Below are 227,850 nucleotides of genomic sequence, written 5' to 3'. Positions count from 1 at the left end.
AAAGTACCGTCGCGCGGGAGGAGGTACGCCGAACCGCTGAGCCCGTCCCGCCCGAGGGCTCATCGAGGAAAACCGCCAGGACCGGGCTCTGCAGATGGTGCCCACCTCTGACGATGTCTTCCCGGGCGGCGGCTACCCCGCACGGGCGCCGAGTGCCTCGTGGGTGAGGTGGAGCCCGGCGCGCAGGACTGCGTCGTGGCGGGTGGGGTGAGCGGCCCGGTGCGCCGCGTCCAGGGCGCGGGCCCGGCGCAGCGCGGCGGAACAGTCCGCTCCGCTCAGCGCCTCGTCGAGGGCGCGGGACGTGGCCCGGACGAGGGGGGCCAGATCGCGTACGGCCGCGTCCGGTTCGGCGGCCTCGCGGGCCCGGTCCGCCAGTTCTCCGGTGAAGAACTGGAGGGTGAGCGCGGTGCGACCGGCCAGGTGCAGCCGGGGCCGGAGGCCGGCCAGACGCGCGGCGTCGGTCCGCCTCAGCGGCACGAGCCGCAGGCGCGCGAGGGTCCCGTCGAGTGAGGCGGCCAGCGCGTGCGGGCGCTGCCAGAGCACCGCGGCGCCGGGCTGGGCGGGGGCGGGCTGCCCGGCGGCGGCCCGGGCGGCGATGCCGTCGAGGAGGGCGCACAGGTCGGTCCGGTACGCGTCCAGGCCGGCCCGTGCCGCGCGGTAGGGGTCGGGCGGCCACAGGAGCGGACCGAGGAGGGCCACGACCGCGATACCGATCGCGCTCTCCTCCAGCCTGGCCAACGGGTACCCGGCGACCGGGGTGGTGTAGATCATCAGCGCGGAGATCAGGACCTGCTGGTTGGGAGCGCCAGTGCCGCCCAACAGGTACATGCCCGCGCAGCCGCAGAGCAGCAAGATCAGGAACGAGGCGGAGGAGACGGGCAGCCAGTGCAGGACGGCCACGCCGACGAGCACGCCCGCCACGACTCCCGCCATCCGCTCCAGGGCCAACCGGGGCGCGGCGAAGACGTCCTCGCGCAGGATCAGGACGGCCGGAAGGGCCGCGGGCACCGGGGCGGAGCTGGTGCCGAGCCAGACGCACAAGGCCCATGGAACGGCGGCGCACACGACCAGGCGGGCGGCCGGCCCCAGCCGGGCGGCGAACCCGTGCCCTCCCGCAGAAGCCGATGCCGCAGGCATGCCGAACATCGTAGGGGGACGGCGGCGCGCAGGGCTCCAGCGACAAGGGGTGTCGGCTCCCGAAGATCAACCGGGCCGGGCTCACGGAGTGTCCTACGCGTTCCGGACCACCCCTCACGAGCCCCGGTTTCCGTCGCCGCCGTCGCCCACCGGCCCGGGCCCGGCCGACGAATTCACCTACGCCGTCCTGTGCGGCGGCATCCTTCTCGGAACCGGCCCCGGGGGCCGGGGATGTGGCGGTCGCGGCCCGACCCGGGTCGGCGGACGGACCCGCCGGAGGCCTTCACGTTCACCCCGCTCGGCCGATCGCTTCGCGCATCACCTGACGGGCCGGAATGACCCGCGGCGGTATGCAGCGCCGGTCGGCTGTCAGTCGGCGAGCGCGGCGTTGACGAGCGCCTTGATGTGCGGGAGATCATTGCCGACACCCGTCGGGTTCAGGGAGTACACCACGCGGTGTCGGAGGTCCTGGTGGCGAAGAACCCATTGTCCCAGCCGGGGCGGGAACCGGTCCTGCCCCACGCATACTCCTCGTTCGCGAGCTTGAAGCGCATGAGACCGCCGATGCTGTAGCAGGCCTCCTGGCCGAGGCAGTTCTTATTGTCGGCGGCGCCCTTCACCTTCGGCAGCTCGAACATCAGCTGCTGCTGCGCGGGCGGGAGCAGGCGCCCCCGGAACAGCGCGGTGAAGAAGCGGTCCAGGTCGGCGGCGGTGGAGATCACGCCTCCCTCGGCCCACGGGTACGGGCTCTGCTCGGTCACGAAGGAGTTGAGGCCGTTGTACTGCTGCTCGGAGCCGGGTGCGGGCGGCGCGTCGGCGGCTGCGGCCAACGAGTCGTGCAGGAGGTCTTCGGGCGTCACGGACTAGAGCTGCCAACCGGGTCCGCCGGCCGGGCCGGGGGTCCGGGCGGGCTTGGGCAGGCCGCTCGTGTGGGCGAGGAGCCGGCGCACGGTGACGCGGTCGTATGCCGTGGGCAGCACTTCGGGGACGTACCGCCGCGCAGGTGCATCGAGGTCGATCCGGTGCTCGGCGACGAGTTGGAGCACCACCGTGTTGGTGAACGTCTTGGTGACATGCCGATCCGGATGTACGCATCAGCGGCAACCGGGCCGGCAGCGGCGCCCACGCCGGCCTTGATCACAACCCTGCGCGGCCCCTGACACACGCATCCTGGTGGGGGCGCGAGGGGGTGTCGGAGGGCGGGTGCGGGTCGGGTGCTCTGCCGGTCACAACGCGCGACCACGTGCGCGCCGTTGTGGCGACATGGCCGGCTCCTTAACGTGCTGCTCGATGCAGGTCTGGCGGGGCGGGGGGGAAGCGTCGTGCCGTGGCTGCCGGACCGTCGTACTCACGGGGACCCAGGGGGGCACATGCCGGAACCGGACTCGACTGGGCGTGATACGCCAGAACCACAAGGGTCGCCCACTCGGCCAAGGGGGCGGATCTTCCAGGCCTCGACCATGACGGCCATGCTCGAAGGCGTTTACGAAGGCACGACGACCATCGCCGAGCTCTGCCGCCACGGTGACTTCGGCATCGGAACCTTCGACCGGCTCGACGGCGAGATGGTCGTCCTGGACGGCCGGTGCTATCGATTACGCGCCGACGGGACCGCCGGTGAAGCCGACCCGGCCACGCGAACTCCCCTCGCGGCGGTGACCTACTTCCACGGCGAGTACGACTGGCGGATGACCGACCCGGTCGACGCCACAGAACTGCGCGCGGTGATCGACAACTGGCTGCCGAGCCCCAACATGTTCTACGCAGTCCGCGTCGACGGGCACTTCGACCACGTGGTCACCCGCATGCTCCCCGAGCAGCACCGCCCCTACCCCCGGCTGATCGACGCGGTGGCGGCGCAGATCATCTCCACCCACACCGACCTGCAGGGGACCATCGTCGGTTTCCGCAGCCCCACCCACATGCTCGGGGTGGCCGCCGCCGGATACCACCTGCACTTCCTCTCCGGCTGCCGCACCCGCGGCGGACACGCCTACGACTTCGTACTCCGCTCCGGGCGGGTACGCGTCGACGTGGGCTACGAACTGGTCCTGCGCATGCCGCGCACGCAGGACTTCCACACGGCGCAGCTCGGCCGGGGCGATGTCGCGGGCGAAATCGAGGCGGTGCTCCAGGGCGGCCGGAGGCCGTGAGCGGTGTACGGCCGCCATCAGAGCTCGGAGCTGCCGGTCACGGTCCTCGCTGAGGACAGCCCTGGCGATCCGCCGGTGACGGCGAGGTGTGGCCCGCCTCCCCGATCAGCTCACGCCGTGGCGGCCTCTGCATCGACCTCGGCGAAGAACTCGTCGGCAACGGCGCGGGCACGGTCGAGGTCGGTGAACGGTTCCCCGACGATACGTCCAGCCAGTTCCCTGGCCAGTCCGAGGACATCCTCGCGAAGTTCGGCCTCGGCAAGGACTCGGTCCGCTTCAAGCTGCACCGCGGCTGCGGCGACAAGTTCCTCACGCACCCTGTGCCCCTCCACACGCACTTCAGCGAGGATCGCCGCGCCTTCCTCATGGGCAGCCTGACGGATCTGCGCGGCTTCGTGCCGGGCGGCACTCAATTCAGCCTGGTACTGGGCATGAATGCGCTGCGCCTCGAGTCGGGTTTCCTCAGCGCATTCCAGCGTGCCCTCAGTGACGCTCTCGCGCTCGGCGAGGGTCTTCTCAATTCTGGGAAGCAGGACCTTGGCCATGATGGCGAAGACTGCAGCGAAGCAGATCAGGCCGACTATGAGCTCTATCAGATTCGGTTTCAGGGGTCCCATTGTCTGATCATAACGGCGCGCTCCTGATGTCCGCCTCAAATATCAGCCATCCATGGCCAGAAATAGGCTGTGCAGTAACAGTGTTCCGCTCACCCCACCCGGGCGAGGAAGAGGTCGCTGAAATGCTCCATTTCGATGCCGCCACCGTGGGCCTCCAGGACCTGGGCGGTCTCGGCGAGGACCTGCTCGCGCCGGTCGGGGGGCAGGACGCGATAGCGCGAGAGCGAGGACAGGTATCCGAGGTAGCGTCCGGTGTCGTAGTGCCGGCCCTGCCGGTACCGGACGGCACGCAGGTCGGTGAAGCGCCCGTCGCGTCGGCATTCCTCCTCGGGCCAGCCGGGCAGCCCGGCCCAGTTCCCGGGCACATCGCCGTAGGAGGACGCCAGCTCACCATGCGGCGCATGGTCGATCCCGTGTCGGCCGTCGACCTCGGCCAGGGCGGCGTGCAACCCTGCATCGCGGACCCCCTGCGGGTTCCAGAACAACGCCACGGCCCCGCCCGACGCAAGAGCATCATGGGCCAGATCCCAGCGCCGCTCCGGGGCCACCCAGTGCCAGGACGTGGCAGCAAGGAGCAGCCCGAAGCGGCGGCCACCGGGTTGCCACTCCTCGAAGCCACCGCTGTGAACCCGGACCCCCGGGTAGCACGAGGTGTTGCGGCGCAACACCTCGGCCATGCGCGGATCGGGCTCGATGCACACCAGGGACGTACCTCGCGCCGCGAACGGCACCGTGGCCTTGCCGGTCCCCGCTCCGACCTCCACCGCCTCACGCTCGCCGAGAGCCGCGTACACGAGCACGTCCGCCACCAGAGCGTCCGCGTATCCCGGGCGGGCGGCATCGTAGAGTTCAGCCACCTCCCCGAACACCTGACTGCGCGCCATATCGACCTGCTCAGACGCGGTCATCCGCATCACCCGCCTCCCCGATCGGCAAGCAACCACCCTACCGACGCCGACCGACAACGCCGGGCCTGCCGGCGGCCCTACACCTCGGACCACGAACGTCAGGTCGCGTTCCCCGACCGGCTGGACTGGTACAACTACCACCGACCCCGCGGCCCGGCGTACCGCAGGAGAGAAGGGGCAACGATGGCTGAGAATGTTGTGGAGTCGGATGGCATCACGCTGTGCACCGAGTCCTTCGGCGACCCGTCGGATCCGCCCGTCCTGCTCGTCATGGGCCTCGGGGGCTCGATGCTGTGGTGGGAGGAGGGCTTCTGCCGGATGCTCGCCGAGGGCGGGCGCTTCGTGATCCGTTACGACCACCGCGACACCGGCCGGTCGGTCACCTACGAGCCGGGCCGTCCCGGATACACCGGCGCGGACCTGGTCGGTGACGCCGCCCGCGTGCTCGACGCCTACGGGATCCCTGCCGCGCACGTGGTGGGCGTCTCGGCCGGAGGGGCGCTCGCGCAGCTGCTCGCGCTGCATTACGCCGATCGTGTCCTCTCGCTCGTGCTGATCAGCACGTCCTCCGCCGTGCCCGGCGACGGCGAGCTCCCTCCGCCCACCGAGGAGTTCATGCGATTCGTCTCCGATGCGCACGTCGACGGGTCGGATGGCGACTCGGCGATCGCATACCAGGTTGCCTACGCGCGCGTGCTCGCCGGCGGTCGGCGCCCGTTCGACGAGGCTGCCGCCCGCAGCCTCGTCCGTCGCGACGTCGAGCGCGCGCACGACTTCAGCGCGGCCCGCAACCACGACTCGCTTCCGGACGGCGAGCTCTCACCCGCGCCCCTGTCCTCGATCGCCGTGCCCACGCTGGTGATCCACGGGACCGCCGACCCGATGTTCCCGCTCCGGCACGGTGCGGCACTCGCGGAACAGATTCCCGACGGCAGGCTGTTGGCGCTGGAGGACGCCGGCCACGGGGTCGAGCGGGCCGACTGGCCGACGATCGTCCCCGCGATCCTCGAACACACTGCCGCAGGCAATGCTCGCCAGGTGCGCCCGAGCGAGTCCTGACGGGGCAGTGGTGCGGATCCGCCGGGTGGAGTAGTGGACGTACTCGTGCTCCAGGCGGAAGCCGGCCTGCCAGGCGAGGAGCCGGCTGGAGCGGTTGTCGCGGGCGCAGGACCAGGTCGGGGTCCGGCCGCGTGCCGCGACGTCCCCGCAGAGAGCGGTCACGCAGGCCAGTGCCAGGTGCCGGCGACGGTGGTCGGGGACCGCGAGGACGGCGACGTCCTCGTACCGGCTGCCGACGAAGTACGTGCACGCCACCGCCGGCAGTTCGCGCCGGTGGAAGGCGCCCCAGGCGCCACCGGACCGGGCCAGGTCGCGGGGGCCGCCCCAGGTTCCGTGGATCCACGACGCCCGCGGCCCCAGCGCCGCCAGTGCCTGCGCATCGTCGCTGCGCAGGCGCCGTACGGTCACTCCGCGCGGCGGCCGGGCCGGTACGGCGGGCGCCCGGCGGATGTACATCATCCGCTCCCAGGGGGTGACGCCCTCGAACGCCGCCCGCAGCGAGGGCACGAACCCGGCCGGGGCCTGGACGTAGTGGGCGGCCAGCGGGCCGAGGTCCTCGGCGGAAAGAGCCCGTGGGTCACCGCGCAGCAGCGCGTGGTCGCCGCAAGAGACGGACAGGGCCCGGGGGTTGAGCGGCCGGTCGCACCACCAGCGGCCGTTCCCGGCGGCCCTGAGGCTCTGGGGAGGCCGGGGGCAGCCCGGACGGGGGCCGCCCCCGGCGGCAGAGTCGGCGGCGCGGCGCGCGGACCTCCGCGGCTGACCGCCAGCCAGACGGGACTTTGACGACACGGCCTAGAGCGCCGGGAGTCGGACACCGTGCGCGGACGGCGTCACCGGATGCGGTGGCCGGTCCTCGTGGCGCAGGCCGATGTCCATGGACTCATCCAACCTCCGGCGCGGCGACGCCTCAAGGCCTCTTACGCGTCCCTGATCCGGCATTGACGGAACTCATCCGAGCCCGGGCACGGTGGACACCACGAGGTCGATGAGTTTGATGCCGGCGCGGGGGCGTGTCGTGAGGGTCCGCGCCTGCCGGACCCCGAGCCGGCACCCCGCGAGCTCCTAATGGCCCGGCGTCGGGGAATGGCCCGGGCAGAACTCGGCCTTGAGGACATCGGTGAAGGCACTGATCGGGTAGTTCCAGTCGCCGTTGGAGTTGACCGAGACCATGTGCGTGCCGTTGCGGGTGCCGAAGGTGTAGGTCCAGGAGCCGTTGATGGCTCCTCCCATGCCCCAGACCGTCGCGCCGCACGGCAGTTTCAGCGAGGCGACTCCGAGGCCGTAGGTGGTGTCGGGGATCCACTTCTCGGTGGCAACCATGGTGAACATCTCCTGCTGTTGTGCGGGCGGCAGGAGCCGGCCGCCCAGCAGCGCACCGAAGAACCGGTCGAGGTCGCCGACCGTCGAGATGACGCCGCCGGCCGCCCACCCCCAGGAGGGGTTGAGCTCGGTCACGTCGTAGATGCCGGCGTCGGGCGTGGTCGTCATCAGCGTCGAGTAGTGCCGCCCGTGGGGTCCGCGGATCAGCGGATCGTCGCCGCTCGGCAGGTACGTTCCGGTGAGCCCGAGCGGGCGTGCGATGCGCTGCGCGATCGCGTCGGCCAGCGGTCGGCCGGTCACCCGCTCGATGATCATTCCGGCGAGGAAGTAGGGGGTGTTGGAGTACCCCCAGCCGGTGCCGGGAGCGAAGGTGGGCGGATGGGAGACGCCGATGTGCACGATCTCCTCGGGGCTGTAGCGGTCGAAGCGGTGCTCGAGGAACGGCGTGCCCGCGCCCCGGGCCCTCATGACGTCGTCGTTGACGTAGTCGAAGATCCCGCTGGTGTGGTTGAGCAGTTGCCTGATGGTGATCTTCTCGGGCTCGTACCCCGGTCCGCGCACGGTGCCGGGCAGCCACTTCTCCACCGAGTCGTCGAGACGGAGCCGGCGTTCGGCCGCGAGTTGCAGCATCACGGTGGCCGTGAACGTCTTCGTGGTGCTCCCGATACGGAAGCGGTCCTGGGGCCGGCGCTGCCGACCGGTCGAGGTGTCCGCCACCCCCGCCTCGCCGAACCACGTCTCACGGCCGTCGCGGATCTCGGTCAGGATGCCCGGCACGCCCCCCTCGGCCACGGCACGGTCCAGCACCTGCTGGACCGTTGAATGGTCGGTACGGACCGGCGCGGCGGACGCCGTCGGAGCCGCGATGGCGATCTCGGCCACTGCCGCCGCGGCAATCAGCAGCCGGAGGCCTGCGCGGCCCGGTCGTGTGAGCCGCGGCTTCCCTGCGGAGGCGGCTGCGGGAACCTGTCGTGTGGCTGTCGTCGTGTTCATGATTAGATCGTCCGACCCTGACGCAGGGTCAGGGTCAAGCGGCTTCGTGCGACGATTTCCCGGGGGACCAAGGATGCTGACGATCGGCCAGGTCGCGGCCCATCTCGGTGTGACGGTGCGGGCCGTCCGCCACTACCACCACAGGGGCCTGCTGCCCGAGCCGGAGCGTGATGTCTCGGGGTACCGGCGCTACGGAGCCGATGCGGTCGTCGCCCTGGTGCGGATCAAGACGCTGTCGGACGCCGGCGTCCCACTGGCACGGATCGAGGAGCTGATGGGCGCCTCGCCCGAACAGTTCTCCGCCGCGGTCTCTGCGATCGACGACGATCTGAAGGGCCGGATCAGGGAGCTCAAACGGCGCCGGATCCGCATCGCCGAGCTGTCTGCGGGTGATGCCTTGTTCCTGCCGGAAGAGGTCGTGGTCCTGCTGGCACGACTGCGGGAGATCGGTCTGAGCCCGGAGGCGGTGCGCACCGAGCGCGACACGTGGATCCTGCTGGCGGCGCAGTACCCCGACCAGGTGCCGCAGTGGGCCCGGCAGAAGCAGGTCCTGTTCGAGGATCCCGCTTTCCAGCGCTTGTACCTGACCACCGATCAGGCTGCCGGCTGGGACCGGGACGATCCGCGTCTGGAGGCTCTCGCGGACGAGGTGAACGGCTTCGGCGGGCTCCGGACGCCGGACCCGGACGGCGCCGAGCCGGTCCTGGCGCTCGACGCCCTGGTCGCCGTCACTCTCATGGCGGCCCGGACCGGCAAGCCGGTACCCGCCTGGGAGCGGCTCATCGAACTGTGCCGGATCCGGGCGAACACCGGCTGACCTGCGCCGGCAAGAGCCGAGCCGTGCTCCGGTCAGCAGTGGTCCATGTCGGAGGCCTTGAAGACCGTGCTCGCGGTCTGCCGGTCGATGAGGCGTGAGAGCCGTTTGAGAGGGGCCGACCCTTCACTGATCGTGCCGAGGGACAGGCTCACGTTGATGCCCTTGTCGCCCGGGCGTCTCCCGCCCAGTTGCAGTCCTGCACGGGCTTCGGTCCGGGCACGGGTGTCACCTCGCCAGACCGGCGGTGTCGACGGGCCTGCGCCACGCGATGCGCCGGCGTACGGCGTCCAGGTCGGCCTGGAACGGGCTGGGCGGCACGGCCAGGACCGGGCAGGGGGCGTGCGCCAGGCAGTACCGGGCCACCGAAGGCCGCAGGGCGCGGAGCAGCGGGCCGCGCGAGCCCGTACCGACGACGAGCAGGTCATCGGCGTCCCCCCGGTGCAATGCCGTCAGGCTCCCGGGGGATCCGCACGTACCCGCAACGACTCGTCCTCGCACCGTCCTGCCCTTCTGCTTGATGCCGCGCGTTTCGCGCACTCCATGGAACTGCAGCAGGCAGGCATCGGCCGCCCTTGCTGACGCGCTTCTGACGCCGGAACGGGAAACCCTGACGTGTTTCTGATGCCGCGGTCCGCCAGCGGCGTCTGCGGACTCGGCCGGCTTCACCGACTCCCGAGGCGGCCCGTGGTCCGTTGCCGGGAGAGTGTATGAAACACATCAAAAGGCGGTGATTGCACGATACGCCGACGCGCGGTGCAGGCACTGTGGAGGTGGGCGGAACACCGCCCCTGCCAGGAGAACCGGGAGACATGGTCCATGGACGCTGAGAACGTGGTCGGGCTGATCATCGCCCTCGCTCTGCTCGGCTACCTCATTGCCGCCCTGATCAAGCCCGAGAGGTTCTGACCCCGAGGGACCAGCGTGTCCGGACGGGAGGCTTCACATGTCCGGGTATCGGCTCCACGACCGCATCGCCCTGATCGCGGCCCTCGTGGCCCCCTTCCTGGCGGCACTCGCGCTCGTGCCGTTCCGTACGGATCTTTCGGCGACGAACGCCGCCCTGGTCCTGGTCGTCGCGGTGGTCGCCGTCGCCGCCCTCGGCACCAGGGCGGCCGGCGCCCTCGCCGCGCTGTCGGCCGCCGCCTGGTTCGACTTCTTCCTGACCCGGCCGTACGGGCGCTTCACCATCACCGGCGGTGACGACGTCCAGACGGCCGTCCTCCTGCTGGTCGTCGGCCTCATCGTCTCCCAGCTCGCGGTCCGCGCACGCCGCCTCCAGGGCGCCGTGATCACCGATGCCTCGCACCTGTCCCAGCTGGAGGGCACGGCCCGGCTCGCCGAAGCCGGGGACTCCCCCGAAGCCGTCGTCGAGCACGTGCGCCGCGAGCTCATCGGCTTGCTGAACCTGCGCGGCTGCCGCTTCGAGTACGGGTCGCTCATCGGCCACCTCCCGTGCCTGGAGCACGACGGCAGCCTGTGGCTCGGCCACGGCACCGGGGAGACGGAGGCCATGTACTGGCCCGACGCGTGGCCGGAGGGTGAAACCGAGCTGCGCGCCGTCGGCGGCGGGCACTACTACGGCCGCTTCCTGCTCGACCCGACCCCCGGCCCCCTGCCCTCGGAGCAGGCCCGCCTCGTCGCCGTCGCCCTCGCCGCGCAGGCCGGCGCAGCCCTCGACTCCGCCGGTCTGGCCCACCGCGGCTGAGCCCCCGCCCCGGCGGAGCCACCGCACCGCCGGCCGCCGAGCCGTTTCTGCGTCAGGGCGGCGTCAAGAGTTCCGGCCCTCCCGTATGGAGCCCGTCAAGGGGTCGGCCATCCGGCTCGCCGCAGACCGCAGACCGGACGTCATCCTCCTGGACCTCGGCCTGCCGGACATGGACGGCGTGGAGGTGATCAGGAGCGTACGCGGCTGGAGCCGGGTGCCGATCCTGGTGCTGTCCGCGCGCCACACCTCCGAGGAGAAGATCCGCGCCCTGGACGCCGGCGCCGACGACTACGTGACCAAGCCGTTCAGCATGGACGAGCTGCTGGCCCGCCTGCGAGCCGCCACCCGGCGGCAGGAGGATCCCGCCTCCCCCGCCGGCCCGTCCGGGATCACGACCGACGAGTTCACCGTCGATCTCAGGGCCCGGAAGGTGGTGCGCGGCGAGCGCGCGGTCCGGCTGACCCCGACCGAATGGCATCTGCTGGAGCTGCTGATCGCCCACCCCGGTCATCTCGTCTCCCAGCGCAAGCTGCTGCTGGAGGTGTGGGGGCCGACGTACGCCGAGCACACCAACTACCTTCGCGTGTACATGGCGCAGCTGCGGCGCAAGCTGGAAGCGGACCCCACCCGCCCCCGGTACCTGATCACCGAACCGGGCATGGGCTACCGCTTCGAACCCTGACGGCCAGTCGGACAGACACAGCACATCGACCGCCGGCGCCTGCTCGACGAAGCGGACACCCCGGTGGCCGAGCCGGAGCTGCCGGCGTCGGTGGTCACATGAGGGTGACCGGGAGGCGGTGCACGCCGTAGATGTTCATGCCGGTACGCAGTGGTACGTCCTCGGCGGGGACGGCGAGGCGCAGCTGCGGGAAGCGGTCGAGGAGCGCGGGGAGAGCCACGCGCATCTCGACGCGGGCGAGTTGGGCGCCCAGGCACTGGTGGATGCCGTGCCCGAAGCCGAGCTGACCGGTGGCCTTGCGGCGGATGTCGAGGGTGTCGGGGTCGGCGAAGCGGAGCGGGTCGCGGTTGGCGGCCTCGACCGAGAGGGTGACGCTCTCGCCTGCCTTGATCGTCTGGCCCTCCAGTCCGACGTCCTCCAGGGGCACCCGGACCATGGTGTGGGCGACGCTGAGGTAGCGCATCAGCTCTTCGACGGCGCTGTCGGCGAGGCCGGGATCGGCGCGCAGGGCTGCGAGTTGGTCCGGGTGGCTCAGCAGGGCGAAGGTGCCGTGGGCGAGCATGTTGGCGGTGGTGTCGAGGCCGGCGCCGAGCAGGAAGCCGCCGAGGCCTGCGAGTTCCTCCTCGGTGAGGTCGCTTTCGGTCAGGTCGCTGAGCAGGTCGTCGGTCGGGGCCGCCCGCTTGGCCCGGACGAGCTCGGTCATGTACCCCTGCAGTCCGGCCATGGCGGCGAACCGGTCCTCCATGCTCGCTTCCATGCTCATCAGGGCCACGGTGTAGTCGTGGAACGTCTTGCGGTCCCCGTAGGGCACGCCGAGCAGTTCGCAGATGACCAGGGCGGGGATGGGCTGCGCGAACGCCTGGACCAGGTCGGCTCCGACGCCCTGCTGCTCCATGGCGTCCAGGTGCTCGGCGGTGATCTGCTCGATCCGCTCGGTCAGCAGGCGCATGCGGCGGGCCGTGAACTTGCCGGCGAGCAGCCGCCGGTAGCGGGTGTGGTCCGGGGCGTCCATCCCGGTCATGTCGCCGACGGGGGCGGGGGCAGCGCGCCTTCGGGGCCGCCGGGGAAGGGGAAGTGCATGAGCTCGTAGCGGGAGCTGAAGCGGGAGTCCGCCAGTACGGCGCGTACGGGGGCGTAGCCGGTGACCAGCCAGCCGTGGTGCCCGTCGGGGTAGACCATGCGGCGGACGGGCTGCTGCTCGCGTACCTCGGTCAGTTCCGTGACCAGATCGTCCGGGCCGCGATCGAGCTGCTCGATGCCGAGGGCATCGAGGGCCTGAGCATGCGCAAGCTGGGACAGCGACTGGGCTCGGCTCCCACCGCCATGTACTGGCACGTGGGCAACAAGGAGAACCTCGTCGTCCTCGCGGCCGACCGGGTGTGGGGCGAGATCGAGCCGCTGGACCCCGGCTCGTCCGGCTGGCGCGCCGCGGCGCGGGCCCTGGCGTACGACGCGCACGCGCTGGCCGCGCGGCACCCCTGGCTCATCAACGCCATCAGCACGCACTTCGTGTACGGGGACGGGATGGCCCGGTTCCAGGACCACAGCTACGCGGTGTACGAGGCGGCCGGGTTCACGGGGTGGGACCTCGACTGGGCCGTGAACACCGCCTACACGTTCGTGGCGGGCTCGGCCATCGACGAGGCGATGACTGCGGCTATGGCGAAGGCGCAGATCCGGCCGGGCAGGGGTGCCGAGGGCGACGGTCCGGTGCAGGACGTGGTGACATGGGCGACCGGGATCGCCTCCCGGTACCCCCGGCTGCGCGCCCGCCTGGAGGAACAGGCGGTGGCCGATCCGGCCGAGATGACGCACCAGAAGTTCGAGTTCGGCATCGAGGCCATCCTGGACGGCCTCGAAGCCCGACTGGCACGGCAGTCCACATAGGCCGCCCGGTCGCCCGCGAACCCCTCTCGCGCTGCCGTCGCGAGATCATTCCGCGCCCCCAACCACCCCGCCACCAGCCCGTCTTGGCGCCCCCCCCTCCGCCCAACCCCCCATCCCCGACGCCCTACTGACGACTGGTCGACGCGGGCGGCGGTTGGCTGAGGCCAGTACCACTCCAGCGGAATGCTCCGGGCCTGCGGCCTACGGCCTACGGCGGCGGATGCGGGCCGCGAGTACCGCGACGTCGTCCTCGGCGTGGTGGGCGTCCAGGCCCGCCACCACGGCGTCCACCAGATCCTCCACCGCCGCGCCGACCGGCAGGCGCAGTCCGGCCAGCCGGGCCAGCGAGACGTCGATGTCCTCGCCGCGCCGTTCCACCAGCCCGTCGGTGAACATCAGCAGGGTCTCCTCGGTGGCGATCGCCCGGGTGACGCCCTCGTAGCCGCCGACCCCGGTGCCCAGCGGCGGACCCACCGGGACGTCGACCAGGGTCGCCGAGCTGTCCGCTCCGAAGATCGCGGGCGGCAGGTGGCCGGCGCTGGCGAAGTCCGCGACGCCGCGCGTGGGGTCCATCCGTACCAGCAGGCAGGTGGCCGGCCGGCGGGCGGGATCCTCGGCGACCAGGACGTCCAGCTGGCGCAGCACGCGGTGCGGGGAGAGGTCCGTGGAAGCCACGTCGCGCAGTGTGGAGCGGTACGCGTTCATGTCCACGGCGGCGTCGAGCCCGTGGCCCATCACGTCCCCGACCACCAGCAGCGTGCGGCCGAAGTGGAGCCGGACCGTCTCGAACCAGTCCCCGCCCACCAGGGCCCGGGAGCCCGCCGGCAGATAGCGGCTGGCCATCTCCAGATTCGGGTGCGGCCGGCCCGGCTCCGACACCAGCGCGCGCTGCAGGTTCATCGCGGTGTCCTCGGTGGCGGCCAGCTCCCGGGCATGGCCGAGGTGCACCGCCGCCAAGCGGGCCGTGAAGTGGATCGTCGCCGCCTCATGGTCGCTGAAGCCACCCCGGGCGCGTACGGCGAGCACCGCGCCGTAGACCCGGTCGCGGGCCAGCAGCGGAACCGAGACGAGGTGCGCGGGGGTGCCGCCGGAGAGCACCGCCCACTCGGAGAGTGGGTGTCCGCCGTCCATGGCGCGTACGGAGGGCGACGCGTCGGCCGGGGCCGTCAGCAGTCCGACGGCTCCGGCCGCGGCCACCCGGTTCAGCCCGCCGTCCTCGGCCCGCAGCTCCACCGCGACCGCGTCGCACAGGTTGCGGAACAGGAAGCCGGCCAGTTCCTCGCACGTGGTGGTCTCGTCGAGACGCGTCCCGATCTGCTCGGCCGCGGCTTCCATCGTCCGGAGCCGCGCGCGCAGCGCCTCGTACTCCCCCGGGGGCCCGGCGGACCTCCCGTCATGCTCCGACAAGACACCTCCCCGGCCCGGCAGCCGAAGAAGCCATTCCACCAGCCCGAACCGTCACCCGCACGTGCGCCGCGCGCCTGCCGGGCGCGCGGATCACCGCAGACCGGTCGGTGCCGGCGTCCGTGGTGGCGATACACCGTTCTCGTGAACGGTGTTCACTATGCTGAGCGTCGAGACTGCCCCGTCAACCCCCGTCGCCAAGTAGAGTCAGGCGACTCAATGATCACGGGGGAAGTCATGGCCATACCCATATCCACGATGCGAGGTGCGGCGATCGTCGCCGTGGCCCTGGCGGCGCTCAGCGTCTCCTGCGGGGCGAGCCCGAAGGACAGCGCGTCGCCCGGCGGCTCGTCCGCCCCGAGCAGCGCCCCCGCGGCGACCCCGAGCGCATCGAGCCCCGCGGCGCCCACCGCTTCGGCGCCGGGCTCGTCCTCGGCGTCCCGTACGCCGTCGGCCCAGAGCTCCGAGCCGGTGAGCCTGGTACGGGACGCCTTCGCGGGACTCCAGGCCACCCTGGGGGAATCGTGCACCCCGGGGAATTGCGCCTACTTCCTCGGACGGGTCTACGACGAACTGCACCGCATGGACGCGGCGATGAAGGCCGACCCGAAGGGCCCCGGCCACTTCCCCGAGCCGATCGCCCTGATCAAGAAGCTCGACGCGGAGCTCGCCGGGGACCGCTCCTTCGAGAACCTCAAGAAGCACCAGACCCTGCTGATCGGCACCCGCGACAAGATCAACGTCTGGATGCAGGGCCACCCCGACGACTACCGCTGACGCCTGGTCCTGGGGACGACCGCCCGCACGACCTCGAACCGCTCCGGTGCGGGCGCCGGTGGGGCGTAGCCGGGGCGGCTTCGCCCCACCGGGGAGTCAGGAGGTGGTCAGGAGTGCCTCCAGGGCCAGGGCCGTTGTCGGGTGGTGGGTGGTCAGGGTTGCGCCTGAGGGGGTGGGGGTCGGCGGTGTCCAGGGGGCGTCGCAGCCCAGCAGGGCCGCCAGGGCGTTGCACGGCTCGGGGTGGGTGGTGAGGAGTGCGGCGGACCTCGCGCGGGTCGGCGGCGGGGGTGCCTGCGGGGAGTCCCGCCACGGCGGGACCCAGGTGTCCAGTGCCGCGAGCCGGCCGGGGAAGATCCGGCCGGCCTCGCGGATCAGCAGCGGGGCCAGCTCCGCGCCACCGGAGCGCATGGAGGTGATCAGGGTCGGCAGCCACGGCAGCAGCACCGGATCCGGCAGCCGTGCGAACGCGTTCGACACCGCCTCCACCACGAAGTCGGCCAACTGCGGCACCGGCTCCAGCGCCTGCAGGAATCCGCTCAGGTAGCGCGGATAGGCGGGCACCACCAGGGGGTTGCCCAGCAGACCGTCGCACCGCGCCCGCAGCTCCGTACGGGAGAGCTGCCCGAGGTGCACCTGCGCCGCCCACAGCAGCGCCACCTTCGACGGCTCCTGCGGATGCGACTGCGCGAAGGCCAGCTCCAGCTGGGTCCGGTCGCAGCCCAGCGACAGCGCCAGGCTCTCCATGCTGAACAGGAAGCCCAGCATCGCGGCGACCTGGCGGACCGTCGCGTCCTCGTCGGTGAAAGCCGTCGGCAGCAGGGTGCAGTAGTGCGCGTAGCCGGTCTTGACGAACGACTCGATCCACGCCGGCAGCACCGGTTCGCTGGTCCGGTAGTAGCCCAGCAGCCTCCGCACCCGCCGCAGCACCTCCGGCGCGCCGTCGACGCTGCGCTCGGTCGCCAGGACCTCCAGCGCTCGCGTGCCCAGTTCGTCGGCGAGGCGGCGGCTGCGCAGATACAGCGTCGCGTCCTCGACGGCCTGCAGGACCGTCGCCGTGGTCGCCTGCGGCCCGTACGCGGTGCGCCGGAGGCGCTGCTCCAGGACCTGCTCGATGCTGACGCCCTCGTAGCCGAGCTCGATGAGCGCCCGCTGGTGGGTGCCCAGGGCGAGGTCCCACGACTCCTGGATCGGCCGTTCCCCGAGCCGCCGCTCGCCCATGATCGGCCGTGCCGAGCCCTGCGGCATCAGGTGGCGCAGCATCCACAGGACATCGGAGCACTTCTCCAGCTCGGGACGGGAGGCCATGTCCAGCAAGGCCCGCTGCACACCGCGCTGCTGGAGCGCCAGGCCCAGCGGTGCGAGCCGGTCGTGCACGTCACGCGCGAGCGGCGGCAGCGCCTCGTAGCCGACCTGGCCGATCCGGTCGCCGCCCATCATGATCTCGACGAGGCGGCGTACGTCGCGCCGGCCCGGCACCCTGTCCTTCTCGATGCAGGTGATCGCCGCGTCCTGGAAGTCGTACGGGGTGGGCTTGGCCCGGTCGCGCATCCCGGCCAGCAGGATCGACGTCTCGAACACCGCGATGGCGTCGGCGGTCGAGGCGAGGTAGCCGTTGCGGCGCGCGGCGCGCACGATCTCCACCGACCAGCCGAGCAGTTCGGCCTCGTCCAGCCGGTCGAGTACGGGCGGGCGCTGCAGGAATCCGGAGAGCATGTCGGCGGCCGTGTCGGAAGCCGGATCCTGCGCCACCGGGGCGGGGGCCGTCTTCCGCGGCTTCGCCGCCTTCTTCGCACCCGCCTGCCCCGCGAGCCGGAACGGCTGCAACCGCGTCCGCTTGAGGTTCTTCGCCCACTGGGTCGCGGCGATCGACACGGAGCCGGCGGCGAGGCCGAACTGCGCCTCGATCGCGGCATGGCTGGACGGGATGAGTCCGTACTGCCACGTGCTCGCACTGGGCGGGCTGATCTCGAAGGTGTCCGTGCCTTCGACGCCGAACTCGGCGACACGGCTGGCCGCGTGGAACGCCCCGCAGACGTAGAGGCAGTCCGCGGGATCGGTGCCCGTCGCAGCGAGGTGTGCGCGCATCCTGGTCCACATGTAGCGCTCACGGTCCTCGTCCACGCGGACCCGCCCCGGGTCCCCGGGCGCGAGCCGCCGGAACAGACTGCCGATCAGCAGCATGACCTGCCGGTACGTGTCGTGGTCGCTGTCGCCGAGGGGCAGTTCGACGTACTGGTGCCACCACTCCGACCAGTGCCGCACGCGGCCGTGGTGCAGCAGGTGCTCCTCCAGCTCGGCGAAGCGCGGGCGCAGGTCGCCGATCTCCACGCCGACGGCATCGCCGTGCAGCGCGGCCTCCTCCTCGGCCGGCGGCGCGTCCGGATCGATCGGCTCGGCCGCGGACTGCGCCCCGGCCGCCTGCCACTGGAACACGTGGTCCGAGGAGCGGTCGACGAGGACCAGCTCGACGCCCGGCGTGTCCAGTGCATACGCGATCGCCTGGTACTCGGCCGACGCCTCGGTGATCGGTGCGACGACCGACAGCGGCGCCCATTCGGCGGGGAAGCCGTCGACCTCGCTCGCGAACGCCTGCACCGCCACCGGGAGCCGGCAGTTGCGCAGCTCGGTCAGGAGCGGCGCCATGTCCTCGCACAGCTCCAGGTAGACGACTTTCGGCTGCTTCTCCCGCAGCCGCCGCGCCATCGCGACGGCCGAGGCCGGCGAGTGGTGACAGACGGGGAAGACCTCCAGCGGTTCGCGTACCGCGCGGTCGACGTCGTCGACGATGCCGAGGAGGATGCCCTCCAGCGCGTCGGGGCCGTCGGCGAAGGCCGTGGCGGCCTCCTGCAGCTGGGTGCGCAGCGCGTCGAACGTCGTCCCCTCCTGAACGGGACTCATGACAGGGTGGCGATCGCGTTGCGGCCGCCCTCCAGGAACTCCGGCCAGGAGCCGCCCTCTTCCTTGCTGCGCGGCTCGACGACGCCGTGCAGGTACTTGTTGAGGATGGCCAGGTCCTCCGGCTCGCGCCGCGCCAGCGATCCGACGAGGGAGGAGGCCAGCGTCTGGGCGGTCAGGGTGCGCTCACCGAAGAAGTTGCTGTGCAGGATCGCGTCCTCGAGGACGCCGATCTGCTCGGCGGTCGACAGCGCCGACTCCAGCTTCTCGTCCTCGCTGCCTGCGGCGGCCGCCGAGGCACGCAGATCGGTGAAGCTCTGCAACAGCACGTCGAGCAGGGTCGGGGGCACGTCCAGCTCGATCTGGTGGCGGCGCAGCAGTTCCTCGGTGCGGAAGCGGACGATCTCCTCCTCGCTCTTCTTGTTCGTCACCACGGGGATGCGGACGAAGTTGAAGCGGCGCTTCAGTGCGGAGGACAGGTCGTTGACGCCACGGTCACGGCTGTTGGCCGTGGCGATGACGGAGAAGCCGGGCTTGGCGAAAACGATGTTCTCGCTGTCCAGTTCGGGGACCGAGATGTACTTCTCCGACAGGATCGAGATCAGCGCGTCCTGGACGTCGCTGGTGGAGCGGGTGAGCTCCTCGAAGCGTCCGATCGCGCCGGACTCCATGGCCGTCATGATCGGCGAAGGGATCATCGACTCCCGCGACTGGCCCTTGGCGATCACCATGGACACGTTCCAGGAGTACTTGATGTGGTCCTCGGTGGTGCCGGCCGTACCCTGCACCACCAGCGTGGAGTTGCGGCAGATCGCGGCGGACAGCAGCTCTGCCAGCCAGCTCTTGCCGGTGCCGGGGTCGCCGATCAGCAGCAGGCCGCGGTCGGAGGCCAGGGTGACGATGGAACGCTCGACGAAACTGCGGTCGCCGTACCACTTCTGGGAGATCTCCCGGTCGAGGCCGTCGGAGCGCTCGGATCCCAGGATGAACAGGCGGACCATCTTCGGGGAGAGGCGCCAGGAGAAGGGCTTCGGGCCGTCATCGACGGACTCGAGCCAGGCCAGCTCCTCGGCGTACTTGATCTCGGCAGGGGCACGCAACAGGTCGGACATGTCAGGGCCTTTCTCAGCGCATGAAGGGGGTATTAAGCGAGGAACGTCTTGAGTTCATGGACGAGCTTGCGGATGTGGCCGGAGAGCACCGGCGTGCCGAGGTCCTTGAAGCGCTCCCGGAACCACGGGTTGACGCTGCCGCGGCCGGAGCTGGTCACCGAGCCGACGGGGATGAACTTGGCGCCCGAGCGGTGGATGGCGGCCATGCTCTCGAAGAGCGGCTCGGTCCGCCATTCGTAGAAGTCCGAGATCCACACCACGACGGTGTTGCGGGGCTCGGCGATCTTCGGCTGGGCCAGCGCCATCGCGACGGTGCCGTCGGTGCCGCCGCCGAGGTTGGTCCGCAGCAGGGTCTCGAAGGGGTCGTGCACCCAGGGCGTGAGGTCGAGCGCCTGGGTGTCGTACGCGATCAGGTGGACGTCCACCTTCGGGAGTCCCGCGAAGATCGAGGCCAGGATGGTGCAGTTGACCATCGAGTCCACCATCGAGCCGGACTGGTCGACGACCACGATCAGCCGCTGCGGCGTCGTCTTGCGCGCGGTGTGCCGGTAGTAGAGGCGGTCGACGTACAGCCGCTCCTCCTCCGGGCTCCAGTTGGTGAGGTTCTTCCAGATCGTCCGGTCGAGGTCCAGGTTGCGGAACACCCGCTTGGGCGGCACCGACCGGTCCAGGGCTCCGACGGTGGACTTCTCCACCTGGGTGCGCAGCACCTCGGCCACCTCGTCGACGAAGCGGCGGATCAGGGCCTTGGCGTTGGCCAGGGCCACGCCGGACAGGTTGTTCTTGTCGCGCAGCAGCTGCTCGATCAGGGACATGCTCGGGGTCAGCTGTGCGGCGAGCTGGGGGTCGGCGAGCACTTCGCGCAGGTGCATCCGCTTGACCAGGTCGGCCTCGATGGCACCGAGTTCCGGGCCGATCGCCGGGATCAGCCGGCTGAGGTCGGGGGTCGTACCGCCGCCTCCGGAGCCGGTCGGGCCGGCGCCGGCTCCCCCGGCCCGGCCGCCGCGCAGCTCACCCGGCTTGCAGCCGAAGGAGCGCTCCAGCCATGCCGCGTCGGACTGCCAGCGCGACAGCTGCCCCGCGGTGACCGTGCCGGAGGCGGAGGCGAAGACGTTGAGCAGCACCTTCGACACCAGCGCAGCGCGCCGTACTTCGGCGGCGCGGTCACGTCCGTCGTCACCGGCGCTCTCGGACGCGGCCTCGGTCTCGGTCTCGGTCTCGGCCTCGGCCTCGGTCTCGGGCGGCACCATGAGGCCCTCGAACTCGGCGGCCAGCTCCGGGTGGCGCTGCACGATCGAATCCACGGACACCTGCGGGTCCAGCAGGGAGGCCGGCAGGCCGATGTCCTCGACCACGGCCAGGCTCGCCGACTCCAGCGTCGCCTGCTCCTCCTGGTCGAACAGCCGGGCGAGGAGCCGCCAGTACAGGACCTGCCGGCGGTTGTCTTCGGGGGCGGGGAGCGCCTCGGTTTCCTGTCCGGTCATTTCCGCAGCAGCCTTCCCGCTCGCTCGCGCAGCACCGCCGCGGCGTCGGTGGCGGCCTTCTCGGCCTTCACGCCGGCCTTGTCGGCCGTGCCGTCCGCCCATGCCCCGGCATGCACCGCGACCGCCTTCTTCCGTACGGTGGTTTCGACGGCGAGCGGCTGGACGGTGAACGTCCCGGCGTCCCAGCGGAGCAGGCCGATGCACGCGCCCGACGCCGCAACGGCTTCCGGGGTGAGGGGTCCGGCGGTCGGTATCCGGTCCGTGTCGACGGCAAGGTCGCCGCCGGCGGTGGTCCACGTCAGTGCGCCGTCGTCCTCCTTCCGGGTGGCGTAACCCTCCAGGAAGACGGGTACGGCGATCCGCGCCGGGTGCCGGTCCAGCGGTGCCGTCGCCGCAGCGGCCGCAGCCGGCAGGGCCACGCGGGCGGTGGCGAAGGCGTCGGCGGGCTCGCCCGGGCGCGCGTACGCCTCGCTCCAGATCAGGTCGCCCTCAGCGGTGATCGGCATGTCGGCGAGGTCCATCGAGCGGCCTTCGCCGGCGGCTGCCAGCAGCGACATGTGCGGGCGGAGCAGCTGCCAGAGGCCGGCCTCGACGACCGTGTCGGGCTTCGGCACCGATACGCCGGCCCGCACCAGTCGGGGGACGGAGCCGTCCGCAGGCTCGAACACCGCATGGACCTGGGCCTGTACGGCGGTCGCGTGCTCGTGCAGGTCGATCCCGAGAGGCAGGAGCCGGCCGGTGGCCGTGCCGGTGGCGGGTACGCCGGCCGCGCCGGGCAGCGTCAGCAGCAGGGCGCGCGACCACAGGTCGGCCCAGCGGCGTGCGGGGATGCGGTCCAGGGACACGCCCGGGCAGGAGGCGGCGAGTTCGGCGGCGAACCCGTCGAGGAGCGTCGCCAGGCGGCGCAGCACCGGGTCGGGAAGCATCGCGGAGACTACGGGCGCCGACGCGGAGACCAGGTCGTGGTCGATGCCCTGCCAGCCGGCGCGGGCGAGATCGGAGAGCCAGGAGCGGGCGGCGGCGAGCAGGTTCGGCGCCTGCTGCCCGCCGGACGCCGGGGCGGTCTCCTCGCGGTGCGCCCGGCCGGTCACCTCGTCGACGCGGGTCGTCAGCGCGTCGTGGACGGAGCCGAGCAGCGCGGTGCGGGCGGCGGCCAGGGCTACGAAGTGGTCTTCGCCGGCGGCTCCGGCCGCCGCCTTCTCGGCCGCTTCGGCGACCCTGGCGGCCAGCGGCGTCCCCGCGACGGCCTGGGCGAGCTCGGTCAGCCCGGCGGCCTGGGCGGGACGTGGACGGAGCAGACCGGCGACGAGAGCCCCGTCGAAGGCGTCGACGGCCGCGAGGGCCTCGTCGAGCCCGGCGATGGTTTCGGCGAGCAGGCCGGTACGCTCCCCCGCGCTCGGACCGAGCTCGCGCGGGGGCACCCCCACCGCCACCGCCCTGGTCGGCGGGAACCACTGCATCTCCGGCAACGGTGCGGCGGTCGGGGCGAGTTCCAGGTAGGCCAGGTGGCGCAGGAACCGGCTGAAGACGGGCGCGGCGGCCTGGTTGTCCCCCTGCGGAGGACGGGTGCTGCTCATGTCGGCGGCGATGCCCAGTGCCGTCGGCTCACCGTCCGCGGCCTCGACCCGCAGGTAGCGGGCGACGCGCGGGGCGCCGTACTGGAGCACGGCCTCGGTGATCAGGGCCTTGATGTGGTTGCAGAACGAGCCCCGCGCGCCGCCGCAGGGCCGGTTGTTGTTGGTGCTGCAGGCGAACGCATGGGTACCGGCCGCGACCGACGAGACGTAGACGCGCTCCATGTCCGAACCGCTGGACACCACGCCCTGCAAGCGCCCGTCGGCCAGCTCGACGAACGGGACCTTGGCGAGCTTGCGTGGCCGCGCGGGTGGTACCACCCGGGCCGTGCTCGACCTCTCCCAGTCTGACAACGCACCCATCTCCTATGCAGCAAGGGGAGTTCCGCGCCGATCGGCGGGACACTGCTGAACATAGGCGGGAGCACTGACAATGCCCCGGTCACGGGCTCAGGCGTCTGCGACCTGGGCAACCCAGCCGTACGGGAGTTCCGCGCCGTCGAGCGTCACCGCTTCGACGGTCCGGGTCTCCGGGTCGATGTCGGCCTGTACGCCCTCGCCGGCGTACCGCGGATAGCCGGAGGCGCCGAATTCACCGGTGGCCTCGACCAGGGCGGTACGCAGCACGCCACGGCGCGGGGAGCCCCCAGGCTCGGCGAGCCCCGGGCGCAGGACGACGGTGTACCGGTCGGGGGCGGCGGCGGGGCCGGGCGCGGCGGAGGAGTTCATGCAGCCCAGGCTAGTCACCGACGGGCCGGCCGGCCGGTATCCCGGGGTGCCGGAGTTGCGCGGCCCGGCGGGAGCGCCGAGGGTGATGCCGTGTGGGTGTTACCGATACGGGCCGGCGCCGAACACCGGCCTCCGGGGCAGCACCCCGTCCCAGAGGAGTGAACATGGCTGAACCGGCCGGCGGGCCTTCGTGCGAGTACAAGACCGAGCACTTCAAGGCCACGGAATACCGGACGAGCGACGGCAGACGCACGGTCAGGGTGAAGGGTGTGGCAGCCTGCCCCTCTTCCGGCTTCCGGCTCGCGCTGATGCTCGCCAGCCCGCCGATCGTGGCGACGCCCGAGGTTCTCCACCTCAACCTGGTGGAACAGGACCCCACGGGCACGGTCCTCCCGGTCGTCACCGACACCGAAGTCGCGGGCGAGTTCCCCATCGGGGAGAAGGTCGAGTGGGTGCTGCTCCGGAACCTCGGCATCAACATCCCGGTCACCAGCAGCTAGGTCGTGTCGTCAAAGTCCCTCCCCCAGCTACCGCTGGGAGGTGCCCCCAGGCTGGCGGGGTCTGGCACGCACGCTCGCCGCGTTGTCGTCGGTCAACGACGTCCCCCAGCTACCGCTGGGAGGTGCCCCCACCGCGTCGCTTCCCTCCTCCGCCTTGCGATCGCACGCACCAGACCCCGCCAGCCCCGCCCTTCCGGGCGGCCGACGCCACTTTGACGACACTCCCTAGGGAGAACTCACCCGTTCGGGCCAGCGACTCCCGCCGCCGCACACGCGGACCCGACACGGGTGGCGGTCCGCCGTCAGCGAATCCGCCTGGATGTTCGAGGTTACCGATGCTTGGGTGTCGGCATGGAGATGTTGGTTCTGGGCGGTACTGCATGGGTCGGCCGGGAGCTGTCGCGGCAGGCGATCGGGCGCGGCCATCGCGTGACGTGCCTCGCCCGCGGCGAAAGCGGCGAAGTCGCCGACGGGGCACGGCTGGTGGCCGCCGATCGCCGCGACCCTTCGGCGTACGAGCCCCTGCTCGACCGCGTATGGGACGCGGTCGTCGAGGTGTCGTGGCAGCCGGGCTTCGTCCGTGGGGCGCTCGACGCGCTGGGCGGCCGGGCCCGGCACTGGACCTACGTGTCCTCGGTGAGCGCCTACGCCTCCCACGCCGAGCCGGGGGCGGACGAGTCGGCGCCGCTCCTGCCTCCGACGGACCGGAGCGAGGTCGACCGCGCGCTGTACGGCGAGGCCAAGGCGGCCTGCGAGCAGGCGTCGGTGGCCGCCCTGGGCGAGCGCCTCCTCATCGCACGCGCGGGCCTCATCGGCGGCCCGGGGGATCACAGCGGACGCTCCGGTTATTGGGTGGCCCGCGCCGCGCGCGATCCCCACGGGCCGATGCTGGTTCCCGATGAACCGGCTGCACCGACGCAGGCGGTCGACGTACGGGACCTCGCGGCCTGGCTGCTCGACGCCACGGAGAACGGGAGCACCGGGACGTACAACGCCGTCGGTCCGGTCGTGCCGTTCCGGGAGTGGATCGAGCTGTCCCGTACGACGGGCGGGCACACCGGTCCGGTGGTCACCGCCGACTCGGCGTGGCTGCTGGCCAACGGCGTGGCCGAGTACATGGGGGCCGAGTCGCTGCCGATGTGGCTGGTCGAGGCGGGCTGGGAAGGGTGGTCGGCCCGGGACGGGTCCGCGGCGCGCGCCGCGGGACTGCGGCACCGGCCCCGGGCGGAGCTGCTGGCCGACACGCTTGCCTGGGAACGCGAGCAGGGGCTGCACCGGGAACGGCGCGCCGGCCTCAGCGCCGGGCGCGAGCGCAAACTCCTCGACGCTCTCGGCTGACGGGACCGGTCAGCGGCCGGGAACGGACCCTGCAGGGCCGGTCCGGGGTTCCACTTGCCGCAGTTCGGCAAGGAGTTCGCTCTGGCCGGCCAGGAGTTCGGTGAGGATACGGCGGGCCGCGCGCAGGAGTTCGGCGACGTCACCACCGGCAAGCGCATAGTTGACGGTCGCGCCGTCGCGCGTCGAGATGACGATTCCGGAACGGCGCAGGACCGCGAGTTGCTGGGACAGGTTGGACGGCTCGATGTCGATCTCGGCGAGGAGTTCGCGTACGGGCATCGGACCGCTCTGCAGGAGCTCCAGAACGCGGATCCGGACAGGGTGTCCGAGCATGCGGAAGAACTCGGCTTTCGCCTGGTACAGGGGTACCTGCATGCCCACGAACGCTCCCGTCGTTGCTTGGACCCGTGCCTGCGGCCGCAGGGTCTGTGATCCGACCGGCCGACCGGCCGCCGCACCCATCATTCCGCCCGTTGGGCCCACGCGCGCCCTTGCTTGACCATTTTCGGATGTGCCGGATTGAAGAGTTCTTCAATCCGTGGGCATGCGTGGGCCCGGGAAAGCGGGGGCTACAACTCCAGCTCGGATTCGATGCGCTTGAGCTGGTGCCGGGCCATCGCCAGATTCGAGTTGGACTTGTTCAGCACGACGTAGAGGAACAGTCCGTTGCCGCCCCGGCCCTTGAGCAGCCGGATCAAGTGGTACTGGTTCCCCAGCGTGATCAGCAGGTCCTCGATCTCGTCCTTCAGGCCCAGCATTTCCATGGCGCGGACCTTGGCCCGGATCACGTCGGTGTTGCCTGCGGCAGCGACCGCCAGGTCGAGATCCTTGCCGCCACCGAGCGTTCCCAGTGCCATCCCGCTGGTGTAGTCGACCAGTGCGACCCCCAGGGTGCCCTCGATCGAGGTCATCGTCTCCTTCAGGGAGACTTCCACGTTCGCCATCGGCGCCCGCTCCTTCTTCTCTCCGTCCACGCCCCGCGCCGCTTCCGCTGCACGCGGGACCTGTCTTGTGAGACCGACGCTACTGAGCGTGCGCGGCAGTGTGAGGAGAACGGGGGATTTGACGGAAAACACCTCCTCCCCCGTCTAAGATCCGCACGGCACGCACGGCACGCACGGCACGCACGGCCGTGCAGCCTGTGCTACCGCCGGCGGTCCACCACGGCGAGGAGCTTCCCGCTCGTCGCCGTACGGGACAGGGCCGCGCCGTCCACCACCTCGACCGTGAAGTCGAGCAGCTTCTCCGCCACCGCCGACCCCACCTCGGGGTACCCGGCCAGGAAGGCCTCGCGCGCCCGGTCCGGGTCCGGGGCGTGGGCGCTCTCCATCCGCAGGGTGAGGCCCTCACGGACGGCCCCGGCGGTCAGGACGGCCTGGAGCTCACCGCCGTAGCGCAGCTGCTCCTGCGCGATGGCCAGGAAACGGCGGTAGTTGAGGAAGTACGTCGCCACCCGCATCACCTCGCCCAGCCGGCCCAGCAGTTCGAAGCGCGGGGCGTGGCTTCCGCAGGGGCAGCGGCCGGGCAGGGCGCGCCCGAGGTCGCCGATGACGTACCGGTCGAGGTGCTGGCCCCGGCGGGCACGCGTGGTGAACACGAGCCGGCCGGTCTCCCCCGGCGCCACCGGCCGGTCCTCGTCGACGTCGACGATCTCCAGGGTGTGCAGGTCGGCATGGAGGTGGTGGACACTGCCGCTGCTCTGCGTGCACTGGTAGCCGAGCGGGCCGAGGTCGGTGCTGCCGTAGGTGATGGAGTGGATGACCTCGATGCCGTACGTCTCGCGCAGCGTCCTGCGCTGCTCGTCGGTGAAGTGCTCGCCACCGTAGTAGATCTTGCGCAGGCCTCCGTACGAGCGCAGCAGGTCGGCCTCCTCGTGCAGGAGCTGCCAGAGATACGAGGGCATGCCGAACAGCGTGTCCACCTCGTACGCGGCGATCATCTCCGCGGTGGCCCGGTGGTCGGAGCCCGCGGCCATCGGCATCTGGACGCCGCCCAGGCGCTCGAGGATGGAGAAGAAGCTGATGAACCCGCCGTACATGCCGCCGCAGTAGAAGAGGTTCGCCGTACGGTCGCGGGCCGGGTCGTAGCCGGCGGCGAGCAGGCCGCGGGCGGCGGCGTGCATCTGCGTGTCGTAGTCCTCGTACGTGAACAGCGACAGGGCGGGCGTACCCGTGCTGCCTCCGCTGCGGAAGTACAGCTCGGCGTCGCTCCGGTCGACCCCGCGGTTGAGGTCCTGGACGGCGGCCTTGTCCAGCAGCGGCCCGGTGGCCGGCGGGAAGGCGGCCGGGCGGGCGAGGTCGTCGAGGCAGGCGGTGGCGGCGAAGCGCTCGTCGGCCTGGACGGCGACGCGCCGGCTGTAGCGCTGGAGGGCGTAGACCCCGTCGTGCGGTTCCCCGGCGTAGCCCGCGGTCATGGCGCCGACGGGGGTGACCCGGGTGGCCCCGGCGGCCAGGACCAGGGCCGAGAGCTCGGCGATGTCGGTGCGGCTGCCCGCGATGCCCGCCGTCTGGAGGTAGCGGCGCATGGGACGCAGCGTCGCGATGAGGCTCTTGCGGGGCAGCGGCTTGACCCAGACGCTGCGGTGCAGCGGTGAGGCGGTGAGGGCCGGTCGGCTGTCGGCCATGACACGCCACGTGCCGTCGGGGGCGGCGAGTACGCGGGTGAGGCCCAGGTGCTCCTCGAGGCGGGCGAGGTGCTCGGTGGTGGTCAGCTCCGCGTACTCGGCCGGATCGAGGTCGGCCGCGGCGGGCGCCGGCTGCGCGTCCAGGGCCGCACCGAGGCGCTCGGCGAACGCGTGCAGCGCCTCGGTGTTCCCGGTCTCGGTGTCGAGGTAGACGACCTGGGGGCTGGAGCAGGCCTGCTGCTCGAAGACGCAGATGTCCCGGGCCAGAGCCGTCAGCGTCGCCTCGTCCGCCCATGCGTCCTGCGTGAGGTAGGCGAAGGAGATCTTGTGCCCCCACTCCACCAGACGGCAGCCGGCCGGGACATGGGCGGCGACGCCTTCGACGGCGGACTCGCCGCCCCAGACCGCGACGGCGTCGGCGGGGGCGCACATCAGGCGGAGCCACTCCTGGCGGGAGGAGGGGAAGCGCAGCACGATGATGCGCTCGGCGAGGGCGCCGGTCGGGTCCTGCGCGGCGAGTTCGGCGAGGAGGTGCTGGGCCAGGAAGGTGTCGGAGCTGCTGGTCTTGAGGACGTTGACGTTCCCGGCGAGGAGCCCCTCGATCAGGCTCAGCGGGGCGACGGTGGCGGCGTTGCCGGGGGCTATGTGGGCGACCATGCCGACGGGCGCCCAGGCCTCGTACACCGTCTCCTTGGCGTCGGGGCGGTTCAGCCGCTGCGGGGCGGCGCTGCCCAGCTCGCGCCGGAGCTTGCGGGTGAGCGAACTGCGGCCGAGGAAGTCGGCGAGTTCGGCCAGGAGTTCCTCCCGGTCCGCGTCTTCGCCCTCGGGCAGATGCGGGGCGAGCCGCTCCCGTACGCGGTGGCCGGGGTCACGCAGGGCGCGGGAGAGGGCATCGCAGGCGGCGAGCACGGTCTCGGTGTCCAGCGGTGCGCCGAGTGCGGCCTCGACGGCAGTGGGCAGGGTGGCCAGGCGGCGGGCGGCCTCGTCATCCCCGATGAAGGTGCCCTGCCAGTAGTGGTGGTTGGTGGTGTCGGTCATGACATTCCCTTCATCAGTTCGGCGGCGGCCACGGCACAGCTGCGGTTGCGGCTGACGCCGGCCCGGCCGTGGATCGTGAACCACGGGGTGGTCAGCTCGCAGCCGCACTCCTCCCCCGGGTGGAGCGAGGCGAGGTCGCCCATGACCACGCTCTGTGCCGGTACGGAGGTGATGTACGGGGACACCAGGTGCAGGTAGCCGCGCTCGCCGTACGGGAGGGGTTCGAGGGTGCGGGTGGAGCGGATGAAGACGCGGGACCAGACGGGTGCGTGGAGGTTGTGCTGCGCGCACTCGATGTACGGGATGCAGTGCTCGACCGACCCGAAGGTGTCGCGGATCCTCTCGGAGGGGACGCCCAGCTGCTCGGTGACGCGGGCGTACAGCTCGTGCTTGCCGATCTGCCGGTCGGTGTGGCCCTTCCAGCCTCCGCCGAGGATGATCAGGGACCCTTCCGGGAGCTTCAGCGGCTCCAGGCCCATGGCGCGCATCCGCTCCAGCGTGAACCAGAGGAAGGCGGGGAAGCCGAGGATGCGGACGGGCACGTCGTCCTCGGCGAAGCGGCGCAGCGCGGCGACGCAGCCGAAGGGGTCGAACTCGTGGCCGTTGCCGGTGGCGCGCAGGGCGTACTCGACCTGCCGGGCCGGGGCGAAGTCGCACAGGTAGTTGTCGGTGAACGAGGTGCCCAGGTTGAGGTCGCGGGCGGGCTCGTAGCTGTAGAGCAGGTAGTTGACCGGCTGGTCGGGGGTGATCCAGCCGTTGTGGTCGAAGATGCGGGCGACCATGCGCTGGGCGGACCGGATGGTCCACTCGTCGAAGAACATCTGCGACTTCTGTCCGGTGGTCCCGGAGGAGGTCAGGTGGAGGTGGACCTCGTCCTCGGGTATGGACAGGACCTCGTGGCGCTTGAAGAAGTTCGCGTGCACCAGGGGCGCCTCGTACGGGGTGTCCGGGCGCTCCCCGTCGTACAGGCTGCGGAAGAACGGGGACCGGTCGCGGTGCCAGGTGTTGATCTCCGCCATGGCTGCGGCGAACAGCTCTTCCTCGGCGGGACCGGAGGTGTAGGGCTCGGTCAGGTCGCAGAGCTGCTGGACCCGGCCGAGGGCCGCGGCGTCGGGGACGTCGACGGGGGCGAGATGGGGTTTCGAGGGGGCCGTGGAAGGGGGCGTGGAAGGGGTCATGAAGCAACCTCACGTACGGGCAGATGGGTCGAAGCCCAGGCCGACACATAGGAATCGAGGAAGGGCTGGAGCGGCGGGTCGACGACCACGCCGCGGAAGTCGATGTGCTCGGTGGTCCGGGACATCACGACGTAGTCGTGGAAGCCGTCGCCGTCCCGGCGCATGGCCGGGTACAGCGCCCCGGCGATGAAGCCCTGGGCGGCGAACGCCGAGAGCGCGGCGTGGTGTTCCAGGGGTACGAGCGCCTCCACGTAGCCGGCGCCGGCGCGGGTCAGGGTCCGGGTGACCGGCTCCAGCCAGCCGGCGGCGGCCGCCGGGTCCGGGTGGGCGGTGACCAGGGCGCAGTAGCCGCCGGTGCGGTTGAGGTAGGCGTACACCTCGAATCCGCCGTCGTCGGGGGTGAGGAGGATGTTGGGGGTGTGCAGCGGGTAGAACCAGCGGCCGGTGTCGGGGAAGTGCTCGTGGAAGCGGCGGCGGACGAAGGCCGGCGCCTCGATCATCTCCAGCGGCCGCGCGGCCGGCCCGGCGGGTGCGGGCTGAGGCGGCGTGGGCCGGGCGTCCGCGTAGCTGATGCCGAGGCTCGTCCCGACGGTGCGCAGGAGCGGCGCCAGGGAGGCGGGCACCTCGGCGACGGGCACCCGGCGGTCCAGCACTCCGGGCGAGTGACGCGCGTAGAGTGCGAGGCTCTCGCGGCTGCTGAGTTCCACGGCGTTGGGCAGGATGCCCAGGGGGCGGAAGCCGTTGCGGGCCACGACGCGTTGGGGGCCGGCGCTGACCGTACGGACGGTGGCGTACACCGAGTCCAGCGTCCCGGCATCGAGCGTGCCGGCGCACACGGCCTCGGTCAGCTGCCCGGCGAGCCCGGATCCGCGCTGGTCGGGGTGGACGGCGAGCCCTTCGAGGCGGCCGACGCGGCTGCCGGGTTCGCTGTGGACCGCGGCCGATCCGGCGAGGGCGCCGGTACGGGGGCAGCGGGCGACGAGCCAGAGAGTGTGCGGGTCCCGGATGAGCCGGGACATCTCGGCGGGGTCGGTGCCGAGGGCGGTCGGGTAGTGCGGTCCGTAGACGGCGTAGTAGAGCTGGCGGAGATCGGCTATGTCGGCCGGGGTGGCCTGCTCGATCACGGCGGTCATCGCGCGCCTCCTGCGGGGGTCGGCGCGGGCGCAGGCTCCGGCGCGGCGGGGGCCGTGGCGCCCACGGCGTGCCCGGGCAGCAGTGCCAGGGCCACGGCGGCGGGCACGAGTCCGGCCGCCTGGATCAGGCACAGCGTCTGGGCGGAGAGGTGGTCGCCGAGGACGCCGAACAGCAGCGAGGCGACCGGGAAGGTCGCGCCGAGGACGGCCTGCATGACGGCGAAGAACGCGGGCTTGTCGGCGGCCGGAACCAGCCGCTGGAACAGGGCCACGAAGCGGACCCCGATCACCCCGACGCACCAGCCGGTCACCAGCAGGGCGCCTGCGATGACGGGCCGTGCGGCGATCAGGCCGGGGACGGCGAGGGCGGCGGCCATCGCGGCGAGGCACGCGGTGCCGACCACGGCGGGCCGGCCGGGTACCCGTGCGCCCGTGAAGGAGCCGATGAGCGTGCCCGCGCCGAGCGACGCCTCCAGGAGGGCGACGGTGCCGCCGTCGCCGTGCAGTACGGAGGCGGTGTACAGCGGCATGACGACGAAGACGGCCGTGGTGAAGAGGTTGGCCGCGGTGAAGCAGAGCAGGATGCCGCGCACGTACGGCATGGCGCCGAGGATCTGGCGCAGTGTCCGACGCGGTGGCGCCTCCTCGCCGTCGGCATGCGCAGCGTGCGGCTCGGTACCGGCGTCGGCGGTGCGGAACCGTACGGTCGCGATGAGCAGGGCGGCCGTGGCGTAGGCGGCGGCGCAGCCCACGGCGAGGCCGGCCACCCCGGCCGCGTCCACGACGAGGGCGCCGAGGAGGGCTCCGCCGAGGCTCGCCAGCGACTGGGTGGACAGCTCGAAGCCGGTCGCGGCCTCGATGTCCGCGTCGTCCACGAGCTCGGGCACGGAGGTGGTCAGGCACGGGTCGAAGAAGGCCTGGCAGGTCGCCAGGGCCAGGGCCGCCGCGTAGGCCGCGGGGACCGGCAGGTCGCTCGCGCAGGCCCAGACGGCCAGCGCGGCAGCGGCCGCTCCGGCGCCGCCGGCCGCGGTGCGCAGCAGCGAGCGGTGGGCGAAGCGGGCGATGGCGCGGGCGACGAGCGGGGCGAGGACCACTGCGGGCAGCGTGCTGACGGCCATGAACAGCCCGGCCGCGAACCCGCCGTCACCGGAAGTGGCGTAGCCGATGAGCCACCAGGAGATGCCCACCTGGAACATGCGGACGCCGGCCTGGGTGAGCACCTGGCCCAGCCATACGGTCCCGAAGGCGCGGTTGCGCAGGACGAGGGGGAGCCGCCGTCGGGCGGCCTCGGATGCCGGGGCGGTCATGCGGTCGGCCTCTCGTCGATCACGCGGACGAGCTTGCCGGAGCGGGAGTTGACCACCAGGTCGCGGTGGCGGGCCCACTCGACACGGAGCGGGTGGACGAATCCCGCCGCGACGCTGTCGGGGTAGAGCGGCCGGGCGGTGTTCAGCCCGGTGACGACCTCCTTGGCGAAGACCTCCAGGCCGGCCGGGTCCTGGCCGGGGGCCGTGGCCAGGCGCAGGACGAGGCCGTCGCGGCCCTCCCAGCGGCGGACGACGAGCTGCATGCCCGTGACCCTGCCCTCGGTGTCGGCCTCGGCGACGGCGTTCGTGGCGTCCTGCCAGTACAGCGAGACGGGGCCGACGCGTACGCCTTCCTCGGCTCGGCCGAGGATGCGGAAGGCGCCGCCCTCGGTGTCGATCCACTCCGCGCGGTCGCCGGCGGGGTAGCGGATGACGGGCATGAGGCGGCGGAAGAGCTGTGTGACGACGACCCGGCCGGGCCGGCCCGGCTCGCGGATCGGCTCGCCGGTCGTCTCGTCGAGGATCTCGACGACGGTGTGCGGGGCGAACGGGCGGTGCGTGCGCGGGTCGTCGTCCGTGCCGGGTACCGGGCGGCCGAGAAGGCCGCCGTCGACGCTGGCGTAGCCGAGCGAGCGGGGCGTGGCGTTGGGAAAGGCGGCCGAGAGGAGCCGGCGCTGGTCGGCGAAGAGGGCTTCGCCGCCGAAGAACAAGAGCTCGACGCCGGGCAGTTGGCGGCCGACTGAGGTCAGGTGCTCGGCGAGGCGGCACAGCGTGGTCGGCGTGCCGGCGACGACGTGGGCGGCGAAGTCCTCGAGCGTGGTGACCGTGGATTCGAGCGGGGCGCCGCCGCCTATGGGCAGCCGGACGTTGGCGACGGGGGCGTGCGCGAGCGAGTCCAGGATGAACAGGAAGCTGGCGTAGAGCTCACCGGCGTAGAAGAGGTCGGCGACTCTGTGCCCGGGCCGCAGGCCGGCGTCGACCATCCCGGCGCCGAAGGCGCTGACGAACTCCTGCCATTCCTCGCGGGTGTAGCAGGAGAACCGCGGCGTCCCCGTGGTGCCGCCCGTCTTGAACACGACGGCTTCCCCGAGGGGGGCGGTCAGGACACGGTTCCCGTGCAGGGTGTTGGCGGCCCAGAACCTGTCCTGGTCCACGACGGGAACGTCGGTGATCCGGCTCACGTGCGGCGGCAGGTCCGCGTAGAGGTCTGCGTAGAAAGGAGAACGGTCACGGGCGAAACGCACGAGGTCTGAAAACTGCTGGACGGGCATGCTGCCTTTACCTCGGAAGATGAAAGTTGAAATTGGCGGGAGACGGGCGACGCGTCGGGGCGGCGTGGCGGAACTCACACCACACTCACCCGTTGATCAGTCAACAATGCGTATGTTGCGCAGAGTTGGCGAGCGCAGCCGCAACCTGATGTCTGTTCACATGATGAGACAAGAGGAACGCACCGCCAAATCGATCGAGGGCGGCCTCGGCCAAGAACGGCAGACTTCTGGCCTGCGGGGCCGAAACCGTGCCGGGGCCGGGAAACGGGGAGGCAACTGTGGCATCGCCCACCAGCGCAGACATCTCCCGGGCCCGGCCATCACAATGTCCGGAAATCCAGGGTTCTTTTCGAAGGAAAGCCTCGGCATTGCCGAAGGCACGGTCCGGCCATAATGAACGACAGCCCAATTGCCCCGAACTCCCGTGCACAGCAAGGAAATTGAGACATTCACCGAAGGGGCCCCGGCGTGTCGGCCGGCTGTCCGGAATCGGAGTCGTCAGGCCCGACGTAAAGTCTGACCCCGGCATCCGGCCGTCCGTGTCCCCGCCGCCCAGCGAATCGTTTGCGCAGGCATGACGACGACGCGCTCCACGCTCGCCACCACGGCGCGACACCGGGCGGCTCCGGATGACGGCGGCCGCCCCCTGTACGTCCCCACTCCCCGGCCGCCGGCCCACGCGGCCGCGGCCGCCCCGCTGTTCGAGCAGCTCGCCCGGGAGTGGGCGGCGCGCGGGGCCACCGTGCCGGGGCGCCCGGATCCGGCCTGGCGCCGGCTGGTCTCCTGGGAGCACTTCGAACGCGAGACCGCGGCCACGGTCCGCGACCTTCACCTGCGCGGCCCGGAACCCGTACCGGAGCCCGTCTCCCCCGCGAACCCACCCCGGTGGAGGCGGGCCTGAGGCCAGGCCATGACCGGCAGCCGGGCGGTCACCGTCCGGCGAGGGCCCGGCCCGCAACGAGGCGGATGGCGCTGATCGTCAGATCGGGGTCGTGCACCTGTACGTAGTGGTCGCTTCCGGTGGCCAGGAGGTGCGGGGTCTGGTTCCCCAGCTCCACCAGGGCCTGCTGGACCTCGGGCCAGGCGCGCTCGAGCGGCGCCAGGACGGCCTTCGGGCTCCCAGCGGGGGCCGCGAACGGCTCCGTCTTGCTGAGCACGGCCATCGGGACCCTCGGCAGGGGCTTCGCCGCCTTCACCGCTTCGACCGCGCCGTCGATGTCGACCTTCTCGAACCGCGGATCCGCGTCGAAGGGCGTACCGGGGTTGTTGAGCAGCTTCAGGTACGCGGGCCACTGCGCGGCGAAGAACGGCTGCATGTTCGTGCCGAACGCGTCGACGAAGACGAGGCCGGCGGTCTTCTCCGGATGCTGCTGGGCGTACAGCCGGGTGATCATTGCGCCGAAGGAGTGGCCGACGAGCAGGTAGGGACCCGGCACGTGAGCCGCCGTCAGCACCTTGTCGAGGTCCCCGGCCATGGCGGCGAGGGAGCGGGTCCCGGTCACCGGTGTGCTGCGGGTGGTGAGTGCCGGAGGGTTCGCGTAGCGGATGGTTCCGGGGCGGTCGTACTCACACACCCGGGCGAAGGCGGCGACACCCGGGAACACCGCGGGTGACTTCGGGACGGGCGGCCGGGTCTCGGTGAAGTTCCACGTGTCGGACGCATCGTGCAGCCCGGACTCCAGGACGACCGTGGGGCTGCCGGCCCCCTTGCAGCTCAGATGGAGCGTTCGGCCGCCGCCCACGTCGACCCGGCCGGAGAAGTCCCGAGGGGCCGCGCCCGGCGTCGAAGGGGACGCGGCCGGGGCGCCGCGAAGGGCGGACGGGCTGCCGCAGCCGGGCGCCACGGCCAGTGCCGTGGCGACCAGGGCGGCGGTCAGGAGCGGAATCCGCTGTCGCATCGGTTCTCCCGTTTCCTCGTGTGCGCGCCCGCCCCCGTGTCCGGGCCGGACGTCCGGCCCGATCATCCGGCGCCACCGGCCGGACCGGCGGGATCGCCGCGCACGAGGTCCCCGCCACCGATCACGCCTTCTTCGTACGGCCGCCGCCCAGGCCGAGGCCCACCAGGACCGCCGCCGCGAGCACGATCGCCGCGTCGATCGCCAGGACCGTGCGCACCCCGTCGAAGAGCGAGGCCTGCGTGGTGGCCAGGACACCGAGCAGCGGGATCCCGATGGTGAGGCCGACCTGCTGCGTCGTGGTGACCAGGCCGGTCGCCAGGCCCTGCTCCTCGTCGGGCACGCCGCTCGTCACGGTCAGCCCGTACGAGATGATCGCGCCGAGGTGGAACATGCTGGCCACCGAGACGGCGACGGTCGCCACCAGCGCGCCCGACTCGGCGCCCACGGCGAGCAGGGCCGCGGTCAGGAGCCCCTGGCCGAGCAGCGAGCCGACGAGCGTGCGCCGGGCACCGAAGCGGCCGATGACCTTCGGGGCGTACGAGCCGGCGACGGCCGATGCGACGCCCTGGACGCCGAAGATCAGACCGGTCCGGAACGACGACAGCTCGAGCGTCTCCTGGAAGTACAGGGTCAGCACGAAGATGACCGTCGACATCATCGAGAAGGTCACCAGGCCGCCGGCGTTCCCCCAGGCGATCGTGCGCCGCTTCAGCATCGGCAGCGAGACCAACGGGGCCGGGCTCTTCGACTCCACCACGGCGAAGGCGACGAGCAGGGCCAGGCCGGCGAGCAGCGTGCCCCAGACGTCCGCACCGCCGAAGCCGCGCTGGGCCGCCGTGGACAGGGAGTAGATCAGTGCGAGCAGGCCGCCGGTGACGGTGATGGCGCCCGGTACGTCCAGGCGCGGCCGGTCGGGGGTCCGCGACTCGGGCAGCAGACCGGGGGCGAGGGCGAGCACGATCACCGCGGTGACCGCGAGCAGCGCCATCGTGGAGCGCCAGCCGAGGGTGTCGGTCATGACGCCGCCGAGGACCATGCCGATGGTGAAGCCGAGGGACAGCAGGGTGCCGGAGATGCCGACCGCCTTGTCACGCAGCGGGCCCTCGGGGAACGTGGTGGTCAGCAGGGACATGCCGGTCGGCACGATGACCGCCGCGCCGAGGCCCTGCAGGGCGCGCCCGGCCAGGAACGACGCCGGGTCCCAGGCCAGGGTGGCCAGCAGCGAGGCCGTACCGAAGAGCGTGAGGCCGATCAGGAACAGCTTCTTGCGTCCGTAGAGGTCGGCGATCCGGCCGAAGAGGAGGAGGAAACCGCCGGAGGGCAGCGCGAAGGCGGTGACCGCCCACTGGAGGGCCGACCGGCTCAGGCCCAGGTCCTTGCCGAGGGCGGGCAGGGCCACGTTCAGTACGGAGAAGTCGAGGGCCACCATGAACTGGGCGGCGCAGAGCACGAAGAGGACCAGCTTGGCCCGGCCCGTGAGCCGTTCGTTCCCGGGGGCGGGGGCTGCTGCCCCGGGGCCGGTGGTGGTGGTTGTTGTGGGTGCCGTCGTCGTATGAGTGTCGATCGCCATGGCCACTACCCTCGCGGCCCGGGAATGCCCGTGGAGAGTGGGAACTTATCCTGTTGGTGGCACCACCAGGCAGCTGACAGGGGGAGTTAGTGGCTACACCGATCGACAAGCACCGCCGTTCCGAACTGCGCGAGTTCCTGATGAGCAGACGGGCGCGCATCACCCCCACGCAGGCGGGTCTGCCGGACGGCGGGGCCCGCCGCCGCACCCCGGGCCTGCGCCGGGAGGAGGTCGCCGTGCTCGCCGGGGTCGGGGTGTCCTGGTACCAGTGGTTGGAGCAGGGCCGCGACATCACGGTGTCGCCACAGGTCCTCGACTCGGTCGGCCGGGTCCTCAAGATGACCAGCGCCGAGCGCCGGCACCTGTACGTGCTGGCGGGGCTCAACCCGCCGGCCCTCGAGGTGGCGCCGGCCGACCGGGACATGTGCCAGGGGCTGAAGCGGCTGATCGACGCGTGGATGCCGTTCCCCGCGCACATCATGGACGCGTACTGGAACACGGTGCTCTACAACGACGCGGCGGCGCTGGTGCTCGGCATGCGCCCGGAGATCGTGCAGAACTGTCTGATCGCGTTCTTCACCGACCCCATCTACAGGGCCCGTTCGAGGCACTGGGAGGAGATCGCCTGCAACGTGGTCGCCCAGTACCGGGCGGCGTGCTCGGAGTGGCCGCAGGACGAGGGGTTCCGGGCGGTCGTCGAGGAGGCGCGGGAGGTCAGCCCGGAGTTCTCCGAGCTGTGGGACCAGCGGGACATCCGGCCCGGCGGCCAGATGCAGAAGGAGATCGAGCACCCGGTCGTGGGGACGCTGTTCGTCGAATCGACCCAGCTGCGCGTACCGGCCCGGCCCGACCTGTCGATCGTGCTGCACACCCCGCTGCCGTCCACCGACACGGCGGAGAAGCTGGAGTGGCTGACCTCGGCGGAGGGCCGCCGGGGGTCCATGTACCCGATCGCCGGCTGACCCCACCGAGCCGCCCGGGCGGCGGCTCCGGGCGCGGGCACCCGAACCGGCCACACCCGGTCCGGGTGCCCGCGACGGTCGGCTAACGCCCGTCGGACACCATGCGGGCGATCTCTTCCTCCACCCCGCGGAGTTCTTCCTGCCGGTCCATGAGGATCAGCTGCTCCCGGTAGTGGGTCAGTGCGGTGACGAGGAGATCGGCCCGTCCCGGTTCCATCGCGTACATGCGCCGCGCGGCGGCGACCGACTCGGCGCGCAGGGCCAGCGCGATGTCCGGCCGGTGCGCGAACTCGTAACGGCTGTACTTCCACAGTGCGGCGGACAGCAGGGGCAGATAGGCCAGGGGGCTCACCTGGACCAGGACGCGGTAGGCCGCGACCCGCTCACGGACCGGCGGCTTCGCCGATCCCAGAAGGGCCACCCGGGCTCGGAGGACTGCGTCGTGATTGATGTTCGCCGAGTGATTCATGACGGTGATTCTCAAAGCCGCACAGGTGCCCAAACAAGGGCAATCGACTGTGCCCTTGGTCCTACGAAAACACCCTCTGACCTGTCATGATGGGTACGTCTTCACCCCTGCGCCCCCCGGACCGGCCCGTCGGCCTCCGCGACGGGATGCCGCCCCTCCCCGATACCCCCTCGCTCCTCCCTCTCGCGCATCGCGAGCGCGTGAGCCATTCAGAGGATCATCCGAGGAGTAAATAAGACATACCGCCACATAGCACCCCTCAGGCGGTACCCCTTGAGTGGCCAAAGAGGCGTGGGGTTAGCATGTGAGCGCCGCCTAGCTCGAAAGATAAACCTGTGACTGTCAATGACGACTCGTTCACCAACTGGAAAAACCGCGAGGAGATCGCGGAGTCGATGATCCCGATCATCGGGAAGCTGCACCGGGAACAGGACGTGACGATCCTGCTCCACAGCCGCTCCTTGGTGAACAAGTCGGTGGTCAGCATCCTGAAGACCCACCGATTCGCCCGGCAGATCGACGGTGAGGAGCTCTCGGTCACCGAGACGCTGCCGTTCCTGCAGGCGCTCACCACCCTCGATCTCGGCCCCTCGCAGATCGACATAGGCATGCTCGCCGCGACGTACAAGAGCGACGACCGCGGCCTGTCGGTGGAGCAGTTCACCGCCGAGGCCGTCGCCGGTGCCACCGGTGCGAACAAGATCGAGCGCGGCGACGGCCGCGACGTCGTCCTGTACGGCTTCGGCCGCATCGGCCGCCTCGTCGCCCGCCTGCTCATCGAGAAGGCCGGCTCCGGCAACGGCCTGCGCCTGCGTGCCATCGTCGTCCGCCAGGGCGGCGACCAGGACATCGTCAAGCGCGCCTCGCTGCTGCGCCGCGACTCGATCCACGGCCAGTTCCAGGGCACCATCACCGTGGACGAGGCGACGAGCACGATCATCGCCAACGGCAACGCGATCAAGGTGATCTACGCGAACGACCCGTCCGAGGTCGACTACACCGCGTACGGCATCAAGGACGCCATCCTCATCGACAACACGGGCAAGTGGCGTGACCGTGAGGGTCTGTCCAAGCACCTGCGCCCGGGCATCGACAAGGTCGTCCTGACCGCCCCGGGCAAGGGCGACGTCCCGAACATCGTCCACGGTGTCAACCACGACACGATCAAGCCGGACGAGCAGATCCTGTCCTGCGCCTCCTGCACCACCAACGCGATAGTCCCGCCGCTGAAGGCCATGGACGACGAGTACGGCGTGCTGCGCGGCCACGTGGAGACCGTCCACTCGTTCACGAACGACCAGAACCTGCTGGACAACTACCACAAGGCCGACCGCCGCGGCCGCAGCGCGCCGCTCAACATGGTCATCACCGAGACCGGTGCCGCGTCCGCCGTCGCCAAGGCGCTGCCCGACCTCAAGGCGCCGATCACCGGCAGCTCGATCCGCGTCCCCGTCCCGGACGTCTCGATCGCCATCCTGAGCCTGCGCCTGGGCCGCGAGACCACCCGCGAGGAAGTCCTGGACTACCTCCGCGACGTCTCGCTGCACTCGCCGCTCAAGCGCCAGATCGACTTCACCACCGCCCCCGACGCGGTCTCCATGGACTTCGTCGGCTCGCGCCACGCCTCGATCATCGACGCGGGCGCCACCAAGGTCGACGGCGACAACGCGATCCTCTACCTCTGGTACGACAACGAGTTCGGCTACTCGTGCCAGGTCATCCGCGTCGTCCAGCACGTCTCGGGCGTCGAGTACCCGACGTACCCCGCCCCGGCGGTCTGATCCCGTCGCACGCGAGTCGCGCTCTCCGCGTACTCACGGCCCGTTCCACCGCCCGCCACGGGCGGCGGAACGGGCCGCGCGCGTTTGTGGGGAGGCCCGCGCGAAAACTCGGGTGTGCGGTGGACTGTTGTGCTGTTAGCTTCCTCGTGTGCCGAAGTTGAATCAGATCATCGCAGTGGAGAAGGGCGTCAAGTCCAAGTCTCTCCAGGAACTGACCCAAGCCCATCAGGACGTCCAGAAGCCGGCGTTGCTCGCCGGCATCTCGCGGACGTACCAGCCCAAGGACGAGGAGGGCGAGCAACTGCCGCCCGAGTCCACGCGGGTGCAGGTCAAGGCGGAGGACGTGCTGCGCGCGACGGCGGGAACGCTGACGCGGCTGTTCGACGTGACGGCGACGAAGGACTGGGCGAACCGCTCGGCGGCCGCGGACGTCGTCGTCGACGGAACGGTCCTGCTGCCCCAAGTACCCGTCCCGTACCTGCTGTTCCTCGAGAAGCAGCTCACCGACCTGCACACGTTCGTACGCAAGCTCCCCGTCCTGGACGCCTCGGAGGCGTGGAACCTCGACCCCTCGACGGACGCGTGGAAGACCGACCCGGTCCGCACGATCCGCACCAAGAAGGTGCCGCGCAACCACGTGAAGGCCGAGGCCACGGAGAAGCACCCGGCCCAGGTCGAGGTGTACTACGAGGACGTCCCGGTCGGATACTGGACGACGGTGAAGTTCTCCGGCGCGCTGCCGGCCCGCCGGGTCAACGAGCTCCTCGACCGGGTCGAAAGGCTCCAGCAGGCCGTCAAGTTCGCCCGCGAGGAGGCCAACGGCACCGAGGTCACCGACCAGCGCGTCGGGGATGCAGTGTTCGGCTACCTGTTCCGGTAGCCTCAAGATCGCCCCCTGTGCGAGCGGGGGGGGTGCGCGCAAAGCGCAAAGCTGAAACTGATGTTGAAGCTGACCAAGGGGTGTCAGTTGGGGGTTCGAATCCCTCCCCCGGCACACGTGCCGGGGTGGCCCAAGCCGGTAGAGGCGGCCCCGTGAAACTCAGATTCTCGCTCCAGTCTCAGCATTCGCCGCCGAACGCCGGATCGACCGAGCGCGGACGATCATCGACGGATGGGGGTTCAAGTCCCCTCTGCGCCTCTCTCGTGGCGCGGTAGTTCAAAGGCAGAACACGTCGGTCTCAGAATGATCCGCGGCTCTTAAACGCCGCCGGTGTGCGCAATTGGGTGGCAAGCTGGAGCCCGGGAGCTGGATATGCTCCCGGGCTCCGTCACGTTCCGCGCCCCGCGTTACGTTGTGGCCATGGGCATATACATGGTGAGCGTCACCGCGGAGGACTGGCACGGTGCGGACGAGGGCGGCCGGGCCGAGATCGCGTCCGGGCTGAACCGGGAACTGGGCAGGCGCGGACTGCCGCCGTACGTACCCGGGCCGGGGCCGGCACCCCGCTTCGAGGAGAAGCTGGTCCCCTCGATGGACGGCTTCGTCGAGCTGTGCCGGGAACACGGGGTGGACGACTTGCTCGCCTGGTCCGTGCTGGTTCCGGTCTCCCTCGACTCGGAGATCACGGTCGCGACGCAGGAGGAGCCCGAGGAGCCCGTCGCCATCGCCGGTGCTCCGCAGGTGTTGCTCATGGCGGAACTCCTGGCGGCGTCCGTCCCGCTTCCGCCCGAGGTCCTCGCCCCCTCCGGCCACCTCGCCCTGACCTCGTGGTACCTCGACGCCTCCGCGCGCGAAGTCCCCGGCGCAGACAGGACTTTCCACACCGCCCTCCACCTCCACGCGGCGCGCCACTGCCTGGCCCACGGCTGCCCGGTGGTCTACAACTGAGCCCGCGAGGGCCTCTGGGAGCGCAGGAGGAGGAGGGCGGTGTCGTCGGTGCGCGGGGCGCCGCTCCGGGCGTGCTCGATGAGGTCGTCCGCCAGATCGTCCAGGGGGTGGTCTCCGGGGGTTCCCGTGATGCGCGCGGCGACCGCGTCGATGGCTTCCTCGAGGTCCTCGCCGGGGACCTCGACCAGGCCGTCGGTGTAGAGGGTGAGGAGGGTGGCGGGGGTGAAGGGGATCTCGACGGCCGTGTACGAGGCGTCGGGGTCGATGCCCAGGAGCAGGCCCGGCGGCAGGTGGAGCACCTTCGTCGGGCGGTCGCCGTGGCGCAGCAGGGGTGGCGGGTGGCCGGCGGTGGCCAGCTCGGCGGTCCGGGCCGCCAGGTCGATGTGGGCGTACAGGCAGCTCGTGAACAGCCCCGGTTCGAGGTCGGTCAGCAGCCGGTTGGTGCGGGTGAGGACCTCTTCGGGCGGTGCGCCGGCCGTGGCGTGGACGGCCGCGCGGACCTGGCCCATGAGCGCGGCGGCGTTCACGTTGTGGCCCTGGACGTCTCCGATGGCGGCCGCGACCGTGGTGTCGTCGATGCGGATGAGGTCGTAGAAGTCACCGCCGATGTCGAGGCCGTGCGCCGCGGGCAGATAGCGGGCGGCGACTTCGAGGTGCGGGATACGGGGCAGGGCGTGGGGCAGCAGGCCGGTCTGCAGGCTGTGGGCGAGCTGGTGGGTGGAGTCGTAGATACGGGCGCGGTCCAGGGCCTGGGCGATGAGCCCGGCGATGGAGGTGAGAACGGCCCGTTCGCCGGGGGCGAAGGTGCGGGGGCGGGCGTAGGCGAGGACGAGGGTGCCGATGGGGCGCTTGGACGCGATCAGCGGCAGAAAGGCCCAGGCGGCCATGCCGTCCGCGACCACGATGGCCGGGAAGGCGGCCAGGAGCTCGCTCACGTCGCCGAAGAACAGCGGATTGCCCGTACGCAGGCCGTGGGTGATGGGGGTGTCGAGGCTGAGGGGCATGCCGTCGTAGCGGGCCATGAGCTCGGCCGGGTAACCGCGGTGTCCGACCATGTGCAGGCGCTGCTCCTCCGCCACCAGGAGGGCCATGGCCTGGGCGCCGAGCGCGGGGACGAGCTGGTCGGCGGCCTGGTCGACCACGTCCTGGGCGTGGGCGGCCTCGGTGAGGCTGGCTGCCAGGTGCATGAGCTGGTAGAGGGCGGTGGCCCGGCTGGGTGACGGCTCCGCTGAAGCGGTCGTCGGGGTGGCGGGTGGCGGGGCGGGCTGGTCGGCGACCGGCCTGATGCGGACGCTGATCCCGGTGTCGTCGGGGTAGAGGTCGAACCGCAGGTACCGGCCGATAGGGGGCGCGGCGGTGAAGCTGCGGGGCATCCGGCTGATCACGGTGGCCCGGTAGTGGTCCTCGATGGTGGGGTTGTCCATCCAGGGAAGGGCCTCCCAGGGCAGGGCTCCGCGCAGCTGGGAGACGGGTGCGCCGAGCAGCTCGGCGGCCTCGGGGGTGATGAAGGTGATGGTGCCGTTCAGGTCGAGTGCGCAGTTGCCGCCGGGCAGCCTGCGGACGAAGGCCAGGGCGGCGGCCGCCTCGACCGGCCCGGGTGTGGGAGGCGGGAGCGGTCGCAGTATGACCGGGTGTGCCGGGGGGCGGATCGGGCGGCCGCCGGCGGCGGCCTGTCCCAGGACGTGGGCGAGACGGTGGCAGGACGACTCCACGGACCCGCGTTCCCCGTCGGTCAGGAGGGGCCCGTGGGAGCCGGGCCACAGGAGTACGAGACCGGCCCCCGGGGGCCCCTCCCGGTCGGCGGCCTGGGCAGGGAGCGGGGCGGCGGCGAGGGCGAAGTCGTACGGCAGGACCAGGCCGATGCGCGGGTAGCGGCGGGCCGTCTCCTCCTGGCCGCCGAGCCAGACGAGCCGGCTGTCGCGGACGGCGTCGGCCACGGGGATGGGATCGTCCAGCCCGACGCGGGACCAGGGCAGCGCGAACTCGCGGGACACCCCGGCGGCCATCGCCAGGTGCAGGACGCGCCGGGTGGGGTCGGGCAGGTAGAGCATGCCGATGGACGCCCCCGCGTCGCTGCAGGCATCGAGCAGCGCCTCCCCCAGCAGCCGCTGGTCGGCCCCCTCGGGCCGCGCGGCCCGCTCGGCGCCCGCGCCGGCCCCGCCGCCCTCGCCGCCCTCGGTACCCTGGTCACGCCCTGGAAGGTTTCGCACCCGCCCATGTTCCCTCCCCGCCCTCCCGCACGTCGGCACCCGCCCGCCCCGGGCGAGCCCGCACCCGCGTCCGGCGGTACCGCCGTCAGGGGCGCCGGCACAAGGCGGGGTCGGGGTGGTCGTCGAAGCCGAGCGCACGGTAGAGCGGCTCGCCCTCGGTGGAGGCGTACAGGTCCACGCGGGCGGCCTCGCGTTCCCGGAACCAGTCGAGCAGGGCCCGCATGATCGCCCGGCTGTGGCCGGGCAGGACTTACCGCCCCGACCGGCACCGCGCGCGTTACGCGTAGGGGTCGAACGGGATGGGGGGCTTGGCGGCGTTCAGGGCATCGCCGAAGCGGCCGTCGGAGATCTTGATCGTGGCGGAGCCGAAGTCGGCGGTCATCAGCTTGTCGCGGAACCCGGCCGGGTAGCCGTTCCAGCCGACGAGGCGCGGGTAGAACCAGTTGCCGGTGTGGTTCTCCGCGGGCTCGTCGTTGCCGTTGGCGAGGCGGTAGAAGTGGGTCGAGGCGCCGTCCTTGTGGTAGACGACCTTGGCGTGCGTCCCGTCGAAGCGGACCTGTGAGCGGGGGTACCACTTCCAGCCGCTGTGCTGCGAAGTCGACACGTACTGGACTTCGTTGTCCTTGATCCAGACCACGACGTGCTCGAAGTCGTGGCGGTGCCCGATGGCCGCCGGGCCGAGGGTGGCCTGGTCCTTCTCGAAGTAGCCGGCGTACATGACGGCGCACCAGCCGTTGTTGCACTTCTCGCGGGAGTACGTGTTGGAGTTCTGCAGCTGGGCGTAGTCCCGGCAGTGGCCGTTCACCGCTCCCCCGAGCTTGAGGCCGGGATTGAGGGCGCCGCTGCTGCTGATGGCGGCGGTGGCGTAGCAGCCGTCCCCGTCGTAGTCGAAGGCGGGCGAGAAGGTCTGCTCGAGGCCGTCCGCGTTCTGGGGCAGGGACGGCATCACATCGGCGACGGCGACGGCCGGAAGGGTCATCACGAGGGCCGCGGCACCGAGGCCGACGGTGGCCGCGGCCCGGTGGACTCTGGCCCACCGCTGACGGCGGAAGGTTTCTGCATGCTCGTTCGTCGACGCCGACAGCAAGCTGCGCACATCATCTCCTCGGCCTGTACTGCTGGTTCCGGGTTCCGGGCACCATCGCGTTCCCTGGTCGCACGACCAGTGCCACGCTAGCCGGGCAGGGTTCGGGCCGGGGTCGAGTCGGGCGAATTCCAGATGTACTCCGATGCCGCGTCGAGAAGCCATTCGGCGAGGTAGCCGGCGAACGAGGAGCGCACCAGGACCCGGAATCCGGGCCGGTGTTCGTCGTGCGGGACCAGCACCACCTGAGCCCGGGCCAGCGTGGTCTGGGCGCAGCGGCCGGCGCCGAAGGCGCGGGGGTGCAGGTCGAGGGAGCAGCCGTGCGCGAGGAGTTCGGCGGCCCGGGCCCCGCCGACCTGCAGGGTGGTGCGCTGTGCCGAGACGTCGACGACTGCCGCGTGCCGGTCGCCGACGGCCTCGCTCAGCCGGGCTTCGAGGTGCGTCCGGGTTCCGGCCGGGCCGATGACCAGCCATTCGTCCGGGCCCAGCCACAGCGCCGCGAACTCGCCCCCGCGCGCGACCGTGTTGGGTTCCAGCGGCAGCGGGAAGCCGAGCGCGAGTCCCACGGCGTCCGCAGCCGGGCCCTTGGGGTCGAGCCGTACGTCGACCTGGGCGAGGAAGGGCAGTTCCGCCAGCCGCAGGGCTCCGCCCGAGGCGCGGGTGGCAGCGGCGAAGCGTTCGGCGTACGGCGCCAGCGGGCTCGGCCCGGCACGGCGGGCGTCGGTGTCAGCCATCGCGGCGTGCCCCCTCGGGGTCGTAGAGGACGGGACCGGTGACGGTGACCGGGACCAGGCCGCCGCCCACCGGTGCGTACAGCCGGTCGCCGATGCGCTCCCGGCCGCCCTTGACCAGGGCGAGCGCGAAGGTGCGGCCGAGCGCCGCGCTGCGGTAGCTGGAGGTGACGTGTCCGAGCATCGGCACCGGAGGTTCGGGCAGCGGGGCGGCAGCGACCAGTTGGGTGCCTTCGGGCAGCAGGACGGCGGGGTCGTCAGGCAGCAGTCCGACGAGGTGCTTGCGGTCGGGCCGGGCGGTGTCGGGCCGGGTGTACGAGCGCTTGCCGATGAAGTCGGGCTTCTTGCGGGACACGACCCAGCTCATGCCGAGGTCCTGCGGGGTCACGGTGCCGTCGGTGTCCTGGCCGACGATCGGGTAGCCCTTCTCGGCGCGCAGGACGTGCATCGTCTCGGTGCCGTACGGGGTGATGCCGAGGGGGCGGCCCCCCTCGTACAGCGCCTCCCACAGCTCGGGGGCTTCCCACGGCAGTACGTTGATCTCGTACGCCAGCTCGCCGGAGAAGCTGATCCGGCACACGCGGGCCGGGATCCCGGCGACGGCCGTGTCCCGCCAGGCCATGAACGGGAAGTCGGCCGCGTCCACGGCGAGTCGGGGGGCGAGCCCGCGCAGGACGTCCCGGGAGCGCGGCCCGACGAGGGCCACGGTGGCCCACTGTTCGGTGACCGAGGTGCAGTGCACGCGCAGTTCGGGCCACTCCGTCTGGAGCCACTCCTCCATCCAGTCCAGTACGGCCGCGGCATTGCCGGTCGTGGTGGTCACGAGGTAGCGGTCGCCGGCGAGGCGGATGGCGGTGCCGTCGTCGAAGACCATCCCGTCCGGGCGGCACATGACGCCGTAGCGGATCATGCCGACCTTCAGGGTGCTCATCATGTTGGTGTAGAGCCGGTCCAGGAAGACACCGGCGTCCGGCCCCTGCACGTCGATCTTGCCGAGGGTGGAGGCGTCCATGAGGGCGACGCCCTCGCGGGCGGCGCGGCATTCGCGCAGCACCGCCGCCGCCTTGTCCTCGCCGGCCTGCGGGTAGTACCAGGGCCGTTTCCACTGGCCGACGTTCTCGAACTCGGCGCCGTGCGTGACGTGCGAGTCGTGCAGGGCGCTCACGCGTACGGGGTCGTGCAGCAGGCCTCGGTCGCGGCCGGCGAGCGCGGCGAAGGAGACCGGGGCGTACGGGGCGCGGAAGGTCGTCGTGCCCAGCTCGCCGACGTCGACGCCCAGCAGGTGTGCGACGACTCCGCTCGCGAGGACGCCGGAGGTCTTGCCCTGGTCGTTCGCGGTGCCCGCCGTGGTGTAGCGCTTGAGGTGTTCCGCCGAGCGGAGGCCGGCGCCCGTGGCGCGGGCGAGGTCGTCGACGGTGACATCGCGCTGGAGGTCGACGAAGCTGCGGGCGGTGTCCGCCCCGGGGACCACCCACAGGTGCCGGGCGGGGGTCCGGGGCTGTTCGGCGACGGGCGGGAGCGGGAGCGCGTCGTGGGCGGTGAAGCCCTCGGCCTCGAGGGCTCGGGTTCCCGCGGCCCGGCCCTCGGTCAGGCAGCGGGAGAGGTCGAACGCACCGCGTGCCGCGCCCGCGGCCTCCACGGCTTGGCGGCAGCCGTCGGGGACGAAGGTCCCGAGTACCGAGTCGTACCGCAGGCGCCCGCCGGCCTGGCTGAACAGGTGGACGACCGGGTTCCAGCCGCCGGAGACGAGCAGGAGGTCGGCGGGGATCTCGCGGGCGGCGGAGCCTTCCCCGGAACCGGGCACGGTCTCGGTCACGGTCACCGAGGAGACCCGGGGTGCGCCCGCGGTGCCCGTCACCACGTGCCCGGTGAGCACCTCGATGCCGGCCTCGGCGGCACGGCCCGCCCACTCCCCCGGCCCGGGCCGGGCGTCGACGACCGCGGCGATCGCGACACCCGCCGCGGCCAGGTCGAGTACGGCCGCGTACGCGCTGTCGTTCGTGGTGAACACGACCGCGCGGCGGCCCGGTACGACACCGAACCGGTGCAGGTACGTACGGGCGGCCCCGGCCAGCATCACGCCGGGGCGGTCGTTGTCGGCGAAGGCGAGCGAGCGTTCGTGCGCGCCGGTCGCGAGCACGACCCGGCGCGCCCGGATCCGCCACACCCGCTCGCGGGAGACGTGCGCGTGGGCTTGCGCACCGAGGTGGTGGGTGCGGCGCTCCACGGCGAGCACGTGGTTGTCGTCGTAGTGGCCGAAGACGGTCGTGCGGAGCAGTACGCGGACCTCGGGCGCCGCGTCGAGCTCCGCGCCCGCCGCGGCGGCCCACTCGGGCAGCTCGCCCGTGCCGAGCAGGCTGCCGCCCGGCTCGGGCCGGTCGTCGGCGAGGATCACGCGGGCCCCGCTGCGGGCTGCCGCCGTCGCCGCTGCCAGGCCGGCCGGGCCGGCGCCGACGACGAGCAGGTCGCAGTGGGCGTGGACCGCGTCGTAGCGGGCCGGGTCGGGTGCGGTGGCGAGCCGGCCCTGCCCGGGGAGGCTGCTCGCGACGAGCCCGTCGTACAGCTCGACGGCCGTGGCGGGCAGCATCGGCTCGGGGAAGGGTTCCTCGATCTGTACGACGGCGTTCGGCTCCTCGGCTCCGGCGGTGAAGATCCCGCGCGGACGGCCGAGTCTGATGCTGCTGCCGGCCTGGTGGACGCCGTGGGCGAGCAGCGCCGAGGCGAGGGTGTCGCCCCGGTAGCCCTCGTACGCGACGCCGTCGAAACGGAAGCGGAGCGGCTGGTCCCGCCGGATGCGGCCGCGGTCGGGCAGCCGGAAGGGGTGCACGGTCATGAGCTCACCGGCCTCGGCTCGCCGGTCCGGTAGACGGAGCGGATCTCGTTGGTCGCCGTGTCCCGGACGACGTTGAACCAGCGGCGGCAGCCGTCCGCGTGGCTCCACCGCTCGGCGAAGGGGCCCTTGGGGTTGTCGCGGAAGAAGAGGTAGCGGGCCCACGCCTCGTCGCTCAGGGCCGCCGGGTCCGGGGGGTAGGGCACGTGTGCCTGGCCGCCGTAGTGGAACTCGGCCTCGTCGCGGGGCCCGCACCAGGGACAGGGGATGAGCAGCATCGTCTCGGCTCCTCAGTGGGCCACCGCGGCCGCGCCGTGCTCGTCGACGAGCGCGCCGGTGGTGAAGCGTTCGAGCGTGAAGGGGGCGTTGAGCGGGTGGGGGGCGTCGTGGGCGATGGTGTGCGCGAAGGCCCAGCCGACTCCGGGTGTGGCCTTGAAACCGCCGGTGCCCCAGCCGCAGTTGACGTAGAGGTGCTCCACGGGGGTGAGTCCGGTGATCGGGGACGCGTCGGGGCTGACGTCGACGATGCCGCCCCAGGTGCGCAGGACGTGCGCGCGGGCGAAGACGGGGAAGAGTTCGAGGGCGGCCGCCATCTGGCGTTCGATGATGTGGAACGCACCGCGCTGCGTGTACGCGTTGTACGCGTCGATGCCGGCGCCCATGACCAGCTCGCCCTTGTGGGCCTGGCTGACGTACACGTGCACCGCGTTGGACATCACGACGGTGGGATGTACGGGTTCCAGCAGCTCGGAGACCAGCGCTTGCAGCGGGTGGCTCTGCAGGGGCACCTCGAAGCCGGCCATCGCGGCCAGTACGGAGGAGTGCCCGGCCGCGCAGAGGGCGACCCGGCCGGCAGCGATCGGCCCGAGCGAGGTCTGTACCCCGGTGACCCGGCCGTCCTGCACGTCGATGCCGGTGACCTCGCAGTTCTGGACGAGGTCGATGCCGGCGGCGTCGGCCGCGCGGGCGAGGCCCCAGGCGACGTGGTCGTGCTTGGCGATGCCCGCGCGCGGCTGGTAGGTGGCGCCCATGACCGGATACCGCACGTCCGGGGAGGTGTCGACGATCGGGCAGACCTCCTTGACCTGCGCGGGGTCGAGCCATTCGGCGTCCACCCCGTTCAGCCGGTTGGCCTCGACGCGGCGTACGCCGTCCCGTACGTCCTGGAGGGTGTGGGCCAGGTTCAGCACGCCGCGCTGGGAGAACAGGATCGGGTAGTCGAGGTCCTCCTCGAGCCCTTCCCACAGTTTGAGGGCGTGCTCGTAGATCCCGGCGCTCTCGTCCCAGAGGTAGTTGGAGCGGATGATGGTGGTGTTGCGGGCCATGTTTCCGCCGGCGAGCCAGCCCCGTTCGAGGACGGCGACGTCGGTGATGCCGTGGTTCTTCGCCAGGTAGTGGGCGGTGGCCAGGCCGTGTCCGCCGCCCCCCACGATGACCACGTCGTAGCTGCGCCTGGGCTCGGGTGTGCGCCACAGCCAGGAGGGATGTTCGGGCAGGCCGGCGCCCGGGGCCCGGGGGCTCATCGGGCGTCTCCCGACAGGCCACGCAGGCGTCGCATCCCCGGGTCGAACAGCGGCTCCTCGGCGACGACGGCCGCGATGCGCAGGTCGAAGTAGCCGATGTCCAGGGCGCGGCCCGGCGTGGCGAGCTCCGCGGGCAGCCAGGCGTAGGCGATGCCCTTGCCGATGGTGTGGCCGTACGCGGCGCTGGTGACGTAGCCGACCGGCCGGTCCCCGTCGAACACGGGCTCCTTGCCCATGACGACGGCGCTCGGGTCTTCGACGGTCAGGCAGGTGAGGCGGCGCCGGACGTCGGCGGCGCGCCGTTCCAGTGCGGCCCGGCCGATGAAATCGCCCTTGCCCGTCTTGACGGCGAAGCCGAGGCCGGCCTCGTACGGGTCGTGTTCGTGACCCATGTCGGTGCCGAAGGACCGGTAGCCCTTCTCCAGGCGCAGGCTGTTGAAGGCGCCCCGGCCGGCCGCGATGCCTCCGTACGGCTGCGCGGCCTCCCAGAGCGTGTCCCACAGCTTCAGCCCCATGTCGGCGCTCGTGTACAGCTCCCAGCCGAGCTCGCCGACATAGCTGAGGCGCAGGGCGGTGACGGGTACGGCCCCGATGTGGGCGCTGCGGGCCCGGAAGTACCGCAGGCCCTCGTTGGAGAAGTCGGCGTCGGTGAGCGGCTGGAGCACCTCGCGCGCCTTCGGTCCCCACAGGCCGATGCAGCAGGTGCCCGCGGTGATGTCCCGTACGACGACGGAGTCGTCGCCGGGCAGGTGGCGGGTGATCCAGTCCAGGTCGAGGTTGCCGTTGGCCCCGATCTGGAAGCGGCGGCGGGCGAGGCGGGCCACCGTGATGTCGCTGCGGATGCCGCCGTCCTCGTCGAGCATCAGCGTGTACGTCACCGAGCCGACGGACTTGTCGACGTCGGAGGTGGTCAGGCGCTGGAGAAAGGCTGCGGCTCCGCGACCCGAGACCTCCAGCCGTTTGAGGGCCGACATGTCGTACAGGGCGACGCTCTCCCGGGTGGCCAGGGCCTCTGCGCCGACGATCGGCGACCACATCCGTGCGGCCCAGTCGTTGGGGGCCGGGATGTCCCACCGGTCCAGGAGGGGCTCGTTGGCGGCGTACCACTGGGGCCGTTCCCAGCCGGAGGCCTCCAGGAAGAAGGCACCGAGCTCGCGTTCGCGGACGTGGAACGGGCTGGTGCGCAGCGGACGGGGCGCTCCGGCGGGCTCGAGCGGGTGGAGGATGTCGTAGACCTCGACGAAGTTCTGGCAGCCGCGGGCGAGGACGTACGCGGGGGCGAGCTGGTGCGGCTCGAAGCGGTTGACGTCGCATGCGTGCAGGTCGAAGGAGGAGCAGCGGCCGTCCACGAGCCATTCGGCCATGGCGCGGCCGACGCCTGCGGAGTGGGTGACCCAGACGGCCTCGGCGACCCAGAAGCCCTCGACGTCGGGTGATTGGCCGAGGAGGGGCATTCCGTCGGTGGTGAAGGAGAAGAGTCCGTTGATGCCCTCTTCGACCTTGGCGTCCCGGGTGGCCGGGAGCAGGGACTGGGTCTCGGTCCAGGCGTCGGCGAAGTCGTCGGCCGTGAACCGCAGTACGGAGGGCATCTGTTCGGCAGAGTCCGGTGGGGCGATGTCGTCGGCGGAGACCGGCATCGGGCGGTGTCCGTAGAAGCCGATGCCGAGCCGGTCGTGGCGGTCGCGGTAGTAGAGGTCGGCGTCCTGGTGGCGCAGGATGGGGCGGACCGCCTCCTCGGTCTGTCCGGCGAGTGCGGGGACGGGGCCGGTCCATGCCAGCTGGTGGGCGAGGGGGGTCAGGGGCAGGCTCATCCCCACCATGCGGGCGACCTTGGGGCCCCAGATGCCGGCGCAGCACACGACGATGTCGGCGGGGATCTCGCCGCGGTCCGTGACCACGGCGGTGACGCGGTCGCCGCCGGTGGTGTCGTCGGCTTCGGTCCGGATGTCCAGGACCTCGTGGCGCTCCAGGAGGCGTACGCCCCGGGCGCGGGCGGCCCGGAGCTGCGCCTCCACGGCGAGCACTGCCTTGGCCAGCCCGTCGGTGGGGACCAGCAGTCCGCCGAGCACGCGGTTGCGGTTCACCAGCGGATGCAACGCCACGCAGGCGTCCGGGTCCACGAGCCGGCCTTCGACGCCCCAGGAGGTGAGCCAGCCGTGCCGGCGCCGTAGATCGGTGAGGCGCTCCGGGGTGGTGGCCAGTTCGAGCCCGCCGACCTGGAGGAAGCAGGGCTGCCCGTCGACGTCGAGGGTGCAGAGCTTCTCGACGGTGTAGCGGGCCAGTTCGGTCATGGTCTTGGACGGGTTCGCCTGGAACACGAGGCCGGGGGCGTGGGAAGAGGAGCCGCCGGTGGCGGGGAGGGGACCCTGGTCGACCACGGTGATATCGGTCCAGCCGCGCGAGGACAGTTCGTCCGCAAGCGCTGCACCCACGACACCCGCTCCGATGATGACCACGCGCGGTCCCGCCATCTACGCCCCTCCGATTCGAACGAAATCGAGTTGCTGTCAGCGCAACGTGGTGCAGGTTGCGCAACTCACACTGCCGGTCGTCCCCGGCGGTGTCAAGAGGATCGATTGCGACGCAACTCGCCGGCGCAGAGGGGGGAAACGGCCGTGCCCGGCGGGCTGTCGAAGCAGCCCGCCGGGCACGGTGCGGCACTCGGGAACAGGGGGCCGGATCAGCTCTTCTTCCCGAGCCAGGCGTCGACCTTCGCGCGGTTGGCATCCACCCACTTCTTGGCGGCGTCCTCCGGCGACAGCTTGTCCTGCGCGATGTACTTCGCCACGAGGTTCTGGTCCTCGTTCGACCAGCTGAAGTTCTTCACGAGCTGGTAGGCCGGGCTGCCCGAATCGGCGAACTTCTTGCTGACGATCTTGTCCAGCGCGTAGACGGGGTAGTCGCAGGCCACCTTCTCGGGGTCGTCGTCGCAGCCCGCCTTGTACTCCGGCAGCTCCACCTTGACGAGCTTCAGCTCGGAGAACAGCCACTGCGGCTCGTAGAAGTAGCCGATGACGGGCGTCTTCTTTGCCTCGGCCTGGCGGAACGCCTGGATCAGCGCGGCCTCGCTCCCCGAGTAGACCACCTTGAAATCGAGGTTCAGGTTCTTCACCAGGGCGCCGTCGTTGGTGACGAACGACGGGTCCCCGTCGAGCAGTTGGCCCTTGTCTCCGGACTCCGAGGTCTTGAGCTGGTCCGCGTACTTGTTGAGGTTCTGCCAGTTGGTGATGTCCGGGTACTTCTCCGCCAGCCACGGCGGGACGTACCAGCCGATGACCCCCTTGTTGCCCGTCTCCCCGGCGGCGACGGCCGTCTGCTGCTGCTCGATGTACTTCTTCTTCAGGTCCGGGTGGCCCCAGTTCTCGACGATCGCATCGACCTCGCCGGTGCCGAACCCCTGCCAGGCGACCTCTTCCTTGAGGTCCTTCTTGGTCACCTCGCATCCGAGGTCCTTCTTGGCGACGTACGCGATGACCGCCGCATTGGCCTCGTACCCGACCCACGGGTTGACGGCGAGGTTGAAGGACCCGCACTTCCCTGCGCTGCCGCCGCCGCCCGAGGGCCCCGCGCCCGCCTCGCCGACCTTCGCGCCGCTGCATCCGGCGAGCGCGAGGGCCAGCGCCGACAGACCGGCCAGCGCCGCCCGCTTCCGTGCCGGGCGCCGCTGCGCCGCCGGCCCTGTGTTGAGGTTCCCTGTCATGTGTCCTGCCCCTTCTTCCGCCTCAGCGCCCGCCGGGGGCTGTTGCCGCCCGGTGCGCCGCCGCCTGGGTGATCCGGTCGAACATGACCCCGAGCAGCACGATGGCCAGGCCCGCCGCCAGCCCCTTGCCGTACAACTGGCCCTGCGAGAAGCCCGCCACGACGTCGTAGCCGAGGGCGCCCGCCCCGACCAGCCCGCCGACGACGACCATCGACAGGACGTAGATCAGCCCCTGGTTCGTGGCGAGCGCGAGGGCTCCGCGGGCCATCGGGAGCTGGACCTTCGTAATGATCTGCCAGGTGCTGGAGCCGGCCGACACCGCCGCCTCCACCGTGCTCTGCGGCACGCCTCGCACCCCGTCCGCGATGATCTTCACCGTCACCGGGGCCGCGTAGACGATCGCCGCCACGATCGCCGTGAACCGGCTCGCGCCGAACAGGGCCAGGAACGGCACCAGATAGACGAACGCGGGCATCGTCTGGCCCGCGTCGAGCACGGGCCGGATCAGCCGGTCGGCCAGGGCGCTGCGCCCCATCCACACGCCCACCACGACGCCGAGGGCCAGGACGATGACCGTGGCGGCCACGGTGGAGGCCAGCGTCGTCATACTGTCCCGCCACAGGCCCGTGCCGACGATGAGCGCCACGCACACCGCGGCGGTGGCCGCCGCACGCCGGCCGCCGAACAGCGCGCCGAGGGCCACCACGACCGCGCCGACCAGCCACCACGGGGAGCCGGTCAGCAGCGCCTCGAAGGGGTTGAGCAGCAGGGTGGTGACCACGTCGCGCAGACCGCCCGTCACACCGGAGAAGCTGCCCTGCGCCCAGGCGGTGGCGGAGTCCGCCGTACGGGCGATCGCCCCGCCGACACCGGAGCCGGCCGGGAACTGCGCCGCCCATACGTAGGTGTGGGAGAGCCAGATGCACACGGCGGTGAGCACGCCGCCGGTGAGGACCAGGGGGCGGCGCCACCGCGCCGCGCGCCTGCCGCGGCGCCTGGCGTCCTCCACCCTCCCCCGGCCTTCGGCCGGGGGGACCCCCGTCGCGGTTCGCTCGCTCGCCGCGGTGGTCACGCGGTCGAGCACGATGGCCAGTACGACGATGGCCAGGCCGGCGTTGAACGCCGTGCCCACGTCGAGCGTCTCCAGCGCCTTGACGACGGTCTTGCCCAGCCCGGGCGCGTCGATGAGGGCGGCGATGGTGACCATGGACAGCGCGGCCATGATGGTCTGGTTCACGCCGAGCACGACGGTCCGCTTCGACATCGGCAGCAGCACCGTGGCGAGCGTCTGGCGCCGGGTCGCGCCGAGCGACTCAGCCGCCTCGACCGTGGTGGCGGGGACGGAACGGATCGCGTGGGCGGTGATGCGTACGGCGGGCGGGGTCGCGAAGACCAGCGTGGCGATCGTGGCGGACGCCGGGCCGATGAGGAAGAACAGTGTCAGCGGGGCCAGGTAGACGAAGGTCGGCATCGTCTGCATGAAGTCGAGCACCGGGGTGGCCAGGCGGTGCACCCGGTCCGACAGCCCGGCCCAGACACCGAGCGGAATGCCGATGAGCAGCGAGACGAGGACGGCCGCCACGGTCAGGGCGAGCGTGTCCATGCTCTCGCGCCACAGCCCTTGGAGGCCGAAGAGCACGAATCCGGCGACGGCCAGGGCCGCCACCCGTACGTTCCCGAACACCCAGGAGACGTATCCGACGAGAGCGACGACGCCCAGCCAGCCGACCACCGGGACCGGGCGGCCGTAGGACGGCTGCGCGACGAGCGCCTGGAGGAAGGTGACCAGGTTGTCGATGACCAGCCGGATCTCGTTGAAGACGTAGAGGAAGACCGGGTTGCTGTTGCGGCCGGCCCCCACGGCGTCGTTGATCTCGTTGAACCGCCGGTGGAGCGGCGTCAGTTCGGCGGTGCCGAGGGGAAGGGTGTGGATGCCGCGCAGGGCGAGCCACAGCACGACCCACCCGACGAGAACTGCGGCCGCGACCAGTGCGCGCCCGCCGCGTACGGGCGCGCGCCGCGCGGCCGCCGTTGCCAGGACGGCCATCAGACACCGCCCTCCGGGCCGGCGACGACCGCGAGGATCTCCTCGTCGCCGACGACGCCCAGCAGCCGTCCGTTCTCGACGACCTTCACGGGCCGGTCCGCCGCGAGGACGGCGCGCGTCGCCTCGCGGACGACGGTGTCCGGGCCGAGCTCCGGTCCGTCGAGTGCATCGTCGGGGCGGGCCGGGCGCATGATCCAGCGCAGGGTGAGCACGCGCGAGCGCGGCACGTCCGCCACGAAGTCCCGGACGTAGTCGTCGGCGGGCGCGCCCACCAGCTCGTCGCCCGTACCGCACTGGACCGTACGGCCGTCGCGCATGATGAGGATGCGGTCGCCGAGCTTCAGCGCCTCGGACAGGTCGTGGGTGACGAACACCATCGTCTTGCCGACCTCGCGGTGCAGCCGGACGACCTCGTTCTGCATGTCCCGGCGGATCAGCGGGTCGAGCGCGGAGAACGGCTCGTCGAAGAGGAGCACGTCGGGGTCCCCGGCGAGGGCGCGGGCCAGCCCGACCCGCTGCTGCATGCCGCCGGAGAGCTGGTCGGGGTAGGAGTGCTCGTTCCCGGCGAGGCCGACCAGCTCGACCACCTCCATGGCACGCCGGGTGCGCTCGGCCCGGCCGACGCCGCGGATCTCCAGCCCGTACGCCACGTTGTCCAGGACCCGGCGGTGCGGCAGCAGCCCGAAGTGCTGGAAGACCATGGCGAACTTGCGCCGCCGCAGCTCGCGCAGCCTCTTCTGATCGGCAGCGCGGATGTCCTCGCCCTCGAAGACGAGCTCGCCGGCCGTCGGCTCGATCAGCCGGGTCAGACAGCGCACCAGCGTCGACTTCCCGGAGCCGGACAGGCCCATGACCACGAAGACCTCGCCGGGCGACACGTCGAAGGCCACGTCCCGTACGGCCGCGGTGCAGCCGGTTCGCTCCATGAGCTCGCGGCGCGAGAGGGCGCACAGCTCGGGCGAGTCCGGCACCCGCGCCGCCTTGGGCCCGAAGACCTTCCACAGTCCGCGGACGGAGATCACGGGGGTCCCGTCCCCGGACGCGCCGCGCTGCGACGGCAGTTCTGTCTTCGTTGCGGTCACTGTCGGCCTCTCTTCGGATGGCACCGGTTCAGCCGCGGAACCAGTTCTGTGCCCTGGGCTGGATGTTCTGCCAGATGTGCTTGGGTTCGCGGTACTCGTCCAGGCCGGTCGGGCCCAGCTCGCGGCCGACACCCGAGTGCCCGAAGCCGCCCCATTCGGCCTGAGGTACGTAGGGGTGGTAGTCGTTGATCCAGACCGTGCCGTGCCGCAGCCGCCGGGCGACGCGCTGGGCCTTGCCCGCGTCCTGGGTCCACACCGCCCCGGCGAGCCCGTACTCCGTGTCGTTCGCGATCCGTACGGCCTCGTCCTCGCCCGAGAACCGCTCGACGGTGAGCACCGGGCCGAAGGACTCCTCCCGTACGACACGCATGTCCGGGCGGCACGCGTCGAGCACGGTCGGCGGGTAGTAGAAGCCTCCGGCGAGCGCGGGGTCATCGGGGCGCCGGCCCCCGCAGCGCAGTACGGCACCCTCGGCGAGGCCCGCCGCGACGTACTCCTCGACCTTGGACCGGTGGGCGGCGGAGATCAGCGGCCCGGTCTCGGCGGCGGGGTCGAAGGGGCCGCCCAGCCGGATGGTGCGGGCGCGGCGTACGAGCTCGTCGACGAAGGCGTCGTGCAGCGGGTCCTCGACGATCAGGCGGGCGCCGGCCGAGCAGACCTGCCCGGAGTGCAGGAAGACGGCGGTCAGGGCGAAGTCCACGGCCGCCTCGAAGTCGGCGTCGGCGAAGACCACGTTGGGGTTCTTGCCGCCCAGTTCCAGCGCGACCTTCTTCACGGTCGCCGCGGCGGCCGCCATGACCTGCTTGCCCGTCTCGAGGCCGCCGGTGAAGGAGACCACGTCCACGCCCGGGTGCTCGGCGAGCGGCGCGCCGGCCTCGGCCCCCGCTCCCAGTACGAGGTTGGCCGCGCCGGCGGGCAGTCCGGCGTCCTCCAGCGCGCGCATGAGCAGGATCGAGGTGGACGGGGTGAGCTCGCTGGGCTTGAGGACCAGGGTGTTGCCGGCGACGAGGGCGGGCCCGACCTTCCACGCGGCCTGGAGCAGCGGGTAGTTCCACGGGGTGATCAGCCCGCACACCCCGACCGGCTCGTACACGACCCGGCTGACGGCGTCCTCGCGGCCCGTGTCGACCACCCGGCCCGCGCTGGTGCCCGCGATCCCGCCGAAGTACCGGAAGCAGGCCACGACGTCGGCGATGTCGTACTCGCTCTCCACCAGGCGCTTGCCGGTGTCGAGGGATTCGGCGCGGGCGAACTCCTTCGCCCCCCGCTCCAGCACCTCGGCGGTGCGCAGCAGCAGCGCGCCGCGCTCCCGCTCGGGTGTGCGCGGCCACGGACCCTCGTCGAAGGCGCTGCGCGCTGCGGCGATGGCGGCTTCGGTGTCGGCCCGCGTCGCTTCGGACACGGTCCGTACGAGCGCGCCGTCGGCGGGGCAGTGAATGTCCCGACGGCCGCCCGCCACCGCTTCGCGCCACTTCCCACCGACGTACAGATCTGCCACGCGCGGAGCCTCCATCCGGATAACACCGGTATGCGAGTTGCGTATTGCGCATCGTATTGCTCGGAATGGAACGACACGATCGCCCACGGGGTGCGGTACGTCAAGGGGACGGGTGCCCGGGCACGGCGGTTGTGCGGCGCCCCGCTCAGCCGTTCAGCCGTTCCCGGTCAGCGGGTCAGCGGGTCAGCGGGTCAGCCGCCGATGCGCTCCAGCATCGCGCGGCGCCATCGCTCGGTCTCGGCGATCTGGTTGAACGTGAACAGGTGCAGCCCGGCCACCGCGGCCTCGGGCGCACCCAGCGCGGGGGCGCTGCGGCGCAGCAGCCGCTCCGGGTTGTAGCCGCCGGGCGCCGCGAAGCGCAGGAACCACGAGGGGTGCCGGGTGAGGAACTTGGCCGACTCCCCCACGCCGATCTTCGTGGCCATGGACAGCAGCTTCGCGCGCTCGACGGGCCCTGCGACCCCGACGTGCACGGGCAGCACGATCTGCCGGCGCCGTACCCGCCCGAGCCACTGCCGCAGGGTCGCCGGGTCGAAGCACAGGTTGCTGACGATGTACGTCGCGTGCGGCTGCTTGTCCCACATCGCCTGGACGGTGACGTCGTCGTCGATGAGGGGATGGCTCTCCGGGTAGCCCGTGATGCCCACGTGCGCGAACGGATTGCCCAGCTCGCCGAGCCGGCGCAGGACGGGCAGGGCCGCGTCGTACGCCCCGGCCGGCGGGTCGGCGTCGCCGGCCGGTACGAAGACGTCCTCGATGCCGGCGGCGACGAGCCGGTCCACGATGTCCGCGAGGTGGCCGGCGTCGGCGATCTGCCGGGCCGGGACGTGCGGGACGACCCGGTAGCCGTGCCCGGCCAGGCGGGTGGCGAGGTCCAGCGTCGGGCCGAGGCCCTTGGCCGGGGAGGCGGTGACCGTGACGGGCACGTCCGCCGGAACGTGTGCCAGGACCTTGTCCTCGGTCGCCTTCGCCGGCAGGACCTCGTAGCGGACCCTGCGCAGGAGCTCGGCCAAGCCGCCCCCGGTGACCGGGGCCTGTACGGGGCGTTCGGGATACGGCGTGGGCCGGGCGGACATGCCGCTCCTCCTCAGGTGTGGCCGGGGCACTGCCCCTGCTCTGCCTCACTGCGGAGGCGGTGGTGCCGGTAGAACTCGGCCTTGGACGGCGACAGCGGCTCGTTGCCCAGGATGAGATCGGCGGCCTTCTCGGCCACCATCATGACGGGTGCGTAAATGTTCCCGTTCGTCACGTAGGGCATCACGGAGGCGTCCACGACGCGCAGCCCCTCCAGACCGTGCACGCGCAGGCTCGCCGGATCGGTGACCGCCCCCTCGCCGGTGCCCATCCTGGCGGTGCAGGACGGGTGCAGCGCGGTCTCGCCCTCCCTGGCCACCCAGTCGAGGATCTGCTCGTCGGTCTCGATCTCCGGCCCGGGCGAGATCTCGCCGTCGTTGTACGGGGCCAGTCCCGCCTGGCCGAGGATGGTGCGGGCGGTCCGGACCGCCTCGACCCACTCGCGGCGGTCCTGCTCGGTGGAGAGGTAGTTGAACCGCAGCGCCGGGTGCACCCGGGGGTCCTTGCTCCTGATCTTGACCGAGCCGACGGCGTCGGAGTACATCGGGCCGACGTGCACCTGGTAGCCGTGGCCCCCGACGGGCGCGGAGCCGTCGTAGCGGACCGCGACGGGCAGGAAGTGGAACATCAGGTTGGGGTACGCGACGTCCTCGTTGCTCCGCGCGAAACCGCCGGCCTCGAAGTGGTTGGTCGCGCCGGGGCCCCTGCGGAAGAGCCACTGCAGGCCGATCCAGGGCCGGTGGCGCCACTTCAGGTAGGGCTGCATCGAGACCGGCTGCTTGCAGGCGTACTGGACGTACACCTCCAGGTGGTCCTGGAGGTTCTCCCCCACGCCCGGCAGGTCGTGGACGACATCGATGTCCAGGGCCCGCAGCTCGTCGGCGTTGCCGACCCCGGACAGCTGGAGCAGCTGCGGGGAGTTGATCGCGCCGCCGGACAGGATCACCTCGCCGGCCCGTACCTGCCGGGGCGCCCCGCGGCCGCGGCGGTACTCGACGCCGACGGCGCGCTTGCCCTCGAAGAGGATCCGCGTCACGAAGGCTCTGGTCCGCACGTCGAGGCCCGGCCGCTTCATGGCCGGGTGGAGGTAGGCCCGGGCGGCGGACAGCCGCCGCCCTCGGTGGACGGTGCGGTCGAAGGCCGCGAATCCCTCCTGCCGGTAGCCGTTGACGTCGTCGGTCAGCGGATACCCGGCCTGCCGGACCGCCTCCATGAAGGCCGGGAAAAGGGGACTGGATGCCGGGCCGCGCTCCAGGACGAGGGGTCCCGAGCGGCCGCGGAACTCGTCCTCCGGGTCCGCGGCCAGGCAGTTCTCCATCCGGTTGAAGTACGGCAGGCAGTGCGCGTAGTCCCAGGTCTCCATGCCGGGGTCGGCGGCCCAGCGCTCGTAGTCGAGGGGGTTGCCGCGCTGGAAGATCATGCCGTTGATGCTGCTCGACCCGCCCAGCACCTTGCCGCGGGCGTGGTAGATGCGCCGCCCGTGCATGTGCGGCTCGGGCTCGGACTCGTACTTCCAGTCGTAGAAGCGGCTGCCGATGGGGAAGGTGAGCGCCGCGGGCATGTGGATGAAGACGTCCCACGGGTAGTCGGGGCGGCCGGCTTCGAGGACCAGGACGCGGTTGCCGGGATCCGCGGAGAGCCGGTTCGCGAGGGCGCTGCCGGCCGAGCCGCCGCCGACGATGACGAAGTCGTAATGCTGGGGCACCATCGGAGTCTCGTCCCTCCGTCGTCTCCGGCCGAGGGCTGCCCCCAGCCGTCAAGATGCGGCGCATGCTAGTACGGGTATCGCCAGGCGCACCAGGTTGCGTTCCGCGCAACTTTTCGGCCTCGGCTCGCCCCGGCCTGCTGTTGATGACGGCGCGTATAGTTTCGCCATGAGCAACTACGAGGCAGCCACCGAAACCGCGGGCGCGCCGGCGGGCGGGGTGCAGTCCGTCGACCGCGCCGTCAGCGTGCTGGAGATCCTCGCCCAGCGCGGCGAGGCGGGCGTCAGCGAGGTGGCGGCGGAGATCGACGTCCACAAGTCGACGGCGTTCCGGCTGCTCGGCGCGCTGGAGGCGCGCGGCCTCGTCGAACAGGCCACCGATCGCGGCAAGTACCGGCTCGGCTTCGGCATCGTGCGGCTGGCGGGCGCGGTCACCGGGCGGATCGACATCACCCAGGTGGGCCGCCCGGTGTGCGAGCGGCTGGCCGAGGAGCTCGGCGAGACGGTCAACATCGCGATCCTGGAGGAGCAGTACGCGATCAACCTCTGCCAGGTGCGCGGTCCGGGCGCGGTCACGGCGCACAACTGGGTCGGCCAGCTGACCCCGCTGCACGCCACCTCCAGCGGTAAGGTGCTCCTCGCCCACCTCCCGGCGAAGCAGCGCGTGCAGCTGCTGGCGGAGGCAGGCCTGAAGAAGTACACGCCGAGCACCCTGACGGCCCGGACGAAGCTCGAGAAGAACCTCGTCGCGTCCCTGGACCGCGGGTACGCCATGACGTTCGAGGAGTACGAGATCGGGCTGCACGCCATGGCCGCCCCGATCCGCGACCGGGACGGCATGGTCATCGCGGCGATCAGCGCATCGGGGCCGAGCTACCGCTTCACCGAGGAGCGCATGCACGAGCTGGCGCCGCTGCTGCTGAAGGGCGCGCAGGAGATCAGCCACCGCATGGGCCACCTGGGCTGAGCGTCCGCTTCGACGGCTCTACCGCGGCTGCTCGTGCCCGGTGCCCAGCCGGTCCAGGACCCAGTCGTGGAACGCTCCGATGTGGTGCTCGCTGGGCACCAGCACGCCGCCCTTGGCGTACATACGTGAGCTCATCGCGGGCTGGCAGCGCTCGCAGGCGTCGAAGTCCTGCCGGTTGACCCGGTCGAAGAGCTCGACGGAGCGGCTGACGTCCTTGCCGCTCTCCACCACGTCCTTGAGGTAGAGCCAGTCGCATTCGACGATCGTTCGGTCGGCCGCGACCGGGTACATCCGGTGGAAGATCACGTGGTCCGGCACGAGGTTGATGAAGACCTGCGGCCGCACGGTGATCGCGTAGTACTTGCGGTCCTGGTCCGGCGAGACGGTGGGGATCCGGCCGAGGCCCTCCGAGCCGTCGACCGTGAAGCCCTGGATGCCCTCGCCGAAGGCGGCGCCGTGTCCGACGTAGTACTGCGCCGCATAGCCGCCGGCGAACTCCGGGAGCACCTCGGTGAGTTCGGGGTGGATCGTGGCGCAGTGGTAGCACTCCATGAAGTTCTCGATGATGAGCTTCCAGTTCGCCTTGACGTCGTAGACGATCCGCCGTCCGACCTCCAGGTCCTCGATGCCGTACCGCTCGATGGACTCCGCGTCGCCGAGCCGCTCGACGGCCGCGCCCATGACCTGTTCCTCGAAGGAGGGCGGGCTGTCCGCGAGGCAGACCCAGACGTACCCGAGCCATTCCCGTACGGGCACGGGCGCCAGCCCGAACTCGGTCCGGCCGACGTCGGGCATCTTCGTGAGGTTGGGGGCGGCGATGAGCTTGCCGTCGAGGTCGTACGTCCAGGCGTGGTACGGGCACTGGAACGCCCGCCTGACCTCGCCGGTCTGCTCCGTGCACAGCTTCGCGCCGCGGTGCCGGCACACGTTGAAGTAGGCGCGGATCGCGTGGTCGCGCGCTCGCGTCACCAGGATGCTCTCGCGGCCGACGTCCACCGTCCGGAAGGCGCCCGGCTTGGCCAGCTCGGACGAGCGCCCCACGCAGAACCACATCGTCTCGAAGATGCGCTCCTGCTCCAGCCGGAAGATGTCCGGGGCGGTGTAGTGGTCGCCGGGGAGGGTGGCGATCAGGCTTTCCGGCAGGCCGGTCGTGGTCACGTGCACTCCTCGCGGAACGTCGTGGTTCGGGCGTCGGGGCGTCGGTGGGCAGCGGGGCGGCGCGTAGGGGCGTCGGGTCGGGGCGTCGGGTCGGGGCGTCGGGGCGTCGGATCAGGACCCGCCGTGGGTCAACCGGCCGTCCGGGCCTCGGCGGTGGCCAGCCGGCGCCGCCACCGGGTGAACAGCCGCGTCTGGTTCAGGCCGAGCACCGCGACCGGTCGGCCCGCGCTCCGGTAGACGGCGAGGAAGCTGCGGTCGGCCGCCACGCCCTCCTCGACCGTGACGCTGTCGGCCTCCGCGGCGTACCCGGCGAACTGGATCCGGGTCCCGTACTGGTCGGACCAGAAGTACGGGGGCCGGGGCGCCTCCGGCACGCCCTGCCCTCCGGAGAGCAGGGCGGCGACCGCCGCGGCCGGGCGCTCCCGCGCGCCGGTCCAGTGCTCGACCCGGCGGTGGGCACCGACCGCGGGCTCGTACCAGGCCGCGCAGTCCCCGATGGCGACGATGCCGGGGATGTTCGTACGGCCGGCCGCATCGCACCGTACGCCGTCGTCCAGGTCCAGCCCGGACCCCGCCAGCCAGTCGGTGCACGGGCGGGCGCCCACTCCGACGACCACGGTGTCGGCGTCGAGGCGGCGGCCGTCTTCGAGTACGACGGCCTCGACCCTCCCCGTACCGGCGAGTGCGCGTACGCCCGTTCCGCACAGCAGGCGGACGCCGTGGTCGGCGTGCAGCCGGGAGACGAGGGAGCCCATCTCCGTACCGAGCGGGCCGGCCAGCGGTGTGGGCGCGGCCTCCACGACGGTGACGTCGAGGCCGAGCCGCCGCGCGGTGGACGCGACCTCCGCTCCGATGAATCCGCCGCCGACGACCACCAGCCGGCCGCCGCGGGCCAGATCCGCCCGCAGCGCGCGGGCATCGTCCAGGGTGCGCAGGACGTGCACTCCGTCGAGGCGCTCGCTCCCGGGCAGGGTCCGGGCGGCGGCCCCGGTCGCGATCACGATGCCGTGGGCCCGGACCGACCGGCCGTCGGCGAGCCGTACGTGATGCTCGGCCCACGAGCCGGTGTCGAGCCCGACGGCTCGCACGCCGAGCTCCCACACGGCCGCGAGGTCCTCGCCCTCCGCTTCGAGGGCGAGTGCGTCCTCGTCGATCTCGCCGGCGAGGAACTCCTTCGACAACGGGGGCCTGTCGTAAGGGCGGTGGGGTTCGCCGCCGATGAGGACGAGCCGCCCGTCGTAGCCCTGCTCCCGCAGCGAGCGGGCCGCGGACAGGCCGGCCAGCGAGGCGCCGACGACGGCCACGGTCTTCACGCGCGGCCTTCCGCCCGGTGGACGGCCGCACAGGGCGTCGGGGACGGCAGGACGTACACCATGCCGTCCTCGACGAGGACCTGGTGGGTGCGGACGGGGCGCTTGGCCGGCGGGGAGTCGACGCTGCCGGTGCGCAGGTCGAACTTCGAGGCGTGCAGGGGGCATTCGACCTCGCACCCCTCGAGCCAGCCGTCCGACAGCGAGGCGTCCTGGTGGGTGCAGGTGTCGTCGATGGCGTACACCTCGCCGTCCTCGGTATGGAACACCGCGATCGGAGGATCGGAATCGAGTCTGCAGGCCTCGCCTCGCGGGAGATCGGCGAGTCGGCACACGGGAATCTTCATGACACCTCGGTGCGTATAGCGAAACGGATTGCGGTGAACGCAACGTCAGTGTGAGGGCGCCCCTCTACCCTGTCAAGGAAGGATTCACGACATCGGGAGGGGAGGGGCCGAACGGTCGCCCCGCACCCCGGCTTCCGGGCGGTCCGGCGGCCGTGAGAGGGTCGGCGCCCGGCCTCCGACGGGGTCGCGCGCGAGGAGGGCAGTGTGACCGGCAGCACATCCACCGGACTGGTACTGGTGGCGGACGACGACGCCGCCATCCGCCGCTCGCTGGAGCGCGGGCTGCGGCTGAGCGGCTTCAAAGTGGTCCTCGCCGAGGACGGGCCCGCCGCGCTGGGCCTGCTCACCGGCCAGGCCCCGGACGTCCTCGTACTCGACGTGTCGATGCCCGGTCTGACCGGCACGGAGGTCTGCCGCAGCCTGCGCGCCCGGGGCGACGAGACTCCCGTCCTGATGCTGTCGGCCCTCGACGAGGTCACGGACCGCATCGCAGGGCTGCAGGCCGGGGCCGACGACTACCTGGTCAAACCCTTCGCCCTGGAAGAGCTCGTGCTGCGCCTGCACGCCCTGCTGCGGCGCCGGCCGGCGCAGGCCCCTGCCTCGGACGTACTGCGCGCCGGCCCGCTGGTGATCGACGGGGCCAGCCGGCAGGTACGCCACGAGGGCGCCGAACTCCACCTCACCCGGCGCGAGTTCGAGCTCCTGGTCCAGCTGGTGCGCAACGCGGGGATCGTCCTCACGAGGGACCAGCTGCTGGACCGGGTGTGGGGCTACGACTTCGAGGTGCGCAGCGACGCCGTCGACACCTTCGTCAGCTATCTGCGCCGCAAGCTGGAGGAGGGCGGGCGCCCGCGCCTGATCCACACCGTGCGCGGGGTCGGTTTCGTCCTGCGCGTCCCCGAGGCCCGGAGCGGCTCGTGAAGCTCGCCACCCGTATCGCGCTCTCGGTGACCGTGGTGGTGCCCCTGCTGGTGCTCGCCGCGGGCCTGCTGGTGCTCGGACTGGTCAGCCGCGATCTGCACCAGCAGCAGGACACCCGGCTGCAGGACCGGGCCTCGGCCGTCCTCCCGGACGTCAAGGCGATGCTCACGGCCGACCTGAACGGGCGGCCGAAGGCCGAGCAGAACCAGCATCGCAAGGTCCTCGGCGATGTCCTCGACGCCGGGATCCGGGTACGGACCACGGACGGAACGGTCGTCCTGGAGGGCGGACCGCAGCCCGCCGACCCGGTACAGCTGCCCGAGCGGACCCCGGCCGGCCCCGTCACCGTCCGGGCCAAGGGACACGCCTGGCGGGTGCTGACCGTCCCGGTGGCCGGGCCGGCGCCGGGCACGTTCTGGCTGTTCACCCCGGCCTCGGCCGCTGACCCGCAGGTCGTCGCCGTGCGCCGCCGGGTCCTGCTGGTCGCCCTGCTGGCGGCGCCGGTCTCCGGGCTGCTCGCGTACGGGCTGGCCGGACGCGCCACCGCCTCCGTACGGAGGCTGAGCCGCCGAGCCGCCGAACTCGACCCGGGGGCGGGCGCGGCCGCCTTCGCCACCGCGCCGGTGAACATCGCCGAGGTGGACGAACTGTCCACCGCCATCGGCCAGTTGCTGGCCCGGTACGAGGAGCAGGCCGCCCGGACGGCGCAGGCGCTCGACACCGCCCGCTCCTTCTCCTCCGCCGCCTCGCACGAGCTGCGCACACCGCTGATGAGCATGCGGACGGACCTGGACGTCCTCGCCGCCCATCCCGACCTCTCCCCCGCCGAACGGGCCGAGATCGTACGGGACTTGCAGAGCGACCACGCCCGGCTGCTGGACCTGCTCACGGCCCTGCGGATGCTCGCCCGGGGCGATCTGGTGGAGGTGTCCGCCTTCGCCCCGATCGACCTCTCCGAGCTGGTGGACACGGTCGTCGGCGAGACCGCCCGCCGCCATCCCGCGGCCCGGCTCGAAGTCGAACTCCCGCCGGAGCTGCGGGTGTTCGGATGGGATACCGGGCTGGCCATCCTGCTCGCCAACCTGCTGGGCAATGCGGTGGTGCACGGACACCTGCCGGACGAGCCGTCCAGGATCGCGGTACGGCTGCGCGCGGAGGGCGAGTTCGCCGTGCTCACCGTGGACGACGCGGGGCCCGGCATCCCGCCCGGCGAGCGGGAAGCCGTCTTCCGGCGGTTCCACCACCGCCCGGGCAGCCCCGGCTCCGGGCTCGGGCTGACGCTCGTCGCCCAGCAGGTCGCGCTGCACCAGGGCACGGTCACCATCGGGACGCCGCCCGGCGGCACGGGCACCCGCCTCGAGGTGCACCTGCCGCTGTCGGCCGCGGACGCCCCGACCCTGCGACTGCCGAGGCGCCGCGACTGGATCTCCCGGGGGGACTGAGCGGAGGCGAACCGGCCGGGCCGGGGCCTCACGGGGGGCGCTCCTGTGGACTCACAAGGATTCCACAAAGACACCTCCTACCGTCCTGACCGGTCGGCCGCCTGTGAGCCGGCCCGTTCGCACCGAAGGGGATTCAGCCATGCTCCCGAACCGTAGGACCGCCGCTGCCGCGATCGGCGCCATGGCGCTGGCCGGCGCACTGCTCTCCGCCGCCCCCGCCCAGGCCGATGGCGGCAGCCCCGCCCCCGCCGCCCCGAAGTCGGCCAAGTCCGCGCCGGAGGGCGACGGCGCCAAGGCGATCTGCAAGCGCCTGCCGAAGACGGAGACCCGCGTCAGCGCGGCGATCAACCGCCTCAACGGCGACGTCACCGTCCTCGGCTCCGTCGCGCGGCTCGAGCAGCGCGTCACCAACGCCCAGACCGCCGGCCACACCGAGGTCCACACCTACCTCAACGACCGTCTGACCTTCCGCAAGAGCCTGTTGCCCACCCTTCAGAAGCGGCAGGACGACCTGAAGGCCGTCAGCACCTGGTGCTCCGCCCAGGGGTCCAAGTGACCGTGCCCCGCCGCGCCGCCGCGGGTCTCGCCACTCTGATCACGGCGGCCGCACTGCTGCTCACCGGCTGCATGCCCGGCGCGAAGGCCCAGCCCCAGGACACGCAGTCCGTGAGCTCCGACGACGCCCGGGCCAAGGAGATGCAGCAGAAGCTGGACGATGCCGAGAGCGCGGCGGCCCAGGCGGATTCGGACGCCGCCCAGAACAACTGACCCACCCCACACGCACGTCTCGGCCTGCCCCCGGTCCTCGGGGGCAGGCCGGATCCGTTTACGCAGCGGGCCCGGGCCGGTGCAGTGCGCGCAGGCCTTGGAGCAGCAGGCCCAGACCGAACTCGAAGTGGGCCGTGAAGTCGGTGCTGGTGAGCACGGGCAGGGCCGCGCTGAGGTGCGGGAACCGGGCTGCCGTCACCGCCTCCCGCAGCTGCTCGGGGTCCGCGGGCCCCTGGTCTCCGGGCTGCAGGGCGGCCTGCTCCTCGAGGGTGTGGCCGACCGTGAAGTGGACGACGGTCAGCGCGGTGCGCGCCGCGTCCTCGTGGCCGAAGCCCGCCTCGCGCAGGACCCCGATGAGGGTCTCGGCGAAGCCGAGGGTGTTCGGTCCGGTCGAGTGGGTTCCCGCGTAGACCCGTGCGCCGTCGCGGTGGGCGAGCAGTGCCGTACGCATACCGCGGGCCAGGGCGGTCAGCCGTCCGCTCCAGTCGGCGTCCGGCGGCGGGGTCGCGCAGCCCGCCAGGATCCGTTCGGCCATGGCGGTCAGCAGGTCCTGCTTGGTGGCGAAGTGGCGGTAGAGCGCCCCGGCCTGGACGCCCACCGCGTCGGCCAGCCGCCGCATGGTGAGCGCGTCCAGGCCGGATTCGTCCAGCAGCACCAGGGCGGCCTCGACGGTGCGGGCCTGGTCCAGCCGCGGGGGCCGGCCCCGGCTCGGGCGGGCGGCGCCGGCGGGCGGCGGGGTTGACGGTGAGCTCATGGACCCCACTATAGTGAACATCGTTCACGTGAACACTGTTCACTAATTAGGGGAGAGGTTGCCGATGGACACCGATGTGATCGTCGTGGGCGCGGGCCCGACCGGGCTGATGCTCGCCTGCGAGCTCGCGCTGGCCGGCGTACGGACCCGAGTCGTGGAGCGGCGGGACGCCCCGCAGCAGGATTCGCGGGCGCTGACCCTGCATCCGCGCAGCATCGAGCTGATGGACCAGCGGGGGCTGGCAGGCCGGTTCCTCACACTCGGCCGGACCGTGCCCGGCTGGCATTTCGCCGGCCTGGACACCCAGCTGGACTTCGGCGCCCTCGACTCGCGCCACGCGTACACCCTGTTCCTGGCCCAGGCGCGTACCGAGGCCCTGCTGGAGGAGCGGGCGCGCGAGCTCGGCGTGGAGATCCGCCGCGGGTACGAAACCACCGGGCTGCGCCAGGACCGGGACGGCGTGGAGGCCGACGTACGCGGTCCCGCCGGGCTGGAGACCGTACGCGCCCGCTACGTGGCCGGCTGCGACGGCGGGCGGAGCATCGTGCGGCAGGAGGCCGGCATCGACTTCCCGGGAACCGCGGAAACGCTGACCGGGATCCTCGGCGACTTCACGGTGGCCGACCCGGACAGCCTCGGGCGGGCGCGGGCCAAGGGCGTGCTGGCCGTCCCGCTGGAGGGTGGCCTGACCCGGTTCGTCCTCATCGATCCGGAGCGGATGCGGACGCCGGCCGGCGAGCCGGTCACCCTCGAGGAGTTCCGCGACTCGCTGATACGAATCTGCGGGAGCGACTGCGGGATCGACCGGCCCCGCTGGCTGTCCCGCTTCGGGAACGCCACCCGGCTCGCCGAGCGCTACCGGTCCGACCGCGTCCTGCTGGCGGGGGACGCCGCGCACATCCACTTCCCCGCGGCCGGCCAAGGGCTCAACACCGGGCTCCAGGACGCCATGAACCTCGGTTGGAAGCTGGCCGCCGAGATCCACGGGTGGGCGCCGCCGGGGCTCCTCGACACCTACCACGACGAGCGGCATCCGGTGGGCCTGGCGGTCACCGAGAACACCGAGGTCCAGACCCTGCTGGCAGAGCTGACGCTGGTCCCCTCGTACCAGCGGCCCGCCGCGGCCCTGCGGAAGCTGCTCGAGGACCTGCTCGGCATCAAGGAGGTCAACCGCCGGCTCGCCGGGCTGGTCTCCGCACTCGGCGTCGGCTACCCGGCCGCCGACCCCGGCGCCGATCCGCTGGTGGGCGCCCGGATGCCCGACATCGCGCTGAGCATCGCCGGTTCCACGGCGTCCCGGGCGTACGAGCTGCTCCACGCGGGCCGCTTCGTCCTGCTGAACCTGGCCGAGGAGCAGGACTTCGACGTCGATGGCGACGCGGGCGGCGACGGCGGATGGGCCGACCGGATCACCGCCGTCACCACCACTGGCCACCGCGGCCACCCCGGCCTCGACGGGGTGGCCGAAGTCCTGGTACGCCCCGACGGCCACATCGCCTGGGCCACCCGGACCACCGACGCCGCGGTCCGCCGTACCGAGCGGTACCACGCACTGGCCGCCTGGGCCGGGAAGCCGTGAGCAACCGAGCGGGGGTGTCAGGCCCGCTTCCCTTGCAGGAACCGGCGCAAGCGGGCCCAGGGCCAGGTGTTGATGACATCGTCCTTCGCCAGCCAGCCGCGCTGCGCCGTGCCCACCCCGTACCGCAGGTACGGCAGGTGCGTGGTCGCGTGCGCATCCGAGTTCACCGCGAACTTCACCCCGTGGCTCTTCGCGCGCAGGATGTCCTCGTCGCGCAGGTCGAGCCGCTCCGGATGCGCGTTGATCTCCAGGGCCGTTCCCGTCCGCGCGCAGGCCTCGAAGACCGCGTCGAAGTCGGCGTCCACACCGGGGCGCCGGCCGATCCGCCGGGTGGTGGGGTGGCCGATGACGGCGACGTTCGGGTTTTCGCAGGCCCGGATGAAGCGCCGGGTCATGGCAGCCCGGCTCTGACCGAAGTGGGAGTGTACGGAGGCCACGCACAGGTCGAAGTCCGCGAGGAACCCGTCGGGCCAGTCCAGGCCGCCGTCCGGGCCGATGTTGAGTTCCGTGCCGTGCAGCAGCCGCATCCCGTGCACCGTGCGGTCCAGTGCCCGTACCTGCTCGCGCTGCGCCAGGATCTTCTCCTGCGTCATGCGCTGCATGGCGAGGTCCGGCGCGTGGTCGGTGACCGCGTAGTACGCGTAGCCGCGGGCGGCAGCGGCGGCCACCATGTCCTCCAGGGAGGCGAGGCCGTCGGTGAGGTCCGTGTGGGTGTGCAGGTCCCCCCGGATGTCGCCCTCGGCCACGAGGTCGGGGAGTTCGCCCCGCAGCGCGGCCGCGATCTCCCCGCGGTCCTCCCGCAGCGGCGGCGCGATCCAGGGCAGGCCGAGCCGGGCGTAGATCTCCTCCTCCGTCTCCGAGGCGAGGTTCTTGCCGCTCTCGGCGTCGAAGAGCCCGTACTCGGAGAGCTTGAGACCCTGGCGCACCGCCAGCGCGCGGGTGCGGATGTTGTGCGCCTTCGAGCCGGTGAAGTACTGCAGCCCTGCTCCCCAGGACGCCGGCGGCAGGACGCGCAGATCGACCTGGAGGCCGGCGCCGGTCCGGATGGAGGTCTTTTTCGCCCCGTGCGCGATGACCTCGGCCGCAGACGGGAGCTCGGCAAGGGCCGTCATGAACGGTGCGGACCGGTCGGCCGCCACCAGGATGTCGATGTCGCCGATCGTCTCGCGCATCCGGCGCAGCGAGCCCGCGTACGTGCACCGCACGCACCCCGGGATGCGGGCCATCTCGGCGACGATCTGCTCGGCGATGTCCATCGCGGCGCCGAGCAGGATGCGGCCGTCGGCGTTCCGGAGTACGGAAATGCCGTGCAGGATGTTCTGCTCGGTCTGCTCGCCGAACCCCTTCAGGTCGCGCAGCCGCTCCTCGCGGATGGCGTCCTCCAGCTGCTCGACGGACGAGATGCCCAGCTCCTCGTACAGGACGAGGGCCTTGCGGGGCCCGAGCCCGGGGATGGCGGTCAGTGTCCGCACCCCGGCCGGGACGGCGGCCCGGCTCGCCTCGATGTCCGGGACGTGCCCGGTGCTCAGGTACTCCACGATCTTGTCCGCGATGGACCTGCCCACGTGCGGGATCTCCCGCAGGCCCTTGGCGTCGAGCTGCGCGACATCGGCCGGGTGGCCGCCGATGGCGCGGGCGGCCTTCTCGTACGCGCGCGCCTTGAAGGCGTCGCCGCCGCTGATCGCGATCAGGTCGGCGTACTCCTGGAGCAGTGCCTCGACCTGCTCGTTGGCCCTGGGCATACCTCCAGGGTGCCCCCTGCACCCGGGCCCGGCGCGTTCCGTCCCACGGCTGCCACCACCCCGCGATAGAAGTTGAGGATTGTTCACTTTCCATTGACAGGGCGGGCTCCGGGGCCCAAAAGTGTGCCGTCAGCGATGCACCTGCGACCGAAGCGAGCCCGCATGACAGCGCCCGTACCCGCGTTCCCCGCCGATTTCCTCTGGGGCGTCTCCGCCTCGGCCTTCCAGATCGAAGGCTCCCCCACCGCCGACGGCCGGGGCCCCTCCTCCTGGGACGCCTTCACCAAGGAGCCGGGGCGCATCCGAGACGGCTCGCACGCGGACGTGGCCACCGACCACTACCGCCGCTACCGCGAGGACGTGGCCCTGATGGCCGAACTCGGCGTCGGCGCCTACCGGTTCTCGGTGTCCTGGTCGCGGGTCCTGCCGGACGGCCACGGGCAGGTCAACCGCAAGGGGCTGGACTTCTACGACCGGCTGGTCGACGAGCTCTGCGCCGCCGGCATCGCCCCGGTGCCCACCCTCTTCCACTGGGACACCCCGCTGGCCCTCGAGGAGAAGAGCGGCTGGCTCAGCCGCGACACCGCCGAACGGTTCGCGGCGTACGCCTCGGTCGTCGCGCAGCGGCTCGCCGACCGTGTCCCGATGTGGATCACCATCAACGAGCCCGCCGAGGTCACCCTCCTCGGATACGGCCTCGGCGAGCACGCGCCCGGCAAGCGTCTCGTCTTCGACGCCCTGCCCGCGGCGCACCACCAGCTCCTGGCCCACGGGCTGGGCGTACAGGCCCTGCGTGCGGCGGGCGCCCGCGAGATCGGCATCGCCGCCTCGCACAGCCCCGTGTGGGCCGCGAGCGACGGGGAGGCCGACCGCGCCGCCGCCGAGCTGTACGACACGCTCACGAACCGCCTCTTCGCCGACCCCGTCCTGACCGGCGCGTATCCGGACGAGGGCCTGGCCGCACTGCTGCCCGGCCCGGTGGCGGAGGACCTGAAGACCATCTCGGCCCCGCTGGACTGGTACGGGATCAACTACTACAACCCGATGCGCGTAGGGGCCCCGCAACCGGCCGCCCCGGCAGGCGAGTTCGGCGGCATCGCGATACCCGCGGACCTCCCCTTCGGCATCCGGCCGATCGAGGGGTACGAGCACACCGACTTCGGCTGGCCGGTGGTCCCTGACGGGCTGCGCGAACTGCTCGTCTCCCTGCGCGAGCGCTACGGCGACCGGCTGCCGCCGGTGTACATCACCGAGAACGGCTGCTCGTACGGGGACGGGCCGGATCCCACGACGGGACGGGTCGCCGATGCGCGCCGGATCGCGTACCACGAGGGCCATGCGGCCGCCCTGCACCGGGCGATGACGGAAGGCGTCGACGTCCGCGGTTACTTCATCTGGTCGATCCTCGACAACTTCGAATGGTCGGAGGGGTACCGGCAGCGGTTCGGGCTGGTCCACGTCGACTACGAGACGCTGGAGCGGACCCCGAAGGAGTCGTACGCCTGGTACCGCGACCTGATCAAGGGCGGCAGATGACCGTCGGACGGACGGCCGAGGAGACCGGAAGCCCCGTCGGCGGGCGCTGGGTCGGTGCGCTGTCCCTCGCGAATCTCGGTGTCTGGGTCGGCTGGTTCGGCCCGCTCCAACTGCTCCTGGCCCGCCAGGCGCAGCAGCTCACCCCGGACCACAAGGCGTCCACCCTCGCCCTCGTGACGGGTGTGGGAGCGGCGGTCTCGATGGTCGCCAACCCGGTCTTCGGGGCCCTGTCGGACCGTACGACGTCGCCGGCGGGCCGGCGGATCCCCTGGGTGGTGGCGGGAGTTGCGGGCGGGGCCGCCGGGTTGCTCGTCCTCGCCCGGGCTTCGAGCGTCGCCGGGGTGATCGCGGGCTGGTGCCTGGTCCAGCTCGCGCTCAACGCGGCGTTCGCCGCCCTCACCGCCGCCGTGCCCGACCAGGTCCCGCCCCGCCGGCGCGGCCTGGTCGGCGGCTGGCTCGGCGTCTCCCAGGTCGGCGGGATCCTGGTCGGCACGGCCCTGGCCACGGTCGCGGGCGGCATCACCGCCGGGTACCTCGCGTGCGCGGCCTTCTCGGTGCTCGCGGCCGTCCCGTACGTGGTGATGCGGCGCGACACGCGCCTGTGGCCCGATGCCCGGCCCGCCTTCCGGTGCCGGACCTTCCTCGCCGGCTTCTGGATCGATCCGCGGCGCCATCCCGACTTCGGCTGGGCCTGGTTGACGCGCTTCCTGATGAACCTGTCGTACTCCGTCAGCACGATGTACCTGCTGTACTACCTGACCGATGCCGTGCACTACGAGGACGACGCGGACACGGGGGTGCTGATCCTGACGGCGCTCAACGCGCTCACCCTCCTGGCCACGGTGGTGATCAGCGGCGTCCGGTCGGACCGTACGGGCCGCAGGAAGGTCTACGTCATCGGGTCGGGGCTGGTCATCTCGGCGGCAACGCTGCTGCTCGCGTTCTGGCAGACCTGGACGGGGGCGATCGTCGCCTCGCTCGTCCTCGGGGTCGGGTTCGGCGTCTACACGTCGGTGGACTTCGCCCTGCTGACGGATGTGCTGCCGACGGCGGAGGACCGGGGCCGGGACCTCGGCGTCATCAACATCGCCAATGCGCTGCCCCAGGTGCTGGCTCCGGTGATCGCCGCGCCCGTGGTCACCCACTTCGGCGGCTACACCGCGCTGTACGCGCTCGCGGGGGTTCTGGCGCTGGCGGGGTCGGTGCTGGTCCGCCGCATCCGCGGGGTCCCGTGACGCCACGCGGCAGTCCCGTCACACACGCGGTGCCACCGGACGGATCCGGTGACACCGCGTGCGGGGTGTGTCAGTTGTTGACGCAGACGTTGCCGGCGGTCGGGTTCAGCAGCCCGATGATGTTGACGCTGTTGCCGCAGATGTTGATCGGGATGTGGATCGGCACCTGGACCACGTTGCCGGAAAGGAAGCCCGGGGAGCCGATGGCATAGCCTTCGGCCTTGGCGTCGGCGGAGGCGCTGCCGATCCCGCCCAGCGTCGCACCGACGACCAGGCAGGCCGCAACGGCCAGGGTACGGATCTTCATGTGGATCTCCCATCGAATGAGGGTGTGCCGGGCCATCCCATACCAGCCCGACCCGAACCAGGCCGATTCACCCACCCGTGGGCCCTGTCCGCGGCGAGATGCCACGGGGTGCCATGCGATGCCACGAGATGCAGATCAGGAGTTTTTCCGGAAAACGCAATCTCCCGGCCGTTCTGGACCGTATGCCCTGTAGAAGCCTCTCCAGGAGGAAAGCTCATGGCGATCTTCACTCATCTCATCCCAGCAAACCGCCGTCACGGAAAGAGGGACATGACCTCGGGGCGCGACGACAACACCGGCAGGCGCCGTCACCGTCGTCACCGGAACACCGGCAACGGCCACCGCGGGAACAACGGCCACCACGGTCACGGCTGCTGACCGCCGAGAACGGCTGGGCGGACCCCATTCCTTGACCCGCCCAGCCGGCAATCCTTGAGGAATGCCTCCATGGGGCGTGTCGCGTGGCATGCGCTGCACCGGCTGCTGTCGGTCGCCGATGATCCCGATGCGGTCGTCGCCGCCGCGCCGCCGGTCGCCCCGCGCGAGGCGTTCCGGCGATTCTGGCCCTACACCCGAGGCGGTCGGCGCTGGCTGGTCCCGATCCTCCTCTTCAGCATGATCGGCCCCCTCATCGACGCGGCCGAGATCTGGCTCTTCAAGATCGTGGTGGACGAGGTCCTCGTTCCGCGCGATCTGCGCCCCTTCCTCTGGATCGCGCTCGCCTACCTGGGGCTCGTCATCTTCTCCGGCGTTCTGGAGTTCGCCGACGACGTGATGTCCACCTGGGTCGGCGAGCGTTTCCTGCTGGCCCTGCGCTCGGACGTCTACCGGCACGTCCAGGGGCTCTCACTCGGATTCTTCGAACGGCGGCGGCTGGGAGACGTACTGTCGCGCATCACCGGCGACGTCGACGCGATCGAGACGTTCCTCCTCTCCGGAGTGGCCAACGCCCTCTACTACGTCATCCAGTTGGGCGTCTTCCTCGGCCTGCTCTTCTACCTGAGCTGGGACCTGACCCTCCTCGCGCTGATCATCGTGCCGCTCTTCTGGGCCTCGGCCCGGCGCTTCTCGCGGCTGGTCAAGGCCGCGTCACGGGAGCGGCGCCGGCGCAGCGGCTCGATCAGCGCGATAGCCGAGGAGTCGCTCGGCAACATCGCGCTGGTGCAGGCGTACAACCGGCAGGCGACGGAGGAAGGCCGGTTCGCCCGCGAGAGCATGGGCCGCTTCCGCGCGGAAATGGTCTCGGCCCGGATCCGTTCCGTCTACGGACCGATCGTCGAGATGATCGAACTGACCGGCGCGCTGGCCGTGATGGGCCTCGGTACGTGGAAGCTCGCGCAGGGGCAGCTCACGCTGGGCGGACTGCTGGTCTTCATCGCCCTGTTGAGCAAGCTCTACAGCCCGATCCGCGACCTGTCCCAGCTCACGACCACGTTCTACGCGGCGTCCGCGTCGGCCGAGCGGATCATCGAACTGCTCGACCAGCGCCCCCAGGTCGTCGAGGTGGAAGCCGCCCGTGCCCGGAGGATCGGGCGCGCCCGGGGCGATGTCGAGTTCCGCGGCGTCTCGTTCCGCTATCCGGGCACGTCGCGGTGGGCGCTGCGCGACGTGTCGCTGCATGTGGAGCCCGGTACGACGCTGGCGCTGGTCGGTTCGAGCGGCGCGGGCAAGTCCACGGTCGGGAAGCTGCAACTGCGCTTCTACGACCCGGACCAGGGGGCGGTCCTCCTCGACGGCACCGATCTGCGGGAGCTGCAGCTGTCCGAGCTGCGCGAGAACGTCGCGGTCGTGCTGCAGGAGACGCTCGTCTTCCACGGCACCGTACGGGAGAACATCGCCTACGGCCGGCCCGGCGCGACGGAGGCGGACATCGTCGCGGCGGCCCGCGCGGCCGACGCCGACGGGTTCATCCGGCTGCTCCCCGAGGGCTACGACACCGTGGTCGGCCAGCGGGGCCGGACGCTGTCCGGCGGCCAGGCCCAGCGCCTGGCGATCGCCCGCGCGATGGTCAGGGACGCACCCGTACTGCTGCTGGACGAGCCGACCACCGGCCTGGACGCCGAGTCGGGCCGCCGGATCATGGAACCGCTGCGCCGGCTGATGGCCGGGCGGACCACCGTCGTGATCTCGCACAACCTGCTCACCGTGCGCGACGCGACGTGCACGGTGGTACTGGACCGCGGCCGGGTCGTCGAATGCGGCACGCACGAGGAGCTCCTCGTACGGGGCGGCGCCTACGCCCGCCTGCACCGCGCGAACGGCGGAGCGCCCGGCGCCGTCACGGCCGTTGGTCCCCTGAAGGTCATGTCGTGAGCCCGAAGGTCCGTGTCGTGAGCCCGAAGGTCCTGTCATGAGCCCTGCCAACGCCATCACCGGGCCTGCGGCCCCGCCCCTCGCGCCCGGCACGGCCCCCGCGCCGGGGTACGAGGTCCTGGCGCACCTGGCCCGGACCGGCTGGCTCGACCTCTACGACGCCTGGAGCGAGCAGCGGGACTGCCGGTGCGTGGTGAAGGTCCTGCGCCCCGACTGCCGCGACGAGCCCCGGCTGGACGACCGGCTGGTCCGCGAGGGCCGCTGGCTCCAGCGCTTCACGCATCCGCACCTGGTCCGCGCGTACGAGACCTTCGAGTCCCCCGAGCCGCTCGTCGTCCTCGAGACGCTGACGGGCGAGACGCTGTCCCACCTCATCGGCCGTCTGCCCCGGCGGGCGGCCGCCGAGGACGTGGCCGTCCTGGGCGTGCAGCTGTGCTCCGCGATGCACTACCTGCACGGGCAGGGCCTGCTGCACCTGGACCTGAAGCCGTCCAATGTCGTGGTGGAATGCGGCCACGCGAAGGTGCTCGACCTCAGCGTCGCCCGCGCGCCCGGCATCGCCCCGCCGGGCGTGGGCACGTTCGGCTACCTGGCCCCCGAACAGGCGCGCGGGGGAACGCTGTCGGCAGCGGCCGACGTTTGGGGCATCGGCATCACGCTGTACGAACTCGCCACCGGAGACGTCCCGTTCGACATCGGCGATACGGTCGACGGCACCACGGACAGCGGGAGCGCGGACAGCGGTATCCCGGACTGGTATCCGCAGCTCGAAGAGGCAGCCCCACCGGTGACCGCCCGCCGACGTCTCCCGCACGCCCTGGCTGCGGCCATCGACGGCTGCCTCCGGCCCGATCCTGCGGCAAGGCCTTCGATCCCCGAACTGTCCGCCGCCCTCGACGCGACGCTGCACCGGCGGCGGCGCGACACGCCTGTGCGCGACACGCCTGTGCCGGAGTGACCGGAAACGCGTCTGGTGGGGGCTGACTGCATCTATGTAATGTCACATTGCATGATGCTCTTACGGCGTGCCGCGTCTTTCGCGGTCCTTCTTGCCACCGCCCTCCCCCTGGCCGTCACCGCACCCGCGCACGCGGAGGACACCTCCTCGTGCCGCACCGCTCCCTCGGCACCCCTCGACGCCGAGCAGGCGCGGCTCACGGATGCGCGGACCACGGCGCTCGTCGAGCGCGCCGGGTTCGGGGACTTCGTACGGCGCTTTCCCGCCGCGCTGTGCGGAGTCCGGAGCCCCGCCGAAGCGGGGCGGCTGCTCGACAGCTGGGGCGAGGCCCTCTGGCAGGCCGCCGTACGCCGCGCCCAGGGGCAGCGGCCCGGCGGCGACCTCCCGGCCGGGGACGACCGGCCGCTGTACTGGACCCGGCTGGCCATGACCACCGCGCTCGCCCGCTGGGAGCCGGGATTCGCCGTCGACCGCGCCGCGCTGCGCGCCCGCTTCGCGGACGCCTCCCGCGGCCTCACCGACAACGCCTTCCACACGCCCGCGGGCATACGGCGCGTCTTCATCAGCGGCTTCGACCCCTTCGGCCTGGACGCCGAGCTCCGCCGCGCCAACCCCTCCGGCTCCGCCGCCCTCCGGCTCAACGGCCGCCGCATCACGCTCGCCGACGGCAGCCGCGCCGAGATCCGGGCCGTCGTCCTGCCCGTGCGGTACGCCGACTTCGACGCCGGGATCGTGGAGCGGGCCTTCGCGCCGCGCCTGGCCGGCGGTCCCGGCGCGGCGGACGTCATCACCACCATCAGTCAGGGTTACCCCGGCATCTTCACCCTGGAGGCCTGGGCGGGCCGGTCCCGGTCGGCGGATCCGTACCCCGACAACACCCGTTCCCTCTCCGGCGGCACCCGCGAGCACCCCGTGACCGCTCCCGGCCTCGCCCCGGGCGCGGAGTTCATCCGGACCACGCTCCCCACCGACGCGGCGACCGGCGCCGTCCAGAGCCCGTACCCGGTGCTCCTGAACACCACCGTCACCGAGATCCCGGCGGGCGCCGCCGAGCCGGTGGACCGCGAGGACGGCCCGACGCCGGGTTCGCGGGCGGTGGAGGGCGGCGGAGGCGGCTACCTGTCGAACGAGGTGGCCTACCGCTCCAACCGCCTCCGCGGCGACCTCGCCCCACAGCTGCCCGGCGGCCACCTGCACACCCCGGTCCTCACCGGCCTCCCGGCGGACCCGGACCTGCTGACCGGCCCCGAGTTCGAACAGAACGAGACCGCGATCACCGCGGAGGTCCGCACCATCCTCGAACACACCGCCGCGCGCCCTTAGGTCGTGTCGTCAAAGTCGCTCCCCCAGCTACCGCTGGGAGGTGCCCCCACCGCGTCGATTCCCTCCTCCGCCTTGCGATCGCACGCACCAGACCCCGCCAGCCCCGCCCTCCGGGCGGCCGACGCCACTTTGACGACACTCCCTAGGCCTTCTCCCTTACAACGTGCCTGACAACGTGCCTACAGGGATCCGAGTTCGTCGCTCAGATCCCCGAGACCGAGTGAGCCGAGCGAGAGCGCGGCCATGTGCCAGCGTTTGAGGTCGAAGTCCGGGCCCTGCTTGGCCCGGGCCCGCTCCCGGCCCTCCAGCCAGGCCCGTTCACCGAGTTTGTACGAGATGGCCTGGCCGGGCCGGCCCAGGTAGCGGACGACCTCGCTGTCCAGGTAGGCGACGGGCCGGCCCGAGTAGCGGCCGAGGAACTCCCGCGCCAGCGCGGGAGTCCACCGCTCCCCGGGCCGGAACGGCGAGTGCGCGGGGATGCGCAGCCGCAGGTGCATGCCGATGTCGATCACGACGCGGACGGCCCTCATCATCTGGGCGTCGAGATGGCCCAGCCGGTGGGCCGGGTCCGTGAGGAACCCCAGCTCGTCCATGAGGCGTTCGGCGTACAGGGCCCAGCCCTCGGTGGTGGCGCTCACCTTGCCGACCTTCGTCTGGTAGCGGGACAGCTCGGCCGCGACGAACGTCCAGTGCGCCAGCTGGAGATGGTGGCCGGGCAGTCCCTCGTGGTACCAGGTGGACACGAGGTTGTGGGTGGGGAAGCGCGTCCTGCCGAGCGCGGGCAGCCAGGTCCGGCCCGGGCGGGCGAAGTCGAGGGAGGGCTGCGAGTAGTACGGGGCCGCGGCGCCACCGGGCTGCGCGATGCACGACTCGACGCGCCGGACCGGCTCGGCGATGTCGAAGTGCCGCCCGTCCAGGGCCTCCACGGCCTCGTCCATCAGGGACTGGAGCCAGAGCCTCGTCTCCTCCACGCCGTGGACGCTCTTCCCGTGCTCTCCCAGCCAGGCCAGCACCACCCACGGATCCTGCCCGCCGGGCAGGATGCGCTCCGCCTCGGCGCGCATCTCGGGCAGCAGCCGGTGGAACTCCTCCCAGCCGTAGGCGTACGCCTCGTCCAGGTCCAGGTCCGCGCCGGTGTAGTAGCGGGCGAAGCGGCCGTAGCGCTCGCGCCCGACGGCGTCCTCGGCGCCGGCACCGGTGGCCTGCGCACCGTACTCGCGCCGGAACCACTCCCCCAGCTCCGCGAAGGCCAGCGTCGCCGCCCGCGCCGCGGCCCCGGCCTCGGCGCCCATGCGCGGCGGCGCACCCGAAGCCAGACGGCCGAATCCGCCGCCCTCGGCGCCCAGCCACTCCTCCAGCTGTGCCACGTTGGCCCGTACCTGGCGGGGCGCCGCCGTCGTTCCGCGGCGCGCGCCCTCGGCGAGGGAGGCACGGTAGCCGCTCAGGCACCCGGGCACGGCCCGCAGCCTTTCCACGATCGCCGCCCAGTCCTCGGGCGTACGGGCCGGCATCACCGCGAAGACCTTGCGCACCCGGTGCAGGGGCGAGGAGATGTTGTTCACGGCGCGCAGGTGCTCGCCGGCTTCGTACTGGGCGAGTTCCGCGTCGAGCCGCTCCCGCAGCAGCCGCGCGCACCGCCGCTCGACGTCGGCGCCACCGTCCGTGTGGGCGGCGAGCCGTGAGAGGGTCTCGCGCGCGAGCTCGGCCTCGGCCAGGGCCCCGTCGGGCGAGTAGTCGGGCAGTCTCCCGGCGCCGACGGACGTCCCGAGGTACGTCCCGGTGATCGGGTCGAGCGCGGCCAGGGCGTCGACATGGGCGTCGGAGATCTGACGGGGCAGCTCACGCTGATGCCTCAACATGCCCCGACTCCTGCCCGCCCCTCCCCCCGACAAGCCCCCGGCACAACCCTTTGGCCGATATCCGGTGGCGGGCCCCCGCGTGTCCTGCTTGCCCGGCCGGCCCCTTCGCCACGCGGGTCGGCGCGCAACCTGCCCGCCTTTCAGTAGAACCCGGGCGTGGGACGAGGCCTCGCGCCTCGCGCGCCGGCGCGCCGGCGGTATCAGTCCCGGTCCTGGCCGAGGCGGTCGACGAGGCCGTGGGCCTGCACGGCGCAGCCGCCGGTGAGCACAAGCGGGTAGGGGTGCCGATGGCGATCACGTCGGCCAGGAGCCGCGGCGGTGGAGTGCGCCGAGGTTCACGCGGCGGACGTCGTCCGTGTCCGGGCGGTCAGCTGGGGGAAGCGCTCGCGACACCCGTCCCATCCTTGGCCTCCGCGCTCCACTCGCGCCATAAATCGAACACATGCTTGAATTGACGGATGCAGTGCACCTCCTTCCCCGACGACCTGGTCGCCCTCCAGGCCGAGTGGCTCCGTACCTACCGGGAACTGGCCCGGCGGCCCGCAGCAGCCAGTACGACCACGCTCCGCCGCCGGCTGATCACCCTCTCGTGCGCGATCTCCGCTCATCCGTACTGGTCGTGCCCGGTCCGCACGGCGGGCGGCCCGGTCGAGCTCCGCCGCGCGGCGAGGGCCAGAGGCTGGGTGAGGGCGGCATGACGAGCGCCTGCCCCGGGAACGACCCGGGACCCGACGCGCCGGCGCCTGCTCCCCGCGTGGTCGTCCATCCCCCGGACCACCGCGGGTGGCGCCGGGTGCGGTGCGACGGCCAGAGCCTGGGCACGGCGTACCGGATCAGCGACATCGCCGTCTTCCTCGCCGCGACGGGCATGGAGAACGCCGAGGACTTCGACGTCACGGACCCCGCCTTGGTCGACTGGCGCGGCGGCGGCCCCGACTGCTGGGCACCACCGCCGGTGTAGCGAGCGCCCTCCGGTGGCTGTGTCGCGGGCCCAGCGGCGCAGCTGCCGCCGAGGGCCGGCACGCTGGCCGGCCCACGTACGGCCGCCAGCGTCCCGAGTCGGAAGTTCCCTGGGAGACCGGTGCCCTTCCGTCGGGGCACTCCCTCGGCCGAGGACCGGTCCAGCAGGCCAAGTTCGCCGGCGCGACAGCTGCCCCATCACCAAACACCACCAAGAGGACAAGACACTCCTCAAGGGCCGTCCCGTCATCCCCGGTCGACCGCCCGTCGGGCGGGCGGCGGGAACGAAGGTGGCACTGAGGGCGGATCTACTTGAGTACGACTCCCTTCCCCGGCCACTTCGCCACCAAGACCCGCGACTACTCCACCACCCTCGGCGCACTCCGCGAGGCCCGCGCCGCCTGGCACCGCCGCCACACCCCCACGCCCCGGGCGACCACTCTCGTACGCGCCCACTGAGCCTTCGACGGCACCGGTCTCACACCCGACCTCGAACGACTCGCCCGCCTCGTCGGCGGCACCCGCTCCCAGGCGGTGACGGCCCGTGCGTGACGACGAACTCCTCACCGTGCCCGAGGTGATGGCCCGGCTCAAGATCGGACGCTCCACGCTCTACGAAGCCTGCTACACCGCCGCCTTCGCCGGCGACGACACCCACGGCCCGTCCACCGCCACCGTCTGCACGAAGAACCACCACGGCAAACCCCACCCCGAGGGGGGCCAGCGGCCTCCGTTCTTATCGCACCGCGCCTCGCCCGGCCGTGACGAGCCGGTGCCGGGTGAGCGGGACTGCGGTGTGCCCCGTTGCGGCCCACGTGTGCCGAGGGAGGGTGGGCCGCAACGTGCGGCGAGTCATCGGGGGCCGGCGATCCATCGTTGGACGGCCGCGTTGGTGGTGGCGTCGAGTGCGGAGACGGCTTCGATGGCGTGAAGGTCTCCTGCGAGCGGCGGGATGCCGGCGGCGGTGAGCGCGGCGTGCAGGTCGAGGCGCCGGTGGTGTGCTGCGCTGATCCGGCTGAGAGGCCGTTCCGCCGGGTCCGCGGTCGGTACGGAGCTTTGGAGGCGAGTGTCCTCCTCGTCCTCGAATCCCCGGACGCCGGGGAAGCGGTAGGGGTCGAGCGCCTCCTGCGGTTTCGGCGCGTGCGAGGAAGCTCGCCACGTTTTCATGCAAGGACCTCCTGGAGTCTGCCTGTCGGCGGGGAAGTTGCGGTGGGGCCGTACGGGAGCGACGCGGGTGGGTGGCCAACCGGGTGCCTGCGGGCGCGGTGGGGGCGGGTGCTCACGTCCGCTGCTGTTGCAGGGCCATGGCACCCGCGGTGACCACCTCGGCGAGTTGGTTGGCGACCGTGACGCTGCATCCGCCGAGCCGGACGAACCCGCGGCAGCCCAGGGGTCCGTCGTTGGTCAGGGAGGGGAGGGCAAGCCCTGCGAGCGCGAGGGCCGCCTCGAGATGGGCGACGGCGTCCTGGCCTGCCTGGTAGGCGGCATCCTGTAGCCGTTTGTACTGGATTCGCTCAGCGTAGGAGGGCTCGTACGCCATTGTTGCTGTCCTCTCTCAGTAGGCCGGGGGGAGGTGTGGTGCGGGGGGCGTGGTGCTTCAGTGCCTCACGAGTCCGGTCGCGCCGGGTTGGCGGGGCGGGCCGTCGTACAGATGGCAGCGGAGTCCGGGCAACAGGGATGGGCTCCGAGCTGCGGTAAGTGAGGTGCCCGGGCCGGCTTCGCGTGCACGAGGCGGTCGTCGAAGCCGTCGTGCCGAGATTGCGGACCGCCCGTGACTTATCGGATTCGATTGTCGTTCCTCAGGTGTAAACGATCACTCGATGACTCCGTCGGACTCTGGGAAGGACCACGTGCTCCATGCGGTCAGCGGCTGTCACGCCTTCGTCTCCGGCGCCGTATGCGGCGGCGCCGGCCCTGCCTTTGGCGGCGCGGCCACGACTGACACGGCAGACTCCGACCCTGCCCGTCTCAGCGGTCGCCCCCTCCGCCAGGGCGTCGTGGCGGCCCTCACCGTCCTCGACCGCACCGGCGACCGTCCGCCGGGCACCGAACCACTTGGCACGGGCGGCGAACCGATCCTGGCCAGGGACTTCCCGGACGTGACCGTCATGCCCCGTAGTGGAATTTGGGGGCAGCAGAAGGCCTGGAGTTGCGGTGCCGTGGTGTCGGCTGACGGGGCGGTCGGGTGAGAGTGATCTGGCGGACGAGCTGTTGGAAGCAGGCGAGAGCGGCGACAGCGGGAAGGGTCGCCGCGGCCTCGGCGGCGAACGTTCTCGGCGCCTGGGCCACGCACAGAAGCGTGGCCAGGGTGGAGAACAACAGGACGATGGACCAGGAGTGGATGGCCCGGCGCTGGTGCAGGGCCGCCCTGAGGATGGACAGGGAGGCGACCATCCAGGGTCCGTAGATGAGCAGCGGCCACCAGCTGACCACGTCGTGGGCGGCGCGGGGCGCGGCACTGTGCTGAAGGGCGTCGCAGATGGCAAGGCCGCTCAGGACGCTCACGACGGCGGCGATGAGTGCGACCAACAGAGCTGTGCACAGGCTGCCCGTTCGCATCAGGGCCGCTGCCGGCGCCTTCGCCGTGACGGTCCGGCGGTGCCCGACGGGCGCTGCTGCCTCCGGCAGCCTGGTGACGCCCACCGGTCCGGCTGCCAGCCCGGCAGTGCTCATCGTGTCGTTTGCTTCGTCGAAGATGCCCCGGTCGAAGGGCTCCGCCTGGCCGCCGGCCATGCTCCCCTGGAGGAGACAGGCGAGCTCCTCCGCCGGATCCCATGTGCTGTTCCCGTGGTCCGGTCCGAACGGCGGGTGCCCCGTGGCGATGTGCTGTTCGACATCCGGTACCGGCCGAAAGATGTGGGCATCCGGCTGGGTGGGGAAGCCGTTCCAGTCGTGATGACCGTACGGTTCATACACGGGGGTCCTGCCTCACTCGGCCGTCGGTGCACATTCCGGATGTCCCGGTTGCAGCCACGTCTTGCGACCGTCGGTTGAACTCGCGATGGATCGTGCTGATCACCTTCAGGAAATCCTCAAAGATTGAGGACGAGTAATTCAGCTCGATTTTCCGACCTTCATCATGCAGAGTCGCATTCTCGCCGTGGGTGCGGTCCGATGAAGCCGGTGTGAATGTCCACTTACCCATCCGGGCGGCCCCTGCGTGGACTGGGAGACCTTCCTCCTCGGTATGCCGACGGAAGGTTGCGTCGATGTTTGCTGTTGTCATAGTCCAACCAACGCTTCCGGCCCCGGGCGGGGTATGAGCCATGCGGGTGATGCTGGTGGAGCGAACGAGTGGTGGCTGTTTCCGTTCATCATTTCTGCACTCGTGACGAACCTGTCAGGACCGCTTCGCGTGTCTCGCCTGCGGTGCATCGCCGCAGCTCAGGTGAGTGACGGTGCGGTGGCGGGTCGGGCGTCGCGGGGGCGTGCGGGGGCGGCGTCCACGCCGGCGGGCTTCCCGCTCGAGCAGGTTCCGGCACGCCCCCGCGCGGGTCGGCGATCCTCCGTGCCGTCGGGCCGTCACGCTTCCGTCCGGCCTGCCGGGGCGCCTGGCTACCGGATGATAATCGGAACTTACTGCAACCGGACAGGGTGCTGCACATGGCTGCAATGAGGTGACGGGCCATAACTCTGCATATGCCGCGGCGTTATGTCGAGATGTTGCTGAGGGCTCGACCACGGGCCCCGCTTTGCGAATCCGTCACCCTAAAGGACCCGCTGTGGCAGACGTGTTGATGAGGCTTGTGCTGATCTGTGCAGTACTAGGTGCATTCTGGAGTGCATTGGCATCGTCAGGAGTGGGCCGAATGCGGCAAAAGGATGTCCTCGAACTGAGGCGCCAGCAACATTTCAGGTACGTCCTGGCCCGGAATGCGAATGCGCCCTGGCTCTCCCACCAGGAAGTCCCGGCAGCTGCCGCGCCGGTGCGAGAACCCGCCGCCAGTGCGGCGTGTGCTGCCTGCGGAGCCCTGTCGCGTTGGGAAGGCAGTGTTCCTGGCCGAGTGCCGTCGCTGCCCACCCCTTACGTGGATCGGGTGTAGAGCCGGGTGGTGTCGCGGATGAACCGGCGGCTCTGTTCGAGGCTGAGTGCTTGTGCTTGGAGATGGTCGTACATGAGGTGGTAGGGCCGGCGGTCCGCGGGCTTCTCCAGGTAGAGGTCGCTGGTGAAGCGCTCCAAATACACGACTCCCGCGTCGCTGTCGCGGAAGGTGAGGATGCAGAACTGCCCCGAGGCACCGGGGTGGGCTCCTGCGGCGTGCGGGAGGACCTGCACGGTGATGTGCGGCTGCGCGCCGAGGCGGTTGAGATGTTCGAGCTGTTCGCGCATGACGTCGGCGGTGCCGACGGCGCGATGTAATGCCGATTCATCCAGAACGACCCATAAACGGAAGGGACGGGCGGGGTGGTGGGCGCGATGCTGGCGCCGCAGCCGCACCTCCAGACGGGTGGCGGCCTGCTCGGCTGTGATGTGAGGGTTCGTTTCCTCGATCACCGCGGCGGCGTATGCAGGGGTCTGCAGCAGACCCGGGATCACCAGCGGGTCGTACGAGTGGATGGAGGCGGCCTCCGTCTCCATCCCGATGAACACGCTGTAGGGGACGTCGCCGTAGGCGACCCACCAGCCCTGCCGACCGGACTCCTTCGCCATCCGCATCAGCGAGGTGACGAGCGACTGGTCGGTGACCTCGTAGACCTCACACAGATCACGCACGTCACGGGGGTTGATGGCGCGACGGCCCGTCTCCAAAAGGCTGATCTTGGACTGGGACACCAGGAGCCGCCCCGCAACCTGCTGGGACGTCATGCCCGCGGCACGGCGCATCCGGCGAAGTTCCGCGCCCAGGCGGCGCCTTCTGACGGTGGGGCTTCCGTTCGCCGCCATGGCGGTGCTACCTCCAACTACAGGACCTCACCCGGAAATACACAACGCCGGGCAAGTGACAAAAGCATTCTCCATACCCGAAGCGACGAGGAGCGCATGCCGATGACGAAGATCACCTGTCCGGCCCAAGGGGCACAGCCGGAGTAATGCCCCCGAGGTCAGGCAGCCCGACGAGCCCGCGCCAAGCGGCGCCGTATGCCCGGGGACCGTCCCACCCGCAGCCTCTGCAAGGCCGGCTGCGGGCGCGCTGATGCCGCGACCCCCCAAGCCTGAGGCACGTCGCTGTTCCGTCTCGGGCAAAAGGCCCACGTTGGCCGTAGGGGGTATCCACTCATCCGTACAACCCGCCTTCATGGGTGTTGAGCAGGCACGGGCAGGTGACGGCGTTAGCGTCGGCTGCGGCGATCGTCAGCGCCGCGGCGAACCCGGGCATGCCTGACAGGGCATCGCTCGTGGCCCATGGAAACGCCACTTCGGTGTCGTGCATTGCAGGAGGTTGTGATGTCGGGTAGCGCAGTATCGGCGGCGTCGGAACTGGGGAACACGGTGCGAAGTCGAGGGGCCGGGGGCTCATGGTGGACGCTGCTCCGCTCCTGGGTGACGGGGCTGGCGGTACTGGCCGGGATGGTCGTCCCCCTCGCCGCAGCAACACCCGCCACCGCGCAATCCAGAACCCTCGCCTACGTCACCAACAACGCCGCGGGCACCGTGTCGGTGATCGACATCACCACCAACACCGTCACCGCCACCATCGACGTCGGCAGCGGCCCCGAGGGTGTGGCGGTCGCCCCGGACGGAACCCGCGCCTACGTCACCAACTCCAATGGCGCCACCGTGTCGGTGATCGCCACCGCGACCAACACCGTCACCGCCACCATCGACGTCGGCAGGGGCCCCCGGGGGGTGGCGTTCACCCCCGACGGAACCCGCGCCTACGTCACCAACTCCATCGGCGGCACTGTGTCGGTGATCGACACCGCCACCAACACGGTCACCGCCACCATCGACGTCGGCACCTTCCCCCAAGGTGTGGCGGTCAATCCGGACTCCGCCTACGTCACCAACACCAATGACGCCACCGTGTCGGTGATCGACACCACCAGCAACACCATCGACGCCACCATCGACGTCGGCGACTCCCCCCTGGGGGTGGCGGCCGCCCTGGTCGGTGGCGCCAACGTCTACGTCACCAACGCCACCTCACCGGGCACCGTGTCGGTAATCAACTCCGCCACCAATACCGTCACCGCCACCATCCCCGTCGGCTCCCTCCCCCAAGGTGTGGCGGTCACCCCGGACACCTCCCACGTCTACGTCACCAACGTCGGCTCGGACACTGTGTCGGTGATCGACTCCGCCACCAATGCCGTCAGCGCCACCATCGGTGTCGGCGGCAGCCCCGTTGCCGTGGCGATCGGGACCATCCCCGACCTGGAGCAGCCGCGGATTGCGACCACGCTGACGCTGAAGGCGGAGAGGAGGGAGGGGAAGAGCAAGGACACGCCGGGTGTTCTGGGCCGCGGCGACCTCACCCTGAAGGCCGGGTTGACCGCCGGAGGCACGCCCGTGGAGGGCAAGCGGATCGAGTTCACCACCGACTCCACCTCGCTGTGCACCGACACGACCGACAGCAGGGGCCATGCCATCTGCAAGGTCCCGCGCAGGCATGACAGCGAGGCCTGCTACACCGCCACCTTCGCCGGCGACGACACCCACGGCCCGTCCACCGCCACCGTCTGCACGAGGAACCACCACGGCAACCCCCACCCCGAGGGGGACCAGCCCGACCACGGCAGCATCCGTGATCTGACACAGGCCCCCATGGCCTCAACAGGCCTTCCCGCCTTCCGGCACAGCAACTGACGTTCTTTCAGCGTGGCCACGGTGGCCGTGGTGGCCGCCTGAAAGCCCTTCGGGGCGACGAACCGGGCCCGGAACCAGCCGGCTCCGCTCTGCGCGACGTCCAACGAGAGGCCGCGCTACCGGTCGGCCTCCGCCGCCCTCACGTCGGACCGGTGCCGGCCGCGGTCGTGGTGAACTCCCCGAGCCAGTCGTCCGTATGCCCGCTCCGTGCGTGAACAGCGTCGCGCCGGGCGATGGCGGTCGGCCGTCGGCCGTCGGCCGTCGGCAACAGGCGTTCGCGCATCCGGGACACCGCCGGCTCGTTCACAGGACTGAGAACGGACAACAGCCGGACGAAGGGGAACCACCGTGGAGAAGAAGGCCTGGGACATCACCGGGGAGCTTGCCGTCTTCCTCGACGAGGCCGCCGCCCATGTCCCCGCCGAGCAGCGCCGGGTATTGCAGGTACTCAAGATCGGAGAGGAGTTCGGCGAAGCCGCCCAGGCCGTCATCGGTGCCACCGGCACCAACCCCCGCAAGGGCCGGTCCCACTCGTGGCGGGACGTGGAGTCGGAAGTGTGCGACGTACTGGTGACAGCGATGGTCGCGCTTCACCGACTCGGCGTAGCGGACCCGGCCGCGATGTTCACCGCGCACCTGGAGAAGACCGCCGCCCGCACCCTGGCTGCCCGGGAGGCATGAGCATGTGGATTCCCCGAGAGGAATGGATCAAGACGCTGCCGCGGACGATCGTGGCCTCCTGCATCATGATGCTGGACCCCGACGGCCGTGTCCTCCTCCTCCGATACGGCCCCGGCCAGCCTGCCGCGGGGCAATGGTGGATTCCGGGCGGGATGCTCGACCACGGCGAGGACCCGTGGACGGCAGCCCGGCGGGAGATGAACGAGGAAACCGGCGCCGACCTGGACGCCGTACCTCGGCTGATCGGCACGGACCACCGCGCCGATGTCGAGAACACCGGTCCCGTGATCGACTACTTCTTCCACGGCGGCGTCCACACCGGCGCCCGGCCCATCCGCCTGAGCCACGAGCACGACCTCCACGCCTTCAAGCACCTGGACGAGCTGCAGGACACCCCTCTCGCTGCTCGCCTCCAGACGCTGACCGCACTCCACGCCGCCGCCCGGTCCGGCACTGCGGTCTACCTCCGTGAGGGGAGCCCGTTATGACCGTACGCGGTCGGGCCCTCCTGACCACTGCGGGTCGCGTCCGCCCAGGTCTACCGGTACCTGGCCACGGCCATCGCCCTCGGTGGACTCGTCTTCACCCTTGGCGGCCTCCTCGAACTCGCCTGACGACCAGTCGGCGCTGCAACGCCTCGAGCGGCAACCGGCCTGCTCGGCCATATCGGCTGGTCGGGGTCGTCCCCGATGGGTGCGGTCCCGGCAACGGCGACGTACTCACCCATCCGAACCGCTCGGGAGAAGCCGATCTGCGGTTCGAGAGGGGACCCGGAGCCGACCATCTGCCGATCACGTGTCACGGCGTCATCCTCTCGGAGTGACCAGCGGGCCCCGACGACGGAATGCGTCCCGAAGTGCGCCCCGCGCGATGGGTGCGCACGATGGGTTACGGGACCGGTACGTCATGGAGACCTGGGGTCCCACACTCGAGAGAGAGGCGGCGCAATGAGCAGCACGCCGAGTACTACGCCGAGCGCTACCAGCAGAGCCTGGGCATCAGGTGGTACGACGTTCGCGGGCGTCGTGATGATCGTCACCGGTATCTTCGGCATCATCGAAGGCATCGTCGCCATCGCCAACGACGAGGTGTACCAGCGCGTCGGGAACTACACCTTCAAGTTCGACCTGACGGCCTGGGGCTGGATCCATCTCATCGTCGGCATCCTCGTGGTCTGCGCCGGCGCGGCGATCCTCAAGGGCTGGGAGGCCGGCCGGTACGCCGGTATCGCCCTGACCAGCCTGTACGTGATCCTGCACTTCATGTGGCTGCCGTATCAGCCACTCTGGTCGATCATCGCCATCGCCATCGGCGTGTTCGTCATCTGGGCCCTGTGCACCGACGTCCCGCGGACGGCGAAGCCCTGACGGTGTGACGGCGTCGGCCGAACTCGGGTGCCCCGACGCCGCGCTGACTGCCGCTACGATCCTGCCCGTACGCGTGTGTCACCGGCAAGGGGAGCAGAGACAGCATGACGATTCACCGGCCGGGCCGGCCCGGAGACCTGCCCGCGGCGGAACTGCTCTGGGCGCGGTGGGCGTTCGTCGCCGTACTCGAGGCGACCACCGAGGCGGAGGGCCGCGGAATCCACCGCACCGGCCACTGGATCGACGGCGGCGGGCTCCATCTCGACGACGCCGGCTGCACGTGGTGGACCCTGGCCCGGATGGGCCAGGGTCGTTTCGTGCTCTACGGCGAGGACGAGTCGAGCGACGTCAAGTGGCACGAGCCCGCCGTCGACATGCTGGCGCAGGCCCCGGACTGGCTCCCGTACGAGACCCTGCGCGACCTGCTCGAGGGCTGGATGCTGGGCTGCGTCTACTGGTACGAGAACGGCGCCTGGGCCCGCACTCCGTACCCCGAGAGCCTCGAGGACGACGGCCTGGACTGCGGAATGAGCCGTTTCGTGGATCGCGAGAAGGTCCTCGGGCTGCTGGCCGGCCACGGGCCGGCCGCGAAGGGGCTGCTGGAGGCCGCGGAGAACTACCGGCTGACGCCCGAGGCACTGGATCTGCTGGTCGCCGAGAGCGGGAACGGCAACCGGGACGAGGACTGGGACCTGCCCGCCGTGCACCGCGCACTGCACCTCGCCGGCCTCACGGCCGACGCCGTCCCGGCCTCGTAGAACCGGCCTCGCCCGCACCCGAACGGCCCAGTCCGTACGGCGTGCAGGACGTCCTGCGATCCCGCACCCTTGACGGGAGAGGTGAGAACAGTGACCAGTCCGACTCCGGCCCAGTTCCGGGCCGTCCACGGAGACATGGGGCGGTGGCAGGCCGTCGACTTCGAGATCTACGAGCACCTCGTCGAGAACCAGTTCGCCGTCGGCCCGAAGACCCCGCCGGAACCCTCCGACCGGGCTGCGGGCCGCCAGGACCCCCACCCGCCGACCGGGTTCAGGCCGGCGCGCTAGCCGGGCCGGTGCGTCCTCAGCGCGCGGGGTTCACGGGCAGGCGCGGGGCGGCGAGCCGCCTGACACCGCGGACCAGCCCGTACGTCCCGAGCGCCGCCCCCGGGACGGCCGTGACGGCGACCAGGGCCCACTCCTGTGCGTAGTGCACGGCCTGCGTGGGCGTCCGGTCGAAGGTGATCATCGGACCCCAGGTGTAGTAGCCCCAGATCATCAGCAACTGGGAGAACACGGCACGGAGCACGGCGTGCACCGCCGTGGGGGCGGTGGCCGCCACGGCGACCACGATGAGTGCGTACGGCACGTAACCGGACGCGAAGCGGCTCGCCGCGCTCACGTTCAGCCCGTCGCCGTCACCCGCGACGGCGATCCACGCGGACAGGGCTCCGGCGGCCAGGGCCACGGCCACCGTGACGGCCGTCCGCTGCACGCCCCTCTTCATCCGGTTCTCCTCAACTGCTGCCCGCGTTCCCGTTCGCCTCCACCCTCCGTTCCGCGTATGCGCGCAGAATGACCGGACTATGACCGTTTCGTCACGACGGGACGGGACGGGACGGACGGGACCGCTCAGGCCGCCAGCCGGTCCGCGCGCTTCGCCTCGCGGCGCCGCAGCGCGTCCTCGTCCGTGTCCGCGTCGTACGTCACCAGCTTCGGCAGCAGCACGGACAGGGCCGCCACCGCCGCCACGCACATCAGGCCGCCGCTCCAGAACGCCGGCCGGGTACCCGTCCAGCCCGCCACGCCGCCCGCGCGGACCTGGCCCAGCTGCGGGCCCACGCTGTACGAGAGCACCTCGATGCCGGCCAGCCGCCCGCGCAGCTCCTCGGGGATGGTCTGGTTCCAGATCGTCGCCCGGCCCAGGCCGCTCAGCATGTCGCCGGCCCCGGCCACCGCAAGGCACGCCAGTACCACCCAGATGTCGGTGAACCAGCCGGCTCCCGCGATCGCCGCACCCCAGACCACGGCTCCGAACACCACGAAGAGGCCGTGCCGCCGCACCCGCGAGGTCCAGCCGCTGGTCATCCCGAGCACCAGGGAGCCCACGGCGCCCGCGGAGTACATCAGACCCAGCGCCCACACCGCGTCGAGCTCGTCCGCGAGGAAGGGGAAGATCGTGTTCGGGAAGGCGAAGAACATCGCCGCGAGGTCCACCGCGTACGTGCCCAGCAGCACCGGCCGGCTCCACGCGTAGCGCGCCCCCTCGGCGATCCCGCGCAGCGAGGGCCGTTCCGCGTCGGGCGACGGCGGCGCCGGGGTCAGCCTGGTGCACAGCACGACGGACAGCGCGAAGCCGCAGACGGTGACGGCGTAGGCCGCCGGGTAGCCGGCGTAGGCGACGACCAGTCCGGCGAGCGCCGGTCCGGCGATCGCGCCGATCTGGTAGCGCAGCGCGTTGAGCGCGGCGGCCGCGGTCTGCTGCTCGTGCGGCACGATCCGCGCCATCATCGAGTCCAGGGCCGGGCGCTGCAGCCCGGCCAGGGCCGAGACGCCGGCCGCGACCACGTACAGGGGCCACAGCAGCGGGTTCGGCAGCAGGGCGTTCACGAGCAGGAAGAGGGCCAGCACCCCGAGCCCGGCCTCGCTCAGCAGGATCATCCGCCGCCGGTCGATCGCGTCGGCGAGGGCCCCGCCGTACAGGCCGAAGACCACCAGCGGGACGAGTTCCACCGCGCCCATCGCGCCGACCGCGAGCGGCGAGTCCGTCAGGTGCTTGATCTGGAGGGGGAGGGCGATCATCGCCATGAAGGACGTGAAGAACGTGACGGCGCCCTGGAAGAAGAGCAGACGGAAATCGCGGCTGGAACGCCACGGGGCGAGGTCGGGAAGCAAGCCGGACAAACGGGTGGTACTCACAGCGGATCATCGTGCGTGACGGGCCCGCGCCCGGGCAACGGATTTTCCCGTGCCCGGGCACGGGCACGGGCCGCGTCACATCACGTCACATCACGTCGTTCCCGCTCCCAGGTGCCGCCACAGGAAGGTGTACGCGAGCGCGTGGTTGGCGGCGGCCTGTTCGTTGTCGCTGGCTCCGCCGTGACCGCCGCCGGTGTTCTCGTGGAACAGCACCCGGTGGCCCAGTTCCCGCAGCCGGGCGGCCGTCTTGCGGGCGTGGCCGGGGTGGACGCGGTCGTCGCGGGTCGAGGTCATCAGGAGCAGGGGCGGGTACGGCCGGTCCGCGGACAGGTTGTGGTACGGGGAGAGGGCTTCGAGGTGGGGCCGGTCGGCCTCGCTGTCGGGGTCCCCGTACTCGGCGACCCAGGACGCCCCGGCGAGCAGCCGGTGGTAGCGGAGCATGTCCAGCAGGGGCACCTTGGCGACGACCGCGCCGAACAGCTCCGGGTGGCCGACGAGCATGGCGCCCATGAGCAGGCCGCCGTTGCTGGCACCGGTGATGCCGAGCTGCTCCGGGGTGGTGATGCCCCGGGCGGTGAGGTCGGCGGCGACGGCCGCGAAGTCCTCGAAGGCCCGCACCCGGTTCGCGCCGAGGGCGGCCCGGTGCCACGCGGGGCCGTATTCGGAGCCGCCGCGGATGTTGGCGACCGCGTACGTACCGCCGCGGGCGAGCCAGGCGCGGCCGGTGAGCGGGCTGTAGTACGGGGTCTGCTGGTCCCGGAAGCCGCCGTACCCGTAGAGCAGCGCGGGCCCCGGCCGGTCCTGGCCGGCCGGGCCGACGACGAAGTACGGGACCTGCGTGCCGTCGGCGGAGGTCGCGAAGAACTGCCGGACCGACAGGCCGCGGGCGTCGAAGCGGGCGGGGGCCTGCTTGAGCGGCTCGGTGTCGGCGCCGATGTGCCCGTACGTGAGGGTGGAGGGCTGCAGGAAGCCGTCGACGTTGAGGAAGTACTCGTCGCTGACGTCCGGGTCGGTGTCGGTGACGGTCGCCGAGGACAGCGCCGGCACGTCGGCCAGCGGCCGGCGGCTCCAGCCGTCCGGGCCGGGGGTGAGGACCTCGATGCGGGTCGCGACGTCGGCCAGCGTCTCCAGGATCAGGTGGTGGCGGGTCCAGCTGTGCCCGGCCAGCGCGGTGCGCTCGTCCGGCGCGAACAGCACGTGCGCGGTGCGGTCCCCGGCGAGGAACGCCTCGAAGTCGAAGGCGAGGAGCGAGCCGGCCGGGTGCTCCAGCCACGGGGTCTTCGGGGTGACGATCAGCCACTGCCGGTACGCGTACTTCCCGGCGTCGTCCGGCACGTCGATCCTGACGAGCCGGTCGCCGTCGGCGAGGAGGTGGAGCTCGTCGTGGAAGAAGTCGGTGGAGCGGGAGACGAAGTCGCGCTCGTAGCCGGGGGTCGCGTCGTGCCAGCCGGAGGCGGACACGTCCCCCGCCTCGGCCTCGAAGACGAGCTCGGCGTCCGCCGGGGCGGTGCCCCTGCGCCAGCGCCGGACCGTACGGGGATAGCCGGAGGCGGTCAGCGAGCCCGGTCCGAAGTCGGTGCCGAGGAAGACGGTGTCCTCGTCGATCCAACCGATCCGGGTCTTCGCCTCCGCGACCTCGAAGCCGCCGTCGACGAAGGCGCGGTCCTCGAGGTCGAACTCGCGGACCACGACGGCGTCGGAGCCGTCCCGGGACAGCTGGACCAGCGCCCGCCGGTAGTCGGGGTAGCGCACCCGGGCGCCGGCCCACACCCACTCCTCGCCCTCCTGCGCGGCGAGGGCGTCGATGTCGAGGAGCACCTCCCAGGCAGGGTCGTCCTTGCGGTACTGCTCCAGCGTCGTACGCCGCCACACGCCCTTCGGGCGGTCCGCGTCCCGCCAGAAGTTGTAGAGGTGCGCCGCGCGGCGGACGGTGTACGGGATGCGGTCGGCGTCGTCGAGGGCCTCGCGCAGCTCGGCGCGCAGCGCCTCGAAGCGCGGGTCGCCGGTGAGCGCGGCGGCGGTCTCCGCGTTCCGCTCCCCCACCCAGGCCAGCGCGGCCTCGCCCTCGACGTCTTCCAGCCACAGGAAACGATCTTCAACAGTCACCCCATGATTGTGCAGCCCCGCGGGGCCGGCCGGAGCCGCGTCGGGCCGGCGGGGCCGCGGCGGGGCCGGTCATCCCGAAAGCGGCCGGTCGTGGGCGCCGACGGGGGCGGGCAGGGCCGTCGAGCCGGTGAGGTAGCGGTCCACGGCGGCGGCTGCCGCCCGGCCCTCCGCGATGGCCCACACCACCAGGGACTGGCCGCGCCCGGCGTCGCCCGCCACGAAGACCCCGTCGGGCCGGCGGCGGGAGGGCCGCTCCGGGGGCTTGCCCCACGCCGGCGGCACGCCGGGGGCCGGCGCCTGGGCCCAGGGCGGCGTCCTGACGTGCGGGGCTGCCCCGGCCGACGCGGATCCGTCCGAGGCCGACGGCGACGGCTCGCCGAGGGCCGCGAAATCCGCGTCCCGCGCGAAGTTGCCCCGGCCGTCCCGCGTGAGCCCGAGCTGCTCGGCGAGCCCGCAGGCCCGCTCGGGACCCGAGAAACCCAGCGCCAGCAGGACCAGCCCGGCCTCCAGCACCCGCTCGGTGCCCGGCATCGGCCGCCTCGCCGTGGGCTCGACGGCGGTCAGGTGCAGGGCCCGTACCCGGCCCTCCGCATCGCCCTCGAAGTGCATGGTCGCGCTGGAGAAGACCCGGGGATCCGTGCCGTGACGTCCGCGCGCCTCCTCGTGGGCGTGGGAGATCCGGTACACCTGCGGGTGCACCAGCGGCCAGGGCTCGGCGTCGGGCCGCTCCGGGCCGGGCTCGGGGCGGATGTCGAGCTGGACCACCGACAGCGCTCCCTGCCGCAGGGCGGTGCCCAGGCAGTCCGAGCCGGTGTCTCCGCCGCCGACGATCACCACGTGCCGGCCCTCGGCCGTGATCCCGGGCGCTGCCAGGTCGCCCTCGCCGACCCGGTTGGCGCAGGTCAGGTAGTCCATGGCCTGGTGGATGCCGTGCAGCTCGCGGCCCGGCGCGGCCAGCTCCCGGCGCTCCGCGGCCCCGACGGCGACGACGACCGCGTCATGGCGCCGTCGTATCTCGGCCGCCGATGTCCGGCCGCCGATGTCCGCGTCCGTACGGAAGACCGTGCCTTCGGCCTGCATCTGGGCGATCCGCCGGTCCAGGTGCGTCTTCTCCATCTTGAACGCGGGGATGCCGTAGCGGAGCAGACCGCCGAGGCGGTCGTCCCGCTCGTAGACGACGACGGTGTGCCCGGCCCGGGTCAGCTGCTGGGCCGTGGCGAGCCCGGCCGGGCCGGAGCCGATGACGGCGACGGTCTGCCCGCTGAGCCGGCCGGGCGGCGCCGGCGGGGTGTACCCGAGCGCCCAGGCCTGGTCGGCGATCGTCTGCTCGACGTTCTTGATGGTCACCGGGTCGGCGTTGATCGCCAGTACACAGGCGTCCTCGCAGGGGGCCGGGCAGAGCCGGCCGGTGAACTCGGGGAAGTTGTTGGTGGCGTGCAGCCGCTCGGCCGCGGCCCGCCAGTCGCCGTGCGCGGCGTACGCGTTCCACTCGGGGATGAGGTTGCCGAGCGGGCAGCCGCCGTGGCAGAAGGGGACGCCGCAGTCCATGCAGCGGTTCGCCTGCGCGGACACCACGGGCAGCAGCATCTGCCCGGCGTGCACCTCGCGCCAGTCGCCGAGCCGCTGGTCCGCGGGGCGCGACGGGACGGGGTTCCGGGGGGTCCGGAGAAAGCCGTACGGGTCGGTCATACGCCGCCTCCCTGGTCACAGGCGGATATGGCGGTCAGACCAGGCTACGCCGGGTTCCGGACTGCTGTGGTGGCCAGGAATGCCGTGGTGACCGCCGGGAACCGCCCGGGGTCGTCGAGCCACGGAGCGTGGCCGGCTCCGGGCCGGACGACGAGCCGGGTGTGCGGGAACAGCCCGCGGTAGGACGCGGTGTCGTCCCGGACCTTGTCAGCGCCCACGGCACCCGGAAACCGGGTTGTGCCTGCACCGGGCCGTCTTCATCCGAGGGCGGGGCCCTGTTCCGCGTCGGCGGGCGCCGCAGCACGCAGGGCCGCGGTCAGGTAGCGCTGCACGGCGTCCAGTTCGGCGGGCGTGAAGTCCTCGGCCGCATCGACCAGGCCTCCGATGAGTGGGCCGAAGAAGGACCAGCCGAGCTCTACCGCCTTCGGCTCCACCACCAACAGCACCCGGCGCCGGTCGCGTTCGTCGCGACTGCGGCGGACCAGGCCCAGCCGTTCGAGCCGGTCGAGCAGGGCCGTGGTGCCCGCCGAGTTGAGCTTCAGGGCCTCGCCGAGCCGCCCCGGGGTGACGGTCTCACCCGCCCGGTCGGCGTCGAGCAACCGGATCAGGGCCCGCAGGTCGGTCGGGTGCAGGCCGTTGCGCCCGGCGAACTCGCCGCCGCGCAGGTGGAGTTCCACCGTGACCGCACGCAGGAGGTGGACCAGCCGCATGGCAGGGGTTTCGTCATCGCTCACTCGGCTAGTATCTCGCCGAGCGAGATAATTGGTCAACGAGACGATGCCCAGGGGGCCACCTTGTCCGCATCCCGTCAATTCTTCGCCGCTTACGAGGCGCTGCTCGCCCGCTGGCCGGCCGGCACCGCCGAGATCGACGTTGCGACCCCGTACGGCACGACCCGCGTCCACGCGTACGGGCCCGCCGAGGCCGCTCCGCTTCTGCTCCTGCACGGCGGCGGCTCCACCGGCGCCGTGTGGTTCGCCAACGCCGCAGCGCTCGGCGCGCACCACCGGGTGCTCGCCGTCGACATCCTCGGCGACGCAGGCCGCAGCGTGCGCGCGGGCCGCCCGCTGCGCACCACCGCCGACCTGATGGCCTGGCTGGACGCGCTTCTCGACGGCCTCGGCATCCGGCGCGTCAGCCTGCTGGGCCATTCGTACGGTGCCTGGATCGCCCTGACGTACGCCCTGCACGCGGCGCAGCGGGTCGACCGGCTGGTGCTCCTCGACCCGACCCGGTGCTTCGCCGGCTACCGGCCCGGTTTCCTGCTGCGCTCACTGCCCGTGCTGGTACGCCCGACGGCGGCGCGGGTGCTCGCGTATCTCGACCGCGAGACGGCAGGCACGGACACCGACCCGGACTGGCAGCGGCTCTTCGCCCTGGCGGCCTCGGGTTTCGCGGACCGCAAGCTGATCGTCGGCCGCCGCCCTGACCCCGGGGCGCTCGCCGCCCCGCTGCTGGTCCTGCTCGCGGGCCGCAGCGGCGCCCACGATCCGGCGAGGGTCGCGGCCCGCGCCCGCAAGGCCCTACCGCACGCCCGGATCGAGACGCTCCCGCGCCTCAGCCACTACGCACTGCCCACGGCAGCGCCGGCGCAGACGAACCGCCTGATCTCCGAGTTCCTCACGGCCGCCGACCGGCCTCGGACCGGCCCGGGGGTCAGTCCAGGTCGAGGTGGTAGGCCCCGGCCGCGGCGTCGGCGAACAGGGTGAACTGGACCCGGGGGCCCTGCTCGCCGCCGTGGCCGGCCTCGCCCTCGACCTCGCCGTCGAGGTCCACCTCCACCGGCTCGGCGTCCACGAGGACGTACTCCCCGTAGCCCTCGAAGTCCCCGGGGCCGTCCGCGACACCGATGTGGATCGGCGTCTCGTCGGGCAGCGCTGCCAGCACCTCGCGGAGCCGGCCAGCGGTCCACACCTGCGGATTGTGATCGAACATGTCAGCCATGCCGCGACATTAGAGGGCGAAAGGTGCACCACGGGCACGGCGCGCCGGAGGGTTTCCCGCATCCGCGACGACCGTCACCCGGAGTGCGTCCAGAGGCTGCCCAGGTGCGCGTGGAGGACGTCCCGGGCCTCGTCCGGGGTGAGGTGGCCGATGAGGACGTGCGCGGTGAGGCCGTCCGCGAGAGCGAGGAGGGTGCGGGCCTCGCGCTGCGGATCGAGGGGCACGGCGCGGCCGGCATCTGCTGCCGCTTCCGTGATGAGTTGCGTGAACGACTCCTGGAGAGCCGCGTAGTTCGCCTTCAGCGTCCCGGCGAGCGGCTTGCTGACCGCCGCCTGCGCCACGAAGGCCAGCCAGACCCTGGCTTCGGCCCGGTGCTCCTCCCGCAGCAGCGAGATCTCGGTGGCCGCATGGCCCAGGGCGGTGCCGGCCGACTGGGCCGGGCTCCTGACGAGCCGGGCCCGTACGCGCTCGCCGATGCGCTCGCCGACGTACCCGAGGGCGAAGACGAGCATCTCGTCCTTGGTGCGGAAGCACCGCTGCACGGCGCCCATCGACACCTGCGCCCGCGCGGCGACATCGCGCAGGGTCACGCCTTCGAGCCCGCTCTCGTCGGCGAGGCTGCAGACGGCCTCGGCGATGAGGCGGCGTCGGCCGTCGTGGTCCACCTGCCTGGGCATGCCCGGTCTCCTCCCACCCGCTTCTCTCTCGTACGGGCGACTTTATTCGATGCGGTCGCATCGGTTCGCGGGTTATTGTTCCGATGCAACTGCATCGGAACGTGGAGGGGAGAGGATTCGCACCATGCTGGATCTCTTGTGGCAGATGTCGGCCGCCGCGCAGGCGGAGGCGGTGCGCCGCGCGGACGTGTCGGCCGTGGAGCTGGTCGACAGCCACCTGGCGCGCATCGCGGAGGTCAACCCGCAGGTGAACGCGGTCACTCAGCTCTTGGCGGAGCGCGCACGCGCGGCTGCGGCGCACACCGACCGGCTGCGGGCCGCAGGTGCGGTGCTGGGGCCGCTCGCGGGTGTGCCGTTCACGGTGAAGGAGACCACCGCCGTCGAAGGCGTGCCGACCACCTTCGGTGTGGAGCGCTTCCGCGATCTGGTGGCCCCGGCCGACGCTCCCCCGGTGGCACGGCTGCGCGCGGCGGGAGCCATCCCCATCGGGCACAGCAACGTACCGACCCTGATCCTGGCCGGGATGCACACCCGCAGCGAGCTGTTCGGCGACACGGTCAACCCGTGGGACCGCAGCCGGACCCCGGGCGGCAGCAGCGGGGGCGATGCGGTGGCCGTCGCCACGGGCATGGCGGCGCTCGGACTGGGCAACGACTCGGGCGGATCGGTGCGCATCCCGGCCCAGTTCTGCGGTGTGGCGGGGCTGAAGCCGTCCACTGGCCGGTTCCCGGCGGACCACCGCGTACTCGGCCCGGACGACCCCGGCCCGGCGTCCCAGATGCTCGTCACCGACGGACCGCTGGCGCGGTCGGTGGGCGACCTGCGGCTGGCGTACGAGGTACTGGCCGGGACCGATCCGCGCGATCCGCGGGCCGTACCGGTGCCGCTCTACGGGGAACCGCTGCCCGGGCCGGTGAAGGTCGCCGTGGTGGCGGACCCCGGCGGGCAGGGCGTCGACCCGGCGGTGCGCGGGGCCGTGGAGGCCGCTGCCGGCGCGCTGCGGGACGCCGGGTACGACGTGCGCGAGGTGGCGGACGTACCGCGCATGGCCGAGGCGCTCGAGGCCTACGGCCGGATCACCGTGACCGAGTTCGCCCCGAGCTGGCCGGTGGTGCGCACGCTGCTCGGGCCGGGCGGGGACCGGTACATCGCGATGGCGATGGAGCGGACCCCGCCCGCGAGCGCGGACGAGCTGGTGAAGCTGATGGGAAGCTGGCTGAACATCCGCCGATCATGGGCCGAATTCCTGGACGAGTACCCGCTGTTGCTCGGGCCCGTGTTCACCGAGCCGCCGGTCGAGCCGGGGCTGGAATCGCGCGACAGGGCGGGCCGCGACCGGGTGGCGGCGGGCATGCGCCTGTGCAGTGTGACCAGCTTCGTGGGCGTGCCGGCGGTGGCCGTACCCACGGGGGTGGCCGACGGGCTGCCGTGCGGGGTCCAGATCGTCGGGCGCGCGTTCCGGGAGGACCTGTGCCTGGACGCCGCGCAGGCGGTCGAGGACCGGCTCGGGGTCCTCACACCCGTGGACCCGCGCGGGTGATGCCGGTCCCGGCCCGGGGCGTCAGAGGCCTCCGGTGTGGAGCAGCCGGTTCGGGGTCCCGGCCGGGACACCGGTCAGGACGTCGCGCACGGCCTGCTCGGTGAGCCAGGTGCGGACCTGGGCGGGCGTCGCGGTGGGGTGTGCGCAGAGGTAGAGGGCGGCGACGCCGGTGACGTGCGGGGCGGCCCACGAGGTGGCGGCGTCGTCGCTGGTGGCGGTGGAGCCGCCCGCGAGCGCGGAGGTGATCTTCTCGGCGGGGGCGTAGAGGTCCACGCAGCGGCCGTACCCGGAGCCGAATCCGTCCCCGTCGGTCCAGTGCCGGTCGTCGGCGGTGGCGGCGGCCACGACGATCGCGCCGTGGGCGCCGGCCGGGGAGTGGCCGCAGGCGTCGTCGTTGAAGTTGCCGGCGGCGACGACCGTGGTGATCCCCGCTTCGACCATGTGCTGAACGGCGGTGTCGACGGCCGTGGAACGGTTCTTGAGGTTGAGGGACATGTTCACCACGGCCGGTCGCTGGGCGTGGGCGGTCACCCATTCCACGGCCTTGACGACGGAGTCCTCCGGCGCGGTGCCCGTGCTCGGGGATACGTCCTTGGTGTGCGGGCCGCTGCCTTCCTCGCAGGCGATGCCCTGGACGCGCACGATGCCCGCCTTCGGGGCGACGCCGTACGTGGCGGCGCCGATGATGCCCGCGACGAACGTGCCGTGGCCCAGTCCGCCGCCGTCGAAGCAGTCACCGGCGTCCGGATCCCCGACGAAGTCGGCGCCGAGGGCCGCGCGGCCGCCGAACTCCGCGTGCTTGACCTCGAGTCCGGTGTCGATCACGTAGACGTGCACGCCGCTGCCGTCGGCGCGCGAGGTGAACTTCCCGTCGAGCGGACGGGTGCGCTGGTCGAGGCGGTCGAGGTTCCACGGAACTCCGGTGCGGACGACGGGCTTCGCCGCTGCCGATCCGGACGGCGCACCCGACGGCGCACCGGACGGCCGGGGGCTGCCCGTCGGAACGCCGGTGGGCAGCGGCGCACCGGACGCCGCGACGGACGGCGATGCGCCGCCGGCTCCCGCACCGCCACCGGGCCCGGGCACCTCCTCCGGGGAACACGCCGAAACCCCCAGCGCCGCCAGTGCCACGACTGCTCCGAGCATCGCCCTGCTGCTGCGCCCGCGTCCCATGACCCACCCCTGTCCCCGCGCGGCACCACGCCGCCAAGGACGGAGACGCCGGCCCCACCCCCACCGGTTTCCACCCGGCGCGATTCCGTTTCAGCAGTCCCGGGCCGCCCCGGGGGCCCGCAGCGGCAGCAGCCCGGGGCTCCGGCCCCGCACGTTCACCCGTTCAGGGTCTTCATCAGCTCCGGGGCGTAGCGGTCGCCCGAGACGACCCCGTGCGGGGCAACCGCGTCGATGGCTGCCAGGTCTGCGTCGGTGATCGTCACCGCGGTGGCGGCGATGTTCTCCTCCAGGTAGCGGCGGCGCTTCGTGCCCGGGATCGGCACCGCGCCCTGGCGCAGGGTCCAGGCCAGGGCCAGCTGCGAGGGGGTGACTCCCTTTTCCGCGGCGAGCCGGCGGACCTGGTCGACGACGGCCAGGTTGCGGTCGAAGTTCTCGCCCAGGAAGCGGGGGTCCGTACGGCGGAAGTCGTCCGCCGCGAAATCGTCCGGGGTGGTGATCGCGCCCGACAGGAAGCCCCGGCCGAGCGGCGAGTACGCGACGAGCCCGATGCCGAGATCGCGCAGGGTGTCGAGGACGCCGTCATGTTCGATGCCGCGCTCGAAGAGGCTGTACTCGGTCTGTACGGCGGCCAGCGGGTGCACGGCGTGGGCGCGGGCGATGGTGGCGGGCGCGGCCTCGCACAGGCCGATGTGGCGGACCTTGCCGGCGGTGACCAGCTCGGCCATGGCCCCGACGCTCTCCTCGATCGGGACGTTCGGGTCGACGCGGTGCAGGTAGTACAGGTCGATGTGGTCCGTACCGAGGTGGCGCAGAGAGCGGTCGGCCGAGCGGCGGATGTACTCGGGGGTCCCGTTGTGGCCGCGCAGCGCACCCTCGTCGGTGAACTCGACTCCCGTCTTCGTGGCGATCACGGCGGCGTCGCGGCGGCCGGCGAGCGCCTTGCCGAGGAGCTGTTCGTTCAGGAAGGGTCCGTAGCCCTCGGCGGTGTCGAGCAGGGTGACGCCCAGCTCCAGCGCGCGGTCGATGGTGGCCAGGGACTCGGTCTCGTCGGTGGCTCCGTAGTGGGCGCTCATGCCCATCAGGCCGAGGCCTTCGGCGCCGACCTCGAGTCCCTGACCGCCCAGTGCGCGAATTTCCATGGTGCTTCCTCCGTAAGTAACTAACTGGATAGATTGACTATGTACCCGGCTCGCGCCGCATGTCAATAACCAGATAGTTACTTGCTAGGCTTCGCCCCATGGCACGGGATTCCAGCGCGACCAAGGCACGCCTGCTCGACGCGGCCTTCTCCGAATTCGCCGCGTACGGCATCGCCGGCGCGCGGGTCGACCGCATCGCCGAAGCCGCGCAGGCGAACAAGCGGCTCATCTACGTCTACTACGGGAACAAGGAGCAGCTCTTCGACGCCGTGCTGCGACGCGCGCTGGAGACGGGTTCGGAGTCCGTCCCGTTCAGCGCCGACGACCTGCCGGGGTACGCGGGCGCCGTCTTCGACCACCTCGTGGCGCAGCCGTCCCTGATGCGGCTCGTGGTGTGGAAGCAGCTGGAGCGGCCCGGCGTCACGGACACGGAGGCGGAGTCCTACCGCGGCAAGATCGCGGTGGTGGAGGAGGCGCAGCAGGCGGGGCGCGTCGACGCCGCGCTGGACCCCGCCGACGTCCTCACGCTCGTGATGGGCCTGTCTCAGGCCTGGTTCGGCGCGGTGGGCGGGCCGGCTGCGGGCGGCTCGGGCACCGGCTGGGCGCCGGAACGGCTGGCCCGGCACCGCGCGGCGGTGGTCGAGGCCGTACGCCGCCTCACGGCGCCGCCGCGGGACCCGGCCTAAGGGCCGTCCCGTAATCCCTGGTGGATCAGCGCGCGGCGTCGGATGCGGTGCATCGCAAGGCGGAGGAGCGTCCTCATACTGGGCGTATGCGGGCGCTGCGACAACGCGGCGAGGCGCCGTAGCCGACGTCGCGCGCCCGCCAGGGATTACGGGACAGCCCTTAGCGGGTACGGGAACGCCGCGCACACCCGGCGGCGCCGGCGGCGGGAAGCTGTCGGGCGCCTACGAGGTCGGCACCTGCGGCGGCGTCAGGATCATGCCGATCAGGTGGTCCAGGGCCGCCTCCGCGCCCGGGGCTTCCGGCAGCGCCTCGGGGGCCGTGTCGGGGGCGGTCCGGCGTAGTTCCAGCCAGCCCAGGTAGGCGGCGTACCCGGCGAGGGCGCGATGGCGGGACTCCTGCGCTCCGAAGCCCAGTCCCCCGAAGACCTCGGCCAGGAAGTCGAGCCGGGTCCGGGTGACCCTGGCGACGACTTCGGCGACCGCCGGGTGGGCGGTGTGCGCGACGAGGGCCGGTTCCAGCCCGGCGATCTCCTCGGTGCCCAGCGCGACCGCGAACAGCGCCCGCGCCCGCACCCACGGATCCTCCTCCTGCCGGACAGTGGTGATGACCTCCGCGGTGGCGTGCCGCTCCCACGCCTCCAGGGCCGCCACGAGCAGAGCCTCCCGGTTCTCGAAGTGCCAGTAGAAACTGCCGCGCGAGACCGCGAGTTCGCGGGCCAGTACGTCCACCGCCACCGCAGACAGCCCGCCCCGGGCCAGCGCGCGCAGCGCCGCCATCGTCCAGTCGTCCTTGGTGACTCTCCCCTTGGCCATGTTCCGTACAGTACTGTACGGAACATCCATACAGAGGTGTACGGAACTGGGGAGAGGGGTAGCGGGATGAGCGCCATGAGCAGGGGTGCCGGTGCAGCGGAAAACGGGGCCGCCGAGGTCCGTACGGAGCGGCCGGGCGCCGCGGTGCGCGCTGCGGCGGCGGCCGCGGCCGGGGGGCTGCTCGCGGCGGGGGCCCTGCACGCGGTGTGGGTGTTCTCCCCGTGGCCGCTGGACTCCCGGGCCGAATTCGCGGCCGTGGTGGTCGGCGTGGAGGAGGCGCAGCTGCCGTCCGGGCCGCTGACGTTCGCCGTGGCGGGCCTGCTGGGCGCCGCCGCCGGGCTGGTGGTGACCGGCGCCCGGCCGGCGAGCCGGTTCGGCCGGTCCCGGCCGGTACGGGCCGGGCTGTGGGCGGTGTCCGGAGTACTGGCGGCACGCGGGCTCGGCGGTCTGGCGGCTTCGGGGCTCGGCCTGGGATCCGCGCCGCCCGAGTTCCGCCACTGGGACCTGCTGCTGTACTCCCCGCTGTGCGTGGCACTGGGCGGGCTCACGGGGTACGTGGCCCTGCACACCCGGCGCCACCGCACCTGACGGGAGGCAGGCCCCGCCGCGAACGGGCTGCGGACCGGGCCGCGAACCGGCTGCGGCGGGGCCTGCCTCGTGCGGCAGGGACCGGCCGCAGCCCATGCGGCAGCGCCGGTCAGCGCACCTGGATCAGGCGGCCGTTGCGGCCGCGGTCCGGACCCGGGCCAGGATGGCCTCCGTGTCCACGCCCGTCGGCAGGGTGCCGTACGCGCCGCCGTGCTCGCCGCCCAGGCGGGAGGCGCAGAAGGCCTCGGCGACCGCGCCCGGGGCGTGGCGCAGCAGCAGCGAGGCCTGGAAGGCCAGGGCCATCGTCTCCGTGACCTGCCGGGCCCGGTACTCGGCTTCGGCGGGGTCGGCCAGCTGCTTCTGGAGGCCGGCCACCGCCGCATCCAGATGCCGGTCGGCGCCCGCCGCCCGGCCGACCTCCTCGAAGAAGGCCTCGACGGTCTCGGGCTGCCGGGCCATGGCCCGCAGCGAGTCCAGGGCGGCGACGTTCCCGGAGCCCTCCCAGATCGACGACAGCGGGGCCTCCCGGTAGAGCCGCGGCATGCCGGATTCCTCGATGTAGCCGTTGCCGCCGAGGCATTCGAGGGCTTCGGCGGCATGCCCGGGGGCGCGCTTGCAGACCCAGTACTTGGTGACGGCCAGCCCCAGCCGGCGCAGCAGCGCCTCGTCCTGGTTGCCCTGGGCGACCCGGTCCGTGGCGCCCGCGAGGCGCAGGGCGACGGCGGTCGCCGCCTCGGATTCGAGGGCGAGGTCCGCGAGGACGTTGCGCATCAGGGGCTGGTCGATCAGCGCCTTGCCGAACGCCCGCCGGTGGGTGGCGTGGTGGACGGCGCGGATGACTCCGAGCCGCATGCCGGACGCCCCGCCGAGCACGCAGTCGAGGCGGGTCATGTTGACCATCTCGATGATGGTCGCGACGCCGCGCCCCTCCTCCCCCACCAGCCAGCCGAAGGCCTCGTCGTACTCGATCTCGGCGGAGGCGTTGGACCGGTTGCCGAGCTTGTCCTTGAGGCGCTGGAGCAGCAGACGGTTGCGCGTGCCGTCCGGCAGTACGCGCGGCAGCAGGAAGCAGGAGAGCCCGCCCGGGGCCTGAGCCAGCGTCAGGAAGACGTCCGACATGGGCGCGGAGGTGAACCACTTGTGCCCGGTCAGCCGGTAGGTGCCGTCCGGGGCCGGGACCGCCGTCGTGGTGTTGGCGCGTACGTCGGAGCCGCCCTGCTTCTCGGTCATCGACATGCCCGCGATCAGGCCCTGCTTGGTGTCCGGCCGGCGGAGTCCGAAATCGTACGTGCGGGAGGCGAGCAGCGGCTCCAGCCACCCGGCGAGGTCCGGGGTGGCGCGCAGCGCGGGCACCGCGGCGTACGTCATGGACACCGGGCAGGAGTGGCCCGCCTCGACCTGGCCCCAGACGAGGAACTTCGCGGCCCGCGCGACATGCGCTCCGGCCCGGTCGTCCGTCCAGGGCGCGGCGTGCAGCCCGTGGGAGACGGCGGTGCGCATCAGCTCGTGCCAGTACGGGTGGAACTCCACCTCGTCGATGCGGTGGCCGTAGCGGTCGTGGGTGCGCAGCACCGGCGGGTTCTCGTTGACCACGCGGCCCCATTCCGCGGCCTGTTCGGAACCGGCGAGGGCGCCGAGGCGGTGGATCTCGGGTATCGCCCATGCGGCGCCCTCGCGGGCGACCGCCTCCAGCAGGGCGGGGTCGGCGGCCGCATCGTAACCGTGGTGCGGGGGCACCTGGTTGGTGACCTCATGCGTCTGCGGCATCGTGTCCTCCAAGGGCACGCAGGGTGAAGGTGATCAGGCCGGGGATGACGTCCCCCGGGGCCGCGTCCCCGTCGGCCAGCGGGCCGACGAGTGCTTCGGCGATCGCGCCGACGAGCGCGGCAGCCGTCAACTCGGGTGATTGCGGCGGTAGTTCTCCGGAACTCACTCCCGCGGCGATCTGTTCCGCATACACGTCGCGGAACGCCCGGCGGAAGACGAGGCGTTCGGTGTCCACGGCGGGGTCGGCGGGCTCCGCGAGCAGGGCGAAGGCCCGGCGCGGCGCCTGCAGTGCGCGGTACGCGAACGTCTCGACGGCGGCGGCCACCCGCTGCGCCGCGCCGCCCGGGCGGTCCGTCGCGGCGGCGACCGCTTCCAGCTCACGCGCCACCAGGGTCCGGAAGAGGGCGGCGGCCAGCTCCGACTTGCCGGAGAACGACTGGTACACGCTGCCGGTGGAGATTCCGGCTTCGGCCGCGATCGCGGCGACCGAGCAGCCGCTGTAGCCCTCACGGGAGAGGAGGAGAACGGCGGCCTCCAGCACCCGGTCGCGCCGGGCGTCGAGGCGGGCCTGTACGGCTGGGGGGCGACGGTAGGGCATGGAAGGATTGAAGCACCGATTCATTGCTTCACGCCAGACCTGGACGGGGGCGGAAACGGGCTCCTGCCCCCCCCTACCGGGAGGTGAGGGTCGCCGGGGTGGGCCCGTCCGGGCGGACGGTGATGCTGTACGCGGCCTTGGTGGGGACGGAGTGGAAGGTCGGGGTGTGGGCGGGCAGCAGGTGCTCGAGGAGGACCGTCGACTCGCGGAGGGCGAACTGCAGGCCGAGGCAGGCGCGGGGGCCGATGCCGAAGGGGAGGTACGAGCCCGGGTGGGTGGGCCGGCCGTCGGGAGCGGTGAAGCGCCGGGGGTCGAAGTCCTCGGGGTCCGGCCACAGTTCGGGGTCGCGGTGCGTGAGGTACGGGCAGACCACCACGTCGGAGCCCGCTTCGACGGCGTAGCCGGCCAAGCTGTCGGCCTCGGTGGCGTACCGGGGCAGGATCCAGGCGGACGGGTACAGCCGGAGCGTCTCGTGCACCAGGGCCTGGACGGCGCGGCGGCGTTCCACCGAACCCGGGGCGCCTGCGGCGAGGGCCTGTTCGCGAGCCGCGGGGTGGCGGTCGAGAAGCAGGTAGAGCCAGGTCAGGGTGGTGGCGGTGGTCTCGTGGCCGGCGACGAGCAGCGTGATCAGCTCGTCGCGGATCAGGCGGTCGGTGTACTCGGGGCGCTCGGCCGCCGCACCGAGCAGGATGTGCAGGAGGCCCGGGCCGTCGGGCCCGGCTTCGCCGCCGCGGGCGGCCTCGATGGCGTGGTGCGCGACGGCGTCGATCCTGGCGAGGTCGGCGGCGACGGCGTCCCGGGCGTCGCCGGTGTCGGCCGGCAGTGTCGGCAGGGCGGCCACCACGGTGGCCACGGAGTTCAGTTCATGCTCGGTGGCGGCGTCGAGGGGGTGTCCGGTGAGGGAGCGCCAGATGGTGTCCAGGGCGAAGCTGCGCATCTCCCGGCCGACGTCGAGCGGCTGCCCGGTCCGGGCGTACCCGGCCCAGCGCTCGGCGGTGACCCGGGCGGCATCCGTGATGCGCTGCTCGTAGCGGCGCATGCCGGTGCCAGTGAACTGGGATTGCAGCAGCCGCCGTTGGCTCTTCCAGGCTTCGCCGGTGGCGGCGAGTACGCCGTCGCCGATCAGCAGGCGGGCACGGTGGGAGCGCTTGACGTACCGGTCCGGGTGCAGGGCCAGCACGTGCTGGACTGCTCGGGGATCGGTGACCAGGACGGTGGGGTTCGGCCCGAGGCGGAACGCGGCGACGCCGCCGAGCCGTTCGCGCACCACGGTCAGCAGATCGACCAGTTCGGCCCGGTCGGAGCGCCACCGCTCCACGAGGCCGGAATCGAGCTCGGGGACCGGTCGACCCGTTCGGGAGGCGTGCGGGCGGGGGTCGAAGCCGGCTTCGGTGGCCACGGGTCTTCTCCTGTTCGACCGCTGGTCCTGCGTCCCTGACGAGCTTGGGCATCACGGACTGTACGGGAGCTGACGCGTCCCGTGACAGCCCGCCTCGGCGTGGGGCTCGACGCCGGGCGACGGCCGGTAAGATCACCTGCCCATGAACACCGGTGGTGCAGGACACGAGTTGACGGCCATTGCGCCCGGGCAGGTGACGCTGTCGGACCGGCGGACCCGGCGCAGCTGGTCCGTCGAGCTCGCGGCCTACGAGCTGGCGGCCGTCCCGGTCACGCAGGCGCTGTACGCCGAGGTCACCGGCCTGCGGCCGGGCAGCGCCCAGGGGGACCGGCTGCCCGTCGAGGGCGTGTCCTGGTGGGACGCGGTGCGGTTCTGCAACGCCCTGTCCGAGCGCGACGGACTGGCCCCGGCGTACCGCCTCGACGCCGAAATCGACGGCGACGGCGACGGCGACGGCATCGACTGGGACACCTCCGCCGACGGGTACCGGCTGCCGACCGAGGCCGAGTGGGAGCACGCCTGCCGGGCCGGTACGAGCGGGCCCCGGTACGGAGCACTCGACGACATCGCCTGGTACCGCGGCAACTCGGACGAGCGCATCCACGCCGTGGGCGGCAAACAGCCCAACCCGTGGGGCCTGTACGACATGCTCGGCAACGTCTGGGACTGGTGCTGGGACGTCTACGACGCCGAGGTCTACGGCAGTTACCGGGTGCTGCGCGGCGGCGGCTGGTTCGACGAGCACTGGAGCTGCCGGGCCTCCGCCCGCCGGCGCAGCCATCCGACGTTCCGGGTGGACGACGTGGGCTTCCGCCTCGCCCGCTCCGTCACCGGCTGATCCGCCCCTGTCGGCCGGGCCGCGGCCCGCGGGTCACCGCACGACCCGCGGCAGGCGCAGGCTCAGCAGCACCGTCAGGGCGATCATGCCGAGCTGCACCAGCAGTGTGACGGCGAGTGCGTCCCGCATGCCCATCGTCGGGGCGAGTGCCAGGAAGAGGCTGCCCAGGGTCGCGACGCCGAGGGCGAGCGCGGACTGCTGGGTGGTGATCATGACCCCGCCGCCCACGCCGGCCCGGTCGGCCGGTACGTCCGAGAGCATCAGACGCATCAGCACGGGCAGTTGGAGCCCCTGGCCGAGGCCGGCGACGGCCACGCCCGGGGCGAGCGAGGCCGGCCCGAGGTCCGGCCAGCCGCGCAGGAACGCGAGGAGGATCAGGACGACGCCGACGGCCTGGAGGACGCCGCCCGCGGTCACGACCCGGCTGCCGAACCGGCCGACCAGCCGCGGCCCGGCGAGGGAGGCCGCGAAGAAGGCCACCGCCATCGGGACGAGCGCGAGCCCCGCCGCCACCGGCCCCATGCGCAGGCCCTGTTGCAGCACCACCGCGATGACGAACATGAATCCGCTGAAGCCGATCGAGAACGGCACGACCAGGACCAGCCCCCGCCGCAGCGACTGCAGGCGCAGCAGGCTCGGGGGCACGAGCGGGGTGCGTCCGAGCCGGTCGGCGCGGCGCTCGGTCAGGTAGAAGGCCGTGGCGGCGAACGGGAAGACCGCGAGCGACACCCACGTCCACAGCGGCCAGCCGGCGGCCCGGCCCTCGGTCAGCGGCAGCAGCAGGGACACCAGGGACAGGGCGAGCAGCAGCGTCCCCGGGACATCGACCGAGGCCGGGCGGTCCGAGCGGGTCTCCGGAACGGCCCGGACGGCGAGCACCAGCCCGAGGATCACCACCGGCACGTTGACCAGGAACACCGAGCGCCAGCCGGAGCCTGCGACGTCGGCGGCGACCAGGACGCCGCCCAGGATCTGCCCCGCGACCATGGACAGCCCGGCGGTGGCCCCGTACAGGCTCATCGCCCGCGCCCGGCGGGGGCCCTGCGTGGTGGCCTGGATGGTGGCCAGCACCTGCGGCAGCATCAGCGCGGCCGCGGCGCCCTGTGCCACGCGCGCAGCCACCAGGGTCCAGGCCGTGGGTGCGATGCCGCAGGCGAGCGAGGTGACGCCGAAGGAGGCCATACCGATCAGGAAGAGCCGGCGCCGCCCGGCCATGTCGCCGAGGCGGCCACCCAGGACGAGGAGGACGGCGTACGCGACGCCGTAGCCGCCGACGATCAGTTCCAGCGTGGCGGGGCCGGCCGCGAGGTCGCTGTCGATGGCGGGGAGCGCCACGTTGACGATGAAGAAGTCGATCAGGGGCAGGGCTGCGCCCAGCAGCACGGTGAACAGCCCGAGCGGGCCGATCGCCGCGGGGGCGGGCCCAGGGGCCGGACCGGAGGCCGGGCGGCCCGTCGGGGCGGACGGGGAGGGGCGGGTGGTGCGTACGGTTGCTTCGCTCACACCGGAAATGATCGTCTTGCGCTCAGCCTGGTACCAGAGTCTCCTTATCCTGGTACCAGGACTACCTGGCAACGGGATGAGCAGTGCGGCATCCTGGTTCCATGACCACTGTGGCCCCGGAGAGCGACGTACGCCGGCACGAGCTGGCCGAATTCCTGCGCAGCCGCCGGGAGCGGATCACCCCCGAGCAGGTGGGGCTGCCGCGCGGCCGCCGCCGGCGCACCCCGGGGCTGCGCCGCGAGGAGGTCGCCCAGCTCTCCGCCGTCGGTGTCACCTGGTACACCTGGCTGGAGCAGGCCCGCGAGATCCAGGTCTCCCCGCAGGTCCTGGACGCGCTGGCGCGCGCCCTTCTGCTGGACTCCAGTGAGCGTACGCATCTGTTCGCGCTGGCCGGCAGCCTTGATCCGGCCCCGCACGCGCCGTGCCCGAGCGTGACCCCGGCGCTGCGGGCGATGCTCGACCGGCTCGGGCCGATCCCGGCCTGCATCCAGAACAGCCGGTACGACATCCTCGCGTACAACGCCACGTACGGACGGCTGCTGTGCGACCTGGACGCGCTGCCGCCCGAGGACCGCAACTGCCTCTGGCTCACGTTCACCAACGCGGACTGGCGGGCGTCCCTCGTCGACGTCGGCGAGGTGAACCGCATCATCGCCGCCAAGTTCCGGGCGGCCATGGCGGAGCACCTCGCCGAGCCGGCCTGGAAGGCCCTGCTGGCGCGGCTGGAGGCGGAGTCGGCGGAGTTCCGGGAGGTGTGGGCCCGGCACGAGGTGGTGAGCCAGGGCGGCAGGACGAAGTACATCCGCAATGCGCACGTCGGTCTGCTGCACCTGGAGCACACCAATCTGTGGCTCGGGCCGGCGGCGGGCCCGCGGCTGGTGACGATGGTGCCGGTCGACGAGGAGAGCCGCGCCCGCCTGGAGCGCCTGGAGCGGCGGGAGCGGCTGGAACACCTCGAGCCCGCCACGGTCTGAGGCACCCCGCCCGCGCCCGCAGCTACGGCTGCTCGGCCAGCCCCTCCGGCAGCCGGCCCGTGTGGACCACGCCGAGGGTCTGGGTGGCCCGGGTCAGGGCGACGTAGAGGTCGCTCGGCTCGTGGTCCGCGGGCTCCACGACGATCACCGAGTCGAACTCCAGTCCCTTGGCCTGGCGCGGGTCCAGCAGGACGACCGTACGGGTGAGATCCGGCTCATCCCCCGCCCGTACGCCGGGCAGCTCGGCGGCGAGGGCCTCGTGCAGCGGGCGCGGCGCGATCACCGCCAGCCGGCCGCCCCGGCCCTCGGCCGGGGCGCCGGCGCGCACCGCTTCGGCGACCGTGCGGGCGAGGTCGTCCGTCGCCCGCACCCAGGGCCGCTGCCCCGTGGAGCGCACCGAGCTCGGCGGCTCGAACCCGGGGTGGCGGGCCCGGAGCACGGCGGCCGCGAGGTCCATGATCTCGGCGGGCGTACGGTAGTTGACGCCGAGGCGCACCAGCTCGAAGCGGTCCCCGACGTACGGGTCCAGGATCCGCTTCCACGATCCGCAGCCGGCCTCGTCACCGGTCTGCGCCGGGTCGCCCACCAGCGTCATGGAGCGGGTGGGGCAGCGCCGCATCAGCAACCGCCAGGCCATCTCCGACAGTTCCTGCGCCTCGTCCACGATGACGTGCCCGAAGGCCCAGGTACGGTCGGCGGCGGCCCGCTCGGCCGCGCTGCGGTGGTCGGCCTCCTCGTGCCGCTCCGCCATCCGCTCGGCGTCGATGATGTCGTGCGCGGCGAGGAACTCGTTCTCCATGTCCTCGAATTCGTACGACTCGGAGCCCTGCGACAGGTCCAGGACGCCCTGCGCGTACGCGATGCGCTCCAGCCGCTCCCGCTCCTCGGCGGCGCGCTGCGCGCTGTCGTCGATGCCGAGCAGCTCGGCGGCCTCGTCGAGCAGCGGGATGTCGGCGGGTGTCCAGTCGCCCGTCGTGCGCCGGATCAACTCGGCTTCGTGGGCGGGGAGATGGGTGGGATCGGCGAGGAAGTCGGCGATCAGCTGCCGGGGCGTGAGGGGCGGCCAGAGGCTGTCGATCGCGGAGTGCACCTCGGCGCTGGTGGCGATCTCCTTGCCGAGCTGTGCGATGTCGTCGGGTCCCAGCAGGTTGGGGCCGCCGTACGGATCCGCGCCGAGCCGGTCGGCGAGCTGCTCCGTGAGGGCGTCGATGACACGGAACGCGAAGTACGGGCGGGCCAGGTTGTGGGGCAGCCCGGTGGCGCGCGCCCGGTCCCGGGCCTCGTGCGCCATGGTCCGGTCCAGCAGCAGGGTGCCGTAGTCGTCGTGGTCGATCTCCACGGCCGGTTCCGGGAGCACCGCGCTGTCCTCGCCGCTGCCCGCGGGTACGGTCTCCGGCAGCGCCTGCCGGTCGCGTACGACGCGCGCGAGGACCTCGGCCATCTGCGCGCGGCCCTTCACGGCGGCGGCGCCGGGCCGGTCGGTTCCGGCCGCCCGGACGCCGGGGAACAGCTCGCCGAGGGTGGAGAGCAGGACGCCGGTCTCGCCGAGGGCGGGGAGCACCTCGCCGATGTAGCCGAGGAACGCCGGGTTGGGGCCGACGATGAGCACGCCGCGCTTGGCGAGCAGCTCCCGGTGCTCGTAGAGGAGGTAGGCGGCCCGGTGCAGGGCGACGGCCGTCTTACCGGTTCCCGGGCCGCCCTCCACCACGAGTACCCCGCGGTGGGGCGAGCGGATGATGTGGTCCTGCTCGGCCTGGATGGTCTGCACGATGTCGTGCATGCGCCCCGTGCGGGCGGCGTCGAGCGCGGCGAGCAGGACGGCGTCCGCGTCGGCCCCCTCGTGGCCCGTGCGCTCGGTGTCGGCGAGGTCGAGGATCTCGTCGTGGAGGGCCGTGACCTCCCGTCCGCCGGTGGTGATGTGGCGGCGCCGGCGCAGGCCCATGGGGAAGTGCCCGGTGGCGAGGTAGAACGGGCGCGCGACCTCGGCCCGCCAGTCGAGGACGAGGGGCGTGCGGTCCGCGTCGTCCTGCCTGATTCCGATACGGCCGATGTGGTGGTCCTCTCCGTCGGAGAACTCGAGCCGGCCGAAACACAGGCCATTCTCGCCCGCGTTCAGCGCGGAAAGCAGACCGGACTGCTCGGCGACGAGAACATCCCGCTCCAGGCGCGCCTGAAGCCCGTTCCCCGTCGCGGCCAGTGCCCGCTGGACGGCATGTTCGGCCTGGTCACGCAGGTCGTCGAGGCGCGCATAGAGCTCGTCGATGAATTGCTGCTCATTACGGAATTCCACGGTTGACAATTCCACTCCCGACCCGATACGATGTCCTCGTAAAGCTTCTTCACGCGCTGCCGTCATCAGGGCGTGAAACATCAAATATACGCAGACGAATACCCCGACCGTCAATTGGTCCCGGGGTATTTTTCGTTTTGCGGGACGCTGCCGGTGCCGGGTGGGGGCGCGGCGGGCGGCCACATGTTCGACGGGCGGCCGCATGTCACCCGGACGGCTCACCCGTCAGGCTTCCGGCGCCGTGCACTGCTTTGGTGGACACAAGAGCTGTCCACCACATGGAGCACTCTCATGTATGAAATGCAGGTCGGTGAGGCGGCCACAGGGCCTGGCCTCGTATGGCACGTCGTCGCCCGTGACCGCCGGGCCACCCTGTGCGGCCGCCCCCTCCAGCCGGGCGGCAACGCCGAAACGGACCACCACTGCGGTCCGTGCATGACGGCCTTCCAAAACGTCATGCGGGAAGGCTCCGCCGAGTCCTGACAGTGGGGGTGATCACCGCCGAACACCACGCTTCCGCCGCCGGAGCCGGGCCGATGGGAGGTCCACGCGCCGACGGCGGAGGCATCCGACGCGCCGGGGCGCGAACCGCCCCGGTGCGCGTCCATCCGGAGACCGGTGCGCCGTCCGTGGTGGCGCCGCTTCGTCACGATTCCCACGCCCCGATGCCGACACCCCGCCACCACCCCCGCAGCACGGCGCCGGGCTCGAACCCTCCCCACACAGCAACCCAAAGTGATCCTTATGGGTGAACAGGGCTGCTACGGTGTCCACTTATGGATAGGGCGGCGCCGCAGCCTGAGCGGGCCGCCCGAGCTGCTCAGGGGTGCCGCCATGAAGACGATCGGACTGCTCGGAGGAATGAGCTGGGAATCGACGGCCGAGTACTACCGGCTGTTGAACGAGCTCACCCGTGACCGGCTCGGGGGGCTGCATTCGGCCCGCTGCGTGCTGTACTCGGTGGACTTCGCGGAGATCGAGCAGCTGCAGGCCGAGGGGCGGTGGGCGGAGGCCGGCGAGGTGCTGGCGGAAGCGGCCCGGCGGCTGGAAGCCGCCGGTGCGGACCTCGTGCTCATCTGCACGAACACCATGCACAAGGTCGCCGACCGCGTCCAGGCCGGCATCTCGGTGCCCCTGCTGCACCTCGCCGATGCCACCGCCGACGCCGTGAAGGCGGCGGGCCTGACCCGGGTCGGCCTGCTGGGGACCGCCTTCACGATGGAGCAGGACTTCTACCGTGGCCGACTCGCCGCGGGCGGGCTCGAGGTGTGCGTCCCGGATGCCGACGGGCGTGCGCTCGTGCACCGGGTGATCTACGAGGAACTGTGCCTGGGCCTCGTCCACGAGGAGTCGCGGGCCGCCTACCAGCAGGTCATCAAGGACCTCGTGGCCGACGGCGCCCAGGGGATCGTCCTGGGCTGCACCGAGATCGAGCTGCTCATCGGCGCCGAGGACAGCCCCGTACCGGTCTTCCCCACCGCGCGGATCCACGCCGAAGCCGCGGTCGAGGCGGCGCTGTCGAACGCCAGGCTCCCGCCCCCGTCTTGACCACGGCACGCGCCCTCGACCGGTCATGCCGTGATCTCATACGAGGACGCAGGCCGCGAGGGCGGCGGCACGGACCCGGGCGGACCCATGGGCACACCTCAGACGGGCGCGAACGCGGAACCGGACGGCCACGCGACCGAAGGCCGACACGCCGACTGGCTGGAACTCTTCTTCGACCTCGTCTTCGTCGCGCTCGCCGCCCAGCTCTCGCACCAGTTGCACGGCGATCCGGGCCTGCGCGACTTCGCCGTGTTCCTGGCGCTCTACTTCCCGCCCTGGTGGCTGTGGATCAACCTCACGGTCTCGGCGAACATCTTCGTGGACAACAGCCCCCGCCGCCGGCTGCTCATGCTGTCCGCCATGCTCTGCATCGCCGTCATGGCCGCCTCCGTGCCCGAGGCCGACACGGACCGCGGGTCCGTCTACGCGCTCGGGTACGCCGGCACCCGGCTGGTGCTGCTCGGGCTGTGGTGGCCGGCCACCAAGTACCCCGAGCCCCTGCGCGTCCCGCGCTGGCGCCCCCTCAGCTACTGCCTGGCGTCGGGCCTGCTGTGGGCCGCCTCCGCCGCGGTACCCACACCCTGGCAGTACGTGGTCTGGGCGGTGCTCATCGCCGCCGAGATGGCGCTGCTCCTGACCGCGCGGGGCGGCCGGATGCCCGCCCGCCTGGACACCGGGCACATCGTCGAGCGGGTCGGACTGTTCGTCATCATCGTGCTCGGCGAATCCGTGATCGCGCTGGTGACCTCCGCCGACCACACCTGGACCCTGCAGGCCGGAGTCGTAGGCGTCCTCGGTTTCGTGCTGCTCGCCGCGCTCTGGTGGTCGTACTTCGACTTCGGCTCGACCTCGGCCGAGCTGATGCTCGCCAAGGCCGACGACCACCAGGCCTACCTCCTCGCCCGGGACATCGGCGGCTTCCTGCACTTCTTCGTGACCGCGGGCGTGCTGTGCATGGCCGCGGGCCTGGCCACCGCCGTCGAGGAAGCCGACCACGCCCATCTGCCGACCGGCGCGGTGTGGGCCCTGGCCGGCGGCCTGGCCCTCTACCACGCGGCCCACGCCTGCATCGCGCTGCGCTACGGCCGCCCGCCGGCCTCCGTCGCCGTCTGGGCCGTTCCGGGCATCTGCATCCCGCTGCTCGTCGTCTGGGGAGCCGGTCACCTCGCGCCGTGGCTGGTCGTCCTGCTGCTGGCCGCCGAGGCGATCGTGCACCTGCTGTACGCGCGCAAGGTGCTGCGCCACCGCCTCGCGGCGGCAGCCGCCCCAACGCCGTAACCCCCTATGCCGGACCGGTCGCCGGCTCCACCGGGAGGAGGTCCGGGCGCTTGGCCGTACGGGCGTCCCCGGAGGAGCGGCCGCGCAGGCGTCGGCCCAGCCAGGGCCCCAGGAACGCGGCGGCCCAGCGCAGTTCGGCGAGGACCGTGGGCGAGGCCGCCCGGGCCGGGGGCAGCGGGTGCGTCCAGGAGTCGTCGCTGCCCGGCAGGCCGAGGGCGTGGGCGAGCGAGGCGGCGATCCGCTGGTGCCCGAGCGGGCTGGCGTGCAGCCGGTCGGCGCTCCACAGGCGGGGGTCGGTGACCACGGGATGGTGTCCCGTCTCGACGACGACCACACCGTGGCGGCCGGCCGCCCCGCGGATCCGGTCGTTGAGGGCGCTGACCCGCGGGGAGAGCGGGCGAGCGAGCGGGGTGATCCGTGCGAGGTCCGGGAAGGTCAGCGTGGCGACGCGGGCGCCCTGGGCGGTGAGCGCGCCGAACATCGCCTCGAGGTGGCCGGCGACCTCGTCGGCGTCGAACCGCGGCCGCAGTATGTCGTTGACCCCGGCGACCACGGTGGCCAGGTCCGGGCGCAGGGCGAGGGCCGGTGCGAGCTGTTCGGCGCGGACCTGCCCGGCGAGGCGGCCGCGGACGGCGAGGTTGGCGTACCGCAGGCCGGGACCGTGGAGCGCGAGGTGCTCCGCGAGGCGGTCGGCCAGCCCGCGCAGGCCGGTCGTGTCGTCGCCGTCGCCGAGGCCCTCGGTCTGGCTGTCGCCCAGGGCGACGTAGCGCAGGTACTGCTGCTCAGCGCCCGGCACGTGCCGCCTCCCGCTCCCGCAGGACCGCGATCGTACGCGCGCACCAGTCGCGGTTGCCCCGCTCGAAGGCAAGGCCGCGCAGGCAGGTCAGATAGGGGCCGACGCGGTCGCCGTACCGCAGGAAGTCCTCCTCGGTGCGGTCGCCGCGCATCGTGCGCAGCAGACCCGTGAACAGGTCGACCTTGGCCTGGGCGAAGGCGGCACGCTCGGTGAGCTGCGCGATGAGCGTCGCGGTGTCGACGTGGTCGGCGGCCTGGACCTTGACGACCAGGTCGTCGCGGATGGAGGAGGGCTTGGCGGCGCAGGCGGTGAACTGCTCCAGCTCGGCGAGGCCGGCGCCGGTGACGGTGAACAGGCGCTTGTTGGGCCGGGTGTCCTGGACCACTTCCCGGCCCGTGATCAGCCCGTCCTTCTCCAGCCGGGTCAGCTCGGCGTAGAGCTGCTGCGGGAGCGCGTGCCAGAAGTTGGCCACACCGAGGTCGAATGCCTTGGCCAGTTGGTACCCGCTCAGCTCCTCGTCCAGCAGCGCCGCCAGTACGGCGTGGCGCAAAGCCATCGGATCGCCTCCTTCTCGCCCCTGTTTCCGCAGTGGCCCCTGTCCATGGACACCCTCCGCATGATACTCAAGAAACTGACTAATCACATTGATGAGTAGATGTAGCCGAGCATGCCGAGCATCAGGGAGAAGCCGTGACCGCAGCAGACCGCTTCCGCGCCGCCGTCGAGAGCAGTGACACCGGCGCCCTGGAGGCCCTGTTCACCGAGGACGTCCGCCTCTACAGCCCCGTGAAGTTCACGCCGTTCGAGGGCCGGCCGATGGTGCTGGGGCTCTTCGGGGTGCTGCTGCGCACCTTCGAGGACTTCCGCTACGTCGGGCAGTACACCGGCGCCGCCGAGACGAGCGTGGACGGCACGGTGTCCCCGTCGGAGGTCCTGCTCTTCCGCGCGACGGTGAACGGCAAGGCGATCCACGGCATCGACCTGCTGCACTACGCCGACGACGGCCGGATCAAGGAGTTCACCGTGATGGTGAGGCCCCAGTCCGCGGTGCACGCCCTGGGCGAGGCGGTACTGGCCGGGCTGGTCGCCGACGGCCTGGCCCCGGCCCCGGCCCCGGCCGAGGGGACGCCCACTCGCTAGGGGGTGTCTTGTCGGTCACGCCGCGAGCCCGGCCTGATCGGCAGGACAGCCCCTAAGGGCTGTCCCGTAATCCCTGGCGGGCGCGCGACGTCGGCTACGGCGCCTCGCCGCGTTGTCGCAGCGCCCACATACGCCCAGTATGAGGACGCTCCTCCGCCTTGCGATGCACCGCATCCGACGCCGCGCGCTGATCCACCAGGGATTACGGGACAGCCCTTAGGCTCGCCGGGCAGCCAACTCCCGTACGCACGCCCGGAGGAACCGGTGGACATCCGCTCGGCCCAGCAGCTCGCCTGGGACAACAAGCTCGCGAAGGGCTTCAACACCACTGATGTGGCATTGGAGTTCGGGCTGCTGACGGCCGAGGTCGGGGAGGCGTTCACCGCCTGGCGCAAGAAACTGCCCGACTTCGGGGAAGAGCTCGCGGACGTGATCCTGTACGTCGCGGCGCTCGCCGAGATGAACGGCATCGACCTGGAGTCCGAGGTGGAGCGGAAGCTGGCCAAGAACCGCGACCGGGTCTATGTCCGGGACGAGCGGGGCGTCCTGCACCGCGTCGAAACCCCGGGCGGAGCGGCCGACGGGACGAGGAGTCTGCGATGACCGCCACCACGCGAGTGGCGCTGGCCACCTCGGCCACGGGTCTGGCCTTCGACGCCGACCTGCCGCTGATGCTCGACGCGCTGCGCGCCCGCGGGGTCGACGCCGTGGCGGCGCCCTGGGACGCCGAGGGCTTCGACTGGTCGCAGTGCGCCGCCGTGGTCATCAGGTCCACGTGGGACTACGCCGAGCGGTGGCCGGAGTACCTGGCCTGGGCGGACGCGGTGCAGGGTGCGACGCGGCTCGACAATCCGGCCGGGCTCGTGCGCTGGAACACCGACAAGCGGTACCTCGGGGAGCTCGCCGGCCACGGCGTGCCCGTGGTGCCGACCCGGTTCATCGCACCCGGCGAGGCCCTCACGCTGCCCGAGCACGGCCAGTTCGTCGTCAAGCCGTCCGTCTCGGCCGGCTCGCGCGACACCGCGCGGTACGCGGAGCACCATCACGATCTGGCGGCCGGGCACGTCGCGGCGCTGCACGCCGCCGGATCCACCGCGATGGTGCAGCCGTACCTGTCCCGGATCGACGAGGGGGAACGGGCACTCGTCTTCCTCGGCGGCGTCTTCAGCCACGCGATGCGCAAGGGCCCGGTGCTGACCGATGTCGGGGTCGTCGACAACGAACGCGTGCCGCATCCGAATCTGGTGCCGCACCGGCCGTCCGCGGCCGAACTGGCCCTGGCCGGGGCGGCGCTGGCGGCCGTTCCCGGTACGGAGGCCCTGCTGTTCGCGCGGGTCGACATGGCGACGGCGGACGACGGTACGCCGGTCCTGATGGAGCTGGAGCTCGTGGAACCCAACCTCTTCATGGCCCACAGCGAGCACGGGCTACGGCGCTTCGCGGACCTCGTCCACGAGCGCGCCGCAGCTGATCACTGACGCGGGTCGGAGCCGGGCCCGGAGCCGTGCCACCTGATGTGCGCCGCGACGGGCAGATGGTCGCTTCCCGTCGCGGGCAGCGCCCGGATCCGGGTGACGGTCGCCGCGCGGGTCATGACCTGGTCGATCCGGGCCAACGGCAGCGCCGCGGGCCAGCTGAACGCGAAGTCCCGGCCGGGCGGGTCCAGCTGTGCGGCGACCGGATCCAGCCCGCGGTCGTCCACCGTGCTGTTGAGGTCCCCGAGCAGGATCAGCGGGTCCGTCCGCTCCGCGGCGATCGCGGCGCCGAGCAGTGCGGCGCTCTCGTCCCGTCGTACGGAGCCGAACCCGTGCGTCGGGCCGAGGCGCACCGAGGGCAGGTGCGCCACGTACACGGCGACTTCGCCGTCCGGCGTACGGGCGGTGGCCCGCAGTCCGCGGTTCCAGCCCTCCCCCACGCCCGTCGGGCGGATGTCCACCGGCCGCACCTGCGCCAGCGGGTGCTTCGACCAGAGTCCGACCGTGCCCTCCACCGCGTGGTACGGATACTCCGGCGCGAGCACCGCCTCGAACGCCGGCGCGGCGGCGGGCGTCAGCTCCTCCAGGGCGATGAGATCGGCCCGGGTCCCCGCCAGGGCGCGCGCGGTGCCCGCCGGATCGGGGTTCTCGTCGCTGACGTTGTGCTGGACCGCGAGGAGGTCGGGGGCCCGGTCGTCGCCGGGGAGCAGGAAGGCGCCGAAGAGGCCGAGCCAGGCGGCTGTGGGCAGCAGCGCCGCGCAGGCGGCCACGGCCGAGCGGCGCAGCAGCGCCAGGGCCAGCAGGACCGGGACGGCCAGGCCGAGCCAGGGGAGGAACGTCTCCAGCAGGCTGCCGGGACGGCCCGCCGTATCGGGCACAGCGCCGTGGAAGACCAGCAGGCAGGCGACGAGAACGGCGAGCCCGGCGAGCACTCGCCCCCGCCCGCGCCACGACCCCTGCCAACGCCACGGCCACCGCCATGACCACTGCTTCCCCACGCGCCCTGCTCCCGATCGGCTCGGCATCCCCCGCATCGTGGCCACTCGCACGACGTCGCACGGTACGACGACGCCGCGCGCGGTGATCCGGTTCCCGCGGCCCGCCCCGGCCCGGCGCGCCCGACACCCCCGGGCCTGCGCGGAGCGGGCCGTCACCCCGCCGGCGGGCGGCCGGGAGCCGCGCTGACCCGGGCCAGGACGAGGACCGTGTCGTCGGTCGCCGTGTCGGGCAGCAGGTTCGCGAGGATGCGGTCGGCCGCCTCCTCCAGCGAGCCCAGGGGCGCACGCAGCTGCTCGCGCAGCGCGTCCATGCCGGTGTCGATGTCCTGGCCGCGGGCCTCGACGAGCCCGTCGGTGTACAGGACCACGGTGGCGCCCTCGGGGAGCTCGATCTCGACCGCCCGGTACGGTACACCACCCACCCCGAGCGGCACCCCGAGCACCTCGCCGATGGTGTGCACCGTCCCGTCCCGGTGGCGTACCAGGGGTGGCAGGTGGCCGGCGTTGGCGATGCGGGCGCGCCCGGTGTGCGGGTCGTACAGCAGGTACAGGCAGGTCGCCCACTCGATGCCGGCCTCCTGGGCGCAGACGTCGAGTTCTTCGAGCAGGGCCGCGGGCTCCGCGGTGTGCCGGGCGAGCGTCTTCGCGGTGATCCGCAGCCGGCCCATGGCCGCGGCGGCGGGCACGCCGTGTCCCATCACGTCGCCGACGACGAGGGCGACCCGGTCGCCGGACAGTTCGATCGCGTCGTACCAGTCGCCGCCGACCTCGGTGACCTTGCTGCCGGGCAGGTAGCGGTGGCTGATGTCCACGTACGGGCCGCCGGCGGGGGCGCTGGGCAGCAGGGCCCGCTGGAGGGTGAGGGCGATGTCCTGGACCCTGCTGTACAGCCGGGCGTTGTCCAGGCACAGCGCGGCCCGGGAGGCCAGTTCGCCTGCGAGGCCGAGGTCCTCCTCGGCGAAGGCCGGGCGGGCGGCGGAGCGGCCGAACATGGCGATGCCCTGCACCGTGCCGCGGGCGATGAGCGGTGCCATGAGGATGCAGGTCAGCCCGCTGTCCAGCAGCAGCTGCGCGCGCTGCTGGTGGACGACGGTCCGGGTGGCGAACTCCTCGTCGACCGTGAAGCAGAGCGGGCGGCCCGTGCTCAGCATCTGGTGGGTGTTGGAGCCCGGCGGATAGGTGACCTCCTCCAGGCCGCTCACGAGTTCGACGGCGGGCTCGGGGAGGGTGGTGCCGGAGGCGATCCGGCGGGTGGCCACCGGCAGCGCCGGGTCGAACGCCTCGTTCTCGTCCATCCACTCCACGAGTTCGACGACGGAGGCGTCGCAGAAGTCCGGGACCACCGCGTCGACCAGCTCCTGCGCGGTGACGTGCAGGTCCAGGGTGGTGCCGATGCGTGCCGAGGCCCGGTCGAGCAGGGCGAGGCGCTGCCGGGCGGCCGTCGCCTCCAGGATGGCCTGCTCGCGGTCGGTCACGTCCAGCAGCAGTCCGCCCGCGCCGCGCCGGGAGTCCCCCGCACCGCTGAGCGGGAAGAAGCTGACCGAGCGCACCTGGTCGCGGTCGGGGTGGCCCGGTGTGCGCAGCCCGACGAGGGTACCGATCACGGTCCGGCCCTCCTGGGCCACGGACCGCAGCATGCGCTGGTACTCCCCGCCGTCCGAGGTGATCATGATGTCCGCCATCCGCCGGCCCAGGTGCTCCTCGAGCGGGACCCCGTCCATGTCGGCGAGTGCCTGGTTGAGGTGGACGTAGCGCAGCTCCTCGTCCAGCATGACCAGGCCGATCGGGCAAGTCTCGAAGAGGGAGTCGAGGAAGGACAGGTTGGTCTTCACACGGTCCAGCTCGTCGCCCCGGCTCGCCAGGCCCATGACCACGGAGCCGCCCGTGGAGCCGGTCATCGGGAAGACCCGGAAGCCGCAGTTGAACACGGAGCCGTCCCGGTGCAGGGCCGGCATCCGTACCCGCCAGTAGCCCAGGGCCCGGGCGCGCTCCACGAGCTGCGCGGCCCCACCGGGACCGTCGTCGGGGGCCGGCTCGGGGAAGAGGACCGCCGCGGGCCGCGACAGCACCGCAGGGGCCTCGTGGCCGAAGAGGTTCTGGGCGCCGGGGCCCCAGTAGCAGACCCGGTCCTCGTCGTCGATACCGAAGACGGCCACCACCACTTGTTCCAGCAGGGACCCCGGTTCGGACCGAATCGGGCCGGGACCGTCCGCGCCCCCCAGCCGGTCCGATGGCATCGGCAGGCCCCCTTCTGCGCACGGCTCGCGCGCGTGGCTGACCGGAGCCCGCGTGGCGGACACGGGCTGCCCCTCAATTCTGCCCGCCATCGGGAAGGAGGACATCACGGCGCCGCACGGGAGCGGGCCGGTGACCCCCGGTGACACCAGCCGCAGGCGTACGCGGGTGCGGGTGCCGCGCGGGTGCGGGTGGGCCGGGCCCCGGGCAGCATCGTGTCCAGGAGGAGACGCCCATGACGCAGACCGAACCCCGTGCCGAGCTGGACGAGCGCTACAGCGACCCGAAGGCCGAGCCCGTCGCCTGGCGGCAGGCCGTGGCCCGGCTCGCGGAGGCCGAGGTGTACTGGCTGACCACCGTACGGCCCGACGCGCGCCCCCACGTGACGCCGCTGATCGGGGTGTGGGCGGACGGCGCACTGCATTTCTGCACCGGCGGACAGGAGCGCAAGGCGAGGAACCTGTCCGAGAACCCGGCGGTCGTCCTCACCACCGGCTGCAACACGCTCGACTCCGGCTACGACCTGGTCGTCGAGGGCGATGCCGTCCGCGTCGAGGACGAGGCGAGGCTGCGGACGCTGGCCGCCGCGTGGGAGGCGAAGTACGGGGCCACATGGCATTTCGACGTCCGGGACGGGGCGTTCGTCAACCCGGAGGCGGGGCGGGCCCTGGTCTTCGCCGTCGCGCCCCGGACGGCCTTCGGCTTCGGCAAGGGCGATCCGTACAGCCAGACCCGCTGGCGCTTCTCGCCGCCTCTCCCGAGTTGACCACCGCCTCGCAACCGGGCAGGTCACGGGCGGTTTCCCGGCCGCGCCGCCGATGGGCAACAGGCAACCCGTCGACCCCCGCGGGCAGCCGGGCAAGGCTGAAGGTGTCAGCACGTCAGCACCGAGGCAACCCAACAGGGGGACAAGATGCGCAAGATGATCCGCGGCGCCGCCGCGCTCGCCACCGCCGCCGCGGCCGTCGTGGCACTGGGCGGCGCGGCCGACGCCAAGCCCGCCGACGACTGGGCCGGTTGTCCGTACGGGGCGGTCTGCATCTACCCGCAGAACCAGAACCCGGCCGTCAAGCCGAGCCAGATCTTCTACAGCTACGGAGCCCACAACCTGAGCAACCAGTTCGGCAACCACTGGGTCCTCAACAACCAGTACGGCGGAGCCACCACCAGCCTGTGCACCGGCTACAACGGCGCCGGCTGCGGGTCCCGCATCGCCGAGGGGACGGGCGTCTACGCCGACCTCGGGCCGATCAACTCCATCACCCTCAACCGGCCGTAACCGAGCACCTGTTCACACGGCCTTCCGGATCCGCCGGCCGCGGCGGCCCCGGAAGGCCGCTGTGCTGCGCGTTTTTGCGCCACGCCGGGCAGAACGCGTGCTCCGCCGTCCGACCCCCGCGGTAGCCTGGGACCTTCCATCTCACAACCTGGGCGCGCTCTGCCATGGGGGATGCCGTGGGGGACCCGGACCGCGGACGGAACACCGATCACCAGCACGATCCACCTGAAGCCGACGAGGCCGCCCCGGCCACCGACGGCTCCGGCGCGTCCTTTCCCGCCCGCTTGAGGCAGCTGCGGGTACAGCGCGGTCTGTCGCTGGCCGACCTGGCCCGCAGGACGCACTACAGCAAGGGCTACCTGAGCAAGATCGAGACCGGCGCCAAGCGGGTCACCCGCGACGTCGCGCTGCGCTGCGACCAGGTACTGGAGGCCGGGGGCGCCCTGTTACGGCTGGTCCCGGAGGCGGAAGTACCCAGGGCCCGGGCGGGATCGGGCACGGCCGGGGACGCCGGCGCCGATGGCGCGGCCGGCCCGCAGTCGGCGGGCGAGTGCCCCTACCGCGGCCTCGCCGCCTTCACCTCGCGGGACGCGGGCTGGTTCTTCGGCCGCGACCGGGTGACCGCCGCCCTGGTCGAGCGGGTCTTCGAACGGATCGGCAGCGGCCCGCTGATGCTCGTGGGCCGGTCGGGCGCCGGCAAGTCGTCCCTGCTCAGCGCGGGTCTCGTAGCGGCCCTGCGGCGCACCGGCGGCTTCCCGATGGCGGGCGCCGACGGCTGGCCGGTCGTACGGTTCACACCGACCGCGCATCCGCTCCAGGAGCTGCTGGACTGCACCGCGAAGGTGCTCGGCGGCGATCTCGGCCTCACCGTACGGGAGCTGCGGGACCGGCCGCAGCGACTGCTCGAGGCCGTCAACGACTTGGCGGGCGACACCCCGGCGCGATCCCGGGAGCACCGGCTGCCCACCGTCCGGCCGGTATTGCTCGTCGACCAGTTCGAGGAACTTTTCACCCTCTGCTCCGACGAGGAGGAGCGGCGCGGCTTCGTCCGCGTCCTGTGCGCCCTGGCCGCATCGGATCCGGGGCCGGCGGCGCACGACCCGGCCGTCGTGGTGCTCGGCGTCCGGGCCGACTTCTCCGCCGGCTGCCTGGACGTTCCCGAACTGGCCTCGGTCTTCACCGACGGGCTGTTCGTCCTGCCCCCGATGTCCGTGGCGGAGCTGCGCGAGTCGATCACCCGCCCCGCGCAACTCGCCGGGCTCACGCTCGAGGCGGGTCTGGTCCCCCTGCTGTTGCGGGACGCGGGCCTGCGCGAGGAATCCGGGGCGCCGGCCCCGGCGGGCGGGCCGGGGGACACGCCGTCCGGTGCGCTGCCGCTGGTGTCCCACGCGCTGATGGCCACCTGGCAGCGGCGCGAGGGGACCACCCTGACCGTCGCGGGCTACGAGGACACGGGCGGCATCCAGGGCGCGGTCGCGCACACGGCCGAGAGTGCGTTCGCCCGCCTGTACCCGGCCGAGCAGCGGACGATCCGCCGCATCCTGGTGGCGCTGGTCCATGTCGCCGACGGCGCGGGGGCGACGCGGCGGCGGACGGACCGGACCGCGCTGATGGAGCAGCTGGCCGATGCGGACCGGGCCGCGGCGGCCCTGGACGCGTTCGTCCGGGCCCGGCTGATCACGATGGACAGCGACACCGTGGAGATCACCCACGAGGCCCTGCTGCACGCCTGGCCGCGGCTGCGCGGCTGGATCCACGCCGACCGCGACGGGCTGCTGGTCCACCGGCAACTGGCCCAGGCCGCCGAGGAGTGGGAGCGCGAGGGCCGCGATCCGTCCGTCCTGTACCGCGGCACCCGGCTGGAGAGCGCCCGTGCCTGGGCCGACGAACTCGACGGCAGGAGCCGCCTCAGCCCCCGGGAGGCGGCCTTCCTCCGCACGAGCCAGGCCGCGGAGGACGCCCGGCGGACGCAGGCCAGGCGTCAGGTCCGGCTCCAGCAGCGGATGCTGGCCATGCTCGTCGGCCTGCTGGCCCTGGCCCTGACCGCCGGGGCGCTGGCGTACCAGCAGCGGGCCGGCGCGCTCGGCCAGGAGCGCATCGCCCGTTCGCAGGCCCTCGCCGTGAAGTCCACCTCCCTCGCCGCCGGTCAGCCCGAGGCCTCGATGCGGCTCGCCGAGGAGGCGTACCGCACCAAGGCGACGCCCCAGGCGCGGGGCGCGCTGCTGAGCACGCAGGCCCAGCCGTTCCTCGCCCGCCTCGGCGGGCACAGCGGCCCGGTCAACGCGGTGGCCTTCGCCCCGGGGAACCGGCTGCTGGCGACCGGCGGCTCCGACGGGAAGGTGCTGCTGCGGCGGGTCGCGGACCGGCGGACGACGGTGACGCTGACCGTGCCGGGCCGGGTGCGCGCGATCGCCTTCAGCCCCGACGGCCGCACCCTCGCGGCGACGTCCACGGACGGTCCGGTACGGCTGTGGGACACGGAGGGACACGGGCTCGCGGTGCTCCCCGCGCAGTCGGCGGACGCCCGCGCCGTGGCCTTCGCGCCCGACGGGCACACGCTCGCCGTGGCGGGCGCCGACGGGACGGTCCGCCTGTGGGATCCCGCGGGCGGCGGCTCGGCGGCGGCGGTGCTGACCGGCCACACCGGGAGGGTCAACGCCCTGGCGTACGCGCCGGACGGCAGAACGCTGGTGTCGGCGGGCGCCGACCAGACCGTACGGCTGTGGGACCCGGTGGCGGCCCGTCAGATTGCCGTCCTCGAGGGGCACACCGGCGAGGTGCTGGGCGTGGCGTTCGCGCCCGACGGACGGACGGTGGCCTCCGGGGGCGTCGACCGGACCGTGCGGCTGTGGGACGTGGCCGAAGGCCGTACGACGGCGACGCTGACGGGCCACAACGACGACATCAATGCGGTCGCCTACACCCCGGACGGCGCCACGGTCGTCAGCGCGAGCGGCGACGGCACCACCCGGCTGTGGGACGTGCGCAGCGGCCGGCTGACCTCGACGCTGGCCGGGCACACCGACTATGTGCTGGCAGTCGCCGTGGACTCGGGCGGCACGATGCTGGCCACCGCTGCCTTCGACCAGTCGGTGGTGCTCTGGGACCTGCGCGGTCCGGTCCTGACCTCGCGCCCGTTCACGGAGATCTGGCACGCCGCGTACAGCCCGGACGGGAAGCTGCTGGCCACCGCCGACGCCGATCACACCGTGCTGTTGTGGGACGTTGCCGGGCGGCGGGTGGTCGCGACGTTCGCGGGCCACACCGAGACGGTGTTCTCGGTGGCCTTCTCCCCCGACGGGAAGCTGCTGGCCTCGGCGGGCTCCGACGGGACGGTCCGGCTGTGGGACGTGGGCTCGCGTACGGCCCTGGGCACGCTGGCCGGTCACAGCGGGACGGTGTTCGCGGTGGCCTTCTCCCCCGACGGGAAGCTGCTGGCCTCGGCCGGTTCCGACCGTACGGTGCGGCTGTGGGACGTGGCCTCCCGTACGGCCCTGGGCACGCTCACGGGCCACACCGACTTCGCGAACGACGTGGTGTTCAGCCCGGACGGCCACACCCTGGCGAGCGCCGGCGACGATCTGACGGTACGTCTGTGGGACGTGCCCGGGCGGCGGCCGCTGGCCACGCTCACCGGTCACGCGGGCGCGGTACGGGCCGTCGCGTTCAGCCCGGACGGGCGGACGCTGGCGAGCAGCGGCAACGACGGCGCCGTACGGCTGTGGGACGCCCGGCGGTTCGAGGCCGGGGCCGTGCTGGCGGGCCACACCGGCTCCGCCCGCGCCGTCGCGTTCTCCCCCGACGGCAGGACGCTGGCCAGCAGCGGCAACGACCGTACCGTGCGGCTCTGGGACGTGGCCGGGCGGCGGCTGTGGGCCGCCCTGACGGGCCACACCAGCGCGGTGTGGGGCGTGGTCTTCTCCCCTGACGGACGGACGGTGGCCAGCAGCAGCAACGACGGCACGGTGCAGCTGTGGAACCCGGACCTCCGGGCCCGGCTGGCGGAGATCTGCCGGCTGCACGCAGGCGACGGCGCCGCGCGGTGCTCCGAAGAGCCCTGACCGGCGGGGGTTTCCCAGGGGGTTTCCCGTTGCCCGTCCGGGTGGGGTGCCGCCGGGACCTCGACGCGGGGAGGCCACGGCCCGCAGGCTCGTTCCGTCTGCGGCGCACGCCAACGGCCGCCCCCACCACGACGCTTCTCCACGGCTTCCCCACGGCCCCTCCCTACGGCCCCTCCCCACGGCAACGAGAATCGAGGATCCCGCATGCTTCGCCGGTCCGGTCTCATCGGCACACTCATCGCACTCCTGGTCTGCCTCCTGTGGCCCCCCGTGTCGGCCGCGGCCGCCGACAGTTCGTGCCGGGTCCTGGCCCCGGGGGCGTCCGCCGCAGCCGAGCGGGCCGTCGGCGCCGCCTGCGCACAGGTCGCCGCCGACGTCTGGTACACGTGGGGCGGCGGCCACGGTCCGCAGCCCGGGGCCACGTACGGGCAGGTGGACCCTACAGATCCGGCCAGCGAACACGATCCCGAGCGGCTCGGCTTCGACTGCTCGGGACTGGTCCGCCACGCCTACGCCGAGGCCACCGGGTCGGACATCCTGAACGGGGTCGCCGGCGCCCAGTACTACACGCACCACGCGGCCGGCCGCTTCACCGCGGCCGACGGCCTGACCCCGTTGCTCCCCGGCGATCTGCTGGTGTGGGGCACCTCCCAGGACCTGCACCACATCGCGATCTACCTGGGCGCCGGCAAGATGGCGGAGGCCCGGCAGTCCGGTACGAAACTGATGGTCAGCGACGTCCGGCTGAACAGCGGTTACTACGGGGCGGTGCGGATCGACCCCGGTCCGGTGACCGGGCACGTGTTCCGGACCTGGGGCACCGGTGTCTGGACCAAGGCCCAGCCGTCCACCGCGGCCGCGCGCGTCTACGCCTTCCCGGGGCCGACGACGATCCGCGTCGAGTGCCAGAAGCACGCGGAGAAGGTCACCTCCGACGGCTACACCAACGACGCCTGGTCCTATCTGCCCGACTACAAGGCATGGGTCACCAACATCTACATCCAGGGCGCTGCGTGGCTGGAAAACGTCCCCACCTGCACGTTCTGAGGCGGCACGCACTCGGTCCACACCCGTCCGGCACGTACGATCGCAGGCCGCGGCCTTGATCACCGCCCCGCGGCGGCGAGTCCACGAACGCGAAACCCTTCCCGTCACTCTGCAGTTGAGGAACAACGTGCGCCTGCCTCTCGACCGACGCCTGACCATCAGTGCCGCCCTGCTCGCCGTGCTCGCCGGTGCGGTGCCCGCGACCGCCGCCGAGGCAGCGGCGGCCCCGTTCTCCGCCCAGGCGGCGCAGACCGCCGCGCCCGCACCGAAGCCCGATCTCGAGGCCGTGACGCAGGCGTTGAAGAACACCACTGCGGTCGGTGCGCCCGGCGCCATGGTCCGCATCACCGGTTCCGGTGCGCCGCTGACCAGTGCGGTGGGCGTGCAGGACCGGACCACGGGCGCGGCCATGGACATCAACGGCCGCTTCCGGATCGGCAGCGTCACCAAGTCGTTCTCCAGCGTCGTACTGCTCCAGCTGGTGGACGAGGGCAAGATCAACCTGGACGCCCCGGTCAACCAGTACCTGCCCGGCCTGCTGCCCGACGACCGCATCACGGTCCGGCATCTGCTCACCCACCGCAGCGGGTTGGCGGACTACACGAACGCGATGTTCGACAAGACCGTGCCCGGCTTCGAGGCCGTCCGGAACAAGGTCTTCACGTACCAGGAGCTGGTCGCCCTCTCGCTGCGCGAGCCGCGCACGACCGAGCCGGGCGTCTCGTACAAGTACTCCAACACCAACTTCGTGGTCGTCGGCATGCTCATCGAGAAGGCCACCGGGCACGGCGTGGCCAAGGAGTACGAGCGCCGCATCATCAAGCCGCTGAAGCTGAAGAACACCTCGTACGTGCACCCCTCGACCGCGATCAAGGGTGCGCACCTGCACGGCTACCTCCACCCGGACGAGGCCGGAGCGCCGCTGGTCGACTCGACCGAGCAGACGGTGTCCTGGGCGCAGTCCGCCGGTGCGATGATCTCGAACACGGCCGATCTGAACACCTTCATGTCCGCGCTGCTCGGCGGCAAGCTGCTGGCACCGCGCACGCTCGACGCCATGCTCACCATGACCCCGACGGACACCACGAACACCCGGTTCTACGGACTGGGCCTGCGTCGCTACGACCTGTCGTGCGGCACTTCGGTGTACGGGCACACGGGCACGGTCCAGGGCTTCTACACGTACGCCTTCGCCACCCGCGACGGCAAGCGCAGCCTCGCCGCGGTGGCGAACACCTCGAACAAGGGTGAGGCGAACACGGCCCTGGGCGGCACACTCGAGGGCGCCTTCTGCGGGAAGAAGGCGCCTGCGGCCCCCGCCGCCCAGCGCAGCTTCGCGCTGATCCCGGACCTGACCGCGGCCCCGGCCGAGCAGGACCTCCCGGAGCACGGCTCGCGCTGACCCCGGCAGCCGGTGCCGCTCGGCGGTCCCCTGCCGAGCGGCACCTCTGTTCCGGGCGGTGCGATCAGGTGGCCCGGAGCCTGGGCGGGAGCCGGGGCGGGGTGCGGCGGCCGGGCCGGGCCGGGCGGGCGGCCGCCGTCAGGGCGCGGATCCGGTCGGTGAAGTCCGGGTCGGGCAGCGGCAGTTCGAGGTCGTCGTCGACGTAGCTGACGGCGGCCGAGACGTACTCCATGACGGCCTTGACGGTGCTCGAGCCGCGCTTCGACCCGCCTCCGCTGGGCCGTAGCGCCCGCAGGACGCGCAGGGTGGTGGGCAGGCTCGCATCGGCCGCGAGGTTCCGCTCCGCACCGTCGAAGACCACGGTGGCCGCGTCCGGTGCGTCCGGCGCGTCCGCCACGCCCGGCGCATCGGCCGCATTCGGTGAATCCGCCGCGTTCCGGGCGGCGGACGGGGCCGTCTGGCGCCGCCACCACACGGCTTCGTGGTTCTCGCCGAGCGCGAGGTGGTGGAGGTACAGGCAGTACGAGGCGATCGAGTCTCCGGCGCCGGCTGCGTACTGCCACCAGAAGCGGGCGGAGTCCTCGGCGTCGGTGAGCAGCAGGATGCAGCCCAGGACGCGCGCACCGGAGGGCTGGGGCAGCTTGTTCGTGAGGAAGTCGCCCAGCGCGGCGACGGCGGCTCCGGTGACGGCCGTTTCGCACAGCGCCTGGAGGTCGCGCGCGGCTCCCCGCATGTCCTTGTGCGGTTCGGCCGCCGTCGCGCCGGGCGCCCGTGCGCCCGGCTCGTGATGCGGTGCGCCGCGGCTGTCGGCGATGTCGGCGGGCGCGTGCGAGGTGTCGTGGAGGCGGGCTCGGGCCAGCAGTTGGTCAATGGTCGAGGTCACCGGAGACCTCCTCCTCGGTGGTGGTGTCCGGGTACAGGGCGGCGTGCAGGTTGCGCTTGGCGTGCCGAGCGGTGGACCGCACGGCGGCGAGGGAGACGCCCAGTTCGTCTGCCGCCCGGGCGTCCTCCAGCCCGCACAGGTACAGCAGGACGATGACGTCCCGCTGGAGCGGCGCCAGGTCCGCGACGGCCCGGAACAGGGCCATGGACTCCTCGACCTGGCCGATCGGGTCCGGGGCGAGGTCCAGGGCCACCGTGTCGAAGGCGGCTTCGAGGAGCGAGGGGCGGCCGTTGTCCTTCGGCGCGCGTTCGAGCACGGTCTGGCGCAGGATCGGCCACGCGAACCGCTCGGGGTTCTCGCTGGCGAGTGCGTCGTGCCACAGCATCAGCAGGAGGGTGAAGACGTCGTCGACGGCCTTCCGGACGAGGCCGGGGCGGCGCAGGTAGGCAGAGGCATAGCAGGTGTAGTGCGGGTGGTGCATCTGCCGGAAGGCCAGGAAGTCCAGGGGGACCGAGGTGGCCCGGGTGCGGTGGCGGGCGCCGCCCTCGTGGAGGCAGTCCTTGATCCACGAGGTGCGCTTGCCGAGGTCCCGCGCTGCCAGCACCCAGCGCAGCCGCATCGTGTCGTACGGCACGCCGGGCCGGTCCAGCGCGAGGAGCACCGTACGGACGAAGACCCAGCGGGGATAGCGGCCGACGGCCCGCAGCAGTTCGGAAATGTGCCCCTTGGGCCGGCCGGTGCGCGCCTGGAGCTCGTCCAGGGTCACTCCCCTGCCATGGATGGCGTCGCGCAGCGGCTCGAGCCAGGCGCGGTGCGCCGCTCCGGTGCCGTCGGCGATGGGCCCCAGCCGGCGGCCCGGTTTGCCGCGCGGGCCCTGGGGGACGTCCTGGGGTGCCGAGTGGAGGTTCATCCGCGCGGCTCCTCGTCCCGGTCGGGCACCTGTACGGAGGGCCGCTCGCGGCGGCTCTCCGCAAGTCCCGTGCCCGCCTGCACGATCTGCTGCACGCCCAGCGCGACCGACGGGATGAGTGCGGTGACGGCTGCGACGGGCTGTCCCGCCACCACCATCACCACACTGAATGCGAAGATCGCTAAGAGCGCCACCACGGTGACGATCATCCGGTTGTTCTTCATCGCGCCGTCCTCTGGCTGTGTGCGCCATGGTTGATGTCTGTTCGGGATGCGGCTCTGGCGTTGCTGACGCCCCCCTTCGAGAGCCGAGGCAAGCATGGAGTGAACAGAGTTGGACAGGTGCGAAAAAAGCAGAACGGGGAACAATCAGAACCGGATATCCGCCCGCTTCAGGCGGAGTCCAGCGGAAGGCGGGCCACCAGACGTGCGCCGGCCGGGGCGTCCTCGACCGTGAGGGAACCGCCCAGCCGGGTGGCGATGTCGCGGGCTATGGCCAGGCCCAGGCCGGTACCTCCCTCGTCGCGGCTGCGGGCGTCGTCGAGGCGGGTGAACCGCTCGAAGACCCGCTCCCGGTCGGCGGCCGGGATGCCCGGCCCGTCGTCGCGTACCTCCAGCACGGCGGTACGCCGGGCCGCGTCGACCCGCAGCAGGAGCCGGACCCGCCGGTCGGCGTGGCGCTGGGCGTTGTCCAGCAGGTTGGTGACGAGCCGGGAGAGCCACAGCGTGCTGCCGCGCACGGTGGCCTCGGGAGCGATCTCCATGTCGACGGGGATCCGGTCCCGCCTGCGCGAGCGGGCCGCCTCGCGGGCGACGTCCGCGAGGTCGACGGCTGCTGCCGGGGGCGGTTCGCCGGTGTCCAGGCGGGCCAGCAGGAGCAGGTCGGCGGCGAGGTCCTGCAGTCGTACGGTGTCCTCCAGGGCCCCGCTGACCAGTTCGCCCCACAGCGCCGGATCGGGGTGGGCCTGGGCGACCTCCAGCTGGGTGCGGAGCACCGTGATCGGGCTGCGCAGCTCGTGCGAGGCGTCGGCGATGAACCGGCGCTGGCGGATCCCGGCGGCTTCCAGCCGGTCCAGGGTGGTGTTCATGGTGACGGCGAGCCGGGCGATCTCGTCCTGGCTGCGCGGTACCGGCACCCGGCGGTGCAGGTCGCGGTCGCTGATCTCGGCGACCTCGGCGCGGATCGCCTCGACGGGGCGCAGCGCCCAGCCGGTCACCCGCCAGGTGACCAGGGCGACGGTGAGCACGAGCAGCGGTACTCCGACGGCCAGCGCGCCGGTGATGACGTCGTCGGCGGCGTCGGCCTGCCGCAGCGAGGTCCCCGCGTAGACGGTGACCAGTCCCTCCCCCGTGACCGTGGTGACCTGGACGACGCGATGGCGGCGGTCGCCGCGGGCCGGGCCCTCCTTCCACGTGCGGCGGACCGTGCCGGGTTTGCCCGGGCGGGCCGGGGAGAGGGCGGGGCGGCCGGCGAGGTTGGGGCTCGCCGCCAGGACGCGGCCGTCGGCATCGACGACCTGCAGGAAGTCGGTGTCGCGCCCGGGGGCCAGTACGGTGTCGAGCCGGCCCGCGGCCGCGAGCCCGGCCGTGGAGAGGGCCTGCCGTTCGGCATCGGCCTGGGCGTTCCGCATCAGGTTGCCGTCCAGCATCCCGAGCAGGGCGAAGGAGGCCGCGCCGAGGGCGAGGGCCACCACGGTGGAGGCGCCGAGCGTGGCCCGCGCGCGGACGGACCGGGGGCGCAGGCGCCGCGCGGTGCAGCGGATCCGGCGGAGGGCGCGCAGGCGGACACCGCCGAGGGACCGGGCGGCGCCGGTCTTCGGTTCAGCCACCGTCGGCCGCCAGCCGGTAGCCCGCGCCGCGGACGGTCTCCACGGCGGCCCGGCCGAAGGGTGCGTCGATCTTCCGGCGCAGGGCGCTGACGTGGACCTCGACGACGTTCAGGTCACCCTCGTAGGCGGCGTCCCAGACATGCTCCAGTATCTCCCGCTTGGGTACGACCTCCCCGGCCCGCCGGGCCAGGTACACGAGGACCGCGAACTCGCGCGAGGTCAGCCGGGCTTCGGTACCGGCGCGCGTGCACCGCTGCCCGGCGGGGTCGATCACCAGGTCGCCGAACTCCATGACCTGCGGGCTGCGGCGGCCGGTGCGCCGGATGAGGGCGCGCAGCCGGGCGACCAGGACCACGTAGGAGAAGGGCTTGGAGAGGAAGTCGTCCGCGCCGGTGTCGAGGGCCTCCGCCTCGTCGTACTCGCCGTCCTTGGCGGTGAGCATCAGGATCCCCGACTCGCAGCCGCTCGCGCGCAGCCGGGCGCAGACCCGGTAGCCGTTGAGCCCGGGCAGCATGATGTCGAGCACGATGGCGTCGTAGTCGTGCTCGCCGGCCAGCCACAGGCCCTGCGGGCCGTCGTGGGCGACGTCCACGGAGAAGCCCTCGGCCTGCAGACCCCGCTGCAGGGCCGCGGCGAGCCGCCGTTCGTCCTCGACCACCAGTACGCGCATGGGGACAAGGTTCTCAGGTCGCGCCGACGGCTTGCTGAAGAGGTCTTCAGGTGGCTTCAGCGAGGCTTCAGCATCGGGCGCGCAGGATCTGCCGAGCCGGGCAGGGTGCTCGGAGAACGCGAGGAGCATGCCGATGACTCAGTCCAGTCCCCAGCCCCCCGAGCCGCCCGCGGGCCCGGGCGAGGCCAAGGCCGACGCGACCGGGAACACGACCGGTGCGGTGGCGGGCCGCCGCGGCCGGCTGGTCCGGCTGGCCCGTGAGGGGCGTACGCGATGGGTCGCCCTCGGGCTGGTCGTCCTGATCGGCGGCGGGGCGGCAGCGGTGGCCGCGGCCGAGCACGGCCACCGGGAGCACATGCGGGACGGCTTCGCCGTCAAGGTCCGCGAGCACGGCCGTGCGGGGAAGCCGGCGCAGGGCCCGATGGGCCCGAAGCTGCGCAAGGGCGCCGAGCCCGAGGTCGTCGACGGCGACCGCGGCCTCCCGGGCCGGGGACCGGACGGCCGCGGTCCCGGAGGACGGGCGGACGGATCCGCCAAGGGCGCCCCGGTACCGCTGCCCGCGCTGCCGGCGGCCCAGGCCGTCGAGAAGGCGACGGCCGCCGTGGAGGGCGGCAAGCTCGAATCGCTGCGCGCCGTCGCGCAGCAGGGCGGCGGCAGCGCCTGGCTGGCCGTGGTCCTCGGTCCCGACGGGGTCCGGCACGCCGTGACCCTGGCCGGCGCCGACGGCACGGTCACCGGCAACACCGTTGCCGGGAAGGGACCGCTCGGTCCCCGCTGACCGGGCACCCGGCCGTCCGTTCCGCCACGGCGGGGCGGACGGCGAGCCGGCGGGCCGGCGGGCGGGCAGCCGGTCCGCCCTCGGTGGGCTGTCTGCCGTCACGCTCCCTCGGAGTGCAGCGAGTCCAGCACGGCGAGGTCCTCGGCGGAGAGGCGCAGGGCGCCGGCGGCCACGTTGGCGGTGAGGTGGTCCGGGTTGCCGGTTCCGGGGATGGCCAGGACGTGCGGTCCGCGGTGCAGGGTCCAGGCCAGCCGGATCTCGGCGGGGCCCACCCCGTGGGCGCGGGCCACGGAGAGCACCTCCGGGTGCTCGGCGCCGCTCGCGCCCGCTTCGCGTCCCGTCCCGGCGATCGAGTAGAACGGCACGAACGCCACGCCCTGCTCGCCGCAGGTGCGCAGGAACGCCTCCTGCTCGGGCCGGGCGCCGAGCCCGTACAGGTTCTGTACGCAGACCACCGGCGCGATGGCCCGGGCCTCGGCGAGGTGTTCGGGCTGTACGTTGGAGAGGCCGAGGTGGCGGATGAGTCCCGCCTCGCGCAGGTCGGCCAGGGCGCCGAAGCGCTCGGCGATCGAATCGGTCCCGACGATGCGCAGGTTGACCACGTCGAGGTGGTCTCGGCCGAGCTGGCGCAGGTTCTCCTCGACCTGGCCGCGCAGCTGCTCCGGGGTGGCGTGCGGCAGCCACTGTCCCGACGGGCCCCGGCCGGGGCCGACCTTGGTGGTGATGACGAGGTCGTCCGGGTACGGTGCCAGGGCCTGGTTGATCAGCTCGTTGGCGGAGCGCAGCGGGGAGAAGTAGAAGGCGGCGGTGTCGATGTGGTTGACGCCGAGCTCGACGGCGCGGCGCAGTACGCCGATCGCCCTGCCGCGGTCGCTGGGGGCGGCGCCGGGGGCGAACGCCGGGCCGTTCTGGGTCAGTCGCATCGCGCCGAAGCCGATGCGGTTCACTTCGAGGTCGCCGAGTTTCCAGGTGCCCGAGGCGGCCGCGGTGATGGTCTGAGAGGTCATGCCGGAATGATCTCCGCGCAGTAGGCTCGAGGCCATTGATTCAGGCATGGGTGAATCCAAGGGGTGGTCCTCCTGGCGGAGTTGGCGTTCTCGGCGGGCGATCTGGCGCAGATGCGGTTCGCCGTCTCGCCGTTGTGGGAGGTGGTGACCAGCTTCCGGCGGCTGCTGAACGACGGCGCCGTCTCGCCCGTGTACCGGCCGTGGGCGGAGCAGGTAAGGCCCCGGCTGGCGGCGGCCGGGCTGGACCGGGGCTGGCTCGCCGAGCTGATCCCGCCCAAGGGGTACGTGCCCCACTTCCTCAACCCTGCGCCCGCCGGACCGGCCCCCGTCCTGGCGGCGGAACTGGCCGGGGTCCTCGCCGCTCCGGCCGACCCGGTCCGCCGCAACCTCGACCACCTGCGCTACCACCAGGGCTCGCTCGGCCCCCGGGCACGGGCCCTGCACGCGGACCCGCAGGCCCGGCTGCCCCGGCTGGCGGAGGAGATCGAGGCGTACTGGAAGCTCGCGCTCGCCCCGTACTGGGCCCGGATCCGCTCGGTGCTGGAGGCCGATGTCTTCCACCGGGCCCGGCAGGCGGCCGAGCGGGGCGCCGGCCACGTCATCAACGAGCTGCACAGCGCGGTGCAGTGGGACGACAACGCCCTGCGGCTGGTTCGCCGGACCCGGCCCCTGTCCCGGGAGACGGCGGGCAGAGGGCTGCTGCTGGTGCCCTCGGCCTTCCTCGGGCCGGGCCTGCTGACCCGGATGACGCCGCCGGATCCGCCGCAGCTCGCCTATCCGGCGCGCGGGGTGGGCGCGCTGTGGGCGTCGCGGCCGCCGGCCGGGAAGGCCGAGGCCCTCGCCGTCGTGCTCGGCCGTTCGCGGACCCTGTTGCTGACGGAGCTCGAGGCGCCCGCCTCCACCACCGAGCTGGCCCGCCGTACGGGGCTCTCGGCGGCCGGGGTGTCGCAGAACCTGACCGCGCTGCGCGACGCGGGCCTGGTCAGCGCGCACCGGGCGGGCCGCTCGGTGCTGTACGCCCGCACCGCGGTGGCCGAGACCCTGCTCGACGCCTCCGCCTAGAAGGGGCTAGGACGGCTAGAACGGCTTGGTGGGGAGGTACTTGCCGTCGAGGGTGATGACGGCGCGCTCGCCGCCTTCGGGATCCGCGACCTTCCTGACGTCCAGCTTGAAGTTGATCGCGCTGATGATGCCGTCGCCGAACTGCTCGTGGACCAGGGCCTTGAGGGTGGTGCCGTAGACCTGGAGCATCTCGTGGAAGCGGTAGATGGTCGGGTCGGTCGGGATGCCGCCGGGGATCGAGCCCCGGGTCGGGATCGTCTGCAGGAGCAGCGCGGCCTCGGCATCGAGGCCCAGCAGCTCGGCGACGGCTTCCGCGGAGGCGGCCGGCAGGGGGTGCTGGCCCAGCACCGCGGCGGTGACGAAGGCGACCGACAGGCCGGCCGCGTCGGCGATCTGCTGCCAGCTGAGGTTCTTGCGGATCTTCGCGTCGACGGCGGCGTCGGCCAGGGCCTGGCGGGCGGAGGGGGCGAACTGGGCGTGGATCATGGGAGGTTCCCTTTCAGGGATGGAGTGGCGGGAGGGGCGGATCAGGCCGCGAGGGCGGCGGACCGGCCGGTGGCGGGGTCGATCCGCTCGACCGTGCCGGAGGGGATGTCGTAGACCCAGCCGTGCAGGGTGACGGCGTCCGCGGCCAGGGCGCGGGCGACCGCGGGGTGCGTGGCGAGGTTCGCGAGCTGCGCGGCGACGTTGTTGCGGATCAGGACCTCGACCTCGCCGTGCGGCGTCCCGGTGGGCGCCGCGTGGCGCAGCCAGCCGGCGACGGCGGGCAGCTCCGCGAGGTCCTGGCCGGCGGCGAGTGCGGTCATGGCGCCGCAGGCGGAGTGTCCGCAGACCACGATGGAGCGGACGCCCAGGACGGCGAGCGCGTACTCGATGCCGGCCGCGACCCCGTCGGTGCCGGTGGCGCCGTCGCCGGCGGCCGCATGGGCCGGTACGAGGTTGCCGGCGGTCCGGATGACGAACAGCTCGCCCGGCTCCTGCTGGGTGATCAGCTCCGGGACGACGCGGGCGTCGGAGCAGCTGATGAAGAGGGAGTGCGGCCGGTGGGTGGTCGCCAGGCGGGCGAAGAGCTCCGCCTTGGCGGGGAAGACGTCCTGCTGAAAGTGCGCGACGCCCTCGGCGAGATCTTGCACGGTCACTCCCTTCGGTGGTGCCCGCCCTGGTCGGGCTGACGAGTTCCACCCTGCATGACCTGCACCTATAGTGTCCAAGACGCAGTAGTCATGATCGTTATTGCTGACATCTATAGTGGTGCTCATGCCTCTGGAACTGCGCCATCTCCGCTATCTGCTGGCCGTGGCCGAACACGGCAGCTTCACCCGCGCCGCCGAGGAGCTGCACCTCTCGCAGCCCACGCTGTCGCAGCAGATCAAGCAGCTGGAGCGGACCGTGGGGGTCCAGCTACTGGACCGTACGGGGCGCGCCGTACGCCTGACCGACGCGGGCGCGACCTTCGTCCCGTACGCGCGCCGCGCGCTCCAGGACCTGGCCGCCGCGGAGCGGGCCGTCCTGGACGTGGCGGACCTCTCCCGCGGCAGCCTGCGCCTCGCCATGACGCCGACGTTCACCGCATACCTGCTGGGCCCGCTGGCCGCGGAACTGCATGCCCTGCACCCCGGAATCACCCTGAACGTCAAGGAGATGACGCAGGGCCGGCTGGAGTCGGCGCTGCTGGCCGATGCCGTCGACCTGGGGATCGCCTTCCAGGGCGCGCACCTGCCCGGTGTCGGCGCCACCGACCTGTTCACCGAGTCCCTCGGCCTGGTGGTCGGCCCCGCCCACCCGCACGCCGGCCGTACCGAACCCCTGCCGGTGTCCGAACTCGCCGCGTGCCCCCTCGCGCTGCTCAGCGGCGACTTCGCGACCCGGGCCCACATCGACGCGTACTTCCACCGGCACCGGGTCGAACCGCCGATCGCGGTGGAGGCCAACTCCATCAGCGCCCTCACCGAGATCGTCCGGCGCACCGGGCTCGCCACAGTGCTCCCCGACGCCCTCACCCGCGACCACACCCCGCTGCACCCCGTCCCCCTCGCCCCCGCCCTCCCGGCGCGGACCGTGGTCCTCCTGCGCCGGGAGAGCGCGTACGAGAGCGCCGCCTCCCGCGCCTTCGCCTCGCTGGCCCGGCAGTGGGCCGACGGCTGAAACCGCGGTCAGGCCGCGAACACCAGCGCCACTTCGGCGGCATACGCCCGTAGCAGGGGTTCCAGGGCGGCCGGGTCCGCGGCGGGGCCGGGCAGCAGGCGGCGGGCCTCGTCCTCGGTGGCATGGCTCAGCAGCCACGCGCGGGCCCAGGCCGGGTCGGCGGACCGGTCGGCGCTGCGGATGCGCGCCTCCGCGGCCGCGTAGGCGGCGCCGGGCACCCGGGCGGCGATGACCGGGAACACGTGCTGCTCCTCGGCTTCGATGTGCTCGGCCAGCAGATCCCGCTGGTCGGCGAGGAGCCCGGCCAACCGCCGGGCGTGGCGGCCGGGTTCGGCGGCGAAACGGTCCGCGGCCGCGTCGCAGGCGGCCTGGAGCGCGTCGAGCGCCTCGTGGTCGTGGAGGAAGCGCACGATGCCGGCCACCGCATCGGCCGCGTCGGGTACGGCGTCCAGGACCACCGGCCACAGGATCTCGTCCTCGCCGCGGTGGTGGCCACGCACGACGGCGTGGTAGCGGTGCACGTACCGGGCGACGGCCTCCGCCCGCGCGGGCCCGGCCGGTTCCGCGGCCGCGGCGAGAGCGGCGAGCAGCCGGGCGAGGCGCTCGATGTCGGCCAGGATCGCGCGGTGGGCGAGCCGGATGCCGCTGAGGTCCGCAACCGCCGCAGGGTCATGCCGCCTCGCGGGGGTGCCGTGTTCGCTGTCCATACGCACGACTGTGCGCGCTGCCCCTCTGCGTCCGGTCAACGTTCGATGAACGCCGCCCGTCCGCTGCGTCATAGGCTCGGGGGATCCGTGCCGTCACCACCTCGGGAGAACCCACCATGCCGTCCACCGGTCCGCAGTCCGTCGACCGCGCGCTGGCGATCCTCGATGCCGTCGCCGACGCGGCCGGGCCGGTCAGCGCCAAGGCGCTGGCACGCCGGACGGAGTGCTCCCTGTCCACCGCCTACCACCTGCTGGCCCCGCTGACCGCGCGCGGATACCTCGTCCGCACCGGGCAGGGGTACGTGCTGGGGCCGCGCGTCCCCGGGCTGCACCGGAGCCTGCTCCGGCAGCTGGAGCCGGCGCCGCGCATGGCCGATCTGCTCACCCGGCTGCGCCGCGCCACCGGAGCCGAGGCTTACCACACCGCCTACCGGGGCGGCCTGATCACCGTCGTCGACACCACCGCCCCGGTCACGGACGCGGCGAACCCGTTCACCCCCGGGCGGGAGACCCGGGCACACGCCACCGCGCACGGCAAGGCGCTGCTCGCCGAGCTGCCCCGGCCGCTGCGGCGGCGGTACCTGGCCGAGCACGGAATGGCCCGCCTGACCGGGGCCACCATCACCAGCGCCGAACTGCTGGAGGCGGAGCTGTCCCGGGTCCGGGGGCAGGGCTACGCCCTCTCCGTCGGGGAGGCCGATCCCTCGTACACCTGCCTGGCCGTCGCCCTGCCGCGCGGGCGCGGCGACGACGGCGGCGCGGTGCATGCCCTGTCGGTGTCGCTGCCGACCGGGGAGTTCCGGCGGCGCCCGGAGGAGATCCGCACCGCGCTCGCGCAGGCCGCGGCGGACTGCGTCTGACGGACGGCCCCGCGGGCGCCCCGGAGGGCGCCGGGATTCCGACCCTGCCGGAAATACGGCGCGATGGGGATGCGCGGCCCGCGGCGGCCTGCCAGGCTGGTCGGCATGATCTTCATCGCCGTCAGGTTCGACGTCCGTCCGGAGCACAGCGACAACTGGCTCACCCTCGTCGACGAGTTCACCCGGGCCACCCGCAACGAGCCGGGCAACCTGTTCTACGACTGGTCGCGCAGCGTCGACGACCCCAACAAGTACACGCTCCTGGAAGCCTTCACCGACGCAGAGGCGGGCGCCACGCACGTCGCGTCCGACCACTTCAAGGCCGGTATGGAGACCCTCGCGGGCGCCATCGCCGACACGCCGGAGATCATCCACGTCGAGGTGCCCGGCCAGGGCTGGAGCGCCATGGCCGAGCTGTCTCCCCGTAACAACTGAACCACGCCGTTCGGCCCGGCCGCTAGGACGAGAGCTCCAGCAGCCGGGCCGCCGCGTCGCGCATCTCGACCTTGCGGATCTTCCCGGTCACCGTCATCGGGAACTCGTCCACGACGTGCACGTACCGCGGGATCTTGAAATGGGCCAGCCGCCCGTCACAGAAGGCGCGGACGGCGGCCGCGGTCAGCGGATCAGCTCCCTCGCGCATCCGCACCCACGCCATCAGCTCCTCCCCGTACTTGGGGTCCGGGACGCCGATGACCTGGACGTCCAGGACGTCCGGATGGGCGTGGAGGAACTCCTCGATCTCCCGCGGGTACACGTTCTCCCCGCCGCGGATCACCATGTCCTTGATGCGGCCGGTGATGCTCAGATAGCCGTCCTCGTCCATCACCGCCAGGTCGCCGGTGTGCATCCAGCGCGCCGCGTCGACGGCCTCGGCGGTGCGCTCCGGCTCGCCCCAGTAGCCGAGCATCACCGAGTAGCCGCGGGTGCACAGCTCCCCCGGCTCGCCACGGGGCACGGTCCGCCCGGACTGCGGATCGACCACCTTGACCTCCAGGTGCGGTCCGACGCGGCCCACGGTGGACACCCGGCGCTCGACCGAGTCGTCGGCGCGGGTCTGCGTCGACACCGGCGAGGTCTCCGTCATCCCGTAGCAGATGGACACCTCGCGCATGCCCATCCGGTCGATGACCTCCTTCATCACCTCGACCGGGCAGGGCGAGCCCGCCATGATCCCCGTACGCAGACTGGACAGGTCGTACGCGTCGAAGCCGGGTGCGGCCAGCTCGGCGATGAACATGGTGGGGACCCCGTACAGGGAGGTGCAGGACTCCGCCTCGACCGCCGCGAGGGTGGCTTCCGGCTCGAACGACGGCGCCGGGATGACCATCGCCGCGCCGTGGCTGGTGCAGGCGAGGTTGCCCATGACCATGCCGAAGCAGTGGTAGAACGGCACCGGGATGCAGACCCGGTCCTGCTCGGTGTAGTGGCACAACTCGCCGACGAAGAAGCCGTTGTTGAGGATGTTGTGGTGCGACAGGGTCGCACCCTTGGGGAAGCCGGTGGTCCCCGAGGTGTACTGGATGTTGATCGGGTCGTCCGGGCTCAGCCCGGCCCCCGCGTGGACGAGGTTGGCCGGGTCGCCCCGGCGGCCCTGCTCGAGCAGGGCCGTCCACCGCGGCCCGTCCAGCAGGACCGTGAACTCCAGCTCCGGGCAGTGCGGCCCCACCTCCTCGATCATCCCGGCGTAGTCGGAGGTCTTGAAGCGCTCCGCCGCGACGAGCAGCCGGATCCCGGACTGCCGCAGGACGTACTCCAACTCGTGTGAGCGGTAGGCCGGGTTGACGGTGACGAGGATCGCCCCGATCTTCGCGGTGGCGTACTGCACCAGTGTCCACTCGGCGCGGTTGGGCGCCCAGATGCCGACCCGGTCCCCCTTGACGATGCCCAGGTCCAGCAGGCCCAGCGCGAGGGCGTCGACGTCGGCGGCGAGCTCCTCGTACGTCCACCTGCGCCCGGCGGCGAGGTCGACGAGGGCGTCGCGGCCGGGGAACCGGCGGACGGTCCGGTCCAGGTTCTCGCCGATCGTGTCGCCCAGCAGAGGCACTTCGAAGACCCCGGATGCATAACTCGACGACGCGGTGCTCGACGCGGCAGACACACGTACCTCCTGGACTCGGTGGCGGGGCGGGGCCCGACGGGCCGGCGCCCTCCTCATGATCCTCTCCGTCCGGAACCCCGGCCACCCTCGTGGCGCCTTTCCCCCGAAGGGTGTTCCCCGTTCAGTCTTCTGTGTTCAGCGCAGGCAGCCGACGATCCTGACGGAGATCTCCGCGCTGCCGGTGAGTCCGGCCGCCGGATCGGTGGCGCTGAACACCAGCTTGTACGTTCCGTCGGGCAGCAGCGGGACGAGGAAGCGGCCCGACGCTCCCGCGCCCAGGGTCACGGGCCCGTTCGGCCCGTTGATCCGCCAGCTCGTGTACTGCGGGTCGGTGACGGGCTGGTCGCCCGGGCGGGTCCGGGCCGTCCCGGCGAACGACTCCTCGCAGCCGCGCCGCAGTTGTCCGCCGGCGCCGGGCTGCTGGATGCCCACCGCCGGGGCCTGCGGCTGCTGGCGGGTCGGCGAACTGCTCTGCGACGGGGTGGCCGGCCGGCTCGGGCCGCCCGTGGTCGGGGTCCCCGGGCTGTTGGGGCTGCCGGGCGTGGGAGACGTACCGGGCGAGGCGGTGGGGCTCGTCGTGGGCGAGGCGCCGGGGGTCGGGGCGGAGGCCGAGGGCGACGCGGAGCCCGTGCCGCCCGTCGCACCCGGCAGCGGGTCGAGTGCGGGCGGCAGTTCCGGCCTGGTGACGGCGGGCGGCGAGGGGGCCTTGGCGGGCTCGGTGGGCTTGGCGTCGACCGTGGCGCAGACCGCGCCGGCGACCAGCTCCTGACTGTCCGGCACCGGCGACACGCGCAGTGCCTGGTCGTCCGGGCCCCGGCCGTGCGTGTCGAAGTAGCCGTTGCCGGTGAGCGTCTCGCGGTCGCTGTGCTCGATCCAGACCGAGTTGTAGTAGTCGAGACCGGCCTTCTGCTGGTTCCTGCCGGTGACGTGCCATGCCTTCACCTTGTGGCCCGAGGGCTCACCGGCCGCCGGCGCGTCGGTCGGCGCGTACAGCCAGCCGTCGCCGAAGAAGCGTGTCGGAGCCTCCGCAGCGCCCTTCTCGTTGTCGGCAGGGAACTGGAAGCCGCCGCCGACCACCAGCTTCCCCTTCGGACAGGACACGGCCGTGTCCGCGCTGCCGCCGGCGGCCACCGCCACCTTCACGGTGGCCACGGACACGCTCTTCAGCCGGACACAGATCGGACGGACGGCGACTGCGTAGTTCGACTCCGGTGGCTGCGGGTCCTCGATCCGGGTCTGGCGCACGATGTTCTCGGACGAACGGAGCGGGAACACGCCGGTGCTCAGCCGGGTGCCCGGGTTGAGCGCGACCCGGGGCACGGGCTTGGTGACGCCGGCCCCCGACGACTTCGTGGTCAGGCTGTCGAGCGGGACCGGCGCGACGGCGCGGCCCGACACGGTGCGGCCCGCCCGGAACTCGATGCCCACCGGGGTGAAGTCGCCGGAACACGAGGGCCAGGCGGTGGCCTGCTCGGCCGCGTCCGCGAACGGCCCGTCGGTCGTGAGGTCGTGGATGATCGCACCGCCGGTGGCGGTCACCTTGTTGCCCCGGTCGTGGAACGCGTGCGCCTGCTCGGTCCAGTCGACGCCGCCCAGGAAATCCGGTTTCGCGTTGATGCACAGGGCGTACGAGGTGAGCGTGGCGGGCGTGTCGTCCGGGTTGTACGCGGCCGCCAGCCACGCGTCGCCCACGAAGAGACTGCTCGTGGCGAAGCCGGTGCCGGTGATCGCGTACCCGCCGCCGAGCGCCTTCTCGTGCGCCTGGCACGGGGCGACCGCGGCCTGCTCGCCGCGCGCCGCGACCGACACCGAGACACTGCGCTGAACGACCGCCAGCTGCGGGCCACCGCTGACCGCCCATACGCCGACTCCGACGGCACCGGACACCACCAGGGCGCCGGCGGCCGCCACCGCGGCCGTCTTGGCGGTGATCGCACTGCCCAGCTTCGCGAGAACTCCAGAGCCCATCGTCGATGCCCCTCCCCCGCCGTACGGCCCGAACCGCCCCGCAGCTGCGGGGCCTGGGCAATGTAGCGCTGCGTGCGACACACGTCACAGGGGCGTGAAGTATCGGTTCTGCTACGGACTCCCCGCGCGGTGGCGGCGAACCCACCCCCAGCCCGGGAGGGGGTGGCACCACTGCCACCCCCGATGCGGATGGCAGTGGTATCGAGAGGCGGGGGGCCGGCGCGGGACGATCAAGGGGACCTGACGGACCCCAGGGGGAGTTCAGACATGCACGTGTTCAAGAAGCCTGCCCGATGGCTCGCGGCCGCCGCCTGCGGGATGCTCGCCGCAGCCGTCCTGCCCGTCGGCCACGCGAGCGCCGCGCCCACCGGCGCGGGCGGCGGGAGCCCGCGGACACCCGACCGGTATCTGCACCAGCAGCTCAACTGGCAGCCCTGTCCCGGCGGATCACTGGAGTGTGCCTCGATGTCCGTGCCGAGGGACTGGTACCACCCGGACTCCGGGCCGAGCCTGACGATCGCGGTCTCCCGGCACCGGGCAGCCGATCCGGCGAAGCGCCGGGGCGTGCTCATGATGGCGGCCGGCGGCCCCGGGGCCTCGGGGCTCCCCCGGCCGGCCCGGCTCGCCTCGTACAGCCCGAAGCTGGCGGAAGCGTACGACATCGTCAGCTTCGACCAGCGCGGTGTGGGCGCGAGTACGAAGGTGGTCTGCGCGGACCAGGACAAGGTCGACGCCATGTTCGGCAGCGGCGATCTGCGCGACCGGTCGGCGGCCGCCGTCCGGCAGACCCTCGACCGCGCCCGGGACTTCGTGCAGGACTGCAAGCGCAACTCGGGCGGGCTGCTGCCGTACATCACCACCGATCAGGCCGTGCACGACATGGACCTGTACCGGGAGCTGCTCGGGGCGCAGAAGATCTCGTACTACGGGCCCTCGTACGCCAGCTTCCTCGGGGCGTACTACGCGACCGAGTTCCCCCGCCGCGTGGAACGGGTCGTCCTCGACAGCAACATCGACTTCACCGGGGACTGGCAGTCCTTCCTGACGGGGCAGCCGATGAGTTTCCAGCGCCGGTTCGAGCAGGACTTCCTGCCGTGGCTCGCGAAGAACGACGCCACGTACGACCAGGGGCGCACCCCCGAGGAGGCGCAGGCCTCGTACGAGCGGCTGCGGGCCGCGCTGCACGACCGGCCGCCGGCCGTCGAGGGGACCGTCATCACGCCCAACCACCTGGACGCGGCGACCACGAGCGCCCTGTACAACACCGACCAGTTCGCGGACCTCGCCTCGCTCCTCGGCTTCCTGGAACATCCGGAGCAGGCACCGGCGGAGACGAGGAAGGCCGTCGCCGGGCGGCTGAAGCACCTCATGAGCGCCGACTTCGTCGCCGACTACTTCGCGGTCACCTGCGGCGACACCCCGTGGAACCGCGACAGCCGGTACTGGGTGAAGGAGAGTGCCGAAGCCACGCGAACCCATCCCCTGGCCGGGGCACGGGAGTTGACGTTCGCGGGCGTCTGCGCGAACTGGCCGCGTTCCAAGGCGCCGCGCATCAAGGTCACCGGCGAGGGGCTGCCGCCGGTGCTGATGCTCAACTCGAAGAACGACCCGGCGACCTACTACGAGGCCGCCGTACGCGCCCACCGGGGGCTGGCGGGATCGCGCCTGGTCACCGTCGAGGGCGGCGACCACGGGCAGTTCCAGAACCGCAACGCGTGCGTCGACGCCCACGTCGAGGGCTATCTGCTGGACGGCACCCTGCCGGCCGGCGACACCACGTGCCCGGCGGCTCGCGGGTGATCCGCGCAGCCGGGGTACGGCGGCGCCGTCACTCCTCGATGGCGCCACCGGTCCGGCGCAGGTGCCGGCGGAAGGTGTACGAGGGGTCCGCCTCGCGCAGGACCAGGTAATCGGCGAACGCCGTCTGGCTGCGCAGGGTGTCGCCCGAGCGGATCCGGCGGGCCTGTTCGCGCTCGGTCTCCCGGATCCGGAGCGCGGTGTCCAGCACCTCCTCCACCCGGTCGGCGGCGACGAACAGCACACCGTCGGCGTCGCCGAAGACGAAGTCCCAGCCGCCCACCAGATTCGGCCCGAACCGGGCGGTGACCAGCGCCTCGGGCTCGCGTTCGTCCAGCCGTACCGGCCCGGGCGGGTGGCTTCCGTAGCTGAACACGGGCAGGCCGATCTCGGCCAGCTCGGGCGTGTCGCGGTGCAGCCCCCACACCACGAGGCCCGCCACGCCCGCGGTCTCGGCCTCGAGTACGGCGAGGTCGCCCACGCAGGCCTCGTCCGACCGGCCGCCGTTGTCGATGACCAGGACGTCGCCCGGCTCGGCGGATCCGTACGCCTCCAGGAACACGTCGACGCTGCCGTAGTGGCGGGCCGGGAGCGCGCGCCCCGCGAGCCGGTGCTCCGGCAGCACGGCGCGGATGCCGGGCGGTGCGACGCGCAGCGGCACGCCGATGCGGACGCAGGCATCGGCCACGAGCGGCGTGGACAGGTCGGTGAAGGCCTTCAGCATGCCGTCTCCCCTTCTCTCCCGGATCTGCCGGACGGGCGGCCCGGGTCGGCCGCCACCCCCCATGGTGCCTTCCCGGCCGCCCGGGGCGCGGTGTTCGGGGTGCGGCGTCGCGGGATGTCGGTGTCACGGGATGTCGGTGTCACGGGATGTCGGTGTCCGAGGGCTCCGCCTCGTAGGTGCGCGGCTCGTCGCCCTGCCATTCCACGAGCGCCGAGCCGCCGAGGACCGCCTCGTCGGGATCGGGTACGCCGGCCCGGCGCAGGAACTCGATCACGTCGGCGTCGTCGTAGGCCGTGCCGAGGACCGTGTCCTGCCCTTCGGCGCGCAGGGAGACCCGGCGGCCGCCGGCCGGGGCGATCGGGTGGACGAGGATCGGCGCATGGTGCATGGGCCCAGCCTCCGCCGGGACGGGCGGGGCCGCATCCGGGCGACGCGGTCCCGTCCGCCGTCCAGCCCTTAGAGATCCGCGGTGATGGGGAAGGCGCGCAGGGCGTGGAAGCGGAACGTGCTCGCCCAGGGGAGCTCCTCCACGGGGCGGGCCGGGCGGAGCCCGGGCAGCCGGTCGAGGAGCGCGCCCAGCGCGAGCGTGATCTGCAGGCGGGCCAGCGGCGCGCCGAGGCAGTAGTGCAGCCCGTGGCCGAGTGCGAGGTGGGCCTTGTCCTCCCGGTCGATGTCGAAGCGGTCGGGATCCGGGTAGCGGGCCGGGTCACGGTGCGCCGAGGCCAGGCAGAACAGGACCGTGTCGCCGGCCGGGATGCGGACGCCGCCGATCTCCACCGGCTCGGTCGGGAAGCGGCGGATCGCCGTCTGGTTGGGGCCTGCGTACCGCAGCAGCTCCTCGACGGCTTCGGGGAGCCGGGCCGGGTCGGCGCGCAGGGCGGCGAGCTGGTCCGGGTGGGTGAGCAGGGTGAGGACCCCGCCGGAGACGACGTGCTGGACGGTCTCGCTGCCGGCCATCAGGATCAGGAAGGCGAGCGAGACCAGCTCGTCCTCGGTGAGCCGGTCCTCCTCGTCGCGCGCCGCGATCAGGCTCGACAGCATGTCGTCGCCGGGGCGGGCGCGCCGCTGCGCCACCAGGTCGACGAGGAACCGGTGGACGTGGCCGATGGCCGCCACGAGCTCCTCCTTCGAGCGCGGGGCGAGCATGGTGGCGACCCAGCCGGAGAACCGGTCCTGGTCGGGGGCGGGGACGTGCAGCAGTTCGCCGATGGTCCGCAGCGGCAGCGGTCTGGCGAACTCGGCGACCAGGTCCGCCTCGCCGGAGCAGGTGATCCGGTCGGCGAGCCGGGCGGTCAGCTCGTCGACGGAGTCCTGGATGCCGGCGCGCAGCAGCTCGACGTGCCGGGCGGTGAAACCCTTCGACACGAGGCGGCGCAGCCGCAGGTGGTCCTCCGGGTCGATGTTGAGGAGGTTGCCGTCGAGGGCCGGCGGGAGGCAGAAGCCGCTGAACCCGGTCGTCGAATGGCGCTTGTTGACGGAGAGGCGGGGGTCGGCGAGCCCGGCCCGTACGTCCGACGCGTGGGTGACCAGCCAGACCGGGGAGCCGTCGGGCAGCGCGACGCGGTGCACCGGACCGGTGGCGCGCAGGCGCGCGTAGACGGCGTGGGGGTCGCGTGCGAACGACTCGTCGAACGGGCACGGGAGGGGTGGCGTGGTGGTGGTTGCTGCGTTCTGGGTCATGCCTCGTCTTGTTTCCTCGTCCGATCAGGATGGCCGGTACGCGCCGGAGGTCACTCGGCGCCGATGCGGCCGCCGAGCCACTCCATCGCGGGCGGGATCTCCCGCCTCCACGTGTTGAAGCCGTGCCCGCCGTGGTCGAGGGTGATCGACGAAACGCGTGCCGGCTCCTTCACCTTCTCTATGAACTTCTGCGTCGGCTTGTAGTTCCCCTCGCCCTGCTGAGAGGTCGACACCAGGAAGGAGGACTTGCCCTGCGGCAGGTTGTCCAGGCTCCACAGCAGGTCGGATCGTTTCTCCTCGGCGGTGTTCCCGTGGAACAGATCGCCGGAGTCCTCGTCGATCTCCGGCTTGTAGTCCGCCGAGAGCCCCACCCCGGCCGCATAGGTCTCCGGGTGCTCCAACGCGAGCTTCAGCGCGCAGTAACCCCCCGTGGAATCCCCCATGACGGCCCAGTTCGAGGGCGAGGTGCCGACGCGGTAGGCGCCGGATATCGCCTTGGGCAGGTCCGTACCGAAGAAGGTCTCGCTGAGCGGGCCGCCCGGCACGTCGATGCACTGCGTGTTGCGGGTCGGCACCACCGAGGGCTGCATCATGACCATGATCATCGGCGGCATCTTCTTCTGCTTGGCGAGCTTCCACGCCGTCTTCGGGTAATCCAGCCCCTTGAGCAGGTTCTGCGCCATCCCCGGGAATCCGGTGAGCACGACCGTGGCCGGGAACTTCCTGTGCTCGTTCCCCTTCTGGAAGTACTCCGGCGGCAGGTACACGTAGGCCTGGACGGCGGCCTTGGACCGCTCGCCCTGCACCGTGACCTTCTCGATCCCGCCGCCCACGTGCGGTGTGCCGCCGCCGGGCACGTCCGTCGGCTGCCGGCCGAGGAGCCGCACCCCAGAGCCGGCCGGCGCGCCCTCGCCCATGGTGGGCATCGGCCGTTCCACACCGGCCAGGTCCGCCCAGGAACCGTAGAGCAGGAAGGTCCGGTTGGCCGTGAGGCCGATCGAGGCGAGCAGCAGCACCTGCAGCGTCAGCACCACACCGACCCGGCCGAACACCGGCCGCCGGCCCCGGCTGCCGAGGCGTGGCCACAGCCACACGGCGGACGCGAAGGCCAGCACCGTGGCGAGTACGACGACGATCAGGAGCGTGCTGCTTGTCAGACTCACGAATCAGGGGAACTCTCTGCGTGGTGTCGGCACGGACCGGCTGGTCCGGCGGCGCCGCCGGTGCGTGCGCACAGGGCTAGAGAGCAACGGGAGCCGATCCGTTCCACACCGTTTTCGGGACCGGAGCCATCCAGCCAATCTGTTGACATGGGCCTGACATTTCAAGGTCCCTGTGGGACCTTCCCCGGCGTGTCTCGAAAGCTCTCTCCCCCGGCCATGACGGAAACCGCCCCCGACGGCCGGGTGCACGCCGGCGAGGCCCCCCAAGGCCCCGCTTCACACCCCACGAGGACGTGGCGAAGAGGAGCGACAGGATGAAGATCTCGACCTGGCCGGGCGTGACCGCCCTGGCAGCAGCAGTGATCGTCGGCGGAGCGACGTCGGCGACGGCCCTCGGCCCCACGGCCGACCAGCGGGTCGACGGCGTCATCGTCGTCGCCGGCAACACCTGTACGTGGACCAACGCGCACACCAGCGCCAACCCCCCGAGCGCACTGAGCGTCGACCGCACCACCATCAACACACCGGGCGGCAACCTCGGCTGCAGCGGGAGCATCACGGCCGGCCTCAACAACAACCCGGCGTTCACCTTCGACGACGCCGCCGGCGTCGCCAAGGCCGACGCCATCGACATCACGGGCAAGCAGAGCTTCATATCCTGCCGTTACAAGGCCACGAACATCACGTGGAACCGCGACGGAGTCACCCGCAAGTACGTCAACCAGGCCTTCACCGCGACCAAGACCTCGGGCAGCTTCCTCTGCCCCGGCTCGGTCACGACGGCGGCCGGGGACGCCTCGATGCTCTTCCACTGATCCCGCACCCGCCGCAGCTGTGCCGCAGCCCCGCCGGGGCTGCGGCACACCGGTTTCGGCGCGGGTCAGGGCCGGATCTCGAGGGTGCAGCACTTGACGCTGCCGCCGCCCTTGAGGAGTTCGGACAGGTCCATGCCGATGGGGCGGAAGCCGCGCTCGCGCAGCCGGCCGGCCAGCCCCTCGGCCGCCTCGGGGAGCACCACGTTCAGGCCGTCGCTGACGGCGTTCAGCCCGAATACCGCGGCATCCTCGGCGGATACGAGCAGCGCGTCGGGGAAGAGCGTCTCCAGGAGGGCGCGGCTACCGGGGGCGAAGGCCTCCGGGTGGTACATGATCTCGTCACCGTCGAGTACGGCGAGCGCCGTGTCGAGGTGGTAGTAGCGCGGGTCGACCAGCTCCAGGCTGATGACGGGCCGGCCGAAGAAGGCCTCCGCCTCCTGGTGGCTGCGCTCGTCGCTGCGGAAGCCGTAGCCGGCCAGGACGAAGCCGGCGGTGACCAGGAAGTCGCCCTCGCCCTCGTTGACGTACTCCGGGTCGTGCAGCTCGGTGAAGCCGTTCTCGCGGAACCAGTCCAGGTACGCCGGCCCCTCGGGAATGCGCTCGGCGTTGCGGAAGCGGGCGCCGAGGACGCGGCCGTCGACGACGGTGGCCCCGTTGGCGGCGTACACCATGTCGGGCAGGCCCGGCACCGGGTCGATCAGCTCGACGGTGTGCCCGAGCTCGCGGTACAGCTCGCGCAGCCGCTCCCACTGGAGGACGGCGAGTTCGGTGTCGACCGGCTTCTCCGGGTCCATCCAGGGGTTGATCGCGTAGACCACCTCGAAGTGGGAGGGGCGGCACATCAGGTACCGGCGCGGGCGCTGCTCGCGCGGCCGGGCGGAGGGCATCGGGGCAGAGTTCATGGTCGCTCCCGGGCGGGGGCCACGGTGGTGGCCGATATGAGGGGGTCTTCCAGGCCGAGCGTGCGCGCCCCGGACGAACGGCGGGTGAAGCCGGCACGGCCGGCGGGCGCGCAGTGAGCGAGCTCCACCCGCCGGCGCCGTGCAACCGCCCCGGCCGCCCCCGGCAGCCGCTGCCGGGGGCAACGGGTCATGTCAGGTGGGTCAGGCCGGGCAGATGCCGCGCTCGTGGTCGACCGTGGCGGTCGCGCTGGAGTACTGCCACTGCGGGGTCAGGAGCTGGGCGTCGAGCTGCCCGGCCGCCGCCGGGCTCTCCACCACGTAGCCGAAGTCCTGGAGCCACGACGGGTAGAGGTTCTTGGAGCCGATGTAGAAGGCCGAGTCGTCCACGGAGACCACCTTGTGGTGCTGCGCGTACGGGTGGCCGTCCGCCCACGTCGGGCTCTGCGCACTGCGGAACGTGGCCAGCTGGAGGTTCGAGCACATCGCGGCCTTGGCCGTGCGCTGGTCGCCGGTCAGCAGGGCGAGGCGGCCCTGGAGGGTGTCGCTGACCTCCGAGAGCGACTTGATCTGCGAGTAGCCTCCGCTGCCCACGGCTCCGCGGTTGGCGGGGTCACTGACGACGATGCGGACCTTCACACCGGCGGCCATCCGTGCGGCGAGGGCGTCGTAGACGCGGATGTCGAAGCGGGGCAGCGGCGGGCAGGTCGCGTTGACGTCCTGCTGGGAGATCTCGATGTGCCGGTTCGCGCTGGAGATCAGCGTCCGCAGGGCGCTCTCCTCCGGGTTGACCGTGTCGTAGTCGCGGTCGGCGTTGGTGTTGTCGTGCAGGCCGACGGTGCACCTGGTGTCGGGGGCGCTCGGCAGGGTGGGCCGGAAGGCCGAGGACGGGTCGTTGCGCTGGATTCCGACGCCGAGTCCGCCGACGGCGATGGCCGGTACGTTGCCCGGGCTCGCCGGGGGCGTGGCCGGAGGAGCATCCTCGGCCAGCGTGGGCATGCACCCGGCCCCGTTGGACGAGGCGAACCAGACACTGGCGATGTTGCCCTTGTTCCGGCAGGTCCAGGACCACAGCGCGTCGAGGTAGCGGCCGGCGGACGCGGCGGCCGGCCCGCGCAGGGCGAGGTCGACGTCGGCGACCGGATGGGCGGTCTCCAGGTAGTCGCCCTTCCAGCTGTTGATGCCGCCGGTGATCACTGACCGGCCGTCGACCACGAGGAGCTTGGAGTGGTTCCACGAGAACGCCGTCTTCGAGGTGGTCATCGAGGCGACGTTCAGGTCGATGTCGCGGGCGTCCGCGCCGAGCCTGGCGACGAGCTCGTCACGGTACTTCGAGGGCACCACGTTCAGGTGGTAGAGCGGCGCGGCACCGACCAGGACGCGCACCTTGAGCTTGTTCCCGCGCGCGGCCGAGGACTTGAGGCCCGCGACGATCGCGTCCTGGAACGCGCCGTCGGGTAACGGTGCGAGAGTCGATATGTCGATGGTCTGCGTCGCCTGGGAGATGTTCTCCGTCATCTTCGAGAGGAGCCGCTCGGTTCCCGGCCGTGCGGTGCAGGTGTCGTCGCCCCAGCAGCCCGGGGTCTGCAGCAGCCAGTCGGCGCCGCCGGGAGTCGAGGCGTCGAGGATGTTGCCGCCGGTGCGTTCCCACACCTGGCCTTCGAGGCCGGGGGAAACCTGGCGGAGCGTCTGCTCCACCGCATCGAGGTGGGGCGCCGGGGTGGCGGCGGGTCCGGAGCCGGCCGCCGCGGCGGTCGAGGCCGGAACGGCGGTGAACAGGGCCAGCAGGACCGCCGACACCGCCCCGCGCGTGGCGGGAGCGGACGGGCGGGGAAGGGAATGGCGGTGCAATGTGACTTCCTTGCAGGAGGGATCACCGTCGCCGCGTGGGGGCGACCGGCCAGATCAACTCGCGGAAGTTACCACCGGGTCGGAAGCGCCCGGAATTCCCGCTCATCGGATTCGGCCACGTCGGCGCGGCGGGCGCTGCAGGGCGCACAGCCGGGCCGAACTGGCCGGATTGGACAAGTGGTCGATGGAACGACCACGATGATGCGCGCTAGATCGCGGCCGCTCAGGGGGGCAGAACCGCCCATATGGTGATGTTCCTCCGATCGTTGCGCTACGTCCCCGTTTCCGACACCGGAGAGTTTCAGCCATGAGCTTCGGCGACCCGAACAACCCGTACGGCCAGCAGCCCCCGCAGGGTCAGCCCGGTTACCCGCAGCAGGCCCCCCAGGGCGTGCCGCCGCAGTACGGATACCCGCAGCAGCCTCCGCAGGGCGTCCCCCCGCAGCAGGGCGTCCCCCCGCAGCAGTACGGCTACCCGCAGCAGGCCCCGCCGCCGTACGGCGCGTACCCGCCGCCCGGGATGCCCGGCATGCCCGGCTCCGGTATGCCGCCGCTCGCCCACTGGGGCCAGCGCTTCGGCGCGTACCTGCTCGACCTGCTGATCATCGCGGGTCCGATGTACGCGCTGGGGTTCATCGACCTCGCCACCGCGGACAACCCGGCCACGGCCGAGCCCGGCATCTTCTTCACGATCGGCGTGCTGTACGCGATCGGCATGGCCATCTTCCAGCTGTACAAGGAGGGCACCACCGGTCAGACGATCGGCAAGAAGGTCCTCGGCATCAGCGTGCGCCGCGAGGCCGACGGCAACACCCTCGGCTTCGGCATGGCGTTCGTCCGCAAGCTGGCCCACGCCCTCGACAGCCTCGCCTGCTACGTGGGCTGGCTGTGGCCGCTGTGGGACGAGAAGAAGCAGACCTTCGCCGACAAGGTGTGCAGCACCGTCGTGATCACGGTCCCCAAGGGCTGAGGCCACCCCTCTCCCTTTCTCCCACCCGGCAGCGGAGTTCGTCCGCTGCCGGGTGGGCGCGTTTGGACGTCGGCGCAGCCCTCGGCGGCTGCGGCGGTGCGGCCCGGCCCGGTATCGGCTTGGCGAACACACTTCCGCCAGAAGGCTGGTTGGATAGCGACGCTGTCCAAGAACGGGATCGCGGCACTCGCCAAGGAGGGCAACAAGAGATGAGGCTGGCAGAGCTGAGCGAGCGGAGCGGCGTCTCCACCTCGACCGTCAAGTACTACCTGCGGGAAGGCCTGTTGCCGCCCGGACGGAGGGTCAGCGCAACGACCGCCGAGTACGACGAGGGCCACCTGCGCCGGCTGCGGCTGATCCGCGCGCTGCTCCAGGTCGGCAGGATCCCGGTGGCGACGGCCCGGGAGGTGCTCCGCCACATCGACGACGACTCCCTGGGCCGGACGATCCGCCTCGGCGCCGCCCTGTGGGCGCTGCCGCACGGGCCCGAACCGGACGAGGGGGACGAGGCCGTGGCGGCTGCGCACCGGGAGGTGGACCGGCTGCTCGGCATACTCGGCTGGACGACCGCCCGGGAGCTCGGCTCCCTCTCCCCCGTCCACCGGTCGCTGGTGGTGGCGGTGGCCTCGCTCATCCGGCTCGGCTATCCCTGGCATGCCGAACTGATGGCTCCGTACGCCGAGTTGATGCACCAGGCGGCGATCCGCGACCTGGACTTCGTGGAGACCCATCCCTCCGAGGCCGAGAAGGTCGAGACCGCCGTGGCGGCGACCGTGCTGTTCCAGCCGGTGATGAAGGCACTGCACCGGCTGGCCCAGGAGGAGGAGTCGTTCCGGCGGTACGGCCTGTGAGCCGGGGGCGGGCTCACGGCTCACAGACCCCGAGCCCGTCCCGCCCGACCGACCGACCGCTACGAAGCCGCCGCCAGGGCCGTCCTCAACCGCCGCGCCTGCGTGACGAGTTGTGAGGAACCGCTCCGCGCAGCGGCCTCGGCCAGCCCCGCCGGGGCGGGACCGCGCGCACCGCAGCGCTCCACACAGTCCGCGGCCACCGCCAGCAGCTCGCCCGTGCCCCGCGCGGCGGCGCCCCCCGCCAGCAGCGGCGGCAGCGCCTCCGCGAGCACCGCCCAGGTCGTGGCGTACGCGCCGGTGGCGGCGGCCGCGCGCGCCGCCTCGGCCAGCCGGCTGGGCTTCACCGTGCCCAGACCGAGCAGTTCGGCCAGATCCCGCCCGACCCTCGGGGCGTCCAGCTCGCCGCGGGCCGCGAGGAGCAGCAGCGCATCGACGGCCGCGCGGCGGTCCTCGGCATGGCCCGCGCCGAGACCGGTCGCCACCGCCAGGTGCAGGGCGGGGCCCGCCGGTCCGCCCAGCTCCGCCAGCCGCGGCAGCGGTGCCCCCGCGCCGCGCTCCCGGGCCGTGGCGCCCGCGGTCACCTCGGGCAGCAGCCAGGCCGCCTGCGTCTCGCGGTCCTCGGGCAGGACGGCCTGCTGGACGAGGCCGCCCTCGCACGCGCGGCAGCAGCTGCGGGCCGGCTCGGCCAGCGCCAGGTCCAGCCTGCGGAACACCGCCGGGAACTCCTGCCGGACGACGCACCGTTCCCGGGGCTCGAGCACGATCTGCCGGGCCGCCGCCGGGGGCCGGTCCCACCAGAGGCGGCCGGCCTGCGGGTCCGGCACCGCCGCCGGGACCGTCACGCGGCGCAGCACCGCGGGCGGTTCACCCGCACCCGTGAGCCAGGCCGCCAGCCGCTCGCCCTCGGGGGTGCCGAGCGCGGCTGCCGCGGGCGCGGCCCCGGGGTCGCGCCGTACGCGCAGCAGCGCCTGGGCGAAGTCGGCCGGGGCGGGCTCCGCGCCGAGCCTCCGGTACGCGGCGAGCCGTCCGACGAGCTCCTCGGGCTCCAGCGAGCCGGTCTCCCAGGTGGGGGTGGCGAGCAGGAACGGCAGCGGGTCGGTGAGGACGCGGTACGCAGCCTCACCGACCCGGGAGACCGTCACGGCGCTCAGCGCGGCGTGGACGCAGTCCGGCCGGCAGCCGTCGCCGCGCGGGCCCCGCTCCGGTCGCAGGTCGTACGCGCGGACCCGGCCGAGCACCGCGGCCGCCATCGGCTCCAGCCCGGACAGACGTTCCGGATCCACCGGCCGGCCGCCCCCGGGATGCCACCAGCGGCCGCCGAGGACCGGGCGCAGGGCTTCGGCCAGAGCGGCACGGTCGTGGTGGGCGTGCCGGACGAGGCCGTCGAGGGCGGACTCGAACGCGGCGGCGGTCTGCTCCCCGCACGTGACGGAGGCCGCCACCAGGTCGGCGGTCCCGGCGAGCGTCGGGGGTTCGGCGGCGAGGCGGCGGCGTACCGGCGCCGGGGGCAGGACCTCCACGTACGCCGGCTCCGCGCAGCTGCCGCCCGCGGACCCGAGCAGCTCGGCGGCGGCACGCCGGTGGACGGGGCTCAACGCATCGGCGTGGAGGGCGAGTTCCCGGCGCAGCTCCCGGTCGCCGGGCCGCAGGTGCCGGACGAGCAGTCCGAGGGCGCGCTCCTGCAGGGCGGTGTCCTCGTGCCCGAAGGCGCCGGCGACGGTGGGCAGCACTGCGTGCCGGGCGGCCGGGTCGCGTCGTAAAGCCTGGCCCAGGAGCACCAGTTGGGCGCGTACGAGCTTCTTCTCCGGTCGGCGGAGCACGGCACACGACATCTGCACGAGCTGCTGCGCCGGCAGCTCGCCCGCCTCGGACAGCCGGGCGAGCACCTGCTGGGCGTGTCCGGCGAGCGGCGACGGCCCGTCGGCGGCCATCGCGATCCAGTCGGCCGTGCGCTCCCGCTCCTCGGCCGGGGTGAGTTCGAGGCGTTCCAGCATGGCGAGGAAGAACTTCAGCTGGTTCTGCCGGCCGCCGCGCAGCAGGCGGGCGACGCAGCCGTCGACCAGGACGCGGCGTTCGACGATCCCCTCCTGCGCGAGCGCGGCAAGCTCGGACGGCCAGTGGTTCGGGGCCGTCGGGTCGCTGCACCAGTGGAGCGCCTCGGGGGATTCGGCCGTCACGAAGAGCTGGGGCACCAGCTCGCGTGCGTACGGATCCTGGCGCAGGACGATCGACAGCGGGCTGTGCGTGGAACGGGCACGGTCCATCGTGAAGATGGACCGGACCCAGCCGTGCACGAACGCGTCGGTGGTGGGGACGGGGCAGTCGGCGAGCCGGACCAGCTCCCTGATCAGCGGATAGTCCGCCTCGGCGGTCGCGGGGCGGTCGGCGAGGCGGTGGGCGAGGTCGCCGAGCCAGCCGGGGTCGCGGTCGGCGAGCAGGTCGAGCAGCAGCCCGGTCGGTAACTGCTGCCCGTCGCGCAGATCGGGCGCGCCGATCCAGGAGGCCGCGGCGGCCGCGCCGGTGTGGCAGCCGGCGCCTGCGACGAGCAGGCCGGAGCGGATGCGGTCACGCTCCTGCCAGTGGTTCCAGTCCCAGCCGCGTATCTCGCGGCGCAGATCGGCGAGTCGGGCGAGCAGCTCCCGGCGCTCGGGCGGCGTGAGCGGCTTGAGCAGGCGGGGGATCAGGTCGGTGCGGCCTTCGCGGACCGCCTCGAGTATCGGGCTCATCGGGTTCATCGGGCTCATCGGCTCCTCCGGTGACAGGTCCTGGGGTGGTGACGGCCTCACGCTGCACCGTGCGCTGGGCTGCACCGTGCGGACGGCGGTGCATGCGGACGGCGGTGCGTGGGGGCGTGCGTGCACGGGACTCGGCGGCCACGGTAATCCGGCCCGCCCGCGGCAGGTGCCGGCTCAGGCCCCCGGCTGGCCGATTCCCGGTCCTGGCGGCGGTGTCCGCCCGGGGGGCGACGGACCGTCACCTCATGGCCCCCGGTGGCGTTATGGGGCTGCCGCCCTGCGGGGCCACCGACCCGGGAGGACATCCGATGCCACGATGCGACCGGCCCCGGCCGTCCCGCAGCCCCGGGCTCCCGGCCCTCCTCGTGCTGCTGGTCCTCGCGGCCGCGCCGGGCGGGGCCGCCGCGCTGCCCGTCACCCCGTCGGCGGAACCCGCCCCGCCCGCCGCATCCGCCCCGGCCTCCGGTCCGGTACGCACCGGCGTCCCCGCCGCCCGGGCCGCGCTGCGGCGGCTGCTGCCCCGGCACGCCGGCCAGTTCACCCTGCTGCCCGGTCCCCGCAGCGCCGACGGCCAGGACAGCTTCACGGTGTCCGGCCGGGCCGGGGCCGTCGTCGTCCGGGGCAGTACGCCGGCGACCGTGCTGACCGGGGTCGGCTGGTACCTGCGGCACGTCGCCCACGTGGACATCGGCTGGCCGGGCGACAGCCTGGGCGCCCTGCCGGACGTCCTGCCCGGCCCCCCCGCAGCCGGTCACCCGCAGCGCCCTGGTGCGCCACCGGTACGCCCTCAACGACACCGACGACGGATACGCGGGCGCGTACCGCACGTGGGAGGAGCGCCGGCGGCAGATCGACCTGCTCGCCCTTCACGGCATCAACGAGGTGCTGGTCCAGGTCGGCGCGGAGTACCCGTACTACGCGGCCCTCCAGCGGTACGGATACACGGCGGCGGAACTGCGCGCATGGATCCCGGGCCCCGCGCACCAGAGCTGGTGGCTGCTGCAGAACCTGAGCGGGTTCGGGGGTCCGGTCGGCGAGCAGCTGATCGAGGAGCGGGCGGCGCTCGGCGGGCGGGTCGCCGACGAACTGCGCGCCCTCGGCATGACCCCGGTCCTGCCCGGCTTCTTCGGCACGGTCCCGCCGGGCTTCGCCGACCGCAACCCCGGCGCCCGGGTACGGCCCCAGGGCACCTGGGACGGGTTCACCCGGCCCGACTGGCTGGATCCCGCCGGGCCCGTGTTCGCCGCGCTCGCGGCCGACTACTACGCGGCGCAGCGCGCCCGGTTCGGCGACAGCGCGATGTACCGCATGAGCCCGCTGCACGAGGGCGGGACGGCGGCGTCGGTCGATGTGAAGGCGGCCGCGGGCGCCGTGCAGAAGGCCCTCGGCACGGCCCGTCCGGGGGCGGTCTGGGCCGTGCTGGGCTGGCAGGACGATCCGACGAGGGAGCTCCTCTCCGGGGTGGACACCTCCCGGATGCTGATCGTGGACGGCATGTCCGAGCGCTACGAGAAGCCGGACCGCGAGACCTCCTGGGTGCACACCCCGTACGCGCTGGGCACGATCCACAACTTCGGCGGGCACACGACGGTCGGCGCCAACACCTCCGTCTGGATCCGGCGGTTCGACGCGTGGCGGGCCAGGCCGGACAGCGCGCTGACCGGCATCGCGTACATGCCGGAGGCGGCCGGGACCGATCCGGCGGCGTTCGAGCTGTTCACCGATCTTGCCTGGGAGCCCGGGCCGATCGACCAGCAGGCGTGGTTCGCCGCGTACGCGCGCAGCCGTTACGGCGGAGCGGACGCGTACGCGGAGGCCGCCTGGGAGGCGCTGCGGAGCGGCCCCTACAGCACCGGTACGGACACCGCGCAGCCCCAGGACGGCCTGTTCACCGCCCGCCCGAGCCTGACGGCGAACAAGGCGAGCACCTGGGCGCCCGGGGGAATGCGCTACCCGGCGGCGTCGGTGCGCAGCGCGCTGGACGCGCTGCTCGAGGTCGCGCCCGGGCTGCGCCGTTCGAGCGCCTACCGGGCGCTGCTCGAGGTCGCGCCCGGGCTGCGCCGTTCGAGCGCCTACCGCTACGACCTGGTGGACACCTCGCGCCAGGCCCTCGCCAACCATGCGCGGGTGCTGCTGCCGCAGATCAGGGCCGCGTACCAGGGCGGGGAGCTGGGCCGGTTCCGTTTGCTGGTGGCGGAGTGACAGCGCGACGAGCGGCTGCTGGCGGCCGTCACCGGATCCGACCGGAACTTCCTGTTCGGCAGGTGGACGGCCGACGCCCGTTCCTGGGGTGTGAACGACGCGGAGCGCGACCGCTACGAGTACGACGTCCGCTCCCTGCTGACCACATGGGGCACCCGCACCGCCAGCGAGCCGCCGTCCGCGCTGCACGACTACGCGAACCGCGAATGGGCGGGGCTGCTGGAGGAGTTCTACGCGCCGCGCTGGGCCCGGTACTTCGCCTCGCTGGACCGGGCTCTGGTCTCGGGCGAGGCGCCGGAGGCGATCGACTGGTACGCCGTCGAGGAGGCCTGGGCGCGCCGTACGAGCTCGCATCCGACGGAGCCGAGCGGGGATCCGTACGCACTCGCGCGCGCCGTCGCGGACGCGCTGCCGCCCGCGGACGCACGGACCTGAGGCTTCCGGTCCGCCGGACTCCCCTGGGCCCGCGCCGCACCTCGACCAGTCCTAGTCCCCCGGCCCGCGGGGGGCGAGCCGGTCGACGACCTCGGCCAGGTCCTCGCACACCTGCTCGATCTTCAGGCGGATGTTGTTCTGTTCGGTGACCATCGCGGACAGCAGGAGCGCGGTCAGGGCCGCCGAGCCGTTGAGCGCCTGGAGGTTGACCATGATCTCGAAGAGGGTGTGGCCGGCGAACGGTCCGGCTTGATCGGTCGCCGCCGAGATCACCACGACGGACATGATCAGGACGCAAGGTGCGCTGCCGGCCAGCTGGAAGCGCACCGCCGCCCAGATCAGCAGCGGGAAGACGAGGAAGAGCAGCGACAGGGAGCTGCGGGAGGCCATGTAGGCGCCGAGACCGGTGGCGACGCCCAGCGCCACCGCCTCGGCGACGCGGTACGCGTCCTGCGGCATCCGGACCGTGGGCAGGACGAGCAGCACCGGGGTCGCCACGAGAACCCCCATCGCATCGCCGGCCCACCACGCCGACCACACCGGCCAGAACCCGCTCGGCGCCAGGTCGCCGGTGGCCACCAGCACCCCGGTGCCGATGGACGCGCTGATCAGCATCGGCACGAGCCCGCCCAGGAAGACCAGGGCCAGGCCGTCCCGCAGCCGGTCGATCTCGGTGTGGAAGCCCACACGGCGCAGCAGCAGGTACGCGCACAACGGCGCGAGGGTGTTGCCCAGGACGATCCCCAGGTCCTCGATCCGGAAGCTGCTGAGGTGTTCGATGGCGAGATACGTGCCGAGGGCGATCCCCGGCCAGATGCGCGGTCCGAACCACAGCAGGGCGGCGACCGCGATGCCCGTGGGCAGCCACAGGGGCGTGACCTCGGCGCCCTCGACGACCACGCGCAGCAGGAGGCCGATCCGTCCTGTGGCGTAGTAGGCGGCGGCCACGCCGAGGATCCCGAGAAGGGTTCCTGCGGGACGTCGCCATTCCTCGGTGCGCACCACAGCATCAGACAACAACCGCCGCCTCCGGACGGAGCGTGACACGCACTACCAGTGCCGGGGGCCTGCCGCGTCATGGCTGAGGACCAGCACGGCCGCGTCGTCGGCGTGGCCGGTGGAGTCGGCCACCTTCATGATCTCGGCGGCGATCTCGTCGGGATCGGCGCCCGCCGCCTCCCGGACCACCCGGGCCACGCGGGCCAGTCCGACGTCGATCGGGAACGACGGCCCTTCGACGACGCCGTCGGTGAGCAGCACGATGGAGCCCGCCTGGTCCAGCCGGCGCCGGGTCACCGCGTACCCCGCCCCGGGCTCCACCCCCAGCGGCAGGCCGCCCTCGTCGTCGGTGATGCCGTACCGGCCGTCGACCGTGGCCCAGACGGAGGGCACGTGGCCGGCCCGGGCGCTCTCGAGCTCCCAGGTTTCGGGGTCGAAGCGGAGCAGGGTGCAGGTCGCGAAGAGTTCGCAGTCCAGCGACAGCAGTACGTCGTTGGCCCGGCTCAGCACCTCCCCCGGGTCCTCGACGACGGCCGACACCGCGCGCAGGCCGACGCGGACCTGCCCCATGAAGGCGGCGGCCTCGACGTCGTGGCCCTGTACGTCGCCGATGGAGAAGGCGAGGGCGCCTTCGGGCAGCGGGAAGCCGTCGTACCAGTCGCCGCCGATGTCCAGGCCGTGGCGGGCGGGTACGTAGCGGGCCGCGCTGCGCAGCCCGGGCAGGGCGGGCAGCGCGGCCGGCAGCATCTCCCGCTGCAGCGCCTCGGCGAGCTCCACCCGGGCCTGCTGCATCTCCGCCCCGGCGCGGACCCTGGCGGTGAGCCGGCCCAGCGTGGTCAGCAGGTCGTCGGCGCTCACCGATTTCGGGGGACGGCGCGGGGTCATGGACCGCTCCCGGGTGCATCCATACGTCCCGTCCCTGCTCTCGGCTCTCGGTTCCCGCCGCGCGCGGTGTGCACGCTGCGCCGAAAACCCGAGCACATCATATTTCCGGCCTCCGGGGGTCGCGAGAGATGCGGGCCGCTCGACCCGGGCGGGGCCCGGCCGCTGCAGGTCGGCCGACCACAGGGCGTGAGCTATGTTTGAAGACGAGTGACATGAGAGGGAGGCCCATCGGTGTCATCGGGGCAGCAGGCACGCGCACAGGCGGCTGCGATCACGCCGAGTGGGCAGGCGCCGCCGGTCCATGAGCGCGCCCCCGGCGACCGGGTACGGGCCCTGTTCGACGGCCATCGGCTGTCCCCCGGGCAGCGGCGGATCGCCCAGTACCTGATCGACCACCTCACCGAGGCCGCGTTCCTGTCGATCACCGAGCTCGCGGAGCGGGTGGGCGTCAGCCAGCCGTCGGTGACACGTTTCGCCACCTCCCTCGGGTTCAGCGGCTACCCGGCCCTGCGCGACGCCCTGCAGCCGATGGCGCTGAGCGCGGTCGCGGGCTCTCCGGAGACCCGCGAGCAGTTCCGCCGCAACGAGCTGCAGGCGGCCGTGGACGCCGAGATCCTGAACCTGGAGAACGTACGGCGGCTGCTCGCCGACACCGACCAGGTGCTCGACATCGGCCGCGAGCTGGCCCGCTCGGTGCCGCTGACGGTCCTGGGCCTGCGGATCTCGGTCTCGCTCGCGGAGTACTTCGCCTACGCGGCACGGCGCATCCACCCCGATGTCCGGCTGGTGACACGTGGAGGCAGCGTCGCCTACGACGCCCTGCTCCAGTCCCGCGAGGCCGGCGGGACCTGGGCGCTGGCCTTCGCCATGCCCCGGCACGCCAAGGAGACCCTGGCGGCGCTCCGGGCCGCCCGCAGCACCGGGCTGAAGATCGCGCTGATCACCGACACCACGCTGGGTCCGCTGGTGGACGAGGCGGACGTGGCGCTGACCGCCGGGACCGGTGCGCGGCTGGTGTTCGACTCGTACGCGGCGCCGGGGATGCTGTCCGCGGCCCTGCTACAGGCGATGGCGGACGCGGATCCCGAGCGGACGCAGGCGCGCCTCGAAGGGTACGAGCAGGTCGCCGACCAGCACGGATTCTTCCTTTAAGGCCGATTTTCAACCGGTACGAGGCAGTCCACTTTCATGCCGTCTCCGCGTATGTAATTTTTCATTCTCTTGTTTACTCGACGGTATATATGTTTACTAAGCAGCGCGCCGGATCCACCAGACGCCAAGGAGAGCGACCCCACGCCCTCCCAGAACGGGCACCCGCGCGGGACGCTCCTCCTCACGTTCCGCCTCGGTGCCGGTTCCCGGCACTGGGATCCACCAGAGCGCTTGTGGCGGCCTCGGTCAACCCCTGGGCCGAGGCCGCCCACCAACCTCTCGATCAGTGTTCGACACCATTCGGAAGCGACGAGAATGCGCCAGACGGCCTCCACCACGCTCAGCCCGGACTGGCCTTGCCAGGTCAAGACCCCCGGTACCCACGACTGGGAACGCACGGCCATGCGCTGGCTGCGGGACCTGCTCCCGGCCCGCTACGGCAGCTACTCGACGCTGACCCGGAGCCCCGTCCTCCTCACCCGGCACGCCCAGCTCCAGCTCCAGCACGAGATGCGCGCGGTCCGGGTCGCCCTGGAGACCAGCCGCGCCGAACTGCCCTCGATGGGCGTGGCCGAGTCCGTCATCGAGAACTCGATCCGGATGTACGCCGTCGAGCTCCAGCAGCTGGGCCGGCTCTCCCGCGCGGTGCGCCTCGTCGGCGACGCGCTGCGCGTCACATCCAGCTGACGCGCCGGTTCCCGCGTCACACCCAGTTGACCTGCGCCCGGCTGAGCAGGGGGTCGTCCACCAGCTCCCACAGCGGGACCGCGTAGTTCCCGAAGCCGTAGCGGCCGCCGTAGTGCAGGCCGAGGACGCGGTGGTCCACCAGGTCGAAGACCGGCGAGCCGCTGTTGCCGCCCAGCGTGGAGCAGTCGTGCTTCACCGTGAGCTCGCCGGGAACCAGCCCCGTCGTCGTACCGGGCTGGAGGCGCTTCACGTTGTAGACGTCCATGAAGATGCGGCGCATGGCCTCCGGTTCGTTGCGGCGGCCGTCCTCCGCCGGGTAGCCGACCACGTACACCGGCCGGCCTGGCACGTCGGCGGGCGGATCGGCCGCCACCGCCACCGGGGTCGCCGGAGTCCCGCCGCCCCGGGCGGTGTCGATGCGCAGCAGGGCCATGTCGACGTCGGGGTGGATGCCCACCACTTCGGTGACCGCGAACTCCAGCGAGCCGTCGCCGGGAACGGCGGCCAGTTCCTCCGCCAGGTCCAGCCGCGCGCTCATGCCCGGCCGGAACGTCCAGCCGGCTCCGTCGCCGGTGGCGAACTCGACGGCCACATGACGGTTCGTCATCACGACGTCGGGGCCGACGAGGAACGCGGTGCCCAGCCAGTCCAGACTGGCGTGTCCCGTGACCTCCACCCGGCCCACCCGGGCGATGGACTCCCGGATGGCGGCGCGCTGGCCCTCGAGCACCACCCAGTCGCCCTGCTGGGTGGGAAAGTCCTGGCCCTGGATCAGCAGGGCGGGCCGGCCTTCGAGGAGGACGATCGCCTCGACGCCGAAGTACTCGTCTTCGTCGACCTCGTCGGCCCGCCCGGCGGCGAGCTTCTCCAGCCCGCTGACGCCCGCGTTCAGCACCCTCGCCCGCTCGCGGCGGGCGAACTCGCCGATCTGCCCGGCCGGGGCCCGGTCCGCCGGGAGGCTCTCCGAGGACTCGGGGATCTCCGCGTCCGCGTCCGCCTTCAGGCCCTGGCGTACCCGTTCGGCGACCGCGCCCAGGTCCCGGAAGATCTGCGCGGGACCGGTCGCCACCGGTGACCTGCCGCTGCCGCCCATCTCATGCCTCCTCAGGCCGGGCCCTGCTGCGCCGGCGCCGACTGCGCCGCCGTGATCTCGGCGTGGACCTCGGGGCTGTGCTCCCGCAGGTGCCGCATGACGCTGCTCATCTGGGTGCCGACGTTGACGAACGCAGTGGTCTTGCCCTGGAAGTTGACGTCCTCGACGCGCCGCGTCCCGCGGTGGAGTGCGACCACCTGCCAGTCGTCGGTGAAGACGGGCGATCCGGAGGACCCGCCCCGGGTGTCGGTGAAGTAGCGCACGTCGTTCTCGTTCGCCTCGTAGACGAGGTTGTTGCGCAGGGCGACGCGCTTCGGCTGGCCGCCCGGGTGCTGGATGATGTTGACCGCCACCGGCTCCCCGGCGACCGTCAACGGCTCCGTGGCCACCCGAAGGGCGGCTCGCGGCGGCTGGCCGGTGAGCCGCAGGACCGCGTAGTCGAGGGCCTCGTCCCAGGCGACCAGGCCGCTGGCGGCCACCTCCTCGGTCTCCGTGTCGTCCGCGCCGTAGTCGAAGCGCGAGCGGGAGTTCTGCGCCTGCAGCTGGAGGTCCGCGGGCTCCACGATGCCGCGGTCCGTCGCACTGCGGGTCCGGGCGTTCACCACGTGGTGGTTGGTGACGAGCAGGTCCGGGGCGATGAGCCAGCCCGTCCCCGAGTGCGGGAAGCCGTTCGGCTGGAGCGGGGCGCCGGCCTGGTACGGCAGGACCTTGATCCGGGCGACCGCCCTGCCCGCCTCCTCGCCGCCGCGCAGGAACTCGAAGGGCACCGTGTCGTCCCGGTGGATGATCTCTTCCTTGGTCTCCCCGGCGGGCAGCCCGGCCGGCACGTCGGGCTCGCCGGCGGCGTCGCGCGCCACCTCGTCCAGGGCCTTCTGGAAGACGGCGAGCGGTCCGGCCTCCACGGTCTGGGCGACGGCGTTGCGCAGCCAGGTCTCCAGCGGTACCGAGCCGTCGACCAGCCGCTCCACGCGGTTCATCTCGTTCAGGTCCGAGTGCACCTGCATGCCGGGGGCGGCCATCAGCGGCAGCGTGCCCCGGTACTTGGGCATGATGCCGTCGAGGAGCAGCCGCCGTACCGACGGATCGGCGAGCCCGGCCTCCAGCGAGGCGTCGACCAGCCGGACGATTTCCTCGGAGGGGAGATACGCGTCGCTCATAGGGTTCAGGCCGCTCGCGGGCCGTTCCTTTCGGCTGTTTCGGCTGTACGGGCCGGTGCCGACGGCGCAGGGCCGGGGGTACCCGCGCCCATCGCGGCCGCCACGCCGGAGACGAGTGCGCCGCTGTCGTCGTGCAGTACGAGGAGCCGCTGGGCGAGCGCGTCGAGGGTGCCGCGGTCGCGGGCCCCGCGGAGCATGTCGGCCATGGAGGGCGACGGCGGGGGCGGGGGCAGCTGCTGTTGCACGGGCCGGGCCGGGACGGGGCCGACGGCGTTCTGGAGGATCTTCGCGAGGGCGAACCGGAGCTCGGGCTGCTCCGCCAGCACCCGGACGATCGTGTCCGCGAGGGCGTCCAGGGCCCCGTCGTCGGTGTCCGGCAGTCCCACGACGTCCAGGGTGTGGCCGAGCGCGGCCGGATCGTGCCGGGACACCTCGGCCGCGACGGCCCGGACCAGGACCGGCTGCTCTGCCAGTGCCTCGTCGGGCAGCTGCCGCAACTGCCGGGCGAGGCTACGGTCGATGTCGGCGTCGCCTTCGCGCGAGGCGGCCAGCCGGGCCCGCGCCAGCGTGGCTGCCAGGGCGTCGAAGTCCCGGCCGAGGCCGGTCGCGATGTCCTCCGCCTCGACAAGGTCGCGTTCGGCCTCCTGCCCGTCACCGTCCTCCTCCGCGAGGCGCGCGGAGAGCAGCAGCAGATCCAGCTGCGCATCGACGTCGCCCGCCTCTTCCGCGCGGTCGACGGCCTCCTGCGCCGTGCTCCTGGCCTCCGTACGCCGTCCGCTGCGGGCCAGGGTCTCGACGAGCAGCGGGTCGAGGGGGCTGCCCGGTGTCCAGGGGCGGCGTTCGGCGAGCCGGGCCGCGGCCTCGCTGGTGAAGCCCTGCGCCAGCAGGTCCTCGATCTCCCGTGCAGCGTTCCGCTCCCAGTCCTCTTGGTCGGCCTCGTGCAGTGCCTCGTCGGGGATGTGCCCGCCGAGGCGGCCGGTCAGGAAGGCGGCCGACCGGGACGCCATGTCCTGGTCCGCGCGGTCGAGGCAGCGCTCGACGCCGGGCTCCCAGCGCTGCTCCACGGAGCGGGGGTTCTCGTTCAGGCGCAGCCGGTGGTAGATCTCCTCGGCGCGTGCCTCGAGCCCCTCGCGGGCCGCGTAGTACTCCACCGCGCGCTGCCCGACCGTACGCATCAGGTCGGTGCGCGCGGAGTCCGACAGGCGCAGCATGATGGCCCGCAGGTCGGAGCGGTGGCGCAGCGCGCCCGGGCCGGCCGGTTCCATCAGGTCGAGCCGGGCCAGCCGGCCGAAGAGGCGGCGCGCCTGTTCCGGGGAGTCCACGTCCAGTCCGCACGCCGGGGCGAGGACGTCCCTGATGAGCTCGGGGGTGATGGTGCGCAGCGCCAGACCCGCCTGCGCGAGGGCGCGTGCCTGCGCATCGGCGATGTGCTTGAGGATGCGGTCGTACAGGATCCCCTGGACGAGCATCTGGTCGACCTTGCGGTAGAAGTACCGGCGCCGGGCGGGCAGGCTCTCGACCAGCTCGCCGAGCGAACCGGCCTCCTGGCCGGCGAGCACGGCCGCCTGCGCGGCGAGCTTCAGGCTGAGCGGGTGGCCGCCCACCCGCTCGGCCAGGGCCCGGGCCACGCCCTCGTCCTCGATCCCGCTGGACATGAGGAGGTCCACGGCGGCTTCCGGTTCGAGGTCGCCGAGCGCGATCGTCTTCGGTTCCGCGGCCTGCGCCGGGTGGTGGACGCCGGCCCGCCCGGCGACGATGAACCGCAGCCGCGGATACCCCTCGTGGAGGACCGACCAGATGGCCCACATACGGCCGAGTACGGGGTTCGCGCGGTACTGGGCCTCCTCGAACGAGTCGATCACGATCACCAGCGGCGGGCCGCCCTCGGCGCCGCCACCCGCGCCCGCCACCGCCTGGACGAGGCATGCGCCGACCCGGCGGACCAGGTCCGTCTCACGGGCGCGCGCCCGGCTGTGGAACTGTTCGGCGGCTCCGCGCCCGGCTCCGGAGCGGGTGGTGGAGAGCTGGTACAGCTCGTCGACGGTGTTCTGCTCCTCCCGCTGGGTGCGGGCGGTCTCCTCGCACTCTGCGGCCAGTGCGTCGAACGCGGTGCGGTGCTCGGGGTACTGGATGCCGAGCTGCCGGGCGATGTCGGCGACCAGGGTGACCGGCTCGTGGACCGAGAGCGTGGGCCGCTCGAAGTCGACATAGGCGAAGGGGAAGTCCGCGGGGAGGTCGACCAGGAACCTGGCGAGCAGGGTGCTCTTCCCCATGCCGCCCAGCCCGTTGATGAGCAAGGGAGGATCCTTGACGAGTTCCCTGACGGGTTCGTGGACGGAACCGGCGCCGTCGAGGGGCGGGGCAGCTCCCGGCGCGGAGGCCGGGGGCAGCCCGACGTACGCCCGCAGCTCGCCGAGCTCGGCGGCGCGCCCACAGAATCTGCCCCTGACCAGGCGTTCGAGCGGCTGGCGCAGTCTGGCGCGCTCCAGCAGCTGCTGGACGTGCTCGGGGTCCGGCATCCCGCTCGTGTGCGGGATCTGCACGAGCCACAGCACCGCCTGGAGGATGTCGGCGAGCCCCTCGACATCCTGCTCCCCCAGGGCCGGCGGAGCACCGGAGAGGTAGGCGAGCGCGAACCGCTCCGGTCCGGGGCCCTCGGGGACCTGGCCGAGGTTGGCCTCCAGGCCGATGCGCGCGGCTTCCTGGCCGGCCAGGCCGCGCAGTGCCGTCTCGCGGACCTCCTGCTTGAGGACCCAGCCGGCCCGGGGCTGCATGCCGAGGGTCGTGCAGTCGTGGACGAGTTCCAGCGCCGCCCGGCCGCTGCTCTCCTCCTCGCCCGGCAGCCGCAGCTGCGTGGGATCGAACTCGGTGAGGAGGCTGGCGGTCTCCCGGTACGCCTTGCGGAGGTCCGGGACGGCGGGCTCGGGCTCGCCCTCCGCGGCGAGCAGTTCCCCGTGCAGCCGGGCGGCGAAGTCCTCGCCGGGCCGGAGCGAGAGGTAGAGGCGTACGGTCCGTTCGGCCGCCGTGCAGATCTTCCGCATGTAGCTGTCGTCCCCCGGTCGCTGCGCCGCGTCGAGGATGGTCGCGACGGCCGCGTCGGCCAGCGCCTCGACCCCGGCCGTGCCCCGCGGCTCGGGCGTCTGCGTGAAGAACGTCAGGAAGAAGCTGCGCAGATCGTCGGGACCGGCGATCCGCGCCGTGTCCCGGCACTCGTTCTTGCGGACGTCGTACGGCAGCTGGCGCATCGCCGACCCGTAGCCCAGCAGCACGAGCCGGGGCACGGTCTCCTCCTGCACCGGGGTGTACTCGTAGACGGCCAGGGCCAGCCGGCCGATGCAGTCCCAGACGTCGGAGTTGGCGTCGAGCTTGTCGCACTCGTCGAGGACGAGCCAGAACCGCTCCTCCGCGGCCGTGGCGCGGCCGACGATCCGGTGGACGGCGTCGTCGACCGACGGCAGTGGATCGTTCAACTGTGTCGTGTTCAACGGTGAGATGCCGGGGTCCCGGTCCCCGACGAACTCGGCCAGCCGCCGGATCACCTGGGCGGCGGTCGAGGTGCGCGACAGCGTCACCCGCACCGGGCGGAATCCGCAGTGCTGGCCGAGGTACCGGATCAGGTTGTACGTGTAAGAGCGCCCGCTGTCGGCCTCGCCGTCGACCACCAGCACGGTCTTCTCGGGGTCGGCGAGGAATTCCTTCAGGTGCGCCCGCAGGTCGGCGCGGTCGATGAACACCTCGGTGCCGTTCTTGAGCACGCCGGCGAGGAAGTGGTCCGGGGCGGAGGTGTGCACGTTCGCGTCTTCGAGCAGCCTGGCCTGGAACCTCTTGGCCTCGTTGCCGTCCGGCAAGGAGGCCAGCCGGTCGAGGCTGACCAGGACCTCGAGCAGGCGGAGCTGTGCCTCGATGCCCTTCCGCGAGGCGCGCACCAGCGTGACGGCGTTCTCCCCGCTCTTGTTGGTCAGCGCGAGGCTGCCGATGAATTCCGGGGGAAAGCCGTGCTGGTCGAGCCTGTCATGCGGGTCCGGGGTGTCGAGGAGATATTCCGCCACCCATTGGGTGACGAGGCCCCATTCCGTTTCGGTGAGCGGCATACCGCACCTACCCGGCCGCCCTTGACGGGCAGCAGACGGATTGATTGCTATCTGTCATGGTTTCACCCGGTCTGTTCGGTGGCAAGGCGGCGGCCGGTCGCGGAGTGACCGCCGGTCGACCGCGGCCGACCGGCGAGGTCGTGGACATCGCGGGCGTCGTTGCTCCGGCCGCCGCGCCCGATCGGGCGTCGCTGCGCGCCGCGCGGTTCGGCGGGCCTTCTGCCGCGGAACCCATGCCCGAGGTGTCACCCCATCCGGTGCCACCGTGCTCACCCCATCCGAGGAGGACCTCATGCCCGCAGGCGTGTCCATCCACGTAGGACTGAACAACGTCGACCCCCGCAAGTACGGCGGCTGGGACGGACAGCTCATGGCGTGCGAGAACGACGCCCGCGACATGGCCGAACTGGCCCGCGGCGCCGGGTTCGACGACACCGTGATCCTGACGAGAGAAGCCACCGTCGACACCGTCACCGCTGCACTGCGCAAGGCGGCCGGGAAGCTCGGGGGCGGGGACATCCTGCTCCTCACCTACTCGGGCCACGGCGGCCAGATGCCCGACAGCGACGGTGACGAGCCGGACGAGCTCGACGAGACCCTCGTGTTCTTCGACCGCCAGTTCCTCGACGACGAGCTGCACCGGGAGTTCCAGCGGTTCCACAAGGACGTCCGGATCGTCACGTTCCTCGACTGCTGCCACAGCGGCACCGCCACCGAACTGATCGACACCCCTGCCCAGGGGGATGCGGTCCGCCTCATGCCGGTGCTGAAGCAGCAGCAGATCTTCGAGCGGGACAAGGCGTTCTTCCAGGACCTCCAGCGCGAGCTGAGGAGTACGAACGGCGACGGCGGGGAACCCGGCGTCGTACTCATCTCCGCCTGCCAGGACGACCAGGTCGCCCTGGACGGCCGCGTCAACGGCAAGTTCACCGAGACTCTGCTCCGGGTCTGGAACGGCGGGGAGTTCAGCGGCGACTACGAGGCCTTCCACCGCGACATCAAGAAGCGCATGCCCGCCACCCAGATGCCGAACTTCTTCACGACGGGCAGCCCCGACACCCGGTTCCTCGGTCAGAAGCCCTTCACGATCTGAGAATCAGTTCGGTCACCGAACTGATTTGCTACGGTGGGCTCATGGCGCTCCCTCGCGACTACCCCGGCCAGTCCTGCTCGCTCTCCCGCGCCATGGAGGTCATCGGCGAGCGCTGGACCCTGCTGATCGTGCGGGACGCCTTCCTCGGAGTCCGGCGGTTCGGGGATTTCGCCGCCCACCTCGGCATCCCGCGCGCGGTCCTCAGCGACCGGCTCGCCGGTCTCACCGGGGCCGGGGTGCTGGCCCGCGTGCCCGGGGACGGCCGGCGCGAGGTGTACGTCCTCACGGACAAGGGGGTCCGCCTCTGGCCGGCCGTCCGCGCGCTGTCCCTCTGGGGCGAGGAGCACCGGCCCGCACCCGGCGGGCCGCGCCGGGTCTTCCTGCACGCCGACGACGACGCCCCGGTCGCCGTCGACGGGCGCTGCACGGGCTGCCACGCAGCCGTCGAGGTCGCCGACCTCCTCGTCGCGCCCGGGCCCGGACTGCCGCCACCGTCCGCCGATGACGATCCCGTCACCGCGGCCCTGCACCGGCCTCGCCGGCTCCTGCAGCCGCTGCCCCTCACGAAAGGCTCTCCCGTATGAGAATCCTGACAGTCGGCGCCGGCGCCGCAGGCGGCTGGTTCGGCGCCCGTCTCGCCCATGCCGGGCAGGACGTCACCTTCCTGGTCCGCCCGGAGCGGGCCGCCGCCCTGCGCGAGCGCGGGCTCCGGGTGACGGGCCTCGGCGCAGACCTCACCCTCACCCCGCAGTTGGTGACCGCCGACGCGCTGTCGCACCCGTACGACCTCGTCCTGCTCTCGGTGAAGTCCACGGCGCTCGACCGCGCGGCGAAGGACCTGGCCCCGGCGGTCGGACCGCGGACCGCGATCGTGCCGCTGCTCAACGGCATGGCCCACCTCGACCACCTCATAGGCCACTTCGGCGGCGCGCCGGTCCTCGGTGGCGTGGCCAAGGTGGTCACGACCCTGAACGAACACGGCGACATCGTGCGCATGGCCCCGCCGTCCACCCTGCTCACCGGTGAACTCGACGGCCGGGCCTCCGCCCGCGTGGACGCCGTTCGCGCCCTGCTGACCGGGGCGGGCATCGACAGCCCGGAGACGCCGGACGTCGTCGCCGCGATGTGGCACAAGTGGGTCTTCATCACCACCCTGGCGGCCGTCACCTGCCTGGCACGCGGCTCCGTCGGCGAGGTCGGCGCCGTTCCCGGCGGCTCCGGTCTCGGGCCGGCCGTACTCGCGGAGGCGGCGGCCGTCTCGGCCGCCGCGGGCCATCCCGTACCGGAGGCCGAACTCGCCTTCACCACCCGGACGGTGACCACGCCCGGCTCCCCGCTCACCCCGTCGATGTACCGGGACCTGATCGCCGGTCGTCCCACGGAGGTCGAGCACGTCTTCGGCGACTTGGTCGCCCGGGCCCGCGCGCTCGCCGTTCCCACCCCGCTGCTGGACCTCGCCACCCTGCAACTGCGGGTGCACCAGCGGCGCGCGGTGCAGACACAGGACGGTGCGTGACCTCCGGCGCGGTCCGTCGTTGAACACGGCGGTCAAGCGAAGTGCACCAGCGAAGTCCCGGGTCTCCCCGCGAGGCCCGGGACTTCGTGTGTCTCCCCTCTGCCGCTCCGGCTCAGATGAGGCCGCTGTCCCTGGCACAGAGGGCGGCCTGGGCGCGGTCGCGCAGGCCCAGCCGGCTCAGGACGCGGGAGATGTGGTTCCTGACGGTGCCCTCGCTGAGATGGAGGCGGGAGGCGATCTCCGTGTTCGTGGCCCCGGCCGAGATGAGGCGGAGCACTTCCGTCTCCCGCGGCGTGAGCAGCTCGGGGGCCGGGAGCCCGGCCGCCAGGTTGGCGATGACCGTCTGGTCGACAGGGCGGCACCCCGTTCTGCCCGGCGGGAACCGGTCCCGGCTGCGACACGGACTACGCCTCGCGCCCGGAGCCGGTGCACCGGGCGGTCGAGCGGATCTCGCTGACCGGGAAGATCCGGCGCCCGCTGATCAGCATCCAGGGCACGCTCGACGCGCTGACGCCGCCGGCCACGTTCGGTGACGTGTACGACCGGATGGTCACCGACGCCGGACGCGCGCCGCTGCACCGTTACGTCCACGTCGACGGCGGCGCGCACACCGACGGGCCGGTCGTGCTCGACAGGAATCGGCTGAAGCCGGATGCTGCCGTCCTTCGTCGCAGCGTTCGGCGAGCTGGAGGCCTGGGCCCGCCCGGCCGCCCGTTCGTGACCCGCACCGGCGGCACGACTCGGCCCTGGGAACCGAACCCGCTGGTCAGGGGGGACGGAGGGTGACAGACTGAAACGGCTTCAGGTCAACCCAGGAGGACAACATGACAGAAGAGTCGGACACCCCGCAGGGCGAATCGGCGGCCGAAGAGGCCAAGCGCAAGTTCCGGGAGGCCCTTGACCGCAACGCCCGCAGTACTCATGCACAGCAGGCTCACCAGAGCCGGGCGAAGATCCAGGGCGCCAGCGGTGGCGCCGGCGGCAAGAACAAGAAGACCCGCCGCAAGACGGGCTGACCGGCCGCGGTCTCCACGGCGATGCCCTGAAGATGTCGGACGAGGGGGCCGCCTCCAGCTCACAGAGCCGGAGGCGGCCCTCTTCGTGCACTGGGCCACTCGGGTGACGCACGATTACCAAGAGCGCCTGTGGCAGTTGATCAGCCTGTCCCGCCGGGGACAGCCATTCCATGCAACAGTGCGACAGAAGGATCCTCTCGTGCCCAAGAAGCTCATGGCCACCACTGTAGTCACCGCCTCCATGCTGGGCCTCGGTGCCGCATGGGCCGCCCCGGCGATGGCGATCGGCAACGACGGCGGCGTCACCACGGTCAACGGAAACGGCTCCGCGCAGATCTACGGCAACCAGCAGACCAAGGGTGCGATGAGCCCGCAGCTCAGCCTGGTCCAGGGCTCTCTCAACAAGCTGTGCGTCGGGCTGCCGGCGAAGGCCAACGTCCAGGGCCTGGCCGGCCTGGTCCCGATCAACGTCCAGGACATCAACGTCCTGTCCAACCCGCAGAACCAGCAGTGCACCGAGAACTCCACCCAGGCCAAGGGCGACGAGCCGCTCTCGCACATCCTGGACAACATCCCGGTCCTGTCGGGCAACGGCTCCGCCTTCAGCTAACCGCCCCTCGACGGCCGGCAGGGCCCGTACACGCCATGGCGTGTACGGGCCCTGCCCGTTTCCCCGAACACGATAAAAGATGGTCTAGACCTTGACAGGTCCAGACCAGTTTCGCTTCAGTGGCGGTACGTGCCCCCCACGGCAACTCCCCCCACTGAAGGAGCAGTTACGTGATACGTGCGCTTCGCCGCCGCGCCCTCGCCCTGGCCGCCGCCGCGGCCGCCACCTTCGGCCTCGCGGTCGCCCTCCCCTCCTCCTCCGCGTCCGCGGCCGCGGCCTGCGTCACCCCGTGGGCCTCGTCCGCCGTCTACACCAACGGCATGAGCGCCTCCTACAGCGGGCACAACTGGCAGGCCAAGTGGTGGACCCAGGGCGAGACGCCCGGCACCACCGGGCAGTGGGGCGTCTGGTCCGACCTCGGCGCCTGCGGCGGTGGCGGCGGCCAGGACCCGAACCCCGGCAACCCGTCCGGATTCGTCGTCTCCGAGGCCCAGTTCAATCAGATGTTCCCGAACCGGAATTCCTTCTACACGTACAACGGTCTGGTCTCGGCCCTGTCGGCGTACCCCGCCTTCGCCAACACCGGCGATGACACCGTCAAGCGGCGCGAGGCTGCCGCGTTCCTGGCGAACGTCTCGCACGAGACGGGCGGGCTCGTGTACATCGTCGAGCAGAACACCGCCAACTACCCCCACTACTGCGACGCGAGTCAGCCCTACGGCTGTCCCGCCGGGCAGGCCGCCTACTACGGCCGAGGCCCGATCCAGCTCAGCTGGAACTTCAACTACAAGGCGGCCGGCGATGCGCTCGGCATCAACCTGCTCGCCAACCCGTACCTCGTGGAGCAGGATCCGGCCATCGCCATGAAGACGGCCCTGTGGTACTGGAACACCCAGAACGGCCCGGGCACGATGACCGCCCACGCCGCGATGGTCAACGGAGCCGGCTTCGGCGAGACGATCCGCTCCATCAACGGCTCCCTGGAGTGCAACGGCGGCAACCCCGCCCAGGTCCAGAGCCGGATCAACGCGTACCAGAGCTTCACGCAGATCCTGGGCGTGACACCGGGCAACAACCTCGGCTGCTGACCGGTCCGGCCACCGCTCTGCGCCCCCTCAGCGGGTGCGCAGGGTGGTGGCCAGCTGCGCTCGGGAGCGTACGTCGAGCTTCTGGTAGATCCGGGTCAGCCGGGCCTCGACCGTCTTGACGCTGACGAAGAGCTTCGCGGCCGCCTCCTGGTTGCTGGCGCCCTCGGCGACGAGCAGGGCGAGCCGGGTCTCCGCCTCCGTCAGGGCGGCCAGGGCCAAGGCCGTGCCGCCCTCGGAGGGTGCCGGTTCCCGTTGCTCGGAGGCGAGTTCCGCCCAGGGTTTCGCGCCGGCCGCGGTGAACACCTCGGCCGCCGCCGACAGCGCGGCGCGGGCCGGTGCACGCCGGCGGCGCCGCCGTTCCACCCGGGCCAGGGCGAGCAGCGTACGGCCACGCTCGACCGGGAGCTGGAGCGCGCCGAACCGGTCCGCCGTGGCCTGCAGCAGGTGCACGGCGCCCTCGGCGTCGCCGTGCGCGGACAGGCACAGCCCGCGGGCCCGGTCGAGTGCGGCCACCACCGCGGTGCGCCCCAGGCCGAGGGCGACCGTACGGACGGCGCCGAGCAGTTCTGCTGCCTCGTCGGGCGCGTCCGCGGCCACCAGGGCCTCGGCCAGCTCTCCGTGCCAGCGCAGGATCGAGGGGTCGACGACCTGCTGGGCCGCCTCCAGTTCGGCCACCCGGCGCAGGGTGGCCACGGCCTTCGCGGCCTCCCCCGTCGCCAGCTCGGTCAGGCCGAGTGCGTACAGGCTGCGCGAGAGGAACACCTGGTCGTGCTCCTCCTCGGAGGCCTGGATGCCGCGCCGGGCGTATCCGGCGGCGCGCGCGAAGCTGCCGCCCATGGCCTCGGCCATCGCGGCGGCGTACCAGGCGGGGCCGGGCGAGAGGCCCGCCTCGATGGTCAGTTCCAGGGCTCGGCGGGCGTGCGCGGACGCGACCGCGCACCGGCCGCGCCGCAGTTCGACCTCGGTGAGGCTGCGCAGCACCTCGAAGACGTCCTCCGCGGATCCGGTGCGCCGGACGGCGGGCAGCAGGACGAGCAGCTGGCGCCGGGCGTCGGCGAGCCGGTCGTCGAAGAGGGCGTGCCGGACGGCGAGGTACTGCGGCGCGTTGCGCATGCCGAGCGGCACCTCGGGGGCGGGCAGGGCCAGGGCCTCGGCCAGGATGTCCTCGGCGTCCGGGTCCCCGAGGATGCGGCCCATCCGGGCCCGTACGGTCAGTGCCATGGCCTCGGCGACCTGGTCGCCGCCGCGGGCGGCGAGCCGGCCGGCCTCGGCCGCGGCGTCGCGGGAGCGGACGGGGTCGCCGTCGCTGAGGTTGTACTTCGTGGCGATCCGCAGTTGTACGGCCGCTTGGAGGGCGGGGTCTGCGGCGGCGTCGTCCATGGCGTACGCGAAGGTCTCGTCGAGGGCGGCGAGGGCCTGTCCCGCGGCGTCGATCACGGCGAGCCGGGCCCGTACCCGGTCGGCGGGTGAGGCGTCGCGGGCCAGTACGGCGCGGGTGGCGCGGCGTGCGAGATCGGCGCGGCCGGCCCAGCCGGCGTCTTCGGCGGCGGCGACGAGGCGGGCCAGTTCGTCCCCGGGCCGGTTGCTCGGCGTACGTTCGGCCGCGAGCAGGCCGAGTTCGGCGGCCAGGGCGCGCTTGCCTCGCCTTCGGCAGGCCGCGGCGGCTTCGGTGATCTCGGCGGCGAGCCATTCGTCGGGGGTGTCCACGGCCAGTGCGCGGTGGCGTACGGCCTGGACGGGGTCGTCGACGGCGGCGGCGAGCGCGGCGTGTCCGGCGGCGCGTTCGGGCCAGCCGGCGTCGGCGGCCAGGGCCATGGGCAGGGCGCCGGCGGTGAACGCGACGGCGCCGTCCTCCCCGACGGTGACCAGCGCGGCCCGTTCCGCCTCGGCGAGTTCGGCCTCGGCGTCGGGCCGGCCGGCCCGGCGCAGCAGGGCGGTCGTCGGGCGGGCCGCGAGGGCGGCGAGCAGCAGGGTGCGGCGGGCCCGGGCAGGGGCTTCGGCGAGGAGGCGGCGGGCGACCTCGCGGGCCTGGCCGGACAGGGGCAGGGGGTCGGCATGGTGGGCGCTGGCGTCGCGGGCCTCGGCGGCTTCGGCGAGGGAGTGGCCGAGGGCGAGGGCGAGGCGGGGGTTTCCGCCGCTGGCCTGGTGGATGCGGCCGGCGAGGCGGGCGGGGAGGCCGTGGCGGGCGAGGAGTTCGGCCACCTCGTCGGCGCCGAGCGGGGGGACCCGGATCTCGGGGGTGCCGGGGCCGCACAGGGGGCCGCCGACGGGGGCGCCGCCCTGGACGCACTCGGCGACGAGGACCCGTACGCGAGGCGGGGTCAGGCGCAGGGCGAAACGGAGCAGATCGGTGCTTTCCGCGTCCAGCCACTGGGCGTTGTCGAGGACGAGCAGGACGGGGGTACGGGCGGCGAGGGTACGGAGCACCTCGACGACGGCGAGGCGCAGCGCGACGTGGTCGCGGCCGGCCCGGGGTGCGTCGGCCTCGCGTCGCAGGAGGGCGATGGCGGTGCGCTGGGGTCCGGAGAGCCGTTCCAGTGCTGCGCAGGGCACGGAGGCGAGGAGCGCGGCGGCGGAGGCCTCCGGTATCCACTGGTCGGCGGCCTCGGGGGCGAGGCGGAGCACGGTCTCGTGGCGGGTCGAGGCCGCGGCCGCGAGCGCGCCGACCGCCTCCGTCTTGCCCGCGCCGGCGGGTCCGGTGAGGAGCGCCCGCCCGTGCGTGGTCAGCGCGCGTTCGACCGCCTTGATCAGTTCACCGTGTCCGACGGTCGTGTCAGCGTTCCCCGTCGCCGCCACCACGCACAGCCACCAGCCTCTCGGTCCCCACTCTGTGCCTTTCCTGTGAGAGGCGACAATACGAGGTCGGATGCCGGGTGGACACGGATTGTGACGCAGAATTCAGTCAGCTGTCAGGAAACGGCTGCGGACCTGCCGATACGAGGTGTATCAGCAGGTCCGCGGGCTCAATGGTCCGTACTATCGGGCCTTCAGAAGCCGAGGCTCCAGGTGTCGATGAAGCCGGTGTCGCCGCCGGCGTTGTCGTTGACGCGGAGCTTCCAGGTGCCGTTGGCGACCTCCGAGGAGGCGTTCACGGTGTACTGCTGGTTGATGTTGTCGGTGCCGGCGCCGGACCGGTTGTGCAGCGTGTAGACGCTGCCGTCCGGGGCGACCAGGTCGACCTTCAGGTCACCGATGTAGGTGTGCACGATGTTCACGTTGACCTTGAGGGCGGCCGGGGCATTGCCCGCGACACCGCTGACGGTGATCGGGCTCTCCACGGTCACGTTGTCAAGGATGTTCACGTTCGTGCCGTTTTCGAAGGCCGGGGTGGTCGGCGAGGTCACGGCGTTGACGGTGGCGGCAGCGTCGGCGAGACCGGCGCCGCAGCCGCCGGTGCAGGTGCCGGCGAGCGGGCGGGCGTTGGCCTTGATGGCCGACTCGACCTGCGCCGGGGTCAGCGAGGGCTTGGCGGCGACGACGAGCGCGGCGAGGCCCGCGATGTGCGGGGCGGCCATGCTGGTGCCCTGGTAGGGCTTGTAGATCTCCGAGCCCGGGGTGGTGGCGCCGTTGTTCAGGGTGGAGAGGATGCCGTTCTCGGGGGTGGTGACGGTGCCGGGCGTGTCGGTGGCGCGGCGGGTCTCACCGCCCGGCGCGGAGACGTCGACCTTGCTGCCGTAGTTCGAGTAGAACGAGCGGTCGCCGGTGCGGTTGGTGGCGGCCACGGAGACCACGTTGTTGCAGCTGGCGGGCGAGAAGCCGGACACGTCCGCGTTGCTGTTGCCGGCGGCGACCACGACGGTGGTGCCGCGGGCGACGGCCGCGTTGATCGCGTTCTGGTAGGTGGCGGTGCAGGCGCCGGAGCCGCCGAGGCTCATGTTGATGACCTTGGCGGGGGTGGCGTTCGCCGGGATGCCCGCGACGGAGCCGCCGGAGGCCCAGGTGATGGCGTCGACGATGTCGGAGGTGGTGCCGCCGCACTTGCCGAGCACGCGGACGGGCTGGATCTTCGCGTTGTACGCGATGCCCGCGACGCCCTTGGCGTTGTTGGTGGCGGCGGCGATGGTGCCCGCGACGTGGGTGCCGTGCCAGGAGGAGCCGCTGGCCGGGGAGCCGGTGCCGCACTCGTTCGCCGCGCTCCAGTCGCCCTGGTCGGCCGGGTTGTTGTCGCGGCCGTTGCCGTCGCGGGCGCCGGTGGAGTCGCTGATGAAGTCGTAGCCGGCGACGATGTTCGGAGCCACGTCGGAGTGGGCCACGTAGCCGGTGTCGATCACGGCGACGGTGACGCCGGAGCCGGTGGTCTTGTCCCAGGCCGCCGGAACGTTCATGCCGGCGGTGGGCTCGAAGAGGTCCCACTGCTTGGCGTACTCGGTGTCGTTCGGGGTGGCCATCGCGTAGGCGCGGGCGTCCGTCTCCACGTACGCGACGTCCGGGTCGGCACGGAACTGGGCCATCACGTCGGCCGCCGCGGCGGGGGCGACGGAGCCGCCGAGGTTGACGAGGGCGGCACCGGTGCCGAGGCGGCGGTCGAACTTCGCCTTCTTGTTGCCGGCCTTCTTGCCCTTGGCGGTGGCGTCGTCGGCCGCAGCCTTGTTGGAACTGGCCTCGGTGGCCGAGGACTTGTAGCCGACGATCAGGTTCTGCACGGGCGCGGCGGCGGGGGAGGCGGGCGCGCCCGCGGCCGGGAGGGTGGAGGCGGCGGCCGGGGCCGGCGCGGGCTCCGCACCGGTCAGGGCCACGGCAGCCGTGGCGGAGCCGGCGAGCAGGGTGACGGACATCGCCACCACGGATATGAGCCTGCGTCTCGTTGCGTGCACGGTGTTCCCTTTCGCGGGCCGTTTCCGGGCAAGCCGGAGCCGGCGGTTGGAGCTGTGTGGGAGGTGAACCGGCGGCTACGGGGCCGGGGACGGGTTGGTCACGCCCGTCCCGGCCACCGCTGCTCGCCGCGTCGCCCCGGCCGCTTCGGCGGGGCAGGGGCAACGGCGGTGCAGGCGATCCTCCCGGCCGTACGGCTTCACACCATGTGGGGTTGGTGTGGGGTCCGTTCGGGGTGGGAAAGATCGCCGGTGGGCAGACAGTAGGCAACGCGAGGGTGAACCCGATACCGGGAAAACCCTTGTCCACCCCCCTGACGCCCCCTAACACCTCCCGGGGACCCTATCTCCCGCCCCTCCGGGCCCTCCCGCGGGGGTGCCCCGTACGGCGCGGCCGGGGCACACGTCGAGGCACTCTCGAGCACCGCCGCCCGGGCAGCTCCCGCACGTACCGTCGACCGATCCGGCCGGATCGGCACATACCACCACAGCCCTGCACGGCCGGTCCCGGGCTATGGGTCAGGCCGTGCAGGGCTGCTCTGGCTCAGGATCCTGTGCGTCGAACCATCAGCGGAGCGGCCGGCACACGCGGCCGGCCGACGCGCCCGGCAGGTACTCCTCCCGTTCCTCTTCGGTGAGGTCCCGGTTGACGGACCGGCAGATCTCCTTGATCGATGTATCAGGATCGCGGACGACCCACAGCCGGACCGTTCTGTCCTCACTTCCGCTGGCGAGCGTGCGCCCGTCGGAGCTGAACACCACCGAGCCCACCACGTCGGCGTGGCCGGACAGCGTGCCGCGGACCTTGCGGGCGGCCACGTGCCACAACCACACGGACGAGGGTTCGCCGCCGGTCGCGAGTGTTTGTCCGTCCCGGCTGAACGCCACCGCATGCACCGGGTACGTGGCGCCTCGCAGCGTACTGCGATGCCTGCCGGAGTCCACGTCCCACAACTTCACGGTGCCGTCGAGGCTGCCCGTGGCCAGGGTGCGCCCATCGGGGCTGAACGCTACCGAGCCCACTTCCTTGGTGTGGCCGCCGGGCAGCGTTTTGCGGAGCCTGCCGGTCGGCACGTCCCACAACCGCACCGAGCCGTCGGCGCTGCCGGTGGCCAGGACGTGCCCGTCGTTGCGGAACGCCACCGAGCTCACCGGCTCTCGGTGGGAGCCGGGCAGCGTTCTGCGGAGCTTGCCGGTCTCCGCATCCCACAACCGCACCGCCTTGTCGTCACTTCCGCTGGCGAGTGTGCCGTCCCGAGCGAACGCCACCGAGCGCACGGCGCCGGTATGGCCGGACAGCGCGCGGGCCGTTCCGGTGTCCACGTCCCACAACCGCACCTTCTTGTCGTCACCGCCACTCGCGAGCGTGTGCCCGTCCAGGCTGAACGCCACCGCCCGCACTCTGTCGCCGAGGCGGGGCAGCGCTCTGCGGAGCAGGCCGGTCTTCGTATCCCACAACCGCACCGTCCTGTCGTCACCGCCGGTGGCGAGCGTGTGCCCGTCCCGGCTGAACGCCACGGACGACACGCCGCCGGTGTGGGTCAGCGGGGGGCGGCTCATGTCGGTGTCCGCATGCCACAACCGCACCGTCCTGTCGTCACCGGCGCTGGCGAGCGTGTGCCCGTCCGGGCTGAACGCCACCGTCCACACCCCGTCGCCGTGGCCGAGCAGCGTACTGATGACTTTGCGGCCGTCCACGTCCCACAACCGCACCGTGCGGTCGGAGTTGCCCGTAGCGAGCGTGCGGCCGTCCGGGCTGAACGCCACCGACCACACCACGTCGGTGAGCCCGGTCAGCGGGGGGAGGCTCGTGCCTGTGGCCACATCCCACAACCGCACCGTGCCGCCCAGGCTGCCCGCGGCAAGAGTGCGCCCGTCCCGGCTGAACGCCACCGAGTTCACCGCCCCGGTCTGGCCGGACAGCGTGCGGGCCGTGCCCGCGCCCACGTCCCACAACCGCACCGTCTTGTCGTCACTGCCGCTGGCGAGCGTGCCGTCCCGGCCGAAGGCCACCGAACCCACCGGACGGGTGTGGCCGGACAGCGTGCGGGCCGTGCCCGCGTCCACGTCCCACAACCGCACCGTCTTGTCGTCACTGCCGCTGGCGAGCGTGCCGTCCCGGCCGAAGGCCACCGACCGCACCGCGCCGGTATGGCCGGACAAGGCTTTGCGGAACTCGCCGGTCTTCGCATCCCACAACCGCACGGTCCTGTCGCCACTGCCAGTGGCCAGGGTGCGCCCGTCCGCGCTGAATGCCACCGACCGGACCACACCGCTGTGACCGGACAGCGGGGGGAGGCTTGTGCCTGCGTTCACATCCCACAGCCGCACCGTCTTGTCGCTACTGCCCGTGGCGACCGTCCGCCCGTCGGGGCTGAACGCCACCGCCCACACCGACCCCGCGTGGTCGGACAGGCGCCGCCGCAGCGGGAGGGCGGCGGCAACGTCCAGACTCTTGATGGATTCGAGCGTGTGGCTCGTACGGTACGCCTGGACGGCCAGCAGTGCGGCGAGGTCGGGGTCTGCGCTGATGAGCGTTTGGGATTGGGCGGCAAGCTCCCGGGACTCGGCCGTTCGGCTTTGGCTCTCGGCTGTCTGCTTCTGCACCCATCCGTATCCCCCGGCGGCGAGCGTTCCGACGAGCAGGACGGCAAGGATCGCGATGGTGATATTGCGATGCCGGATGACGGCCAGCTGGCGCTGCTGGCTCGCCGTGAGGAAGTTCCAGATGTCGCGCGGCAGGCGGCGTTGCTGCTGCCATTCGAGGCCTTCGGCGAGGGCCGTTCCCCCGAGGAGGTCCCCCGGATCGCTCCTCTTCTTCCAGCGTTCCTGCCGCTCGCGGGTGCCCTCGAGCCAGTCCTGGAAGCGGTGGTCCTGGCCGACCCAGTCGCGCAGCGTGCCCCAGTCCTGGATGAGTGCGTCGTGGATCAGTTCGGCGACCGGCGGGCCGGCAGGTGTGTCGGCGCCGCCGGGGGTGCGGGGCGTGTGCCTGGTGATGATGCGGTAGCCGGTGAGGGCCTCCAGTACCTCGTCGAAGGCCTCGCCGGCGTCGGGGCCGGCGTGGGGGTCGGCCGCCAGGTCGCGCAGGTCGTGCACGGGGACCTGCGCGCGGATGGCGGGAATGTGGTGGGCGGGGTCGGCCGGCCGCACCAGAGAGGTCAGGATCCGCTGCGCGATGAGCCGGTGATCGGGGGGCAACTGGTTGAGGGCCGTCTCGCACCACGTGGTGATGCTGCCCCTGACTCCGCCGATGCGCCGGTACGCCTCGTGCGTGAGGTATCCGTCCTGGCGCCTCTGCCACAGCTGACTGAGCGCCAGCTCCAGCAGGGGGAGCGCGGTGACGGGCGCCTCGCCGGTCGCAGCGCCCTCGGGCGCGATGTCCAGGACGTCGCTGATGATCTGCTCGGGCAGCCCGTGCTGGAAATGGGCTCCCAGGTCCTCGGCGGGCTTGGTGATGATGTCGTGCAGGTCTTCCTGGCTCAGCGCACCCGGTACGTTGAGGAGCCCCGGCATCGCCGCCTCCACGATCCGGGCCAGGGCCGCCAGCTGGGGGTAGAAGTCGTCACGCATGACCAGGATCACGCTGAGCTCGGCGTGCGACTTCACCGCTTCGGCGATCTGGTCCGTCGCGGCCTGGCGGTGTGCGTGCTGCCGCCCGTTGCCGGACGGAGCGAGCAGCTCTTCGAACTGGTCGATGACCAGGACGACGCGCTCGTGCACCGGTTCGGCCTCGAGTCTGCGGGTGACGGCTGCGGCAATCCCGTCGGTGGCGGCCCCCGGAAGCCCGGCGCGCTCGATTTCGAGCAGCAGGTTCTGCCGCGGCCGGGCGATGACTTGCAGCCAACGGTCGCTGCCGGGCAGTCCACCCTGCGCCAGCGCGGGCAGGACGCCGGCTTCGACCAAGGAGGACTTGCCCGAACCGGAGGGGCCGAGCAGGAGGGTCACCCGCCGCTGCCGGGCGAGGCTCGCGATGACCTGCCGTACGGCGTCCTTGCGGCCCTCGAACCAGTGGGCCTGCTCTGCGGTGAACGGCTCCAGCCCCTGGTAGGGGCACACGTCCTGCTCCACCAGATCGGGCCAGACCTCGCGCAGGACCCGGACGGGGGTGACGTAGGCGATGCCCAGCCCCCGCTCGTGCTCGTCCGGGGCGGTGATCTCGGTGAGCATGCCGATGACCAGGCCGGTCTTGGTGTCGAGGATCGGCCCGCCGCTGAACCCGGTGGTCAGGTCGTTGGCGCCGGTCAGCTGGAGGCGCTCGCTCCTGCCCTCGATGGCCGGCAGCCAGTTGCCGGCCCGGCCGTAGCCCCAGTGTCCGCCCGGCGGGGCCTGGGCGGGGAACCCGAACGAGAGCACCCTGTGGCCCTCGCTGCCTGCGGCCGAGCCCAGCGCAAGCGGCTCCACGTCCGGCAGGGCGCCGCTCAGGCGGACGACGGCCACGTCCTCGTCCTCCGGGGCCCGCCACGGGTCCTCGAGGACCTGTCCCTCGACCCGAGGCGCGCCGGGCGCGCGGGGGAAGACCAGCTGTACGCTCCCGCCGGGCCCGGATCCGGCCCCGGTGACGACATGCGCGCACGTGACCAGGATGTCCTCGGCCACCAGGAAGCCCGCCCCGGCCACCGCCCCGTCGGTGCCGATGATCTGGGCGACGGCGGGCGAGAGTCCCGCTCCCGGCGTGTGGTCGCCCTCCGGCCCCCCGGTGGCATCCGGCCCCTCGGCAGCGCTGTCCACCGGGTCAGCCCGCGCTGCCGTCCGGGCCCGGGCGGGCGGCGCCGGACGCCTTCCATGCCACGGTCACGTTCAAGTGGCAGCCAGCGCCGGTCTTCGCGATCACGGCCCCGGCCTCGAACGCGAGGTCGACACCGAACGCGACGACGATCTCGTCGGGGCGCGCCTTGCGCAGTTGCTCGAGCGTGGCGCGGACCGCCTCCGTGATCGGAACCAGAGCCTCTTGCAGCGTCTCCGGCAGGTCGTGGATGGCGTCGCTGAGGCGACCGGCCTTCACCGGCCCCTCCAACGCCTCCGATCCGGCCGGGGCCTCGATCAGAAGACTGCCCCCGCCGTCCAAGGGAATCCGGGCCAGAGGTGCCACGATTCCTCCTCCACCCGCACGTGTAGGGCTGAGGCCGCCCATGGCCGCAAACGGGACGGCGATGGCGTCGGGCGTCGGCGGCACGTGCGATCGACCGATCGACGCGTGCCTGCGGGCCCGCTGCCGGGTCCTGACCATCATCGTCAGAACCGGGCACGTGCCGCATCCCGGGCTGCGCCGTACGGGGCCGAAGGCCGGTCAGGGCTGGGGCTGCGGTTCGTGGTGCCTGCGGAAGTAGGTCCAGCTGGTCTCGTTGGGTTCGGTCCACTTCTCCGGGGCGTGGGCGTACTCGGGGTGCTGGGCGGCGATGTAGGCACGGGTGCGCTCCGGCACCTCTGCGTACGAGGCGAGCTTGCGGCCCCGGCAGTGGAAGGTGAGTCCGCCCGGGCTCTGGCCCTGTTCCATCCACGGGAGCCACGGGGACATCCGCATCCAGGACATGGTGCACGGGACGCCGGGCTCGTCGGTGGTCAGCGCCGAGCGCGGCGCGAAGAACTGGAAGAGCTCCAGGGCCCTGTACGTGTCGTCGGCGGAGTTCAGCGGGTACTCGGCGACCGGCAGCGGCGAGGGGTAGGCGAGCGGGATCTCCAGGCTGAAGCAGATCTGGTCCCCGAGCTCGGTCAGGGGGACCGGGAACGGCCGCAGCCGCAGGTTGGCCGGATCGTTCCAGATGTGGGTCACCGGCTTGCCCTCCCAGGTGTCCAGGATCTCCCGGGTCTGCGGATCCAGGTAGAACGCGGCCTCCCTGGTGAGCAGTTGGAAGCCGCCGGTCTCCGGTTCCTCGACGAGGCGGGCGACGTTGACGCCTTCGAAGCCGAAGAGGCGCCGGTACGGCTGGTCCGGGGCCCAGGAGTGGACGTCCCCGGACCACCAGAAGGTCACCTCGGCGCCGTCGAGCGAGGCGCGGGTGCGGGCGAACGCGTGCAGGAGCTCGGCGGGTGTCATGCCGGGTACTGTGCGCGGTCGCCCGCCGGCTCGGCAAGCTCCCAGGCGGCGGCCTGGCCGACATGTGGATGCCAGGTTGACGCTGCGGCGCGCAGCGGCAACCGTGACCCGCATGCGGAACGAACGCCGACTCCTCACACTGCTCGTCTGCCTGGTGCTCGGCATCGGGCTGACCGCCGCCGTGTTGGGCGCTGCCCGGGTGGCGAGCCCCGACGGGACGCCGCATTCCGGGATGAACTCCCGTGACTACGTGGACATACAGGACGTACCACCCGGTCCCCGCGAGCCGTCGGCCGGGCCCGACGCCTCGACGGGCACCGTGACGGTGGACTGCGGACGCAACGAGGAGCGCCACTACAACGAGGACAACCTCGTGGTGTCGCCGGGACTGCGCTCGGGCGCCCACCACACCCACGCGTACGTGGGGAACCTGTCCACGGACGCGATGTCGACCGATGCCTCCCTGGCCGCCGCCGCGACCAGCTGCCGCGGCGGCGACCGGTCCACGTACTACTGGCCCGTCCTGCGCCGGCTGGACCGGGCGGGCAGCCACCCGCACGAGGGCTCCGCCGGTCACGGCAACTCGGGCGAGATCCTGCCCGAGGCGGCGGTCTCCGTGGAGTTCCGCGGCAGCCCGGTGGGCAAGGTCGTTCCGATGCCGCGCTTCCTGCGCGCGATGACCGGCGACGCGGTGGCGTACACCGCCGCGGGCAACGCCGACGTCCGCGCCCGCTGGGGCTGTTCCGGCTTCCCCGACCGGTTCACCACCCGCTACCCGCGCTGCCCCGCCGGCGAACGCCTCACCCGTACGCTCGTCTTCCCCAGCTGCTGGAACGGACTGGACACCGAGAGCCCGGGCCACCGCTCGCACGTGGTCTTCCCCGCGGCCAACGGCGTCTGTCCGCAGGGCACCTTCGCCGTGCCGCAGCTGCGCATCTCCCTCGCGTACGAGGTGGCGCCGGGCGTGCCGGTCGCCGTCGACTCCTTCCCCGAGCAGCGGCACAGCCCGAAGACGGACCACGCGATGTTCGTGGACGCCATGACGGACGGGCAGATGGCCGCGATCGTCGGCTGCCTCAACGAGGGGCTCGGCTGCCGCACCTGAGGGCCGCCCCGTCGAAGTACTGTCATATGCGAGTGATGCGGGTCACATGAACCAGGCTCCTTCGGGAGGCGTGTTCTGTCCGCACCAGATGGGCGAGGAAGACGGAGAGGGTGAGATGGCCGGACCACTGTGGCCCCGCACGCGGCGGGGCTCGACCGACGAGGCATTGATCAGGTCGGTCTACGAGGAGCACGGCCACGCCCTGCTCGCGTACGCCACCCGGCTGACCGGGGACCGGGCCACGGCCGAGGACGTCGTCCAGGAGACCCTCATCCGGGCCTGGCGGCATTCCGAGGTCCTGGTCAACGGGAAGGGTTCGGTGCGCGGCTGGCTGCTGACGGTGGCCCGCAACATCATCACCGACCGCTACCGGGCCAAGGCCGCCCGCCCCGCGGAGGTTTCCGGAGCCGCGGCCGCTCCGCCGGTCGAGCTGGACCACGCCGATTCCGTGGTCGACACGATGACCGTGCTGGGTGCGCTCGACCAGCTGTCCCCGGAGCACCGGGACGTGCTGAAGGAGTTGTACTACCGCCAGCTCAGCGTGGCCGAGGCTGCCGACAGCCTCGGCATCCCGGCGGGCACGGTCAAATCACGCGCGCACTACGCCCTCAAGGCGCTGCGCGAGGTGTTCCGACAAGGCAGTACCAGGGAGGGCAATCGAATGGGCAGGCCGCCCCAGCAGCCCGCCGGACTGCGTGAGGTGGTGGCATGAACCGGCAGCGGCACGAGGAGGAACTGCTCGGCCCGTACGTTCTCGGCGTCCTGGAGGCGGAGGACGTCCGCCGGGTCGAAGAGCACATGAGCGGCTGCGTGCAATGCCGTGAGGAGGTGGCCGCGTTGCGCCAGATGGAAGCGGCATTGGGCGAGGTGCCTGCAGAGGCCTTCCTCGACGGACCGCCGCAGGGCGGTGATCTGCTGCTCCAGCGCACCCTGCGGCAGATGCGCAACGAGGCGGCGGGCGAGCGGCGCCGACGATGGAGCGTCGCGGGACTGGCCGCGGCGGCCTCGCTGGCCGCCGTGTTCTGGGCCGGGGCGCAGCTGGGATCCGCGGACGGCGGGCCGGTGGCCCAGCCGCTGCCGCCCCCACCGACGGCCACGGCGCAGCCGTCACCCCCGGTGGCGGGCACGAAGGTGGCCTCGGCGACCGACGCGGGCACCAACGCGCGGATGACCGTACAGGTCACGCCCGCCGCCAAGTGGGTACGGGTGCACGCGGCCGTGGCGGGGATTCCGCCGGGCGAGCGCTGCGTACTGATCGTCGTCGGGAAGGACGGCAAGCGCACCTCCGCCGGCAGTTGGGTCGTCGGCAGCCAGATGGGCGAGGGCAAGGGCGCCTCGCTGGACGGCTCGGCGGCGGTGGACCCGGCCAACGTCAAGGAGGTCGTGGTCGAGAACGAATCGGGCAAGCGGTTCGTGTCCGTGCCCATGCCGGTGTAAACCGGCGGGACCTTGTCGGGGAGCCCGGGCGGCCGCCAGCGGCCGTCCGGGCTCTTCGCCGTACGCGGCCGCCGGGGAAACCATTTCTCCCCGTCAGCCCCGGTGGGCACACTGAACCCCATGCCACGCTCCGTCGAACACCTGCTCGCCGAACTCGATCCGCTGCCGTACGCCGACCGGCTGCGGCTGGTCGCCACCACCGCCCGCGACCTCGCCCCCAGTGGCGAACTACCCGGCGTACTGGCCGACCTGGCCGGCCGGGGCCGCTACGAGCGGCGGCTGGCCGCGCTGGCGGCCCTCGCCGGGAGGCAGACGGAGTACCTGGCGCAGCAGCTGGCCGACCCGGACCCGGTGATCCGTTCCTTCGCCGTGCGGGCCGTCCGCATGCTGCCCGTGCCGGACGAGGCGATCGAGGCGGCGTACGACGACGCCTCCGCCGAGATCCGCCGGGACCTGGCGCGCGCCGTGTTGTGGGGCTCGCGCCGGGCTCTCGCGGAACGGCTGGTCCCCGTCCTGCGGGCCGAGTGGGGCGACGGCGAGGCCGCCGTCCTGCTCCCGGCCTGCGGGCCGGAGTTCGTCTCCCGGCTGCTGCCGCAGCTGACACGCGCCGTCACCCAGTGGACCCGGCTGGGCCGCAGCCATCCCGGCGCGGTGCTGGACCAGGCGGCGAACGAACTGGCGGAACTGCCGGAACTCCTGCGCGCGATGTGGTGGCACCGCCAGGCGCCGGGCGTGGCCGCGGCCCTGCCCGCCGCCCCGGAGCGGGTGCTCGCCCTGCTGGAGCAGTACGGTCCGGACCGGCTGCCCCGGCCCCTGGAGGACCGGATCGGCGACCTGATCGCGGTGGACGCCGAGCGGTTCGTGCGCTGGCTGACCGCGCCCGAACGGACGGCCGGCCACAGCGAGCACCTCCTTCCGCAGTCCGTGCTGCGCCGGCTCGTCCGGGCCGATCCGCCGTCCCTGCTCGCCCTCGGCCGGCGCTGGGCGGGACGACCCGCGTACTTGGCCGCGCTGGTGAAGGCGCTGCCTCCGGGCCGGCGCGAGGCGTTCCACGACGCGGCCACCGCGCACACGCCCGCGCCCGACGGTCTGGTCCCCGACCCCGTCCTGGCCGTGCTCCCCCGCGGGCGTCGCCAGGCCGAGGCGCGGCGCCGTGCGGAGCGTGCCCGCCGTGACGGGTGGGCCATCGACCGGCTCCTCGAAGCGGTCGCGCACCTTCCGGTCGACGAGGCCCGGCCGGAACTCCTGGCCGCGATACAGCGGTCCGACGCCGACATCCGCCGGGTGGCCTGGGCCCGGCTCGTCGAGAACGCGGTCCGCGCGCGCGACGCCGAGGCGCTGGGCGGGGTGCTCGAACTGATGACACGGCGGCTGCGCAACGACCGCGACCCCGTGCGCGCCACCGCGCTGTCGGCGCTGGCCGGGGTGCCGGTGCCGCTGCTGGCCGGCGAGGCATCGGCCGCCTGCCTGGACCGGATCGCCATGGACGCCGTGGAGGCCCGCGACTGCTCCGCCGACACGCGCTGGGCGCTGGAGCGCCTGGTGTTCAAGGTGCTGGAGAGCCGGGCTGCCTGCTCCGTGCTGCTCGACTGGGCGCTGCGCACCCTCAACGAGCTCACCGTCCGCACGGGACACCTCGCGTTCGGCGCGCACGGGGGCGTGCTGCCGCGCGGCCGGGAGCAGCGGATCTTCGACGTCCTGCGCCCCTGGCTCGACGTCCGCGCGGCCAAGGGCGACCACCGGCCGCTGCTCACGCTCACGACCTACCTCGGGGACCGCTGCCATGGCATGCCGGAGCTCCAGCGGATGCTCGACGAGGCCCGGGAACGGTGCACCGACGGGGTGTTCCCGCAGCTCGTCCGGGTCTGGCTCGCGGACCCGGCCACGCGCGGCGAGCGGGTGGCCGCGCTGCTGGAGCAGGAGCCGTCGGCGGTCGCGCTGGCGCCCGTACTGGACGTGCTGTCGGCGCACCGCACCGATCTGCTGGACTCCGTACTCGCCGCGCGCCCGCCGTACGGCCGGTTCCTGCGCGAGGGCTCCGCGCGGCCACTCCCCCGCTTCGACCTGGCCGACCGGTGGATGCCGCGCCAGCAGGAGGAGGCGGCCTGGCTGGCCGAGGTCGCCGTCGGCGACGATTCCAGGGCGGTGTACGAACGGGCCGCCGTCCTGCGGGGCGCGGCCCGGATCCCCGGCCACGGGCTGGAGCTCGTACGACGGCACGCGCGCTCGGCGGACACGCTGCTCGCGGAGACCGCGCTCGCCGCCTCGGCGCGGACGGTGGAGCCGGCGGCCATGCTGCCCGAACTGCTCGCGCACGCGGGCGACGACCACGCCCGCGTCGCGGTGTACGCCGCCGGGCGGGCAGCGGCGGGTACTTCGCCGACCCGGCTCGCGGAGCTGCTGGACGGGCTGTTGGGCGCTTCCTCGGGCGTCAAGGTGACCAGCCGCAAGGAGGCGGCCCGGCTGACCGTCCGGTTCCTGCCGGCCCGCCGGGCCGCGGCGCTGCTGGCGCGCATCGCCGGCGACGAGGACGGCCACCCCGATGTGGTGACCGCCGCCGTGGGCCTCGCCATCGGGCTCCTGGAGACCGGGGAGGTCTGGAACCTGCTCGAGACGGCCGCGGCGAGCGGTACCCGGGAGGCCGGGGCGGCCATCGCCCACACCTCGCCGCTCTGGGTGGCGCGGCCGCACCGGCCGCGCTACGCCAGGCTGGTGGCGCTCGTCGCCGCCTCTCCCCACCGGTCCGTGGCCGGTCAAGCGGTCGCGGCCCTGCCGGACTGGGTCGCCTTCGCGCCCGAGGCAGCGGACCCCGTGCGGCTGGCGGTCTGCGGCTTGTCGCCGGACCCGGGCTGGAAGGCCGCGGCGGCGGCGCTGGGGAAGATCGCCGGTTCGGGGCTGCCGCACCCGGTCGGCGGCGGCGAGCCCGGGAGCCAGTTCCACCGTGCCGTGGCCGAGCTGTTGGCCGTCGTACGGTCCGGGGACGACCCGGAGGCCGAGGCCGAACGGGATCTGCCGGCCCTGCAGCGGGTGCGGTTCCTGAGCCAGGGCATCGACGGGGAACACCACGAACTGCGTGCGGCCCTGGTCCGCCAGCTCGCCGGCGAACCCGCCCTGGCCACGACCCGCGTGGCGCTGCTGCGGCGTTCGGTCGACCTGTGCGCGGACCTGCCGGAGCTGCGGGCGGCCCTGGACACCCTCGTGGCGGCCCATGAGGGCCGGCCGGGGCTGGCCGCGTCGACGGCGAGTGCGCTGCGCGACGGGGGCCGGCACGGCGGCCGGGTTCCGGACCCGGCCGTGGTGCTGGAGGCCGCACGCGGTCTCGCGGGGAACGGGGCCCGGGTACCTGGGATGTTCGCCGTCGCCCTCACCACGGCCATGGGCCGGCGCTTCGGCTGGCCGCCCCAGTGGCGCGCGCTGCTCCGGGAGCTGAGGCGGCACGCGGAGCCGGAGGTACGGGACGCGGCACTGGGGGCGGTCACGCACGACGAGTGACCGGTGGTTGGCGGCTCGGCGGCCCGCATCCCCATCCGGACCGATCATCACATTGCGGTCCATGACATCCTGTGGCGTCACAACTCGCCGGACGGGATCGGCGGACGTCCGGGGAATATGGGGAAGGTCGATGAGGCTCTGCTTCCTGGTGGAGGAGCACTACCGCCACGACGGCATGCCGAACGAGGTGATCCGGCAACTCACCGCATGGGGTCACCAGGTGGACGTGGTGCGGCCGGGCGGCTCACTGCTGCGCATGGACGAGGTCATGGGCTCGGGCACGCACGACGCCTGGGTGCTCAAGACCGTGTCGGGCGGGCCCGGGCTCACCCTGCTCGAGGCCGCGGCCGCGGCCGGGATGACCACGGTCAACGACGCCCGCTCGATCCGGGGCGTAAGGGACAAGGCCCTGGCCGCCGCCATCGGCCGGACCCGGGGGCTTCCGATGCCCCCGACGTACGCCGTGGCGCTGCCGGAACTGCTGCGGGAGATACCGGCGGCGCAGTACCCGCTCGTCGTCAAGCCCGCGGACGGCAGTTCCGGTCGGGCCGTGCACCTGGTGTCCTCGCCCGGGGAGCTCGAAACGCTGCTCCCGGAGCTGGCGGGCGAGCACATGCTCATCGCCCAGCCGTACGTGCCCAACTCGGGCACCGACATCAAGGTGTACGCGGTCGGCGGGGAGCTGTTCGCCACCGAGCGCTGCTCGCCCCTGCACCCGGATCCGGCGGTGCGGGAGCGGCGCGTGCCGCTGTCCGCCGAGGTCGCGGCGATCGCCGCGCAGGTGGGGACGGTCTACGGGCTCGACCTGTACGGGGTCGACGTGCTGCTCGGGCCGGACGGGCCCGTGGTCGTGGACGTGAACGACTTCCCGAGCTTCCGTCAGGTCCCGGACGCGGCGGCCCGGGTGGCCCGGGCCGTGCTGGGGCTGGCGCGGACGGGCAGCCCGGCGGCCGCGGCGGCAGCCGCCGTGTGCCGTCCGCGGGCGCCGCACGGACTGCCCGTCTCGATCCCGGTGCAGGCATCGCCCGTACAGGCGTCCGCGGTGCCGGGGTCGCCGGTACAGACGGCTCCGGTGCAGGCGTCCGCGCGGGCCGGCGAGGCCGCCCTGTGAGGGTCTGCCTGGTCACGCCGGAGCCCGGCCATCCGCTGCTGGCCGCCGCGACGGCGCTGCTCGAGGCCGCCGGGCACCGGGTGGAGTCGCTCGATCCGGATACGGTGGCGCAAGCCCCTGCCGACCTGGCCGACGTCTACCTGCTGAAGTCGCGCACGCCGCAGGCGCTGGACCTCGCGCGGGAGCTGGAGCGGCGCGGGGCCCCGGTGCTGAACTCGGCGGCGGCGACCACGCTCTGCCAGGACCGCACGGAAATGGCGGAGCTGGCCCTGCGGGGCGGTCTGCCGTTCGCGGGCACCCGTACGTACGGCTCCCTCGCGGTGTGGGCGGCGGGTGAGCCGCTCGGCGCCTCGCCCCTGGTCGTCAAGAGCCGGCACAGCCGCAGGCACGACCTGGTCGCCCGGGTCGACGACCGGGCCCGGCTGGGTGAGCTGGCGGCCGCCTGGCCGCAGGAGCCGGTCGTGGTCCAGGAGTTCGCGCCCAACAGCGGCTGGGACCACAAGCTGTGGGCGATCGGGGACCGGGTCTTCGCCGCCCTTCGCCGCTCCGAGCTCGCACCGGAGGGCCGGGGTCCGACCCGGCCGCTGGCCCTGGCCGAACTCCCGCCCGGCTGGGCGGACCTGGTCCGCCGGACCGGCGAGGTGTTCGCGCTCGACGTCTACGGGGTCGACCTCATCGACACCGGCGACGGCACCCCGCTGATCGTGGACGTCAACGCCTTCCCCGGCATCCGGGGCCAGGCCGGCGCGCCGGAGGCCCTGGCAGCGCTCGCCCTGGACCGGGCCGCCCGCCGCTGATCCCGTCAGCTGAGGACCGGACAGGGGGAATCGGCCCCGTCGGGGCGTGTCGGCGGGCCGGGGGTGCGGCGGGCGCCGTAAGGATCGGCGGATGGGCGTCGTGCTGCCGGTCTTCTTCGCGCTGTTCGCCGCGCTCAGCAATGCGCTGGCCACCGTGCTGCAGCGGCGGGCCGCGCTGACCGTGCCGCAGAGCAAGGGCTTCCGGTTCGGCCTGGTCCTCGATCTGCTGAAGCGGCCCGTGTGGATCGCCGGGATCCTGGCCGTGATCGCGGCCGGGGTGGGGCAGGCCGCGGCGCTGGCCACCGGCGCGCTGGTCCTCGTAACGCCGCTGTTCGTACTGGAGCTGCCGCTCGCGCTGCTCATCGCCTCGCTGGTGGCCCGGCGGCGGCTGCCGGGGGCCCTGTGGCTGGCCGTGGCGGGGGTGGTGGCCGGGCTGGGGGTGGCGCTGGCCGCGGCCTCCCCCGCCGGGAACCGGACGCACGTGCCGATCGACCGGTGGATCCCGGCCCTCGCCGTGTGCGCGGCCGTCGTCGCGGCCCTGGCGGCGGCCGGGCTGCGCAGGCCGCCGGGGCGCGCGCGGGCCGGCTGCCTCGGCGCGGCCACCGCCGTCTGCTACGCACTGACGGCCGCCCTGATGAAGCACTCCGTGTACGTCCTGACCGAGGGCGGCATCGGGGCGTTTCTGACCACGTGGCAGACGTACGCCTTCGGCGCGACCGGCATCTGCGCCCTGCTGCTGCTCGAACACGCCATGCAGGGCGGGCCGCTGGTGGCCTCGCAGCCGGCGCTGACTCTGGGCGATGCGGGCATCAGCGTCGCGCTGGGCGTGGTCCTGTACGAGGAGCACCTGCGGGCGGGGTGGTGGGTCCTCCCCCAAGTGCTGGGCGTGGCACTGGTCTGTGCGGGCGTCGTCGCCCTCGCGCGGGCCGGTACGGGTGCTCCCTGACGGCGGGTGCGGGGTGGCGTGCGGGGCAGCCGAGCGGAGGGCGGTTCCCCTGCGCGCGGTGGTGTTCCAGCAGTACGGGCAGCCGGCCGAGGTCCGCGAGGTGCCCGATCCGAGTCCCTCCCCGGGCGGGGTCGTGGTGCGCGTCGGGGCGACGGGGCTGTGCCGCAGCGACTGGCACGGGTGGATGGGGCACGGTCCGGACATCGCGCTGCCGCACGTGCCCGGGCACGAACTCGCCGGCGTGGTGGAGGCGGTGGGCTCCGGGGTCGTGGGCCGGCGGCCCGGCGGCCCCGGCCGCTCTCGCGGCGATGGGCACGGCGCCCGGGCGCGCGGTGACCGTCATCCTGCCGGGAGCATCTGCGCAGGTCTGAGCTACGATCACCGCGCACTGACCAGATCGTGTTCCAGGAGGTGGCCGGTGGGCGTCAGCCCTCACGGCAGAGTGCCGATATCCGTGACCGCGCTGCTGGCGGGCGGCCTGCTGCTCGGCGGTTGTTCCGACGGCGCGTCCCCGGCGCCGGAGAAGTCCGGTTCGCCGACGCCGGGCACGAGTGCAAGCCCGTCGGCGACGGCCTCGCCCTCGTCCTCGCCGACCGCTGCTGCGCCGCCGCCCACGCCCGCCGCCGCCTCCGCGGAGCCGGACGAGACGCCGGACCCGACGGCCACCCCCGGCGCCCGGCCGAAGGCCTCGACCCCGCCGCGCACCTCGTCGATCCCGCAGAACCCTTACCGCGGTCCCCATCCGCCGCCTGCGCCGCCCCGGCCCGAGCTGACGCCCGACTGGACGCCGTGGAAGCCCGACCCGGACGACCCGTCGATCCCGACGTACACCGTTCCGCCGCTGCCTTAGAGGGTGTCCTCCTCCAGGCCCGTGACCTCCCGGACGTGGCGCAGGCTCGGCTCCAGCAGGACCGCGTGGAGCTGCTGGAAGACCTGGCGGGCGGCCACCGCGTTCCAGTCGGCCGGCAGGAGTTCGGTCGGCAGGCCCGGGTCGAGGTACGGCAGGCGGCGCCACTGCGTGAGCAGCGGCACGTAGTGGCGGAACGCCTCGGCCGGGCCGGGCTCCCCCTCCGCCGCGAGGCGCTTGGCGACGGGGGCGTAGGTGTCGGTGAAGGCCGCGTACTGCGTCTGGATCGCCGGGAAGTCCCACCACTCGCTCACCGTCTGCGCCAGGTCGCTGAAGGCGGCGTAGTCGGCGGCGAACAGGTGCACGTACTCGCTGAGGCCGAGCCGTACGAGCATGCCGCGGGCGTCCTCGAGCAGCCGGCCCGGGGCCAGCCACACGCCCGGGGCGATGTTGCCGAAGCCGAGCCAGGTCAGCCGGGTGCGCAGCTGGTAGCGGTGGGAGCGCTCGGACTCCGGTACGGAGAACACCGCCATGGCCCAGCCGTCGGCCAGGTCGGCGGGTTCGAGGCTGGCGAAGATGCGGCGGTCGCCCTCGTCGAAGACGGGGTGCACTGCCGGGCTGAGCCGGTAGCCGGTGGCACCCCGGCGCTCCGGTTCGAGGACGCCGCGCTTCTTGAGCCGTGAGATCGCCGACCGCACCGCCGGGCCGTCGACGTCCAGCTCGCCCATCAGCGTGATCAGGTCCGCGATGGAGATCCAGCCGCCGAGGCGGCGCAGGAACGCTCCGTAGACCGTATTGATCAACGAGCTGGGCCTGAGGGGGCTGTCCGACATGATCGCCTTCCGTTGTACGCGGTCGCGATCATATCGAGCCCGCCCGGAGCCCGGCCCCCTACTGCGGCAGCGGGGCCTCCGCATAAGCGCCGGAGAGCAGGTGTCCCGCCCCCGGGGCCACCGCCGGCAGGTCGAGTGCGCGCAGCATCTGGTGGGCGGTGCAGACCGCCGCCGACACCACCGGCTTGCCCAGGAGCTGTTCGGCCTCCTCGATGGCGCCCAGGGAGGGCATCTGCACGCAGGCGGAGAGCACGACCGCGTCGGCGTCCGCGTACTCCAGCGCGCGGGCGAGGCCGGGCAGCTTGGCCGGGTCGTGGGCGGCCACGTCGAGGTTGTCCGGGATTTCGAGGGCCTCGTAGTCGAGGACCTCGATGCCCTCGTGGGTGAGGTAGTCCACGACGGTCCGCGTGAGCGGGCGCATGTACGGGGCGAGCAGGGCGATCTTGCGGGCGCCGATGGTGTGCAGTCCGTGGACGAGGGCGCCCGCGCTGGTGACGACGGGTGCGGGGGCGCCGTTCTCGACCGTACGGGTGTGCAGCCGCTGCTCCGAGGTGCGGTGGTAGCCGAGGCCCATGCTCATGATCGCCACCAGGCAGGCGTAGCCGAGCACGTCCACGCGGGCGTCGGACAGTTCCACGGCGCAGCGGTCGGAGTCGGCGTCCATGGCCTTGAGCTGTTCCGGCGTCACATGGGTCATGCGCATCCGGCTGGAGTGGAAGGTGAACCTCTCGTCGGGCACGACCGCCTGGCGGGCGCGCAGGATGGCGGGGACCTCGGTCTCCATGGTCACGTTCGAGCTCGGCACGATCTGGCCGATGCGGTAGGTGCGGGGCGGCACGGGTACTCCTCGGGGCTTGCTGGGCGTAGGGGGATCAGCGGGCGTCGACGACGGGGTTGGCCAGGGTCCCGATGCGCTCGACGGTCGCCTCGACCGTGTCACCCGGGACGAGGAATTCCGGCGGCACCATGCCGGCGCCGACGCCGGAGGGCGATCCCGTGGCGATGACGTCGCCGGGCTCCAGGGTCACGCCGGAGCTGATGTCGGCGATGAGGCGGGCGATCGGGAACAGCATGTGCCGCGTGTTCGACTTCTGCTTGGTGACGCCGTTGACGCGCAGCGAGAGGTCCAGTGCCATCGGGTCGCCGATCTCGTCCGCCGTGACCACCACCGGGCCGAAGGGCGCGTACGAGTCCTGCCCCTTGGAGAAGAACCACTGGCCGGAGCGGCGCTGGTCGCGGGCGCTGATGTCGTTGACGATGCTGTAGCCGAAGATGTGGTCGTACGCCTCCTCCTCGCTCACCCGGAACGCGGTGCGGCCGATGACGACGGCCAGCTCGCACTCCCAGTCGAGCTGCTGGGTGAGGTCGCCGTTGTGCAGGATCGGCGCGCCGGGGCCGGTGACGGCGGTGGCGGGCTTGCTGAACAGCACGGGACGCGGCGGGAGTTCCTTGTCGGTGTCCAGGCTGCGGCTGGACTCCTCGACGTGCTCGACGTAGTTGAGGCCGACCCCGATGATCTTGCCGGGCCGCAGCGGGGCGGCCGGGGTGACGTCTTCGAGCCGGTGCACGGCCCCGGCCGGGCGGGCGGCGGGATCGGCGTAGACGAGGCGCTGGGCGGCCTCCTGGGCGGCGGGGCCCGCCTGGACGAACGCGAGCAGATCGCGCGGGAGGTCCACGCCGGCGTGGTCGGCCAGGACCCCGAGGTCGAGGACGAGGCCGTCGACGTCGACGCCGAGGCGGGGCGCGCAGTCGCCGGTGGCGGCGGTGGTGAAGGTCAGCAGGCGCATGGTGGGGTTCCTCGGGGTCAGGCGGTGGCGGTCGGGGCGGCGGCAGCGTTCGGCGCGGCAGCGGGCATCGGCTGGTGGCCGTCGTTGTCCGGGTACGCCTCTTCGCGGTGGAAGCCGAGCGAGCGCATGACCGGGAAGTCGTTGAAGGAGAACAGGCAGGCGTCCTCGGAGGGGTCCAGGTTGTGGTGCTCGTGCCAGGCCCAGGAGGGGACGCAGAAGATGTCGCCCTGGCGCCATTCGAAGCGCTGCCCGGCGATGACCGAGACCCCGTGCCCCTTGGCGGCCGTGTAGATCACCGAGCCGGTGTGCCGGTGGGCGCGGGTGGCCTGCCCGGGGCGCAGCAGCTGCATGTGTGCGCCCATGGTGGGCATCACCGGGCCGCCGGTGACGGGGTTGGTGTACTCGGCGATGATCCCGTCGTACGGGGAGCCCTTGCTCGCCTTCGCCAGGCCCAGCAGGGCCTCGTACGTCGGCTCCCACGGGTAGGCGAGCAGAGGCGAGTAGGGCCGGCTCCAGCGCTCCGAGCCGTACGGGAGCAGGTTCGCGCTGTACTGGAGCACGGAGGAGTTGACCACCTTCCCGGGCGTCTGGTGGAGCTCGGGGTGGACCTCGTAGAACCCGGCGTCGAGGGCGTTGACGAGCGGGATGTCGAGGCCGTCCTGCCAGATGACGGGGGCGTCGTCGGCGTCGTTGCCGTGCTCGTGCCAGGTGCCGTTGGGGGTGATCGCGAAATCGCGCGGGCCGACCTTCAGCTTCTGGCCGTCGACGATGGTCCAGGCGCCGGTGCCCTCGTGGACGAAGCGCAGGGCGGCGGCCTGGTGGCGGTGGGCGGTCATGGCCTCGCCGGGGCCCATGATCTGGAGCCCGGTGTAGAGGAGGCCGGCGGCGGCGCTGACGTCCTTGCGGCCGGGGTTGACGAGCATCACGACGCGGCGGCCGGCGTCGTCGGCCTTGACCAGGCCGAGCGCCTTGTGGACGAGGGGCCGCAGCTCCTCGTAGCGCCACAGCACGGGAACGGACTTGGGCTGCGGGTACCAGGGCTCGATGTCGTTGGCGACGGTCCACAGCGCGCCGGCGTCCAGGGCCTCGAGCTCGCCGTAGTAGCGCTCGAGTTCGGGGGTGTCGGCGACCCGGGCGCGGCCGAGCATGGTGTCGTCCTGCTCGATGGTCATACGTCCTCCTCAGCGGTGGTGGTCAGGGGACCCGCGGGCGGCGCGGTGAAGGTCACCGGCAGGCGGGGGCGGTTGTCGACTTCGAGGCGGAAGATGTCGAAGCGGTTGTAGTGGCCGGTGATGTCGTGCATCTGCTTGGGCTGGATGCAGCGGCCGAGATCGATCTCGCCGTAGACGATGCCCTCGTCGTCGACGAGCGGTTCGGTGACCGGCCGGCCGTCGGGGCCGAAGATCCCGGACAGTGCGCTGCGGGGCCGCTGGAACAGGGCGCGCAGCTCCTCGTCGTCCCCGGCGAGCAGGTCGACGATCTCCGGGGAGACGGTGGAGCAGGCGACGACGGAGAAGACCTTGCCCTCGAAGCTGTGGGCGGCGGTGCGGACGGCGATGGCGTCGGCCATGTCGTAGTCGGCCGGGGCCACGGGCAGGGCGATGTAGCAGGAGGCGTGGACCAGTTCACCCTGGGCGAGAAGGGCGAAGCGGGCCAGCGTGTTGGTGTTCTCGCCGCAGGCGAGGGCGCCGAGCGGGCCGACGGGGGTGGGGTGGACGCGCAGGGAGCTGCCGTCGCCGCCGGTCCAGGTGAGCTTCTCGGCCCAGGTGGGCACCAGCTTGCGGTGGATGCCGAGGATTTCGCCGTCGGGTCCGATGGTGAGCAGGGTGTTGTAGAGGACGCCGAGGCTGTGCGCGGCGCGCTCGTTGACGCCGATGACGAGGACGACCCCGTACTGGCGGGCCGCCGCGCGCAGGGTGTCGACGTACGGGCCGGGGATGTCGACCGAGGCGCGCTGGAGTCGCTCGAACCAGGGCGAGCCCTGGACGGGGTTCATCGTCCAGTTCCAGTACGGGTAGCCGGGGACGAACACCTCGGGGAAGACGACGAGTTCGGCCCCGTTCGCGGCCGCCTCCGCGATCAGCGCGACGGCCTTGTCGACGGTGGCGGCGGGGTTCAGGTAGACGGGCGAGGCCTGGACGGCCGCCGCCGTGAAGCGGGGCAGGTGGTGCACGGGCGGGCGGTTCGGGGGCAGGGTCTCCATCAGGGGTCTCCTCAGTTGGCCGGCGCGGCGGCGGCGAGACGCGGCAGCCAGCGCTGGTGCACCGGCGCGGCGGGCTGCCGCAGCAGCTCCAGGCGCGGCGGGACCCGGTCGGTACGGGCGGCGGGCGGTCTGCCGCTGCCCGCCTTCCAGGAGGGCGTCCAGGGCGCGGCGGGCCCGTGGTAGCCCTGGGCGGCCGCGGCGTGCAGGGTCCAGAGCGGGTCGTGCAGCTGGGCGCGGCCCACCCCGCACAGGTCGGCCCGGCCGGCCAGGATGATCGAGTTCACGTCGTCGTACGTGGAGATCGCGCCGACGGCGATGGTGGGGACCCCGGTGGCGTTGCGGATCAGGTCGGCGTACGGGGTCTGGTAGCTGCGGCCGTAGCGGGGCCGCTCGTGGGCGACGACCTCACCGGTGGACACGTCGATCCCGTCGGCGCCGGCATCGGCGAGGGCGCGGGCGATGGCCACGACGTCGGCCTCGGTCAGTCCGCCCTCGGCCCAGTCGGCCGCGGAGATCCGGACGAGCAGGGCCTTGCCGGCGGGCCACACCGCCCGTACGGCGTCCAGCACTTCCAGCGGGAAGCGCAGCCGCCCGGCGAGGTCGCCTCCGTACGCATCGGTGCGCAGGTTGGTCAGGGGCGAGAGGAAGCCGGACAGCAACTGGCCGTGCCCGTACTGGAGTTCCAGCACATCGAAGCCCGCCCGGTCGGCGCGCCGGGCCGCGCGGACGAAGTCCCGTACGAGGACGTCCATATCGGCCCGGGCGGCCTCCCGCGGGACCGGGCTGCGCTCGTCCCAGGCCAGGGCGGACGCGGCGATCGGCGGGCCGTCGCCGGTGCCGGCGCGGCGGCCGGCGTGGGTGAGCTGGATGCCGAGGCAGGTGTCGGACTGGCCGTGGACGAAGTCGGTGATCCGCCGCCAGGCGGCTTCCTGTTCGTCGGTGTAGAGGCCGGGGCAGCCGGGGGCGTCCCGGCCTTGGGCGCTGACGGCGGTCATCCCGGCGAGCACCAGGCCGGAGCCGCCGAGCGCCTGGGTGCTCAGGTGGACGAGGTCGAAGTCCCCCGGGATGCCGTCGCGCGCCGTGCCGAGCGCGGTGGGCGCCGCCACGACCCGGTTGCGCAGGAGCAGGCCGCCGAGCGGGAAGGGGCGGAACATCGGGGGCACCGGAGCGGAGGAGTTGACGGCGGTGGTGAACTCCTCGTCGCGCACGCGCAGGTTGTCGTAGGTGACGCGGCGGCTGCGGGTCAGCAGGTTGAACGCGAACTGGGGCGGTTCCTGACTCGTGTAGCGGCCGATGTTCTCGAACCACTCGAGGCTGGCCTGGGCGGCGCGCTGGGTCGATTCCACGACCGGGCGGCGCTCGTCCTCGTACGCGGCGAGTGCGCCGGGGACGTCCGGGTGCTCGTGCAGGCAGGCCGCCAGGGCGAGGGCGTCCTCCATGGCCAGCTTGGTGCCGGAGCCGATGGAGAAGTGGGCGGTGTGGGCGGCGTCCCCGAGGAGGACGACGTTCTCGTGCCGCCAGGTGCGGTTGCGCACCGTGGTGAAGCGCAGCCACTTGGAGTTGTTGGGCAGGAGCCGGTGCCCGTCCAGATGGCCGGCGAGTATCTCCTCGCAGCGGCGGATGCTGTCCGTGTCGCTGGCGCCGGGCGGGTGGTCGCGGTCCGCGAACTCCGAGAAGCCCGCGCGCCGCCAGGCGGCCTCGTCCATCTCCACGATGAACGTGGAGCGGGTGGAGTCGTAGGGGTAGGCGTGCACCTGGAGGGTGCCGAAGTCCCGCTCCTCGACGAGGAAGGTGAAGGCCTCGAAGACCTTGTCCGTGCCGAGCCACATGTAGCGGCCGGAGCGTTCGTCCAGGTCGGGCCCGAAGGTGTCGGCGTAGGCGGCGCGGGTGGCCGACCGTACGCCGTCGCAGGCGACGACGAGGTCGTACGTGGCCGCCAGCTCGGCGGCGGGCGGGGCCTGTGTGCGGTAGCGGACGTCCACCGCGAGGGCGGCGCAGCGCTCCTGGAGGATCCGCAGCAGCTGCCGGCGCCCGAGGGCGGCGAAGCCGTGGCCGCCGGAGGTCAGGGTCCGGCGTCGGTAGGTGACGTCGATGTCGCTCCAGCGGGCGAACTCGGCCGACATGGCCGCATAGATCTCGGGGTCGGCCTGCGCGATGCCGTCGAGGGTCTCGTCGGAGAAGACGACCCCGAAGCCGAACGTGTCGTCGGGGGCGTTGCGCTCCCAGACGGTGACGTCCCAGTGGGGGGAGAGCTGCTTGGCCAGGGCTGCGAAGTACAGCCCGCCGGGCCCTCCTCCGATGACTGCTACGCGCACGGCGTACCTCCTCGTGGTTCCGGAACAACATATGGTGCAGATTTAGCGACCGTCAACAATGCTCGATATCTCTCGTGAGGAGTTCCGGTGCCTGCGGGCCCGACTTCGTCAGCACCTCGCGCACGTCGGCGGGCCAGGGCGTGGTCCCGGTCGCGCGGGAGGCGGAGTGGGCGATGACCATCCGCCCGGCGGCGGCCTCCACGTCCCCCTCGCCGTGGACCGTGAACACGTAGTGCAGGGAGCTGGCGCCGACCTTGGCGACGCTCAGCTCGATGCGCACGGCCTCGCCGAACCACAGCCGGGCCCGGTAGTCGGCCTCGAAGTGGACGCGCGGGGTGCTGCCGAAGAGGTGCGCCAGGCCCAGGCGGCGCAGCAGCACGGCCTCGGCCGCCTCGACCCAGCGCACGACGGTGGAGTGGTGGTAGTGCCCGGCGGCATCGGTGTCGGGCCACTCGACGCGGCGCTCGATGACCACGCCGGGCAGGTGCGGAACGAGGGCCTCGGGGCAGCCGGCGGCGCAGCCGCCGTCGGCTCCGACCGGGGCCGGAGTGGGATCCGGGGCCGGGGCCCCGGCTGCGGAGCGGGCCCATTCGCGCAGTTCGCCGCGCTGGAGCTTTCCGTTGCCGGTGCGCGGGAGCCGTGCGACGAACTCGACGGCACGCGGGTACTTGTACGGGGCGATGGCCCCCTTGACGTGGGCCTGCAGCTCACGGGCCGTCGCCTCGTCCGCCGGGACACCGGCACCGAGCACGACGTACGCCTTGACCAGCATGCCCCGCCGGTCGTCGGGGGCGCCGACGACCCCGCACTCCTCGACGTACGGATGAGCGGCGAGGGCCTTCTCGACCTCCGGGCCCGCGATGTTGTAGCCGGAGGAGACGATCATGTCGTCGCTGCGTGCCACGTACCAGAAATAGCCGTCGGCATCGCGGATGTAGGTGTCGCCTGTGATGTTCCAGCCGTTCCTGACGTACGCCGTCTGGCGCGGATCGGCGAGGTAGCGGCAGCCGGTGGGTCCGGTGACCGCCAGCAGCCCCGGCTGCCCGTCGGGGACGGGGGCGCCGTACCGGTCCACCACGGCGGCGCGGTAGCCGGGCACGGGCCGGCCCGTGGCACCGGGCCGGATGTCACCGTCGGCCGCGGAGATGAAGACGTGCAGCATCTCGGTGGCGCCGATGCCGTCGATGATGCGCAGTCCGGTGGCGGCGTGGAACTCCTCCCACACGGCGGCGGGCAGCGCCTCTCCGGCGGACACGCAGCGGCGCAGTCCGGCCAGTCGGCCCACTGCGCCGGCGGCCATGATCGCGCGATAGGCGGTGGGCGCGGTGAACAGGACGGTCACGCCGTGCTCGGCGACGAGGTCGGCCAGCTGCTCCGGCCCTGCCTGCTCGATCAGCAGGGTCGCGGCCCCGACGTGCAGCGGGAAGACCACGAGCCCGCCGAGGCCGAAGGTGAAGGCGAGCGGCGGCGTACCCGTGAAGACGTCGTCGGGGCGGGGTTTCAGCACGTGCCGGGAGAAGGTGTCGGCATTGGCGAGCACGTCGCGGTGGAAGTGCAGGGTCGCCTTGGGGCGCCCGGTCGTACCGGAGGTGAAGGCGATCAGCGCCACATCGTCCGCGGCGGTGGGGACGGTGGCGAACACGCCGCTCTTGGCCGCGCAACGCGCGGTCAGGTCCATGACCCCGGGGCCGCCGTACGCGAGAACCGGCAGGTCGGCGGGGCCTTCGCCGGCAGCCGCGGCGAGCTCGTCGACATAGCGGTGGTCGCACACGGCGACGGTGGGGCGGCTGATCTCGCAGAGCTCGGCGAGTTCGGAGGCGCGCAGCAGCGGCATCGTCGTGACGGCGACGCCGCCGGCCTTGAGGACGCCGAACCAGGCGGCCACGAGCCAGGGGTTGTTGGGGGCGCGCAGCAGGACGCGGTTGCCGGGGACGAGGCCGAAGTCCTCGGTGAGGACCTGGGCGACCTGGTTGGCGCGCTGCTGGAGCTCGCCGTAGGTCCAGCGCTCGGTCGGGGTCAGCAGACAGGTGCGGTCGGGGCCCCAGCGCTCGACGGCTTCGTCGAGCAGGCGTCCGGCGCAGTTGAGGCGGTCGGGGTAGGCCAACTCCGGGAGATCGAAGTGGAGTTCGGGCCAGAGGGGGAAGGCCGGCAGCCGGTCCCTGCAGAAGGGGTCGGCGTGGGCGGAAGGGGAGAGCTCCATGGGGCGGCACCTCAATCAGGGAGCAGCGGGGGAGATGCGGAGCAAGTTATCTCGATAATTTTGCGTCCGTCAACATTGCTCGATATTTCGATGAACGCCGAGCGGCCTCCGGACCGCCCGCGAACCGGTTCAGGCGGTCGGCGCGACCGGCAGGCACACCCGCACGGACGTCCCGAACTCATCTGCGACGACCGAGAGTTGGCCACCCGCCTCGGTCGCGAGCAGCTGGACGATCAGCAGCCCGCGACCACTTTCGGCATCCGGGGCGATCTCGGCGGCGGGATGGGGCAGCCGGGGCAGCCGGACCCCCTGGTCGGCGACCTCCAGCCGCAGCCATCCCCCGCCGAAGGCCACTGCGACCCGCATCCGCCCGGTGGCAGCGGCCGCGTGCCGGACGACGTTCGCGGCGAGTTCGCTGACGGCCAGCAGCAGGACGTCCACCGCCTCGGCGGCGATGCACCAGCCCTCCAGCACGGCCCGGACGCGGGCCCGCACCAGCGGGACGGCGACCGCGGTGGGCTCGACCGCCCAGTGGGCGAAGCTGCGGACCCGGGCACGAGCCGGGGCCGGGACAGGGGCAGGGGCAGGGGCGGAGGTAGAGGCAGGGGCGCCGGCGGGCTGCGCAGGGACGGCGGCGACCGAGGCGGCCTCGACTGGGAGGGTGGCGGCGGTGAACATGACGTACTCCCGGCGGGGGAATGCGACGCCGTCCGCGAGTGACTCGTGTAACTACCCAGGAACTCGGGTACCCGATGGGCTTGTGGTCAGCGGAAACGCGTCGCTAGAGTCGTGATTACACGTGTAACACGCTATGTCTCCCCGGTGCCCCGCGCAAGCATTTCGGACAAACGTTACGAAGTCTGGGCCGCCCGCACCGGGACCCGCCGGCCTCCGAGGCCGCACACCGAATGGGATGAGCCGTAAATGACGCAGTCTCCCCCGGCCGAGTTCGCCATCGCCGACATGGCCTGGCCGCCCCCGTCGTTCCAGCCGCCCGTACCGCCCGTGACCGGCGCGGACGGCATACGCCGCTTCGACGGGATCACGTACGCCACCACCCCCGGCTACCGCCCCCGCCTCCTCGACGTACAGCTCCCCGCGGGCGAAGGCCCGTTCCCGGCGGTCGTCTGGATCCACGGCGGCGGCTGGCTGGACGGCGACCGCCGCTACCCGCCGCCGACCGTGCCCGCCGCCCTGCTGCACGGTGCGGTCCTCGGCGCCGGGCTCGCGCTCGTCTCCGTCGACTACCGGCACAGCCTCGAGGCCCCCTTCCCCGCGCAGCTGCACGACGTCAAGGCCGCGATCCGCTACGTCCGGCACTTCGCCGCCCCCCTCGGCATCGACGCGGACCGGATCGGCGTCTGGGGCGAGTCGGCGGGCGGCCACCTGGCCGCCCTCGCCGGCCTCGTCCGCCCCGGCAGCACGGACGCCGGGACGCTGGAGGCGCTGGAGGGGACCCACGGCGTCGGCTCCGGCGACACCGGTGTCCTTGCCGTCGTCGACTGGTACGGGGTCCATGACCTCCCCGCCCTGGCCGCGCACCCGCTGCCGATGCCGACCGGCGCCGACTTCCCCAACCCGTACGACGCCCTACTGGGTGTTCCCGCAGCCGAGCAGGCGGAGCCGGCCCGGGTCGCGAGCCCGGTCACGTACGCCGTCCCCGGCTCGAACCCGCCACCGTTCCTGCTGGTGCACGGGACCGCGGACGGCCTCGTCCCGTACAGCCAGAGCGAGGCCCTCGCCGAGGCGCTGACGGGCGCGGGAGGCGAGGTGGCGCTGCAGCCCGTGGAGGGCGCCGACCACATCTTCCTCGGCTCCCCCGACATCCCCGCGATCGTCGCGGACAGCGTCGCGTTCCTGGCCAGGCACCTGGGCGCGGGGGCCTGAACCCCGTCCCGTCCCGGACACACCGCTTCACAGACCGGTCCCACCGTGGGGGCGCGGCCCGGCCGCGCCCCCACGCGTACGTCGAAAGGCAGCCATGTCCCGGCACACCATCACTTCGGCCCGCCCCACCGCGGCCCCGCCGGAGGCGGCGGACCTGCGCCGCCGCCCCGGCACCCTGCTCCTGGCCGTGCTGCTGCTCGGACTGACCGCAGCGCTGACCCTCACCGTCCGTACGGACGTCGCGAACCCCCCGTTCCAGGGTGCGGACGACCGGTGGCTGAGCTGGATGGGCGGCCCGCACGACGGGCTCCCTGCGGCCCCCGCGGCCGTCCTCGACTGGTTCGGCGGCCCGCTGGGCGTCGTCGTGCCGCTCGGGATGCTGGTCTTCCTGCTCGTCCGCAGGCGCTGGACTTCGGTGGGCTTCCTGCTCGGGGTCCACCTCGTGGGCGGCATGCTGGTGGTGCAGGCGCTCAAGCACCTGGTGGACCGCCCGCGCCCGGCGCACCCGCTGGTCCGCGTCGACCACGGCTCCTTCCCGTCGGGCCATGCGGCGGGGGCGGCGCTGCTCGTCGTCCTGGTCGGTGTCCTGCTGGTCCCGGCGGCCCGGCGCCGGGCGTGGTGGGCCGGTGGCGTGGTGTTCACGCTGGCCATGATGTGGAGCCGCACCTGGCTCCACGCCCACTGGCTCACCGACACGGTGGCCGGTGCAGCGGCCGGCGCGGGGGCCGCACTGCTGGCGTGGTGGGCCTTCACCCCCGCCCTCGCCCGGGAACACGCCCGACGGCAGCGATCGGCCCCCGCGCGATCGGCCTAGTCCGAGGCGCGGCCTTCTCCCGCCATGAACCGCCAGACCAGGGCGTGGCCCAGGACGATCAGTCCGATCAGCATCAGGGCTTCGGCCTGGATGGGGCGCAGGCCGATGTGGCGGGCGAGTTCGGGGAAGGCGCCGACGACTGCGATCAGGACGTAGAGCAGTGCGGCGCCGGCCTGCTGCCAGGCGACGAAGTGGTCGCCGCGGGAGCGGGCCAGCAGCCGCAGGGTGCACACGCAGCCGACCACGTCGAGGGCGATGAAGGCCACCCGCCAGATCTGTGGTTGCTCGGCGCCGCCGACCTGCGCGAAGAGGCCCATCAGGGCGGGCAGCAGGAAGGACAGGTAGATCCCGCCGACGACGCGCCGCAGGGCAAGGTCGCGCATCCAGTCCGAGTGGCTCTGGACGACGTTCCACCACAGGCCGACCAGGGTGAAGCAGGTGGCGGAGAAGAGAGCGTAGAACGTGCTCACATCCACGGACGACGAGGATGGCAGCCGGCCCGGGCGCGGCGGGCGCCACACGCCCTGCGGCCTCGCCGCCCCTGCCGGGACGGCCCAAGCGGGCTCGGGGAAGTGAGGCACGCCCCCACGCCGGCCGCCACGCACTCTCGCCACACCGGCCGAAGACCCAAGTACGTCCAGTACGAGGGTCTTCAGCCGCCACGCCGAGAGCACGCACCGAACGACGCGGAAACGCACCCCACTTCCCCAAGACCGCTGGGCCGGGTTCACGACACGTTGCGCGAGCGGGTCCGGGAGGCGGGCGGCCGGGATCCGCAGCCTTCGGCGGCGGTGCCGGACTCGCAGTCGGCCCGCAGTCACCAGGGCGGCCAGGCGACCGGATACGACGCGGGCAAGCAAGTACGGGGCCGAAAGCGGCACCTGCTGGTGGACACCTGCGGGCTCGCGCCGCGGGCGGTCGTGCACTCGGCCTCGGTGCAGGATCAGGCGGGCGCGAAGTTGGTCCTCACCGGCATCCAGGACCTGTTTCCGCAGGTCGGACTGGTCTGGGCCGCCCGCCTCGCCGGCGAGGAGATCGAACCGCGCGGCCCCATCGAGACCGAAGCAGCCCGCCGCCTCACCGACGAGACCAAGAACGAGTGATCACCCGATTACCCAACACCTGCTCACGCGCGTGTTCGGCCCATCACGGGGTCAGCCTCGCAGTTCCCCGAGCCCCTGATGGTGAGACCGTGTAGACCTTCCCGTAGGCCCGGAGGGTTTCGGCCGGGTCGCCGGGGCGGCCTCGCAGGACGGCGTCCAGGAAGGCGAGGGCAGCTCCGGCGACGACGCGCGGGCTCTCGGTGCGGCCCAGGGTGCCGACGATCGAGGGCACCGGCGGCAGGTAGAGCGGGCCGTCCATGAAGGTGAGGTGCCCGGCGCCGGGGACGGCAAGCCGGTAGCTCGTCGCGGTGCTGTGCTCGAGGGCGTCGGTGAGGCGGGGCAGGTAGCGCGGGTCGGTGCCGGCGGTGATCTCCTGGGTGAGCGCGAGCGCCGGCTGCTCGAGGGCGGGCGCGGTGGGGCCGTGGGGGTAGCCGTCCAGGTCGACGACGGCGCCGAACCGGCGGTCCTGCCGGGCCGCCTGCAGGGCGGCGGCACCGCCCAGGGAGTGGCCGGCCACCGCGGCGCGGCCGGTGTCCAGGCGTCCGGTCAGCGGGTCGGCGGTCTCGCCCCGGTCCAGCCGTTCCAGCTGGGTGAGGACGAAGCCGAGGTCGGCGGCCCGGACGGCGGTCCAGCCCGCCGCCAGCTCCTCGTCCCGGTCCCGGTCCCCGCTGGAGGCGGTCGTGGCGCGGATCGTGCGGCCGTCTGCGAGGACGACGACGGCGGAGTCGTACGGGTGGTCGAGGGCGGCGACCAGGTAGCCGTGGCTGGCCAGCTCCTCCGCCCAGGCGGTGTTCTGGGTCCGCACCCCGCCCGACCCCGGGGAGAACAGGACGACCGGGAACCGTTCTCCCCCACCGGCCACCGGGGCGTCGACGACCGCACGGCTGCGAGCCCGCGGGACGCCGTCGACCAGGAAGCCGGGCAGGCCGACCCCGCCGGCGAGGGCCTCGGCGACGGTGCGCGCCTCCTGCTCCGTGCGTCCCAGGTACTGGGCGCGCTGGGTGCCGGCGGGGCTCTTCTGCGCGGGGTACCAGAGCTGGGCCACGACCGTGCGCCGGTCGTCCGGATCGGCGGTGAAGCTCTCGGGGCGGAGCGGGTCGGTCCACTGCACCACCCGGGTGCCGACCGCGAAGCCGCCCGACGGCTCGGGGAACTCGGGCACGGGGAAGGCCCAGGCCGCCACCGGGCCAATGGCGATCAGGCCGGCGCAGGCCAGCGATCCCGGCAGGGCCAGCCACCAGCGGGCCCGCCACGCCGGTCGGCCGGTACGGCGTCGCAGCAGGGGCGGGAGGGCGAACGCCGACGCCAGGGCGGCGCCGGCCAGGACCGGCAGCAGCTGCCAGCGGATCCCCACCACGCCCAGCACGGTCGCGGACGCCACGAGCACCGCCCCCGCCCCGATCGTGACGGGCCGGCGGGCGGCCGGGGGGAGCCAGCGCGCCGCCACCAGCGCGAGGGCACCCAGCAGGACGAGGACTTCCGGAAGGGACATCGACAGCCCCGTGATGGTTTCGGTCACCCGGCCATGCTCGACGCCGGGTCCGCGCCGCCGCATCGGTCCCGGGTCGCCGCCGGTTGCCACTCCGGTCGCAACCCGGGCGGGCCGCGGTGCGACCGGAGTGGCAACCGGTCACGCCCGTCCGGCGGCCGCTCTGCGACCGCGGGAGGTGGTGGGCCTCCTCCTGCGGTCGTACCCCGGCAGGGTGCGGTCCGACGGTGGGCTCATGCGCGCCGCCGCCCCCGCGGCCTAGGCTCCGGCTGTACGCGCTGACGGTCCCGGTCGGGCCGCCACGACGACCGATCGAGGGGAAGTGACGGTGCGCCACCGGGACCGGGTACCGCCCCTGGTGTGGGACGCGGCGCTGCCGATCCTTCTCCTCCTCAACGTCGTGACCACCTACCCGGCGCGGGAGCTGCCGGTGGCCGCGGCGCTCACCGCCGCCCTGGCGCTCCCCCTGCTGTGGCGGCGCCGGGCCCCGCTCGCGGTGTTCGGCGCCGTGGCGGCCGCGGCCTTCGTCCAGTGGCTGATGGACGTCCAACTGCCCGCGGACATCGCCCTGCTGGTGGCCCTCTACACGGCGGCCGCGCACACGGGCCGGCGCGGCACGCTCCTCGCCGGTGCCGTCGTGGAGGGCGGAGCCGTGCTGGCCTGCCTGCGCTGGGCACAGGACGGCGCGTTCCTGACCCCGTTCGTCGCGCTCTCCGCGACGGTCGTCGCCGCCGCCGTCCTCGGGGTGAACGTGCGGACCGGCCGGGCCTACCTCGCCGCCGTGCAGGAACGGGCCGAACGGCTGGCGCTGCACCAGGAGCAGCAGGCACGGCTGGCCGTCGCCGAGGAGCGGGCCCGGATCACCCGCGAGATGCACGACATCGTCACCCACAACCTGTCCGTCATGGTCGCGCTCACCGACGCCGCCGTCTACGCCCAGCACAGGTCCCCGGACCGGGCCACCGCCGCGATGCTGCAGATCTCCGAGACGGGCCGGCAGGCGCTGACCGACATGCGGCGCTCGCTGGGCGTCCTGCGGACCGGCGAGCGGGACGCGGAGCGCCACCCGCCGCCCGGCATCGCCCAGCTGGAGGCCCTCGCCGACCAGATGGGCGCCGCCGGGCTACCGACCCGCCTGGAGGTCCGCGGCGGCCACACCCACGTCCCCGCCACCGCACAACTCACCGTCTACCGCCTGGTGCAGGAAGCCCTGACCAACACCCTCAAGCACACACCCGCCGGCACCCGCGCGACGGTCCTGGTCGAGTGCTCGGCCCAGGCCGTCGGCGTGGACGTCACCGACAGCGGCCCCCGCCCGGCGCGGCCCGCCGCCGCACCGCCCGGCCACGGCATCCCCGGCATGCGCGAGCGCGCAGCCGCCTACGGGGGGACGCTGCAGGCCGGACCGCTTCCGGGCGGCGGCTGGGGCGTCCGTACCCGACTCCTCCTCAACGGCGGCGGGGCGGCCTCCGCATGACGATCCGCATCCTGATCGCCGACGACGAGGCGCTGCTCCGGATGGCCTTCGGCACGGTCCTGGAGGCCCAGCCCGACATGACACCGGTCGGCGAGGCCGCGGACGGCGCCCAGGCCGTCCGCCTCGCCCGGGAGCTGCGGCCCGATGTCGTCCTCATGGACGTCCGGATGCCCGGGACGGACGGGATCGAGGCGACCCGACAGGTCGTCGAGGTCTCCCCGCAGAGCAGAGTGCTGATCCTGACCACCTTCGACCTGGACGCGTACGCCTTCGCCGGTCTCGCCGCCGGAGCCTCGGGCTTCCTGCTGAAGAACACCAGGCCGGAGGAGCTGCTCACCGCGATCCGCAACGTCGCGGCGGGCGACGCGGTGCTCTCCCCGCGGATCACCCGGCGCCTGCTGGAGGACTTCCGTCTGCACCTGCCCGACGGCGGCGCCGCCGTCCGCGACGAGCGGCTGGACCGGCTGAGCGCCCGTGAGCGCGAGGTGCTCGTCGAGGTCGGCCGCGGCCTGTCCAACGCCGAGATCGCGGCCGCGCTGTACCTCGCGGAGGCGACCGTGAAGTCCCATCTGGGGCGGATCCTGCACAAGCTCGAACTCCGCGACCGGATCCAGGCCGTGGTCTTCGCCCACGACAACCGCCTGGTCCGCCCGGCCTGAGAAAGTGCTGGGCAATCGGGTGATCACTCGTTCTTGGTCTCGTCGGCGAGGCGGCGGGCTGCTTCGGTCTCGAGCAGGTGCCGCTTTCGGCCCCGTACCCGCTTGACCGCGTCGTATCCGGTCGCCTGGCCGCCCTGGTGACTGCGGGCCGACTGCGAGTCCGGCACCGCCGCCGAAGGCTGCGGATCCCGGCCGCCCGCCTCCCGGACCCGCTCGCGCAACGTGTCGTGAACCCGGCCCCAGGTACCGTCGGCCGCCGATGCGCGGAACCACCGGTAGGCCACGTCCCACGGAGCAAGGTCGTGCGGTACCAGCCGCCACGCGCAGCCGCCGACCAGCACGTACAACACGGTGTCCACAACCGGCCGGCGCGGGAACTTCAGCGGACGACCAGCGCGGCGCGGATCCCGCACCGGGAGAAGGGGCTCGATCACCGCCCACTGAGCATCCGTCAACGACGAGTCGTAGGACGGCTTGCACGCACAGACACACATGATGGTGGTCTTCATGGACGGCTGGACCACGGAGATCACCACCGACGCATCACGGCATGCAGTTGATCAATCACCCAACACTTTCTTGGGCCGCTCCGCGCATGTCCGCCGGGGTGGTGGCCGGACCGTCCGGTACATCGCCGCCACCGGTCGAGCGGTTCCTCAGGAGGTCTCGCGGTGGATGAGGAGGGCCTCTATCGCGGGGACCGGGGGCGTCTTCCCCGTCTCGATCAGCTCGTGGAGGGCGTCGGCGACGCCGGCTGCCGACGGCAGGTCCAGGCGGACCGTCGTGAGGGGCGGTTGCTGGAGGGAGGCGAGGACCAGGTCGTCGGAGCCGACGATCGCGACCTCGTCCGGTACGGCGATGCCCTCGGCCTGGAGGGCGTGCAGGAGCAGCGCCGCGTACTCGTCGTTGTACGCGAAGACGGCGTCCAGGCCCAGGCTCGGCCAGCGCCGGGCCAGGGCGGTCGCGGATTCCCTGGTGTACGCGAGCTCCACGGGGGTCACCGTCGCCATGTGCCGGGCCGCGACCGACGCGGCCCCGGCGAGGCGCGGGCCGGCGAGGGTGGCGAGGCCGCGTTCCTGGGGCATGACCACGCCGATCCTGCTCCGGCCCCGGGCGATGAGGTGCTCGGCCGCGGCCGCGCCGATGTCCGCGTGGTCGAAGCCGATGGTGTGGACGCCCTCGACCGGGCGGGCGGCGAAGGCCAGCAGGGCGCGTACGCCGGCGCGGCTCAGCAGCTCGGCGGCCTGGGCGGTGAAGCGGTCGCCGTCGAGGGCGATGACGGCCGCCGGGCGCAGTTCGGCCCAGGCCCGGGCGGCGTCGAGGGGGTCGGCGAAGCGGCCCGCGTGCAGGACGGCCGTGTAGCCGTGGCGGTCGAGCTCGCTGTGCAGGTCGTCGACCCAGTCGCTGACGAGCCGGCCGATCGCGGAGATCGAGGCGGGCATCAGGACGAGGTTGCTGCGGCCGGCCCGCAGGGACCGGGCAGCGGCGTGCGGTACGTAACCGAGCTGCCGGGCGGCGTCGAGCACCCGCGTACGGGTGCCCTCGCTGACGCGGTGGCCGGGGGTGTCGTTCAGGACGAACGACACGGTGGCGCGTGACACCCCGGCCAGCCGGGCCACGTCGGCGCTGGTGATCGACACGGGCGACGCGGGGGTGCTCGTCTCCCTGGGCTCCCTGGGCATGGTCCTCGGTGCTCCCTTGGGTCGACCGACACCTCTCCTCCCAGGTTACACGAGTTAGATCATTGGCCCCTGCGGGCTTCATGGAGGCGGCGCGAGGGCCCTGCGAGGTCGTCGAGGGCGGTGACGACCGAGTCGAAGCGCATCGTGGTCCGCGTCTGCGCGCCGTACGGCTGCCACTGCGGCATGCCGGGGTGGTTCGGGTCGCCGGTGCGGACGAACGCGATCCAGGCCCGGTGCATGGTCCGCGCGAGCCCGTCGCGGACGGCGGGGGCGAGCCCGGCGAGGAAGGGCGCGTGCGACCACTGCTCGAAGTTGTCGAAGACGAAGGGGAGTTCGAGGCAGTGTGCGGCGCCGAGCCGGCCCTCGTACGCGGGCGCGGGGAGGTCGAACTGGTAGGCCCAGACGGGGTGCCGCGAACCGGCCCTGGCCTCCGCCAGCCCGACGGAGGGGACCCGGAAGAGCTCGTCCGTGATCAGGTCCATGAGGACACCGGCCGGACCGGCGCCGGGGCGGGCCGTCTCGTACGCGGCGTAGACCTCGGGGGCGGCCTCGGCCCCGAAGGTCTCCGCGATCCGGTCGGTCACCTGCTCCCGGGTGGCGGCGGCGTACCCCTCGTCGAGGCCGAAGCCGAAGTTGGCCTCCTCGCGGGTCCACCCGATCATGACGTCGATGCCGGCTGCGGCCCCGTGCAGCAGGGCCTGTGCCGGATGGCGCTCGAGCGTTTCCCCGTCGACGACGGGCAGGAACGGGGTCGGCCAGTAGCCCCACCGCATCGTGCGGGCGAACAGGCCGCCGGCCGCGCCGATCAGGGCCGGCCAGGGCAGTGCGCGCAGTTCCTGCGCGGTCTTGGCGCCGGCCAGCTCCCGATAGGCCTCGGTGCGCTCCCGGTACGCGTCGGGACCGGGGAGGTCGAGCCCGAACGGCGGGCTCTGCAGGATCACCCGGCGGATCAGGCCGGCGGCCTGTGGGTGCCCCGCGAGGGCCGCGGTGGAGACGGCGCCGCCGGACTGGCCGGCGACGGTGATGTGGTCCGGGTCGCCGCCGAAGGAGGCGATGTTCTCCTTCACCCAGTGCAGGGCGGCGAGCTGGTCGGAGAGCCAGGGGTTGGCCACCTCGTCGCTCTCGTCGCCGTCGCCGCCCTCCGGGGGGAGGTAACCGAGCGGCCCGATGCGGTAGTTGATGCCGACGAACACCAGGTCGCCGTCCCGCGCGAAGGTCTCGCCGCCGTAGCCGGGCAGCGAGCCCGATCCGGAGACGAAGCCGCCGCCGTGGATCCACACCAGTACCGGACGGCGGGCGCCGTCCGCCGCGGGCGTCCAGACGTTGAGGGTGAGGCAGTCCTCGTCGAAGGGGGGTGACCCGTGGCCGCCGAGGACCGGGTCGCCGCCTTCCACGTACATCTGCGGGGCGCTGGGGCCGTCGGCGCTCGCGTCGCGCGTGCCGCTCCAGCCGGAATGCGGCCGGGCGGGCCGCCAGCGCAGGTCGCCGACGGGGGGTGCGGCGTACGGGACCGCCCGGAAGACGGAGAGCCCGTCTTCGATCGCGCCGCGAAGCCGGCCTGCGGGGAGGTCGACCACGGGGGGCGGGGTGCGGTTCTCGGTGTGTGCCATGGAGCCCTTCCTTCGTCGCTCCGGGGGCCGGCGGTGCGGTGGACGCACGCCGGCCCCGAACACGCAGAATATGGCGATTCTTCGACGACCGTCAATGATTCTCGATATGTTGCTGGCCTGCGACTCTCACAGCCACAGGCTGTCGGCCGCGACCCGCTCGGCCTCGATCCGCAGCAGCGGCGCGAACGCCCTCCACAGCAGCATGCAGCTGCCGGCGCCGGCCAGCGCCCCGGCGACGGTGTCGCTGAGCCACTGCGCGTGCAGCCAGGTCCGGCTGCCCATCATGGCGACGACGTACAGCGCCGCGAAGAGCCACCACCAGCGGCGCGCCCGCGGGGGGAACACCAGGACGGCGGCCACGAACATCAGCGTCACGGCACTGAACACCTGACCCGACGGGAACGAGCCGTCGTTGACCAGGACCCACGGATGCGGCGGGCGGGGACGATCGACGAGCTGCTTGAGCGGGAGCACCAGGAGGACGTTCGCCATGACGCCGGCGGTGAGGGCGAACAGCCCGGACCGCCAGCGCCCGTAGACGCAGAGGCAGCCGATCAGACCGAGCGGCAGGACCATGCCGAGCGGGCCGCCGAGCCGGTCGAAGACGGTGGCGAGGCCGGTGAGGGCGTCCGCGCGCGAGCCGTTCATGGATGCGGCCCAGCCGTCGTCGAGCCCCTGGAAGACGGGGCGTTCGCCGACCGAGACCAGGAGGCCGATCAGCAGCGACCCGAGCAGGAGGCCGGCGCCGACGGCGACCGCATGGCGGGGCGGGGCCGCCGGGAGGTGGTGGCGGGGAGCGGGGATCAGGGGCGGGGATGCGCGGTGCCCGGACCGGGGCACGGCGGACGAACGTGGCATGGCAGGCCTTTCACGGTGGTCTCCCCAGGCGGTGGGGGCACGCGGAGAGCAGGCACAGGCGGAGGAGGACTTCGCAGGGGGTGGAAAGCCGGGGGCCGGGGGGCCGGTGGGCTCGAGCCCGGGCCCGGGATCCGGGGGCCCCGGAACGGAGGCCCAGGAACGGGAGCCCAGGAACGGAGGCCCGGGAACAGGGACGCCGGCCTCAGGCTCGTGCGGTGAGCGGCGACGGGAGTTGTCGCGATGCGGCACGGAGTATTGCGAATGCGTGACCGCCGCCACAAGCGCAAGAGGGATTCCGGACACAACAGCCCTGCTCAGTGGCCTTGAGATGATGGTTACACGTCCTCGCAGAGTTACCCGTCGGTCGGTCACGATCCGCACATCGCCACGCCGCAACCTCTAGCGACGCCCCGAAATGGGTGCTACACAGTGTCCAAGCGCCGAAGGTGACACGTGTAACAACATCACGTGAACCACAGCCGCCCGCCGAGCCTTCCCCAGGCGGCAGCACCTCGCCGCAGCCCCACGCACGGCGCATCCCTCTCCGCCACGGGCCCCCCGCGCCGAGCCTCTGCACCCCCTTCTCGCCCCGTCCCCCGAGGAGTCGTCATGGCCCAGAACGAACTGATCGATTCGCCCGCCCCGGCGGATCCCGAACCTCCCCGCCAGCGCGCGCTCCTGCCCCTGCTGCTGGTCGCGAACTCCGCCTTGCTGGCCGTCTACATGGGCGTCGGATCGATCCTGCTGCCCACTCAGGTCGCGGAGATCGACCCCGCCAACAAGGTCGCCGTACTCGGTGTGATCGGCGGGATCAGCGCGGTCTTCGCGACCGCCTTCAACCCGATCGCCGGCGCCCTCTCCGACCGCAGCGGCCGCCGCAACCCGTGGATCCTCGGCGGCGCCTTCGCCTCGCTCGCCGCCCTCGCCTTCGTCGGATACGCGACCACCGCGCTCCTCGTCGGCATCGGCTGGTGCCTCGTACAGGCGACCATGAACGTCTACCAGGCCGCGGTCACCGCGATCGTCCCCGACCGGGTGCCCGTCGCCCGGCGCGGCACCGCGTCCGCGCTGGTCGGACTGGGCCTGCCGATCGGCGGCACGGTCGGGGTGCTGATCGCCTCCAAGACCGCGGACCACCTGCAGACCGGGTACCTGGTCTTCGGCGCGATCGTCGCCGCTTCCGCACTGCTGCTCACCCTCCTGTGCCGGGACGTCCCGCGTACCGGTCCCGCCCCGGCCGCCGCCCCGAAGCGGGCCCAACTCGCCGCGTTCCTCTCGGCGTTGGCGAACCACGACTTCCGGTGGGCGTTCATCGGCCGGGCCCTGATGGTCCTCGGCTACTTCTCCGTCGTCGGCTACCAGCTGTACATCCTGGACGACCACATCAGCCTGCCCTCCGGGCTGACCCCGCCCGCCGCGATGGCAGTACTCACCCCCGTGTCGATGGTCGCGATGGCCGTCTCGACCGTGGTGGGCGGGATGCTGTCCGACCGGTGGGACCGCCGCAAGGTGTTCGTCGGCGTCTCGGCCGCCCTCGCCGGGCTCGTCATGGTGGTCCCCGTCATCAGCCCCACCTGGACCGGCATGCTCGTCTTCAGCGCGCTCAACGGGCTCGCGTTCGGCTGCTTCATGGCCGTCGACACCGCACTGGTCACCCTGGTCCTGCCCCGGGCCGAGGACGCCGCCCGTGACATGGGCGTCCTCAACATCGCGAACGCCGGGCCGCAGATCATCGCCCCCTTCGTCGCCTCGGCCGTGGTGACCGTCCTCGGCGGATACACCCCGCTCTTCCTCGTCGGCGGGGCCCTCTCGCTGATCGGCGCACTCGCCATCCTCCCGATCCGCAGCGTGCGCTGATCCCCGGGCCGCCGCTGCCGCATCGCGGCGGCCCGGCTCGAACTCCGGCGGGCGCATGCCGAGGGTCGTGCGCCCGCCGGTCCTGCACCACACCCTCCTCGCACCACCCGTACCGCACCCTCGCCTCCCTCCCCTCCCCTTCCAAGGAGTTCTCTGTGAGACGCAAGCGAGTTCTGCCGCCGGCCGTGTTCCTCGTGTGCACCACAGCCCTCGCGGGTACGGCGCCCGCGGCCGCCTCGCCGCAGACCGCGCCCGCAGCAAGTACGGCGGCGCCCGCGGCCCCGCTGCGGATCCTGCTCACGAACGACGACGGCTACAACGCGCCCGGCATCCGCAAGGCGTTCGAGCGGCTGACCGCCGCCGGGCACGACGTCACCATCGTCGCCCCGCTCACCAACCAGAGCGGCACCGGCACGAAGATGATGAGCGCCCCCACCATCGCGGTGAAACACCCCGAGCCGAAGGTGTGGGCCGTGGACGGCACGCCCGGCGACTCCGTCGCCTTCGGACTCTCCGAGGTCTTCGAGGGACACGCCCCCGACCTGGTGGTCTCCGGCACCAACTTCGGCCCGAACGTGGCCGGTCTCGCCACCCACTCCGGTACGGTCGGCGGCGCCGTCGCCGCCCTCGAGAGCGGCGTCCCGGCGATCGCGCTGAGCACCGGCGGCCTGGCCGTTCCCGATCCGACCGCCACCGTCAATGCGATGGGCCCCACCGTCGACTTCGCCGTGAAGCTGATCGACCGGCTGCGCAGCCGGGCGAGGTCGGGCCCGCTGCTGCCGAAGGGCGTCGGCCTGAACATCAACCACCCGATCGTCGGAGCGGACGGCAAGGGCACCGCCGCCGGTGTGGTCGCGACCTTCCAGGACCCGCAGGCCCCGCTCCAGCCGGACTTCACCGACTCCGGGGACGGCACCTGGAAGGTGAACGTGCAGTTCCGCCCGCAGCCGGCCGCCAAGGGCGGTGACGTGGAGGCGGTGAGTGCCGACAAGATCGCCATCAGCCCGATGAACGCCGACTGGAACACCGGGCCGGCCGACTTCGCGGTCACCTCGGCCCTCATCGCCGGGCTCCGCCCATGAGGCGGCCGGGTACGGGACGGCCGCTGCTCGCCGCCGCCTGTGCGCTGGCTGCCCTGCTCACCCCGGCGCTTCCCGCAGCGGCGGCCACGACGGCTTCGTCCGGCGGGTCTGCGCGCCCGCAGGCCACTGTCGCGCAGGGCGTGCTGCGCGGTCGGCACGACGACGGCTCCGGCGCCCAGGAGTTCCTCGGCGTCCCCTACGCCGCTCCCCCGGTCGGGGACGCGCGGCTGCGCGCGCCGCAGCAGCCGCGCCGCTGGACCGGGGTCCGGGAAGCGGTCCAACAGGCCCCGGCGTGCCTGCAGTTCTCGCCGTTCGGGCTGCGTGATCCGCAGGCCGTCAGCGAGGACTGCCTGTACCTCGACGTGTACCGGCCCCGCACGGCCCACGCCGGAGCCCGGCTGCCGGTGATCGTGTGGATGCACGGGGGTGCGTACAGCCAGGGCACCGGCACGCAGTTCGGCGGCCGCACCATGGCCGATCTGACCGGCAGTGTCGTGGTCAGCATCAACTACCGGCTGGGGCAGCTCGGTTATCTCGGACTGCCCGAGCTCGCCGGGGAGAATGCGCAGCGCTCCGGCTCCTTCGGGCTGATGGACCAGATGGCGGCGCTGCGCTGGACCCGGGAGAACATCGCCGCGTTCGGCGGCAACCCCGGGAACGTCACGGTCTCCGGGCAGTCGGCGGGCAGCGGTTCCGTCTGCTCCCTGCTGGCCGCGCCGTCGGCGGCCGGGCTGTTCCACCGGGCGGTGCTGCAGAGCGGGCCGTGCACGCTGTTGCGTCCGCCGGACGGCGCGCGGGCCGAGTCGCAGGCGCGGGCTTTCGCCGCGGCCGCGGGCTGTACGGATCCGGCCGCGCTGGCCGGGTGCCTGCGGGCCGCTTCCGGGGCCGCGCTGGTCGAGGCGGCCCGTACGGTGCCCACCTCGGGTCCGGCGTCCGGTGACGGGCTGCTGCCGGTCGATCCGGCGACGGCCATCGGGAGCGGGCACTGGAACAAGGTGCCGGTGCTGATCGGGAGCACCCGCTCCGAGGCGCGCCTGTTCGTCGCGCTGACCCAGCCGTACCTGACGCAGGAGCAGTACACCGCGCAGATCCTGGCCGGGTACGGGGCGGCCGGCCCGGAGGTGCTCGCCCGGTATCCGGTGTCGGCGTACGGGTCCCCGTACCTGGCGCTGTCGGCGGTCACGACGGACTCGGCGTTCGCCTGCCAGACGGCATGGACGGCGCAGCTGTTCGCCTCCCAAGTGCCCACGTATTTCTATGAGTTCGACGACCCGAACTCGCCGACGCTGGCAGGGGCGCAGGTACCCGGTCTCGACGAGTCGAATGCGCACAGTGCGGAGCTGGCCTATCTGCACGACTTCACCATGGGCGACCGTCCGCTGACCGCGGAGCAGGTCGCGCTCGCGACACGGATGAAGCGCTACTGGGGTGCGTTCGCGCGCCACGGCGTCCCGGCGGTGCCGGGGCAGACGGCGTGGCCGGCGACGGGGGCCGGGGCCGCCGCCACGGTGCTCACGCTCAACCCCGCGGCGACGCGGACCGGTACCTCGTTCGGGTCGGACCACCAGTGCGCGTTCTGGCGGACGCAGCCGCCCCGGCCGGTGTAGATCCGGCCCAGGCCGTGCGCAGTGGTCGCAGTGGTACGGGGGGCGGCCGCGGCCCGGGATCTCGAGGATCCCGGGCCGCGGCCGTGCTGTGCGCCGGGCCGGTCAGGCGCTCGTGCTGCGGGACCTGCGGCGGCGCAGGGTGAAGGTGCCCGCCGCGAGGGCGACGAGGGCGACGAGGACGGCCCCGACGGTCAGCAGCCAGGCCGGGATCCCGCCGACGGTGAGCAGTTCGCCGGTGTAGATCACCTTGTGGTACGGGGTGTCGGCGGCGGTGGCGCGCAGTTCGTGGTCGCCGTCGATGCGGCCCGGCTCCGGGAACTCCTGGTCGATCGCCGTCAGGAAGGCCGGCTTGCCGCCGGTGAGCGTGGCGAGGCCGCCCTCCGGGGTGACCGTGCCGGCGAAGGTGACCTTCGGCTTGGCGCCGCCGATCGGGGAGGCGGGCTCCATGCGGTGGTCGGCCAGGATGTACAGCCCGAGGGACTGCGGGGTCTTGGCCAGCCGGGACAGCCGCATCGGATAGATCAGCCGGTCGCTGTCGAAGCGGATCTTCAGCGGGTCGAGGGTGCCCGTCAGGGTCTTGCCCTGCTGCCGGGGGGCGAGGCGTACGGCGACGTACTCCCACTTCTGGTCGACGTAGGGCTTCAGCTCGGCGGCGAGGCCCTCGGGCAGCTTGAAGCCGTTGGCTTCCAGCCAGTTGCGCAGTGCGTCGGGGTCGGTCGCGGTGAGGCGTGCGACGTCGAAGTCGCCGAGCTGTTCACGGCCGACGACGCCGACCGAGGGGGCGCCCGCGCCGGGCATCGGGGCTCCCACGGAGTCGCCCGTACCGGAGGAGAACGGCCAGTCCCGGTCGCGCGGCCAGAAGTAGCTGCGGGTCTTGAACTCGGGCCGGGTCAGCCAGGTCAGCTGCCGGAACATCTCCCCGTCGCCCAGCTCCACCGTGGCACGCCCGGGTACCGGCATGATCCAGGCCGCTCGCGGGGCGTCCCCGCGGACGACGAACCGCATCACGATCTGTTCCGTACGGCCGTCGAAGCGCACGACGGAGGTCTCCCGTTCGACGCCGATGCGGGCGTAGCCCTCGGGGATCATCGCGCCGCAGCCGCAGGCGTAGGCCGGGCTGATCAGGGATCCCAGCTGTGTCGCGAGCAGGGCCAGCAGCAGGGCGGCAATTCTTCGTTTCATCCACACGGGGTCTCAGACGTGGGCCCCCGTGATCCGGTTCCGGCCATGATCCGGAACTCTGTCCGGGCCCCGCTGCCGCCCCTGGTCACGAGGCCGTTCCGACTGGCGGAACCCCCTGGTCAGGCCGGTCCCCGATCCCCATACTGCTCGCATGAGAGGGACGGACAAGCCGCGCAGCAGCCCCTTGGTGCCCGACGCGGTGGGGGCGGAGATCGCCCGGCACGACTGGGAGAGCGTCACGTGCGGCTGCGGCCGCAGCGCGGGGCATCTCGTGGACACCTTGTGGGCGGTGGCCGAGGGACACCCGGCCGCCTTCCGCGCGTTGGAGGGCCACGCCTTCCTGTCCGGGCATCTGCACCCGCCCGCTCCGGCGGTGTGCGGGGTGCTGATGGCCGTCTGGTCGGCGGGC

Annotated in this window: 196 protein-coding genes and 10 pseudogenes (1 of these 206 running past the window's edge); 89 read left to right on the top strand and 117 right to left on the bottom strand. The window is 72.6% G+C overall.

Annotated elements, in window-relative coordinates; genetic code table 11:
• Positions 1-132: 132 nt before the first annotated feature.
• The 3 genes from OHT74_RS35400 to OHT74_RS35390 all read right to left on the bottom strand — a co-directional run bounded on the left by OHT74_RS35400 (position 133) and on the right by OHT74_RS35390 (position 2,183).
• Positions 133-1,137 (bottom strand): FUSC family protein, encoded by a 1,005-nt coding sequence (locus tag OHT74_RS35400; protein WP_328622478.1) that lies wholly within the window; start codon positions 1,135-1,137, stop codon positions 133-135.
• A 437-nt stretch (positions 1,138-1,574) separates the two neighbouring features.
• Positions 1,575-1,997 (bottom strand): hypothetical protein, encoded by a 423-nt coding sequence (locus OHT74_RS35395; protein WP_328622477.1) that lies wholly within the window; start codon positions 1,995-1,997, stop codon positions 1,575-1,577.
• A gap of 3 nt (positions 1,998-2,000) precedes the next feature.
• The gene (locus OHT74_RS35390; protein ID WP_328622476.1) at positions 2,001-2,183 is read right to left on the bottom strand and encodes a serine hydrolase domain-containing protein; all 183 of its coding nucleotides are present in this window, start codon (positions 2,181-2,183) and stop codon (positions 2,001-2,003) included.
• 324 nt (positions 2,184-2,507) lie between these two features.
• On the opposite strand from OHT74_RS35390, the gene budA reads away from it, so the two are divergent.
• Positions 2,508-3,290: an acetolactate decarboxylase gene (gene budA, locus OHT74_RS35385; protein ID WP_443047626.1), complete on the top strand. Its 783-nt coding sequence runs from the start codon at positions 2,508-2,510 to the stop codon at positions 3,288-3,290.
• Between the two features lie 110 nt (positions 3,291-3,400).
• Here budA and OHT74_RS35380 read toward each other — a convergent pair whose 3' ends face one another.
• Entirely contained in the window at positions 3,401-3,907 is a 507-nt protein-coding gene (locus OHT74_RS35380) for a F0F1 ATP synthase subunit B family protein (RefSeq protein ID WP_328622474.1), read from the bottom strand.
• 89 nt (positions 3,908-3,996) lie between these two features.
• A complete protein-coding gene (locus OHT74_RS35375) occupies positions 3,997-4,764 on the bottom strand; it encodes a class I SAM-dependent methyltransferase (RefSeq protein ID WP_328622473.1) in 768 nt (255 codons plus the stop codon).
• 234 nt (positions 4,765-4,998) lie between these two features.
• Between OHT74_RS35375 and OHT74_RS35370 the strand changes: the two genes are divergently transcribed.
• Positions 4,999-5,874 carry an alpha/beta fold hydrolase gene (locus OHT74_RS35370; protein WP_328622472.1) on the top strand — a complete coding sequence of 292 codons (876 nt, stop codon included), beginning with the start codon at positions 4,999-5,001 and terminating at the stop codon, positions 5,872-5,874.
• Between the two features lie 90 nt (positions 5,875-5,964).
• Here OHT74_RS35370 and OHT74_RS35365 read toward each other — a convergent pair.
• Positions 5,965-6,663, bottom strand: a pseudogene (locus OHT74_RS35365) (GNAT family N-acetyltransferase); the annotation flags it as partial.
• Positions 6,664-6,936: 273 nt separating this feature from the next.
• Complete coding sequence (locus tag OHT74_RS35360) at positions 6,937-8,187, bottom strand: serine hydrolase domain-containing protein (protein WP_328622471.1); 1,251 nt, start codon at positions 8,185-8,187, stop codon at positions 6,937-6,939.
• A 73-nt stretch (positions 8,188-8,260) separates the two neighbouring features.
• Here OHT74_RS35360 and OHT74_RS35355 point away from each other — a divergent pair, with 73 nt between their 5' ends.
• Positions 8,261-9,004 (top strand): MerR family transcriptional regulator, encoded by a 744-nt coding sequence (locus OHT74_RS35355; RefSeq protein ID WP_266670400.1) that lies wholly within the window; start codon positions 8,261-8,263, stop codon positions 9,002-9,004.
• 225 nt (positions 9,005-9,229) lie between these two features.
• Here the strand turns inward: OHT74_RS35355 and OHT74_RS35350 are convergent, their stop codons facing one another.
• Positions 9,230-9,502, bottom strand: coding sequence for a universal stress protein (locus tag OHT74_RS35350; RefSeq protein ID WP_328623459.1), 273 nt, complete (start codon positions 9,500-9,502; stop codon positions 9,230-9,232).
• Positions 9,503-9,820: 318 nt separating this feature from the next.
• Here OHT74_RS35350 and kdpF point away from each other — a divergent pair, with 318 nt between their 5' ends.
• From kdpF to OHT74_RS35335, 3 genes are all read left to right on the top strand, one after another.
• A complete protein-coding gene (kdpF, locus tag OHT74_RS35345; protein ID WP_037836698.1) occupies positions 9,821-9,910 on the top strand; it encodes a K(+)-transporting ATPase subunit F in 90 nt (29 codons plus the stop codon).
• Positions 9,911-9,947: 37 nt separating this feature from the next.
• Positions 9,948-10,709 carry a DUF4118 domain-containing protein gene (locus OHT74_RS35340; RefSeq protein ID WP_328622470.1) on the top strand — a complete coding sequence of 254 codons (762 nt, stop codon included), beginning with the start codon at positions 9,948-9,950 and terminating at the stop codon, positions 10,707-10,709.
• 85 nt (positions 10,710-10,794) lie between these two features.
• Positions 10,795-11,391: a winged helix-turn-helix domain-containing protein gene (locus tag OHT74_RS35335; RefSeq protein ID WP_328622469.1), complete on the top strand. Its 597-nt coding sequence runs from the start codon at positions 10,795-10,797 to the stop codon at positions 11,389-11,391.
• 94 nt (positions 11,392-11,485) lie between these two features.
• Here OHT74_RS35335 and OHT74_RS35330 read toward each other — a convergent pair.
• Positions 11,486-12,648: pseudogene (locus tag OHT74_RS35330) on the bottom strand (cytochrome P450).
• Between OHT74_RS35330 and OHT74_RS35325 the strand changes: the two are divergent.
• Positions 12,550-13,278 (top strand): TetR/AcrR family transcriptional regulator C-terminal domain-containing protein, encoded by a 729-nt coding sequence (locus tag OHT74_RS35325; protein ID WP_328622468.1) that lies wholly within the window; start codon positions 12,550-12,552, stop codon positions 13,276-13,278. The pseudogene OHT74_RS35330 and the gene OHT74_RS35325 overlap by 99 nt on opposite strands.
• Positions 13,279-13,479: 201 nt before the next feature.
• Here the strand turns inward: OHT74_RS35325 and OHT74_RS35320 are convergent, their stop codons facing one another.
• Positions 13,480-14,685 carry a PP2C family protein-serine/threonine phosphatase gene (locus OHT74_RS35320; RefSeq protein WP_328622467.1) on the bottom strand — a complete coding sequence of 402 codons (1,206 nt, stop codon included), beginning with the start codon at positions 14,683-14,685 and terminating at the stop codon, positions 13,480-13,482.
• A 234-nt stretch (positions 14,686-14,919) separates the two neighbouring features.
• Here OHT74_RS35320 and OHT74_RS35315 point away from each other — a divergent pair, with 234 nt between their 5' ends.
• On the top strand, positions 14,920-15,459 hold the full coding sequence (locus OHT74_RS35315; RefSeq protein WP_323139619.1) for a hypothetical protein: 540 nt from the start codon (positions 14,920-14,922) through the stop codon (positions 15,457-15,459).
• A gap of 96 nt (positions 15,460-15,555) precedes the next feature.
• Here the strand turns inward: OHT74_RS35315 and OHT74_RS35310 are convergent, their stop codons facing one another.
• From OHT74_RS35310 to OHT74_RS35285, 6 genes and pseudogenes are all read right to left on the bottom strand, one after another.
• Complete coding sequence (locus tag OHT74_RS35310) at positions 15,556-18,357, bottom strand: hypothetical protein (RefSeq protein WP_328622466.1); 2,802 nt, start codon at positions 18,355-18,357, stop codon at positions 15,556-15,558.
• Positions 18,354-19,466, bottom strand: a complete 1,113-nt coding sequence (locus OHT74_RS35305) for an ATP-binding protein (protein WP_328622465.1) — start codon at positions 19,464-19,466, stop codon at positions 18,354-18,356. Before OHT74_RS35305 ends, OHT74_RS35310 begins: the two co-directional genes overlap by 4 nt.
• Positions 19,467-19,498: 32 nt before the next feature.
• The gene (locus OHT74_RS35300) at positions 19,499-20,950 is read right to left on the bottom strand and encodes a vWA domain-containing protein (protein ID WP_328622464.1); all 1,452 of its coding nucleotides are present in this window, start codon (positions 20,948-20,950) and stop codon (positions 19,499-19,501) included.
• Positions 20,947-22,326 (bottom strand): hypothetical protein, encoded by a 1,380-nt coding sequence (locus OHT74_RS35295; RefSeq protein WP_328623458.1) that lies wholly within the window; start codon positions 22,324-22,326, stop codon positions 20,947-20,949. The genes OHT74_RS35300 and OHT74_RS35295 overlap by 4 nt, the downstream gene beginning before the upstream one ends.
• A 51-nt stretch (positions 22,327-22,377) precedes the next feature.
• Positions 22,378-22,887: pseudogene (locus OHT74_RS35290) on the bottom strand (hypothetical protein); the annotation flags it as partial.
• Between the two features lie 87 nt (positions 22,888-22,974).
• Entirely contained in the window at positions 22,975-23,253 is a 279-nt protein-coding gene (locus OHT74_RS35285; protein WP_328622463.1) for a hypothetical protein, read from the bottom strand.
• A gap of 164 nt (positions 23,254-23,417) precedes the next feature.
• Here OHT74_RS35285 and OHT74_RS35280 point away from each other — a divergent pair, with 164 nt between their 5' ends.
• Complete coding sequence (locus OHT74_RS35280) at positions 23,418-23,753, top strand: hypothetical protein (protein ID WP_328622462.1); 336 nt, start codon at positions 23,418-23,420, stop codon at positions 23,751-23,753.
• A gap of 351 nt (positions 23,754-24,104) precedes the next feature.
• A complete protein-coding gene (locus OHT74_RS35275) occupies positions 24,105-25,091 on the top strand; it encodes an NAD-dependent epimerase/dehydratase family protein (protein ID WP_328622461.1) in 987 nt (328 codons plus the stop codon).
• A gap of 9 nt (positions 25,092-25,100) precedes the next feature.
• On the opposite strand, the gene OHT74_RS35270 is transcribed toward OHT74_RS35275, so the two are convergent.
• The 7 genes from OHT74_RS35270 to OHT74_RS35240 all read right to left on the bottom strand — a co-directional run bounded on the left by OHT74_RS35270 (position 25,101) and on the right by OHT74_RS35240 (position 33,641).
• The gene (locus OHT74_RS35270) at positions 25,101-25,466 is read right to left on the bottom strand and encodes an ArsR/SmtB family transcription factor (RefSeq protein WP_266670380.1); all 366 of its coding nucleotides are present in this window, start codon (positions 25,464-25,466) and stop codon (positions 25,101-25,103) included.
• Positions 25,467-25,660: 194 nt separating this feature from the next.
• Positions 25,661-26,035 (bottom strand): hypothetical protein, encoded by a 375-nt coding sequence (locus tag OHT74_RS35265; RefSeq protein ID WP_266670378.1) that lies wholly within the window; start codon positions 26,033-26,035, stop codon positions 25,661-25,663.
• A gap of 200 nt (positions 26,036-26,235) precedes the next feature.
• Positions 26,236-28,752 carry an aldehyde dehydrogenase family protein gene (locus tag OHT74_RS35260; protein WP_328622460.1) on the bottom strand — a complete coding sequence of 839 codons (2,517 nt, stop codon included), beginning with the start codon at positions 28,750-28,752 and terminating at the stop codon, positions 26,236-26,238.
• The gene (locus OHT74_RS35255) at positions 28,749-29,930 is read right to left on the bottom strand and encodes a LuxE/PaaK family acyltransferase (protein ID WP_266670374.1); all 1,182 of its coding nucleotides are present in this window, start codon (positions 29,928-29,930) and stop codon (positions 28,749-28,751) included. Before OHT74_RS35255 ends, OHT74_RS35260 begins: the two co-directional genes overlap by 4 nt.
• Positions 29,927-31,063, bottom strand: coding sequence for a GNAT family N-acetyltransferase (locus OHT74_RS35250; RefSeq protein ID WP_328622459.1), 1,137 nt, complete (start codon positions 31,061-31,063; stop codon positions 29,927-29,929). The genes OHT74_RS35255 and OHT74_RS35250 overlap by 4 nt, the downstream gene beginning before the upstream one ends.
• Positions 31,060-32,370: an MFS transporter gene (locus OHT74_RS35245; RefSeq protein ID WP_266670366.1), complete on the bottom strand. Its 1,311-nt coding sequence runs from the start codon at positions 32,368-32,370 to the stop codon at positions 31,060-31,062. The genes OHT74_RS35250 and OHT74_RS35245 overlap by 4 nt, the downstream gene beginning before the upstream one ends.
• Positions 32,367-33,641, bottom strand: a complete 1,275-nt coding sequence (locus tag OHT74_RS35240; protein WP_328622458.1) for a phenylacetate--CoA ligase family protein — start codon at positions 33,639-33,641, stop codon at positions 32,367-32,369. Before OHT74_RS35240 ends, OHT74_RS35245 begins: the two co-directional genes overlap by 4 nt.
• 574 nt (positions 33,642-34,215) lie before the next feature.
• On the opposite strand from OHT74_RS35240, the gene OHT74_RS35235 reads away from it, so the two are divergent.
• Complete coding sequence (locus OHT74_RS35235; RefSeq protein ID WP_328622457.1) at positions 34,216-34,542, top strand: hypothetical protein; 327 nt, start codon at positions 34,216-34,218, stop codon at positions 34,540-34,542.
• A gap of 28 nt (positions 34,543-34,570) precedes the next feature.
• Here OHT74_RS35235 and OHT74_RS35230 read toward each other — a convergent pair whose 3' ends face one another.
• Both OHT74_RS35230 and OHT74_RS35225 read right to left on the bottom strand, forming a co-directional pair.
• Positions 34,571-35,539, bottom strand: a complete 969-nt coding sequence (locus tag OHT74_RS35230) for an alpha/beta fold hydrolase (RefSeq protein ID WP_266670362.1) — start codon at positions 35,537-35,539, stop codon at positions 34,571-34,573.
• Between the two features lie 121 nt (positions 35,540-35,660).
• Positions 35,661-37,109 (bottom strand): MFS transporter, encoded by a 1,449-nt coding sequence (locus OHT74_RS35225; protein WP_328622456.1) that lies wholly within the window; start codon positions 37,107-37,109, stop codon positions 35,661-35,663.
• A 140-nt stretch (positions 37,110-37,249) separates the two neighbouring features.
• Between OHT74_RS35225 and OHT74_RS35220 the strand changes: the two genes are divergently transcribed.
• Positions 37,250-38,071, top strand: coding sequence for a helix-turn-helix transcriptional regulator (locus OHT74_RS35220; RefSeq protein ID WP_266673313.1), 822 nt, complete (start codon positions 37,250-37,252; stop codon positions 38,069-38,071).
• Positions 38,072-38,153: 82 nt separating this feature from the next.
• Here the strand turns inward: OHT74_RS35220 and OHT74_RS35215 are convergent, their stop codons facing one another.
• Positions 38,154-38,540 (bottom strand): hypothetical protein, encoded by a 387-nt coding sequence (locus OHT74_RS35215; protein ID WP_328622455.1) that lies wholly within the window; start codon positions 38,538-38,540, stop codon positions 38,154-38,156.
• Between the two features lie 335 nt (positions 38,541-38,875).
• Here OHT74_RS35215 and OHT74_RS35210 point away from each other — a divergent pair, with 335 nt between their 5' ends.
• From OHT74_RS35210 to OHT74_RS35200, 3 genes are all read left to right on the top strand, one after another.
• Entirely contained in the window at positions 38,876-40,321 is a 1,446-nt protein-coding gene (locus OHT74_RS35210; RefSeq protein ID WP_266670357.1) for a glyceraldehyde-3-phosphate dehydrogenase, read from the top strand.
• 148 nt (positions 40,322-40,469) lie between these two features.
• The gene (locus tag OHT74_RS35205) at positions 40,470-41,201 is read left to right on the top strand and encodes a DUF7873 family protein (RefSeq protein WP_267001729.1); all 732 of its coding nucleotides are present in this window, start codon (positions 40,470-40,472) and stop codon (positions 41,199-41,201) included.
• A 420-nt stretch (positions 41,202-41,621) separates the two neighbouring features.
• The gene (locus OHT74_RS35200) at positions 41,622-42,149 is read left to right on the top strand and encodes a hypothetical protein (protein ID WP_328622454.1); all 528 of its coding nucleotides are present in this window, start codon (positions 41,622-41,624) and stop codon (positions 42,147-42,149) included.
• Here the strand turns inward: OHT74_RS35200 and OHT74_RS35195 are convergent.
• The 13 genes and pseudogenes from OHT74_RS35195 to betA all read right to left on the bottom strand — a co-directional run bounded on the left by OHT74_RS35195 (position 42,140) and on the right by betA (position 61,636).
• On the bottom strand, positions 42,140-44,200 hold the full coding sequence (locus OHT74_RS35195; protein ID WP_443047752.1) for a SpoIIE family protein phosphatase: 2,061 nt from the start codon (positions 44,198-44,200) through the stop codon (positions 42,140-42,142). The two genes, OHT74_RS35200 and OHT74_RS35195, sit on opposite strands and share 10 nt — an antisense overlap.
• A 244-nt stretch (positions 44,201-44,444) precedes the next feature.
• On the bottom strand, positions 44,445-44,582 hold the full coding sequence (locus OHT74_RS35190; RefSeq protein ID WP_328622452.1) for a hypothetical protein: 138 nt from the start codon (positions 44,580-44,582) through the stop codon (positions 44,445-44,447).
• A 54-nt stretch (positions 44,583-44,636) separates the two neighbouring features.
• Entirely contained in the window at positions 44,637-45,338 is a 702-nt protein-coding gene (locus OHT74_RS35185; protein WP_266673309.1) for an NPP1 family protein, read from the bottom strand.
• Positions 45,339-45,532: 194 nt separating this feature from the next.
• The gene (locus tag OHT74_RS35180; RefSeq protein ID WP_328622451.1) at positions 45,533-46,177 is read right to left on the bottom strand and encodes a sarcosine oxidase subunit gamma; all 645 of its coding nucleotides are present in this window, start codon (positions 46,175-46,177) and stop codon (positions 45,533-45,535) included.
• Positions 46,170-49,282, bottom strand: a pseudogene (locus tag OHT74_RS35175) (sarcosine oxidase subunit delta family protein). Before OHT74_RS35175 ends, OHT74_RS35180 begins: the two are co-directional and overlap by 8 nt.
• A gap of 12 nt (positions 49,283-49,294) precedes the next feature.
• Positions 49,295-50,527 carry a sarcosine oxidase subunit beta family protein gene (locus tag OHT74_RS35170; protein WP_328622450.1) on the bottom strand — a complete coding sequence of 411 codons (1,233 nt, stop codon included), beginning with the start codon at positions 50,525-50,527 and terminating at the stop codon, positions 49,295-49,297.
• Positions 50,524-52,998 (bottom strand): GcvT family protein, encoded by a 2,475-nt coding sequence (locus tag OHT74_RS35165; RefSeq protein ID WP_328622449.1) that lies wholly within the window; start codon positions 52,996-52,998, stop codon positions 50,524-50,526. The genes OHT74_RS35170 and OHT74_RS35165 overlap by 4 nt, the downstream gene beginning before the upstream one ends.
• A gap of 209 nt (positions 52,999-53,207) precedes the next feature.
• The gene (locus OHT74_RS35160) at positions 53,208-54,227 is read right to left on the bottom strand and encodes an ABC transporter substrate-binding protein (RefSeq protein WP_328622448.1); all 1,020 of its coding nucleotides are present in this window, start codon (positions 54,225-54,227) and stop codon (positions 53,208-53,210) included.
• Positions 54,228-54,249: 22 nt separating this feature from the next.
• A complete protein-coding gene (locus OHT74_RS35155) occupies positions 54,250-56,274 on the bottom strand; it encodes an ABC transporter permease (RefSeq protein WP_328622447.1) in 2,025 nt (674 codons plus the stop codon).
• Positions 56,274-57,356: a quaternary amine ABC transporter ATP-binding protein gene (locus OHT74_RS35150; RefSeq protein WP_328622446.1), complete on the bottom strand. Its 1,083-nt coding sequence runs from the start codon at positions 57,354-57,356 to the stop codon at positions 56,274-56,276. The genes OHT74_RS35155 and OHT74_RS35150 overlap by 1 nt, the downstream gene beginning before the upstream one ends.
• 28 nt (positions 57,357-57,384) lie before the next feature.
• The gene (locus OHT74_RS35145) at positions 57,385-58,854 is read right to left on the bottom strand and encodes an aldehyde dehydrogenase family protein (protein WP_328622445.1); all 1,470 of its coding nucleotides are present in this window, start codon (positions 58,852-58,854) and stop codon (positions 57,385-57,387) included.
• A 191-nt stretch (positions 58,855-59,045) separates the two neighbouring features.
• Positions 59,046-59,930 (bottom strand): 5,10-methylenetetrahydrofolate reductase, encoded by an 885-nt coding sequence (locus tag OHT74_RS35140; protein ID WP_328622444.1) that lies wholly within the window; start codon positions 59,928-59,930, stop codon positions 59,046-59,048.
• Between the two features lie 11 nt (positions 59,931-59,941).
• Positions 59,942-61,636 carry a choline dehydrogenase gene (betA, locus tag OHT74_RS35135; RefSeq protein WP_328622443.1) on the bottom strand — a complete coding sequence of 565 codons (1,695 nt, stop codon included), beginning with the start codon at positions 61,634-61,636 and terminating at the stop codon, positions 59,942-59,944.
• 166 nt (positions 61,637-61,802) lie between these two features.
• On the opposite strand from betA, the gene OHT74_RS35130 reads away from it, so the two are divergent.
• Positions 61,803-62,600: an IclR family transcriptional regulator gene (locus OHT74_RS35130; RefSeq protein ID WP_267001707.1), complete on the top strand. Its 798-nt coding sequence runs from the start codon at positions 61,803-61,805 to the stop codon at positions 62,598-62,600.
• Between the two features lie 18 nt (positions 62,601-62,618).
• Here OHT74_RS35130 and OHT74_RS35125 read toward each other — a convergent pair whose 3' ends face one another.
• The 3 genes from OHT74_RS35125 to OHT74_RS35115 all read right to left on the bottom strand — a co-directional run bounded on the left by OHT74_RS35125 (position 62,619) and on the right by OHT74_RS35115 (position 65,415).
• Positions 62,619-63,758 carry an aromatic ring-hydroxylating oxygenase subunit alpha gene (locus OHT74_RS35125; RefSeq protein ID WP_328622442.1) on the bottom strand — a complete coding sequence of 380 codons (1,140 nt, stop codon included), beginning with the start codon at positions 63,756-63,758 and terminating at the stop codon, positions 62,619-62,621.
• A gap of 128 nt (positions 63,759-63,886) precedes the next feature.
• Complete coding sequence (locus OHT74_RS35120) at positions 63,887-65,071, bottom strand: NAD(P)/FAD-dependent oxidoreductase (protein WP_328622441.1); 1,185 nt, start codon at positions 65,069-65,071, stop codon at positions 63,887-63,889.
• Positions 65,068-65,415: a bifunctional 3-phenylpropionate/cinnamic acid dioxygenase ferredoxin subunit gene (locus OHT74_RS35115; protein WP_267001701.1), complete on the bottom strand. Its 348-nt coding sequence runs from the start codon at positions 65,413-65,415 to the stop codon at positions 65,068-65,070. The genes OHT74_RS35120 and OHT74_RS35115 overlap by 4 nt, the downstream gene beginning before the upstream one ends.
• Before the next feature lie 204 nt (positions 65,416-65,619).
• Here OHT74_RS35115 and OHT74_RS35110 point away from each other — a divergent pair, with 204 nt between their 5' ends.
• The 4 genes from OHT74_RS35110 (at position 65,620) to OHT74_RS35095 (ending at position 68,546) form a co-directional block, all read left to right on the top strand.
• Complete coding sequence (locus OHT74_RS35110; RefSeq protein ID WP_266670323.1) at positions 65,620-66,336, top strand: response regulator transcription factor; 717 nt, start codon at positions 65,620-65,622, stop codon at positions 66,334-66,336.
• A complete protein-coding gene (locus tag OHT74_RS35105; protein ID WP_328622440.1) occupies positions 66,333-67,778 on the top strand; it encodes a sensor histidine kinase in 1,446 nt (481 codons plus the stop codon). The genes OHT74_RS35110 and OHT74_RS35105 overlap by 4 nt, the downstream gene beginning before the upstream one ends.
• Positions 67,779-67,917: 139 nt before the next feature.
• Positions 67,918-68,334 (top strand): hypothetical protein, encoded by a 417-nt coding sequence (locus OHT74_RS35100; RefSeq protein WP_328622439.1) that lies wholly within the window; start codon positions 67,918-67,920, stop codon positions 68,332-68,334.
• Positions 68,331-68,546 carry a hypothetical protein gene (locus OHT74_RS35095; protein WP_266670317.1) on the top strand — a complete coding sequence of 72 codons (216 nt, stop codon included), beginning with the start codon at positions 68,331-68,333 and terminating at the stop codon, positions 68,544-68,546. Before OHT74_RS35100 ends, OHT74_RS35095 begins: the two co-directional genes overlap by 4 nt.
• A gap of 58 nt (positions 68,547-68,604) precedes the next feature.
• On the opposite strand, the gene OHT74_RS35090 is transcribed toward OHT74_RS35095, so the two are convergent.
• Positions 68,605-69,300: a TetR/AcrR family transcriptional regulator gene (locus tag OHT74_RS35090; protein WP_328622438.1), complete on the bottom strand. Its 696-nt coding sequence runs from the start codon at positions 69,298-69,300 to the stop codon at positions 68,605-68,607.
• 64 nt (positions 69,301-69,364) lie between these two features.
• Between OHT74_RS35090 and OHT74_RS35085 the strand changes: the two genes are divergently transcribed.
• Positions 69,365-70,879 carry a monooxygenase gene (locus OHT74_RS35085; protein ID WP_328622437.1) on the top strand — a complete coding sequence of 505 codons (1,515 nt, stop codon included), beginning with the start codon at positions 69,365-69,367 and terminating at the stop codon, positions 70,877-70,879.
• Between the two features lie 17 nt (positions 70,880-70,896).
• Here OHT74_RS35085 and polX read toward each other — a convergent pair whose 3' ends face one another.
• The gene (polX, locus tag OHT74_RS35080) at positions 70,897-72,621 is read right to left on the bottom strand and encodes a DNA polymerase/3'-5' exonuclease PolX (protein WP_328622436.1); all 1,725 of its coding nucleotides are present in this window, start codon (positions 72,619-72,621) and stop codon (positions 70,897-70,899) included.
• Positions 72,622-72,783: 162 nt separating this feature from the next.
• On the opposite strand from polX, the gene OHT74_RS35075 reads away from it, so the two are divergent.
• Together OHT74_RS35075 and OHT74_RS35070 are read left to right on the top strand one after the other, a co-directional pair.
• Positions 72,784-74,157 (top strand): GH1 family beta-glucosidase, encoded by a 1,374-nt coding sequence (locus OHT74_RS35075; protein ID WP_328622435.1) that lies wholly within the window; start codon positions 72,784-72,786, stop codon positions 74,155-74,157.
• The gene (locus OHT74_RS35070; protein WP_328622434.1) at positions 74,154-75,392 is read left to right on the top strand and encodes an MFS transporter; all 1,239 of its coding nucleotides are present in this window, start codon (positions 74,154-74,156) and stop codon (positions 75,390-75,392) included. Before OHT74_RS35075 ends, OHT74_RS35070 begins: the two co-directional genes overlap by 4 nt.
• Positions 75,393-75,462: 70 nt before the next feature.
• On the opposite strand, the gene OHT74_RS35065 is transcribed toward OHT74_RS35070, so the two are convergent.
• A complete protein-coding gene (locus OHT74_RS35065; RefSeq protein WP_266670305.1) occupies positions 75,463-75,699 on the bottom strand; it encodes a chaplin in 237 nt (78 codons plus the stop codon).
• Positions 75,700-76,146: 447 nt separating this feature from the next.
• On the opposite strand from OHT74_RS35065, the gene OHT74_RS35060 reads away from it, so the two are divergent.
• From OHT74_RS35060 to OHT74_RS35050, 3 genes are read left to right on the top strand one after another with little or no spacing between them, the layout of a single operon-like run.
• Positions 76,147-78,012, top strand: coding sequence for an ABC transporter ATP-binding protein (locus OHT74_RS35060; RefSeq protein WP_328622433.1), 1,866 nt, complete (start codon positions 76,147-76,149; stop codon positions 78,010-78,012).
• Between the two features lie 37 nt (positions 78,013-78,049).
• Positions 78,050-78,970, top strand: a complete 921-nt coding sequence (locus OHT74_RS35055; RefSeq protein ID WP_328622432.1) for a serine/threonine-protein kinase — start codon at positions 78,050-78,052, stop codon at positions 78,968-78,970.
• A gap of 51 nt (positions 78,971-79,021) precedes the next feature.
• Entirely contained in the window at positions 79,022-80,293 is a 1,272-nt protein-coding gene (locus OHT74_RS35050) for a pyroglutamyl peptidase (protein WP_328622431.1), read from the top strand.
• A gap of 179 nt (positions 80,294-80,472) precedes the next feature.
• Here the strand turns inward: OHT74_RS35050 and OHT74_RS35045 are convergent, their stop codons facing one another.
• Both OHT74_RS35045 and OHT74_RS42220 read right to left on the bottom strand, forming a co-directional pair.
• On the bottom strand, positions 80,473-82,152 hold the full coding sequence (locus OHT74_RS35045; RefSeq protein WP_328622430.1) for a DUF885 domain-containing protein: 1,680 nt from the start codon (positions 82,150-82,152) through the stop codon (positions 80,473-80,475).
• Between the two features lie 203 nt (positions 82,153-82,355).
• A pseudogene (locus OHT74_RS42220) lies at positions 82,356-82,491 on the bottom strand (nucleotidyl transferase AbiEii/AbiGii toxin family protein); the annotation flags it as partial.
• A 119-nt stretch (positions 82,492-82,610) separates the two neighbouring features.
• Between OHT74_RS42220 and OHT74_RS35040 the strand changes: the two are divergent.
• The 3 genes from OHT74_RS35040 (at position 82,611) to OHT74_RS35030 (ending at position 83,571) form a co-directional block, all read left to right on the top strand.
• The gene (locus OHT74_RS35040; protein ID WP_266670295.1) at positions 82,611-82,850 is read left to right on the top strand and encodes a hypothetical protein; all 240 of its coding nucleotides are present in this window, start codon (positions 82,611-82,613) and stop codon (positions 82,848-82,850) included.
• Positions 82,851-82,906: 56 nt separating this feature from the next.
• Positions 82,907-83,113, top strand: coding sequence for a hypothetical protein (locus OHT74_RS35035; protein ID WP_266670293.1), 207 nt, complete (start codon positions 82,907-82,909; stop codon positions 83,111-83,113).
• Between the two features lie 311 nt (positions 83,114-83,424).
• On the top strand, positions 83,425-83,571 hold the full coding sequence (locus OHT74_RS35030; RefSeq protein WP_323139618.1) for a replication initiator: 147 nt from the start codon (positions 83,425-83,427) through the stop codon (positions 83,569-83,571).
• 393 nt (positions 83,572-83,964) lie between these two features.
• Here the strand turns inward: OHT74_RS35030 and OHT74_RS35025 are convergent, their stop codons facing one another.
• The 5 genes from OHT74_RS35025 to OHT74_RS35005 form a co-directional block, all read right to left on the bottom strand.
• Positions 83,965-84,279 (bottom strand): hypothetical protein, encoded by a 315-nt coding sequence (locus tag OHT74_RS35025; RefSeq protein ID WP_328622429.1) that lies wholly within the window; start codon positions 84,277-84,279, stop codon positions 83,965-83,967.
• Between the two features lie 112 nt (positions 84,280-84,391).
• Complete coding sequence (locus OHT74_RS35020) at positions 84,392-84,652, bottom strand: hypothetical protein (RefSeq protein WP_328622428.1); 261 nt, start codon at positions 84,650-84,652, stop codon at positions 84,392-84,394.
• Between the two features lie 566 nt (positions 84,653-85,218).
• Positions 85,219-86,028: a hypothetical protein gene (locus OHT74_RS35015; protein WP_267001667.1), complete on the bottom strand. Its 810-nt coding sequence runs from the start codon at positions 86,026-86,028 to the stop codon at positions 85,219-85,221.
• 1,108 nt (positions 86,029-87,136) lie between these two features.
• Positions 87,137-87,997 carry a helix-turn-helix domain-containing protein gene (locus OHT74_RS35010; protein WP_328622427.1) on the bottom strand — a complete coding sequence of 287 codons (861 nt, stop codon included), beginning with the start codon at positions 87,995-87,997 and terminating at the stop codon, positions 87,137-87,139.
• Between the two features lie 331 nt (positions 87,998-88,328).
• Positions 88,329-88,484, bottom strand: coding sequence for a hypothetical protein (locus OHT74_RS35005; protein ID WP_266670285.1), 156 nt, complete (start codon positions 88,482-88,484; stop codon positions 88,329-88,331).
• 14 nt (positions 88,485-88,498) lie between these two features.
• Between OHT74_RS35005 and OHT74_RS35000 the strand changes: the two genes are divergently transcribed.
• The 6 genes from OHT74_RS35000 (at position 88,499) to OHT74_RS34975 (ending at position 92,954) form a co-directional block, all read left to right on the top strand.
• A complete protein-coding gene (locus OHT74_RS35000; protein WP_328622426.1) occupies positions 88,499-89,860 on the top strand; it encodes a YncE family protein in 1,362 nt (453 codons plus the stop codon).
• A gap of 348 nt (positions 89,861-90,208) precedes the next feature.
• A complete protein-coding gene (locus OHT74_RS34995) occupies positions 90,209-90,541 on the top strand; it encodes a MazG-like family protein (RefSeq protein ID WP_266670273.1) in 333 nt (110 codons plus the stop codon).
• Between the two features lie 2 nt (positions 90,542-90,543).
• Positions 90,544-91,029, top strand: coding sequence for an NUDIX hydrolase (locus tag OHT74_RS34990; RefSeq protein WP_328622425.1), 486 nt, complete (start codon positions 90,544-90,546; stop codon positions 91,027-91,029).
• A gap of 540 nt (positions 91,030-91,569) precedes the next feature.
• Positions 91,570-91,908, top strand: coding sequence for a DUF7144 family membrane protein (locus OHT74_RS34985; protein ID WP_266632323.1), 339 nt, complete (start codon positions 91,570-91,572; stop codon positions 91,906-91,908).
• 104 nt (positions 91,909-92,012) lie between these two features.
• A complete protein-coding gene (locus tag OHT74_RS34980; protein WP_328622424.1) occupies positions 92,013-92,666 on the top strand; it encodes a hypothetical protein in 654 nt (217 codons plus the stop codon).
• A gap of 90 nt (positions 92,667-92,756) precedes the next feature.
• Positions 92,757-92,954 carry a hypothetical protein gene (locus OHT74_RS34975; RefSeq protein ID WP_266670267.1) on the top strand — a complete coding sequence of 66 codons (198 nt, stop codon included), beginning with the start codon at positions 92,757-92,759 and terminating at the stop codon, positions 92,952-92,954.
• 16 nt (positions 92,955-92,970) lie between these two features.
• On the opposite strand, the gene OHT74_RS34970 is transcribed toward OHT74_RS34975, so the two are convergent.
• From OHT74_RS34970 to OHT74_RS34945, 6 genes are all read right to left on the bottom strand, one after another.
• A complete protein-coding gene (locus OHT74_RS34970) occupies positions 92,971-93,393 on the bottom strand; it encodes a hypothetical protein (RefSeq protein ID WP_328622423.1) in 423 nt (140 codons plus the stop codon).
• 125 nt (positions 93,394-93,518) lie between these two features.
• Entirely contained in the window at positions 93,519-94,790 is a 1,272-nt protein-coding gene (locus OHT74_RS34965; protein ID WP_328623457.1) for an MFS transporter, read from the bottom strand.
• Between the two features lie 105 nt (positions 94,791-94,895).
• On the bottom strand, positions 94,896-96,911 hold the full coding sequence (locus tag OHT74_RS34960; RefSeq protein ID WP_266670263.1) for a prolyl oligopeptidase family serine peptidase: 2,016 nt from the start codon (positions 96,909-96,911) through the stop codon (positions 94,896-94,898).
• 69 nt (positions 96,912-96,980) lie between these two features.
• Complete coding sequence (locus OHT74_RS34955) at positions 96,981-98,600, bottom strand: glutamate synthase subunit beta (RefSeq protein WP_328622422.1); 1,620 nt, start codon at positions 98,598-98,600, stop codon at positions 96,981-96,983.
• Between the two features lie 44 nt (positions 98,601-98,644).
• Entirely contained in the window at positions 98,645-98,818 is a 174-nt protein-coding gene (locus tag OHT74_RS34950) for a hypothetical protein (RefSeq protein ID WP_266670259.1), read from the bottom strand.
• Positions 98,819-98,857: 39 nt separating this feature from the next.
• Positions 98,858-99,310 carry a MarR family transcriptional regulator gene (locus OHT74_RS34945; protein ID WP_443047750.1) on the bottom strand — a complete coding sequence of 151 codons (453 nt, stop codon included), beginning with the start codon at positions 99,308-99,310 and terminating at the stop codon, positions 98,858-98,860.
• Between the two features lie 84 nt (positions 99,311-99,394).
• Between OHT74_RS34945 and OHT74_RS34940 the strand changes: the two genes are divergently transcribed.
• Complete coding sequence (locus OHT74_RS34940; RefSeq protein WP_328622420.1) at positions 99,395-100,309, top strand: alpha/beta fold hydrolase; 915 nt, start codon at positions 99,395-99,397, stop codon at positions 100,307-100,309.
• Here the strand turns inward: OHT74_RS34940 and OHT74_RS34935 are convergent.
• Positions 100,257-100,544 (bottom strand): DUF6225 family protein, encoded by a 288-nt coding sequence (locus OHT74_RS34935; RefSeq protein ID WP_266670255.1) that lies wholly within the window; start codon positions 100,542-100,544, stop codon positions 100,257-100,259. The two genes, OHT74_RS34940 and OHT74_RS34935, sit on opposite strands and share 53 nt — an antisense overlap.
• Before the next feature lie 74 nt (positions 100,545-100,618).
• Positions 100,619-101,221 carry a TetR/AcrR family transcriptional regulator gene (locus OHT74_RS34930; protein ID WP_267001641.1) on the bottom strand — a complete coding sequence of 201 codons (603 nt, stop codon included), beginning with the start codon at positions 101,219-101,221 and terminating at the stop codon, positions 100,619-100,621.
• A 124-nt stretch (positions 101,222-101,345) separates the two neighbouring features.
• On the opposite strand from OHT74_RS34930, the gene OHT74_RS34925 reads away from it, so the two are divergent.
• On the top strand, positions 101,346-102,761 hold the full coding sequence (locus OHT74_RS34925) for an amidase (protein WP_328622419.1): 1,416 nt from the start codon (positions 101,346-101,348) through the stop codon (positions 102,759-102,761).
• 21 nt (positions 102,762-102,782) lie between these two features.
• On the opposite strand, the gene OHT74_RS34920 is transcribed toward OHT74_RS34925, so the two are convergent.
• Positions 102,783-103,934: a S8 family peptidase gene (locus tag OHT74_RS34920; RefSeq protein WP_328622418.1), complete on the bottom strand. Its 1,152-nt coding sequence runs from the start codon at positions 103,932-103,934 to the stop codon at positions 102,783-102,785.
• 155 nt (positions 103,935-104,089) lie between these two features.
• Complete coding sequence (locus tag OHT74_RS34915; RefSeq protein ID WP_267001635.1) at positions 104,090-105,073, bottom strand: aldo/keto reductase; 984 nt, start codon at positions 105,071-105,073, stop codon at positions 104,090-104,092.
• 98 nt (positions 105,074-105,171) lie between these two features.
• Between OHT74_RS34915 and OHT74_RS34910 the strand changes: the two genes are divergently transcribed.
• A complete protein-coding gene (locus tag OHT74_RS34910; protein WP_266670246.1) occupies positions 105,172-105,759 on the top strand; it encodes a TetR family transcriptional regulator in 588 nt (195 codons plus the stop codon).
• Positions 105,760-105,981: 222 nt separating this feature from the next.
• On the opposite strand, the gene OHT74_RS34905 is transcribed toward OHT74_RS34910, so the two are convergent.
• Positions 105,982-106,572, bottom strand: a complete 591-nt coding sequence (locus OHT74_RS34905) for a TetR/AcrR family transcriptional regulator (protein ID WP_328622417.1) — start codon at positions 106,570-106,572, stop codon at positions 105,982-105,984.
• Positions 106,573-106,638: 66 nt separating this feature from the next.
• Here OHT74_RS34905 and OHT74_RS34900 point away from each other — a divergent pair, with 66 nt between their 5' ends.
• Positions 106,639-107,160, top strand: coding sequence for a DUF3995 domain-containing protein (locus OHT74_RS34900; protein ID WP_266670242.1), 522 nt, complete (start codon positions 106,639-106,641; stop codon positions 107,158-107,160).
• A 123-nt stretch (positions 107,161-107,283) separates the two neighbouring features.
• Here the strand turns inward: OHT74_RS34900 and OHT74_RS34895 are convergent, their stop codons facing one another.
• The 3 genes from OHT74_RS34895 to OHT74_RS34885 form a co-directional block, all read right to left on the bottom strand.
• Entirely contained in the window at positions 107,284-108,927 is a 1,644-nt protein-coding gene (locus tag OHT74_RS34895; protein ID WP_328622416.1) for an isovaleryl-CoA dehydrogenase, read from the bottom strand.
• A complete protein-coding gene (locus OHT74_RS34890; protein ID WP_328622415.1) occupies positions 108,911-109,525 on the bottom strand; it encodes a TetR/AcrR family transcriptional regulator in 615 nt (204 codons plus the stop codon). The genes OHT74_RS34895 and OHT74_RS34890 overlap by 17 nt, the downstream gene beginning before the upstream one ends.
• A 73-nt stretch (positions 109,526-109,598) precedes the next feature.
• Positions 109,599-110,924 (bottom strand): cytochrome P450, encoded by a 1,326-nt coding sequence (locus OHT74_RS34885; RefSeq protein WP_328622414.1) that lies wholly within the window; start codon positions 110,922-110,924, stop codon positions 109,599-109,601.
• 142 nt (positions 110,925-111,066) lie between these two features.
• Between OHT74_RS34885 and OHT74_RS34880 the strand changes: the two genes are divergently transcribed.
• Entirely contained in the window at positions 111,067-111,762 is a 696-nt protein-coding gene (locus OHT74_RS34880) for a formylglycine-generating enzyme family protein (RefSeq protein ID WP_328622413.1), read from the top strand.
• A gap of 33 nt (positions 111,763-111,795) precedes the next feature.
• Here OHT74_RS34880 and OHT74_RS34875 read toward each other — a convergent pair whose 3' ends face one another.
• Positions 111,796-113,265 carry an MFS transporter gene (locus OHT74_RS34875; RefSeq protein WP_443047625.1) on the bottom strand — a complete coding sequence of 490 codons (1,470 nt, stop codon included), beginning with the start codon at positions 113,263-113,265 and terminating at the stop codon, positions 111,796-111,798.
• A gap of 101 nt (positions 113,266-113,366) precedes the next feature.
• Here OHT74_RS34875 and OHT74_RS34870 point away from each other — a divergent pair, with 101 nt between their 5' ends.
• The gene (locus OHT74_RS34870; RefSeq protein ID WP_266670232.1) at positions 113,367-114,239 is read left to right on the top strand and encodes an MmyB family transcriptional regulator; all 873 of its coding nucleotides are present in this window, start codon (positions 113,367-113,369) and stop codon (positions 114,237-114,239) included.
• Positions 114,240-114,261: 22 nt separating this feature from the next.
• Here OHT74_RS34870 and OHT74_RS34865 read toward each other — a convergent pair whose 3' ends face one another.
• Positions 114,262-116,538: a HelD family protein gene (locus OHT74_RS34865; protein ID WP_443047624.1), complete on the bottom strand. Its 2,277-nt coding sequence runs from the start codon at positions 116,536-116,538 to the stop codon at positions 114,262-114,264.
• Between the two features lie 282 nt (positions 116,539-116,820).
• On the opposite strand from OHT74_RS34865, the gene OHT74_RS34860 reads away from it, so the two are divergent.
• From OHT74_RS34860 to OHT74_RS34850, 3 genes are all read left to right on the top strand, one after another.
• A complete protein-coding gene (locus tag OHT74_RS34860; RefSeq protein WP_053787543.1) occupies positions 116,821-117,012 on the top strand; it encodes a hypothetical protein in 192 nt (63 codons plus the stop codon).
• Between the two features lie 351 nt (positions 117,013-117,363).
• Positions 117,364-118,077: an aspartate/glutamate racemase family protein gene (locus OHT74_RS34855; protein WP_328622411.1), complete on the top strand. Its 714-nt coding sequence runs from the start codon at positions 117,364-117,366 to the stop codon at positions 118,075-118,077.
• A 30-nt stretch (positions 118,078-118,107) separates the two neighbouring features.
• Positions 118,108-119,355, top strand: a complete 1,248-nt coding sequence (locus OHT74_RS34850; protein WP_328622410.1) for a low temperature requirement protein A — start codon at positions 118,108-118,110, stop codon at positions 119,353-119,355.
• Positions 119,356-119,359: 4 nt separating this feature from the next.
• Here the strand turns inward: OHT74_RS34850 and OHT74_RS34845 are convergent, their stop codons facing one another.
• Positions 119,360-120,151 (bottom strand): SGNH/GDSL hydrolase family protein, encoded by a 792-nt coding sequence (locus OHT74_RS34845; protein WP_266670223.1) that lies wholly within the window; start codon positions 120,149-120,151, stop codon positions 119,360-119,362.
• A complete protein-coding gene (locus OHT74_RS34840) occupies positions 120,138-120,707 on the bottom strand; it encodes a PadR family transcriptional regulator (RefSeq protein ID WP_328622409.1) in 570 nt (189 codons plus the stop codon). The genes OHT74_RS34845 and OHT74_RS34840 overlap by 14 nt, the downstream gene beginning before the upstream one ends.
• 134 nt (positions 120,708-120,841) lie before the next feature.
• On the opposite strand from OHT74_RS34840, the gene OHT74_RS34835 reads away from it, so the two are divergent.
• The 3 genes from OHT74_RS34835 (at position 120,842) to OHT74_RS34825 (ending at position 122,769) form a co-directional block, all read left to right on the top strand.
• A complete protein-coding gene (locus OHT74_RS34835; RefSeq protein ID WP_266670219.1) occupies positions 120,842-121,291 on the top strand; it encodes a nuclear transport factor 2 family protein in 450 nt (149 codons plus the stop codon).
• A gap of 264 nt (positions 121,292-121,555) precedes the next feature.
• Positions 121,556-121,894 carry a MazG-like family protein gene (locus OHT74_RS34830; RefSeq protein ID WP_328622408.1) on the top strand — a complete coding sequence of 113 codons (339 nt, stop codon included), beginning with the start codon at positions 121,556-121,558 and terminating at the stop codon, positions 121,892-121,894.
• Positions 121,891-122,769, top strand: a complete 879-nt coding sequence (locus OHT74_RS34825; protein WP_328622407.1) for an ATP-grasp domain-containing protein — start codon at positions 121,891-121,893, stop codon at positions 122,767-122,769. Before OHT74_RS34830 ends, OHT74_RS34825 begins: the two co-directional genes overlap by 4 nt.
• Here the strand turns inward: OHT74_RS34825 and OHT74_RS34820 are convergent.
• Positions 122,763-123,791: an endonuclease/exonuclease/phosphatase family protein gene (locus OHT74_RS34820; RefSeq protein WP_443047623.1), complete on the bottom strand. Its 1,029-nt coding sequence runs from the start codon at positions 123,789-123,791 to the stop codon at positions 122,763-122,765. The genes OHT74_RS34825 and OHT74_RS34820 overlap by 7 nt on opposite strands.
• 125 nt (positions 123,792-123,916) lie before the next feature.
• Complete coding sequence (locus OHT74_RS34815; protein ID WP_328622405.1) at positions 123,917-126,001, bottom strand: SpoIIE family protein phosphatase; 2,085 nt, start codon at positions 125,999-126,001, stop codon at positions 123,917-123,919.
• A gap of 233 nt (positions 126,002-126,234) precedes the next feature.
• Between OHT74_RS34815 and OHT74_RS34810 the strand changes: the two genes are divergently transcribed.
• From OHT74_RS34810 to OHT74_RS34790, 5 genes are all read left to right on the top strand, one after another.
• Entirely contained in the window at positions 126,235-126,765 is a 531-nt protein-coding gene (locus OHT74_RS34810) for a pyridoxamine 5'-phosphate oxidase family protein (protein ID WP_266670209.1), read from the top strand.
• Positions 126,766-126,912: 147 nt separating this feature from the next.
• Entirely contained in the window at positions 126,913-127,278 is a 366-nt protein-coding gene (locus OHT74_RS34805; protein WP_328622404.1) for a hypothetical protein, read from the top strand.
• A 176-nt stretch (positions 127,279-127,454) separates the two neighbouring features.
• Entirely contained in the window at positions 127,455-131,339 is a 3,885-nt protein-coding gene (locus OHT74_RS34800; RefSeq protein ID WP_328622403.1) for an nSTAND1 domain-containing NTPase, read from the top strand.
• A gap of 204 nt (positions 131,340-131,543) precedes the next feature.
• Complete coding sequence (locus OHT74_RS34795) at positions 131,544-132,386, top strand: NlpC/P60 family protein (protein WP_328622402.1); 843 nt, start codon at positions 131,544-131,546, stop codon at positions 132,384-132,386.
• A gap of 133 nt (positions 132,387-132,519) precedes the next feature.
• A complete protein-coding gene (locus tag OHT74_RS34790) occupies positions 132,520-133,788 on the top strand; it encodes a serine hydrolase domain-containing protein (protein WP_266673298.1) in 1,269 nt (422 codons plus the stop codon).
• Positions 133,789-133,852: 64 nt separating this feature from the next.
• Here the strand turns inward: OHT74_RS34790 and OHT74_RS34785 are convergent, their stop codons facing one another.
• From OHT74_RS34785 to OHT74_RS34765, 5 genes are all read right to left on the bottom strand, one after another.
• Entirely contained in the window at positions 133,853-134,671 is an 819-nt protein-coding gene (locus OHT74_RS34785) for a hypothetical protein (protein WP_328622401.1), read from the bottom strand.
• A complete protein-coding gene (locus tag OHT74_RS34780; RefSeq protein WP_328622400.1) occupies positions 134,655-135,581 on the bottom strand; it encodes a sigma-70 family RNA polymerase sigma factor in 927 nt (308 codons plus the stop codon). Before OHT74_RS34780 ends, OHT74_RS34785 begins: the two co-directional genes overlap by 17 nt.
• Positions 135,578-135,805, bottom strand: coding sequence for a hypothetical protein (locus tag OHT74_RS34775; protein WP_266632259.1), 228 nt, complete (start codon positions 135,803-135,805; stop codon positions 135,578-135,580). Before OHT74_RS34775 ends, OHT74_RS34780 begins: the two co-directional genes overlap by 4 nt.
• 167 nt (positions 135,806-135,972) lie before the next feature.
• Positions 135,973-137,409 carry an ATP-binding protein gene (locus OHT74_RS34770; protein WP_323139617.1) on the bottom strand — a complete coding sequence of 479 codons (1,437 nt, stop codon included), beginning with the start codon at positions 137,407-137,409 and terminating at the stop codon, positions 135,973-135,975.
• Positions 137,402-138,079, bottom strand: a complete 678-nt coding sequence (locus OHT74_RS34765) for a response regulator transcription factor (protein ID WP_266632257.1) — start codon at positions 138,077-138,079, stop codon at positions 137,402-137,404. Before OHT74_RS34765 ends, OHT74_RS34770 begins: the two co-directional genes overlap by 8 nt.
• A 133-nt stretch (positions 138,080-138,212) precedes the next feature.
• Between OHT74_RS34765 and OHT74_RS34760 the strand changes: the two genes are divergently transcribed.
• Positions 138,213-138,857 carry a hypothetical protein gene (locus tag OHT74_RS34760; protein WP_328622399.1) on the top strand — a complete coding sequence of 215 codons (645 nt, stop codon included), beginning with the start codon at positions 138,213-138,215 and terminating at the stop codon, positions 138,855-138,857.
• Between the two features lie 98 nt (positions 138,858-138,955).
• Here the strand turns inward: OHT74_RS34760 and OHT74_RS34755 are convergent, their stop codons facing one another.
• Positions 138,956-139,864, bottom strand: a complete 909-nt coding sequence (locus OHT74_RS34755) for an aldo/keto reductase (protein WP_266670193.1) — start codon at positions 139,862-139,864, stop codon at positions 138,956-138,958.
• A gap of 111 nt (positions 139,865-139,975) precedes the next feature.
• Here OHT74_RS34755 and OHT74_RS34750 point away from each other — a divergent pair, with 111 nt between their 5' ends.
• Positions 139,976-140,926, top strand: coding sequence for an ArsR/SmtB family transcription factor (locus tag OHT74_RS34750; protein ID WP_266673294.1), 951 nt, complete (start codon positions 139,976-139,978; stop codon positions 140,924-140,926).
• A 15-nt stretch (positions 140,927-140,941) separates the two neighbouring features.
• Here the strand turns inward: OHT74_RS34750 and cynS are convergent, their stop codons facing one another.
• Both cynS and OHT74_RS34740 read right to left on the bottom strand, forming a co-directional pair.
• Positions 140,942-141,412, bottom strand: a complete 471-nt coding sequence (gene cynS / locus OHT74_RS34745) for a cyanase (RefSeq protein WP_266670191.1) — start codon at positions 141,410-141,412, stop codon at positions 140,942-140,944.
• Between the two features lie 41 nt (positions 141,413-141,453).
• Entirely contained in the window at positions 141,454-142,059 is a 606-nt protein-coding gene (locus OHT74_RS34740) for a carbonic anhydrase (protein ID WP_328622398.1), read from the bottom strand.
• 124 nt (positions 142,060-142,183) lie between these two features.
• On the opposite strand from OHT74_RS34740, the gene cynR reads away from it, so the two are divergent.
• Positions 142,184-143,071: a transcriptional regulator CynR gene (gene cynR / locus OHT74_RS34735; RefSeq protein ID WP_328622397.1), complete on the top strand. Its 888-nt coding sequence runs from the start codon at positions 142,184-142,186 to the stop codon at positions 143,069-143,071.
• Positions 143,072-143,079: 8 nt separating this feature from the next.
• Here the strand turns inward: cynR and OHT74_RS34730 are convergent, their stop codons facing one another.
• Entirely contained in the window at positions 143,080-143,778 is a 699-nt protein-coding gene (locus tag OHT74_RS34730) for a hemerythrin domain-containing protein (protein ID WP_267001590.1), read from the bottom strand.
• A gap of 116 nt (positions 143,779-143,894) precedes the next feature.
• On the opposite strand from OHT74_RS34730, the gene OHT74_RS34725 reads away from it, so the two are divergent.
• Together OHT74_RS34725 and OHT74_RS34720 are read left to right on the top strand one after the other, a co-directional pair.
• Complete coding sequence (locus OHT74_RS34725) at positions 143,895-144,638, top strand: IclR family transcriptional regulator (protein ID WP_328622396.1); 744 nt, start codon at positions 143,895-143,897, stop codon at positions 144,636-144,638.
• Between the two features lie 105 nt (positions 144,639-144,743).
• Positions 144,744-145,073 carry a putative quinol monooxygenase gene (locus OHT74_RS34720; RefSeq protein WP_328622395.1) on the top strand — a complete coding sequence of 110 codons (330 nt, stop codon included), beginning with the start codon at positions 144,744-144,746 and terminating at the stop codon, positions 145,071-145,073.
• A 22-nt stretch (positions 145,074-145,095) separates the two neighbouring features.
• Here OHT74_RS34720 and OHT74_RS34715 read toward each other — a convergent pair whose 3' ends face one another.
• Together OHT74_RS34715 and OHT74_RS34710 are read right to left on the bottom strand one after the other, a co-directional pair.
• Positions 145,096-146,796: an AMP-binding protein gene (locus tag OHT74_RS34715; RefSeq protein ID WP_328622394.1), complete on the bottom strand. Its 1,701-nt coding sequence runs from the start codon at positions 146,794-146,796 to the stop codon at positions 145,096-145,098.
• A 78-nt stretch (positions 146,797-146,874) separates the two neighbouring features.
• A complete protein-coding gene (locus OHT74_RS34710) occupies positions 146,875-148,707 on the bottom strand; it encodes a hypothetical protein (RefSeq protein ID WP_328622393.1) in 1,833 nt (610 codons plus the stop codon).
• A gap of 267 nt (positions 148,708-148,974) precedes the next feature.
• Here OHT74_RS34710 and OHT74_RS34705 point away from each other — a divergent pair, with 267 nt between their 5' ends.
• A complete protein-coding gene (locus OHT74_RS34705; protein ID WP_328622392.1) occupies positions 148,975-150,507 on the top strand; it encodes an alpha/beta hydrolase in 1,533 nt (510 codons plus the stop codon).
• Positions 150,508-150,535: 28 nt separating this feature from the next.
• Here OHT74_RS34705 and OHT74_RS34700 read toward each other — a convergent pair whose 3' ends face one another.
• From OHT74_RS34700 to OHT74_RS34685, 4 genes are all read right to left on the bottom strand, one after another.
• Positions 150,536-151,228, bottom strand: coding sequence for an RraA family protein (locus tag OHT74_RS34700; protein WP_266670174.1), 693 nt, complete (start codon positions 151,226-151,228; stop codon positions 150,536-150,538).
• Positions 151,229-151,367: 139 nt separating this feature from the next.
• Positions 151,368-151,616 carry a hypothetical protein gene (locus OHT74_RS34695; RefSeq protein ID WP_328622391.1) on the bottom strand — a complete coding sequence of 83 codons (249 nt, stop codon included), beginning with the start codon at positions 151,614-151,616 and terminating at the stop codon, positions 151,368-151,370.
• Positions 151,617-151,684: 68 nt separating this feature from the next.
• Complete coding sequence (locus OHT74_RS34690; protein WP_328622390.1) at positions 151,685-152,908, bottom strand: cytochrome P450 family protein; 1,224 nt, start codon at positions 152,906-152,908, stop codon at positions 151,685-151,687.
• A gap of 50 nt (positions 152,909-152,958) precedes the next feature.
• Positions 152,959-154,071 (bottom strand): alpha/beta hydrolase, encoded by a 1,113-nt coding sequence (locus OHT74_RS34685; RefSeq protein WP_266670170.1) that lies wholly within the window; start codon positions 154,069-154,071, stop codon positions 152,959-152,961.
• A gap of 314 nt (positions 154,072-154,385) precedes the next feature.
• On the opposite strand from OHT74_RS34685, the gene OHT74_RS34680 reads away from it, so the two are divergent.
• Positions 154,386-154,886: a hypothetical protein gene (locus OHT74_RS34680; RefSeq protein WP_266670168.1), complete on the top strand. Its 501-nt coding sequence runs from the start codon at positions 154,386-154,388 to the stop codon at positions 154,884-154,886.
• A 65-nt stretch (positions 154,887-154,951) separates the two neighbouring features.
• Here OHT74_RS34680 and ddaH read toward each other — a convergent pair whose 3' ends face one another.
• Together ddaH and OHT74_RS34670 are read right to left on the bottom strand one after the other, a co-directional pair.
• The gene (gene ddaH, locus OHT74_RS34675; protein ID WP_328622389.1) at positions 154,952-155,788 is read right to left on the bottom strand and encodes a dimethylargininase; all 837 of its coding nucleotides are present in this window, start codon (positions 155,786-155,788) and stop codon (positions 154,952-154,954) included.
• Positions 155,789-155,989: 201 nt separating this feature from the next.
• On the bottom strand, positions 155,990-157,636 hold the full coding sequence (locus OHT74_RS34670; protein ID WP_328622388.1) for a phospholipase D-like domain-containing protein: 1,647 nt from the start codon (positions 157,634-157,636) through the stop codon (positions 155,990-155,992).
• 307 nt (positions 157,637-157,943) lie between these two features.
• Between OHT74_RS34670 and OHT74_RS34665 the strand changes: the two genes are divergently transcribed.
• Positions 157,944-158,606 (top strand): RDD family protein, encoded by a 663-nt coding sequence (locus OHT74_RS34665; RefSeq protein WP_328622387.1) that lies wholly within the window; start codon positions 157,944-157,946, stop codon positions 158,604-158,606.
• Positions 158,607-158,815: 209 nt separating this feature from the next.
• Complete coding sequence (locus tag OHT74_RS34660) at positions 158,816-159,457, top strand: MerR family transcriptional regulator (protein WP_328622386.1); 642 nt, start codon at positions 158,816-158,818, stop codon at positions 159,455-159,457.
• Between the two features lie 59 nt (positions 159,458-159,516).
• On the opposite strand, the gene OHT74_RS34655 is transcribed toward OHT74_RS34660, so the two are convergent.
• On the bottom strand, positions 159,517-162,183 hold the full coding sequence (locus OHT74_RS34655) for a DUF6493 family protein (protein WP_328622385.1): 2,667 nt from the start codon (positions 162,181-162,183) through the stop codon (positions 159,517-159,519).
• Positions 162,184-162,284: 101 nt separating this feature from the next.
• Between OHT74_RS34655 and OHT74_RS34650 the strand changes: the two are divergent.
• Positions 162,285-162,866 (top strand): annotated as a pseudogene (locus OHT74_RS34650) (alpha-N-acetylglucosaminidase N-terminal domain-containing protein); the annotation flags it as partial.
• A gap of 94 nt (positions 162,867-162,960) precedes the next feature.
• Positions 162,961-164,829 (top strand): annotated as a pseudogene (locus OHT74_RS34645) (alpha-N-acetylglucosaminidase).
• Between the two features lie 51 nt (positions 164,830-164,880).
• Here OHT74_RS34645 and OHT74_RS34640 read toward each other — a convergent pair.
• Together OHT74_RS34640 and OHT74_RS34635 are read right to left on the bottom strand one after the other, a co-directional pair.
• Positions 164,881-165,834: an MASE1 domain-containing protein gene (locus OHT74_RS34640; protein WP_328623456.1), complete on the bottom strand. Its 954-nt coding sequence runs from the start codon at positions 165,832-165,834 to the stop codon at positions 164,881-164,883.
• Positions 165,835-165,879: 45 nt separating this feature from the next.
• The gene (locus OHT74_RS34635) at positions 165,880-166,713 is read right to left on the bottom strand and encodes a PP2C family protein-serine/threonine phosphatase (RefSeq protein ID WP_266670149.1); all 834 of its coding nucleotides are present in this window, start codon (positions 166,711-166,713) and stop codon (positions 165,880-165,882) included.
• A gap of 231 nt (positions 166,714-166,944) precedes the next feature.
• Between OHT74_RS34635 and OHT74_RS34630 the strand changes: the two genes are divergently transcribed.
• On the top strand, positions 166,945-167,865 hold the full coding sequence (locus tag OHT74_RS34630; protein WP_053787579.1) for a MurR/RpiR family transcriptional regulator: 921 nt from the start codon (positions 166,945-166,947) through the stop codon (positions 167,863-167,865).
• Between the two features lie 315 nt (positions 167,866-168,180).
• Positions 168,181-168,552, top strand: a complete 372-nt coding sequence (locus tag OHT74_RS34625) for a hypothetical protein (protein ID WP_266670147.1) — start codon at positions 168,181-168,183, stop codon at positions 168,550-168,552.
• Between the two features lie 16 nt (positions 168,553-168,568).
• Here OHT74_RS34625 and OHT74_RS34620 read toward each other — a convergent pair whose 3' ends face one another.
• From OHT74_RS34620 to OHT74_RS34610, 3 genes are read right to left on the bottom strand one after another with little or no spacing between them, the layout of a single operon-like run.
• Entirely contained in the window at positions 168,569-169,645 is a 1,077-nt protein-coding gene (locus OHT74_RS34620) for a trypsin-like serine peptidase (RefSeq protein ID WP_266670145.1), read from the bottom strand.
• Between the two features lie 11 nt (positions 169,646-169,656).
• Complete coding sequence (locus OHT74_RS34615) at positions 169,657-170,802, bottom strand: trypsin-like peptidase domain-containing protein (RefSeq protein WP_266670143.1); 1,146 nt, start codon at positions 170,800-170,802, stop codon at positions 169,657-169,659.
• 5 nt (positions 170,803-170,807) lie between these two features.
• On the bottom strand, positions 170,808-174,893 hold the full coding sequence (locus OHT74_RS34610) for a hypothetical protein (protein ID WP_328622384.1): 4,086 nt from the start codon (positions 174,891-174,893) through the stop codon (positions 170,808-170,810).
• A gap of 292 nt (positions 174,894-175,185) precedes the next feature.
• On the opposite strand from OHT74_RS34610, the gene OHT74_RS34605 reads away from it, so the two are divergent.
• Genes OHT74_RS34605 through OHT74_RS34595 form a run of 3 tightly spaced genes read left to right on the top strand, consistent with a single transcriptional unit; the run spans position 175,186 to position 177,502 of the window.
• On the top strand, positions 175,186-175,986 hold the full coding sequence (locus tag OHT74_RS34605; protein WP_328622383.1) for a caspase family protein: 801 nt from the start codon (positions 175,186-175,188) through the stop codon (positions 175,984-175,986).
• A 41-nt stretch (positions 175,987-176,027) separates the two neighbouring features.
• Positions 176,028-176,570: a winged helix-turn-helix transcriptional regulator gene (locus tag OHT74_RS34600; RefSeq protein ID WP_328622382.1), complete on the top strand. Its 543-nt coding sequence runs from the start codon at positions 176,028-176,030 to the stop codon at positions 176,568-176,570.
• Complete coding sequence (locus OHT74_RS34595) at positions 176,567-177,502, top strand: 2-dehydropantoate 2-reductase (RefSeq protein WP_267001549.1); 936 nt, start codon at positions 176,567-176,569, stop codon at positions 177,500-177,502. Before OHT74_RS34600 ends, OHT74_RS34595 begins: the two co-directional genes overlap by 4 nt.
• A 112-nt stretch (positions 177,503-177,614) precedes the next feature.
• Here the strand turns inward: OHT74_RS34595 and OHT74_RS34590 are convergent, their stop codons facing one another.
• Positions 177,615-177,803, bottom strand: a complete 189-nt coding sequence (locus OHT74_RS34590; protein ID WP_328623455.1) for a response regulator transcription factor — start codon at positions 177,801-177,803, stop codon at positions 177,615-177,617.
• Between the two features lie 125 nt (positions 177,804-177,928).
• On the opposite strand from OHT74_RS34590, the gene OHT74_RS34585 reads away from it, so the two are divergent.
• From OHT74_RS34585 to OHT74_RS34570, 4 genes are all read left to right on the top strand, one after another.
• Positions 177,929-178,288, top strand: coding sequence for a hypothetical protein (locus tag OHT74_RS34585; protein ID WP_328622381.1), 360 nt, complete (start codon positions 177,929-177,931; stop codon positions 178,286-178,288).
• 38 nt (positions 178,289-178,326) lie between these two features.
• Complete coding sequence (locus OHT74_RS34580; RefSeq protein WP_328622380.1) at positions 178,327-178,518, top strand: DUF5302 domain-containing protein; 192 nt, start codon at positions 178,327-178,329, stop codon at positions 178,516-178,518.
• Positions 178,519-178,717: 199 nt separating this feature from the next.
• Complete coding sequence (locus OHT74_RS34575; RefSeq protein ID WP_328622379.1) at positions 178,718-179,128, top strand: rodlin; 411 nt, start codon at positions 178,718-178,720, stop codon at positions 179,126-179,128.
• Positions 179,129-179,298: 170 nt separating this feature from the next.
• On the top strand, positions 179,299-180,216 hold the full coding sequence (locus OHT74_RS34570; protein ID WP_443047622.1) for a glycoside hydrolase family 19 protein: 918 nt from the start codon (positions 179,299-179,301) through the stop codon (positions 180,214-180,216).
• A gap of 27 nt (positions 180,217-180,243) precedes the next feature.
• Here the strand turns inward: OHT74_RS34570 and OHT74_RS34565 are convergent, their stop codons facing one another.
• The 5 genes from OHT74_RS34565 to OHT74_RS34545 form a co-directional block, all read right to left on the bottom strand.
• Positions 180,244-183,015, bottom strand: coding sequence for a helix-turn-helix transcriptional regulator (locus OHT74_RS34565; RefSeq protein WP_328622378.1), 2,772 nt, complete (start codon positions 183,013-183,015; stop codon positions 180,244-180,246).
• A 188-nt stretch (positions 183,016-183,203) separates the two neighbouring features.
• Positions 183,204-184,991, bottom strand: coding sequence for a S8 family serine peptidase (locus OHT74_RS34560; RefSeq protein ID WP_328623453.1), 1,788 nt, complete (start codon positions 184,989-184,991; stop codon positions 183,204-183,206).
• Positions 184,992-185,594: 603 nt separating this feature from the next.
• On the bottom strand, positions 185,595-189,755 hold the full coding sequence (locus OHT74_RS34555) for an nSTAND1 domain-containing NTPase (protein WP_328622377.1): 4,161 nt from the start codon (positions 189,753-189,755) through the stop codon (positions 185,595-185,597).
• A gap of 4 nt (positions 189,756-189,759) precedes the next feature.
• Entirely contained in the window at positions 189,760-190,116 is a 357-nt protein-coding gene (locus OHT74_RS34550; protein ID WP_266670125.1) for a CU044_2847 family protein, read from the bottom strand.
• Between the two features lie 198 nt (positions 190,117-190,314).
• On the bottom strand, positions 190,315-191,061 hold the full coding sequence (locus OHT74_RS34545; protein ID WP_328622376.1) for a DUF1838 family protein: 747 nt from the start codon (positions 191,059-191,061) through the stop codon (positions 190,315-190,317).
• Between the two features lie 112 nt (positions 191,062-191,173).
• On the opposite strand from OHT74_RS34545, the gene OHT74_RS34540 reads away from it, so the two are divergent.
• The 8 genes and pseudogenes from OHT74_RS34540 to OHT74_RS34505 all read left to right on the top strand — a co-directional run.
• Positions 191,174-192,166 carry a DUF1996 domain-containing protein gene (locus OHT74_RS34540; RefSeq protein WP_328622375.1) on the top strand — a complete coding sequence of 331 codons (993 nt, stop codon included), beginning with the start codon at positions 191,174-191,176 and terminating at the stop codon, positions 192,164-192,166.
• Between the two features lie 115 nt (positions 192,167-192,281).
• Positions 192,282-192,878 carry a sigma-70 family RNA polymerase sigma factor gene (locus OHT74_RS34535; RefSeq protein ID WP_053787647.1) on the top strand — a complete coding sequence of 199 codons (597 nt, stop codon included), beginning with the start codon at positions 192,282-192,284 and terminating at the stop codon, positions 192,876-192,878.
• Positions 192,875-193,603, top strand: a complete 729-nt coding sequence (locus tag OHT74_RS34530) for an anti-sigma factor family protein (RefSeq protein ID WP_267001535.1) — start codon at positions 192,875-192,877, stop codon at positions 193,601-193,603. Before OHT74_RS34535 ends, OHT74_RS34530 begins: the two co-directional genes overlap by 4 nt.
• A 120-nt stretch (positions 193,604-193,723) precedes the next feature.
• On the top strand, positions 193,724-197,095 hold the full coding sequence (locus OHT74_RS34525) for a hypothetical protein (protein WP_328622374.1): 3,372 nt from the start codon (positions 193,724-193,726) through the stop codon (positions 197,093-197,095).
• Positions 197,096-197,225: 130 nt separating this feature from the next.
• The gene (locus OHT74_RS34520; protein ID WP_266670115.1) at positions 197,226-198,206 is read left to right on the top strand and encodes an ATP-grasp domain-containing protein; all 981 of its coding nucleotides are present in this window, start codon (positions 197,226-197,228) and stop codon (positions 198,204-198,206) included.
• Positions 198,203-199,003, top strand: a complete 801-nt coding sequence (locus tag OHT74_RS34515; RefSeq protein WP_328622373.1) for an ATP-grasp domain-containing protein — start codon at positions 198,203-198,205, stop codon at positions 199,001-199,003. The genes OHT74_RS34520 and OHT74_RS34515 overlap by 4 nt, the downstream gene beginning before the upstream one ends.
• 91 nt (positions 199,004-199,094) lie before the next feature.
• Positions 199,095-199,949, top strand: coding sequence for a DMT family transporter (locus tag OHT74_RS34510; protein WP_328622372.1), 855 nt, complete (start codon positions 199,095-199,097; stop codon positions 199,947-199,949).
• Between the two features lie 49 nt (positions 199,950-199,998).
• Positions 199,999-200,235: pseudogene (locus tag OHT74_RS34505) on the top strand (alcohol dehydrogenase catalytic domain-containing protein); the annotation flags it as partial.
• A 560-nt stretch (positions 200,236-200,795) separates the two neighbouring features.
• Here the strand turns inward: OHT74_RS34505 and OHT74_RS34500 are convergent.
• The 9 genes and pseudogenes from OHT74_RS34500 to OHT74_RS34460 all read right to left on the bottom strand — a co-directional run bounded on the left by OHT74_RS34500 (position 200,796) and on the right by OHT74_RS34460 (position 210,812).
• On the bottom strand, positions 200,796-201,629 hold the full coding sequence (locus tag OHT74_RS34500; RefSeq protein ID WP_328622371.1) for a PaaX family transcriptional regulator: 834 nt from the start codon (positions 201,627-201,629) through the stop codon (positions 200,796-200,798).
• Positions 201,630-201,687: 58 nt separating this feature from the next.
• Positions 201,688-202,413, bottom strand: coding sequence for a maleate cis-trans isomerase family protein (locus OHT74_RS34495; RefSeq protein ID WP_266673286.1), 726 nt, complete (start codon positions 202,411-202,413; stop codon positions 201,688-201,690).
• A gap of 88 nt (positions 202,414-202,501) precedes the next feature.
• Positions 202,502-203,416 (bottom strand): fumarylacetoacetate hydrolase family protein, encoded by a 915-nt coding sequence (locus OHT74_RS34490; protein WP_328622370.1) that lies wholly within the window; start codon positions 203,414-203,416, stop codon positions 202,502-202,504.
• Positions 203,417-203,433: 17 nt separating this feature from the next.
• On the bottom strand, positions 203,434-204,588 hold the full coding sequence (locus OHT74_RS34485; RefSeq protein ID WP_328622369.1) for a cupin domain-containing protein: 1,155 nt from the start codon (positions 204,586-204,588) through the stop codon (positions 203,434-203,436).
• Positions 204,585-205,619 (bottom strand): carbon-nitrogen hydrolase family protein, encoded by a 1,035-nt coding sequence (locus tag OHT74_RS34480; RefSeq protein WP_266670103.1) that lies wholly within the window; start codon positions 205,617-205,619, stop codon positions 204,585-204,587. Before OHT74_RS34480 ends, OHT74_RS34485 begins: the two co-directional genes overlap by 4 nt.
• Positions 205,620-205,630: 11 nt before the next feature.
• On the bottom strand, positions 205,631-207,934 hold the full coding sequence (locus tag OHT74_RS34475) for an oxidoreductase (RefSeq protein ID WP_328622368.1): 2,304 nt from the start codon (positions 207,932-207,934) through the stop codon (positions 205,631-205,633).
• Positions 207,935-207,986: 52 nt separating this feature from the next.
• Positions 207,987-208,379: pseudogene (locus tag OHT74_RS34470) on the bottom strand (acyl-CoA thioesterase); the annotation flags it as partial.
• A 120-nt stretch (positions 208,380-208,499) separates the two neighbouring features.
• Positions 208,500-210,134 (bottom strand): annotated as a pseudogene (locus OHT74_RS34465) (AMP-binding protein); the annotation flags it as partial.
• Between the two features lie 129 nt (positions 210,135-210,263).
• A complete protein-coding gene (locus OHT74_RS34460) occupies positions 210,264-210,812 on the bottom strand; it encodes an ATP-binding protein (RefSeq protein WP_328622367.1) in 549 nt (182 codons plus the stop codon).
• Positions 210,813-211,058: 246 nt separating this feature from the next.
• On the opposite strand from OHT74_RS34460, the gene OHT74_RS34455 reads away from it, so the two are divergent.
• Entirely contained in the window at positions 211,059-212,021 is a 963-nt protein-coding gene (locus tag OHT74_RS34455; RefSeq protein ID WP_328622366.1) for an alpha/beta hydrolase, read from the top strand.
• A gap of 94 nt (positions 212,022-212,115) precedes the next feature.
• Positions 212,116-212,835 (top strand): phosphatase PAP2 family protein, encoded by a 720-nt coding sequence (locus OHT74_RS34450; protein WP_328622365.1) that lies wholly within the window; start codon positions 212,116-212,118, stop codon positions 212,833-212,835.
• Here OHT74_RS34450 and OHT74_RS34445 read toward each other — a convergent pair.
• Complete coding sequence (locus tag OHT74_RS34445) at positions 212,832-213,311, bottom strand: hypothetical protein (protein ID WP_328622364.1); 480 nt, start codon at positions 213,309-213,311, stop codon at positions 212,832-212,834. The two genes, OHT74_RS34450 and OHT74_RS34445, sit on opposite strands and share 4 nt — an antisense overlap.
• Positions 213,312-213,572: 261 nt before the next feature.
• Between OHT74_RS34445 and OHT74_RS34440 the strand changes: the two genes are divergently transcribed.
• The gene (locus tag OHT74_RS34440) at positions 213,573-213,938 is read left to right on the top strand and encodes a transposase (protein WP_443047621.1); all 366 of its coding nucleotides are present in this window, start codon (positions 213,573-213,575) and stop codon (positions 213,936-213,938) included.
• Between the two features lie 43 nt (positions 213,939-213,981).
• On the opposite strand, the gene OHT74_RS34435 is transcribed toward OHT74_RS34440, so the two are convergent.
• A complete protein-coding gene (locus OHT74_RS34435) occupies positions 213,982-215,493 on the bottom strand; it encodes an alpha/beta hydrolase family protein (protein WP_328622363.1) in 1,512 nt (503 codons plus the stop codon).
• Positions 215,494-215,749: 256 nt separating this feature from the next.
• Between OHT74_RS34435 and OHT74_RS34430 the strand changes: the two genes are divergently transcribed.
• Positions 215,750-216,904, top strand: a complete 1,155-nt coding sequence (locus OHT74_RS34430; RefSeq protein WP_328622362.1) for a sensor histidine kinase — start codon at positions 215,750-215,752, stop codon at positions 216,902-216,904.
• Positions 216,901-217,563, top strand: a complete 663-nt coding sequence (locus tag OHT74_RS34425) for a response regulator transcription factor (protein ID WP_328622361.1) — start codon at positions 216,901-216,903, stop codon at positions 217,561-217,563. The genes OHT74_RS34430 and OHT74_RS34425 overlap by 4 nt, the downstream gene beginning before the upstream one ends.
• 23 nt (positions 217,564-217,586) lie before the next feature.
• Here OHT74_RS34425 and OHT74_RS34420 read toward each other — a convergent pair whose 3' ends face one another.
• From OHT74_RS34420 to OHT74_RS34405, 4 genes are all read right to left on the bottom strand, one after another.
• Entirely contained in the window at positions 217,587-218,018 is a 432-nt protein-coding gene (locus OHT74_RS34420; RefSeq protein WP_443047620.1) for a transposase, read from the bottom strand.
• A gap of 201 nt (positions 218,019-218,219) precedes the next feature.
• Positions 218,220-219,245: a LacI family DNA-binding transcriptional regulator gene (locus OHT74_RS34415; RefSeq protein ID WP_328622360.1), complete on the bottom strand. Its 1,026-nt coding sequence runs from the start codon at positions 219,243-219,245 to the stop codon at positions 218,220-218,222.
• A gap of 59 nt (positions 219,246-219,304) precedes the next feature.
• Positions 219,305-220,855, bottom strand: coding sequence for a carboxylesterase/lipase family protein (locus OHT74_RS34410; RefSeq protein WP_328622359.1), 1,551 nt, complete (start codon positions 220,853-220,855; stop codon positions 219,305-219,307).
• A gap of 126 nt (positions 220,856-220,981) precedes the next feature.
• Positions 220,982-221,713 carry a phosphatase PAP2 family protein gene (locus tag OHT74_RS34405; RefSeq protein WP_328622358.1) on the bottom strand — a complete coding sequence of 244 codons (732 nt, stop codon included), beginning with the start codon at positions 221,711-221,713 and terminating at the stop codon, positions 220,982-220,984.
• A 609-nt stretch (positions 221,714-222,322) separates the two neighbouring features.
• On the opposite strand from OHT74_RS34405, the gene OHT74_RS34400 reads away from it, so the two are divergent.
• The 3 genes from OHT74_RS34400 (at position 222,323) to OHT74_RS34390 (ending at position 226,259) form a co-directional block, all read left to right on the top strand.
• Complete coding sequence (locus OHT74_RS34400) at positions 222,323-223,570, top strand: MFS transporter (protein ID WP_266670081.1); 1,248 nt, start codon at positions 222,323-222,325, stop codon at positions 223,568-223,570.
• Between the two features lie 155 nt (positions 223,571-223,725).
• Entirely contained in the window at positions 223,726-224,652 is a 927-nt protein-coding gene (gene surE, locus OHT74_RS34395; RefSeq protein ID WP_328622357.1) for a 5'/3'-nucleotidase SurE, read from the top strand.
• On the top strand, positions 224,649-226,259 hold the full coding sequence (locus OHT74_RS34390; protein ID WP_328622356.1) for a carboxylesterase/lipase family protein: 1,611 nt from the start codon (positions 224,649-224,651) through the stop codon (positions 226,257-226,259). The genes surE and OHT74_RS34390 overlap by 4 nt, the downstream gene beginning before the upstream one ends.
• 102 nt (positions 226,260-226,361) lie before the next feature.
• Here OHT74_RS34390 and OHT74_RS34385 read toward each other — a convergent pair whose 3' ends face one another.
• On the bottom strand, positions 226,362-227,441 hold the full coding sequence (locus tag OHT74_RS34385) for a DUF2330 domain-containing protein (protein ID WP_267001499.1): 1,080 nt from the start codon (positions 227,439-227,441) through the stop codon (positions 226,362-226,364).
• A gap of 151 nt (positions 227,442-227,592) precedes the next feature.
• On the opposite strand from OHT74_RS34385, the gene OHT74_RS34380 reads away from it, so the two are divergent.
• Positions 227,593-227,850, top strand: the 5' portion of a protein-coding gene (locus OHT74_RS34380; RefSeq protein WP_266670073.1) for a hypothetical protein. Its footprint extends 222 nt past the window's final position; the window shows 258 of its 480 coding nt (coding positions 1-258); its start codon is at positions 227,593-227,595; its stop codon lies off the right edge, out of view.

The organism is Streptomyces sp. NBC_00354, from assembly GCF_036106915.1.
GTDB lineage: Bacteria > Actinomycetota > Actinomycetes > Streptomycetales > Streptomycetaceae > Streptomyces.
This window is presented reverse-complemented; position numbering and strand designations above follow the sequence as displayed.

Bases quoted from the DNA above. Each gene is read 5' to 3' on its own strand.
- OHT74_RS35400 (WP_328622478.1), bottom strand. From the start codon at position 1,137: ATGCCTGCGGCATCGGCTTCTGCGGGAGGGCACGGGTTCGCCGCCCGG.
- budA (WP_443047626.1), top strand. From the start codon at position 2,508: ATGCCGGAACCGGACTCGACTGGGCGTGATACGCCAGAACCACAAGGG.
- OHT74_RS35380 (WP_328622474.1), bottom strand. From the start codon at position 3,907: ATGGGACCCCTGAAACCGAATCTGATAGAGCTCATAGTCGGCCTGATC.
- OHT74_RS35370 (WP_328622472.1), top strand. From the start codon at position 4,999: ATGGCTGAGAATGTTGTGGAGTCGGATGGCATCACGCTGTGCACCGAG.
- OHT74_RS35360 (WP_328622471.1), bottom strand. From the start codon at position 8,187: ATGAACACGACGACAGCCACACGACAGGTTCCCGCAGCCGCCTCCGCA.
- OHT74_RS35355 (WP_266670400.1), top strand. From the start codon at position 8,261: ATGCTGACGATCGGCCAGGTCGCGGCCCATCTCGGTGTGACGGTGCGG.
- kdpF (WP_037836698.1), top strand. From the start codon at position 9,821: ATGGACGCTGAGAACGTGGTCGGGCTGATCATCGCCCTCGCTCTGCTC.
- OHT74_RS35340 (WP_328622470.1), top strand. From the start codon at position 9,948: ATGTCCGGGTATCGGCTCCACGACCGCATCGCCCTGATCGCGGCCCTC.
- OHT74_RS35335 (WP_328622469.1), top strand. From the start codon at position 10,795: ATGGAGCCCGTCAAGGGGTCGGCCATCCGGCTCGCCGCAGACCGCAGA.
- OHT74_RS35315 (WP_323139619.1), top strand. From the start codon at position 14,920: ATGGCCATACCCATATCCACGATGCGAGGTGCGGCGATCGTCGCCGTG.
- OHT74_RS35310 (WP_328622466.1), bottom strand. From the start codon at position 18,357: ATGAGTCCCGTTCAGGAGGGGACGACGTTCGACGCGCTGCGCACCCAG.
- OHT74_RS35305 (WP_328622465.1), bottom strand. From the start codon at position 19,466: ATGTCCGACCTGTTGCGTGCCCCTGCCGAGATCAAGTACGCCGAGGAG.
- OHT74_RS35300 (WP_328622464.1), bottom strand. From the start codon at position 20,950: ATGACCGGACAGGAAACCGAGGCGCTCCCCGCCCCCGAAGACAACCGC.
- OHT74_RS35285 (WP_328622463.1), bottom strand. From the start codon at position 23,253: ATGAACTCCTCCGCCGCGCCCGGCCCCGCCGCCGCCCCCGACCGGTAC.
- OHT74_RS35280 (WP_328622462.1), top strand. From the start codon at position 23,418: ATGGCTGAACCGGCCGGCGGGCCTTCGTGCGAGTACAAGACCGAGCAC.
- OHT74_RS35275 (WP_328622461.1), top strand. From the start codon at position 24,105: ATGGAGATGTTGGTTCTGGGCGGTACTGCATGGGTCGGCCGGGAGCTG.
- OHT74_RS35270 (WP_266670380.1), bottom strand. From the start codon at position 25,466: ATGCAGGTACCCCTGTACCAGGCGAAAGCCGAGTTCTTCCGCATGCTC.
- OHT74_RS35265 (WP_266670378.1), bottom strand. From the start codon at position 26,035: ATGGCGAACGTGGAAGTCTCCCTGAAGGAGACGATGACCTCGATCGAG.
- OHT74_RS35260 (WP_328622460.1), bottom strand. From the start codon at position 28,752: ATGACCGACACCACCAACCACCACTACTGGCAGGGCACCTTCATCGGG.
- OHT74_RS35255 (WP_266670374.1), bottom strand. From the start codon at position 29,930: ATGACCCCTTCCACGCCCCCTTCCACGGCCCCCTCGAAACCCCATCTC.
- OHT74_RS35250 (WP_328622459.1), bottom strand. From the start codon at position 31,063: ATGACCGCCGTGATCGAGCAGGCCACCCCGGCCGACATAGCCGATCTC.
- OHT74_RS35245 (WP_266670366.1), bottom strand. From the start codon at position 32,370: ATGACCGCCCCGGCATCCGAGGCCGCCCGACGGCGGCTCCCCCTCGTC.
- OHT74_RS35240 (WP_328622458.1), bottom strand. From the start codon at position 33,641: ATGCCCGTCCAGCAGTTTTCAGACCTCGTGCGTTTCGCCCGTGACCGT.
- OHT74_RS35235 (WP_328622457.1), top strand. From the start codon at position 34,216: ATGACGACGACGCGCTCCACGCTCGCCACCACGGCGCGACACCGGGCG.
- OHT74_RS35230 (WP_266670362.1), bottom strand. From the start codon at position 35,539: ATGCGACAGCGGATTCCGCTCCTGACCGCCGCCCTGGTCGCCACGGCA.
- OHT74_RS35225 (WP_328622456.1), bottom strand. From the start codon at position 37,109: ATGGCGATCGACACTCATACGACGACGGCACCCACAACAACCACCACC.
- OHT74_RS35220 (WP_266673313.1), top strand. From the start codon at position 37,250: ATGAGCAGACGGGCGCGCATCACCCCCACGCAGGCGGGTCTGCCGGAC.
- OHT74_RS35215 (WP_328622455.1), bottom strand. From the start codon at position 38,540: ATGAATCACTCGGCGAACATCAATCACGACGCAGTCCTCCGAGCCCGG.
- OHT74_RS35200 (WP_328622454.1), top strand. From the start codon at position 41,622: ATGGGCATATACATGGTGAGCGTCACCGCGGAGGACTGGCACGGTGCG.
- OHT74_RS35195 (WP_443047752.1), bottom strand. From the start codon at position 44,200: ATGCTCTACCTGCCCGACCCCACCCGGCGCGTCCTGCACCTGGCGATG.
- OHT74_RS35190 (WP_328622452.1), bottom strand. From the start codon at position 44,582: ATGCGGGCCCTGCTCGACTGGTTCCGGGAACGCGAGGCCGCCCGCGTG.
- OHT74_RS35185 (WP_266673309.1), bottom strand. From the start codon at position 45,338: ATGACCCTTCCGGCCGTCGCCGTCGCCGATGTGATGCCGTCCCTGCCC.
- OHT74_RS35180 (WP_328622451.1), bottom strand. From the start codon at position 46,177: ATGGCTGACACCGACGCCCGCCGTGCCGGGCCGAGCCCGCTGGCGCCG.
- OHT74_RS35170 (WP_328622450.1), bottom strand. From the start codon at position 50,527: ATGAGCCCCCGGGCCCCGGGCGCCGGCCTGCCCGAACATCCCTCCTGG.
- OHT74_RS35165 (WP_328622449.1), bottom strand. From the start codon at position 52,998: ATGGCGGGACCGCGCGTGGTCATCATCGGAGCGGGTGTCGTGGGTGCA.
- OHT74_RS35160 (WP_328622448.1), bottom strand. From the start codon at position 54,227: ATGACAGGGAACCTCAACACAGGGCCGGCGGCGCAGCGGCGCCCGGCA.
- OHT74_RS35155 (WP_328622447.1), bottom strand. From the start codon at position 56,274: ATGGCCGTCCTGGCAACGGCGGCCGCGCGGCGCGCGCCCGTACGCGGC.
- OHT74_RS35140 (WP_328622444.1), bottom strand. From the start codon at position 59,930: ATGTCCGCCCGGCCCACGCCGTATCCCGAACGCCCCGTACAGGCCCCG.
- betA (WP_328622443.1), bottom strand. From the start codon at position 61,636: ATGGTGCCCCAGCATTACGACTTCGTCATCGTCGGCGGCGGCTCGGCC.
- OHT74_RS35130 (WP_267001707.1), top strand. From the start codon at position 61,803: ATGAGCAACTACGAGGCAGCCACCGAAACCGCGGGCGCGCCGGCGGGC.
- OHT74_RS35115 (WP_267001701.1), bottom strand. From the start codon at position 65,415: ATGAAGATTCCCGTGTGCCGACTCGCCGATCTCCCGCGAGGCGAGGCC.
- OHT74_RS35100 (WP_328622439.1), top strand. From the start codon at position 67,918: ATGCTCCCGAACCGTAGGACCGCCGCTGCCGCGATCGGCGCCATGGCG.
- OHT74_RS35090 (WP_328622438.1), bottom strand. From the start codon at position 69,300: ATGAGCTCACCGTCAACCCCGCCGCCCGCCGGCGCCGCCCGCCCGAGC.
- OHT74_RS35085 (WP_328622437.1), top strand. From the start codon at position 69,365: ATGGACACCGATGTGATCGTCGTGGGCGCGGGCCCGACCGGGCTGATG.
- polX (WP_328622436.1), bottom strand. From the start codon at position 72,621: ATGCCCAGGGCCAACGAGCAGGTCGAGGCACTGCTCCAGGAGTACGCC.
- OHT74_RS35075 (WP_328622435.1), top strand. From the start codon at position 72,784: ATGACAGCGCCCGTACCCGCGTTCCCCGCCGATTTCCTCTGGGGCGTC.
- OHT74_RS35070 (WP_328622434.1), top strand. From the start codon at position 74,154: ATGACCGTCGGACGGACGGCCGAGGAGACCGGAAGCCCCGTCGGCGGG.
- OHT74_RS35065 (WP_266670305.1), bottom strand. From the start codon at position 75,699: ATGAAGATCCGTACCCTGGCCGTTGCGGCCTGCCTGGTCGTCGGTGCG.
- OHT74_RS35060 (WP_328622433.1), top strand. From the start codon at position 76,147: ATGGGGCGTGTCGCGTGGCATGCGCTGCACCGGCTGCTGTCGGTCGCC.
- OHT74_RS35055 (WP_328622432.1), top strand. From the start codon at position 78,050: ATGAGCCCTGCCAACGCCATCACCGGGCCTGCGGCCCCGCCCCTCGCG.
- OHT74_RS35050 (WP_328622431.1), top strand. From the start codon at position 79,022: ATGATGCTCTTACGGCGTGCCGCGTCTTTCGCGGTCCTTCTTGCCACC.
- OHT74_RS35045 (WP_328622430.1), bottom strand. From the start codon at position 82,152: ATGTTGAGGCATCAGCGTGAGCTGCCCCGTCAGATCTCCGACGCCCAT.
- OHT74_RS35040 (WP_266670295.1), top strand. From the start codon at position 82,611: ATGCAGTGCACCTCCTTCCCCGACGACCTGGTCGCCCTCCAGGCCGAG.
- OHT74_RS35025 (WP_328622429.1), bottom strand. From the start codon at position 84,279: ATGAAAACGTGGCGAGCTTCCTCGCACGCGCCGAAACCGCAGGAGGCG.
- OHT74_RS35020 (WP_328622428.1), bottom strand. From the start codon at position 84,652: ATGGCGTACGAGCCCTCCTACGCTGAGCGAATCCAGTACAAACGGCTA.
- OHT74_RS35010 (WP_328622427.1), bottom strand. From the start codon at position 87,997: ATGGCGGCGAACGGAAGCCCCACCGTCAGAAGGCGCCGCCTGGGCGCG.
- OHT74_RS35005 (WP_266670285.1), bottom strand. From the start codon at position 88,484: ATGCACGACACCGAAGTGGCGTTTCCATGGGCCACGAGCGATGCCCTG.
- OHT74_RS35000 (WP_328622426.1), top strand. From the start codon at position 88,499: ATGTCGGGTAGCGCAGTATCGGCGGCGTCGGAACTGGGGAACACGGTG.
- OHT74_RS34990 (WP_328622425.1), top strand. From the start codon at position 90,544: ATGTGGATTCCCCGAGAGGAATGGATCAAGACGCTGCCGCGGACGATC.
- OHT74_RS34985 (WP_266632323.1), top strand. From the start codon at position 91,570: ATGATCGTCACCGGTATCTTCGGCATCATCGAAGGCATCGTCGCCATC.
- OHT74_RS34980 (WP_328622424.1), top strand. From the start codon at position 92,013: ATGACGATTCACCGGCCGGGCCGGCCCGGAGACCTGCCCGCGGCGGAA.
- OHT74_RS34970 (WP_328622423.1), bottom strand. From the start codon at position 93,393: ATGAAGAGGGGCGTGCAGCGGACGGCCGTCACGGTGGCCGTGGCCCTG.
- OHT74_RS34955 (WP_328622422.1), bottom strand. From the start codon at position 98,600: ATGACCGACCCGTACGGCTTTCTCCGGACCCCCCGGAACCCCGTCCCG.
- OHT74_RS34945 (WP_443047750.1), bottom strand. From the start codon at position 99,310: ATGCGGCTGGTCCACCTCCTGCGTGCGGTCACGGTGGAACTCCACCTG.
- OHT74_RS34935 (WP_266670255.1), bottom strand. From the start codon at position 100,544: ATGGCTGACATGTTCGATCACAATCCGCAGGTGTGGACCGCTGGCCGG.
- OHT74_RS34930 (WP_267001641.1), bottom strand. From the start codon at position 101,221: ATGCCCAGGCAGGTGGACCACGACGGCCGACGCCGCCTCATCGCCGAG.
- OHT74_RS34925 (WP_328622419.1), top strand. From the start codon at position 101,346: ATGCTGGATCTCTTGTGGCAGATGTCGGCCGCCGCGCAGGCGGAGGCG.
- OHT74_RS34920 (WP_328622418.1), bottom strand. From the start codon at position 103,934: ATGGGACGCGGGCGCAGCAGCAGGGCGATGCTCGGAGCAGTCGTGGCA.
- OHT74_RS34915 (WP_267001635.1), bottom strand. From the start codon at position 105,073: ATGGAAATTCGCGCACTGGGCGGTCAGGGACTCGAGGTCGGCGCCGAA.
- OHT74_RS34910 (WP_266670246.1), top strand. From the start codon at position 105,172: ATGGCACGGGATTCCAGCGCGACCAAGGCACGCCTGCTCGACGCGGCC.
- OHT74_RS34905 (WP_328622417.1), bottom strand. From the start codon at position 106,572: ATGGCCAAGGGGAGAGTCACCAAGGACGACTGGACGATGGCGGCGCTG.
- OHT74_RS34900 (WP_266670242.1), top strand. From the start codon at position 106,639: ATGAGCGCCATGAGCAGGGGTGCCGGTGCAGCGGAAAACGGGGCCGCC.
- OHT74_RS34895 (WP_328622416.1), bottom strand. From the start codon at position 108,927: ATGCCGCAGACGCATGAGGTCACCAACCAGGTGCCCCCGCACCACGGT.
- OHT74_RS34890 (WP_328622415.1), bottom strand. From the start codon at position 109,525: ATGCCCTACCGTCGCCCCCCAGCCGTACAGGCCCGCCTCGACGCCCGG.
- OHT74_RS34880 (WP_328622413.1), top strand. From the start codon at position 111,067: ATGAACACCGGTGGTGCAGGACACGAGTTGACGGCCATTGCGCCCGGG.
- OHT74_RS34870 (WP_266670232.1), top strand. From the start codon at position 113,367: ATGACCACTGTGGCCCCGGAGAGCGACGTACGCCGGCACGAGCTGGCC.
- OHT74_RS34860 (WP_053787543.1), top strand. From the start codon at position 116,821: ATGTATGAAATGCAGGTCGGTGAGGCGGCCACAGGGCCTGGCCTCGTA.
- OHT74_RS34855 (WP_328622411.1), top strand. From the start codon at position 117,364: ATGAAGACGATCGGACTGCTCGGAGGAATGAGCTGGGAATCGACGGCC.
- OHT74_RS34840 (WP_328622409.1), bottom strand. From the start codon at position 120,707: ATGGCTTTGCGCCACGCCGTACTGGCGGCGCTGCTGGACGAGGAGCTG.
- OHT74_RS34825 (WP_328622407.1), top strand. From the start codon at position 121,891: ATGACCGCCACCACGCGAGTGGCGCTGGCCACCTCGGCCACGGGTCTG.
- OHT74_RS34820 (WP_443047623.1), bottom strand. From the start codon at position 123,791: ATGCCGAGCCGATCGGGAGCAGGGCGCGTGGGGAAGCAGTGGTCATGG.
- OHT74_RS34815 (WP_328622405.1), bottom strand. From the start codon at position 126,001: ATGCCATCGGACCGGCTGGGGGGCGCGGACGGTCCCGGCCCGATTCGG.
- OHT74_RS34810 (WP_266670209.1), top strand. From the start codon at position 126,235: ATGACGCAGACCGAACCCCGTGCCGAGCTGGACGAGCGCTACAGCGAC.
- OHT74_RS34805 (WP_328622404.1), top strand. From the start codon at position 126,913: ATGCGCAAGATGATCCGCGGCGCCGCCGCGCTCGCCACCGCCGCCGCG.
- OHT74_RS34795 (WP_328622402.1), top strand. From the start codon at position 131,544: ATGCTTCGCCGGTCCGGTCTCATCGGCACACTCATCGCACTCCTGGTC.
- OHT74_RS34780 (WP_328622400.1), bottom strand. From the start codon at position 135,581: ATGAACCTCCACTCGGCACCCCAGGACGTCCCCCAGGGCCCGCGCGGC.
- OHT74_RS34775 (WP_266632259.1), bottom strand. From the start codon at position 135,805: ATGAAGAACAACCGGATGATCGTCACCGTGGTGGCGCTCTTAGCGATC.
- OHT74_RS34765 (WP_266632257.1), bottom strand. From the start codon at position 138,079: ATGCGCGTACTGGTGGTCGAGGACGAACGGCGGCTCGCCGCGGCCCTG.
- OHT74_RS34760 (WP_328622399.1), top strand. From the start codon at position 138,213: ATGACTCAGTCCAGTCCCCAGCCCCCCGAGCCGCCCGCGGGCCCGGGC.
- OHT74_RS34755 (WP_266670193.1), bottom strand. From the start codon at position 139,864: ATGACCTCTCAGACCATCACCGCGGCCGCCTCGGGCACCTGGAAACTC.
- OHT74_RS34750 (WP_266673294.1), top strand. From the start codon at position 139,976: ATGCGGTTCGCCGTCTCGCCGTTGTGGGAGGTGGTGACCAGCTTCCGG.
- cynS (WP_266670191.1), bottom strand. From the start codon at position 141,412: ATGATCCACGCCCAGTTCGCCCCCTCCGCCCGCCAGGCCCTGGCCGAC.
- cynR (WP_328622397.1), top strand. From the start codon at position 142,184: ATGCCTCTGGAACTGCGCCATCTCCGCTATCTGCTGGCCGTGGCCGAA.
- OHT74_RS34730 (WP_267001590.1), bottom strand. From the start codon at position 143,778: ATGGACAGCGAACACGGCACCCCCGCGAGGCGGCATGACCCTGCGGCG.
- OHT74_RS34725 (WP_328622396.1), top strand. From the start codon at position 143,895: ATGCCGTCCACCGGTCCGCAGTCCGTCGACCGCGCGCTGGCGATCCTC.
- OHT74_RS34720 (WP_328622395.1), top strand. From the start codon at position 144,744: ATGATCTTCATCGCCGTCAGGTTCGACGTCCGTCCGGAGCACAGCGAC.
- OHT74_RS34715 (WP_328622394.1), bottom strand. From the start codon at position 146,796: ATGAGGAGGGCGCCGGCCCGTCGGGCCCCGCCCCGCCACCGAGTCCAG.
- OHT74_RS34710 (WP_328622393.1), bottom strand. From the start codon at position 148,707: ATGGGCTCTGGAGTTCTCGCGAAGCTGGGCAGTGCGATCACCGCCAAG.
- OHT74_RS34705 (WP_328622392.1), top strand. From the start codon at position 148,975: ATGCACGTGTTCAAGAAGCCTGCCCGATGGCTCGCGGCCGCCGCCTGC.
- OHT74_RS34700 (WP_266670174.1), bottom strand. From the start codon at position 151,228: ATGCTGAAGGCCTTCACCGACCTGTCCACGCCGCTCGTGGCCGATGCC.
- OHT74_RS34695 (WP_328622391.1), bottom strand. From the start codon at position 151,616: ATGCACCATGCGCCGATCCTCGTCCACCCGATCGCCCCGGCCGGCGGC.
- OHT74_RS34690 (WP_328622390.1), bottom strand. From the start codon at position 152,908: ATGACCCAGAACGCAGCAACCACCACCACGCCACCCCTCCCGTGCCCG.
- OHT74_RS34680 (WP_266670168.1), top strand. From the start codon at position 154,386: ATGAAGATCTCGACCTGGCCGGGCGTGACCGCCCTGGCAGCAGCAGTG.
- ddaH (WP_328622389.1), bottom strand. From the start codon at position 155,788: ATGAACTCTGCCCCGATGCCCTCCGCCCGGCCGCGCGAGCAGCGCCCG.
- OHT74_RS34665 (WP_328622387.1), top strand. From the start codon at position 157,944: ATGAGCTTCGGCGACCCGAACAACCCGTACGGCCAGCAGCCCCCGCAG.
- OHT74_RS34660 (WP_328622386.1), top strand. From the start codon at position 158,816: ATGAGGCTGGCAGAGCTGAGCGAGCGGAGCGGCGTCTCCACCTCGACC.
- OHT74_RS34655 (WP_328622385.1), bottom strand. From the start codon at position 162,183: ATGAGCCCGATACTCGAGGCGGTCCGCGAAGGCCGCACCGACCTGATC.
- OHT74_RS34635 (WP_266670149.1), bottom strand. From the start codon at position 166,713: ATGACCCCGCGCCGTCCCCCGAAATCGGTGAGCGCCGACGACCTGCTG.
- OHT74_RS34625 (WP_266670147.1), top strand. From the start codon at position 168,181: ATGCGCCAGACGGCCTCCACCACGCTCAGCCCGGACTGGCCTTGCCAG.
- OHT74_RS34620 (WP_266670145.1), bottom strand. From the start codon at position 169,645: ATGGGCGGCAGCGGCAGGTCACCGGTGGCGACCGGTCCCGCGCAGATC.
- OHT74_RS34615 (WP_266670143.1), bottom strand. From the start codon at position 170,802: ATGAGCGACGCGTATCTCCCCTCCGAGGAAATCGTCCGGCTGGTCGAC.
- OHT74_RS34610 (WP_328622384.1), bottom strand. From the start codon at position 174,893: ATGCCGCTCACCGAAACGGAATGGGGCCTCGTCACCCAATGGGTGGCG.
- OHT74_RS34605 (WP_328622383.1), top strand. From the start codon at position 175,186: ATGCCCGCAGGCGTGTCCATCCACGTAGGACTGAACAACGTCGACCCC.
- OHT74_RS34600 (WP_328622382.1), top strand. From the start codon at position 176,028: ATGGCGCTCCCTCGCGACTACCCCGGCCAGTCCTGCTCGCTCTCCCGC.
- OHT74_RS34595 (WP_267001549.1), top strand. From the start codon at position 176,567: ATGAGAATCCTGACAGTCGGCGCCGGCGCCGCAGGCGGCTGGTTCGGC.
- OHT74_RS34580 (WP_328622380.1), top strand. From the start codon at position 178,327: ATGACAGAAGAGTCGGACACCCCGCAGGGCGAATCGGCGGCCGAAGAG.
- OHT74_RS34560 (WP_328623453.1), bottom strand. From the start codon at position 184,991: ATGTCCGTCACCCTGCTCGCCGGCTCCGCCACGGCTGCCGTGGCCCTG.
- OHT74_RS34545 (WP_328622376.1), bottom strand. From the start codon at position 191,061: ATGACACCCGCCGAGCTCCTGCACGCGTTCGCCCGCACCCGCGCCTCG.
- OHT74_RS34540 (WP_328622375.1), top strand. From the start codon at position 191,174: ATGCGGAACGAACGCCGACTCCTCACACTGCTCGTCTGCCTGGTGCTC.
- OHT74_RS34535 (WP_053787647.1), top strand. From the start codon at position 192,282: ATGGCCGGACCACTGTGGCCCCGCACGCGGCGGGGCTCGACCGACGAG.
- OHT74_RS34530 (WP_267001535.1), top strand. From the start codon at position 192,875: ATGAACCGGCAGCGGCACGAGGAGGAACTGCTCGGCCCGTACGTTCTC.
- OHT74_RS34525 (WP_328622374.1), top strand. From the start codon at position 193,724: ATGCCACGCTCCGTCGAACACCTGCTCGCCGAACTCGATCCGCTGCCG.
- OHT74_RS34520 (WP_266670115.1), top strand. From the start codon at position 197,226: ATGAGGCTCTGCTTCCTGGTGGAGGAGCACTACCGCCACGACGGCATG.
- OHT74_RS34510 (WP_328622372.1), top strand. From the start codon at position 199,095: ATGGGCGTCGTGCTGCCGGTCTTCTTCGCGCTGTTCGCCGCGCTCAGC.
- OHT74_RS34500 (WP_328622371.1), bottom strand. From the start codon at position 201,629: ATGTCGGACAGCCCCCTCAGGCCCAGCTCGTTGATCAATACGGTCTAC.
- OHT74_RS34495 (WP_266673286.1), bottom strand. From the start codon at position 202,413: ATGGAGACCGAGGTCCCCGCCATCCTGCGCGCCCGCCAGGCGGTCGTG.
- OHT74_RS34490 (WP_328622370.1), bottom strand. From the start codon at position 203,416: ATGCGCCTGCTGACCTTCACCACCGCCGCCACCGGCGACTGCGCGCCC.
- OHT74_RS34485 (WP_328622369.1), bottom strand. From the start codon at position 204,588: ATGACCATCGAGCAGGACGACACCATGCTCGGCCGCGCCCGGGTCGCC.
- OHT74_RS34480 (WP_266670103.1), bottom strand. From the start codon at position 205,619: ATGGAGACCCTGCCCCCGAACCGCCCGCCCGTGCACCACCTGCCCCGC.
- OHT74_RS34460 (WP_328622367.1), bottom strand. From the start codon at position 210,812: ATGTTCACCGCCGCCACCCTCCCAGTCGAGGCCGCCTCGGTCGCCGCC.
- OHT74_RS34455 (WP_328622366.1), top strand. From the start codon at position 211,059: ATGACGCAGTCTCCCCCGGCCGAGTTCGCCATCGCCGACATGGCCTGG.
- OHT74_RS34450 (WP_328622365.1), top strand. From the start codon at position 212,116: ATGTCCCGGCACACCATCACTTCGGCCCGCCCCACCGCGGCCCCGCCG.
- OHT74_RS34435 (WP_328622363.1), bottom strand. From the start codon at position 215,493: ATGCGGCGGCGCGGACCCGGCGTCGAGCATGGCCGGGTGACCGAAACC.
- OHT74_RS34425 (WP_328622361.1), top strand. From the start codon at position 216,901: ATGACGATCCGCATCCTGATCGCCGACGACGAGGCGCTGCTCCGGATG.
- OHT74_RS34415 (WP_328622360.1), bottom strand. From the start codon at position 219,245: ATGCCCAGGGAGCCCAGGGAGACGAGCACCCCCGCGTCGCCCGTGTCG.
- OHT74_RS34410 (WP_328622359.1), bottom strand. From the start codon at position 220,855: ATGGCACACACCGAGAACCGCACCCCGCCCCCCGTGGTCGACCTCCCC.
- OHT74_RS34405 (WP_328622358.1), bottom strand. From the start codon at position 221,713: ATGCCACGTTCGTCCGCCGTGCCCCGGTCCGGGCACCGCGCATCCCCG.
- OHT74_RS34400 (WP_266670081.1), top strand. From the start codon at position 222,323: ATGGCCCAGAACGAACTGATCGATTCGCCCGCCCCGGCGGATCCCGAA.
- OHT74_RS34390 (WP_328622356.1), top strand. From the start codon at position 224,649: ATGAGGCGGCCGGGTACGGGACGGCCGCTGCTCGCCGCCGCCTGTGCG.
- OHT74_RS34385 (WP_267001499.1), bottom strand. From the start codon at position 227,441: ATGAAACGAAGAATTGCCGCCCTGCTGCTGGCCCTGCTCGCGACACAG.